The organism is Emticicia sp. 17c (genome assembly GCF_037153985.1).
Taxonomy (GTDB): Bacteria; Bacteroidota; Bacteroidia; order Cytophagales; family Spirosomataceae; genus Emticicia.
This window is the reverse complement of the sequence record NZ_JBBAYI010000001.1, coordinates 692,059-922,744: the sequence shown is the minus strand read 5'-3', so window position 1 is coordinate 922,744 and position 230,686 is coordinate 692,059. Positions and strand designations below refer to the sequence as shown.

183 protein-coding genes and 1 other RNA gene (2 of these 184 running past the window's edge) are annotated in these 230,686 nt (G+C 38.7%); 74 read left to right on the top strand and 110 right to left on the bottom strand.

Going from position 1 to position 230,686, the window contains the following annotated elements:
- Positions 1-368: the 5' end (the start) of an amidohydrolase family protein gene (locus WAA15_RS03840; RefSeq protein WP_337041135.1), read on the bottom strand. It extends 2,698 nt beyond the left edge of the window; the window shows 368 of its 3,066 coding nt (coding positions 1-368); it begins with the start codon at positions 366-368; its stop codon lies beyond the left edge, outside the window.
- A gap of 120 nt (positions 369-488) precedes the next feature.
- On the opposite strand from WAA15_RS03840, the gene WAA15_RS03835 reads away from it, so the two are divergent.
- From WAA15_RS03835 to WAA15_RS03810, 6 genes are all read left to right on the top strand, one after another.
- A complete protein-coding gene (locus WAA15_RS03835; RefSeq protein WP_337041134.1) occupies positions 489-1,517 on the top strand; it encodes an aminodeoxychorismate synthase component I in 1,029 nt (342 codons plus the stop codon).
- Entirely contained in the window at positions 1,501-2,118 is a 618-nt protein-coding gene (locus WAA15_RS03830) for an aminotransferase class IV (protein ID WP_337041132.1), read from the top strand. The genes WAA15_RS03835 and WAA15_RS03830 overlap by 17 nt, the downstream gene beginning before the upstream one ends.
- On the top strand, positions 2,105-3,232 hold the full coding sequence (locus WAA15_RS03825) for a flavin-containing monooxygenase (RefSeq protein ID WP_337041131.1): 1,128 nt from the start codon (positions 2,105-2,107) through the stop codon (positions 3,230-3,232). The genes WAA15_RS03830 and WAA15_RS03825 overlap by 14 nt, the downstream gene beginning before the upstream one ends.
- A gap of 277 nt (positions 3,233-3,509) precedes the next feature.
- The gene (locus tag WAA15_RS03820; RefSeq protein WP_337041130.1) at positions 3,510-4,472 is read left to right on the top strand and encodes a vWA domain-containing protein; all 963 of its coding nucleotides are present in this window, start codon (positions 3,510-3,512) and stop codon (positions 4,470-4,472) included.
- A 23-nt stretch (positions 4,473-4,495) separates the two neighbouring features.
- Positions 4,496-5,149, top strand: coding sequence for a tetratricopeptide repeat protein (locus WAA15_RS03815; protein WP_337041129.1), 654 nt, complete (start codon positions 4,496-4,498; stop codon positions 5,147-5,149).
- A gap of 39 nt (positions 5,150-5,188) precedes the next feature.
- A complete protein-coding gene (locus tag WAA15_RS03810) occupies positions 5,189-6,142 on the top strand; it encodes a phosphoribosylaminoimidazolesuccinocarboxamide synthase (RefSeq protein WP_337041128.1) in 954 nt (317 codons plus the stop codon).
- 44 nt (positions 6,143-6,186) lie between these two features.
- Here WAA15_RS03810 and WAA15_RS03805 read toward each other — a convergent pair whose 3' ends face one another.
- Complete coding sequence (locus tag WAA15_RS03805) at positions 6,187-7,692, bottom strand: glutamate synthase subunit beta (protein ID WP_337041126.1); 1,506 nt, start codon at positions 7,690-7,692, stop codon at positions 6,187-6,189.
- 90 nt (positions 7,693-7,782) lie between these two features.
- Positions 7,783-12,348: a glutamate synthase large subunit gene (gene gltB / locus WAA15_RS03800; RefSeq protein ID WP_337041125.1), complete on the bottom strand. Its 4,566-nt coding sequence runs from the start codon at positions 12,346-12,348 to the stop codon at positions 7,783-7,785.
- Positions 12,349-13,002: 654 nt separating this feature from the next.
- Here gltB and WAA15_RS03795 point away from each other — a divergent pair.
- Together WAA15_RS03795 and WAA15_RS03790 are read left to right on the top strand one after the other, a co-directional pair.
- Positions 13,003-13,617 (top strand): hypothetical protein, encoded by a 615-nt coding sequence (locus tag WAA15_RS03795; protein ID WP_337041124.1) that lies wholly within the window; start codon positions 13,003-13,005, stop codon positions 13,615-13,617.
- A 242-nt stretch (positions 13,618-13,859) separates the two neighbouring features.
- The gene (locus WAA15_RS03790; RefSeq protein WP_337041123.1) at positions 13,860-14,438 is read left to right on the top strand and encodes a hypothetical protein; all 579 of its coding nucleotides are present in this window, start codon (positions 13,860-13,862) and stop codon (positions 14,436-14,438) included.
- A gap of 37 nt (positions 14,439-14,475) precedes the next feature.
- Here the strand turns inward: WAA15_RS03790 and WAA15_RS03785 are convergent, their stop codons facing one another.
- From WAA15_RS03785 to WAA15_RS03740, 10 genes are all read right to left on the bottom strand, one after another.
- Positions 14,476-14,874, bottom strand: a complete 399-nt coding sequence (locus tag WAA15_RS03785; protein WP_337041122.1) for a response regulator — start codon at positions 14,872-14,874, stop codon at positions 14,476-14,478.
- 101 nt (positions 14,875-14,975) lie between these two features.
- Positions 14,976-16,817, bottom strand: coding sequence for a PAS domain S-box protein (locus WAA15_RS03780; protein ID WP_337041121.1), 1,842 nt, complete (start codon positions 16,815-16,817; stop codon positions 14,976-14,978).
- A 325-nt stretch (positions 16,818-17,142) separates the two neighbouring features.
- The gene (locus WAA15_RS03775) at positions 17,143-18,627 is read right to left on the bottom strand and encodes an FG-GAP repeat domain-containing protein (RefSeq protein ID WP_337041120.1); all 1,485 of its coding nucleotides are present in this window, start codon (positions 18,625-18,627) and stop codon (positions 17,143-17,145) included.
- 146 nt (positions 18,628-18,773) lie between these two features.
- Positions 18,774-20,033 carry a sulfate adenylyltransferase subunit 1 gene (locus tag WAA15_RS03770; protein WP_337041118.1) on the bottom strand — a complete coding sequence of 420 codons (1,260 nt, stop codon included), beginning with the start codon at positions 20,031-20,033 and terminating at the stop codon, positions 18,774-18,776.
- 85 nt (positions 20,034-20,118) lie between these two features.
- Positions 20,119-21,063, bottom strand: coding sequence for a sulfate adenylyltransferase subunit CysD (gene cysD / locus WAA15_RS03765; protein WP_337041117.1), 945 nt, complete (start codon positions 21,061-21,063; stop codon positions 20,119-20,121).
- Between the two features lie 43 nt (positions 21,064-21,106).
- A complete protein-coding gene (locus WAA15_RS03760; RefSeq protein ID WP_337041116.1) occupies positions 21,107-21,802 on the bottom strand; it encodes a phosphoadenylyl-sulfate reductase in 696 nt (231 codons plus the stop codon).
- Positions 21,803-21,814: 12 nt separating this feature from the next.
- The gene (locus WAA15_RS03755; protein WP_337041115.1) at positions 21,815-22,696 is read right to left on the bottom strand and encodes a sulfite exporter TauE/SafE family protein; all 882 of its coding nucleotides are present in this window, start codon (positions 22,694-22,696) and stop codon (positions 21,815-21,817) included.
- 19 nt (positions 22,697-22,715) lie between these two features.
- Positions 22,716-23,510 (bottom strand): uroporphyrinogen-III C-methyltransferase, encoded by a 795-nt coding sequence (gene cobA / locus WAA15_RS03750; protein ID WP_337041113.1) that lies wholly within the window; start codon positions 23,508-23,510, stop codon positions 22,716-22,718.
- Positions 23,507-25,600, bottom strand: a complete 2,094-nt coding sequence (locus WAA15_RS03745; RefSeq protein WP_337041112.1) for a HEPN domain-containing protein — start codon at positions 25,598-25,600, stop codon at positions 23,507-23,509. Before WAA15_RS03745 ends, cobA begins: the two co-directional genes overlap by 4 nt.
- A gap of 191 nt (positions 25,601-25,791) precedes the next feature.
- Positions 25,792-26,316 carry a class I SAM-dependent methyltransferase gene (locus WAA15_RS03740; RefSeq protein ID WP_337041111.1) on the bottom strand — a complete coding sequence of 175 codons (525 nt, stop codon included), beginning with the start codon at positions 26,314-26,316 and terminating at the stop codon, positions 25,792-25,794.
- Positions 26,317-26,447: 131 nt separating this feature from the next.
- Between WAA15_RS03740 and WAA15_RS03735 the strand changes: the two genes are divergently transcribed.
- Positions 26,448-26,978, top strand: a complete 531-nt coding sequence (locus WAA15_RS03735; RefSeq protein WP_337041110.1) for an acyl-CoA thioesterase — start codon at positions 26,448-26,450, stop codon at positions 26,976-26,978.
- A gap of 12 nt (positions 26,979-26,990) precedes the next feature.
- Here WAA15_RS03735 and WAA15_RS03730 read toward each other — a convergent pair whose 3' ends face one another.
- The 14 genes from WAA15_RS03730 to WAA15_RS03665 all read right to left on the bottom strand — a co-directional run bounded on the left by WAA15_RS03730 (position 26,991) and on the right by WAA15_RS03665 (position 42,316).
- A complete protein-coding gene (locus WAA15_RS03730; protein WP_337041109.1) occupies positions 26,991-27,902 on the bottom strand; it encodes a ribonuclease Z in 912 nt (303 codons plus the stop codon).
- A 73-nt stretch (positions 27,903-27,975) separates the two neighbouring features.
- Positions 27,976-28,398 carry an STAS domain-containing protein gene (locus tag WAA15_RS03725; RefSeq protein WP_337041108.1) on the bottom strand — a complete coding sequence of 141 codons (423 nt, stop codon included), beginning with the start codon at positions 28,396-28,398 and terminating at the stop codon, positions 27,976-27,978.
- A gap of 74 nt (positions 28,399-28,472) precedes the next feature.
- Positions 28,473-29,345 carry a hypothetical protein gene (locus WAA15_RS03720; protein ID WP_337041106.1) on the bottom strand — a complete coding sequence of 291 codons (873 nt, stop codon included), beginning with the start codon at positions 29,343-29,345 and terminating at the stop codon, positions 28,473-28,475.
- A 34-nt stretch (positions 29,346-29,379) separates the two neighbouring features.
- Complete coding sequence (locus WAA15_RS03715; RefSeq protein WP_337041105.1) at positions 29,380-30,399, bottom strand: glycosyltransferase family 9 protein; 1,020 nt, start codon at positions 30,397-30,399, stop codon at positions 29,380-29,382.
- Positions 30,400-30,406: 7 nt separating this feature from the next.
- The gene (locus WAA15_RS03710) at positions 30,407-31,387 is read right to left on the bottom strand and encodes a glycosyltransferase (protein WP_337041104.1); all 981 of its coding nucleotides are present in this window, start codon (positions 31,385-31,387) and stop codon (positions 30,407-30,409) included.
- 41 nt (positions 31,388-31,428) lie between these two features.
- The gene (locus tag WAA15_RS03705; RefSeq protein WP_337041103.1) at positions 31,429-32,598 is read right to left on the bottom strand and encodes a glycosyltransferase family 4 protein; all 1,170 of its coding nucleotides are present in this window, start codon (positions 32,596-32,598) and stop codon (positions 31,429-31,431) included.
- A gap of 12 nt (positions 32,599-32,610) precedes the next feature.
- Positions 32,611-33,189, bottom strand: coding sequence for a D-sedoheptulose 7-phosphate isomerase (lpcA, locus tag WAA15_RS03700; RefSeq protein WP_337041102.1), 579 nt, complete (start codon positions 33,187-33,189; stop codon positions 32,611-32,613).
- A gap of 10 nt (positions 33,190-33,199) precedes the next feature.
- Positions 33,200-34,306 carry a glycosyltransferase family 4 protein gene (locus WAA15_RS03695; protein WP_337041100.1) on the bottom strand — a complete coding sequence of 369 codons (1,107 nt, stop codon included), beginning with the start codon at positions 34,304-34,306 and terminating at the stop codon, positions 33,200-33,202.
- On the bottom strand, positions 34,303-35,280 hold the full coding sequence (locus WAA15_RS03690) for a glycosyltransferase family 2 protein (protein WP_337041099.1): 978 nt from the start codon (positions 35,278-35,280) through the stop codon (positions 34,303-34,305). Before WAA15_RS03690 ends, WAA15_RS03695 begins: the two co-directional genes overlap by 4 nt.
- Positions 35,281-35,314: 34 nt before the next feature.
- Complete coding sequence (locus WAA15_RS03685) at positions 35,315-36,391, bottom strand: DegT/DnrJ/EryC1/StrS family aminotransferase (protein WP_337041098.1); 1,077 nt, start codon at positions 36,389-36,391, stop codon at positions 35,315-35,317.
- Positions 36,392-36,493: 102 nt separating this feature from the next.
- Entirely contained in the window at positions 36,494-37,738 is a 1,245-nt protein-coding gene (locus WAA15_RS03680) for an ABC transporter ATP-binding protein (protein ID WP_337041096.1), read from the bottom strand.
- Positions 37,739-37,752: 14 nt separating this feature from the next.
- Positions 37,753-38,589: an ABC transporter permease gene (locus WAA15_RS03675; RefSeq protein WP_337041095.1), complete on the bottom strand. Its 837-nt coding sequence runs from the start codon at positions 38,587-38,589 to the stop codon at positions 37,753-37,755.
- A gap of 103 nt (positions 38,590-38,692) precedes the next feature.
- Positions 38,693-39,793, bottom strand: coding sequence for a hypothetical protein (locus WAA15_RS03670; RefSeq protein ID WP_337041094.1), 1,101 nt, complete (start codon positions 39,791-39,793; stop codon positions 38,693-38,695).
- A 36-nt stretch (positions 39,794-39,829) separates the two neighbouring features.
- On the bottom strand, positions 39,830-42,316 hold the full coding sequence (locus WAA15_RS03665; protein ID WP_337041093.1) for a polysaccharide biosynthesis/export family protein: 2,487 nt from the start codon (positions 42,314-42,316) through the stop codon (positions 39,830-39,832).
- 179 nt (positions 42,317-42,495) lie between these two features.
- On the opposite strand from WAA15_RS03665, the gene WAA15_RS03660 reads away from it, so the two are divergent.
- Positions 42,496-44,385, top strand: coding sequence for a DNA topoisomerase IV subunit B (locus tag WAA15_RS03660; RefSeq protein WP_337041092.1), 1,890 nt, complete (start codon positions 42,496-42,498; stop codon positions 44,383-44,385).
- A 103-nt stretch (positions 44,386-44,488) separates the two neighbouring features.
- Entirely contained in the window at positions 44,489-45,562 is a 1,074-nt protein-coding gene (gene pheA, locus WAA15_RS03655; RefSeq protein WP_337041090.1) for a prephenate dehydratase, read from the top strand.
- A 1-nt stretch (position 45,563) separates the two neighbouring features.
- On the opposite strand, the gene WAA15_RS03650 is transcribed toward pheA, so the two are convergent.
- The 11 genes from WAA15_RS03650 to WAA15_RS03600 form a co-directional block, all read right to left on the bottom strand.
- Positions 45,564-45,800 carry a CBU_0592 family membrane protein gene (locus tag WAA15_RS03650; RefSeq protein WP_337041089.1) on the bottom strand — a complete coding sequence of 79 codons (237 nt, stop codon included), beginning with the start codon at positions 45,798-45,800 and terminating at the stop codon, positions 45,564-45,566.
- Positions 45,791-46,720, bottom strand: a complete 930-nt coding sequence (locus tag WAA15_RS03645; RefSeq protein WP_337041088.1) for a bifunctional riboflavin kinase/FAD synthetase — start codon at positions 46,718-46,720, stop codon at positions 45,791-45,793. The genes WAA15_RS03650 and WAA15_RS03645 overlap by 10 nt, the downstream gene beginning before the upstream one ends.
- A gap of 51 nt (positions 46,721-46,771) precedes the next feature.
- Complete coding sequence (gene truB, locus WAA15_RS03640; RefSeq protein ID WP_337041086.1) at positions 46,772-47,458, bottom strand: tRNA pseudouridine(55) synthase TruB; 687 nt, start codon at positions 47,456-47,458, stop codon at positions 46,772-46,774.
- Between the two features lie 23 nt (positions 47,459-47,481).
- Positions 47,482-48,273: an undecaprenyl-diphosphate phosphatase gene (locus WAA15_RS03635; protein WP_337041084.1), complete on the bottom strand. Its 792-nt coding sequence runs from the start codon at positions 48,271-48,273 to the stop codon at positions 47,482-47,484.
- A 56-nt stretch (positions 48,274-48,329) separates the two neighbouring features.
- Entirely contained in the window at positions 48,330-48,605 is a 276-nt protein-coding gene (locus tag WAA15_RS03630) for a DUF3098 domain-containing protein (RefSeq protein WP_337041082.1), read from the bottom strand.
- A gap of 100 nt (positions 48,606-48,705) precedes the next feature.
- Complete coding sequence (locus tag WAA15_RS03625) at positions 48,706-49,581, bottom strand: cell division protein FtsX (RefSeq protein WP_337041081.1); 876 nt, start codon at positions 49,579-49,581, stop codon at positions 48,706-48,708.
- Positions 49,582-49,661: 80 nt separating this feature from the next.
- On the bottom strand, positions 49,662-50,522 hold the full coding sequence (locus WAA15_RS03620) for a lysophospholipid acyltransferase family protein (RefSeq protein ID WP_337041080.1): 861 nt from the start codon (positions 50,520-50,522) through the stop codon (positions 49,662-49,664).
- A 160-nt stretch (positions 50,523-50,682) separates the two neighbouring features.
- On the bottom strand, positions 50,683-51,510 hold the full coding sequence (locus WAA15_RS03615) for an FkbM family methyltransferase (protein ID WP_337041079.1): 828 nt from the start codon (positions 51,508-51,510) through the stop codon (positions 50,683-50,685).
- A 254-nt stretch (positions 51,511-51,764) separates the two neighbouring features.
- Complete coding sequence (locus WAA15_RS03610) at positions 51,765-52,358, bottom strand: bifunctional nuclease family protein (RefSeq protein ID WP_337041077.1); 594 nt, start codon at positions 52,356-52,358, stop codon at positions 51,765-51,767.
- Positions 52,359-52,665: 307 nt separating this feature from the next.
- The gene (locus WAA15_RS03605) at positions 52,666-53,631 is read right to left on the bottom strand and encodes an electron transfer flavoprotein subunit alpha/FixB family protein (protein ID WP_337041075.1); all 966 of its coding nucleotides are present in this window, start codon (positions 53,629-53,631) and stop codon (positions 52,666-52,668) included.
- 57 nt (positions 53,632-53,688) lie between these two features.
- Positions 53,689-54,423 (bottom strand): electron transfer flavoprotein subunit beta/FixA family protein, encoded by a 735-nt coding sequence (locus WAA15_RS03600; RefSeq protein WP_337041074.1) that lies wholly within the window; start codon positions 54,421-54,423, stop codon positions 53,689-53,691.
- A gap of 180 nt (positions 54,424-54,603) precedes the next feature.
- Between WAA15_RS03600 and WAA15_RS03595 the strand changes: the two genes are divergently transcribed.
- Entirely contained in the window at positions 54,604-54,927 is a 324-nt protein-coding gene (locus tag WAA15_RS03595; protein WP_337041073.1) for a tetratricopeptide repeat protein, read from the top strand.
- Positions 54,928-54,930: 3 nt separating this feature from the next.
- On the opposite strand, the gene WAA15_RS03590 is transcribed toward WAA15_RS03595, so the two are convergent.
- Positions 54,931-55,317: a hypothetical protein gene (locus WAA15_RS03590; protein WP_337041072.1), complete on the bottom strand. Its 387-nt coding sequence runs from the start codon at positions 55,315-55,317 to the stop codon at positions 54,931-54,933.
- Between the two features lie 277 nt (positions 55,318-55,594).
- On the opposite strand from WAA15_RS03590, the gene WAA15_RS03585 reads away from it, so the two are divergent.
- Positions 55,595-56,668, top strand: a complete 1,074-nt coding sequence (locus tag WAA15_RS03585; protein ID WP_337041071.1) for an asparaginase — start codon at positions 55,595-55,597, stop codon at positions 56,666-56,668.
- Positions 56,669-56,684: 16 nt separating this feature from the next.
- Here the strand turns inward: WAA15_RS03585 and WAA15_RS03580 are convergent, their stop codons facing one another.
- Positions 56,685-57,539 (bottom strand): AraC family transcriptional regulator, encoded by an 855-nt coding sequence (locus WAA15_RS03580; protein ID WP_337041070.1) that lies wholly within the window; start codon positions 57,537-57,539, stop codon positions 56,685-56,687.
- A gap of 251 nt (positions 57,540-57,790) precedes the next feature.
- Here WAA15_RS03580 and WAA15_RS03575 point away from each other — a divergent pair, with 251 nt between their 5' ends.
- The gene (locus WAA15_RS03575) at positions 57,791-59,044 is read left to right on the top strand and encodes an MFS transporter (protein WP_337041069.1); all 1,254 of its coding nucleotides are present in this window, start codon (positions 57,791-57,793) and stop codon (positions 59,042-59,044) included.
- Between the two features lie 13 nt (positions 59,045-59,057).
- Positions 59,058-60,566 carry an alpha,alpha-trehalase TreF gene (treF, locus tag WAA15_RS03570; RefSeq protein ID WP_337041068.1) on the top strand — a complete coding sequence of 503 codons (1,509 nt, stop codon included), beginning with the start codon at positions 59,058-59,060 and terminating at the stop codon, positions 60,564-60,566.
- 8 nt (positions 60,567-60,574) lie between these two features.
- Here the strand turns inward: treF and WAA15_RS03565 are convergent, their stop codons facing one another.
- A complete protein-coding gene (locus WAA15_RS03565) occupies positions 60,575-60,937 on the bottom strand; it encodes a DoxX family protein (protein WP_337041067.1) in 363 nt (120 codons plus the stop codon).
- Positions 60,938-61,029: 92 nt separating this feature from the next.
- Between WAA15_RS03565 and WAA15_RS03560 the strand changes: the two genes are divergently transcribed.
- The 4 genes from WAA15_RS03560 to WAA15_RS03545 are packed head-to-tail and all read left to right on the top strand — an operon-like array spanning position 61,030 to position 65,633.
- Positions 61,030-62,064 carry a DUF3500 domain-containing protein gene (locus WAA15_RS03560; protein WP_337041066.1) on the top strand — a complete coding sequence of 345 codons (1,035 nt, stop codon included), beginning with the start codon at positions 61,030-61,032 and terminating at the stop codon, positions 62,062-62,064.
- Positions 62,065-62,075: 11 nt separating this feature from the next.
- Positions 62,076-63,377, top strand: coding sequence for a right-handed parallel beta-helix repeat-containing protein (locus WAA15_RS03555; protein ID WP_337041065.1), 1,302 nt, complete (start codon positions 62,076-62,078; stop codon positions 63,375-63,377).
- A gap of 17 nt (positions 63,378-63,394) precedes the next feature.
- On the top strand, positions 63,395-64,615 hold the full coding sequence (locus WAA15_RS03550; protein ID WP_337041064.1) for a serine hydrolase domain-containing protein: 1,221 nt from the start codon (positions 63,395-63,397) through the stop codon (positions 64,613-64,615).
- Between the two features lie 22 nt (positions 64,616-64,637).
- Positions 64,638-65,633 carry a polysaccharide deacetylase family protein gene (locus WAA15_RS03545; RefSeq protein WP_337041063.1) on the top strand — a complete coding sequence of 332 codons (996 nt, stop codon included), beginning with the start codon at positions 64,638-64,640 and terminating at the stop codon, positions 65,631-65,633.
- A 46-nt stretch (positions 65,634-65,679) separates the two neighbouring features.
- Here the strand turns inward: WAA15_RS03545 and WAA15_RS03540 are convergent, their stop codons facing one another.
- The gene (locus WAA15_RS03540; protein WP_337041062.1) at positions 65,680-66,177 is read right to left on the bottom strand and encodes a pyridoxamine 5'-phosphate oxidase family protein; all 498 of its coding nucleotides are present in this window, start codon (positions 66,175-66,177) and stop codon (positions 65,680-65,682) included.
- Between the two features lie 248 nt (positions 66,178-66,425).
- Between WAA15_RS03540 and WAA15_RS03535 the strand changes: the two genes are divergently transcribed.
- Genes WAA15_RS03535 through WAA15_RS03525 form a run of 3 tightly spaced genes read left to right on the top strand, consistent with a single transcriptional unit; the run spans position 66,426 to position 68,983 of the window.
- On the top strand, positions 66,426-66,890 hold the full coding sequence (locus tag WAA15_RS03535) for a hypothetical protein (protein WP_337041061.1): 465 nt from the start codon (positions 66,426-66,428) through the stop codon (positions 66,888-66,890).
- 5 nt (positions 66,891-66,895) lie between these two features.
- The gene (locus WAA15_RS03530; RefSeq protein ID WP_337041060.1) at positions 66,896-68,098 is read left to right on the top strand and encodes an NAD(P)/FAD-dependent oxidoreductase; all 1,203 of its coding nucleotides are present in this window, start codon (positions 66,896-66,898) and stop codon (positions 68,096-68,098) included.
- 39 nt (positions 68,099-68,137) lie between these two features.
- Positions 68,138-68,983: an SDR family oxidoreductase gene (locus WAA15_RS03525; protein WP_337041059.1), complete on the top strand. Its 846-nt coding sequence runs from the start codon at positions 68,138-68,140 to the stop codon at positions 68,981-68,983.
- Between the two features lie 83 nt (positions 68,984-69,066).
- On the opposite strand, the gene WAA15_RS03520 is transcribed toward WAA15_RS03525, so the two are convergent.
- On the bottom strand, positions 69,067-69,606 hold the full coding sequence (locus WAA15_RS03520; RefSeq protein WP_337041057.1) for a YciE/YciF ferroxidase family protein: 540 nt from the start codon (positions 69,604-69,606) through the stop codon (positions 69,067-69,069).
- Between the two features lie 386 nt (positions 69,607-69,992).
- On the opposite strand from WAA15_RS03520, the gene WAA15_RS03515 reads away from it, so the two are divergent.
- Entirely contained in the window at positions 69,993-71,024 is a 1,032-nt protein-coding gene (locus tag WAA15_RS03515) for a hypothetical protein (protein WP_337041056.1), read from the top strand.
- A gap of 364 nt (positions 71,025-71,388) precedes the next feature.
- Here the strand turns inward: WAA15_RS03515 and WAA15_RS03510 are convergent, their stop codons facing one another.
- Together WAA15_RS03510 and WAA15_RS03505 are read right to left on the bottom strand one after the other, a co-directional pair.
- Positions 71,389-71,649, bottom strand: coding sequence for a YtxH domain-containing protein (locus tag WAA15_RS03510; protein WP_337041055.1), 261 nt, complete (start codon positions 71,647-71,649; stop codon positions 71,389-71,391).
- A 44-nt stretch (positions 71,650-71,693) separates the two neighbouring features.
- Positions 71,694-71,933, bottom strand: coding sequence for a hypothetical protein (locus tag WAA15_RS03505; protein ID WP_337041054.1), 240 nt, complete (start codon positions 71,931-71,933; stop codon positions 71,694-71,696).
- 212 nt (positions 71,934-72,145) lie between these two features.
- On the opposite strand from WAA15_RS03505, the gene WAA15_RS03500 reads away from it, so the two are divergent.
- Positions 72,146-72,379 (top strand): hypothetical protein, encoded by a 234-nt coding sequence (locus WAA15_RS03500; protein ID WP_337041052.1) that lies wholly within the window; start codon positions 72,146-72,148, stop codon positions 72,377-72,379.
- A 1-nt stretch (position 72,380) separates the two neighbouring features.
- On the opposite strand, the gene WAA15_RS03495 is transcribed toward WAA15_RS03500, so the two are convergent.
- The gene (locus WAA15_RS03495) at positions 72,381-72,833 is read right to left on the bottom strand and encodes a GNAT family N-acetyltransferase (protein WP_337041051.1); all 453 of its coding nucleotides are present in this window, start codon (positions 72,831-72,833) and stop codon (positions 72,381-72,383) included.
- 47 nt (positions 72,834-72,880) lie between these two features.
- Positions 72,881-73,912, bottom strand: a complete 1,032-nt coding sequence (locus WAA15_RS03490; protein ID WP_337041050.1) for an RluA family pseudouridine synthase — start codon at positions 73,910-73,912, stop codon at positions 72,881-72,883.
- An 80-nt stretch (positions 73,913-73,992) separates the two neighbouring features.
- Between WAA15_RS03490 and WAA15_RS03485 the strand changes: the two genes are divergently transcribed.
- Both WAA15_RS03485 and WAA15_RS03480 read left to right on the top strand, forming a co-directional pair.
- Positions 73,993-74,877 carry a 1-aminocyclopropane-1-carboxylate deaminase/D-cysteine desulfhydrase gene (locus tag WAA15_RS03485; RefSeq protein WP_337041049.1) on the top strand — a complete coding sequence of 295 codons (885 nt, stop codon included), beginning with the start codon at positions 73,993-73,995 and terminating at the stop codon, positions 74,875-74,877.
- Positions 74,878-74,954: 77 nt separating this feature from the next.
- Entirely contained in the window at positions 74,955-75,674 is a 720-nt protein-coding gene (locus WAA15_RS03480) for a 6-phosphogluconolactonase (protein WP_337041048.1), read from the top strand.
- Here WAA15_RS03480 and WAA15_RS03475 read toward each other — a convergent pair.
- The 3 genes from WAA15_RS03475 to WAA15_RS03465 form a co-directional block, all read right to left on the bottom strand.
- Positions 75,663-76,523 carry a DUF5694 domain-containing protein gene (locus WAA15_RS03475; RefSeq protein ID WP_337041047.1) on the bottom strand — a complete coding sequence of 287 codons (861 nt, stop codon included), beginning with the start codon at positions 76,521-76,523 and terminating at the stop codon, positions 75,663-75,665. The two genes, WAA15_RS03480 and WAA15_RS03475, sit on opposite strands and share 12 nt — an antisense overlap.
- Before the next feature lie 73 nt (positions 76,524-76,596).
- Positions 76,597-78,072, bottom strand: coding sequence for a capsule assembly Wzi family protein (locus WAA15_RS03470; RefSeq protein ID WP_337041045.1), 1,476 nt, complete (start codon positions 78,070-78,072; stop codon positions 76,597-76,599).
- Between the two features lie 50 nt (positions 78,073-78,122).
- Positions 78,123-79,361, bottom strand: a complete 1,239-nt coding sequence (locus WAA15_RS03465; protein ID WP_337041044.1) for a DUF819 family protein — start codon at positions 79,359-79,361, stop codon at positions 78,123-78,125.
- Positions 79,362-79,906: 545 nt separating this feature from the next.
- On the opposite strand from WAA15_RS03465, the gene WAA15_RS03460 reads away from it, so the two are divergent.
- From WAA15_RS03460 to WAA15_RS03450, 3 genes are all read left to right on the top strand, one after another.
- The gene (locus WAA15_RS03460) at positions 79,907-80,371 is read left to right on the top strand and encodes an Lrp/AsnC ligand binding domain-containing protein (RefSeq protein ID WP_337041043.1); all 465 of its coding nucleotides are present in this window, start codon (positions 79,907-79,909) and stop codon (positions 80,369-80,371) included.
- A 119-nt stretch (positions 80,372-80,490) separates the two neighbouring features.
- Entirely contained in the window at positions 80,491-82,362 is a 1,872-nt protein-coding gene (locus WAA15_RS03455) for a hypothetical protein (RefSeq protein WP_337041042.1), read from the top strand.
- A gap of 126 nt (positions 82,363-82,488) precedes the next feature.
- Positions 82,489-82,881 carry a sugar 3,4-ketoisomerase gene (locus WAA15_RS03450; RefSeq protein ID WP_337041041.1) on the top strand — a complete coding sequence of 131 codons (393 nt, stop codon included), beginning with the start codon at positions 82,489-82,491 and terminating at the stop codon, positions 82,879-82,881.
- A 102-nt stretch (positions 82,882-82,983) separates the two neighbouring features.
- Here the strand turns inward: WAA15_RS03450 and WAA15_RS03445 are convergent, their stop codons facing one another.
- From WAA15_RS03445 to WAA15_RS03420, 6 genes are all read right to left on the bottom strand, one after another.
- Positions 82,984-85,104: an outer membrane protein assembly factor BamB family protein gene (locus WAA15_RS03445; protein ID WP_337041040.1), complete on the bottom strand. Its 2,121-nt coding sequence runs from the start codon at positions 85,102-85,104 to the stop codon at positions 82,984-82,986.
- A gap of 50 nt (positions 85,105-85,154) precedes the next feature.
- Entirely contained in the window at positions 85,155-88,466 is a 3,312-nt protein-coding gene (locus WAA15_RS03440; protein WP_337041038.1) for a hypothetical protein, read from the bottom strand.
- A 170-nt stretch (positions 88,467-88,636) separates the two neighbouring features.
- Complete coding sequence (locus tag WAA15_RS03435; protein ID WP_337041037.1) at positions 88,637-90,745, bottom strand: heavy metal translocating P-type ATPase; 2,109 nt, start codon at positions 90,743-90,745, stop codon at positions 88,637-88,639.
- A 48-nt stretch (positions 90,746-90,793) separates the two neighbouring features.
- On the bottom strand, positions 90,794-92,977 hold the full coding sequence (locus WAA15_RS03430) for a TonB-dependent receptor (RefSeq protein ID WP_337041036.1): 2,184 nt from the start codon (positions 92,975-92,977) through the stop codon (positions 90,794-90,796).
- Between the two features lie 114 nt (positions 92,978-93,091).
- Complete coding sequence (locus WAA15_RS03425) at positions 93,092-93,412, bottom strand: DUF6660 family protein (protein ID WP_337041035.1); 321 nt, start codon at positions 93,410-93,412, stop codon at positions 93,092-93,094.
- A 358-nt stretch (positions 93,413-93,770) separates the two neighbouring features.
- Positions 93,771-95,627, bottom strand: coding sequence for a CocE/NonD family hydrolase (locus WAA15_RS03420; RefSeq protein ID WP_337041033.1), 1,857 nt, complete (start codon positions 95,625-95,627; stop codon positions 93,771-93,773).
- Positions 95,628-96,066: 439 nt separating this feature from the next.
- Here WAA15_RS03420 and hisG point away from each other — a divergent pair, with 439 nt between their 5' ends.
- The 4 genes from hisG to WAA15_RS03400 are packed head-to-tail and all read left to right on the top strand — an operon-like array spanning position 96,067 to position 99,829.
- Positions 96,067-96,936 (top strand): ATP phosphoribosyltransferase, encoded by an 870-nt coding sequence (gene hisG / locus WAA15_RS03415; RefSeq protein WP_337041032.1) that lies wholly within the window; start codon positions 96,067-96,069, stop codon positions 96,934-96,936.
- Positions 96,937-96,954: 18 nt separating this feature from the next.
- Complete coding sequence (locus WAA15_RS03410; RefSeq protein ID WP_337041031.1) at positions 96,955-97,260, top strand: phosphoribosylpyrophosphate synthetase; 306 nt, start codon at positions 96,955-96,957, stop codon at positions 97,258-97,260.
- Positions 97,261-98,529, top strand: coding sequence for a histidinol dehydrogenase (gene hisD / locus WAA15_RS03405; protein ID WP_337041030.1), 1,269 nt, complete (start codon positions 97,261-97,263; stop codon positions 98,527-98,529).
- 28 nt (positions 98,530-98,557) lie between these two features.
- Entirely contained in the window at positions 98,558-99,829 is a 1,272-nt protein-coding gene (locus WAA15_RS03400) for a Xaa-Pro dipeptidase (RefSeq protein WP_337041029.1), read from the top strand.
- 44 nt (positions 99,830-99,873) lie between these two features.
- Here the strand turns inward: WAA15_RS03400 and WAA15_RS03395 are convergent, their stop codons facing one another.
- Positions 99,874-102,735, bottom strand: a complete 2,862-nt coding sequence (locus WAA15_RS03395; protein WP_337041028.1) for a helix-turn-helix and ligand-binding sensor domain-containing protein — start codon at positions 102,733-102,735, stop codon at positions 99,874-99,876.
- 299 nt (positions 102,736-103,034) lie between these two features.
- Here WAA15_RS03395 and WAA15_RS03390 point away from each other — a divergent pair, with 299 nt between their 5' ends.
- The 4 genes from WAA15_RS03390 to WAA15_RS03375 all read left to right on the top strand — a co-directional run bounded on the left by WAA15_RS03390 (position 103,035) and on the right by WAA15_RS03375 (position 110,313).
- Positions 103,035-106,046 carry a SusC/RagA family TonB-linked outer membrane protein gene (locus WAA15_RS03390; protein ID WP_337041027.1) on the top strand — a complete coding sequence of 1,004 codons (3,012 nt, stop codon included), beginning with the start codon at positions 103,035-103,037 and terminating at the stop codon, positions 106,044-106,046.
- A 48-nt stretch (positions 106,047-106,094) separates the two neighbouring features.
- Positions 106,095-107,630, top strand: a complete 1,536-nt coding sequence (locus WAA15_RS03385) for a RagB/SusD family nutrient uptake outer membrane protein (protein ID WP_337041026.1) — start codon at positions 106,095-106,097, stop codon at positions 107,628-107,630.
- 54 nt (positions 107,631-107,684) lie between these two features.
- Positions 107,685-108,587: a LamG-like jellyroll fold domain-containing protein gene (locus WAA15_RS03380; protein ID WP_337041025.1), complete on the top strand. Its 903-nt coding sequence runs from the start codon at positions 107,685-107,687 to the stop codon at positions 108,585-108,587.
- An 88-nt stretch (positions 108,588-108,675) separates the two neighbouring features.
- The gene (locus WAA15_RS03375; protein WP_337041024.1) at positions 108,676-110,313 is read left to right on the top strand and encodes a glucoamylase family protein; all 1,638 of its coding nucleotides are present in this window, start codon (positions 108,676-108,678) and stop codon (positions 110,311-110,313) included.
- Between the two features lie 55 nt (positions 110,314-110,368).
- On the opposite strand, the gene WAA15_RS03370 is transcribed toward WAA15_RS03375, so the two are convergent.
- The 13 genes from WAA15_RS03370 to WAA15_RS03310 all read right to left on the bottom strand — a co-directional run bounded on the left by WAA15_RS03370 (position 110,369) and on the right by WAA15_RS03310 (position 130,136).
- Positions 110,369-111,142, bottom strand: coding sequence for a cupin domain-containing protein (locus tag WAA15_RS03370; RefSeq protein WP_337041022.1), 774 nt, complete (start codon positions 111,140-111,142; stop codon positions 110,369-110,371).
- 113 nt (positions 111,143-111,255) lie between these two features.
- A complete protein-coding gene (locus WAA15_RS03365; protein WP_337041020.1) occupies positions 111,256-113,007 on the bottom strand; it encodes a glycoside hydrolase family 9 protein in 1,752 nt (583 codons plus the stop codon).
- Between the two features lie 85 nt (positions 113,008-113,092).
- Positions 113,093-113,500, bottom strand: a complete 408-nt coding sequence (locus WAA15_RS03360; RefSeq protein WP_337041019.1) for a Dabb family protein — start codon at positions 113,498-113,500, stop codon at positions 113,093-113,095.
- Between the two features lie 146 nt (positions 113,501-113,646).
- Positions 113,647-115,530: a glycoside hydrolase family 44 protein gene (locus tag WAA15_RS03355; RefSeq protein WP_337041018.1), complete on the bottom strand. Its 1,884-nt coding sequence runs from the start codon at positions 115,528-115,530 to the stop codon at positions 113,647-113,649.
- A 57-nt stretch (positions 115,531-115,587) separates the two neighbouring features.
- Entirely contained in the window at positions 115,588-116,580 is a 993-nt protein-coding gene (gene mgrA, locus WAA15_RS03350) for an L-glyceraldehyde 3-phosphate reductase (RefSeq protein WP_337041017.1), read from the bottom strand.
- A 19-nt stretch (positions 116,581-116,599) separates the two neighbouring features.
- The gene (locus WAA15_RS03345) at positions 116,600-118,558 is read right to left on the bottom strand and encodes a sialate O-acetylesterase (protein ID WP_337041015.1); all 1,959 of its coding nucleotides are present in this window, start codon (positions 118,556-118,558) and stop codon (positions 116,600-116,602) included.
- A 99-nt stretch (positions 118,559-118,657) separates the two neighbouring features.
- Positions 118,658-119,833: an AGE family epimerase/isomerase gene (locus WAA15_RS03340; protein ID WP_337041014.1), complete on the bottom strand. Its 1,176-nt coding sequence runs from the start codon at positions 119,831-119,833 to the stop codon at positions 118,658-118,660.
- A gap of 86 nt (positions 119,834-119,919) precedes the next feature.
- A complete protein-coding gene (locus WAA15_RS03335; RefSeq protein WP_337041013.1) occupies positions 119,920-121,116 on the bottom strand; it encodes a glycoside hydrolase family 130 protein in 1,197 nt (398 codons plus the stop codon).
- A gap of 52 nt (positions 121,117-121,168) precedes the next feature.
- Positions 121,169-122,998 (bottom strand): sodium:solute symporter family protein, encoded by a 1,830-nt coding sequence (locus WAA15_RS03330; protein ID WP_337041012.1) that lies wholly within the window; start codon positions 122,996-122,998, stop codon positions 121,169-121,171.
- Between the two features lie 46 nt (positions 122,999-123,044).
- Positions 123,045-124,163, bottom strand: a complete 1,119-nt coding sequence (locus WAA15_RS03325; RefSeq protein ID WP_337041011.1) for a glycoside hydrolase family 26 protein — start codon at positions 124,161-124,163, stop codon at positions 123,045-123,047.
- A 109-nt stretch (positions 124,164-124,272) separates the two neighbouring features.
- Positions 124,273-125,349, bottom strand: a complete 1,077-nt coding sequence (locus WAA15_RS03320; RefSeq protein WP_337041010.1) for an IPT/TIG domain-containing protein — start codon at positions 125,347-125,349, stop codon at positions 124,273-124,275.
- Between the two features lie 18 nt (positions 125,350-125,367).
- Positions 125,368-126,939, bottom strand: coding sequence for a RagB/SusD family nutrient uptake outer membrane protein (locus WAA15_RS03315; RefSeq protein WP_337041009.1), 1,572 nt, complete (start codon positions 126,937-126,939; stop codon positions 125,368-125,370).
- A 62-nt stretch (positions 126,940-127,001) separates the two neighbouring features.
- Entirely contained in the window at positions 127,002-130,136 is a 3,135-nt protein-coding gene (locus WAA15_RS03310) for a SusC/RagA family TonB-linked outer membrane protein (RefSeq protein WP_337041008.1), read from the bottom strand.
- 532 nt (positions 130,137-130,668) lie between these two features.
- On the opposite strand from WAA15_RS03310, the gene WAA15_RS03305 reads away from it, so the two are divergent.
- Together WAA15_RS03305 and WAA15_RS03300 are read left to right on the top strand one after the other, a co-directional pair.
- Positions 130,669-131,709, top strand: coding sequence for a S1C family serine protease (locus tag WAA15_RS03305; protein ID WP_337041006.1), 1,041 nt, complete (start codon positions 130,669-130,671; stop codon positions 131,707-131,709).
- Positions 131,710-131,816: 107 nt separating this feature from the next.
- The gene (locus WAA15_RS03300; RefSeq protein WP_337041005.1) at positions 131,817-132,278 is read left to right on the top strand and encodes an SRPBCC family protein; all 462 of its coding nucleotides are present in this window, start codon (positions 131,817-131,819) and stop codon (positions 132,276-132,278) included.
- A 9-nt stretch (positions 132,279-132,287) separates the two neighbouring features.
- Here the strand turns inward: WAA15_RS03300 and WAA15_RS03295 are convergent, their stop codons facing one another.
- The 5 genes from WAA15_RS03295 to WAA15_RS03275 form a co-directional block, all read right to left on the bottom strand.
- Positions 132,288-133,640 (bottom strand): serine hydrolase, encoded by a 1,353-nt coding sequence (locus WAA15_RS03295; protein ID WP_337041004.1) that lies wholly within the window; start codon positions 133,638-133,640, stop codon positions 132,288-132,290.
- Between the two features lie 40 nt (positions 133,641-133,680).
- On the bottom strand, positions 133,681-134,388 hold the full coding sequence (locus WAA15_RS03290) for a LytR/AlgR family response regulator transcription factor (protein ID WP_337041003.1): 708 nt from the start codon (positions 134,386-134,388) through the stop codon (positions 133,681-133,683).
- Between the two features lie 11 nt (positions 134,389-134,399).
- Complete coding sequence (locus WAA15_RS03285; RefSeq protein ID WP_337041002.1) at positions 134,400-135,941, bottom strand: sensor histidine kinase; 1,542 nt, start codon at positions 135,939-135,941, stop codon at positions 134,400-134,402.
- A gap of 149 nt (positions 135,942-136,090) precedes the next feature.
- Positions 136,091-138,073, bottom strand: a complete 1,983-nt coding sequence (locus WAA15_RS03280) for a S9 family peptidase (RefSeq protein ID WP_337041001.1) — start codon at positions 138,071-138,073, stop codon at positions 136,091-136,093.
- A gap of 100 nt (positions 138,074-138,173) precedes the next feature.
- Positions 138,174-139,022, bottom strand: coding sequence for a helix-turn-helix transcriptional regulator (locus WAA15_RS03275; protein WP_337040999.1), 849 nt, complete (start codon positions 139,020-139,022; stop codon positions 138,174-138,176).
- A 176-nt stretch (positions 139,023-139,198) separates the two neighbouring features.
- On the opposite strand from WAA15_RS03275, the gene WAA15_RS03270 reads away from it, so the two are divergent.
- The 3 genes from WAA15_RS03270 to WAA15_RS03260 all read left to right on the top strand — a co-directional run bounded on the left by WAA15_RS03270 (position 139,199) and on the right by WAA15_RS03260 (position 142,099).
- Complete coding sequence (locus tag WAA15_RS03270; protein WP_337040998.1) at positions 139,199-140,206, top strand: phytanoyl-CoA dioxygenase family protein; 1,008 nt, start codon at positions 139,199-139,201, stop codon at positions 140,204-140,206.
- A 2-nt stretch (positions 140,207-140,208) separates the two neighbouring features.
- On the top strand, positions 140,209-141,030 hold the full coding sequence (locus tag WAA15_RS03265) for an aldo/keto reductase (protein ID WP_337040997.1): 822 nt from the start codon (positions 140,209-140,211) through the stop codon (positions 141,028-141,030).
- A 196-nt stretch (positions 141,031-141,226) separates the two neighbouring features.
- Positions 141,227-142,099 (top strand): AraC family transcriptional regulator, encoded by an 873-nt coding sequence (locus WAA15_RS03260; protein ID WP_337040996.1) that lies wholly within the window; start codon positions 141,227-141,229, stop codon positions 142,097-142,099.
- Here the strand turns inward: WAA15_RS03260 and WAA15_RS03255 are convergent.
- Positions 142,090-143,247 carry a LacI family DNA-binding transcriptional regulator gene (locus WAA15_RS03255; RefSeq protein WP_337040995.1) on the bottom strand — a complete coding sequence of 386 codons (1,158 nt, stop codon included), beginning with the start codon at positions 143,245-143,247 and terminating at the stop codon, positions 142,090-142,092. The two genes, WAA15_RS03260 and WAA15_RS03255, sit on opposite strands and share 10 nt — an antisense overlap.
- Positions 143,248-143,683: 436 nt before the next feature.
- Between WAA15_RS03255 and WAA15_RS03250 the strand changes: the two genes are divergently transcribed.
- The 11 genes from WAA15_RS03250 to WAA15_RS03200 all read left to right on the top strand — a co-directional run bounded on the left by WAA15_RS03250 (position 143,684) and on the right by WAA15_RS03200 (position 159,209).
- Positions 143,684-145,618 carry a sialate O-acetylesterase gene (locus tag WAA15_RS03250; protein ID WP_337040994.1) on the top strand — a complete coding sequence of 645 codons (1,935 nt, stop codon included), beginning with the start codon at positions 143,684-143,686 and terminating at the stop codon, positions 145,616-145,618.
- Between the two features lie 36 nt (positions 145,619-145,654).
- Positions 145,655-146,857 carry a mannonate dehydratase gene (uxuA, locus tag WAA15_RS03245; protein WP_337040993.1) on the top strand — a complete coding sequence of 401 codons (1,203 nt, stop codon included), beginning with the start codon at positions 145,655-145,657 and terminating at the stop codon, positions 146,855-146,857.
- Positions 146,858-146,896: 39 nt separating this feature from the next.
- Positions 146,897-149,005 carry an alpha-glucuronidase family glycosyl hydrolase gene (locus WAA15_RS03240; RefSeq protein ID WP_337040991.1) on the top strand — a complete coding sequence of 703 codons (2,109 nt, stop codon included), beginning with the start codon at positions 146,897-146,899 and terminating at the stop codon, positions 149,003-149,005.
- Entirely contained in the window at positions 149,002-149,805 is an 804-nt protein-coding gene (locus tag WAA15_RS03235; RefSeq protein ID WP_337040990.1) for an SDR family NAD(P)-dependent oxidoreductase, read from the top strand. Before WAA15_RS03240 ends, WAA15_RS03235 begins: the two co-directional genes overlap by 4 nt.
- A gap of 44 nt (positions 149,806-149,849) precedes the next feature.
- A complete protein-coding gene (locus tag WAA15_RS03230) occupies positions 149,850-150,899 on the top strand; it encodes a glycoside hydrolase family 43 protein (protein ID WP_337040989.1) in 1,050 nt (349 codons plus the stop codon).
- A gap of 25 nt (positions 150,900-150,924) precedes the next feature.
- A complete protein-coding gene (locus WAA15_RS03225; protein WP_337040988.1) occupies positions 150,925-151,992 on the top strand; it encodes an endo-1,4-beta-xylanase in 1,068 nt (355 codons plus the stop codon).
- A gap of 107 nt (positions 151,993-152,099) precedes the next feature.
- A complete protein-coding gene (locus WAA15_RS03220) occupies positions 152,100-152,537 on the top strand; it encodes a DUF6526 family protein (RefSeq protein ID WP_337040987.1) in 438 nt (145 codons plus the stop codon).
- Positions 152,538-152,712: 175 nt separating this feature from the next.
- Positions 152,713-155,928, top strand: a complete 3,216-nt coding sequence (locus tag WAA15_RS03215; RefSeq protein ID WP_337040986.1) for a DUF1553 domain-containing protein — start codon at positions 152,713-152,715, stop codon at positions 155,926-155,928.
- 2 nt (positions 155,929-155,930) lie between these two features.
- On the top strand, positions 155,931-157,445 hold the full coding sequence (locus WAA15_RS03210) for a DUF1501 domain-containing protein (protein WP_337040985.1): 1,515 nt from the start codon (positions 155,931-155,933) through the stop codon (positions 157,443-157,445).
- A gap of 1 nt (position 157,446) precedes the next feature.
- Positions 157,447-158,769: a c-type cytochrome domain-containing protein gene (locus WAA15_RS03205; RefSeq protein ID WP_337040983.1), complete on the top strand. Its 1,323-nt coding sequence runs from the start codon at positions 157,447-157,449 to the stop codon at positions 158,767-158,769.
- The gene (locus WAA15_RS03200; protein WP_337040982.1) at positions 158,742-159,209 is read left to right on the top strand and encodes a hypothetical protein; all 468 of its coding nucleotides are present in this window, start codon (positions 158,742-158,744) and stop codon (positions 159,207-159,209) included. Before WAA15_RS03205 ends, WAA15_RS03200 begins: the two co-directional genes overlap by 28 nt.
- Before the next feature lie 82 nt (positions 159,210-159,291).
- Here the strand turns inward: WAA15_RS03200 and WAA15_RS03195 are convergent, their stop codons facing one another.
- The 9 genes from WAA15_RS03195 to WAA15_RS03155 form a co-directional block, all read right to left on the bottom strand.
- Positions 159,292-162,429 (bottom strand): efflux RND transporter permease subunit, encoded by a 3,138-nt coding sequence (locus WAA15_RS03195; protein ID WP_337040980.1) that lies wholly within the window; start codon positions 162,427-162,429, stop codon positions 159,292-159,294.
- Between the two features lie 9 nt (positions 162,430-162,438).
- Positions 162,439-163,500 (bottom strand): efflux RND transporter periplasmic adaptor subunit, encoded by a 1,062-nt coding sequence (locus WAA15_RS03190; protein ID WP_337040978.1) that lies wholly within the window; start codon positions 163,498-163,500, stop codon positions 162,439-162,441.
- Between the two features lie 56 nt (positions 163,501-163,556).
- Positions 163,557-164,906: a TolC family protein gene (locus tag WAA15_RS03185; protein WP_337040977.1), complete on the bottom strand. Its 1,350-nt coding sequence runs from the start codon at positions 164,904-164,906 to the stop codon at positions 163,557-163,559.
- Positions 164,907-164,977: 71 nt separating this feature from the next.
- Positions 164,978-165,445 (bottom strand): GbsR/MarR family transcriptional regulator, encoded by a 468-nt coding sequence (locus WAA15_RS03180; protein ID WP_337040976.1) that lies wholly within the window; start codon positions 165,443-165,445, stop codon positions 164,978-164,980.
- Between the two features lie 179 nt (positions 165,446-165,624).
- Entirely contained in the window at positions 165,625-166,500 is an 876-nt protein-coding gene (locus WAA15_RS03175; RefSeq protein ID WP_337040975.1) for a helix-turn-helix transcriptional regulator, read from the bottom strand.
- Positions 166,493-166,891 (bottom strand): DUF983 domain-containing protein, encoded by a 399-nt coding sequence (locus WAA15_RS03170; protein ID WP_337040974.1) that lies wholly within the window; start codon positions 166,889-166,891, stop codon positions 166,493-166,495. Before WAA15_RS03170 ends, WAA15_RS03175 begins: the two co-directional genes overlap by 8 nt.
- A gap of 233 nt (positions 166,892-167,124) precedes the next feature.
- The gene (locus WAA15_RS03165) at positions 167,125-168,843 is read right to left on the bottom strand and encodes a GMC family oxidoreductase (RefSeq protein ID WP_337040973.1); all 1,719 of its coding nucleotides are present in this window, start codon (positions 168,841-168,843) and stop codon (positions 167,125-167,127) included.
- A 54-nt stretch (positions 168,844-168,897) separates the two neighbouring features.
- Positions 168,898-169,416: a gluconate 2-dehydrogenase subunit 3 family protein gene (locus tag WAA15_RS03160; protein ID WP_337040972.1), complete on the bottom strand. Its 519-nt coding sequence runs from the start codon at positions 169,414-169,416 to the stop codon at positions 168,898-168,900.
- A gap of 103 nt (positions 169,417-169,519) precedes the next feature.
- Positions 169,520-170,848 (bottom strand): DEAD/DEAH box helicase, encoded by a 1,329-nt coding sequence (locus tag WAA15_RS03155; RefSeq protein WP_337040971.1) that lies wholly within the window; start codon positions 170,846-170,848, stop codon positions 169,520-169,522.
- Between the two features lie 219 nt (positions 170,849-171,067).
- Here WAA15_RS03155 and WAA15_RS03150 point away from each other — a divergent pair, with 219 nt between their 5' ends.
- Positions 171,068-172,066, top strand: a complete 999-nt coding sequence (locus WAA15_RS03150) for an amidohydrolase family protein (protein ID WP_337040970.1) — start codon at positions 171,068-171,070, stop codon at positions 172,064-172,066.
- A gap of 323 nt (positions 172,067-172,389) precedes the next feature.
- Positions 172,390-173,970 (top strand): SBBP repeat-containing protein, encoded by a 1,581-nt coding sequence (locus WAA15_RS03145; RefSeq protein ID WP_337040969.1) that lies wholly within the window; start codon positions 172,390-172,392, stop codon positions 173,968-173,970.
- A 161-nt stretch (positions 173,971-174,131) separates the two neighbouring features.
- Here WAA15_RS03145 and ssrA read toward each other — a convergent pair.
- Positions 174,132-174,505, bottom strand: a transfer-messenger RNA (tmRNA) gene (ssrA, locus tag WAA15_RS03140).
- A gap of 81 nt (positions 174,506-174,586) precedes the next feature.
- Positions 174,587-176,698, bottom strand: coding sequence for a Tex family protein (locus WAA15_RS03135; protein ID WP_337040968.1), 2,112 nt, complete (start codon positions 176,696-176,698; stop codon positions 174,587-174,589).
- 74 nt (positions 176,699-176,772) lie between these two features.
- Between WAA15_RS03135 and WAA15_RS03130 the strand changes: the two genes are divergently transcribed.
- Positions 176,773-177,273: a hypothetical protein gene (locus WAA15_RS03130; RefSeq protein WP_337040967.1), complete on the top strand. Its 501-nt coding sequence runs from the start codon at positions 176,773-176,775 to the stop codon at positions 177,271-177,273.
- A gap of 168 nt (positions 177,274-177,441) precedes the next feature.
- Positions 177,442-178,671: an NAD(P)/FAD-dependent oxidoreductase gene (locus tag WAA15_RS03125; RefSeq protein ID WP_337040965.1), complete on the top strand. Its 1,230-nt coding sequence runs from the start codon at positions 177,442-177,444 to the stop codon at positions 178,669-178,671.
- Here WAA15_RS03125 and WAA15_RS03120 read toward each other — a convergent pair.
- The gene (locus WAA15_RS03120; protein WP_337040964.1) at positions 178,666-179,091 is read right to left on the bottom strand and encodes a DUF1801 domain-containing protein; all 426 of its coding nucleotides are present in this window, start codon (positions 179,089-179,091) and stop codon (positions 178,666-178,668) included. The genes WAA15_RS03125 and WAA15_RS03120 overlap by 6 nt on opposite strands.
- Positions 179,063-180,460, bottom strand: a complete 1,398-nt coding sequence (locus tag WAA15_RS03115; RefSeq protein ID WP_337040963.1) for a sodium:solute symporter family protein — start codon at positions 180,458-180,460, stop codon at positions 179,063-179,065. Before WAA15_RS03115 ends, WAA15_RS03120 begins: the two co-directional genes overlap by 29 nt.
- A 243-nt stretch (positions 180,461-180,703) precedes the next feature.
- Here WAA15_RS03115 and WAA15_RS03110 point away from each other — a divergent pair, with 243 nt between their 5' ends.
- Complete coding sequence (locus tag WAA15_RS03110; RefSeq protein ID WP_337040961.1) at positions 180,704-181,540, top strand: tyrosine-type recombinase/integrase; 837 nt, start codon at positions 180,704-180,706, stop codon at positions 181,538-181,540.
- A gap of 60 nt (positions 181,541-181,600) precedes the next feature.
- Here the strand turns inward: WAA15_RS03110 and pdxA are convergent, their stop codons facing one another.
- Entirely contained in the window at positions 181,601-182,677 is a 1,077-nt protein-coding gene (pdxA, locus tag WAA15_RS03105) for a 4-hydroxythreonine-4-phosphate dehydrogenase PdxA (protein ID WP_337040959.1), read from the bottom strand.
- Positions 182,678-182,841: 164 nt separating this feature from the next.
- Here pdxA and WAA15_RS03100 point away from each other — a divergent pair, with 164 nt between their 5' ends.
- Complete coding sequence (locus tag WAA15_RS03100) at positions 182,842-183,798, top strand: NAD(P)-dependent oxidoreductase (protein WP_337040958.1); 957 nt, start codon at positions 182,842-182,844, stop codon at positions 183,796-183,798.
- A 55-nt stretch (positions 183,799-183,853) separates the two neighbouring features.
- Here the strand turns inward: WAA15_RS03100 and WAA15_RS03095 are convergent, their stop codons facing one another.
- The 4 genes from WAA15_RS03095 to meaB all read right to left on the bottom strand — a co-directional run bounded on the left by WAA15_RS03095 (position 183,854) and on the right by meaB (position 189,211).
- Positions 183,854-185,161: a C1 family peptidase gene (locus tag WAA15_RS03095; protein WP_337040957.1), complete on the bottom strand. Its 1,308-nt coding sequence runs from the start codon at positions 185,159-185,161 to the stop codon at positions 183,854-183,856.
- A 182-nt stretch (positions 185,162-185,343) separates the two neighbouring features.
- Positions 185,344-185,760 carry an rRNA maturation RNase YbeY gene (gene ybeY / locus WAA15_RS03090; RefSeq protein WP_337040956.1) on the bottom strand — a complete coding sequence of 139 codons (417 nt, stop codon included), beginning with the start codon at positions 185,758-185,760 and terminating at the stop codon, positions 185,344-185,346.
- Between the two features lie 18 nt (positions 185,761-185,778).
- Complete coding sequence (locus WAA15_RS03085; protein ID WP_337040955.1) at positions 185,779-188,124, bottom strand: efflux RND transporter permease subunit; 2,346 nt, start codon at positions 188,122-188,124, stop codon at positions 185,779-185,781.
- Between the two features lie 97 nt (positions 188,125-188,221).
- Positions 188,222-189,211: a methylmalonyl Co-A mutase-associated GTPase MeaB gene (gene meaB, locus WAA15_RS03080; protein WP_337040953.1), complete on the bottom strand. Its 990-nt coding sequence runs from the start codon at positions 189,209-189,211 to the stop codon at positions 188,222-188,224.
- A 163-nt stretch (positions 189,212-189,374) separates the two neighbouring features.
- Here meaB and gcvH point away from each other — a divergent pair, with 163 nt between their 5' ends.
- The 8 genes from gcvH to WAA15_RS03040 all read left to right on the top strand — a co-directional run bounded on the left by gcvH (position 189,375) and on the right by WAA15_RS03040 (position 195,892).
- Positions 189,375-189,752 (top strand): glycine cleavage system protein GcvH, encoded by a 378-nt coding sequence (gcvH, locus tag WAA15_RS03075; protein ID WP_337040952.1) that lies wholly within the window; start codon positions 189,375-189,377, stop codon positions 189,750-189,752.
- 84 nt (positions 189,753-189,836) lie between these two features.
- A complete protein-coding gene (locus WAA15_RS03070) occupies positions 189,837-191,117 on the top strand; it encodes a dihydroorotase (protein WP_337040951.1) in 1,281 nt (426 codons plus the stop codon).
- A gap of 111 nt (positions 191,118-191,228) precedes the next feature.
- Positions 191,229-191,759, top strand: coding sequence for a DUF4199 domain-containing protein (locus tag WAA15_RS03065; RefSeq protein WP_337040950.1), 531 nt, complete (start codon positions 191,229-191,231; stop codon positions 191,757-191,759).
- A 48-nt stretch (positions 191,760-191,807) separates the two neighbouring features.
- Positions 191,808-192,323, top strand: a complete 516-nt coding sequence (locus WAA15_RS03060) for a DUF4199 domain-containing protein (protein WP_337040949.1) — start codon at positions 191,808-191,810, stop codon at positions 192,321-192,323.
- Between the two features lie 3 nt (positions 192,324-192,326).
- Positions 192,327-193,049, top strand: a complete 723-nt coding sequence (gldF, locus tag WAA15_RS03055; protein ID WP_337040948.1) for a gliding motility-associated ABC transporter permease subunit GldF — start codon at positions 192,327-192,329, stop codon at positions 193,047-193,049.
- 31 nt (positions 193,050-193,080) lie between these two features.
- Positions 193,081-193,869, top strand: a complete 789-nt coding sequence (locus tag WAA15_RS03050) for a PhzF family phenazine biosynthesis protein (RefSeq protein WP_337040947.1) — start codon at positions 193,081-193,083, stop codon at positions 193,867-193,869.
- A 193-nt stretch (positions 193,870-194,062) separates the two neighbouring features.
- Positions 194,063-195,115, top strand: a complete 1,053-nt coding sequence (queA, locus tag WAA15_RS03045; protein ID WP_337040946.1) for a tRNA preQ1(34) S-adenosylmethionine ribosyltransferase-isomerase QueA — start codon at positions 194,063-194,065, stop codon at positions 195,113-195,115.
- A gap of 99 nt (positions 195,116-195,214) precedes the next feature.
- Positions 195,215-195,892 (top strand): 2-C-methyl-D-erythritol 4-phosphate cytidylyltransferase, encoded by a 678-nt coding sequence (locus WAA15_RS03040; protein ID WP_337040944.1) that lies wholly within the window; start codon positions 195,215-195,217, stop codon positions 195,890-195,892.
- On the opposite strand, the gene WAA15_RS03035 is transcribed toward WAA15_RS03040, so the two are convergent.
- The 8 genes from WAA15_RS03035 to WAA15_RS03000 all read right to left on the bottom strand — a co-directional run bounded on the left by WAA15_RS03035 (position 195,889) and on the right by WAA15_RS03000 (position 208,796).
- On the bottom strand, positions 195,889-196,710 hold the full coding sequence (locus tag WAA15_RS03035; RefSeq protein ID WP_337040943.1) for a hypothetical protein: 822 nt from the start codon (positions 196,708-196,710) through the stop codon (positions 195,889-195,891). The genes WAA15_RS03040 and WAA15_RS03035 overlap by 4 nt on opposite strands.
- Positions 196,711-196,712: 2 nt before the next feature.
- The gene (locus WAA15_RS03030; RefSeq protein ID WP_337040942.1) at positions 196,713-197,429 is read right to left on the bottom strand and encodes an SDR family NAD(P)-dependent oxidoreductase; all 717 of its coding nucleotides are present in this window, start codon (positions 197,427-197,429) and stop codon (positions 196,713-196,715) included.
- A gap of 72 nt (positions 197,430-197,501) precedes the next feature.
- A complete protein-coding gene (sov, locus tag WAA15_RS03025) occupies positions 197,502-204,746 on the bottom strand; it encodes a T9SS outer membrane translocon Sov/SprA (RefSeq protein WP_337040941.1) in 7,245 nt (2,414 codons plus the stop codon).
- Positions 204,747-204,938: 192 nt separating this feature from the next.
- On the bottom strand, positions 204,939-205,532 hold the full coding sequence (ruvA, locus tag WAA15_RS03020) for a Holliday junction branch migration protein RuvA (protein WP_337040940.1): 594 nt from the start codon (positions 205,530-205,532) through the stop codon (positions 204,939-204,941).
- A gap of 97 nt (positions 205,533-205,629) precedes the next feature.
- The gene (locus tag WAA15_RS03015; protein ID WP_337040939.1) at positions 205,630-206,175 is read right to left on the bottom strand and encodes a hypothetical protein; all 546 of its coding nucleotides are present in this window, start codon (positions 206,173-206,175) and stop codon (positions 205,630-205,632) included.
- Positions 206,176-206,310: 135 nt separating this feature from the next.
- Positions 206,311-206,712, bottom strand: coding sequence for a DUF3299 domain-containing protein (locus WAA15_RS03010; protein WP_442892754.1), 402 nt, complete (start codon positions 206,710-206,712; stop codon positions 206,311-206,313).
- A gap of 155 nt (positions 206,713-206,867) precedes the next feature.
- Positions 206,868-208,109: an ABC transporter permease gene (locus tag WAA15_RS03005; RefSeq protein ID WP_337040936.1), complete on the bottom strand. Its 1,242-nt coding sequence runs from the start codon at positions 208,107-208,109 to the stop codon at positions 206,868-206,870.
- A gap of 57 nt (positions 208,110-208,166) precedes the next feature.
- A complete protein-coding gene (locus tag WAA15_RS03000; protein ID WP_337040934.1) occupies positions 208,167-208,796 on the bottom strand; it encodes an ABC transporter ATP-binding protein in 630 nt (209 codons plus the stop codon).
- Positions 208,797-208,980: 184 nt separating this feature from the next.
- Between WAA15_RS03000 and WAA15_RS02995 the strand changes: the two genes are divergently transcribed.
- Positions 208,981-210,279 (top strand): helix-turn-helix domain-containing protein, encoded by a 1,299-nt coding sequence (locus WAA15_RS02995; RefSeq protein WP_337040932.1) that lies wholly within the window; start codon positions 208,981-208,983, stop codon positions 210,277-210,279.
- Positions 210,280-210,507: 228 nt separating this feature from the next.
- Positions 210,508-212,262 (top strand): CocE/NonD family hydrolase, encoded by a 1,755-nt coding sequence (locus tag WAA15_RS02990; RefSeq protein ID WP_337040931.1) that lies wholly within the window; start codon positions 210,508-210,510, stop codon positions 212,260-212,262.
- 63 nt (positions 212,263-212,325) lie between these two features.
- On the opposite strand, the gene WAA15_RS02985 is transcribed toward WAA15_RS02990, so the two are convergent.
- The 5 genes from WAA15_RS02985 to WAA15_RS02965 form a co-directional block, all read right to left on the bottom strand.
- Positions 212,326-214,710, bottom strand: a complete 2,385-nt coding sequence (locus tag WAA15_RS02985; protein WP_337040930.1) for an ABC transporter permease — start codon at positions 214,708-214,710, stop codon at positions 212,326-212,328.
- Between the two features lie 84 nt (positions 214,711-214,794).
- The gene (locus tag WAA15_RS02980; RefSeq protein ID WP_337040929.1) at positions 214,795-217,188 is read right to left on the bottom strand and encodes an ABC transporter permease; all 2,394 of its coding nucleotides are present in this window, start codon (positions 217,186-217,188) and stop codon (positions 214,795-214,797) included.
- 60 nt (positions 217,189-217,248) lie between these two features.
- Positions 217,249-217,590, bottom strand: a complete 342-nt coding sequence (locus WAA15_RS02975) for a PadR family transcriptional regulator (protein WP_337040928.1) — start codon at positions 217,588-217,590, stop codon at positions 217,249-217,251.
- A 207-nt stretch (positions 217,591-217,797) separates the two neighbouring features.
- Positions 217,798-218,724 (bottom strand): NAD-dependent epimerase/dehydratase family protein, encoded by a 927-nt coding sequence (locus tag WAA15_RS02970; RefSeq protein ID WP_337040927.1) that lies wholly within the window; start codon positions 218,722-218,724, stop codon positions 217,798-217,800.
- Positions 218,725-218,792: 68 nt separating this feature from the next.
- Complete coding sequence (locus tag WAA15_RS02965) at positions 218,793-219,362, bottom strand: Crp/Fnr family transcriptional regulator (protein ID WP_337040925.1); 570 nt, start codon at positions 219,360-219,362, stop codon at positions 218,793-218,795.
- A gap of 98 nt (positions 219,363-219,460) precedes the next feature.
- Here WAA15_RS02965 and WAA15_RS02960 point away from each other — a divergent pair, with 98 nt between their 5' ends.
- A complete protein-coding gene (locus tag WAA15_RS02960) occupies positions 219,461-220,270 on the top strand; it encodes a metallophosphoesterase family protein (protein ID WP_337040924.1) in 810 nt (269 codons plus the stop codon).
- A 4-nt stretch (positions 220,271-220,274) separates the two neighbouring features.
- Here the strand turns inward: WAA15_RS02960 and WAA15_RS02955 are convergent, their stop codons facing one another.
- From WAA15_RS02955 to WAA15_RS02945, 3 genes are all read right to left on the bottom strand, one after another.
- A complete protein-coding gene (locus WAA15_RS02955; RefSeq protein WP_337040922.1) occupies positions 220,275-221,051 on the bottom strand; it encodes a sialate O-acetylesterase in 777 nt (258 codons plus the stop codon).
- Positions 221,048-222,349 (bottom strand): Na+/H+ antiporter, encoded by a 1,302-nt coding sequence (locus WAA15_RS02950; RefSeq protein ID WP_337040921.1) that lies wholly within the window; start codon positions 222,347-222,349, stop codon positions 221,048-221,050. The genes WAA15_RS02955 and WAA15_RS02950 overlap by 4 nt, the downstream gene beginning before the upstream one ends.
- Before the next feature lie 100 nt (positions 222,350-222,449).
- The gene (locus WAA15_RS02945) at positions 222,450-225,140 is read right to left on the bottom strand and encodes a carboxypeptidase-like regulatory domain-containing protein (RefSeq protein ID WP_337040919.1); all 2,691 of its coding nucleotides are present in this window, start codon (positions 225,138-225,140) and stop codon (positions 222,450-222,452) included.
- A gap of 281 nt (positions 225,141-225,421) precedes the next feature.
- Here WAA15_RS02945 and WAA15_RS02940 point away from each other — a divergent pair, with 281 nt between their 5' ends.
- The 4 genes from WAA15_RS02940 to pgi all read left to right on the top strand — a co-directional run.
- Positions 225,422-227,149, top strand: a complete 1,728-nt coding sequence (locus WAA15_RS02940) for a T9SS type A sorting domain-containing protein (RefSeq protein ID WP_337040918.1) — start codon at positions 225,422-225,424, stop codon at positions 227,147-227,149.
- Between the two features lie 287 nt (positions 227,150-227,436).
- Positions 227,437-228,072, top strand: coding sequence for a peroxiredoxin (locus WAA15_RS02935; protein WP_337040917.1), 636 nt, complete (start codon positions 227,437-227,439; stop codon positions 228,070-228,072).
- A gap of 131 nt (positions 228,073-228,203) precedes the next feature.
- Complete coding sequence (locus tag WAA15_RS02930; RefSeq protein WP_337040916.1) at positions 228,204-229,013, top strand: glycoside hydrolase family 25 protein; 810 nt, start codon at positions 228,204-228,206, stop codon at positions 229,011-229,013.
- Between the two features lie 78 nt (positions 229,014-229,091).
- Positions 229,092-230,686, top strand: partial view of a glucose-6-phosphate isomerase gene (gene pgi, locus WAA15_RS02925; protein WP_337040915.1) — the 5' portion only. Its footprint extends 52 nt past the window's final position; 1,595 of the gene's 1,647 nt are visible here — the first part of the coding sequence; it begins with the start codon at positions 229,092-229,094; its stop codon lies beyond the right edge, outside the window.

Here is a 230,686-nt window from a genome sequence, read left to right as displayed (position 1 = left end):
CCTTTTTTGTTACTTTCTAATTGGGCAGGGCCACCAAAGCCACGACCACCTTGTGGGCGTACAATTTCTGGCATACCGTAGTCAGAGTAGATGTCAATCAGACCCGGATAAATTCTTTTACCTTTCAGGTCATAAACTACGGTTCCGTTAGGGATTTTTAAATCTTTGCCAACCGCCTCAATAACGCCGTTTTTGATGTAAATCATGGCGTTGTCCAGTACGGTTTGGGCATCAACTACAATAGTGGCATTTTTAAAAGCGTATTGCGCCGGACGCTCATCATAAACACCATTACGCGGGAAAGTTACTTGCGAAAATGCTTGAATGTTGATGAATAAAATGAAAAAACTGAGAAGAATTTTTTTCATGGATAGGTTTGTGATGTTTGGTTAATGATATTGCGAAATTGATAATTTTACCTTAATAAACAAAACTATTAATACTTTTGCATTGATTATCGTCTAAATGTTATAAAAACGCTCTTAAAAGTGAAAATCAATAGACAGAGAGCAATCTCAAAAATTAATTTTTTTTCGTCGGAAGGAATCCCCTTTTTATTCATAATTGACTTTCAGGGAGATAATTGCATCGTAGAGCCTTTGAGCGACATAAACCACACAGAAATAAAATACTGGATTAACGGCATAAATAATATAAGTAGCCATACCACTCAAATTGTTAAATCTCCTGCCGATATTGTGCTTGAAAAACACCCCATCACTTTTGTACAATACAAAGAAGCGTTTGATTATGTACAGCAAAATATCATTCAGGGAAATAGTTTTCTTACTAATCTGACTTGTGAAACGCCAATCAGGCTAAACCTGAACCTGCTTGATGTTTTTGAACTAAGTCAGGCAAAATATAAACTCTGGGTTAAAGACTCGTTTGTGTGTTTTTCACCAGAAATATTTATTCAGATTGATGAAACTGGTAAACTTTCTTCTTTTCCGATGAAAGGTACGATTGATGCCTCGTTGCCTGAGGCCGAGGAAAAACTCATGAAGGATGAAAAGGAATTTTATGAGCATACTACCATTGTTGATTTAATCAGAAACGATGTAAGTAGTGTGGCTGATAAAGTATGGGTTGAAAAATTCAGGTATACTGATAAAATCAGGACACAGGATGGCCGAGAACTCCTACAATTAAGTTCGCAGATTAGTGCCTTATTGCCTGACAACTGGCGGGATAATCTGGGCGAAATCCTCTTTGGAATGCTTCCGGCTGGCTCAATCTCAGGAGCTCCTAAACAAAAGACTCTGCAAATAATTAAAAATGCCGAGCAAAATACGTATCTTAGTACACTCGGAAAAACCAATGAAAGGGGTTTCTATACAGGTATTTTTGGCGTTTTTAATGGTAAAACACTTGATAGTGGGGTAATGATTCGGTTTATTGAACAGTATCCTGACGGAAACCTGACGTTTAAGAGCGGCGGCGGTATTACATCAAATAGCCTCGCAGAAAAAGAGTATGAAGAAATGATTCAGAAAATATATGTCCCTATTGTTTGAAACTATCCGGCTACAAAACCGACAGTTACATAACCTCTGGTACCACAGTGAGCGCATGGCACAAAGCCAGAAAGATTTACTCGGAATTGAAAAGGCAATTGATTTGGAAACTGCAATTCGGCTACCTGACGAAATAGGAGAGGGCTTGTACCGATGTAGAGTTAGCTACAAGGAAAAAATTGATAAAATAGCGTTTTTCCCTTATGAAGCTAAGCATCCGTCATTGATTCAGCTTGTCGAAAACCCTTTGGTGAGTTATCATTACAAATTTGAAGATAGAAGCCAGTTTCAGGAACTATTAGCCCAGCACCCCTGGGCCGACGACGTGATAATTACACACAATAATTACCTGACTGACGCTACTTTTGCTAATCTGGCTTTTTCTGATGGCAACCAATGGGTTACTCCAGCCACTCCTTTACTAAAAGGAACCAGAAGACAATATCTAATTGATAAACAATTATTGGTCGAAAAAGCCATTACAACTCATGACCTAAAATACTTTAGGCAATTTGCCCTCATAAATGCAATGAGAGACTTTAATATAATATATGATTTTACGTTCAGTAATAACCAGCTCATAGTTCATGGCATTCATTGAAAACCTTATTATCGGAGCAGGGCCGTCAGGGCTAGCCATTGCAGGTCGGCTCAGAAAGCTAGGTCTACCGTTCGAGATTCTGGAGCAAACAGACACACACGGTAATACATGGCGAAACCACTATGACCGACTTCATTTGCATACAGATAAAAAATATTCGGCCCTTCCACATTTGCCATTTCCGGCACATTACCCTACGTTTATCCCTAAAAAACAATACATCGAGTATCTGGATTCTTATTGCCAGCTATTCGATATAAAGCCCATTTATAATCAGCAGGTAGTTTCTGTTAAGCGTGAAGGTCAGCTGTGGAAGATACAAACACAGGATACTTGCTATGAGGCCAAAAATGTAATTGTTGCAACTGGTTATAACCGAGTAGCAAAAATACCCGTATTGAAAGGTCAAGACATTTTTAAGGGTGAAATATTACATTCTCAATACTATAAAAATGGTAAATCTTATCAAGGCAAAAGTGTTTTAGTAGTGGGCTATGGAAACTCAGGAGCCGAAATAGCACTTGATTTATACGAAAATGGAGCCAAAACATTTGTATCTATCCGAAATCCGGTTAATATTGTCAAGCGTGAATTAAAAGGGCGTTCAACCCAGAGCATGGCTATTTTTCTGATTCGGTTTGGCAATGTCTTTTATGATTTTGTGGCAAAAATATTCAAAAAAATGTCGATGGGTGCAATGGAAGGCACAGGTATTCCTATTTCTCCCTTAGCTCCATCAGAGCAACTGCGGAAATTAGGGAAAGTATCTGTCATTGATGTAGGAACACTGGCCCAGATTAAAGCAAAAAATATTCAGGTAATGCCCGATATTGCTTCATTAACAGCACATGAGGTGATATTTAAAAATGGCGAAACTATTCAGATAGATGCCCTAATACTGGCTACGGGTTATACGGCTAAGCTTGAAGAAATTATTGAAAATGTTGCTCCATTGCTTAATGAAAGAGGTTACCCTAAGGAAATGTGGTTCGACGAAGAGGCTTATGAAGGGCTATTTTTCTTGGGTTTCAACTTGCCACTTACGGGTATTCTGAGAGATATTGATATAAGCTCCGAGAAAATAGTGAAACAGATTCAGAAACGAAGTAAATAAAATCTAAAGTTATTTTATCGAAAGTAGGCTATGCTGCACAGTTTTTTCATCAGAAAAAAACGTACTGCATGGTTTCCCTGTGATGGAAATAGTTGAATTAAAAGTGAGCCTGTCAGTAATGAAATGGCAATACTTATGCTAAGCGTTAGCAGCAGTGTGAAAACTTTTTTAAGTCTTTTCATAATCAATTCTTATAATTTAATTGCATTTTTGTGTACTTTTCACAAAGAGCAAATTTTTTGTTGAGAGGGAAACTAAGGAAATATAATTTTAAAGTATGAATTGGATTAAACCTCTCACTATTGTTGAATACGTTTTCATCGGGATATTCCTTTTAGTGTATGTGGTATATTTCATACGTACATACCTCATAGCTTCGCGTCTGGGTACATCCTCACGGTCGGTTGTTATAAAGTTTTTTATCAGAAGTGTATATCTTGGGCTTTGTATCATCGGGCTACTGGGGCCAAGTTTCGGAGTAAATGAAATGGAGGCACAAGCCACAGGCAAAGACGTATATTTTGCTTTTGATGTTTCGCGCTCGATGGATGCCATTGATATTGAACCAACCCGCTTGGAAAAAGTAAAATTTGAGCTAGTAAAAAACCTGAATGCTTTAAAGTCTGACCGCGTGGGCATTGTGGTTTTCTCTTCCTATGCTTATGTACATACCCCTTTAACTTATGACCGCGATGCCCTAAAACTGTTTATTCAGAAGCTAAGTAGCGATTTATTTGTAGAGTCGGGTACCGATTTAAACGAAGCATTGAAATTAATTCAAACAAAATTTAATGGCTCAAATACCCCTACACGTAAGGCTAGGGTAATTGTCCTAGTAAGTGACGGCGAAGATTTCGGGCAACTTGAGTCAGATGTTATTCTGGATTTAAAGAAAAATAGAGTTAATTTTCTGGCTTTAGGGGTTGGTACTCCGCAAGGTGGTAAAATCAGAGAAAATGTAGGCTTTAAAAAAGACAAAGAAGGCAATGATGTAGTATCAAAACTAGATGCCGATTACCTTAAAAAACTGACGAAAGTACTAAACGGAAAATATTTTCAATTGTCGAATCAGGTGAATGATGTTTCGGCTTTGCTTAAGGAGGTTTCACAGTTAGAAAATAACTGGGTTGATACCCGAAAAATGACAGTTACAAACAATAAGTATTTTTACTTTGTATTTCTGGCTTTGATTTTAATGATTATCGACGTTATAATAACAATACGTACAATTAAGCTTTAGGCATACAAGCATATATCTCAGACATGAATACTTGGTTTTTTTATATTATTCTTCTGTTCCTGAATATTCGTTCTCTGACGAATGTTTCAGAAAGAAACAGGTTGAAAATGGAAGCCGGTAGAGCCTTTCTTAAAAAAAACTATGTTGTAGCAAAGGAAAAATACCAGACTCTCGCTGATATTTCGTTCAATCTCGAACCAGAGGCCCGTCTAAATCTGGCTCATACCTATTTCTATACAAAAGATACGCTCAGGGCTTTGCAGGAGTATAAGAGGCTACTAAAAGTAAGTGACGAAAAAATATTTACAGGTGCATTGATACAAATAGGTGTAATTAATGCCATGATGAAAGACAGCCTCACAGCTCTGCAATTATTTAAAGAAGCCTTGCAGAAAAACCCGAATAACCTTGTAGCTCGCTATAATTTTGAACTATTAAAGAAAAAACTACCGCCGGTTCCACCGCCACCTGACCAGACAACAAAGAATGAAATGCAAAGTACTGAAACCGAGCAGTCGGAAGAAAAAAAGGATGAGTTAGAATCGACAGTACCTGAAAAAATGAGTAAAGAGAAGGCTTTACAGATTCTGGAAGCAATGAAAACAAATGAGTTGCATTACTCGCCTCCTCGAAAAAATAATGGAAAGAAAAACCAGAATAACGATAAAGACTGGTAAATATAACAAACGTATCAAGTAAATTATTCAATAATAAGTATGACAAAAAATTCAGTTGTAAAGGAAACGAATTTCAACTTTGAAGGACAAACAGGCTTTTACCGTGGTAAAGTAAGAGATGTATACGATTTTAATGATAAGGTGGTCATGATTGCCTCTGACCGTATTTCTGCCTTTGATGTAATTCTGCCGCGTCCAATCCCTGCTAAAGGGCAAGTGCTCAATCAGATTGCTTCAAAATTCCTTCTGGCTACTAAAGATATTGTACCTAACTGGCTAATGGCTACCCCAGACCCAAATGTTTCAATAGGCGTTAAATGCGAAACTTTTCCTGTCGAAATGGTTGTAAGAGGGTATCTTGTAGGTCATGCGTGGCGTACTTATAAAAGTGGTCTCAGAACTTTATGTGGTGTTGCTTTACCCGAAGGTATGATTGAGAACCAGAAGTTTCCGACACCTATTATTACACCCACAACAAAAGCTCATGAAGGGCATGATGAGGATATTTCGAGAGAAGAGATAATTGCAAGAGGTTTGGTCTCAGAAGAAAAATATGCTCAATTGGAAAAATATGCGTTAGCATTGTTTGAAAGAGGTACAGCTATGGCGGCTGAAAAAGGGCTTATTCTGGCTGATACCAAATATGAGTTTGGAGAAAGAAATGGTGTTATTTACCTGATTGATGAAATTCATACACCCGATTCATCAAGGTATTTTTATGCCGATACTTACGAAGAAAATCTATCGAAAGGGCTGCCTCAGAAACAATTATCGAAAGAATTTGTAAGGGAGTGGCTAATTGCTAACAATTTTCAGGGAAAAGAAGGGCAGGTAGTACCAGAAATGACCGATGAAAAAGTAACCGAAATATCGAAACGTTATATTGAACTTTATGAGAAAGTAGTAGGAGAGGCATTTCAGCCATCAGAGAGTGATGATATTATTCAAAGAATTGAAAACAACATCAAGGCTTATCTTAGCAACAAAAATTGATAATAATAATTGTGCCACACACAGGTGTGGCACAATTGGTTTAATTATATGCCAACGTAGGCAGGGCTAATCATCGAAACTGATTTTGCTTCCAGTAATGAAGCCCCCATTAAATATTCGTCAACTTTTCTGGCACATTCGCGTCCTTCTGAAATAGCCCATACAACTAAAGATTGTCCGCGGCGCATATCTCCGGCAGCAAATACTTTTGCCTTGTTTGTCTGATACTCAAGAGCTTTTACATTTTTTCGTTCGTCAACTTCAATCTCAAGCTCTTGGAGGAGATCTTGCTGAGGGTTCAGGAATCCGGCGGCAATTAGAGCAAGTTCACAAGGAATTTCTCTTTCGTTCATTTCAACCCTGTTGCCATTAAAAATAGCCGACTCTGCAATGATAATGCCTTTCAGATTACCGTTCTCATCACCAACAAACTCTTTTACATTTATACTGAACAAACGCTCGCATCCTTCTTCATGAGAAGTAGAAGTACGCTTAGTTAATGGCCAGTTTGGCCATGGAGTAGTTTCGGCTCTGTATTGGTAATAAGGTTGTTTTTTATCATCAAGTGACGGCTCCGGCATTACTTCAACTTGTGTAATGCTTTTCGCTCCATGACGATTTGAAGTGCCTACGCAGTCAGAACCAGTATCTCCACCGCCAATTACTACCACATTTTTTCCGGTAGCCAACAAGTCACCATTGGCATAGGCTTCTCCTTTGTGGTCAGTAACTAATGCGATATTAGCCACACGCTTATTTTGTTGGCTCAGGAATTCCATTGCGGGGTAAATACCTTTCAGCTCATGCCCTTTAATAGGAATCATTCTAGGAACGGTTGAGCCTCCAGCAAGAACAATGGCGTCAAAATCACGCAATAATTCGCTGCCTTTAATATTTACACCAATATTTGCATTAGTTTTAAAAACGATTCCTTCGGCTTCCATTACCTCCACACGTCGGCGTACCACCGATTTATCTAATTTAAAATCAGGAATACCATATCGTAAAAGTCCACCTACTTCGTCGGCTCTTTCAAAAACTGTTACCCAGTGTCCTGCTTTGTTTAACTGAGCCGCGGCTGCAAGTCCGGCCGGCCCCGACCCCACAACAGCTACCTTTTTACCAGTTCTTTTGTTAGGAACCACAGGTTTTACCCAGCCATTTTCATAGGCTTTTTCAATGATTGATTTCTCAATATATTCTATGGCAACAGGTGGCTTATTAATACCTAAAACGCAGGCAGCCTCGCAAGGGGCAGGGCAAATTCTGCCTGTAAATTCAGGGAAATTATTAGTAGAACTTAATATTTCGTAGGCATACTCCCAGTTTTCTTCCCAAACGGCATCATTAAATTCAGGAATAATATTACCAAGCGGGCATCCATTATGACAGAACGGAACGCCACAATCCATACAACGAGCAGCTTGGTCATGGGTTTGCTTCGCATCATAACTGGTTTCAACTTCGTTATAATCTTTTTTTCTTTCGAGTACGTCTCGCTTTAAAGATGCCTGACGTTCAAACTCTAAAAAACCGGTTGGTTTTCCCATTTTTTTATTATGATTTTGTGTATCTTAGGTTAAAACTTAAAGACTCAGAGAGGTAAAACTTTTAACTTTACCTCTCAAACTCAGCATAATTTATGCTAAAACTTTTTCAGCTTCTGCTTTCTGTTTTCTTTCTTGAAGCACACGTTTATAATCAGTTGGCATCACTTTGATAAAGTTTTTAACTGCTTCATCGAAGTTATCAAGAATAGCTTTCGCCACTGTGCTTCCTGTTACTTTCAGGTGTTTTTCAATAAAGGCTTTTAGCATTTCTGCATCTTCTTGGTCTGGTTTTTCTAAACCAACCATTTCTTTATTACATTTCGAGTCAAAATCACCCTCTTTGTCATAAATATAGGCAGTCCCCCCACTCATACCTGCAGCAAAGTTTCTTCCGGTTTTACCCAAGATAATAGCCAACCCTCCGGTCATATATTCACAGCCATGGTCACCTACACCTTCAACTACTACTTTTGCTCCTGAGTTTCTTACACAAAAACGTTCACCGGCCATACCTCTGATGTATGCTTCGCCCGAGGTGGCACCATAAAAGGCTACGTTCCCGATAATCATGTTCTCTTCGGCTTTGAATTTAGCCTTTCTGTCAGGATATACAATGAGTTCAGCTCCACAAAGACCTTTACCGAAATAATCGTTTGAATCACCCTCCAATTCAAGTTTCAATCCTTTGGTCGAGAAAGCACCAAACGATTGGCCGGCTGTACCACGATATTTGAAGTGTACAGTGCCATAAGGTAGACCTTCCCCTTTGTATACTTTTGAAATCTCGTTCGATGTCATAGCCCCAATACTACGGTTGAGGTTATTTACATCATATTCGGCTGATACTTCTTCTTTGCTGCTTATAGCTGCTTGCGCATCTTTAATCATTTGCCAGTCAAGTACATTTGCAATACCGTGGTCTTGCTCTTCTTGCTTATATTGAGCTACATCAAGCGTTGTAGGCTCTTTATAAAGGATACCTGAAAGGTCAATTTTTTTGTATTTCCAATGCGTTAAATCATCACGTTTTTCAAGGAACTGTACTTGCCCAACCATTTCGTTTACTGTGCGGAAACCAAGTTCTGCCATAATTTCACGCATTTCTCTGGCCAGATACGTAAACATATTTACAACATGTTCAGGTTTTCCGCTAAACATGGCGCGTAATTCTTTGTTTTGCGTTGCAACTCCAACCGGACAGGTATTCAGGTGGCATTTACGCATCATGATACAACCCACCGAAACCAGTGCCGCGGTAGCAACACCAAATTCTTCTGCACCTAATAGAGCAGCAATTGCAAGGTCACGGCCAGTTCTTATTTGGCCATCGGCTTGTACGGTTACTCTACCACGAAGTTTATTTTTAACCAGTGTCTGGTGTGTTTCGGCCAAACCAAGCTCCCACGGTAAACCAGCGTGTCTGATTGAAGACAACGGAGATGCTCCGGTTCCACCGTCATGCCCTGCTATCAGAATCACATCTGAGTGTGCTTTGGCTACACCGGTGGCAACAGTTCCTACGCCTGCTTCTGACACGAGTTTTACTGAAATACGGGCATCGCGGTTCGAGTTTTTAAGGTCATATATTAGCTGTGCTAAGTCCTCAATCGAGTAGATGTCGTGGTGTGGTGGTGGCGAAATAAGCCCTACACCCGGTGTACTATGGCGTACGCGACCAATCCAGTCATCGACTTTATGCCCCGGAAGCTGTCCGCCTTCACCAGGCTTAGCTCCTTGTGCCATTTTAATTTGTAATTCTTTGGCGTTTGTCAGGTAGTAGCTGGTTACACCAAAACGGCCAGAGGCAACCTGTTTGATACTTGAACTTAGGTTATTGCCATTTTCATCAAGCTGGTAACGGATTTCGTCTTCACCGCCTTCGCCAGAATTTGAACGGCCTCCGATGCGGTTCATAGCAATGGCAAGGGTAGTATGTGCCTCCCATGAAATTGAACCGAACGACATGGCACCTGTGGCGAAGCGTTTAAAGATGCTTTCAACAGACTCAACTTCTTCTAGCGGAATCGGATTACCTTTTTTGAAACGTAACAAACCTCTGATAGTTAGAGCATCTTTGCTTTGGTCGTTAATAAGTTTCGAGTATTGTTTGAAAATCTGATACCCTTTTTCTAAATCTTTCTCTCCAACTCTGCCCGACTGTTGTAGTAAGTGAATACTTTGTGGGTTAAACATGTGGCGTTCGCCGCGTTGTTTCCACTGATAAACGCCGCCTACCTCCAGACGTTGAACAGATACTTGTGGCACGTCAGGAAAAGCTATCTTATGGCGTACAATGGCTTCTTTGGCAATTTCAGCAATGCCCATTCCGCCAATACGTGAGATAGTTCCCGTAAAGTATTTATCAATTACTTGTTTATTGATACCAATACATTCAAATATTTGCGCACCCTGATAAGACTGAAGCGTTGAGATACCCATTTTAGAGAATATCTTTAAAAGCTCTTTGTTTACAGCCTTGATATAGTTTTTGTAAAGTTTGTAATCTTCGTTTTCGCCTTCAATCAATCCTTTTTTGTTCATCCAAGAAAGAGTTTCAAATGCCATATAAGGGCAAATAGCCGAAGCTCCAAAACCAATTAAGGTAGCAAAGTGGTGTGTTTCCCATATATCTCCGGCTTCAACCAGAATACCTGCATTGCCTCTGAGTCCTTTCTTGATTAGATGATGGTGAATAGCTGCCGTTGCTAATAAAGACGGAATAGGTGCGTGATCAGAATCAATGGCTCTGTCTGAAAGAATTAATATCTCAAATCCATCAACAATAGCGTCTTCTGCATAGCGGCATATTCTTTCTAAAGCAAACTCTAATGCTTTCCCAATATCTTTGGTTTTAGCATTGAAATACGTATTAATTGTTTTCGCCTGAAAACCTTTATAATCAACAAAACGAAGTTTGTCAAATTCTTCAACTGTTAACACAGGTTGCTCCAGTTCTACCATCCGGCAATGGAGTGGCGATTCTGTCAGGATATTTTCATTTGAACCTACAAATGAAATCAACGACATGATAGCGCGCTCTCTGATAGAATCGATGGGAGGGTTGGTTACCTGTGCAAATAATTGCTTGAAGTAATAAGATAAATGCTGGCTTTGGTCTGATAAAATAGCCAATGGGGTATCAACACCCATTGAGCCTATGGCTTCCTGACCTGTTTGCGACATAGGAGCCAGAATCATCCGTAAATCTTCTGAGGTAAAGCCAAAAGTAATTTGTCTTTTCAGAAGCGTTTCTTCGGTATAATTTTGGTATGGGCGAATTGATTTCGGTAAAACCGAAGTTTTTATTTTGTATTCGTCAAGCCATTCCTGATAAGGTTTGCGTGAACAAATATCAGCCTTAACTTCTTCGTCAGGAATTATACGGCCTTGTTCCATGTCAACGATAAACATTTTTCCGGGTTGAAGTCGTCCTTTAGAAACTACTTTTTCCTGATCAATGTCAAGTACTCCGGCTTCTGAGGCCATAATAACGGTGTCGTCGTCAAGTACCCAGTAACGTGACGGCCGCAGACCGTTACGGTCAAGTGTTGCTCCTACCATTTTGCCATCGGTAAATGAAATAGACGCAGGGCCATCCCATGGTTCCATAATGGCAGCATGATACTCATAAAATGCTTTACGAACAGGGTCCATTTGTTCGTTACCATCCCATGCTTCTGGAATCAGCATCATCATTACATGTGGTAGCGAGCGGCCCGAAAGATATAATAATTCAATAACGTTGTCTAATTGAGCAGAATCTGAATTGCCAGCATCGCAGATGGGCAGAATCATATCCATTTCTTCTTTCGTGAAAAACTCCGACACAAAAGATTTTTCTCCGGCTCTAATCCAGTTTACATTTCCTTTTACGGTGTTAATTTCACCGTTATGGGCAATAAAACGGAAAGGCTGAGCTAATTTCCATGATGGAAAGGTATTAGTCGAGAAACGCGAGTGTATTACCGCAAATGCCGACGTTACTGACTCATTCCATAAATCAGGGAAATAATATTTTAGTTGCTCGGTAGTAAGCTGTCCTTTATAGGAAATAGTACGGCATGAAAGAGACGAAAAATAGAAATGCTCTTTTGCTCCAGCTACCGACTCACGAATAATACGCGAAGCATATTGACGAAGAATATAGAGTTTTCTTTCGAAATCAATTTCTTCTGTAATACTAGATGGGCGCTTGATGAATACTTGTTCAACATGAGGTTCAACAGAGCCTGAACCTTCACCCAGACAGTCACCTTTGGTTGGTACAACCCTATAACCTAGCAATTCAAGGCCAAGTTTTTCAATCTTGCGGTCAAGTATTTCTCTGCATTCTTCTCTTTCTGTGGCGTTCATCGGAAAGAAAATCATACCTACGCCATACTCACCGCTAGGTGGTAACTGAAAATTTAGTTTATTACATTCATCCAGAAAGAATTCATGAGGAATTTGCAATAAGATACCTGCACCGTCACCTGTGTTAGGGTCACAGCCGCAAGCACCACGGTGATCCATACGCTCAAGCATTTTGATTGCATCAGCGACGATTCCGTGAGACCTTCTGCCTTTCAGGTGAGCCCGAAAGCCAATACCACAGGCATCATGCTCGAATTCCGAACGATATAGACCTTGTTCCATTACTTGTTCTGTTTCAGTCATCGTGCGATAAAATTTATAGGGTTTTAAATTGTACTCTGGTTATATAAATTGTGATTTAATCGTGAATATTGCCGCCTAATAATCTTCTGAAATGTTATATGTATAAAGTATATACATCAATTAAAATGCAATATAATACCAAATTTATTTGGCATAACAACTTTGAAACCAAATTTTATTTATCTTTTTAAAAATACTTGCTTTTGCAATAGTTGTTATCAGAATAATACAATAATTGTTGAAATAGTACAAGAAACCCAAGTTAAATAATTAATAAAGATAGCGAATCTTCGCTATAAAAACAGACTTTTTGCCTGATTTAATTGATTTCATATTTTATTAATAAATTGATAACCGTATGTATGTACGAATACTGAACATATTTATTAAAGGGGTATTCAGTGCCTGATTTTATGTTTTTTAGGTAAGTATATATGCTCTTTGGAAACAAAAAAATACAACTAAAGCAGCGGCTAAAGATTACATAATCTTCACTTTTTTTTGTAAGTTGAGCATGAAAAAACGATGGTTTTTTTACATAAAATGAAGGTCTGAAAACGTCAGTTTTGGAGGCTCCGAATAAGAAAAAAAGGCAAATGCTTGATAATCAGGATTTTATTAATTACCTTTGTGCTCCACATATCAAAATAATACATGAAACAACTGCAACGCATGTTTCTGACCACCCTCGTGGTTAGTCTTATGTCTGTCTCTTCTCAAGCAGCATCCTTTGAAAAGTACTTCACAAAACTTATCAGATTTGAAGGCAAAGGATATGGTATTAATCAGGCAATCTGGGGCAAAAAAAACTTCACCAAAGCCGAGGCTTTTAAAATTCATCGCCAGTACTATTGGAATAAGTACTACGGAAATTTATTTGCAAGCCAAGAAGTTGCCGAAGCATTGATTGACCATATTATTACTGCAGGAGAAGGGAGAAACAACGTAAACATTAGGGCTTTTGAGGCTATCATTGGTGTTACACAAGATGGTAAGCTATCGAAAGAAGATGTTCAGGTTGCCAATTCGTTTATTCAATGTGAGTACATAGTTAATCCTTATATTAACTATCGTCTGCATTACTATGGCTCAAGAAAAAACTCAGGGAAATACCCTGGTTGGATGACACGAGCAAGGGCTTTCAGCATTTTGGGCGAAGACAGCATTATGCTGGCCGACTACCTGATTCTACCGGATATTCTGGTCGGAAAAGAACCAGAAGAAACACCGGAAAGTGTTGCTGATGAAATGGCCTCACAGGTTGACTGACATCAAAGTAATTATTATTTAAAAATGGCCCTTCAAAATCTGCATGAATTTTGAAGGGCTTTTAATTTGTACCATAGGGTGGCAATTTTGATAAGTATTTATCGTTGTTTAATTTGTCAGGTTAAATTTTGTTCTTCAAAACGCATTTTCTATCGTAATTACTTTACTCGCTTTACATTTTGTTATTGAGCGGTACAATTATTGCTCTAAATCTTGTACAGGAAATTAACTTAAACATTACGATGAGTCCCAAAAAAATTATTTTGTCATTAACGGCAATTACTTGCCTGTCTGCAGTATGTGTTATCTTTGTTAATCAAGCGGCTTCTTTTAATAAATATGCGCCTAAACTTCTTAAGTTTGAAGGCGAGGGGTATGGTATTCATAAGCCTATCTGGGGCGACAAAATGTTTACCAAAGAAGAAGCTCTTTATATTCATAAGCATTACTATTGGAACCGTTATCTGGGTAATCATTTCACGAATCAGACAGTAGCAGAAGTATTGATTGACCATCTGATTAATGCAGGTGAAGGTAAAGACAAACGAAATATCAAGGCGTTTGAAGAAATTATTGGTGTAGAACAGGATGGTTTACTTACAATGAATGATATTGATGTTGCCAATGGTTTTGAACACCCCGAAGAAATTGTTAATCCTTATGTTGATTATCGGCTTCGGTATTATAGAACAAGAAAAGATGCCAAAAAGAACCGTGGGTGGTTTAAAAGAGCAAAATCTTTTTATATAGAGCCAACAACAGAGCCAGAACAAGAAGAAAATACAATGGAAGACTATATTGTTTTACCTAAAACTAAGTAGGCTAGCGTAAGTACCAATAAGGTTTCAGTAAGAAACCTTATTGGTTATAGCTATGAATCATTTGCTCTATTTGTTTTTTACCGATAGGCTTTATCAGAAAATCAGAAACCGTTTTGTAGTCTTTAGCTTTGTTGTGGTCTTGAATATCAATCGAAGAACTCACAATATAGAGGGTAACCTTTTTATCTAATTTAATTTTTTCAAATTCGTCCAGAAACTGCCATCCATCCATGATAGGCATATTCAGGTCTAGCAGAATTACATCAGGAAGCGATTCCGGGTTTTGTTGAATGGCTGAAAGATGATTAATTGCTTCCTTGCCATTCTGGAAAATTTCTACATTATCACAAAAGTCTACTGAGCCCATCATTCGCTGCAGCACATAAGAAAGAATTTTGTCGTCGTCAATAATCCAGGCGTTATTTATTTTTCTCATAATCAAAAGACCTCTAGCAACAGATATATGGGTTGATAAAGATTTAATAGTTTCACTTTTGAGTTATCCGACGAGCTGGATTAGAAAAATATGCCTTCAGGCTATTGATTTTTAATAAATACCTTGAAGGTTGTTCCTTTTCCTACTTCGCTTTCAACTTCAATTTTTCCTCCCATGGCTTCAACTTGGTTTTTTATGATAAATAATCCAAGTCCTCTGGCATCTTTATTGGAATGAAAAGTTTTATACATGCCAAAGAGTTTTTGCCCATGTAAATTCAAATCAATTCCCATGCCATTGTCTTCAATTTGAAGAATAATATATTTAACGGTAGTTTTTGTGTGAATATTTATAACAGGATTTCGGTCTGGGTGACGATACTTAATGGCATTCGTCAGCAGATTAACCAGTACGCTTTCGATATATTCTGAACTGTAATCAATAGTTAATTCTGCTGGAATATCAGTCTGTATAGAAGCTTGTGAATCTGCAATGGTATCTTTCAGACTGAAAATTACCTTTTCGAGTTCACCAAGAAGGTGTATTTTTTTTACCTGCTGATTAAGATTAGACTGAATTTTTAATACTTCATTCAAATGATAGATGGTATCTTGCAGGCTGTTGGCATTTGTTGTTAAAAAATCAACGAGTTCTTTTTTTCGGTGTTCGTCGGTTTCTTCTACCAGTAAATTCAGTAGCATCTGAAAGTTTCCGGTATGAGACCTCAGGTTATGAGAAATAATATGGGTAAAATTAAGTAAACGTTTATTTTGTTCACTAACAATATCAAGCGTATGTTTTAGTTCCTGTTCGCTGTTTTTTCTTTGAGTGATATCGGCATGAGTGCCAAGCATTAGTAATGGTTTGCCGTCGGGTGTCCAGTTAATTATTTTACCGCGGTCGTGTATCCATACCCAGTGGCCAGCCTTATGCCGCATTCGGTATTCACATTCATAGTGTTCAATTTCATGCGTAAAGCATTTTTCTAATAATTTATCAGGAATTTCACTGTCTTCGGGGTGTACCAGATTACTCCAAGTTTGTTTACTGATAGGCTGTAATTCTTCCAGCGTGTAGCCAACAATATTTGCCCAACGTTCATTATAAATAATGGTATTGTCTTGTATGTGCCATTCCCAAGTGCCTATGTTAGTACCTTCAATGGTTTCAAAGAGGCGTTGGCGTTCGTGTTGTAGTTCTTCCCGTGCTTTTTTCTGCTCGGAAATATCTTGTATCTGAGAAATGAAATACAGAGGTGAGTCGTCGTTATTCCAGACCAGCGAAACACTGAGGTTCACCCATACGGTATTCCCATTTTTATGGAAATATCGTTTTTCCATCTGATAATTATCAATTTCCTTCCGCAGCATCTGATTAACCAGCGATAAATCTTTACTTAAATCATCAGGATGCGTAATATCCTGAAAAGTAAGCTTCATTAGTTCATCTTCTGAGTAGCCAGTTAATTTACAAACTTCCTTGTTAACTTTTATCCAGTTACCATTAGACGAAACCAAGGCCATACCAATAGGCGCAAACTCAAATGCTTTCTGAAATTTTTCTTCATTTAATTGAAGCGAATAAATCAGTTCTTTCTCACTGGTTATATCTTGAAAGGTGCCATATATCATTATGCAGTTGCCGTTTTCAAATTCAGCTTCTGCACTACTTTCAATCCATCTTGAAATCCCTTGCGAAGTTGTTATTTTAAACTGCTCAACAAATGGCTCACCTGTTGCAATTAATTGTTCTGCTAATCTGAAAATTCGTTCCCGATGTTCTTCCACAGCAAAAAAATTGATGGCTGATTCGAGGTCTGTAAAACTTTTTTCGGTAATGTCTTGAATTGATTTAGTTACAAAATCCCAGCGTAATGAACCCGTCTTAAGATTTAGTTCCCATGTGCCAATTTTGGGTAATAAACTCGCCCTTTGATATTTCATTAGTTACAATTATAAAATAAAAAATAGGATGAATCACTCAATTAGTTGGATTATACTTTTAAAATTGATGTCAATAGAATATCATTATTTTTTATTTTGGGTAACATGCCATTTATACTGAGATGTACAAGCACATTATTAAAAAACATTCAAATTACCATAAAAATTTTGGTAATGAATGCCGATTTTAATCACATTTATTTTTAATAACTCAAATATATTTCTTTTTCTTTAAGAAACCATCTATATACGTTGGTATTCAAAATTTCCTAAATATATTACGTATATAGATAGTTTCCTAATTAAAAGCTTTTTTGCTTAATAGTTAAGGCTTTGTCTGATTAATAAGCAAGAGTGCATTTTTAGAGTTTACCCAATCTTTTAGTAAGGTTCCGGGCGTTTTTCCTAGTGGATGATTCCCCAAAACAATATCTAAGTCACCGTCACCGTCAACATCACCGGCATCCATAACCAGCCATCGGCCATAGGCTTTAATATCGAAACTTCTGGCTACAAGCTCATGCCCTTTGTTTTCAAAGAAAACAAAATCTTTAGGAGTTTTTTCAAAGTAATCAACATAAAAGGCAATAGTTGCGATGTCGATATCTCCGTCATTATCAAAATCGCGGGCAAGGGCTTTATAGGCTCCGTTGATGTGATAAAAAAATGTTTGCTTAAAATTATTTTTACCCTGATTCTCGAAAATATAAACGCCATGATACGGTTTTAGTTCGATAGAGTAATCAGAATTATCGCCCGCTGTGTAAATAATATCTGTAAGCCCATCTTTATTGAAATCGGTTAATTCAAGGCTGGAAGAACCATATACAGGCGGAAAACGCAATAGGGTAGTAGGGGTGAAATTCAGATTTCCGTTATTTTTGTACCATACAACGCGTTCATCTCCTTGCCCAAACAGCGTTACTAAATCTGTTTTTCCATCTTTATCTAAGTCGATGGGTATAGTTTTAATAGCACCCGGGCTATTTTCAAGAATAATTTTATCAAATGTTGTTCCTTTTTTCTTCCAGATAGCCAGCGTACCATTTAAAACTCCAAATTCGTTCGTAACCAGCTCAAGATCGGGGTTTTCGTCAAGATTAACCGTAAGGCTTTGTGTGGGTCGGTACAGGTTTGTTAAAAGTGTTTCGGTTTTTTGTTCATTGTCTGAATCCATCAACGCAACAGAACCATGATGACTCACACTTGGGTCAATTACATTGCCAATATATATGATGAGTAAATTATTTTTTGAAATCTGTAAGTCACTAACAGCGGACTGATTCCTGAACTGGTTTTTGGGAATCCCATCTTTATCTAAAACCCATATTTCCCGATTGATTTCATCACATACGAAAATTGATTTTGAGGCAGAATCAATCTTTATACAAGAAACATTGGGCATCCGGCCTGAATAAGCACTGCTGCTCTTGATTTTAAATAAGTTGCTCAAAGGCTCAGTTGTACTACTTAAGGGGAAGTTCAAACGATAAGGTGCCTGTGAAATGTAATAGTCTTTTATTCGTTGCCATTCGTCCTCACTTAAAGTTGGCTTGGTGGGAATGGCATTTTTTTCAATAGGGCTAATCGAATCTCTGGGAGCTAGTTTGTTAGTTATGCCAAGAAACAAAGCCATTTTAGGAAGTACTTTTTCCCAGTTGTTTTTATCAAGCAGTTCGGGTTTGGGAAACTCGTGGCACGAGCCACAATGTGTCTGTGCAAGTTTTTCGTCGCCTTTAGTATCTTTTTTGGTACAGGCATCAAGAAAAATTAATAGCAGGGCAAAAGATGCAATTGTTTTATATATCATAAGTTTAAGTGTTTATTTGCCCTAAGTAACACAGAATTTCTTATAAAAAAAAAGACAGCAAAGTTTGCTGTCAGTTTTTACCGAACCCTAAACTAATTCAAAGTCGAAAGTTTGGTTGATGAATATTTTTACAATTATACGGAAGATTATTCGACAAAACCAACACCAACCGTACTATTCGATATTTCGTCAATAAGAATAAACGCGCCGTTAGTCGGGTTATCAACATATTTATCGGCATAAATCGGGCTGGCGGTTTTAATGGTTATCCAACCGATTTCGTTAAGTTTAAGGCCCCCCTCATGTGAAGGTTCGGTGTCTAATGACATATTTTTTATATCAATCATCGAATTTATACTGGTAACTTTTGCTTTTACCCGATTAATTCCATGTTGTAATAAGTAAGTTTTTCCAACTTTAAGAGCCTGATTATCAAGCCAGCAAACTTTGGCTTCAACTTCTTTTCTTGATTCGGGCTGTTGCCCCACCTTCACAATCATGTTACCACGGCTTATATCGATGTCGTTTTCGAGCGTAATAACAACCGACTCACGCGCATGAGCAATTTCCAGATTTGTTCCGAATTTCTCAATACTTGTAATTTTGCTCACCTGACCACTCGGAAGAGCCTCAATTAAATCTCCAATGGCAAAACTACCACTTGCAATTTTCCCTGCATACCCGCGATAATCATGGAAATCGTCGGTTTTGGGTCTGACAACCATCTGCACTGGAAAACGGGCCGGCAAATGGGAAATAGGATTTACCTGATTATCAAGGTTTTCAAGTGTTTCTAGTAAAGAACTGCCTTCATACCATGGGGTTTCTGCCGATTTCTTTACAAGGTTTTCACCGTATAGTGACGATATTGGAATAAACTCAATGTTTTGTCCTTCAAAACTTACTTGTTCGGCTAATTTTGAAAAATCACTTTTGATTTCTTCAAAGCGGTCTTGGCTATAATTAACCAAATCCATTTTGTTAACTGCTACAATAATGTTCTTGATACGTAGCATGGACGAAATATAAAAGTGACGTTTGGTTTGCTCAACTACCCCATTGCGTGCATCAATCAGAATAATAGAAACGGAGGTGTTTGAAGCCCCCGTAACCATGTTTCGTGTGTACTCAAAATGCCCGGGTGTGTCTGCGATGATGTATTTGCGCTTAGGTGTACTAAAATAGATATGTGCCACATCTATGGTAATACCTTGTTCACGTTCGGCAATTAAGCCATCTGTTAAAAGAGATAAATCTAAAAAATTAAGACCTTTTCGTTTGGAAGCCGATTCAAGAGCTTCAATTTTATCACCAGTAATAGAGTTCGTTTCATAAAGCAAGCGGCCGATAAGTGTACTTTTACCGTCATCAACCGAGCCTGCTGTTGCAATTCTTAATATATCCATTGTAATGTTATTCTAATGTTATAAAACTCAACTAATACAACAATCAACGCCACGTAGGGTAGGTGTTGATTATCTATTAATTTTATCAGAAATAGCCTGCCTGTTTACGTTTCTCCATGGCTGCTTCTGAGCGTTTGTCGTCAATTCTGGCGCCACGTTCAGAGATTTTTGCAGATAAAATTTCCGAAATTACGTCATCAAGATTATCGGCTTCAGAGGCTACTGCTGCTGTACAGGTCATGTCGCCAACTGTGCGGAAACGTACTTTGGTAATATAAGGAATTTCATCTTCGGTTTTATTGATAAATTCCGAATCAGCCCAGATGAGTCCGTCACGGTCAAAAACGCTACGCTCGTGTGTGAAATAAATGCTCGGAATACGAAGTTTTTCTTCTTTTATATAATTCCATACATCAAGTTCTGTCCAGTTTGAAATCGGAAATACACGCACGTTTTCGCCTATTTCAATTTTTCCGTTGAGCATATCAAACAATTCAGGGCGTTGCTTTTTGGCATCCCATTGCCCGAAATCATCTCTTACCGAGAAAATTCTTTCTTTGGCACGAGCTTTTTCTTCGTCACGTCTGGCACCACCTATGCAGGCATCGAACTTAAACTCTTCAATGGCATCAAGTAAGGTAACAGTCTGGGCAGCATTACGGCTGGCATATTTGCCAGTTTCTTCTTTTACCTTGCCTTGTTTGATAGAATCTTCAACGTAACGCACATGGAGGTTAAGGCCAAGTTTGCTCACGAGCCAGTCGCGGTATTCTATTGTTTCAGGAAAATTGTGGCCAGTATCAACATGCAATAGCGTAAACGGTATCTTACCTGGATAGAATGCCTTTTCGGCAAGCCTTACTACTGTGATTGAGTCTTTACCACCAGAGAAAAGTATAGCAGGTCTTTCAAACTGTGACGCTACTTCTCTTAAGATATAGATAGCTTCATCTTCCAACTCACGTGGGAAAATACCATTGATGTCAGAAGAAGAGTTAATAATTTCAGAATTATTTAAAAAATTACTCATAATAAATGTTTTTAAGAATAATGCGCCTCACCAAGCTACAAATTTAAGAAACTTGGTGTAAACCACATTCTTTTTTTGATTCTTCCCACCACCATCGGCCTGCTCTTGGGTGTTCGCCGGGTTCGATAGCTCTGGTACAAGGTAAACAGCCAATGCTGATAAAACCTTTTTTATGGAGCGGGTTGTCAGGAATATTATTTGATGCAATATAAGATAATACCTCTTCGTAGGACCAGTGAATTAACGGGTTAAACTTCCAGACGTTGTTGGCTGCATCCCATTCCCATATTTTCATATCGTTACGGTTTTCTGATTGCTCAGCCCTCAATCCGGTTATCCAGACCTCAGCGCCTGCCAGTGCTCTTTTCAGAGGTTCAATTTTACGGATACCACAACATTCTTTTCGGTTTTCGATTGATTCATAGAAACTATTGAAACCCTTTTCGGTAACTAATTGCTGTAATTTCTGAGTATCGGGCGTGTAGGTAAAAATAGGTTGTTTGTATCTGGCTCTTGTGCGGTCAAGTAACTCGTAAGTTTCCTGAAAAAGCCGTCCGGTATCTAACGTGAAAACTTTTATGTTAAGTGGCCCTCCGCTTACTGCATTTTTGAAAATAGCATGAGTAATCACTTGGTCTTCCTGACCCAGAGAAGTTGAAAAAACGACTTTCCCCGGGTAATTATTAGCTATAAAGTTGAGAGCTTCTTCTAATGAAAGTTTTTCTAATGTATCAATCATCTGGTGTACTGATTAAAACCAAACCTTAATAATGTTATAAGCACTAAGACCAACTACTAAAGTTCCGACAATGAGCATAATTGTTTTCGGAGCGAATAATTTTACCAAAAATGCCCCTAGTGGAGCAGCTAAAACACCGCCTATAATAAGCCCTGCAATGGGTTGCCATGCCTGAATGTCAATGAATAGCATAAAGATGCCTGTGCTAAAAAATGCCACAAAAAATTCGGCAGTATTAACAGTTCCGATGGCTTCTTTAGGGGCATTGCCTTTATTGATAAGGTTTGAGGTCACTAAAGGGCCCCATCCACCGCCACCGATAGAATCAAAAAAGCCACCCACTAAGCCAAGTAAACCTAAGTTTTTATTGGTAGGAGTAGCCGGACGTTTCTTGAAGGCTTTAATGATAATAATGATTCCCAAGCCAACCAGATATAAGGAGATATATGGGCGAATGACTTTTCCATCAATTACTTCGGATATAAGATATGCCCCTATCATGGAGCCTATAACACCGGTAAGTACTATCCGAAAAAAAAGTTTTTTGTCAATATTACCAAAGTACAAATGCGAAAGACCAGATACGCCTGTGGTAAATACTTCGGCAGTATGAACGCTTGCTGTGGCAAACGCAGGCGGAACTCCCACACCTAAGAGCATAGAGGTACAGGTTGCCCCATAGGCCATTCCTAAAGCTCCATCAACAAGTTGTGCCAGAAAACCTACTCCGATATAATAGAAAAACAGGTTATCGACTCCCCATTGAAATGAGTGAATGCTGGCAAAAATTCTGTATGCAAGTACTCCTATCAGTAATACTTTCAGTATTAGAATAGCAGCTGCAATATATTTTAGCCTGATATGGTTGCTTAAGGTATTTGCGAGTCTTTCCATTAGCTTTTCTTTGTTGAAATTATTTGTTTCCTGAGTATTGATGGCCAATATAGCAAAGGTGCTGTGCATTGTTTTGTTTTACTACATTGCCAATAAGTATAATAGCCGGATTACTCAGGCCTTCTTTAGTAGCTATTTGTTCCAGATTTTTTACTTCTCCTATACCTATTTTCTGTTCGGTAGTTGAAGCATTCTGAATAATTGCAACGGGTGTTTCTCCAAATCCTTCTTCTTCAAAAATACGGGCAATCTGTGCCAGTTTTTTCATGCCCATCAGTATTACTACTGTGGCAGTAGAATGAGCCGCTAGTTTTATATCATGTGATAATGATTTGTCTGACTTAGTACCTGTAATTACCCAGAATCCGTCAGCCACACCGCGGGCAGTTAAAGGTATTTCGTAGAAACCTCCTGACGCAATACTTGAAATTCCTGGTACGTAACTGGTTTCAATGCCACGTTCTTTAGCAAAGGCAATTTCTTCATTCCCACGGCCAAAAATGAAAGGGTCGCCACCCTTGAGGCGTACCACATGGCCTTTTTCAAAGGCTTTTTCAACAATCAGAAAGTTAATACTATCCTGACTAACGCTTTTTTCGTAGCCTCTTTTGCCTACATAAATACGTTCACAGGCCGGATGACAATACTCCAGTAGCTCTTCATTAATCAGGGCATCATAAAGCACTACATCTGCCTGACGCAATGCGTTAATTGCCTTAAGGGTAATTAATTCGGGGTCGCCGGTACCTGCGCCAACTACTGTTAACTTTGGTATCGGAGGCGTTTGCTGTTGTATGTTAAAAGGCGTTATCATGCTTCGATAGTGGCATTTTTATTAGCTTCTCTGTAAAGAATAGCTTCTTTCAGGAAATTCTCTGCTTCTGAAATGTAATCAATGGCAAAAACCTGACTTGGTTCGTTTTTATTGATTTGCAATACTTGCTCTTTGAAATTTCCGCCAAATTCTTCTGCAAAGTTTTTATCAAAATCATTCATTACACCATGCTGTGTGCTGCTACTGATATTTTTGTCTAGCAGAAGCGCTTTTGCCGTATTAACCTGTGACTGATAAGCATAATAAATGGCATCAGCCCAGCGATTTTCGTCATAAGCGGCTCTTGCCCATTCAATTTTTTCTTCTGATTCGTAGAAAAGTGTTGCTACTAGGTCGATAATTACACTGGCACATTCGCCTACACCGATTTCAGTCTGGAAGAGTTCGTCACGTCCCCAGTCAATAAAATCCGTATCAACTAAAGTAGTGAGGTCGGCAAGAGGCTTTAGCAAACTATAAAAGTATTTTTCGCCCTGACGGTCATAATAATCATTAAAATATTCACCTTCGTTGCCGTTGGTTTCATAATCATTCAGAATAATTCTTAACACCTGTGGGCCTCTTTTACTAGGCACTTTAATAACTTTATCTGAAATTCGGCCTTCTCCGTTTCCTTTCACACCACCACCTAATAAAACCTGCAAGGCTGGTAATACTTTTCCGGCGGCTTTCATCGAGCTTCCATGAAAACCAATGTGTGCCATACTATGCTGGCCACAGGCGTTCATACAGCCCGAAATTTTTATTTGCATATCTGTTTCCTCTATTAATTCAGGGAAATCTTCACGAATAACTTTTTCAAATTCAAGTGTAATGCTTGTGCTATCCGAAATAGCCAGATTACAGGTGTCTGTGCCTGGGCAAGCCGTAATATTGGCAATGCTATTAGCACCCGGAGACGCCAAGTTATGTGCGCTTAAAATATTGAAAACAGTTGGCAGGTCTTTAGCTTGTACAAACCTTAGTAAAAGTCCTTGATTAACAGTTACGCGTACATCGTCAGCCACATAAGGTCTCAGTTGCTCAATCAGGCTTCTTGAGGTTGTGCTTGAGATATTTCCGAGCGGAATTCTTACATAAATACCAAAATAACCTTCTTGTTTTTGTGCGAAAACGTTGGTTTTAAACCAGTTTCTATATGCTTCTGTATCTGGAGTTTTTGCTTCTTCATTGGTTGAAACGGCCGCAAACTGATATTGAAAATCAGCTTTTTCGGTATCTATATGATACGTTTTAACTTTAATGGCTGTTTTTTCAGCTTCTACTAGTTTCATGAATTCTTCAAAACCAATTTTGGCTATCAGAAACTTCATGCGGGCTTTATGACGAGAATTTCTTTCGCCGTGGCGGTCAAAAACACGAATAACAGCTTCCATAAATGGAATGAGCGAATCTTCTTCTAAAAACTCATAAGCTACATGTGCTAGCTGAGGTTGCGCTCCTAAACCCCCACCAAGTAAAACTCTGAATCCTCTTTTTCCTTCTTGAATTTTAGGAATAAAACCTAAATCGTGCATGAAGGTAAGAGCGGTGTCTTCGTCAGTGTTTGAAAACGCAATTTTAAATTTGCGTCCCATTTCCTGACAAATAGGGTTTCTTAAAAAATATTCAAATGCGGCGTGTGTATATGGTGTTACGTCGAAAGGTTCTTTAGGGTCGATGCCAGCACTAGGAGAGGCCGTGATGTTTCTTACGGTGTTGCCACAGGCTTCGCGTAGGGTTATTTTATCTTCTTCAAGTTTAGCCCATAATTCAGGAGTTCTTTCAAGGCTCACAAAGTGAATCTGGATGTCCTGACGGGTTGTTAAATGCAAGTTTCCTGTCGAATATTCATCAGAAATATCAGCAATTCGCTTCCATTGGTTAAGTGTCATTTTGCCATAAGGTAACTTTATTCTTACCATCTGCACACCTTGTTGGCGTTGCCCATACACTCCTCTGGCGAGACGTAAACTTCTGAATTTTTCTTCATGAATTTTACCTTCACGGAAAAGCCTGATTTTACGCTCTAAATCAATGATATCTTTCTCTACTAATGGATTCTCTAATTCTGTACGAAAACTTTGCATAATTTTCCTTGGTTTAACTTTGCAAATATACATAAAACCTATAATTATTATAGACTATATGGGAGAGAAATTTAATTTTTTTTGTAATTCATTGATAGATAGTGATTTGGAAAGGATTAAAATTTAATTTAAAGACAAAAAACGAGTGGAAAATTGAAATTTTAATCTGCTTTTTCTAGGAAAAAAAGTTGTTAACTCATGAATGCCGCATAGATTTGCCTGTTTCCGTAAATGGATGGCATAACGTTTAAGCGAGTAATTGTTTTGAATCCTGTGGCAGAAAAAAGTATTTTTAATTTCTGAAAATTGATAGGGTAGGGTACCCATTGATTGGCCTGATTTGAGTCATATTCAATAACTAAAAAGTATGAATCGGCCGCAATTTTGTTTTTGAGTTGCTTAATAAACGCTTCTTGGTCTTGCACAAAATGTAAAGAGTTTGCTAGCATAACTCCATTTACCGCCTGTAAGGGAAGCTCATCTTTTGTAAAATCAGCAATAATTTTTTCGATGGCAACGCTATTATAACTAGCTGGAATGTTTTTTAAGGCATTTGCATTGGTATCGACCGCATAAATATGGTTTTCATGAGATAGCAAACTTGCCAGAGCCAAAGTAAATGTGCCGCTGCCAGCCCCTAAATCTATCCAATTGGTTTTATTTTTTGGCTCAAAATCCTGATGAGAAATTAACCGAATAGCATCATTAAGTTCCATGATATAACTTTAGTAATTACAATAATCTTTTGCACAAATTAAATGACTTCTATTAAAAACAACTGACCTTACCTTAAATTTCAGGTATTTTAAAAAGTATTCCTATTTTTGAGCTAAAATTAAATATATCTATGTTTGAAAAAATCAGCGAGAAAGAATATCCGAAAGTGACAGAGTCAAAAGCTATTATACGTTTTCAGGACTGCGACCCACTTCAGCACCTGAACAACTCTAAATATTTTGATTATTACTTTAATGCCCGCGAAGACCAAGTGGCAAAGTTATATGGCTTTAAGTTTTCGGAAGTATTTAAAAATTATAAAACCAGTTGGGTAGTTTATCAGCATCAGATTGCTTATATACGCCCGGCAGTAGTAAGCGAGTGGGTAAAGATTTTTTCAAGAGCTATTTATTTTGATGCTGATACGTTGGTTACAGAGTATTTTATGACCGACGAAAACATGAGTGAGCTAAAAAACTTTATGTGGACAACAAGCAAATATGTAAGTGTGGAAACTGGCAGGCGGGTACCTCACCAGAAAGATATTCTTGAATATCTGGCTGCTACTTGCGAAAAAAACGTTAATTTTAAAAATATCAGCTTTAACGAGCGCATCAAGGCTGTAAAGCATGAATTGCTTGAAAGAGAAGCATCTTTATAAACGTAAAGAGGTTTAAAGTTTATATGTTACTCCTTCTAAAGCCAGATGAGTATTTTCAAAAACTTGTTTGGCTTCGGTCAGATGTGTTTCCAGCGTTTTATATCTTGATGAATAATGACCAATAATCAATTGCTCTGCATTGGCTTTTTTAGCAATGGTAGCCGCTTGTATAGCCGTAGAATGATTGGTATATTCAGCTCTTTTTAACTCTGACTCCACAAATGTTGCCTCATGGAAAATCGTATTTACGTCTTGTAATTGGCTAACCATTTGTTCGTTATAGGCGGTGTCAGAACAATACGCAAACGACCTCGAAGGAGTACCAATAGTAGTATAATCTTCGCTTTTATAAATCTTGCCCGTGAGTTCGTCTTCTACATCAAGCCCATCTTTGAGCATTTTAATATAAGGAATCGGGAAATTCTCAGGTAATTTTTCGGCGAGTAATTTTCTTTTGGCTGCTTTGGTTCTGAATAAGAAACCACAGCAATCAATACGGTGTACTAATGGAATACTTTCAACGCTTAGCAACTGGTTGTCAAGAACCAAAAGTGGTTCGTTCGGATTTGTTGCAACGAAGTTTATTTTGAAATGAAGAAAGGTATGTGAATGTTTAAACTGAATGGTTAGAATTTCGGCAAGTTCTTTAGGTGCATAAATGGTCAGGTCTTCCTTACGTTGATTCAGATTCCAGCTTGAAATAAGACCGACCAATCCGAAATAGTGGTCGCCGTGTAAATGGCTGATAAATATATGGCGTATACGAGAACTACGAACTTTATATTCCAGTATACGAAACTGCGTTCCCTCCCCGCAATCAATCAAAAATTGTTCGTTGTCATAAGTTAACAAATAAGCTGATGGATTGTGTTCAAGTACAGGTGTTGCAGAGCCAGTGCCAATTACTAATAGTTCAAAATTCATAATACCCCCCTGTCAGGGGTGTTTAAGCAGTTAATAAATAAGATTGTATAAACTAACCAAGCTAGTTTATTTACTAGTACTTTTCTTCCTGAAAACCATTTTCTTCACCTAAATCGAATTCATCATCGTTTTCTTCACGGAAATCGTTTTCAAGGTCATTCATAAATACGGCATCAATACCTTCATCAACCGTAGGTAAAATAACTAATTCAGGAATTTTTGCCGAATCAATCTCATCGATAATATCATCATCTTTGGTACATATCACAAATAGCCCCTGTTCATTTCTGCATACTTTTGTGGCTTTTCGTATTAATGATAGGCCGTCATTATCAATTTCAGATACTTTTGTGAAGTCAACAACCATATTGGTATAGCCCTCACGATAAAGTTGCACAACTAATTTTTCAAAAGGAGAGGTAATTTCCGCACCAAATGTAGGTTCATCTAAAGAAATAAGAGCATACTGCTCTGTTTTTTCAATTTTGTAATTCATAAAGGAAAATTCAGGAATTTTTTACAAAGGTAATTGAAATTTTATTTTCGATTATAAGTTAGCTATGGCAAATATCAAATCTGGTCAATTATTTTGTCAATAAAGCTATTGATTTTTCTGATATTATTTGCAATCAGCTGGGCATTTTTTTTGACTTTTGGGTTAGGTTTGCCATAGATTGGTGCCATTACGGGCAGGTTGTAACTACTTATCTGACGTTTATATTCGGGCCAGTATTTCATTCCCTTAAAATTAACAGAAACAATCTGCTGTCCGTTTGCTTTGCTGCGCGAAGCATCAATAGTACGCTCGGGTAAGTTCCAGTAGCCAATATTTAGGCCATCATGTTTTAAAATATGCACACCATCATACAAGGCGGGTACGTGTTCGAGCCAGAGCTGGTCAGCGTTTAGCCCCTTGCAAAGTTCAGTAAAGCCTTTTTGAGCAGTGTTATTTGCCCACCAGTCAAGAAATCGAAAACTTTCGGCTGTATTTTTTAATGCAAAAAAACCTGAATGGAAAATACCGGTGTTTAGAATCTGTTTTTCGTCAGGATGTTTACCAGCGTGTAAAAGCTGAGGAATAAGTAAGATGTTATTTTCAATAAGTTGTTGTTCAACAAAATTAAAAGTACTGTATACAAGTGAAGTACAATCAAGGTAAACTACTTTGTCTGACTGTTGCAAAAAATAGCGGGCAAAAAAAGGTTTGCAATTAGCCGCTAGCTCATCCCAAGTATATTGCTGACACATTTTTTCAAAATCAGTAATACCCAGTTCATCAACTTCGACAAGCGGGTATTTGATGTTGGATAAGTCAGCAATTCTATCTTTTTTATCTAACAAACCAATAAAATACGAGCTTTCGGGGTGATGTGCCTTGATAGAATTGCCAAGAACAATGGCTTCAGGCAATCGATTAATATGACAAACGGTATAAAACAACATGAAACAAAAAGTCTGTAACTATAATGATAAAGAATTATAATAGTTGATGCTGATTTAAGGCATCAATTACTTTATTAACCGGAATATCGGCGCTTGGGCCGTCGGTATTGCGTACAATCAGGGCGTTTTCGCCTGACTTATATTTACCCGAATAGGGTATATGATTGGTGAAATCGGCAAGTTTACCTATCATAATCAGCCCATAAGTACCTACGGCATTAGCCAGATGTGCAGGGCCGCTATCGATACCGATAAAAAGTTTTGCCCGACGAATTACTTCGCCTGTTTCCAGAATACTGAGTTGGCCACAGAGGTTAATGTAGCGGTCGTTTTTAAGGTTCAAATCGCTACTCAAACCTATCTCAACAATCGTGTAATCGGTCGACTGTAACAAATAATTAATAAGTGTTTCCCATTTGGTGTTATCCCAGTTCCGGCTATTCTGTGCCGACTGGCCATGTACAACAATATACCTTGAGGGTAAGTTTAACTTATCTATCTTTTTTCTGTGTTCGTCTTTTAAAAATAAACAAGGAGCCAAATCTTCTAAAGGCAAGCCTGCCATTTTTTGCTGCACAGTGAGTAAATTGCCCTGAAAATAGTAGTTATGTATCGTTACGTTACGAGCATCGGCTACCGGATTTTCAACATATATCTGGCAGATTGGGCAATGGCTATTGTTACGAAACTGGAGATTATAAACTACGTCAAAAATGCCTGAATTAAGTAACAGCCTTCGCTGATTTGCACAAAACTCTTCAATGATTCCGTCCAGATTCGGATTATCTTCGACTAGTTCTTTAAAAACGGGCTTTACTACCCAAAGCATATAGTCGTCAGGATGTTTCTGGCGAATTTGTCTTGCAATAGGCTCTCCGGCTACAATATCACCAAATTGTTGGGTCAAAATGATAGCTACAATTTTACGTTTACCCAGAAATCTGATTTTTAAGAATATAATTTGGGTATAGACTTTAAAAAAATGCAGATAAACTTTCAGAAGATGCGTATATTTTCGATAACGGTGTTGCCAAAGTGCAATAGTTTGTTGCATATAATAACTAAGCCTCAATTAATTGGGCCAATTTTTCCAGGGGCATTTTTAAATATTTTCTTACACGCAAATATCGTTTTATTTTAGGAGGTTTGATATAGTCGCAACGAAAATGTTTCCAATATAGCTCATTATTTTTCAGTAATTCATTTTTGTAGTGTTCAAACAAGGGCACTATATCAGGTCGGTTTTCAAACAGAATACGATTCTGGTATTTCGATACTTCGTTTGGTTTGGCTATTAAATAGCCGCTGTAATGAAAAAACTGTAAGGGGGTATGGTTATTAATATACCACTGCCCCTCTTGCTGCGAGCAAAAGCGTTCGTGAAGGTTCCAGTAGGCAACATTATAACCCAGATGCTTATTAATCATTACTTTGTCGAAGTATACAGGAAAAAACTCTGCCCAGTGTTGGTCAACAAAAAGCCCGTTGCAGAGGTCAATGAGGCATTCTTTCTCTAATTTCTGGCACCACCAATCAACCATTTTCTGGGCTGCCTCAGACCGTCGTATTGCCACAAAACCAAAGTTATAGACACCTGTATTTACTACATCTTCTTCATTTTGCCATTTATTATCGTTATATGGTGTAGTAATATGCGGCGTTACAATAATATTGTACTGCGCAAGGCTTTGTTGCAGGTGTGTAAGTTTGTCAAAAACAATAATGTCGGGGTCAAAGTAAATGATATTACTTATTTCGGGGTTGTTTTTAAGGAAATAGTCAAAATAATAGGGTTTTACAGCCGTATTTAGTTCTGTAATATCATAACGGGCACACATGCCTTCAAAGTCAGCAATATTTATTTTATCGACTTCAAGCAGGGGGTAATCAGGCAACTTGGTTTTATCAATATCTTTGGTATCGAGTTTATCAACTAACCCTATGATAAATTTAATATCAGGATTTTGCTGTTGCAGGGAGTCTCCAAGCGTATGCGCCTGAGCAAGATAATTGACAGAACAAAGTGTAAAAGCGAGTGTCATGTTGGGTACAGAAATTTTAAACGATTACAATAAAGAACCGTTTAAAGTAAATTGGCTAATAATTTTTCAATTTTAAGAATAGAGTTCTCAAAACTATACTGATTCAGTACTTTTTTTTGTGCTATTTCTCCGAAAGAGCCGAATGGCTGATTTTTAAAAGCTATAATAGCCTTTGCCATTTCGTTAATATCCATATACGCAAAAAGTTGGCCCGCGTCTGTTTCAATAAACTCAGAGCACCCACCTGTTTTTTCAAAACCAAAGATAGTTCTTTTTGAGAGGGCAGCTTCAAGCATTACCAAAGGGAAGGGGTCTTCGCGTGATACAATCGTGAATATATCAAAACAATTGATTAATTCAATGGCCTCGGGGGTAGGTTCTATCAGGGTAATATGGGTATCTAAACCCATTTTCTGAATATCATACATTACTTGCCCGTAGTATTCTCCTTCCTTTTTTACACCTACCCACGCAAAATGAATGGTGTCTTTCTCAAGCTTTTGAACATTTTGGGCTAATAACGCAAAAATATCAAGCCCTTTGCGCCATTCAGCATTACCACAGCCGCCAATCAGGAATGCTTTTTCTGGAATACCATATTTTGCACGAATAGCTTTCTGAATGGTATTTTTTGCACGGTTCAGTACATCATCATTATTTACAAACGAATGAATTACCTCAATTTTTTGTGTAGGAAAATGATGGTTATTAATAAGGTTCTCGGCTACTGCTTTTGAACAGGCCACCAATCGGGTAGTATTACTGAATAAAAAATCTCTGGTATGAGCAGACGAATAAAGCTGGATAGAAAACTCTAATTCATGAATATGTGTAATAACTGGTGATTTCAGCAAGGGCAAAAGCTCAGGCATTGCCCAGGCGCATGCAATGGTATTAACATAAATACAATCAAATTTTTCGGCCAATAGCTGGGCTTTCAAGGTGTTTTTTGCATCTTCAAAAGAATTATTCTGAGCCTTCAAGCCTAGTTTCTTTAATACTTTTTGCGGTAACGATGCCGGAACTGCGGGCATAGCCACAGGATATTTCAGAACAGGACAAATTACTTCAAAATCTTTTTCTAAGACCCCACCACCAAGCAGCAGTAAGTGCATGTGCATTCCTTTCTGCTGAAAATATTTCATGATATTCAGCAGAAAAATCTGTGCGCCGGCACGGTTAGCATCATGGCTGATAAATAAGACCTTCATTCAGTTGAATACTTAAAGAACCATTTTCTCAATTAAGAGAATTAAAATATGAATAACCTTGATGTGAATTTCCTGAATGCGGTCGGCATAGCCAAAATGTGGTACTCTGATTTCGACATCGGCCAGACCAGCCAGTTTTCCACCATCTTTACCCGAAAAAATAACTACTTTCATGCCCTTTTCGCGGGCTGCCTGCGTAGCGTTAATAATATTTTTTGAGTTGCCACTTGTACTAATGCCTAGTAGTACGTCTCCTTCGTTGCCCAAGCCTTCAATAAATCGTGAAAAAACGAAGTCAAAGCCGTAGTCGTTTCCTGTGCAGGAAATATGGCTTGGGTCCGAAATTGCGATAGCAGCCAATGCTTTACGGTTTTCACGATAGCGACCTGAAAGTTCCTCCGCAAAGTGCATGGCATCGCAATGAGAACCACCATTGCCGCAAGAAATAATTTTTTTGCCATTCTTAATAGCATTTGCCATTAAAACGGCCGCATCATTAATATTTTTGAGGTTTTCTTCCGAAGAAATAAAATTATCCAGAACCTTCTGAGCTTCTTTTAATTCTCCGAGAATATCTGTTAAATTATCCATTTTACTGTCATTAATTTTCATTGAAAAAACGTACCCACTTATCAATCTGGTTTTTTATGTCAAAGTTTAATGCCCGATTGCGAAGTATGGTTTTATCTGTTTTTATTTTCTGTTGTTGTATTTGTATGATAGCGTCGGCCAAATCTTTAGGGTTAAAACTATCAACTACGTATCCCATTCCCTCTTGTAAAAATTCAGAAATACCTCCAGAATTAAAACCTGCTATGGGTTTTTGTAAAAAGGCTGCTTCTATCATCACTAACGGAAAGGGGTCTTCGCGTGCCAATAACACAAAGCCATCAGCAATATTCATGTAGTCATAGTACTCGCTTGATTTTTCGCCTAGTTCAATAAAGTTCAGGTTTTCAATTGCGGCTCTTTGTTGTATATAATGCAGTACACCTGTTTTCTTTATGCTTCCTAACCAAACAAGATAGGTATTCTTTGGTAAATTAGCCAATAAATCAAGGGCGAGGTCATAGCCTTTCCGAAGATTCATTGAGCCAGACATAAGCCAGACCGAGGCATCAGCCGGAATTTGTAATTTATGTCTTAAATCTATGGGGTTTTGTTTAACAACAACCTTTTCGGTATCAATAAATTCATGTAACAAAATGGTGTTTTTATAGCCCATTTGCTGAATCCTTCTTTCGACAATGGCCGAGCAACAAATGATTTTTTCGGCGTTATCAAACTGAAAGCGAAAATCGTCGTACAGAATTTCATCATAAATGCTCACAAGTTCATGTACATGAACATAATAGGGCACGTCTAAATTTTTGGCTAAACGTGCAAAGCGAGGCATAGTTAAGGTATTCAGATACCATTTGTCTGCCTTTACAGTTTTCTGAATTTTGATGAGCCTAGCCTCTTCGGGTGTTTGTTTAAATAACTTAAAATAAATACCCTCATAAATATTATAGAGAAAGCCTTTCTTTGATTTGTTGATGAAAGTTATATCGGCAGTTGATTCTTTAGCAAATAGTTCACCATTCTGACGGCTGTAAATAACCGACCTGATTTTACCTGACAGATGCCGCAACAGGTACCAAATCATCATTTCAGAACCTGTTCTACCACCTGTGGGTGTAAGAAAAAGAATGGTTTTTTCTTTCATTTAAGTTTATAGAAAGTCGGTTTTTTAAGTAAAATTGACCAAAAATACTCAGAAAAAGTCGAAATAGTGCTTGCAAACCTTTTTTGGTTATGCAGTTCTGAGAGCGGATTCCTGAGTTTTAAAATATTTAAACCGATTTTCATCAGGTAAAAAACGGGTACCCAAAGCCAGTAATGAAGCATTAGAAAAAAATAGTGTAAAGCCCCATACTGTTTACGTATCCAGACCAGATTAGAAAGCTGAATCTGCTCATCAAATCTATTAAAATAAGTATAATTCTGTGCTTCTTCGTAACGCTCTGGTTTACTGCCCCATTCTTCATGAATAATACGGCAATCTTTAAAAACCAGTTGCTTGCCTAACTTCCCTAAGCGATACCCCCATTCGGTGTCTTCTCCGTACAGAAAAAACTCTTCGTCAAAACCACCTGTTTTGATAAAGCCTTCGCGCCTTACCATTAAAAAAGCAGCAGCAATGTAATCGACTTGTTCGGGGTCGTTATAGTTGGTATAAGGAAAAAGTGAGTCAAGGTTTTTTCTGAATGCTGGCGGCACTATCCAGAAATCTTTTCTGAAACTAAAGGTATGATAGAATGCACGCGGCGTTAAATCAGGATAAAACTGATACGCTCCGCCAGCGATAGCGTCCTGACGTTCGTCAAGGTGTTGAACGCAGCGGTCAATTACATCTTCAAATAGTTTGGTATCAGAGTTGAGTAGAAGAAAATAACGCCCGTTGGCTTTTTTCATGCCCAAATTATTGGCCCTCCCAAAGCCTGCGTTATAACCCATCGGAATCCAGATAGTTTCAGGAAATTGTGATTTAACGAAGCCTTCGTCGTCTCCTTTCGATTGGTTATCTACTATAATCACTTCGTAGCTTACACGTTTCGTAAATTGTTGAACAGTTTTTAAACACTCAACAATTAATTCAGGGGTACGATAATTAACAATAATAATAGATACGTCTATCACTGATTAGACCAATTTGAAATGAATAAAAGACTTTTTAAAGAGTTTTATTAATGATGTGCGAAATCCGTTCAACATCCTTGATAGCTAAGTCATAATACAAAGGTAATGACAAAGCAGCTGCCGATATTTTTTCAGAAACCGGACAAGGGTTGTAAAAATCCAGATACGGAAGTTGGTTTAACGACGGATAAAAATAACGACGAGGCACTATATCTTCTTTTCTGAGTGCTTCGGTTACTTCGAGTAATTTCTGCTCTGATTCAAGCCTGACTGGGTAGTAGGCATAATTATATACAAAGCCTTCGATATCTTGTTTGGGGCGTCCTAGTTTATTCCAGTCAAGAAGTTCATCATATTTTTCAGAAACAATCTTCCTTTTTTCGATGATGTCGGCAACTTTGGGTAAATTACACAAGCCCATTGCTGCATGAAATTCGGAGTTTTTGGCATTAATGCCTATCATGAAGTAATCATCATTCTTATGACCAAAACTTCTGTAATGCGCCAGCGTTTTTAATAGCTCGTCATCCTTACAGATAACGCATCCTCCTTCAATTGTATGAAATACTTTTGTGGCATGAAAACTGCAAGTGGCCACATCGCCAAATGATAACACAGATTTACCTTGATAGGTAGCACCAAAACAATGCGCACCATCATAAATAACTTTCAGGTTATGTTTTCGGGCAATTGCTTCAATCTTTTCTACGTTACAGGGGCGGCCATAAACATGGGTAGCCATAATAGCAGAAGTTTTATCGGTAATAGCCGCTTCTATTAAATTGGCATCAATGTTATAAGTTTCAGGCTCTATGTCAACAAATACTGGTTTGGTGTTTTCCCAGAGTATTGATGTAGTGGTGGCACAATAAGAAAAAGGGGTGGTTATAATTTCACCCTTTAACTCCAGTGCTTTAATTGCAATCTGGAGCGCAATAGTGCCATTGGTTACATACAGAAGATTTTTTACCCCCAGATAATCCTTTAATTTATCTTCCAGTTCACGTACTAACGGGCCATTATTGGTAAGCCATGTATTATCCCAAATACCTTTTATTTTATCTTGGTATTCTTCAAACGGTGGCAGAAAAGATTTCGTTACGTTTATCACTCTGTTGAAATACTTATGAAGATTTTGAAAAGGTACAAATGTAGTTATTATTCAAAATAACATAGATGATTTTCGTAAACCTTTTATCTGATTGGTATCAGTTTAAAGCAAACCATCAACTTTCCATGTTTGCACAGGAATGTGTATTGGGCGTATAGCCCCAGGCCATTTACCATACCAGCTTGTGCCTTCGCGGAAATCGGCCACATCAAAACTAATGGCATCTTCCATAAAGAAAACTGGGTCTGAGGTATCTTTTACTATCATGACGGATATGTAATAAGAACCATCATTCAGGAAATTACCCGGAATTTCTAACAAGCCTTTAATTAAACCTTGTGAAAAGGTTTTCGACTGGCTACCTACATTAAATATACATTCGCCGGTCATATTATATAGAAACACGCTCAGGTTTAAATCAGCTTTTTCCTGCATATTCCAGAACTCAAAGCTGATTTTTAATGGCGTTCGCACATCGATATTTTTACTGCCATTAACAAACTCAGGTAATATTTCGATATGCTTTACTCTTACGAAATCGTTACCGGGGGCATTTTCTGGTGAATCCCAGTTCTGGCTTAGTTGGAATTTTGAAATACTGGTCATGTAATCATGCAGTACTTCGCCCACTTCGCCGTATTTTACCAGATTCCCTTTTTGCAGGAATGCTGCTTTGTTGCAAAGCCCTTGAATAGCAGTAGCATTGTGGCTTACAAACAGGACTGTCCGCCCACCGTTAGATACGTCTTTCATTTTACCAAGACATTTCTTCTGGAACTCGGAATCACCCACAGCTAGCACCTCGTCAACAATTAATATTTCTGGCTCAAGATGTGCGGCAATAGCAAAACCAAGCCTTACATACATACCCGATGAATAGCGTTTCACAGGAGTATCAAGAAATTTTTCAATGCCGGCAAAGTCAACTATTTCGTCAAACTGTTTTCTTATTTCATCCTGACGCATACCCAGAATAGCACCATTCAGGAAAATATTCTCGCGGCCAGTCAGTTCAGGGTGAAACCCTGTGCCTACTTCAAGTAAGCTAGCCATACGGCCTCTGATTTTTACTTCTCCGTGGGTTGGTTCGGTAATCCGGCTTAAGATTTTTAATAATGTGGATTTCCCCGCACCGTTCGACCCAACAATACCCACTCTGTCACCCTGATCTATGTCAAAACTAACATTTCTTAATGCCCAGAAAACCTCTTTGGTTTCTTGTTCTTCTTTGCTAGTAAAAAACTCCTGTACAAAACCTGTAACAGTTTCTTTCAGGTTCTGATACTTTTTCTTTTTATGACTGAGTATATATTTTTTTGAGATATTTTTTATAGATATTGCCTTCATGCCAAATGCCACTGTTAGATATAATCAACGAAAGAATTTTCGTTTTTACGGAAAAACCAGATTGCAAAGATGATTGAAATAGTGACAAATACAAGGGTTGGTATTAAACTTTGCCAATTAAATTTTGTATAGTCGCCTAGTAAACACCATCTTAGGCCATCAATTGTGCCTACAACCGGATTCAGATTATAGTAAGGATACCACCAGTTATCTTTTTGTTGTTCGCTCAGGTAACCTACGGGTGAGATAAAGTAGCCAAACTGAACAATGAAAGGTATTATCTGTGCTATATCACGGTATTTTACGTTTAGAACAGAGGCTATCAACCCAAAACCAAAAGCTCCCATATATGCCAGCAACATAAACAAAGGGGCAAATATGATGTGCCAGTTAGGCATAAAGCCATAATAAAGGCAGAAAATAAAAAACATAGCAAAAGCTATGAGGGCATCAAGCAAACCTACCAGCAACGAACTGAATGGAATAATAATACGGGGGAAGTAAACTTTAGAAACCAGATTACTATTACCAACAATACTGTTGCTGATTTGTGAGAGACACTGAGAGAAAAACAACCAGATAATAACACCCGGAATTACCACTATCATGTAGGGTAGAGGAGAGGCCACTTCAAGTTTGGCTATTTTGCCAAAGGCAAAAGTCATAACCAAAGCCGTTAATAAAGGCCGAAAAACCGCCCAGGCTATGCCTAAAACGGTTTGTTTATAACGAACCATTACATCGCGCTTGCCCAGAATCCAGAATAACTCGCGCTGACGCCAAACTTCCTGCCAATAATGTAATGCTGATTTTCCTGCTTTAATGACTATTTCGTTCTCCGATTTTTTCATTCACAAAAATACTTTCTTTTAAAACAAAACTGAACTTCAAATTTAACTGAACTAATGACTGAAAACACTACTCAGGCAAAAATAAAATATTTTGTCTGTCTGTTTAGCTCATCAATTCCTGATAGGTTTTTCTGATGATGATGTACATCAGGCAAAGGAAAAAACCTAAAAATGCACCTATTTTTGTGCTGCCGCCTACGGTGTAATCTTTGCGTAGTAAAGGCAAACGTACAGGTTGAAGTAATGTGAATAATGGAGTATTATGTATTAAAAGCATACGCAGGTTTTCAACAGTTGCCATTTGGGTATAATACTGGTTTGAAACAAAGGTATTATTACGGTTTAACTGTTGCTGGCGCATGGGTGCGGTAGGGTCAACGGCATTGATATTCTGGAAAGTAGTAATGGCTAACTGGCGGTCAGTTGCATTTAATTTGCTTTGTAGCTCGTTCAGACGCTCTACCTGAATATCGTATATATCTCTTGTTTTCTTGGTGCGTACCTCCACATAAAATTCTTCAAGCGTTTTAAGCAATGTTTCAACCCAGATTTTGGTCAGCATTTCGTTATTAGTCGTAGCCGACAAAATCATGATTGAACTATTTTTATCTAAAGGTTTTAGTTCTGTTTGGGCCAGTAGTTTCTCATAAATAGTGGCCATCAGTTCGTTTTCGACCTTTGTGAATTTCTCAGGGCTTTTAGGGGTAAATCTGAAATTAATGGCGGCTTTATTAGGCTCATGGAAGAAATCGCCTCCCCATTCTTTACGCTTAATATCACTACTGTCTTTATAATAATTAATGAAAAGCATTTTACGGTTGCCAACAGTAACTTCTTTCATCAAAGCTCTTTCGTAGAGTGTTTTTGACGCAATAACCAGATTAAAGTTTCCGCCACTGAATAAGTCGTTCGACTGCGCGCCACCACCCATACCACCCACACCAAAGGCGTTGGCAAGGCCGGCAAAGCCACCCATCTGGTTCTGGTTGGCAGAACCAGACTCAAGGTTAAACTGGATTTCTCCGTAAAACTGAGATTCTTTAAAGTTTTTTATGTCGAGCAAGATACTTATAAGCGTACCCAGTGCAATGCTAATTAATAGTAACCTCCACTCGCTACCAATGAGTCTAAAGACGCCGATTATCTTCTTGAAAAGGTCTTTGGTACTAATTTGCTCTTCTTGTATGATTTGTGTTTCAGCCATTGTTTTCTTATATCTTAATGTTGTGTTTATGCCTGATTATCTTGTTATTCTGAAAATACCTATGATTCCGATAAGTGTTGTGATGGTAGCACCCAAAGTACCAAGTAAGTTCTGAACCTGAGATATCTGTTGCTGTGCTGTTGAAGTTTTTTGCGGAACAATAATCTCAGAGCCCGGAGCAACTTTCGGATAAATATTAACGAACAGGAATCGTCTTGTTCTGTCTACCGACCCGTTAGCATACAAAATATAAGATTTACTTTTTAATGAGCGTTTGGTAAAACCACCCGCTTTTGAAATGTAATTAATGAAGTTATCTCTATCAAAATATTTTACAGTAGTAGGGTATAATACTTCGCCTTGTACACGCACCGTTTCAAGACGTTTCGGGATACGTATAATGTCACCGTCTTGTAAAATCATGTCTTCGTTAGAACCCGGATTTTCAAGAATCTTTCTCAAATCAATACCGATAGATGATTTTTTGGTTGCGTCTACATCTTCTACTTCAATGGTCTGGTTACCTTTAACGCTATTGGCAATTTCTGTAATTGCTCTTCTGCGTTGTTCAATTTCAATTTCACTTAACTGAATTTCTCTGATAAGCGTTGCGCCTTCAAGATATGATTGTGGAGTAAGCCCGCCTGCACGTTTTACAATATCAGATACTTTTTCATCTTTGCTTTTGATACCATATTTTGCGGGGAAAATTACTTCGCCTTCCACTTGTACAAATGCCTGTTTAACATAGTTAGGCGATTTTCTGATGAAAATCTCATCGAAAGGGAACAACACAAACGTATTACCTGCCTGTTCAACACTCAGGTCTGGTCTGATATTAAATTCAAACGTGTCTGAAATCTGGGCGTTAGCTGAGGTCGGGTCTACGTTTCTTTTACGACGCACCACTTCAACTCTTGATAAGGAAGCTGATTCGGATAAGCCACCTACTTTTACCAGTACGTCTTCAATAGTTAAGTTTCTTACAAAAGGGACTTCGATACCATCTTCTCCCTCAGGATTATTTATTGCGCCCTGTATACGCACATAGGCAGGTTCTGTAAGGTCAAAGATAGAAGGAATCGTGATAAGGTCTTCTCTTTTCAGAACAATATCAGAGGCTTTTCCTTTCATAATATCTTCCAGATTAACCGAGATATTTTCAATAATCATATCCTCACGAGTTCTGACAATTGAAATACGGCCAGTTAGTGCTTCGCCTTTTAGCCCTTCTGCCGATTTAATCAATTGCAAAAGAGTTGGATTACTATCTAACGAGTATTGTCCCGGACGGAAAATAGCCCCTTCAATAGAAACCATGTTTTCGTATCTTTCCAGAAGTCTTTCAGTAACAATCGAGTCGCCCGACATTACATTGAAGTTAGCAAAGTCAGCCTCCATTACATCAATAATTTTGCGCTCTCTGCTAGTGTTTCTATGTACTTTCAAGCGATGTGTATAAGCATAGGGGTTAAATCCTCCGGCATATTCAAGCGCATCTTTTAACTTTTCGTTTTCAGTTAACTCAAATAAACCGTTTCTTTTGGTATTACCCTGAATAGCCACACGTGCAATGTATGGTATTACCTGAACTATATCTTGGTCTTGCAGAATAATATTGTTTTTGGCAAAGCCTTTCATGAGTAATTCGTAAAGGTCAAGGGTGGCTACCACTTTGTTGTTACGAATAACCTGTATTTTTCTGTACGTTCCGAGTTCGTTAGGCCCACCACATACATAAAGTGCATTAAGTATCGTTGAAAGAGATGATAACGTGTAGGTGCCCGGAGCAATCACTTCACCCGTAATGGTTACTTTTATGCTTCTGATATTACCTAATGATACCACCAGAAAAGTATTTGCCGGATACCCCGAATTTGGTTGTAAGCCTACATATACTTTAGAAAGTTTGCTTAATATCTTTTCGCGGGCTTGCTCCATGGTTGAGCCTGCCAGATAAACCAGACCTACGCGGTCAAGGGTAATATAGCCATCAGGCGAAACAACAGCCTTATAATTGGCTTGTGAGTACCCATATATATCAATAATAAGTTGGTCGTTCGGGCCGAGTATGTAGTTACTAGGTGTTGCAATATTAATGGCCGGAGTAGGGTCAAACTTAATGGTATTAAATAAGTTATAACCAAAAATTCTTCTTCTTAAGGTTGCCTTTGCTACATCTTGCTCTGCTTCAGCTTCACGAATGGCACGCAAAGAGTCCTCTTTGGTCATTGCCATTTGGTCGGCAGCGTCTAATTTAAGGATTCTGGCAGCCTTTGGGTCGTTGGTATTCGTGGTGCGATTACGGTTAGGTAATGGCTGATTGGGGGCCTGCTGTGTTGTTCTTGGCCCGGGTGTATTGGTGCCAGGGGTATTGGCTGGCGCATTGGGGTTTGCTGGGGTATTAGCAGGAGTATTTGTTGGGGCATTGGCCGGATTTTGTCCGAAAGAATTGCTTATTATTAGCGTAAAAAGCGTAAATTTGAAGAAAATTTGTAAGAAATTATTTTTGTTAAATTTCATATCTATAACGTTATTTGCCGTATTGCTGTATAAGTATTTAATGGACAATTCATGAAAACATTGCAAAGTAAAGGAAGTTTTTTTATTTTCTTGCTGTTTCATGTTAAGTATGTGTTAAAAAGAACTTTGAATTGCAAAGTAAAATATAAAAAGAATTAAATCAAAATTTTTTTTTCACCATGGCTGAAAACAAGGAAGTGACTTATAATGAAGATAGTATTCGCTCGCTTGACTGGAAAGAACATATCAGGCTAAGGCCAGGTATGTATATCGGGAAATTAGGCGACGGGTCGGCGGCCGATGATGGTATCTACGTGCTTTTAAAAGAAGTGTTAGACAATTGTATTGACGAGTATGCCATGGGTTATGGCAAATCAATAGAAATAAAGCTCGACAACGGTGTTGTTGAGGTAAGAGACTACGGGCGAGGAATACCACTGGGAAAAGTAGTTGATGTAGTGTCAAAAATAAATACGGGGGCAAAATATGACAGTAAAGCCTTCCAGAAAGCAGTAGGTCTAAATGGGGTAGGTACTAAAGCCGTTAATGCGCTTTCATCTTATTTCAGGGTACAGGCTTTTAGAGAGGGTAAATCAAAATGGGCTGAATTTAATAAAGGAGACTTGGTAAAAGAATCAGAATTACTCGATTCAGACCAAAAAAATGGTACACTGGTTACTTTCACCCCTGATAATACTGTTTTTAAGCATTATCATTACATTCCACAATTTGTTGAGGCCATGATATGGAACTATTGTTACCTCAATGCAGGAATGACAATAGTGTTCAATAAACAAAAATACCTTTCACAGAACGGATTATTAGATTTACTTCGTAGAAAAACCGACGAAGAGTCGCTCCGGTACCCGATAATACACCTGAAAGGAGAAGATATTGAAGTAGCCTTGTCGCACGGGAATCAATACGGCGAAGAGTATTATTCATTCGTGAACGGGCAAAATACTACACAGGGAGGGACACACCTTTCGGCTTTCAGAGAGGCAATTGTACGTACCGTAAGAGAACACTTCGGTAAAGACTACGCGCCAGAAGACATCCGTCAGTCAATAATAGGAGCCATTTCTATCAGAGTACAGGAGCCTGTTTTTGAGTCTCAGACCAAAACAAAGTTAGGTTCTCTTACGATGTCGCCGGAGCCTAATTCGCCAACTATCAGAACATTTGTCGGAGATTTCCTGAAAGAAAAACTCGATAACTTCCTGCACATGAATCCGGCCATAAAAGATGCGTTGAAAAAACGTATCGAGCAGTCGGAACGAGAGAGAAAAGAACTGGCAGGTATCAAAAAGCTGGCTAATGAACGAGCTAAAAAAGCGAACCTGCATAACCGCAAATTACGCGATTGCCGTTTTCATCTAGATGACGAAAAGAACGAAAAGCGTTTTGATACCGTAATGTTTATTACCGAAGGAGACTCGGCGAGTGGGTCAATAACAAAAGCCCGAAACCCTGAGTTACAAGCGGTATTCAGCTTGCGCGGAAAACCTCTCAACTGCTTCGGCTTAACTAAAAAAATTGTTTACGAAAACGAAGAGTTCAACCTGTTGCAACACGCCCTGAATATTGAGGACGGGCTTGATGGACTCCGATATAATAAAATAATTATTGCCACCGACGCCGATGTAGACGGTATGCACATCAGGCTCTTATTACTGACTTTCTTTTTACAGTTCTTCCCAGATTTGGTGAGAGAAGGGCACCTCTATATTCTGGAAACACCTTTGTTCAGGGTAAGAAATAAAAAAGAGACAATCTACTGTTATTCGGATGAGGAAAAACAGAACGCTATTAAAAAACTTTCGCCCAAGCCCGAAATAACCCGTTTTAAAGGACTTGGAGAAATCTCGCCAGATGAGTTTGAAGGCTTTATCGGAGAAGATATCAGACTTGAGCCTGTTATTCTGGAAAAAGAGTCGACAATTGCTAAAATTCTGAGTTATTACATGGGTAAGAATACCCCTGAGCGTCAGCGATTTATCATTGAGAATCTGAGAGTAGAAAAGGATGAACTTGACGAAACACTAGTGAAAATATTAGAAGAAGCCTAAAACCTGATAGAGTTGTTGCTTATGGTATTGCAGTGCATGAAACTATCATAAGCAATGATTCTATAAAATTATAAAGATACTTACCAAACCAACCTATATAGAAGTGACACTTGAAGAAGTAAGAAAACACATCGATTCGATTGATGACCAGCTATTGGTATTATTAAATAACCGTATGCAGTTAGTGCATAAAGTTGGTGAAATAAAACGTTCAACAAAAGCCTTGATTTATCGGCCAGAAAGAGAAAAACAAATTCTGGACAGGATGAATGCCCAAAATGATGGCCCACTGAACAAAGAAGCCATTGAGGCTATTTTTCTGGAAATATTTGCAGCTGCCAGAAACATCGAACTCCCTGAAAGAGTAGCTTTTCTGGGGCCTGAAGGAAGTTTTACGCATCAGGCAGCCGAAAGCCGTTTCGGGGCTATGAGCGAATACATGACATTGCCCACCATTAAGTCGGTATTTGAGGCAGTCGATACAGGTCGTGCAAAATTTGGTGTAATACCTATCGAAAATAATCAGGAGGGTATTGTTTATGAAACCGTTGACCTGCTCAACGAAATGAACGTAAATATTGCAGCAGAATTAAAAATACCAGTACACTTTGCTTTAGCTACCGAAGCCGAGAATCCTTCAAAAATCAAGAGAATTTACTCAAAAGATATTGCTTTCAGGCAGTGTAGAGGATTCTTGAATAAATATTTTGAGCAGACACAGCCCGAAGAGATTCAGGTGGAATCGACATCAAAAGCAGCAAAACTGGCAGCAGAAGACCCCGAAAGTGCGGCTATTTGCTCAGGCATTGCGGCAAAACTCTTTAGCTTGCCTATATTATTTAATAATATTGAAGATAACGGCCAAAACCGAACAAGGTTTTATATTTTGGCAAAGGATTTTGTAAATCAGAAAAGCGAGAATGATAAGACTACTATTATTGCACGTTTGCCAGACACCGATAAACCGGGTATTTTGGCTAATTTCCTGCAAGATTTCAAAAAGAATGGCATTAACTTAACTAAAATCGAAAGCCGCCCTTATAAAGGAAGCGAGGATTTTAATTTCTGGTTTTTTATTGAACTGGAAGGCTTTTACAAAGACGATAACGTAATAAAAGTATTTAAAAAGCACCGTAATGCCATAAAATGGCTGGGAAGCTACGTGAAAAATGCTTAAACTATTTTTTGCGGAAAATGGCTATGGCGGCAATCAAAACCCAGATAATATTAACCGCCATTGATGGGTAAGCATGATGAAAATACGTATTTATTACGAAACATATTCCGCCAATAGCATTTGCCCAGATGTATCTGGCATCTTTGGCATCGAGCTTGCCCTGAATATTCAAAAAATAGGAGCCGGTTACTAAAACGGCTCCTATCCAACCAATTATTTCTACAATATTTAACTGCATAAAATTTGTATTGCGGTTTGTTTATCTTTCAGAATCTGTGCTTTTAATTCTTCAAGCCCGTTAAACTTTTGTTCTGCTCTGATAAAATCTATCAGTTCAACGGTAATGTTCTCGCCGTAAATATCATCATTGAAATCAAGGATATATACTTCTTGTGTGCGGCCGATGCCATCAACGGTTGGTCTGTTACCGATATTCATGATTCCGTTGAGCCATTGGCCTCTCACAAGTGTTCTTACTGCATATACGCCATTAGCCGGAATTAACTTGTAAGATTCGGCCACTTGTACATTTGCAGTCGGGAAACCTATGGTTCTGCCTAATTGCCGGCCTTTGACAACAATACCCGAAAAACTGTAATTTCTGCCTAATAAATCATTGGCAGTTTTTACTTGCCCTTCTAATAAAGATTGTCTTATTTTGGTAGAACTAATAACCGAGTTTTCAATTTCCTGTCTCGAAATCTCTTCAATTTCAATACCAAAACGGTCTGAGTTATCGGCCAGGTACTGAAACCCTCCTTCGCGATTTCTACCAAAGCGGTGGTCATAGCCAATCACTAACTTTTTAGTACCAATGGTATCAATTAATATTTTCTGTACGTAGTCTTCTGAACTTAGCTCCGAAAATTCGCGGGTGAAAGGCACCACAAGTAAATGGTTTACCCCCTGATTTTCGAGTAAAGCTATTTTCTCATCAACTGTCGACAATAACTTCAGGCTCTGGCTGTCTTGCGAAACAACCATGCGCGGGTGTGGCCAGAAAGTTAAAACAACCGACTCTCCGTTAGAAGTCTTTGCTGTTTCCCGTAGAATTTGTAAGATTTTCTGATGACCAATATGAACTCCATCAAACGTGCCACTGGTAACAATGGCATTTTGTAATGGCTTAAAATCTGCTAAACTATAATATACTTTCAATGTGTCAGGTAATTTATACTAATCTGAGGCTGGCAGAAACAAAAAGCCTGCTTAGCTATTGGCGGCAAAATTACGAATATTCTCTAAAAACTGGTCGAGAGTTAGGGCATTTTCAATTTTAAAATCGCCTATTCTGGTTCTGCGAAGCGAACTCATATAAGCCCCCGATTGTAATAACTGCCCGAAATCACGAACCATACTTCTGATATAAGTTCCTTTTGAGCATACAATTCTGAATGCAATTTCTGGAAAATGAGTAGTATCTACCTCAAAAGTTTTTATTTCTACTTGCCTTGGCCTTATGGCTATTTCCTGTCCCTTACGGGCAGCCTCGTAGGCTCTTTTGCCATCTACTTTTATAGCCGAAAAAGTTGGAGGGATTTGTTCGATAAGACCTGTAAGCCGCGCCACAGTTTCCTGAATAGCTTCGGGTGTGATGTGGTCTGTCGGGAATTCGCCATCGAATTCGGTTTCAAGGTCAATAGAAGGGGTAGTTTTACCTAATACAAGTGTACCGGTATATTCTTTTTCTTGTGCCTGATAGTTGTCGATTTCTTTGGTTTTTTTATTGGTACAAAGTATCAGCAGACCTGTTGCGAGGGGGTCTAAAGTACCTGCATGGCCTACTTTTTTGTATTTTCCGGCATAACGAACCTTATTTACCACATCGAAAGAGGTCCATCGTAGAGGTTTGTCAATTAAAATAACCTCGTTTCTTTCATCAATATTTGTCTGCATGAATTTCTGAAAACCAACTTAACTTAAACTATTTTTAACTCATAACCCGCAGCCAGAAGCCCCAGAATTAACAAGCCGACAATAATTCTGTAATACCCGAAAACTTTAAAGCCATATTTTTGAAGATACCCTATAAAAAATTTGATGGCTATCATGGCTACAACAAACGCCACAACGTTGCCAACAATTAGTAGTTGCAACTGGTCTGAACCAAAATTGAGTGTGCCTGCCTTGTAGCTTTTAAGTAGTTTGTAAGCGGAGGCCGCGAACATGGTGGGTACTGCCAGAAAAAAAGAAAATTCTGCCGAATCCTTACGCGTAAGCCCCTGAAACATACCACCTATGATGCTGGCTGCTGAACGGGATACGCCCGGAATCATGGCAATACATTGAAATAACCCTATTTTCAGGGCATCGCCGTAGGAAATCTGGTCTTTGGTTGCTTTATTTTCAAAGTATTTGTCAATAAAAACCAGAACAATACCTCCTAGCACCATAGTAATAGCTACTACCATTACACTTTCTAGAAGTGTATCAATGAAATCATTGAGCAAAAAACCAATTATTGCCGCCGGAATAAATGCCGCCAGAAGTTTGGTATAAAACTGAATTGATTGAAAAAAGCGTTTCCAATAAAGAACTATTACCGCCAGAATAGCACCAAACTGAATATTTACCTCGAAAACCTTCGTAAAATCGAGTTCCCCAATGCCCATAAACGACGCTCCGATAATCATGTGACCTGTTGAGCTAATAGGTAAATACTCGGTTATTCCTTCAATGATAGCAAGGATAATAGCTTGAAAAAGACTCATTGTAAATAAAAATAAGAATAATAATAATCAGGACATACCCATAATTGAGGGTACAATTATTTCTTTTTGAATATGGCGTAAAACTCAAATATAAAGCCGATAAACGCAATAGCTGGCCCTAGTGTGATACCTAAAAAACCAAAACCGAACTCTTCTTTATCCTGAGTCATGATGATGAACCCGAGGGCAATCAGACCAAGACCAATTAACATTAAAACATAATTCTGTTTGCTAAAAGGAAGCCCCTCTACATTTTTATTATCCGACACCGAATCCTTAATGCTCGATACCGCACCTTTAAGTTCTGTTGTTTTAGGCGTGATTTTTTTCATAATTGTAAACCTTCTTATCCCAAAGAAGTATGTTAAATGATGTGAATCATGTTTGGGGATATGCTCAACATGAAACAATAATTGATTTTAAATAAATGATTTAGTACAAGCCTTCGAGGTCGGTTCTTAAATATCGGTACATCGACTGATAGGTGCTCAACACACCTATTAATATACCTAATAAAATAATACCTATGCAAAGAAAGGCTATTCGGGTGTAATCCTGTAATATAACTAGGTCTTCAATCTTATGTACAGCAATTTGTTGTACACCAAAGAAAAGACCAACTCCTATGGTTCCTGATAGTAAACCATGCCATATACTCCGCCCAATAAAAGGCTTCTGAATAAACCAGTCGGTTGCGCCCACAAGTTGCATACTTCTGATAATAAGCCTTTGCGAATAAAGTGCCAGCCGGATGGTGTTATTAATTAACAGAAAAATAGCTATTAATAAAACTACTATTACCGAAGCAATAATCAGAAAAGCCTTGTAGGCATTTTTATTGATGCTATCAACAAAGTCTTTTGCGTAATCAACCTCAAAAACACCAGAAATCTGTTCAAGGTCACTTTTTATATTCTCAAGATTGGCTTCACTCAGATAATTTTCCTGAATCCTTAAACTAAAGGCATCTCTATAAGGGTTTTCTCCTAAAATTGTGTTGAAATCCTCATTGGTATCTTTCAGAACTTTCTGAGCCGTACTTTCTTTAGATATAAAGTTTATCTGCGGTACATTATCAGCATAGGCAATGTAGCCTTTTTTTGCTATAATGTTTCGTACCGAATCCTGTTGTATCTGAGTAAGCGATTTATCCAGATATACCTGCACTTCAATATTTTGTTTTACATACTTTACTAACTGTTTGGAGGTCAGGGCAATCCAGCCTGTAAAGGCAATCAGAAATAAAGCAGTTGATAAGCTTATAATAATTAACAGGCTCGGATAACTACCTAATTTTCGTTTCTGCATAGTAATGTATTTTGAACAAATCTTTGTATTCCGGGTAATTCGGGGCAAAGATAAAAAATGTAGTAGAAATAAAGTGTATTTTAATTATTTTTAACAGATTCCGATGTTTCGCCTCTCCAGCGGGCTATTCTTTCGGGCATATCCTGCTCAATAATATTTTTTACTACTTCTGTAATTTCTTCGATGGTAGCTTCGGGTGAAAAGTAAAGTGGGTCTTTGAATTTTACCCGTAGTTCGGTATTTCTTTTTTTGTAGGCAAGGCCAGTTTTATTGAAGGCTCTTCTGAAACCATCAATTACAACCGGAACAACAATAGGATTGTTTTCTTTTATAATATAAGCAGTGCCTTTCCGAATAGGGGCATAAGGGCTAGTAGTACCTTGCGGGAAACTAACTACCCAGCCAAATTTTAACCCTTGCGAAACCTTGCTTCCTGCGTTTGTATCAAGTTCACGTTTAACGTTTTCACCTTTAGTGCGCCATGAGCGTTCGACCAGAATAGCTCCTGCCAGACTGAATATCTTCGGAATCAGGCCCTCTTTCATGGTTTCGCTTGCTGCTACATAGAATGTTCTTGCACGCGGAGCCAGCAAAGCCACAGGCAGTACTTTATTACCAAAGCCCCATTTAACCGAGCAAAAAATATGATAAAACGTAATTACATCGGCAAAATAAGTCTGATGATTCGAGATAAAATATACATTCTGGTTGGGTAGCTTGGCAATTTTTTCAGCACCTTCCACTTTAAGTTTATTCGCTACCGCAATGCGCCAGTAAGTAGGAAATCCAGCTATTAATATAATCAGACGTTTAAGAATGAGCCAGTTACCAAAAGGGTCACGTTCAAATATACCAAATATATCAATATAGGAAATATACCTAAAAAACGGATTAGGGTCGTTACTCGGAATGGGAAGAAAATTACGTAATACTCGAAGCATTATAGACAAACATTTAATTGAGCATATTATGTAACTAGGCAAAAATCTGTCTAAATAAAGATTTTTGCCTGAATTATGCTCCTTTTCAACGGCTTAGGGTTTAATTAAATTGAAATATAGGAATAAAATCTAATAAAATCAAAACCTCAGAAACGCAATTTTACTGTTTTTGAGGAATAGCCAGTATATCAAAGTGTTTCCAGTTAAGCATGTTGTCGCGGGTGATATGTTCTTTTGCTGCTTTATCATCAAAACCGCCTATATAAAATAAGTCGTATCCGAGGTCGGCAATCAAATCGTATAGAAAAAATCTTTCTGTTTTTGATAATTTCGGGAAACACTCAAAAATCAGATTCGGGCGATGTTTTTTTATAAAAGGAAGAATTGATTTCAGAATTTCTGTATCATAGCCTTCGGTGTCTACTTTTATAAGTGTCAGATTTGGCAATACTTCGGGGTAGAGTTCATTAAGGTACCGTTCCAGATTAACCCCATGAACTTTATCAGCCAAGGCGTATTTCCCATGCTTGTTTTGTTGTGATTCTGATATACCACCATTATTATAGGTTGCCTCTGAAGAGTTATAAAAGAAGTCGCCCTCATGGGTGGTAATAGCAAAATTCAGGGGAATAATATTGGTAAGGGTTTTGTTTAGTGAAGCGTTTTTTTCAAGAATTTTAAAAACGTAAGGGTTAGGGTCGAAGCCCAAAACAGTTCCTTCTTTTCCGACTGCCAGCGCCATTGGTATGGTTGAGTCGCCGATGTGCGCGCCAATGTCTATGACAAAATCACCTTTCTTGAGTATTTTTTTGAAAAAATTTACCTGATTTTGAGAAATATGTTTTTCTGCTTCAAGTGGGTTAAGCCATCGGGCAAAACTCACTTTTCCGAGTTCTGGTAAATCATAATCTACTACTTCATGGCCATATTCTTTGAAGGTAGTTTTAACCTTATACTTTTCAAATTTTCGTTTTAGATAAGTAAACATAATGTAAGTAATTTATATAAATAATAGTGATGAGATAATTTCATGAAAGGTAACGCTAACCCAATGAAACTGTTACAAAGATATTAGATATTTTGAAAGTGCCATGTCAAATGGGTGTTTTACACAATAAACACTGCTGTATGGGTTAAAAATGATTGAAAATACCTAGCAATAACTAGGTATTTATGGAAATAAAAATGGAGTTATCTGTCATGAAACAAATAACTCCATTGGGGGTTTGATAGTTAATATTTTTAATTTCTTTTGCTTATTTCGTCTCTTATTTTTGCGGCTTTTTCGTATTCTTCGTTAGCTAAAGCCTGTGATAACAGATTATTTAACTCATCAAGATTTAAATCTTTCAAAGAGTCTTTATTCACTTTCTGAGGTCTTGACGAAGAAGTTATTAACTCCTGAGGGTCATCGGCTGCTTTTGCTTCCTCTGTGGTAATGCCAGCTTCGGATAAAACCTGACTGGTGGTATAGATAGGAACCTGAAATCTCAAGCCAATAGCCACAGCGTCGGACGGGCGTGAGTCAATCGATTTCTGACGAATACCATCTGTGCAAATTACCTTAGCATAATAGATGCCTTCTCTAAAATCTGAAATTAGAATTTCTTCAACAGTAAAATCAAAAGCACGGGCAAATGATTTAAACAGGTCGTGTGTCATTGGACGATTGGGCGTAATACGTTCCATTTCAATGGCAATTGCTTGTGCTTCAAATATGCCAATAAAAATTACCAACCTTCGGTTACCAAATTCTTCCCCTAGCACTAATGCAAAAGTACCTGTCTGCGATTGGTTAGGGTATAAGCTTATTATTTCGAGTTTTATTTTTTCCACGGTGCAAATATAAGGATTTCTTAATTTGTCTATTAATGTAAACGATAAAAAAGTCGTGAGCTGTAAAGCCAGATAACTTTTTAACTTCAAATTAACTCTTTTGGTTTCCAAAGTTACATAAAACTAAGCAATTTGAATTTTATAAAATTACTAAAAATGCCCTTTCGAGTATATAGAACAAGGTTTTAATTTAGATTTTATTATTGAGTGGTATATAAAAGAAGCGTTTCGTTCAGGCTTTGGAATATAAAAAAATCTTCGGTAGAGTTGTCTCTGCCGAAGATTTTACAAACTATATACGTCAGTATTATTTTAAATCTTTTACAGCCTTTGTAAGTTTTGGCAAAACATCAAAAACATCGCCCACAATACCATAATCGGCAGCTTTAAAGAAAGGTGCTTCAGGGTCTTTATTAATAACGACAATTACTTTTGATGAATTAACACCTGCCAGATGCTGGATAGCTCCAGAAATACCGCAGGCAATATAAAGATTTGGAGAAACCTTAACCCCTGTCTGACCAACGTGTTCGTGGTGAGGTCGCCAGTCTAAATCTGAAACAGGTTTTGAACAAGCCGTAGCAGCACCTAAAGCATCTGCTAAATCGAGCAATGGTTGCCAATGCTCAGGCCCTTTCATTCCACGCCCACCAGAAACCACCAAGTCAGCCTCAGGTAGCGATACTGTTCCGCTGGCTTTTACTGTTTCGGTCACTTTAGCGGTAAACAGGTTATCGCTTAAAGCTGGTGTAAATGTTTCAACTTCGGCAGTATTTGTGGTTTCAACCGGAGTCACTACGTTTTTCTTGATGGCTAATACCTTAATATCGCTATTGATATTTACGTCAGCAAAAGCCTTTCCGGTAAAAATACTTCTGGTTACTTTAAAACCGTTCGATACGTCGGGTAGTTCGGTTACATTGCCAACAACTGCCGCTTTGAGTGTTCCGGCAGCACGTGCAGTAACCGCATCAGCTAACGATGATTTAGCTGTGATAATTACTTTTGCACCCGTGGTTTGGGCAGCTTCAACTAAAACTTTAGCATAAGCCATGCTATTGGCTGTTTCGAGTTTTGAATCGTTTGCATGCAGAACTTTGCTTGCACCGTAATTTCCGGCTACTGCCAGGCTTGCCGCATCGGCTTTGCCAATGGCAAGGGCTGTAACGGAAGTACCTAGTTTTTCGGCCACTTTCGAGCCATAATAAATGGCCTCAAGTGATGATTTTTTTATTGCTCCGTCGGCAATTTCTGTATAAACTAATATAGCCATGATTGAATGTCGTTTACTGGAATTTTTAAATCTACAACTCTAACGGGTACTTTAGTGTTAAAGTACTTTCGCCTCTGTGCGAAGTAATTCAATAAGTTTTTCGGCTTCATCAGCAGGAATAAACTTACAAGCACCTTTAGCTGGTGGAAGACTGTATTTTTCTGTTGAAGTAAGGGCTTCACCTGAGGCCGGAATTACTTTCAGTGGCTTGGTACGCGCCGTCATGATGCCTCTCATATTAGGTATTTTCCATTCGGCAATAGGTTCTTGGCAGCCAAGTACGAGTGGGAGCGGAGCCGATAACTTCTCTTTGCCACCTTCAATTTCGCGGGTGATTTCTGCAACACCATCTTTGATATCTAATTGCATAACCGGCGAAAACGAAGGAATACCCAGAATTTCGCCTACAATGCCATGCACCACACCTGAGTTATAATCGCTGGTTTCACGTCCCATTAAAATTAAATCATAATTGCCTTCTTTGGCAACGGCCGCTATCTGTTCTGCTACAAAATAAGAATCAGTTGGTTCTGTATCAACCCTGATGGCATCGTCGGCTCCAATTGCCAACGCTTTACGAATCTGAGGTTCTGCGTCGGCTTCACCTACGTTTAGTACCGTAACGCTTCCGCCCGATGCTTCTTTTAGTTCAACGGCTCTTGCAAGAGCATAATCATCGTAGGGTCCGATGATGTATTGTACCCCGGCTTTGTTCAACTTCGTATCACCATCTGTAAAGGTAATTTTAGAAGTTGTATCAGGTACGCTAGAAATGCAGACTAGTATTTTCATAGTAATTTGCCCCTTACCCCCAAAGGGAGATGTTATAGAATAAATGCTTTTAGGGGTTTGCTAAAAAGCATTTTATTTATTATTAAAGATAGATTATTATTGCATGTTTTTCGGGCATTGAATCCTGAAAAATTGTTATGCACGCATAACAATTACAAAGCTAAATTAAAGAAAAATAGTATGCAAGAGGAAAGATTAAAAATTTTACTGCAATATCTGGAGGAAGAACCTAACGACCCTTTCAATATTTATGGCGTAGCGATGGAGTATCTGAATAATCAACCTGACAAAGCCCTGATGTATCTGCAACAATTACTGGTAGAACACCCCGATTACCTGCCTACCTATTACCATGCAGCGGCTTTACTGGTTGAAAATGAGCAATTTAGCAGAGCAGAAGAAGTGTACAAAAAGGGCATAGAAATAGCTCACCAAAAGCACAATACTAAGGCTTATGATGAGCTAAAGAGAGCTTACCGAATGTTGCAGGATGAAATGGAATAATTATCAGTGATAATATTCGTCTTCTTCGCGTACATTCTTTTTACCGAATAAAGCCCTGAAGGTGTCGGTCATATAAAGTATATCCAGAACCTTACTTCGGGCCTGCTTCATTATGTAAGTATGGTGGTTTTGTTGTATTTGTTCCTCCAAGAGGTTAAGCAGAAAGCCCATGCACTCTTCATTCACCGAAAAGTCTTCCACTATATACATGATAAACCTGTTGTTGAGTGTGCTATCAGCAAAATAAAAAACCAAGTGAAAATCTTCTCCTACCAGATAAGTAGTGGTTTTGTTGGTGTCAAATGCCTTAAACATTTCTCCATTGTCTACCAAAGAATCAATGATAGTAACATCATCGTTAATAATTCTTACTGTCGGCTGCACGTTCATATCTGCTCTGTTTATTTAAGTTTCTGGTTTGTTGCTTTTCAAATATAACGTTAAATATCCAATAATGTTCCAAAAAAATTAAAAAAAATCTTGGAATAGTATAATTTTATATTTAAAAAAATCAACCAAATAGGTGCGTTTTTGAGTATTTTTACTCAAAAAAATGTTTTTTCTTTGAAATCAATGTATGCTTTTGGCTAACTTGGAGAGAATATTTTAAAAAAAATGATATTTAAGCTAAAATCAAACCTCGTAATTTTGTGAAAAAAATTTTTTTATGGCGTATAAAACTTCAAAAATTAACACTTCATCATTTAAAAATAGCCGCTCAACTTCGGTATTAATGATATATACAGGTGGAACACTCGGTATGGTTTATGATTCAAAAAGTAAAAGTTTGGTACCTTTCGATTTTGATGAGATACTCACAAACGTGCCTGAATTACATCGGCTTGAATTTGAACTGACTATCCTGACTTTAGATAAGCCTATTGATTCGTCGAATATGCGACCTGCCAACTGGATAGAAATTGCCCGAATTGTATACGATAACTTTGAAGAATTTGATGCCTTTGTAATTTTACATGGCACTGATACAATGGCTTACACGGCATCGGCCCTTAGTTTTTTGTTAGAAAACTTAAGTAAACCCGTAATTCTGACGGGTGCTCAGTTGCCCATAGGAATAGCTCGTACGGATGCCCGTGAGAATTTAATTACAGCACTTGAAATTGCTTCGGCAAAAATTAACGGCAGGCCCGTTATTCCTGAGGTAGCTATTTACTTTAATTCGTTTTTACTGAGAGGCAACAGAGCTAAAAAGAAGGAAAGCAGCCAGTTTAATGCTTTCAGGTCTGAAAACTATCCGTATCTGGCAGAAGTGGGCGTTACGATTGACTATAATTTCCCGTTTATCAGACCTTACAGAACTGACCTTCCCTTACAGCTTCATGAGCACCTCGACGAAAATGTAATGATATTGAAACTATTTCCGGGGATTCATCAGAATATGATTCATAATTTATTTCACACAAATGGGCTGAAAGGGATTGTACTGGAAACCTATGGCGCAGGTAATGCCCCATCAGAAGATTGGTTTCTGGAAGAATTAAAGCAGGCCATAGAAAAAGGGGTAGTAATTTTTAATGTTTCGCAGTGCGATGGCGGACGGGTGCTGCAAGGCACTTATCAGACAGGCCGCAAATTACAGGAAATAGGGGTAATAAGCGGCTCTGATATAACTACCGAAGCAGCTATTACCAAGATGATGTATTTGTTCGGTAAAGACACCTCGCCTGAAAGGGTGAAGTTCAGCCTTGAAAAAGATATTTGTGGCGAGATGTCGGTTTAAGTACAGGAAGCCCTATTTATTTTCGGAGAACCAGATTCTTGAATTGCATAGGGCTTTTGCCTTTTATTTGCTTAAATACCTTACTAAAGTAAGACACATTCGAAAAACCACAGTCAAAGCATACGTCTGTTATGCTTTTTTCGGTCATGAGTAACTTACAAGCCTGATTAATTCGATATTCGTTAACGAAGTCGGTGTAAGTCATATTCATCACTTTTTTAAAGTAATTACAAAAAGAAGGCACTGTTAAATGGGCTATGTCGGCCACTTCTTTCATATTAATAGGTGACTGATACGATTGCTCAACATACTCGTAGATACGCTTTAAGCGCACTTGGTCTTTCTGATTAAAATCATAGTTGGTATCGGCAACATTCAATAAAATATATTCTTCCGAGTTGGCCAGTATCTGAAAAACAGTAAGAAGTTCAATCATTCTGGCAAATTCAGAAAGCTGTGGCATCTTTTTTAGCTTGTTACCTACAATCTTTTTTGTTTGCCCATAAAAATGAATCCCATGCTTCGAACGTTCGAACAATGCTTTGATACTGGTCATTTCGGGTTTGTCAAAAAAGTTTTCTCCCAGAAAATCTTCTTTAAATTGAATTACAGTTTCTTCGTGTTCATCAAGTGCATCGTAGCCAAAGCCGGCATGGGGTAAGTTTGAGCCGATTAATACCAAATCGCCGTCTTCGTAATAGCTCAGGTGATTACCTACGTGCCGCCTGCCAGTTCCGTAGTGAACAAAAACCATCTCATATTCAGGATGATAGTGGTAGGTCCAGGGAAAAATATTGGATGAAATTTTTAAATGTAGCAGTCTGAACGAACTTCCTTCGTCAGGTTGAATTTTTTCAAAAGGCGTTTTCACTATATTAATATTCAAACGATGAAAAATTTCATAAAAATAATAATATAGTATCAAAACACATGAATATAATCATATTTTTTCTATTAAAATTAGTAGAATTTTGTAATCACATTAAAGTAGTACATTTAGTTTTGTTTTATACAATACATCAATCTATGATGAATTAAAGAAGCGGGCATTTTGCTCGCTTTTTTTTAGTACAACCCTAAAAAATACATGTTATTATTTTTACCCTATTCAGATACTACCTTATGAAAAACTGGCAAATAAAATTATCACTTTACCTGAATTACTTTGTTTTTGCTATTCTGCTTAACAGCGTTGGTATTCTTATTCAGAAATCAATCAACACATACCATGTTGACGAGGTAACCGCAAGTTCGCTTGAAGCCTTCAAAGATTTATCAATCGCCTTTGTTTCTTTTCTGGTGGGGTCTTTTCTTCCCCGACTAGGCTACAAGAAAGGAATGTTGCTGGCACTTGGTCTGGTGTTTATCGGTTGTTTAGGTATGTATTTCGGCAATTCCTTCATGGCTGTTCGGATTTTATTTGCCTGTGTAGGTATTTCATTTGCAGTTATAAAGGTGTCGGTTTATTCGTTGGTAGGGCTATTGGCCAAAGACGATAAAGACCATAAAGGAATGTTGAGCTCAATAGAAAGTTTTTTTATGATAGGCATTGCCGTTGCCTTTATCTCATTCCCGATGTTTTATAGTGATACCGACCCTAACGCATGGCTAAGGGTGTATCTGGTAGTGGCCGGATTAATTGCGGTTTCTTTCCTGATTCTTCTTTTTTCAGACTTTACAACCATTAATTACGAAATACCCGGTAGTAATGTAGCAGAAGACTTCAGGCAGATGATAAGCCTCTTAAAACGCCCTTTGGTATTAGTATTTGCAATTGCAGCCTTTATGTATGTAATGACCGAGCAGGGAATTATGAGTTGGTTGCCTACCTTTAACGAAAAAGTACTGCATTTGCCAGAAAAAACAAGTGTCTTTATGGCTGTTATCCTGATGCTTTCTATTGCTGGAGGGCGGTACCTGTCATCTATCCTGATTAAAAAAGTTTATTGGCTTACCTTATTACTGGTATGTCTGATTGGTGCAGCGATGATGGTTATACTGGTACTACCCCAAACAAACGGACTCGAAGTAAAAGCCATTGATTCATTGGCCGATGTACCCATAATTGCTTATGTGTTTCCGTTAATCGGGTTCTTCCTGGCTCCACTTTACCCATTGGTAAACTCAATTGTGTTAAGTGCAACCGAGAAAATCCTGCATAGCCCTATGGCTTCCCTTTTAACGTTTTTTTCAGCGGTTGGTGGTACGTTGGGGTCACGTCTGGTCGGAATATTATTTAAATATATTGGTGGAGAAAAGGCTTTTTATTTTTCGCTGATTCCGATGGGAATCCTGATAATTTGTTTGTTTTTACTGAATAATTTACAAAAAAAATCGAATACCCATATTGAATTTAATGCTAAAGGTGGGCACTAATTAGTTTGAGACAATGGAGCATAAAATGAGATATATCCACGAACTGGGTGAATTGTTTGAGTCAGTACAATTAGCCCAAGTTTTTCCCGATAATAAAACGTTTCCTGACTGTACGCCAAAAGGTATAAATACAGAGGAGAGTCTGAAAGAAATAAAACAGCGATACGAAGAGCAAAAGAATTTATCAGCGTTTGACCTGAAAACTTTTGTTTATGATAACTTTAATTTGCCCCACGACTACGGTGTTTCGTATATAAGTGATAAAAGCAAATCGGCCAGAGAGCATATTGAGGAGTTATGGACTGTGCTGACCCGTGAGCCAATGGCCGAAAAATCATCGTTGATTCCTTTGCCATATCCTTATGTTGTTCCGGGCGGGCGTTTCGGGGAAATATACTATTGGGATACTTACTTTACAATGCTAGGTTTGCAGCAGTCAGGTAAGGTTGACATGATTAAGGCGATGGTTGATAATTTTTCATATTTGCTTTATAAAATTGGTCATATCCCCAATGCCAACCGTACTTATTATATCGGCCGTTCGCAGCCCCCATTCTATGCTTTAATGTTGAAATTGCTGAGTGAAGAAATGGGGCAGAGTATTCTGACCGATTACCTACCTTATCTGGAAAAAGAATATGAGTTCTGGATGAATGGCAAAGGGCAGATAAAAAACGGCATAGTGGCTATGAATCGGGTAGTTAAGTTACCTGATGGAGCTTTTCTGAACAGATACTGGGACACAAACGCTACCCCAAGACCTGAGTCTTTTAAAGAGGATATTGAACTACAACATAAATCTGAGCAAAAGCCAGAAGAGTTATACAGGCATTTACGAGCCGCAGCCGAATCAGGCTGGGATTTTAGTAGCAGGTGGTTTAAAAATCCTGAAGCTTTTGAAAGTATTCATACAACTGATATTATTCCGGTAGATTTAAACTGCTTGTTGATGTACATGGAAGAAACACTGGCAGAAATTCATAGTTTAAAGAAAAATAGCAAAACTGCACGAAAATATCAGGAGTTGGTGCAAAAAAGAAAAGAAGCTATTCAGAGATATTGCTGGAATGAAGCAAAAGGATTTTACTTTGACTTCGACTTTACCAACGGAATACAAAAAGAACACTATACATTGGCGGGGGTATTTCCGCTTTTCTTTGGTGTGTCAACATCTGCTCAGGTAAGTAAAGTTGCGCAGGTACTCGAATCGCAATTTTTAAAGGCCGGAGGGTTATTAACTACGCTACTTTACACAGGGCAGCAATGGGATGCCCCCAACGGTTGGGCCCCTTTACAATGGATAGCCTATAAAGGACTTAAAAATTATGACTTTAATGAACTGGCCCAAAAAATAAAAAACAATTGGGTAAACCTGAATCTGAAAGTATATGCACAGACTGGTAAAATGACCGAAAAATATAACGTAACCGACCAGACGACAGAAGCAGGTGGAGGAGAATACCCTAATCAGGATGGCTTTGGCTGGACAAATGGGGTTTTGTTAAAAATGATGACTGAGTAGCCGAATTATTATTGGGTATACTGATAAACCCACCAGATAAGCACTAGTTGCATGGGCAAACGTAGCCAGAGCAATACCTGAGGAATATACTGAAACCTGCCCGATGTAGCCATATAAATATTAGCCGGAAATACAGCAATCAGCAATAAAATTAAACCCCATGCGGCATATACTCTTGTAGGTGGAAACAACAGCGCGATTCCTAACGCAATTTCTGCTATGCCACTTAACTGTACCATTACTTTATGAAAAGGAATATAAGGTGGCATGGCCTTCATAAAAAAACGTTCTTTGGTGAAATGTAATATGCCCGCCAGTGTAAAAAGCAAACCTGCCACATACAAACTACCAGCTTTAAGAAGTGCCATCATGATAAATAGTTTTAAGGCTACAATTTAATTTGTTTTTTATAATAAATAGGCCTTATTTGGTAATAATATTCAACCTGTAAGCCTTTATAATAATGAAAACTCTGCTCACCCTTTATCTGGTTTGGGCTTGTTGTTTGTTTGCGTGTGCGCAAAACTCTACAAGCAATAAACCTGTTGTTTTGGCTGCTTCCGATTTCCTTAAATTACTTGATAAACCTCAACTTGAAAAAGTGGCTTATCCGTACGATTCAGACGAGCGACAAAACTGGTATTTTGTGCCAAAGGCCAGAAACGGCCTCATGCTGCGCGACATGAACGACAAACAAAAAGAAGCTGCTATTCACTTGCTCAAAACCACACTTAGCCAGCAAGGGCAAGAGAAAGCCATTGCCATTATGCAACTGGAAATTATTCTGAAAGAACTCGAACAAGCCCCACCAGAAAGCGATTATCGTAGCCCCGTTAAGTACTATTTTACAGTATTTGGAACACCTGACGAGAAAAAACTATGGGGGTGGCGTATTGAAGGGCATCATCTTTCTTTAAACTTTTCATCCGAGTCAAATAAAATTGTGTCAGGTACACCCATGTTTTTCGGAAGCAACCCCGGCATAGTACCAAGCGGCCCTCAGAAAGGATACCAGATTTTAAAAGATGAAGTAAATTATGCGTTTGAGTTACTTAACTCGTTTTCAGAAGAACAATTAAAAAAAGTAATCATTGCTGATATTGCACCGGGAGACATTATTACCAGTAATAAAAGAAAAATTACGCAGCTAAGTAATGAAGGTATTTTATTTTCAGAGATGACCCCATCTCAACAAAAACTACTCATGCGGCTAGTAAGTATGTATGTTAAAAATTATCCTTTGGGGTTTTCTAATGAATTTATGCAAAAGATTGAGAAAGCGGGGCTGAATCAGTTAAGGTTTACATGGGCCGGAGGAAAAAAATATGGCGAGAATAATGGGCATTATTACCGTATACAAAACGATGTACTCTTGATTGAGTATGATAACACCCAAAATAACGGTAATCATATTCATAGTGTTGTCAGAGACCTGACAAACGATTTTGGTGAAGATATATTGAAAAAACACTATGAGCAGGAGCATACAAAAAAATAAGCATAAAAACCATGACTAAACTATGGGCTTATATAGGGCTGATTGGCTTATTTATCATCAGGCATCCTGAAAAAAATACCTATTACATCAGTACAAGCGGAGATGATAATAATAATGGCCTGAGTGTTGCCACAGCATGGAGAACCATCGGGAAACTTAATACAATTATTCTCAAAAGCGGAGAGACAGTTCTTTTTGAAGGAGGAAAAGTTTTTGACGGAACTATTATACTTGATAGCCTTGATGGTGGCACTCGAACTAATCCTTTAACCATTAGTAGTTATGGGAACCAACGCGCAATTATAAATGCAGCAGATAACAGAGGTTTATGGGCATATAATTGTGCCGGTATAAGGGTTAAAAAATTAGTGTTCAATGGCTCGGGAGTTACCACAAACAAGCAAAATGGGATTGAGTTTTATACAGATTATCAGTTCAAATCATTGTCGTTTATAGAAATTGATAGTTGCGAAGTAAAAGGTTTTCATGGGTATGGAATTGTGATTATTGGCGATAAAAGCGATACTTCTGGCTATCGGGATGTAAAAATCACTCATAATATAGCCCATGAAAATGGCGAGGCAGGCATCGGGTCGTTGGCTAAATATCCGGCTATACCTCATAAAAACTTCTATTTGGCTCATAATAAAGCCCATCATAATAAAGGTATTCTTGGCAAGACCTATAATCATTCAGGCAATGGAATTGTAATGGCCGGAATCGATGGCTTGCTTATTGAAAAATGTGAAGCCTACGAAAACGGTGCCGATAACCGATGTGCAGGAGGTGGCCCTGTTGGAATTTGGCTCTGGATGTGTAAAAACGGAATTATTCAGGAATGCGAATCGCATCATAACCATGCTGGCTTAACTAAAGATGGTGGTGGTTTTGATATTGACGGTGGTTCTTCTGATTGTATCATCCGAGCTTGTTATTCTCATGACAACGAAGGAGCCGGATATTTACTGGCACAGTTCGATTGCCCTTTAAAATTCAGTAATAATAAAATTATCAACAATATCAGCCGAAATGATGGTCTGAAAAACAATTATGGCAGTATTACTTTCTGGGGAGCTAACGAAACTAATAAAGTTGTTAACTCCGAAGTAAGTGGTAATAAATGCTATGTAACAGCCAGAAATATTGTTAACGGAAAACCCTGTGGGCTCAGGTTGTCAGGGAATCATTTCAAAGGTATAAAGGTCATCAATAATTATTTTGAGATTTATAAAGAGGGCCAATATATTTATGCTGACGAAAATGTGAACCCTGACGGAGTTTATCTGAAAAACAATATAGTTAAAAACAAATAGCATTATACTGAATCATAATGAAACAAACTTTATTTGTATTAGCCTTCGCGTGTGGATTAACAGCATTCGGGCAAAAGAAAAGCACCTATGAACCGTATTTCCCTGAGGCCAATAACTGGATACAGAAAAAACCTGCTGAGCTAGGTTTAAATACTGCCAGCATCGACGGAGCAATCAGATTTGCCATTGCTAACGAATCGAAGAATCCTCGTAACATGGAGGTTTCGCATTATCAGAGTTTTGGTAAAGAACCCTTTGGTTTCGGAATAGGGCCATTTGCTGAACGTGGCGAACCAACAGGAATAATTGTTTATAAGGGCTATATTGTAGCACAATGGGGCGAGCCTGCACGTTGTGATATGACCCACAGTGTAACAAAAAGTTTTTTATCGAGTGTAGTAGGAGTAGCTGTTGACCGTGGGTTAATAAAAAGCGTAAACGACACCGTGGCTGCTTACGTGCCTCCGATAGAGTTATATGGGGAGCCTGTAAGCCGTTCGGCTGATGATTTTGGAAAACCCGAATTATTACGCCTTTTTGATACCCCTCATAACCGTACAATCACATGGAACGCCATGTTGCGTCAGACCAGTGACTGGGAAGGTACACTCTGGGGAAAACCCGAATGGGCTGACCGCCCCGATAAAGACCCCACCCAATGGCTGAACAGGCCACGTCATAAACAAGGGGAGGTCTACGAATATAACGATGTGCGTGTAAATGCGCTTTCGCTGGCTGCTTTGAGTGTCTGGCGTAAACCTTTGCCACAGGTGCTGAAAGAAAACATTATGGATAAGATAGGAGCATCGAACACTTGGCGTTGGACTGGCTACCGAAACTCATGGATAGTGCTCGATGGTCAGGTTGTGCAGTCGGTAAGCGGTGGTGGGCATTGGGGTGGCGGAATGTTCATTAATGCGTATGATATGGCGCGCTTTGGGCTTTTATCATTACATCGGGGGCGTTGGAAAGACCAACAGTTGTTGTCTGAAAACTGGGTTAGACAGGCACTTACGCCAACACCTGCCGAACCAACTTATGGATATATGAACTGGTTTCTTAATACAGATAAAAAACTGTTACCTAGTGCATCAGCTAATGTATTTTATCATCTGGGTAATGGTACTAACATGATATACGTTGACCCAGACCATGAATTGGTTATGGTATGCAGATGGATAAACACACCTGCAATGGACGGGCTTGTAGCGAAACTTTTAGAGGCTTTTAATAAATAATTTCTGAATTTAATCTGATACAATGAGAAACTTTGTATTTACGCTGATTGCCGCTGTTTTATCGCTCAATGGATGGGCGCAGAATCAAACTTATGCCGAAAAACTTGGGTATCCTAAGGGGGCAAAAGTAATCATTATGCACGTTGATGATGTCGGGATGTCTTACGACTCCAATATTGGTGCTATTAAAGCTATCGAAGAAGGCGTTGCTACGTCATTAAGTGTAATGATGCCTTGCCCGTGGGTGCCGGGTTTTGTGCATTACATGAAAACTCATCCTAAAACTGATGCCGGCTTACACCTGACCCTTACTTCGGAGTGGAAAGATTATCGCTGGGGGCCATTAGCTGGCAAGGCAGTAGTGCCAAATCTGGTAGATGAAGAAGGAGCCATGTGGCGTAGTGTACAGGCAACTGCAACCCACGCTACTGCCGATGACATTGAGAAAGAAATCAGAAGCCAGTTAGACCGCGCCAGAACTATGGGTTTTGAACCAACACACATGGATTCACACATGGGAACGCTTTTTGCCAGACCCGATTATCTGGAACGTTACCTGAAAGTAGGAATGGAACAAAAAATACCTGTCATGTTTCCGGGTGGGCACGACCACATGATTATAAAAGAAATAGGCTCTGCTGGTCTTAAACTCGAACAAGCACAGGCTATTGGAAAACAGTTGTGGGAGGCAGGTTTACCTGTTCTGGACGACTTACACAATATCAGCTATGAATGGAATCAGTACCGAGGGCAAAAAATAAGTGATGATGTTTTGCAAAAATATAAAACCCAAAAATATATTGAGTCGTTTAAAGACTTGCAACCCGGGGTAACAATGGTAATTATGCACTGTACGTCAACTACTGAGGTATTTGAACATATTTCAGACTCAGGAAATAACCGCAGGGGCGATTTACTGGCCATGCTTGACCCCGCACTCAAAAAATATATTCAGGATAACGGAATTATTCTGACTACGTGGCGCGAACTGAAAGAAAGAAGAGATAAAATTAAATAAGAAATGATAAAGAAGCCGGAACAGTATTTACCGCTCCGGCTTCTTTTTAGAACTTCACAGTGCCGTAAGCACCTTCATCAACATATTCTTTGCCTGTAACAAGCGAGCTTAACATCTTTAAACCTACCACCACGCGGCTACTGTCTGAGTCCCAATATTCAGCTTCATGTGGTACTACTTTTATGAGTGTCAGATTTGGGTCATCTTTTCCGTCAGGAAACCATGCCTTAGCCATAGGGCTCCAGTATTCATCAATTTTTTGCTGGTTGTCTTCTTGCACTGCTTTTCCCATAATACAGACATAAGTATTATCAGAAGGAGAAGAATAACATACACAAACCTGCGGGTTTGCTTTGATTTCTGCTATTTTTTCTGAGTCGCGGGCTGTCAGAAACCATATATTCCCTTCTTTATCCATGCCTTGTGTACCCATCGGGCGGCTATGAATATGCCCCTTACTACTGTTTGTGCAGAGCATGGCAAACTGAATATCCTTTACCATTTCGCGAATGTCTGCCTGAGTTTTTTCTTTACCTTTTTCCATAGTCAATTAAAGTTTTTTACGTGGATGTTTCACGAGTTCAATTATTAAAAATACTGTTCCATAACAATTAACGATTAGATAATCTGCCAATAAAAAGAATGAGTAATTATAGCAACAGGCAAATGTGTAATTAAATACTCATACCTGACAAATATGACGAGAATCAGCCCGTGGAATGATTTTTTATATAGTCTCAATATAGAATATTACCCAATTTTACTTCATAACTATAAAAATCTTTTGCATCAATGGAAAAGTTAAATGAAGAAGCAGTAAAAAGCCTTATTCAACTTCGCGAGATTAACGCTGTCAGAGTAAAAGGCTATCAGAATGCTGTTCAGACTATCAGAAACGGCAATCTGAAAAAATACTTTCAGATAAAAATTAATGAAATGAACGATTTTACTGATTGTATTGACCGCTCCATCATGAATAGTAATATAGACCTCAATAAATCAATTCAGGTTCAAACCGAAAAAATACATCAGTCACAGTTTTATTTTACGATGGCTATGTCGTCCACGAATCCAAGAACAGTAGCTTTATCCTGCCAGTTAGGCGATAAATTCGCTGAAAAGGCTTATGAGTCAACCATGAATCTATTACAGTTTTTGTCATTGCCAGAACTGCTCACTATTTTAGGAAAACATATTTCAAACCTGCGCAAGTCTTTCGACACAACTAAAGAAGTGCTTGATACCGCATTGGTCTAATATACATGGATTTAAGAACCGAATCTCCATTCTGGTTAATGAGAAGTGGTATCGTACGTTCTTACCCTTCTATTAAGCATTCATTCAAAACAGACGTTGTTATTATGGGCGGGGGCATAACTGGTGCCTTAATAGCCTATTATCTGACACAGGAAGGCATTCCTGCTATTGTTGTCGACAAACGTAAAATAGGTATGGGTAGTACCTGTGCCAGCACCTCATTATTGCAATATGAAATAGATACGCACCTGAGCGACCTCACAAAATATGTAGGAGTCCAAAAAGCAAATAAAAGTTATTTGCTATGCGTTGAGGCTATTCATAAAATAAAACAGATAGCCCTTTCACTCAAAAAAGATGTAGGGTTTGCTTCCAGAAGGAGTTTGTACTATGCTTCGTCCAGCAAAGATGTGCAGAGCCTCAAAACAGAATATCAGTTAAGGAAAGACATCGGCATTGATTTAGCACTTTTAAACAAAGCCGACCTCACGGAGCTATTCCCTTTCTCAGCTCCGGCTGGTTTGTTATCATCCGCAGGTGCGCAGATTGATGCCTATTTGTTTACACACGAACTGCTCTACACAAGTATGCAGCAAAACCTGCAAGTGTTTGATAATACCGAAGTAGTAGCCATAAATACCCATAAAAAGGGTGTTAGCCTTCAAACAAATTATGGAGAAACCATTCAGGCTAAAAAACTGATAATGGCCTGTGGCTATGAAGCTCAGGGGTATCTCTCAAAAAAAATTGTAGACTTCAATTCTTCATTTGCCATTGTTAGCGAGCCATTCGAGTCGGATGATTTGTGGTTCGAAAATTGTTTAATCTGGGAAACGGCGCGCCCTTACTTATATATGCGCACTACTAGCGATAACAGGGTATTGGTAGGAGGCAGAGATGAACCATTTTACAATCCTGAAAAAAGAGATAAACTTACTTCCAGAAAGGCCAAACAATTGCTCAACGATTTTCAGAAGAAATTCCCGAATCTGGATTTTCGGATTGATTTTAGCTGGGCAGGCACTTTTGCCGAAACCAAAGACGGTCTGCCGTATATTGGAGAAGTCAGTGAGTGGCCTAATACATACTTTGCTTTGGGCTTTGGTGGGAATGGGATAGTTTTTAGCTTATTGGCGGCAGAAATTATTCGAGATAGATTGATGGGTAAGAAAAATACAGGTGAAGATATTTTCGGTTTCGACAGGTAAGGCATAGTTTTTTAACGATTCTTTAAAAAAACGAAAACCATGAAAAAACATGAAAAAGAAATCAATATTGCAGCCTCAAAAGAGGAAAGCATGAAGAATAAGCCCATTTTTGAACGACCTTATGACCGGAAGCCTCAGAAATTACTCAATAAAATTGCCCTTATTACTGGTGGTGATAGTGGCATCGGCCGTGCTGTGAGCGTGGCATTTGCCAGAGAAGGCGCAAATGTAGCTATTATTTATCATAGAAATGGTGAAGATGCCATTGAAACCCAAAGGTTAATTGAAGAAAAAGGTAGGGTAGCATTATTGATTGAGTCAGATATAAGTAAAGAAGACAATTGTAATGCTATTGTAGAAAGAGTTATAAAAGAGTGGGGGAGGATTGATGTTCTGGTTAATAATGCTGCCGTACAGTTCCCGAAAGAAGAGGTTAAAGATGTAAGTAGTGAACAACTTCGCCAGACTTTTGAGACGAATATTTTTTCTAATTTTTATCTGGTAAAAGCAGCTTTACCTCACATGAAGAAAGGTAGTTCAATTATCAATACGGCTTCGGTAGTGGCTTATCGTGGTAATCCTTTATTACTTGATTATTCTTCTTCTAAAGGGGCTATTATTGCTTTTACAAGAACCTTGTCGGGTATGCTGGCCGATAAAAAAATCAGAGTCAATGCCGTAGCACCCGGTCCTATCTGGACACCCCTCATCGTGTCTACTTTCTCAAAACAACATATCAAGAAATTTGGTAAAGATACACCCATGAAACGCCCGGGCCAGCCAGCAGAAGTAGCTCCGGCATACGTTTTTCTGGCTTCAGAAGATGCCAGTTATATAAGTGGGCAAGTGATTCATGTGAATGGAGGCGAACCCGTCAATGGATAAGTGCCTTAACAACAAGAGAGAGGTGTTACTTCATGTAATAACCTCTCTCTTGTTAATTTATACACAATAGAGAACGGAAAATTTTATTCAGCGGCAGCCTCTTCATTAATATGTGCCTCTGCCAGTTCTGTTAATTTATGGTCAGCATCTCCTTCTTCATCCAAAGTTGTCTGTAAGATTTCTGCTGCATCATAATGTCCTAAAATGCGCGCTATGTTTCTTAGCGTACCATAAGAGGCAATTTCATAATGTTCAACTTTTTGGGCGGCCATAATCAGGCCACAATCCCTGACAAAACTTCTGGTATCAGTAGAAGCTACAATCTCGTCACTCTCCTGTAAAAGTCCTTCCATTGCCGGACATTTCTTGGCTTGTGCGCGTTCGCCAATCATTTCGAAAATCTTTTCCAGACGACTCACATGTTTTTCAGTTTCAGCCAGATGTGATTCAAACGCCATCTTCAGGTCTTCGGAAGTAGCCGCTTTACTCATCTTGGGCAGTGCTTTTACTAAATGATTTTCAGCCCAATAGAGGTCTTTCAGTCCATCTACAAAAAGTGATTTGAGTTTTTCACCATCATTTTCTGAAAATTGTGATCTGAAATCTTGATTTGAGGTTTTCATGATTTTCCGAGTTTAGTTGAATAAAAAATTGTGAAAGTATATTCACTCGACACCATATTGCTAAAATTTCGTTCCAACGTTATTTTATAGATTATACGTTCGAGAATCAGGCGTAAATCTTCCTCATGATGATTAAAAAAATAATCTTTTGAGGTAGAAAATCCTCAGAAAAACACTATTGGTGAAGCAATAGAAACAAGCCTGTTTTAAATGACTGTTGTAATATGTTAATGTTTGTTAATTGATTGATTTTCAGTAGGTTGAATGGTATTTTTTGGAATTGAAAATGAATTTTCTTGATAGATTTTTCGTTTAATATATAGAAGGGTTCTAATAGAAAAAATCATATACTCAAACACGCTTTTACTTTATAATCTATTTAAATTATGGAGAATATTGAAAGAAATGCAGTGATTAAAAATTATCAGTCAGGAAAGATAACAATGATGGATGCATCATCAATACCCGCGCAGGTATTTTTTAATCACTTTGAAGCTATTTACCGAACAATTGATAAAACCGGTGAAATGACAAAAATAGCCTCTTTGCCCTTTTTAAAACGCTTTAAGCCTTTCCTGAATGAGCAAAGAGTTAATTATATTAAGGCTATGATGATAAACGCCTGGAATACGGAGTTTTCGCTTAGAAACGTAGCCAGAACACCCGACAGGCAGTTTTTGGCTCATTCGTTGCACTGGGCTTTTCCGCAGGCCTATTTTAGTGTATATTATTCGGTCAGGGCTGTATTAGGTACGCAGGGCTTTTATTCTTCTGATGAAGACCTTGTGACAAAACGTATGGCAAGTTGGGTAGAGCGAGGCTTTTATCCGGCCTCACTAGGCTATTACAGTTCTGGAAATTATAATGATTTCAAAATTCATCGGTTGGCTAAAAGTACTATTCGTCCAAGCGTCGATTTCTTGAAAGATGAAGAAGATGTTGCTTCGCACGTTGCTCAGTTCCTGCGTACTACGCGTACCATGAAGGCCAAGAAACTGAGAGATGTAATTCAAAGTAACGAAGATACCGCACTGAAAAATAGAAAAACAGGCGATATAATAATGAAGTTCTCAAAACTTGATTGGGAGAAAATTACTTCTCAGCTACCTGTAACTACTATTTTTGATTTACTGGGTCGTTTGAAGTATTCTGAAAGCAACCGAGAAATTGAACGGTTTCTGAATGCCTCTATTGCTTTTGAAGATTTTCATGAAGCCCTTACAGGCATTGTGTATTATCTTAATCTGGTACATGAAGCCTATCTGATAAAAGCACTAGGTTTAGACGCATATCAACAGTTTTTAAATGGGTTGCCTGCATACCTCAAAAACGGATTCATTGAAGAACGATATAACCAGTTATTAAAACCGCAATTTTTAACAAAATATACGACTGGCAAAAAGCAGCTTGCAGCCTGACAAGGAACATATAAAAAGGGGGCTTGATAATGGCCCCCTTCGTGTTGGATTTTGTAGTTAATTTTAATGGATTACGTAAGGTAAGTTGTGTAAGATTTAATAACTTTAAGTTGTGTGAATTTAAATAAGACCTTAACGTTGTTATGTTTCTTAACAATTGACTTTTTAGTTTTATAAGTTGTGCGTTTCCTTAAAAACTGGAAGTTGTGTGTATTTTAGTTACGTTCTTTTTAACAGTTTCCTGTAAAATATCTTTGAAATCAATATTCAGATACAAGTGAGGTTGGTTTTAAAACAAGGGGTATATTAAATGCTATACCCCTGTTTGACTTTCACAACCACTATAGAATCCACGATTAATATCTTAATTTATCCAGCTTTTAACTTTCTCTTTTCCTTCTTGCGCCTTCTCACTTATTTTATCTCCAAGTTCTTCAGCTTTTTCTTTTGTTTTTTCCCAAGCTTCCGAAGCATTTTCTTTGGCATCTTCCCACTTATCTTTTGCTTTGTCTTTTATTTCATCCATTTTATCACTTGCCTTATCTGATGCTTTCTCGGCTTTATCTTGCCATTTTTCTTTCATGTCTTTTGCTTTATCAAGCAGTTCTTCTCTTTCAGTTTTCATGTGTGTTGTGTAATTTAAGTGTGAAATTTAGTTAATTTAAAAATTTACGGCTCCGCTTTGATGGTGTCGCTTTTAACAACTGCCGACGAATCTTCGGGGGTAATGATACCGAACCGCCCACCCTTACCAGGCCCGCCAACGGTTATAAAGCCACCTATGTAGGCAATTATCGAAAACGTTAACCCTAAACCTAAGAGCCATAAGAGCATTTTTCTGAAATTAAGATTCTTCTCTTCTTTAACCTGAGCTTCATCTTCATTGTCGAGTTTTTCTGATTTTTTCATGGTTGTAGATTTAATACCTCTATATTTAAAAAACTTATTCCTGAAGGAAAAATAAATAATTTAATGAATTTGGGGTGTATTTTCCCCAAAATGAGAATTATACCGAGGAAAAATTGCAACTATCAGACAAGTATGTGTGGAGAAAAGATAATTTTACCTTTTTTAAATGCGTATTTGAAAATAACTTGGGGAGAAAATCGTTTTGATACTTGATGAGAAAATTATTAGCTATATCTCTTTTACTCGTATTACTACAAAGTTGTTATATATATAGGCCGTGTCCCATCAAGTCATGTCAGGTCTGGATGGAACATCGGCACGGAGAAAAAACGTTCTCGCCCCGAAAAATCTGGAAAACGAGGGTGCATTTTGTTGGCGAAAAACTAGTAGGCGACAGCAATAAAAGAAAAGTCAGAAAACAACGCCGCGCAATTGAAAAAAACTAGTTTAAAAATCCAGATGGCAGTTAATCCATTCAGCATCAAAGCGTGTCGGGAAATTCTTTTTATAGAAGTTAATTGCGGGTTCGTTCCAGTCTAGTACCTGCCACATCATACCCGTACAATTGGTTTTTTTTGCCTCTTCAATGGTTTTATCGAAAAGGAGTTTACCTAGCCCGTTACCACGCATGGCTTCTGTAACAACAATGTCTTCCAGATACAGCCTTTTGCCTTTCCATGTCGAATAGCGATAGTAATAAATCGATATACCCTGAATTATGCCATCTACTTCTGCTACAAAGCAGCCAAAAATTTTGTTTTTACCAAAACCATCTTTCAGCATCATTTCAACCGAGTTCGTTACTTGCTCAGGTGCTTTTTCATAAACGGCTAATTCATATACCAGATTAAAAACTTGTGGTACATCTTCTTTGCGTATTTTTCGGATTTTAACTTTCATTCTGTTGGCTGTAATTTAATTAGATTTTATTTAGGGTATTAATTTAGCTATTCTGTTATGTAATTCTCCCATTTTTCCAGCACACCTTTAAAATCGTCTGGTAGTTCTGTATCGAATTGTAGCCATTTTTTTGTTCTCGGATGCACAAACCCTAAAGTTTTGGCATGAAGGGCTTGCCTCGGTATAATGTCAAAACAATTCTCTACAAACTGTTTATATTTATTAAAAACCTGTCCGCGCAGAATTTTATCACCACCGTATTCAGAATCATTAAATAATGGGTGGCCAATGTGCTTCATGTGTACACGTATCTGGTGGGTTCTACCCGTTTCCAGATTACATTGCACCAGTGATACGTATCTTAAATCTTTCAGAATTTTATAATGAGTAATAGCTTCTTTCCCTTGAGTTCCGTCTGGAAAAACATCTGATACCTTTCTGTTCCGAAGGCTTCGGCCAATAAAGTTATGGATGGTTCCGCTGGCTTCTTTGGGTACACCCCAAACCAGTGCATAATAAGTGCGCTCAATGGTATGTTCAAAAAACTGATTAGCCAGAAAAGTCATGGCGTAATCGTTTTTGGCAATTACTAACAAGCCTGAGGTATCTTTATCAATTCGATGAACTAACCCCGGCCTTATTTCTCCGTTCCGATGTGTGGGCAGGTTCTGTAAATAATAAACAAGCCCATTTACTAAGGTACCCGTCCAGTTACCAAAAGCCGGATGCACCACCATTCCTGCGGGCTTATTAATAATTAAAATATCTTCATCTTCAAAAACGATATTGAGTGGTATGTTTTCAGGAACAAGTTCTGTATCGCGCGGAGGTTTGGGTAACGAATACGTAATAACATCAAAGGGTTTTACTTTATAGCTGGCTTTAGCAGGTAAACCATTTACTTTGATAGACTCCGCTTCGATGGCGTTCTGAATCCTGTTCCGTGAAATGTTTTTTGAAAAATGAGGCAAATATTTATCCAGACGCATCAAGGTCTGTCCTTTATCAACAACAACCCGTTGGTGTTCATATAACTCGTCTTCTTCTTCGTTGTCGATATTATCTTGTATTTCAGACATTCTGAGTAATTTTGGTACAAATCTAAATAAGACCCTGATTGGCTCTATGCGTTGTTACTTCAGGTTCATTGTACAAAGATATGCTTGATTTTGAAAAAATACTAAACCTGCCCTCGCCATTAGAGCCATTGAACGACCCTTTATTTAAAGAAAAGGCTCTTAAAGTTTTTATTAAACGAGATGATTTGATTCATCCTGAACTTTCTGGTAATAAATGGCGGAAACTGAAATATAATCTGCTTGATGCAAAAGTTAAAGGCTATCACAAACTAATCACTTTCGGAGGGGCGCACTCAAATCATATTTATGCCATGGCAGCAATTGCTAAATATACCGATTTTGAGGTACACGGCATTATCAGGGGAGACGAACTTAAACCCGATTCGAGCCTGACATTACAATTTGCAGCAAATGCAGGAATGAAGCTAACCTTTGTGTCACGCGAAGCCTACAAAGACAAAGAAAACCTTTTGGCATTATATCGCCTCGATGATGAGTATATTATACCCGAAGGAGGCACAAGCCCCCTTGCGTTGGCAGGGGTAGAAGAACTGTATCAGGAAATTGTAAGCCAATTAGGATATAAACCTGATTATATTTTTTGTCCGGTGGGGTCTGGTGGTACAATTGCAGGATTGATAAAAGCTGGTCAGCAAACAAAAATAATGGGTATTTGTGTGTTGAAAAACGGGCATTATCTCGAAAAAGAAATAATGAATCTTGTAGTAGACGGTTACTGCACTTTACCTGAAAATTTTGAAATCTTCTGGGATTATCATCATGGAGGTTACGCAAAAAAAACATCCGAACTGCTCAGATTCATTCATGATTTTAAAACAAAGCATCCTGTTGAGCTTGAACACGTATATTCAGGAAAAATGTTTTTTGCTTTTTATGAACTGATAAAAAATCATATCAGAGCTGGAGCTACAATCGTTTTAATTCATACAGGAGGTTTACGTTGATTATACGTAATTTTGAATATTTTTGTAGCACGTTAAAGTACAGTTTTCGCATCAGTTATTTAAAAAATACATTAACCATGCAAGTAGAGATATTTCAGGATTCTAAAGAACTAGCTTCTTCCACAGCACAGTTTATTATTAATATGGTCAGAGAAAAACCTACGGCCACGTTTATTCTTACATCGGGCGACACGCCAGTGCAGACCTATAAAAAAATTGTAGAGTTGGCTCAGGCCAATGATTTTGCGCAGGCTACTTTTATCGGGCTCGATGAATGGGTTGGCATACCTGCTACCAGCGAAGGAAGTTGCCGTTATATTGTAGAAGAAAATCTTTTGAAGCCCCTTAACATTAACCCTGCCCAGTATACCTTTTTTGACTCAATGACCGACGACCTCCAAAGCGAATGTGAAAGAGTAGATAAACTATTGTTTGAAAAGGGTGGGGCCGACCTTATTTTGGTAGGTGTAGGCTTAAACGGGCATATTGGTTTGAACGAACCCGGTACAAGTTTTGATTTATATTGCCATGTTTCAGCATTGGCCGAAATTACCAAAACTACGGGGCAGAAGTATTTCAAACAAGGTACCGAGTTAACGCAGGGTATTACAATAGGTCTTAAACATTTGCTAGAAGCCGGAACTGCGATTATGATAGCTACCGGAGAGAAAAAAGCAGAAGTAATTAAAGAAGTGGTTATTCAGGAGCCTAATATTAATTTTCCGGCAACTGTTTTCAAACTGCATAAAAACGGGCATATCTGGGTCGATAAAGCAGCCGCTTCATTACTTCAGTAAAGTAGTTGCATCAACTACTTCAAAATATGGGTGCGATTTAAGCATATCTCTCAATACCTGAACGTGTCCGCCACCGATAATAACCAATAGCCGGCGGTCTGATGGACTAACACTTAGGAGTATATTCTGTAATATTTTAGTATTGCGGAAATACTCCTTTGCTGTAAACTCGGCTCCATAGCCATTAGTATTGGTATCCATCCATCCGGTTATATTGAAATAATGCAAGGCACGGATGCTTTCTTCTGAATTAAGTAATACCAAATGGTCTTTTATTGATAGGTTTTTCCATGTTTCATAGCGGGCCAGATAATCTTTAAAAGATTTATTTACACTAGGATTCGCCTTGAAATATGCTTCATACGAAGGACGCTTCTTCTCTAGCTCATTTGTGTAAAAACTAAGCAACGTATCAACTTTATTTCTGGCAGTTTTAAGACCTTTCATTAAGTCAGGTTGAACGTAATTGATACAGGTTACACCCGAAGGAATATTTACTCGTGCAGCTAGTTTAATGCCCAGTTGATATATCTCGTTATGCTCGGCACTATAATCGGCAGGTTTAAAACCATTCAAGTAGTTTTTATAAACGTTATTCCAGTAAGGTTGTGCATCGGGTGTATTTTCAACAAAGATTTTATCAGGATTGTACTTTGCTAAAGTTTCAACTACATCTGCAATTTGTTGCTGCCGCTCCGCCGAAAGTAAATCTGTAATTGCCCCTTGCTTATAATCGGTACTTTCACCCATGTGAAAAACTCCGAGGAATACAATTTGTACACGGTTGCTTTGGGCTAAAGTACTTATTGGAAACGCAATTAAGAAAATAAAAAAGGATATTCGTTTCATAGAGTGGGTTTTTGCTTAAACTTAACAAAAAACTGCCGAATTATAGCATATAACAGAGGTGTGAACCATTAATTTACCACCTTTTTATAACTGAAATATAAGAACCAAAGTTATCTCTGATTAGGTCTCCGTGGTCGACGGCAATATTTATATTAAGGTCGGCTTTTAATCGGCTTAGTGGAATAACTGTATTGACGCTATAAGAAATCTGGGTGACGGGGCTGATAGGCTTACCAATGAGGTCGTAAGAACCAAAATTTTTGCTGTATGAAACTCTATTTGTAAAGTTAATGCTTCCTATCTGATTCATTAAGCCCAGATAAAACGCCCATATACGATTATTGTTAACAAACACATAACCATTATCGAGTTGTTTTTCTGACCTGAGGTTTTCTTCGGGCGTTAAAAAAGGAGTGCCTATGGTATAGCGGTTATAAGACCACCCGTCGAGATACTGCTGATGATTAAAAAGAAAGTTTTCTTCGTTCGGATGGCGATCTTTTAAACCCAATAATCGGCCAAAGCCAGATACATAACGCCCTTGATTCTTTGTGAAAACGTACTCAAAAACTATCTTTTTAAAAGCAGATTTGTTTTCAGGCGAAAAACTTAAGCCATACAGGCCGTCGTCGGTATTGGTTAAGCCAAACAACTGCCCATCTTCAAAAATAAACTGACGATATAACATAAGTTTACTTTTATTAAATGTAAACTCCGCGGCTGCGTCTAAAGTACCCAGATGATTACCGAACCGGTTGCCTAACTCAAACTTGTTGTAGTCTTCATATTTAGGCGACATACCCCAAAGTTTTTTAAATGGTAGTACCACATTGGCATATACAAACCAGTCTTCCGGAAAACGCCCGTTATAAAGCCTGTCGTCACCTTCGGGTAATTTTACTTTTGGTACTCCTCCCCACTGTACATTATGCACAATGCCGCCGTGTAGTTTGAGCATTCCATCAGGTTTCCCGATACGTAAAAAGAAAGATTTCTGATGTAGGTAGTAATCTTTAGCGTAGGTTTGGTTTCCGAACCAGCCATGCGAAAAAGTACCTTTAAAACTAAGCCAGTTAAAGAATAATTTCATGTAGTTCGGAATACCAATCTGAACTCTCGGAATAGGTAACGCATTACCCGACCACGAAAGAGACCCTGAACTCAAGATAGTATCAACAATACCGAAAATTTCTTTTTTTCTACCAGCGTATACCTGAAACTTGCCAATTTTGGTACATATATATGCTTCGGGCAGTAATAGTTGGGGCTGTTTGCCAAGAATAGTAACAACTTCAAGGCCATAATCGAGTTTGAAAAATTTGTTGAGTGTATCACGTTTGGTTCTGATACTCTGCCGGCAAAGAAATGAAGGTAAATCTTTAGGGATACTACCGTATTGATTACTGGCTTGCCAGAAAGGTAACTTATTTGTAAGTGAAAAATACCCGCCCACTTCAAACTGATAAATAAATTTATTCTGAAACTGTTTTTCCTGTGCGAAAACAGTTCTTAGAGTAAGGCATAATAATATGACAACAAAAATTCGCATTCAACTCAAGTAATAGACTTCGTATGTCATACCAACGACAAAAACAATGCCTAATTTGAAATCCACTGCATAATTAAGCCGGTTATATACCCACAATAGGTTCCGATGGCATTACCTAAAATAGCCAATAATACTCCGATAGGAGCCAAAGAAGGATGAAATGCAGCCGCAATAACTGACGCTGACGCTACACCTCCTACATTAGCCTGAGACCCCACAGCCGTAAAGAAAAACGGAGCTCTGACTATACGTGCAGCCAGAAGCGTAAAGATAGCATGCGTAAGAATCCAGATAAGCCCTACTAAAAACAAAGTCGGATTCTTGAATGCATCAAAGATATGCAACTGCATACCAATGGTAGCTATAATTATATACAGAAACAATGTACCAAATTTGGTAGCTCCCCAGTTGTCGAGTTTTCGGGCTTTAGTGGTCGAAAGTAAAAGCCCTGAAAGCGATGCTAACGTTACAATCCAGAATGATTTTGAGTCGAGGCTGTATGCTTTTAGTGCCGGATAATTTTCGCCAACAAACGGGGCAATTATATCAGCCACAAAATGAGATACGCCCGTAATACCAAAACCAACAGCAAGCAAAATTATTAATTCCTGATAATCGGGGTTTTTCTGTACAGAGCTTCCTGCTGCTATGCGTTCTTTTATTTCATCAATAACCGAGGCATCGGCATTCATTTTTTTGTCAATTATTGGGGCTTTGCTAACAAAATAAAGTAGCATACCTAACCACAATTCGGCAAATAACACATCTATGACACTGGTTTGAGCAAAAACGTTGGAGGCTGGTTTGAATATTTCTTTTAAGGCCAATTGGTTGGCATTGCCACCCGTCCAGCTTCCGGCAATTGTTGCTAAACCTCGCCACACTTCTTCACCATTTTTATTGAGAAACGAAGGGTCTATTATTTTGCCAACCCATAATCCTAAAGGCCCACCAACCATAACACCCAATGCTCCAATAAAAAACACAAATAATGCTTTACCCCCAAGCCGTTTTATCGCCTTAAAGTCGATACCCAACGTAAAAAATACCAGACAGGTAGGAAGAAGAAAACGTGAGGCTATTTCGTCGAGCTGAGAAGTTTCGGCCGAAATCACATTAAACGAACTGAATAAACCCGGAATAAAAAAACAAAGCAGAATCGGTGGAATAATTTTATAAATTTTTTCAAACAGTTTTGTTTTCGTTGAATAAAATATCAAGGCAAGCGTGCCAAGCAAAACACCAAGCACTACGGCATCGTTTTTTAATAAAGGGGTAGTAGGGTTCATTCTAAGAGGAATATTCGCTAATGAATAGGTTAAAAAATGTTTATTTGCTGAGTGCCAAAATAGCTAAATAAGGTGAAATAAAAAACACGCAATCCTCAATTCGGAACTGCGTGTCGCAATTACACTTCATCAACAAACTAAAAACCAAATAATGTTTTTGTTAAGCAAACATACTTAAAAAAAAAGTATGAAAGAAATTTATTCATAAATCTTTCATACTTCACGCTGTAAGAGGGGGACTCGAACCGCCCACGGTGTAGTTAGCCACAGTACAAATTTTGGTGGTCAATCCCAGTCGACTAAAATTGTCCGGCTTTATGCTGCGTTTATCCTATACTCACCACCCCCGAGACAGGAGGGCATGGCTGCCAATTTCATCACCTTACATTATCATTGTCAAGCAGGTATTTCGTCTCTCTTGACAATGCAAAGTTAATACATAAATACTTTAAATTGCAAATTTTATATAAAAATAATTTAAAATTTGAATAAATTTTAAATTATAGCTATTTTTATTGATAAATTCGTAAAAAATATATTCTGGAATGGATAAAAATTTAGAAATTGACAAAACAGATTTGAAAATTTTGTCACTACTATTGCAAGATGCTAAGATGCCTTATACTGCAATTGGCGAAAAAATCTTTGTTTCAGGTGGGACAGTGCACGTCCGAATGGCTAAAATGGAACAGATGGGCATTGTAAAAGGTTCTCAATTAATTATTGACCCTATTAAACTTGGGTGGGACATCAGTGCTTTTATTGGTATTTATCTGGACAAAAGCTCACTCTATGATGAAGTAGCCGACCAACTGGAAAAAATACCTGAAGTTGTAAGCATCAATTATACCACAGGAATGTACAGCATCTTTGCTAAAATTGTGTGCCGTGACACCTCACATCTTAGAGAGGTGTTACACGATAAGGTGCAGAAAGTGCAGGGAATCCAACGGACTGAAACTTTTATTTCGTTAGAAGAACGTACTGTACGCCCTATTCCATTGTTGTAAAAAAAAATCTGGTATTACAACCTTTTCAGGCAGTAGGCTGTCAATCAGTAAAATTCGAGAGGTTCTGATAAAAATTGATAAATTTGCAGTATCATTTCTTCTTATGTAGAAAATACGCAATGAACTTTCGAGCATCGAGGCAAAATCAACTTTTTATCATTATCTGTATTGTATTGCCTATTATTTATGGAATATGCTTTATCAGAAACTTTAGTTTGCCGCTAACCGGAGGTGGAGATACCGATGAATGGGAATACGTAGGCTATTTTTTGTCAGAGAACATTCATTTTGATATTGTCCCACAGGTTGCCCTGAATCAGAACCAGACTTTTTATCCGTTTGGCACCACTCAGGCGTTTTCTGACTGGTCGCTCGAAAGTAATTACTGGTTTGCTTTTTTTTACAAGTTAAAAGGGCATGGCGCTTGGCTGAATTATTATTATGTATTAAGTCTGATTATTTCCTTTTTAGGCACATATCTTTTATTGAAGAGAGAGTTTGGAGCTAGAAAAGCATTTTTTTCAGGCTTTGTGGTTACTTTTTTAAATTTCTATGCGCTTAACAAGTATCCGCACCACTTTAACCATAGTACAATTCACTGGACAATACTGAGCATATTTTCAGATTTTATTTTATTCAAAAGGATTATTCTGAAAGAAAACATATCGCTCAAATGGGTGTTTTTAAAGGCGTTTTTACTTATTGCCGCACTTGGCATGAATTTGGGCTACGTTTGTGGCTTTGCGCTGACGAGTTTCGTACTGAGTTTGATTATTGCCTGTGGGGTAATGCTGAAACGATACCTTAACAAGGAAAACCAGATTTTGTCGTACATAAGTAGCTGGAAAACCGACTTTGTTCGCAAACCCGTATATTATATATGTTTGGGATTACCGTCGTTATTGCTATTGTACTTATACTTGCCAATTGTATGGCAGATTTACAAAGAGGCACAAACATTACATTTTAATAATGCGGAGTCGCCTCACATGTGGAGCCATCCTTTACGGATGTTATTTCCATATTTACCTTTTTTTAATGCAATAGAAAACCCTTTAATAGCTGTATTAAAAGATATGCCTGAGGGATTAGGGTCGGGAAGCCCGGGTTGGTTTTGTTTGTTGATAGGGAGTATAGGATACTTTTATAATCGTAAAAAGTATTGGCTGGTTTTTTTGCCGCTGAGTATCTTACTCGTAATCTCAACTTTTTACCATCCGAATAAAGTACCTACATTAAAAATTTTTCCGTGGGGAACATTCAATCGTGTGCCTTCGAGGTTTACATCGATACTACCTGTCATATTTTGTTGCTTTTTCCTGCCAATTGAATGGCCGAAAATAAAAAGCCGAAAAATTATAGTAGCTATTCTGAGTATATTATTACTATTAGAAGTATCTGTTGTATACGGCTATCGGTACAGTAAAGCACCTTATAAAATAGATAGTAACTTTTTTAATTATATGTCTTACGTCGAAAAGCAGGAAGGAGAGGCCGTTCTTGATTTCCCTTTTTGTATTGTAGGAGGTGACGGTACGGGTCTAAAAGAAAATCTTTGCCCTGTTTTTGAAAAAACTTGCAATATATATGCACTCAGAAGGTTTCATCATAAAAAAGTAATTGGCGGGTATTATAGCCATATTCATCCATCAGCAATTAAAGGTTTTACCAACATAGGTATAGGCAATATATTGGTTCCTGATTCGGATGATTGGCGTAAGGCGTCGGTAATAATAAACGATTTTTCTGACCAGCAGCTTGCGTATTTCATCAGGTATTTTCAGTATAACGATTTCGCAGGTATAAATTTATGTATTGACTTGATTCCTGAACGTATGTACCAGCAAATTGTGAGTAAAATAGGAGAGCCGACTCAGCAGACAGTATTTCCAGGAGCTGGGCGTGTGGTGTTTATTCCCAAGCCAGTAGCATGGCAGAAAATGGTTAATAAAAGCAAGGCAATGAGCATGAAATTCCCGTGTGGATGCTAATGTGGAAGCATAAATTTAACCTAATTTAGAAGGGCAAACTTTTAAATAATAAAAAAAAGCCTTTATTTTACACTACACTCGTGTATGTATCCCAACTTTAATAAATAATAAAGCTAAAAAAGCCTTATGGCAAAACTATTTCATTTACAAACGTTTTCATCAGAAAAAGGAAGCCTGACAGTTTTTGAAAAAATACTACCGGAGGGCATAAAGAGAATTTTTTATATTTATGATGCTACAAATCAAGTCAGAGGCGGCCACAGGCATATTAAAGCTAGTAACGCTCTAACCTGTGTCAGTGGAAGTTGCAGAGTTTTTGTAGACAACGGAGAAGAACAATCGGTTTTTGATTTGGATGCACCTGATAAATGTTTGCTACTAGCTCCCGAAGATTGGCACGAAATGTATGATTTCTCTGAAAATGCAGTTTTATTAGTACTTTCAGATCAGTTTTATGATAAAGAAGATTATATCTTTGATAAATACCCTGAAAAAAAACTTGTTCCTGTGCAGCACTAATACAGACCTTTACTATTTTGACTTATAATAATCTCTGGAAATAAATTTTACAAGATAAACCTGAAAGACCTCTATTTACAAAGCCTTTCAGGTTTATGGTATCTAAGGCAAAGCGAATGCAACGTATTGATTCCCTTTTTTGGCTCCGAGTTTAGTCCCACCACAAGCAATCACAATGTATTGTTTGCCATTGACCTGATAAGTAGACGGCGTGGCAAAACCAGCGGCAGGAAGTTGTGTTTCCCAGAGTAAATAACCCGTTTTTTTATCAAAAACCCTGAATTTCTCATCTTTAGTAGCAGCTATAAACAATAAACCATTGGCTGTTACCACAGGCCCACCATAGTTTTCTGAACCTGTTGTAGGAATACCTTTTGCCTTGAGGGCAGATACTTCTCCCAAGCGGATTTTCCAAAGGTACTCACCTGTATTCAGATTAATAGCATTCAGGGTTCCCCAAGGCGGGGTTATAGCAGGCAATCCATTGGCATCAAGAAACTTATTATAACCTGTGCTTAAATAGGGTAAATAAGGTGCTTTAAATCCTTTGTTGTCGGCGGCTCCTACTTCCTTTTTTTCTTCATTGAACAGAAAAGCTACCAAAGCTTGTTTTTGGCTGGCACTTAAGGCGGTAAAGCCGGGCATCATGCCTTTGCCATTCGTTATAATTTGTGCAACAAAGGCTTTGTCACGGCGTTTCTCAATCTCTACCAGTGATGGATAGCCGCTTTTGGTATTTCCTTTTCTATCAGTACCATGGCAAGCTACGCAGGTAGTTGCATAGATGCGTTCTCCTGCTCCTAAGCCCGCAAGTGCATCTTCTTTTGGCGTTTCTTTCATGGTTAATATCCAAGCCATTTCATTGCTATTCACATAAATAATGCCTTCATTCGGGTCGGCAGCCGCACCTCCCCATTCAGCACCACCATCAAAGCCGGGTAATATAATTGTCCCTTCTTTGCTTGGAGCCGCAAATTGGTTGCGCTTATATGTTTTGAAACGTGCAATAAGAGAATCGCGGTCTGGTGCATAGGGGCTTATGTCGTTCTCGGTAAGTGTATATGACTGGCGTGCAAAAGGCGCAGGTTTAGTGGGTACGGGCTGTGTAGCCCATGCCGATTCACCAGCTAGCGCCGATTTAGGTGCGGGTATTTCCTTTATCGGGAAAAGGGGCTTGCCAGTTACACGGTCAAATAAAAAAACATAACCTTGTTTACTTACCTGAGCTACCGCATCAGTTTTTTTGCCATTATGTGTTACGGTAATCAGGTTCGGAGGGGCTGGTAAATCACGGTCCCATATATCGTGGTGCATGGTCTGAAAATGCCACAAAAGTTTTCCTGTTCGTGCGTTCAGGGCTAACAGCGAATTAGCATACAGATTTTTACCAATTCTTTTTCCTCCGTAAAAATCATAGCCTGCCGAGCCTGTTGGTACATAAATAATACCTCTTTTTTTATCGACCGACATACCCGCCCAGTTATTAGCGGCTCCTACGTCAATATTTTTGTAAGCATTTTTAGGCCATGTGTCATAGCCCGCTTCTCCCGGATATGGAATCGTATGAAAACTCCATACAAGTTTACCAGTTTTAACATTAAAAGCACGAATGTCACCCGGAGCAGCATCGGCTCCTTCTGAAAGCCTTACTGGCATTACTATCAAATCTTCGTAAACAGTTCCGGGGGTATTAGAAATGATAAACTTTTTTTGTGCAATGGCCGGCAACCCCGTATGCAAATCTACTTTTCCGTTATCGCCGAACGTCGTAACAGGTTTGCCCGTAATAGCATCTATGGCATATAAGTACGAGCCAATGGTGTGTAAGATTCTCTTGTCGGTGCCGTCTGTCCAATAAGCAACACCACGACTAGTACTAGCAAAAGACTTTTCTTTTTCTCCAAATCGCCATATTTCTTTACCAGTAGCGGCATCTAAAGCGAAAGCCTGAACAGATGAGGTAACGCCGTATAATATTCCATCTACAATAATGGGGTTTACCTGCATTTGTCCCGAATCGGGCGTGCTGTATGTCCATGCTACCTGTAAGTTTTTAACGTTTGAGGGCGTAATCTGGTCTAAGGTAGAGTAATGATTACGGTCAGGGCCTCCCAGATACTCTTTCCATTCAGTATAATTTACTGGCTCATGCTGGTATTGCCAAGCAGCAGTTAGCCCAAAAATTATTAGGGCTATTGCTACCAGAAAGATTTTTTGCTTCATAGGTTAAAAGGCTGGTAAGAGTAGTCAAAAAGTCGGGCTAACAATCTATATTAATTTTTATTACCATCTTCAATTTTGTCTGAGTCGTACATACGTGTATCATCGTAGGTCTGAAAAATCTCAGGGAATTTTGATTTAATCCAATGATATTGCTTTGACGTAAGAAAAACATACTCTTGCCCACTTAGCCCGTCGCTATCTTCATCAATATAAGAAAGTTCATAAAACGCATAATCTGAGTTTTGTTCAGCTAAAGCCTTGTTTATCAAGTCAATTAATTTTTGTTTGTCTAAATCAAAAAATGGGTAATTTTCTTCCTTCGTTTTGCCTTTGGGTTTAGGCAGGGCTTCTACAATTTGCTTCTCTGAATATTTTTTGTTGTTCAATACGAAACTATACTCAAAAAGTCTCTTACTATACATGCTTTTCTTGAGCGTTTTGGCAAAGTTATCTTCTACTTTTGTAGGGTTAAACTGATTATGTGAAATGGTTTTCAACGAGTCAATAAAAGTTTTATAAATATCGCTATAATCGTCTAAATCAACGATGTCTATATTAGTTACAACTTTCGGTAAGTTTTTAAGAAAAGATTTCCCAGAACTAGGCATACGTCGGAACTTCAAAATGAAATCTTCTTTTTCAGAATCAGACATAGGTTCACATAAGCCAATTCTGCTCAATTCATAGAGAATATTTTGTAAACTATCCCGACTGAACTGTTTACTATACATAGCAAAGTCAACATAGTTATTGGGTAGGGTTTCTTCTACCAGAGTGGCTTGTGTACTATCAAACAAAACAAAAGATAAGCGAGGGCTACGATAATCGCAGACAATTACTAATCTTTGCGGCGAATTAATATCAGTCAGATAATCGTTAATAACTTTAAATTGGTTTTCGCCAATACTAGGGAAGTAGGCTGCATTTTCACTTTTGAGCGAATCAAGAGAGGTTCTTACAAGCTGCTTAATAGAAGTATAGAGTGTTTGTTCGTAGGGTTTTCCATCAATTTTTGCGGTAATCAGGTATCCTTCATATTCAGTACTATCGTTACCTTTTTGGGTATAGTTAATATTACTGAATGTTGCTTTCGGCAAAAGTTTCTGACCAAACTTTTCAATAATATATGTATAAGCGTCGGTATCTGTTTTATCAGCTAGTTCGTTCATATCTATCACAACTACCTGTGCGCTGGCCTTCAATACGTCCGAAGGTTCTTTCGCATTTTTTAAATCGAGCGTTTGCACCGAATCCTGTGAAAGCATATTTTCTCTTTGCATAGCAATGCTTAAATCTTCGGCATTAAAAGCGGCTATCTGAGATTTGTAGCTATTGTAGGCATTGTCAGTATAAGATTCAATGGGTTCATTAAATATTAAGTGATGGTTTTGCTCAATGTAACTGTACTGTTCCTGATTCAGAAAAATATAATAACTCTTGCCAGAGGCTCCGAAAATATTCATACCAGACCTAGCATTAATTTCGTAAAACTGGCCATCAATGTTATTTTCTTCAAGAGATGAGTTCACTAGTCCGATTAAATCATATTGATTCAAGTTTAAATTATCGAAATTGAGAAAGTCTTTTTTCATGCCTTGGGGTATAGGCATATCCTTCATATCTACTTTCGGAATCTCCTGTTTATACTCGTATTTTTTATCTTTCAGCCTGTAACTCATAACCAGATTACGGTCTTTGTCGCTACTTTTTAGAACTTCGTTTTCAAAGTTATCATTGATTTTTTCAGGTTTAAACTGATTATTTGATACCCTGCTTAGCTCATTAATAAAGTTTTTGAAAGAGGCTTTTTTTTCATTTTCTTCTTTCGGATTAAAGTTTATTTGAGCAATAATTGAGGGGAAACTCAACAGTAAGCCTCTTTCTACATTGTTTCTATTGTCTGACTGAAATCTGAAATCGACAATAGCCTTATCAATGGCCTCTTTACTATCAATTGGAATAATGTGGTGTTCCTGAAAATCCTGTAAAATTTTGCTTAGGTTTTCACGGCTCATTTTGTCCGAGAAATCGCTTTTTTCCCCGAACAGGCTACCCAAAAAAGGAATTTCCTGAAACTTGGAAGCGAAAGATAAACTCTGGGTACTATCGACAAGTAAAATTACTTTGCGGGCATCTTTTATCGGAATCAAAGGATTCATCTCATTACCTACAACTATAAGTCTTTTATCTGATTTCTGGTCAATAAGAAAATCATTGATTGAGCGGAAATCTTTTGTGTTTATACCGATAATAGGCGACAAAAAAGTTACATAAGATTGTATAATTGTGCTATCGATGTTTACATCGGGCGGAATGGTTTTTATCAGATTTTTTACCAACGAAAAATCCGTATCTGCTTTTTGGGCATAGGTAAAGCCATTAACTGAGTATTGCAAACGGTAAGGTTTCTTATTTTTATCCATAGGGTTACTGAAAGGTAAGCCCATGAGGTTATTATCTTGGTCAGAAGAGTTGGGGGTGATTTCAGATACAGAGAAATCAGTAAACTTTAACGCTGGTATCAGTTTGGTATTTATTTGTTTGAATAAATTTTCATAGATTTCTTCTCTCGTAAAATTGCCATGTTCCTTCGGTATCACAACGGCATAATTACTAAGCGAAAGAATATCAACTTTACTTTTAAGTTCATAAGGTTGATAGCTTTTTTTGAGGGAGTCACCTTTTTCTTTCGATAAAAGTTTAACAACTTGCAGGCTGTCTATATATTTGAATTGAAGCCTTTTCTGGTCTTCGTAGTTATCATAGAACCACGTCTGGCGGGCGGCATAAATAAAGAAGCCAAAGTCGTTAATTAATTTAATACGACCTTTTTCTAGCCACTTTACCAGTTCATCATACACTCTTTGGTCAATAAGTTTAATAGCTTTGAGTCTTTCAGCAATAAGCAGGTAGTTTTCTTTAGAAGGAGTAAGGTTTTGCTCAAGTGATAAGAAAGAAAGAGGATTTTTCGGATTTACTTGCCCTTCCATATCAGGTTTGAAAAACATCCGTTCGCTCAGAAGCTTTTCTCCCATTTCCCGAATCTGCACCATATCATCGGCTGCTGAGCCAACATTTCTCATTAACTCAAAAACACCTATATAGCCCAATATGGCCGCTCTTGATTTCATAAGCGAGTCTGGAATATTATTAAGCGCACCAAATGCACCCCCTGACAGGCGTTTTTTTAAGGCAGGATTTTCTTTATTAAGAAACTTCAGGAAACCATCTTTTCCGAGTTCAGAAAGGATTTCCTCTTTTTGAAGGTCATCAAGGTATTGTTTAACTTGGTCGTCAGTCAGCGTTTGGGCAACAGCAGAAAAAGCAAAGAAGGAAAATACAAATAAAAGTATGTGTTTCATCTTTAAACGTCATTTTTATTCAAAAATAAACTACTTTTATTTAATTACCTAAAAGAAGATAAAAATGTATTTTTATAATTTCTGAAAGCCCTATTGCTATAATAATTGAAAGAAAAAACAACAAAGGCAGTATCATAACAACACTGCCTTTGAATGAAATAATTTCCTGATTAATTAAAGCTAATGCGCTGTATTCTTACGGCATTCAGAATTGCCAGCAAAGCTACGCCGACATCAGCAAAAACTGCCTCCCACATAGTAGCCAAGCCTCCGGCTCCCAAAAGCAACACAATTACCTTTACTGCAAAAGCAAGTATTATATTCTGAATAACAATGCTTCGGGTAGCTTTACCAATTTTAATTGCAGTAGCTATTTTAGAAGGCTGGTCGGTCTGGATAATTACATCGGCAGTTTCAATGGCGGCATCGCTACCCATTGCCCCCATGGCTATGCCAATATCGCTCAAGGCGAGTACCGGAGCATCGTTAATACCGTCTCCGACAAAAGCCACTACCTGATTGATATCTTTTCGGAGGGTTTCTACTTTTTGCACCTTATCTTCTGGTAGTAAATCACCAAAAGCCTTGTCGATACCCAAAGTTTGAGCTATTTTCTGCGTAATAATATCTTTGTCTCCGCTGAGCATAATTGTCTGACTAACACCATTCCTGTGCATTTCCTGAATGGCAAGGGCGGCATCTTCTTTTAGCTCATCAGCAATTATAATGTATCCGGCAAATTTGCCGTCAATGGCAACGGCTACAATTGTTTCTACAACAGATTCGAGCGAAGAATCATAAGCAATGCCAAATTTTTTCAGGAGTTTAAGGTTACCTGCCAGTACTTCCTGCCCGTTAATTATTCCTTTTAAACCATGGCCCGGTATTTCTTCAATTCCTTCAACCGGAATTATATTTTTTGAGAGGGCATCATATTCGGCAATAGCCTTTGCAATCGGGTGTGTTGACTTACTTTCGAGCGCAGCAACTATTCTGATAAACGCTTTTGGGTCTGGTAGGTTAGTAACTACATTCTGTACTTTAAACACCCCTTTTGTGAGGGTTCCGGTTTTGTCCATAACAACGGTGTTAACTTTGGTCATTAAATCCAGATAGTTGGAGCCTTTGAACAGAATGCCGTTTCTGGAAGCAGCCCCGATTCCACCAAAATACCCTAGAGGAATGGAAATTACCAAGGCACAAGGGCAGGAAATAACCAGAAATATTAGTCCACGATACAGCCATTCGGTAAAGATATAATTTTCGACAATTAAGGCCGGGAGCAGAATAACCGCAAGTGCCAGGAAGAAAACTACGGGTGTGTAGATTCGGGCAAAACGACGAATCAATAACTCAGTTTTAGCTTTACGTGTAGTTGCATTTTCGACCATATCCAGAATCCGTGCAAGTGAGCTGTCAGCAAATTTTTTATTTACCTTTATTTCAATCACTTTGTCCAGATTCAGCATTCCGGCCAGCACCACCTCGCCTTTACTTAGGGTTTTAGGCTTGCTTTCTCCGGTTAGTGCCGATGTATTAAAACTACTGCTTTCGCTAAGTATTTCGCCATCCAATGGTACTTTTTCACCAGCTTTTACCTGAATGGTTTCGCCTATCTCTACCGATTCAGGTGGAACTGTTTGGTATGTTTTGTTTCTTAAAACAGTAGCCGCAGACGGGCGAATGTCAAGCAATGCTTTGATATTATTTTTTGCCCTATTTACCGCCATGCTCTGGAATAACTCACCAATGGCATAAAATAGCATAACAGCCACACCTTCGGGGTATTCGCCAATGGCAAAAGCACCCAAAGTAGCCAAAACCATGAGCGTAAATTCGGTAAAGAAGTCTTTTCTTTTAATGGTTTCAAATGCTTCTTTGATTACAGGTAACCCCACAGGGGCGTAAGCCACAAGATACCAAACCAGACGTACATACCCGCTAAAAAAGCTATTTTGAATGTAGTTATCAAAAGCAATGCCTGAAAGCAACATCAAAAAACTGATTCCTGCTGGTAAATACTGTCTTAATCCTGTTGAGCCACCATGTTCGTGTTCATGGTCATGCCCTTCATGGCTATGTTCATGCGTATGCCCATGTTCATGGTTATGCTTGTTAGTTGCTTTCCTAGAAACCAGTAATTCTTTAGCATCGGCTTGTGCATATATTTTTTCTTCCAGAGAACAACAGGTCATTCGGCCTTGGTCGTCATAGGTATGCACATGATTGGGGTCAGTATTTAGCCCTTTCGGATGTGGATGATTATGTTCGTGTTTCATTTAATTACCTGTTTATGTGTATTTAAAACACCTGAATTAGATAAATAATTACAATTTTAATTTAATACCTCCATTAAACGACCTGCCCTCGGTATGGGTATATACCTCATTGAATTTTGGCGTATTGTGTGCATCAAAAACGACTTTCTCGAAGCGGTTCTGGCGGGTATCGGTAAAGTTTTCAGCATTGACAAAAACACTGATTTTGCCAAAAGTTTTTTCAATAAACAAGCCAAATTCCCAGTAAGGTTGGGTAAGGCGGCCATTACTCAAAACCTGCCTGTCAGAATAATAGCCTTCAAGACCTATTTTAAATTGCTGGTGTTTTTCGGCTAGTAAAGCCATATTTAACTTATTTTTGGGTAGTAGGGTAACAGTCTGGTTGCCGGCTTTATAGGTAGCTCTGGCATCGGTAAAAGTATAGCCTGCAAATAGCTTAATCCAGTTGGCAAAAGTAAGTCTGAGGTTTGTTTCAAAGCCTTTGGAAATAACAGGTTTAGCTGCATTTTCAAAGAAGAAAGAACCTACGCTATTGTTTTGTAAAATCAGTGGTTTGTTTATTTGCGTTATAAAAAACATCTGATTTATTGTTAAGCTCAGGTTTTCACTCACATTATGCTGGTAATTTACATCAAAAGTACTTCCATACGATTGTTCTGCTTTTGCCTGTGTACTAATGGGTAAAACAGACTGAAACGCCAGCGTTTCGCTTGCTTCTGTGAATATAGTTGGGAGCTTGTAGCCCAAACCACCACCCAGACGGCTGCTTAAGTGTTCGTTTATTTTATACAGAGCCGAAACACGAGGTAAAGCAAAAATACCATATTTAGCGGTGTAGTCGAGGCGAAAACCTCCTTCAATCAACCATTTGTCGGTTATATCCCAGTTGTTCTGGGCATAAACCCCTGTAATAAAATTCTTTTCTGTGCGCGGTTTTAAGGCTTGTTTTTCTTTAAAATTATCAAAGATGATATTCGCCCCAATTACCAGTGCATGTTTGTTAGCGTTTATGATGTATGAAAAATCAGTATAAGCATTTGTTTGTACACCTCTGAAACTATAATCGGGTATTTGAATTTGCCGGTCGAATAAACTCAGGCTTTGTTTGAATACCCATTGCTTTTTATCTGACAACTGGCGGCTGAACTGTAAGTTGGAAATGTTTCTGACCGAATTGTTTTTTTCGAAATAAGTATGGTTGTTATCTGCTTTTCCGCTTATTACGTATGTATCTCCGCCAAAACGATTCTGAAAGGTAATTGAGTTGCCAATTATAAGTTTGGTTTTATCATTTATATAGAAAAAGAAACGAGGATTAATGTTTAAATCTCTACTGCGTGGAATCTCGGTAAAATCATCCTTGTCAACATCATAAGGATTTTGAATAGACCCCGACAGTAACAATGTATAACCCACTTTCTTATTCCGTTTTGATAGAAACGTGCTTAAGTTTGTGCCTCCACCCGTGCTAGTCTGGTTAATAATTGCTGCTAACTCCTGCTTTTCTTTAGGTTCTTTAGATACAAAGTTTACTACTCCGGCAATGGCCCCCCCTCCATACAAAGTTGAAGCCGCACCTTTAATGATTTCTACCTGACGGAGGTCGAGCGGAGGAATATCTAATAGGCTTAACCCGCTTGAAAAACCGCCGAATGTTGGTAAGCCATCTTTTAGTATCTGGGTGTATTTTCCATCTAAACCTTGTATTCTTATACTCTGATTAGCCGACGTATAACTGGTTTGCTGCACTTGTATACCCGTACTTTCGTGTAAAAGCATTGAAACATTGTTGGGTCTCATGTTAGCTTTTTCATCAATTTCTTCTAACGAAATGGCCTCTATTCGTGTCGGAATGCGCTCAATGTTTCTGCTGATACGCGTTGTTGAAACTACTACTTCTTCGAGTTCTTCGTTATTGCTTTCCAGAAAAATTATCAGGTCTTCTGTTAAAGGGAAAAATACTTTTTTCTCTTGCGTATTATAACCAATAAATGAAATAACTAGTATATGCTCGCCTTTAGGTACATTTTTCAGCAATACTTTGCCGTCTATATCGGCAGTTGCGCCAATTGAGCTACCTTTAATTGCTACGGTTGCCCCAATCAGGTTTTCTGAGGTTCTGAGGTCTTTAACAATAATACCTGCCTTTGAAATACCTGAGGTGTCAGGACTCTGTGCGAAACTATATTGAAAAAATAAATGGAATATATAAATTAAAATGATTTTTTTCATCTGCCTGAATATTAGTTAATACAATAGACTTTAAGGCTTACTGAAAAGCAAGCACTCGGTTTTTGGTTTCCATTTTCTGAGTTAATAGTTCTCAGAAATGGTCATTAAGTCGTATTAAACTAATTGCGGCGGTTGCCAGAGCAAAGAAATAAAACCCGTGGTATCTTTGATTTCGGTAAAGAATTGGGTCTGGTCTGACACAGGTTCAAAAGGAACGAGTTGCTCGGCAGACGGTGAAACCATAAGTGTACCACAGCAAGCACAACTACAAAGGGGCGAACAGAAATCTGACTCACTATGGCTGGCTTGAGAATTAGCAGCGGAGTAAACACTTGTTTGAGGTTTATCATGCGTATTTACAGGCGCATCATGGCAGGGCATACAGGCCAGCAAAAGCAGGTAAAAACTCAATAATATGTTCAGTAACCGATACATGCAACAAATGTAGAGAAGAAAGCCATGCAACAGGAGTGCAAGAGAAATATTTATTTTTAATGATTCTGAATAGAAGTTGCTATAAAAAAAAATCGCCACAAGGTGCGGCGATTTTTTTGTTTAATACACGATGAATCTTACCCGTCGACTTTGAGAGAGTCGTTGGAGTAAAAAATATTTTTAATGTTTATTTCAACATATTTTCTTTAATATAATAAGCATGGTAAGTACATAACCCAAATCTCTTTTCTTTACCTTATCATATACGTATATTTATAGGGTTTCAAAATTCGTGCCAAAAATTATCAAACGGTAGCAAACTGGTTTTGGGTTTGCATACTTCCTTTATTGGTGGCACCTATTTCAAAACCTGAACCTCAATTTTAGAATCTGAATAAACCTTATGGGTAGCTTTGATAAAGTCAGCCTCTTCAGCCTTGAAAATATTTGGTACGAATTTCTGAGGGTTACGGTCAATCAAAGGGAACCATGTACTTTGTACCTGAATCTGGATTCTGTGTCCTTTCTTGAAAGTATGGAGTACATCCTGTAACTGAAAATTTACATCTGTTACTTTATTAGGTACAAATGCCTCAGGTTTTTCAAAACTGTTTCTGAAACGGCCTCTTAATACCTCACTACGTACCATCTGATGGTAGTTGGCTAGTAGCACACCTTTGTTTGGCATATATGGGTGGTTAGGTTCATTAGCCGGATACACATCAATTAATTTTACAACCCAGTCGGCATCGCTTCCTGTGGTACTTACTTTTAGCTTGGCAAATATTTCACCGCCGAGGGTAATATCTTCCGTCAGGACATCCGTCTGGAAAACCAGTACGTCGGGGCGTTTAGCTGCAAACCGTTGGTCTTCCGACATATAATTGAAAGGTGTGAAGCCCGTCATGGCTACTAAATCTTCGCTGTAAGGGACAGGTTTTTTAGGGTCGCTAATATACTCGCTGGCAGTTACTTTGGCTGGCTGTGTTTGGTCAAGTGCGCCATTACTATTCAGATAGAAAGTAAGTTTCTGGGCAGCAGGCGAAGGCCATTTATCAAATTGTTTCCACTCTTTGGCTCCTGTATCGAACAAGTAGGCATCTGGTAAACCTGTTTTGCCGTCGCCGGCTTCTTTTAGGAAATGGCGGAAAAACTTGGCCTCAATATTTTTTTGGTAGAAGGTTGCCACGCTGTCGCCAAAATAAATATTGCTATGAAGTGTATGACCTGTTTCGGCAGACCAGCGACCATGCCCGAACGGACCCATTACCAAAGTATTATAAGTATTTGGATTGTTTTTTTCTATTTTTTTATAAACATTCAGCGGGCCGTATAAATCTTCGGCATCAAACCAGCCACCAACAGTCATAACTGCATGTTTAATGTTTTTCAGGTGTGGTAAAATACTTCTTTTTTGCCAGAACTCGTCGTAATTGGGATGCTCGACGGTTTCCTGCCAGTAAAAGTTATCTTTGTAGTATTTCTGCACATTTTTTAATGGGCCTAAATCTAACTGAAACTGGTAGCCATCGCGCGTGTTGCTGGTATTTATCATCTGATTATTATACCACGCTTGTGTGGTTGGGCCTGAATGCTGTATGCCAAACACAGGGAAAGTAAACAAATATGCCTGAATGAACGCCCCGTTATGATGGAAATCGTCGAAGAAGAAATCGCTTACAGGGGCTTGTGGAGACGAGGCCTTTAAAGCAGGATGGGCATCAACAGCACCTGCAACTGTATAAAAGCCCGGATACGAAATTCCCCATTGCCCTACGTTGCCGTTGTTGAAGTTTACGTTTTTCAACAACCATTCAATTGTATCATAAGTGTCTGAACTTTCGTCAGGGGCGGTTTTAGCATCGTTACCGGGGTTATTAGGTGTCATGTTTGTCCATGTCCCTTCCGACATCCAGCGACCTCTTACATCCTGATACACAAAAATATATTTGTCACGCATCAGAAAACCAGAAGGCCCAAGGCGTTGCGGATATTTGTCTTCTCCATAAGGGGCCACACTATAACAGGTTCTCTGCATCATCATGGGGTATTTGTTCGATTCTGATGCATCGTTAGGCACATAAACGGCTGTGTGTAGTTTGGTGCCGTCCCTCATCGGGATTTTATATTCGTGTTTGGTGTAATTTTGTTTGACAAAATCGTTCTGTGCTATAACGGCAAAAGACGACAGCACGAAAAAGATAATTTTCTTCATGAAGTGTTAGTTTTGAATGAGAGGTAAGTAAAAATCAGGTGCTAATTTAGAGGAAAGAGAGGGTATTTTACAATAAGAGCGCATAATTTTTCAAATATGCGCTCTTATCAATCACTCCATTAATCAGAAAAAAATAGCTAAAACGCAGATAGATGCGATGATTAGCGCTGAAATGACCTTTTTGGTTTTAGAGTGAGTCACCGAACGTGGTGAGCGGTAACTAAGATGTACCGATTGTCTCATAGATTACTAGTGGTTACTTTTAGTGTTTAGGATAGTTATGGAAACTCTTACGACGGAGTAAAGTTAAAAAAGAATGGAAGAATTTTCAAGTTAAAATAGTATTAAAATAATATACTTTTTTTTATTGATACCCATTCTTTTGGCAAAACACAATCATTAGAGTATTTTTGCAAACTTTTAATGAAAATACAAATAAATGTCAAATAAAGACTCTATTTTACGAATAGCTCTTCAAAAATCGGGCCGATTAAGTGAAGACTCATTTGGACTTTTTAAAGAATGTGGAATTAAGTTTGAAAGCGGTACCGGAAAACTTAAAACTTCGTCGTCAAATTTCCCAGCAGAGTTTCTTTTTCTGAGAGATGACGACATTCCGGGTTATGTCGAAGACGGTGTGGCAGACATCGGTATTGTAGGCGAAAATGTATTTGTGGAGTCGAATCGTAAGGCTGAATTAACCTATCGATTAGGCTTTTCAAAATGTCGTTTGTCAATCGCTGTGCCTCGTGGCATTGATTACCATGGCCTCAACGATTTTCAGGGTAAAAGCATTGCTACATCTTACCCACGAATTTTAGGGCAATACCTGAAAGACCAGGGCGTAAAAGCCGAAATTCATGAAATCAGTGGTTCGGTGGAAATAGCCCCAAGCATTGGCCTTGCCGATGGCGTTTGTGATATTGTGAGTTCAGGCAGTACACTTCTGAGTAATGGTTTAAAAGAAGTAGAAGTTATATTCCGCTCAGAGGCCATCCTGATTACCAATAAAAAACTCTCTAAGGAAAAGCACGAAACTCTTGATAAATTGTTGTTCAGAATAAGAGCCGTGCAAACTGCGCAGAATTATAAATATATCCTGCTGAATGCCCCTAATGAGAAATTACAGGATATTATTAATATGATTCCGGGTATGAAAAGCCCTACTATTGTGCCGTTGGCCATGCAAGGGTGGAGCTCGATACATTCTGTACTGGAAGAAAATCAGTTCTGGGAAAACATCGAAGCTATTCGTGCGGCAGGAGCAGAAGGTATTCTGGTAATACCTATCGAAAAAATGATTTATTAACATAAAAATATCTTCGTCATGAACACGTACGATACTACTTCGGCTGCTATTAATGATTTGAATAGCAGAGGCTATGACCATAATTTTAATCTGCAAAATGAAGCAATTTATTGCCATAGCAAGGATTTAAACCTGCTGCCCGATGAGTTTCAGATTGATGAAGTGTATCGTTTTGAAGGCGATACTAACCCCGACGACGAAGTGATTGTATATGCTATTTCGTCGACAAAAGCAGCTATAAAAGGAGTTTTAGTAAATGCTTATGGCGTATATGCCGAACCATTATCGGCAGAATTAGTTGAAAAACTGAAAATCAAGCGTTAAATGAAAATAATTTCTTTTCCTCCACGTGCTGAGTGGAAAAAACTGTTGTCGCGCCCTGTGCAGGAGATGGCAGAAATAGAGCAGAGGGTTCAACCTATTTTGCAAAAAGTTAAGCAAGAGGGCGACAAAGCTTTAAAAGAATTTGCCAAACAGTTTGATAAAATAGAACTTGGTACCCTGCGGGTATCAGCACAGGAAATTGATGCAGCCGAAGGGCAGTTGTCTGACGAATTGAAACAGGCTATTCAGCAGGCATATAAAAATATATATACCTTTCATGAGGCACAAAAGCAACAGGCACAGGTAATTGAAACCATGCCCGGCGTGAAGTGCTGGAGAAAAAGTGTAGGTATTCAGAAAGTGGGTTTTTACATACCCGGAGGTACAGCCCCGCTCTTCTCGACGGTGCTAATGCTGGGTGTACCTGCGCAGATTGCGGGCTGTCAGGAAGTCGTATTGTGTTCGCCGAGTAATCATCCTGCTATTTATTATGCAGCTAAATTAGTAGGGGTAACACAAATATTCAGAGTAGGAGGGGCGCAAGCAATTGCTGCCATGGCTTATGGTACTGAAACTATACCGCAGGTATATAAAATATTTGGCCCGGGGAATCAGTATGTAACAGCTGCAAAACAATTATTAAGTAAAGAAGGCGTAGCAATTGATATGCCGGCTGGCCCTTCTGAGGTTGCCGTCATGGCCGATGATTCAGCAGTACCTTCTTTTGTTGCGGCCGACTTGCTCTCTCAGGCCGAGCATGGCTCCGATAGTCAGGTTTTATTAGTTTCTACAAGTAAAAAACTGGTTTCGGCTGTTAATCTGGCTGTTTCTGGTCAGTTAAACCGCCTCCCAAGAAAAGACCTTGCTACACAGGCCATCGAAAACTCAAAAATTATCCTTCTCGAAAACGAACAGGATTGTATTGATTTGCTGAACGATTATGCACCCGAACACCTTATTTTATCGGTTCAGAATTATATGGCAGTAGCTGAGAAAATCGTAAATGCCGGTTCGGTCTTTCTGGGTAATTACACGCCTGAATCTTGTGGCGATTATGCCTCGGGTACTAATCATACCTTGCCTACCAACGGTTATGCGCGTGCATACAGTGGCGTTTCTGTGGATAGCTTTGTAAAGAAAATCACCTTTCAGGAAATTTCTGAAACAGGTATCCGTAATATCAGCAAAACAGTTGAGTTAATGGCAGAAGCCGAATCGTTAGAGGCTCATAAAAGGGCCGTAAGTTTGCGTGTTGAAAGCCTGAACTGATGTTTAATTAACCTGAATAATATAACCTATGAAAAAGATTCTTTGTGTTGTTTTGTGCTTGGCAGGTTTTTATGCCTTTTCGCAAGAAAAAATTACTGCCATTAAAGCGGGTAAACTGTTTGATAGCGAAAAAGGTATTTTTCTTGAAAATCAGGTTATTCTGATTAAAGATAACATAATAACCGAAGTAGGAACAACTCTGAAAATACCCGCCAATGCGCAAGTTATAGATTTAAGTAAGAGAACGGTTCTTCCGGGCCTTATTGACTGCCATACGCACATTACCAGCCAGCCTGAAAACTACATGGAGGATATTTTTCGTAAATCTCCGATTGATGTTGCCATTACCTCTCATATCTACGCTAAGCGTACGCTCGAGGCGGGTTTTACTACCTGCCGCGATGTAGGTGCAAACGAATACGTTGATGTAGCCTTACGCAATGCAATCAATGCCGGAAAAATAGACGGCCCTAGATTATATGTGGCAGGCTTCTTTATTGGGTCGACGGGTAGCCATGGTGATTTGACAGGTTTTTCGCCTTATGTGCATTTTCAGCAAGCATCAGGTGTGGCCGACGGCGTAGATGAGGTCAGGAAAATGGTACGTAAAAATATTAAATACGGGGCCGACCTGATAAAGTTTGGTGCAACGGCTGGGGTACTCACAGAAGAGGAGTCGGTAGGAGCACCACAATATTCACAGGAAGAAATGAATGCCATTGTAGCAGAAGCTCATTTGTGGGGCAAAAAAGTGGCTGCCCATGCGCACGGAGCAGAGGGAATCAACATGGCTGTAAAAGCAGGGGTAGCTTCTATTGAGCATGGGAGTTTTCTGAACGATGAAGGAATCAGCCTTATGAAAGAAAAAGGAACGTATCTGGTAGCAGATATTTATAACGATGATTATATCTTGTCGGAATACTCAAAAATGGGAGTGCCTCAGAAAATTATAGAGAAAGAAAAACTGGTAGGCCGAATCCAAAGAGAAAATTTTCAGAAAGCAGCCAAAGCAGGGGTTAAAATAGCTTTTGGCACCGACTCAGGGGTTTATCCGCATGGCGATAACGCCAAACAATTTTTCTATATGGTCAAATATGGGCTTACTCCTGTTCAGGCTATTCAGGCAGCAACTATTAATGCTGCCGACTTAATTGGTGTGAAAGATAAAGTTGGGTCTATTAGCTCCGGTAAACTGGCCGATATTGTAGCCGTTGATGGCGACCCTCAACAAGATATTACGGTTATTGAAAAGAAATTAATTTTTGTTATGAAAGATGGCAAGGTTTATAAAAACCAATAAGCCTTTAAGCAGTAGAAGATAAGCCAGCGTTTATCTTCTACTCTTTAAAACTCTCCAATCAGCCATTCAACCAGATTTTCTTCAGTATCAAGGTTTAGTTTTTTCCTGAGTCTGTACCGTTTCAGTTCTACGCTTCTATAAGTAATGTTTAGTAGCTGGGCAATTTCTTTAGATGATAGGTTCATCCGTAAATAAGCCGATAACTTTAAATCTCCGGGTGATAAATCTGGGTAACGTTCGAGTAATTTCTTAAAAAACTCCTCATGTACACGGTTAAAGTTTTGTTCAAACACATGCCAGTCATGCCCCGATGAAATATTATTATCAATTAATTTAATAATCTGATTCAACGAACCTGCTTTGGTTTGTGATTCCAATGCCTGACTTTCTGCCTTTAACTTTTGTAATAATTCGTTTTTCTTAATTAGCTGCATGGTAGAATTGGCCAACTCTTCCGATTTCCTGATAATATCCTGCTCTAGTTGTTCATTTCTCAAGCTGATAATTTCCTGTTTATTTATTTCTTCCTGCCTTTTTAATTCCTCTTCTTTCTCTGAAAGGAGCTTTTGGTTTTGTTCTTTCAGCCGTTTAATATGAAGTTTATATAAATAATAGTAAATGCCTACCAGAAGCAATAAATAAAGACCTTTGCTCAATGGATTCCAGTACCAAGGGTCTTCAATAGTAAAACTCAGAACACTTTCTTCATTGCTGGTATTTGTTCGCAAATGAAGTGTGTAAGTGCCCGGCGACAAATTATTAAACTCTTTCTCAAAGTTTTCTGAAAACTCTGACCAGTGAGCCATATTATTTTCAAGCCAGTAGCTAAACTTGACCGAAGAAGAGTAGTCGGTCGAACTGAACGAAAAATGTAAAGTATTCTGGTTATGCTTAAAAGTCAGAGTTATTTTTTCGTTGCTATTCGTAAAAAACTCATTTAGTTCAGCATGGTTTTCAACTTTTACACTTCTAATAATAGGCTTTTTGCCTTTTAATCCTAGCAGGTTACTGATATTGTCTCTTTCAAGAATAGCAAAGCCATTCTCTTTGCAAAACAAAAAAGTAGAGCCAAAAACTTTCAGATTTTCATAGTCGCTTACCCATGTATCTTTTTTCAGAGGTAATTCAAGCCACTCATTTCCTGAGGAAATCATGCCGAACGAGCCATTTGTTTTTACATACCATTGTTCGGTGTCGCTGATAGGAAATATTTTTTGTATATGATTATGTTCTGCCAGATATGGTACAGGCTGAAACTTCTGTGTTGTTTCGTTATATTCCATTACGCCTTTGTCGCTTGTAACAACAATACGGTCTTTTATCTGACACAGGTTACGCGGAATGAAGTCTTGTTTTATGGCAACTTGCTGTGTGATTTTTTTTAAGTCAGGCGAGAGTTGTAGCCGGAAAATCCCATTATTTAACGTGTTAATGAAGATTTCGCCATTGTTACTTTCTTCCAGTTGTTTAACAGGTGCCGAGAAATTATCGATTACGTGCGAGAACACCCATTTGCCATTTTGTTTTGTATAAATACAAAGTTTGGTATAGGTGCCTTGTATCAGGTAATCGGGGTAATGTTTGAGGCGTTTTATCATTAAGCCACCTGTGATGGTCGAAACAGGCGTGGCTTTTAAGTTATCAATCTGGAAAGTACCATTATTATGCCCACAGAATAACTGATTATCTATCAATTCTAAATCCCACGTCTGGCTTTGAGTATTGGCAACCAGACTAAACTGGCGGTTAGGTTTATTCAGGTCAGTATGAAAAACGCCGTGATTTGTAGCCAGAAAAAGCCGATTCTGGAAAATAGCTGCATCAAATACAGTTCCGAGTTCTCCTTCAATATCCTCAAAATACTTGAAAGGTGAGCTTAAGGCGAGCATCGATATACCTTTATCCAGACCCATCCAGACGTTACCTGCTGCATCGTTTTGCAAAGATAGAATGGTGTTATTTTGCAAGCCATTCTTCTGATTAAATAAATTAAGAATGTCTCCTTCAGCGTTTGTTGTCACAACTCCATTCAGAATAGTGCCAAATACATAATTCCCGTTTTTAAGGCGTATTCCGGCATTTAGCTGATTCTGTTGTATAAATGCCTGTAAAGAGGCATTAAATACCCTGAAACGACTGCCATCATAAAAATAAATACCTTTGTTGGTGCCTACCAGAAAACTCGATAGGTGGGTATTAGGCAGAATGGTGTGTACAGATTCATCCTTTAGAAATTCACTGTTCTGAACAAAGCGAAATTCATAATTCATAAGCTCATACAGCCCTTTGTCTAACACTTCCAGAAAAAACCTTTTGTTTACTTCAAAAACAAACAACACGTTTCCGGGGGTTTGTAACTTCTTAATACTGTTATGCTGAAAAAGGTACATATATGCAAACGACTGAAACAGGATGCCGTTGGGCGTTTCTATGATATGCCATATTTCTTCCTGATTAAAAAATTGCTCCTTAATAAGCGATTTTAACGAATGATACGTGAGTACTCCTTGTGGAGTACGTTCCCAATAGCCAAATTCTCCTAAGGCTCCGGTATAAATTCGCCCTTGTTTGTCACAAATAACTGACCTCACAATTTGCTTGGCAGGTAACTCATACAATGTCCACTGTGTACCGTCGAACTCAAGTAAGCCTTTCGAGTTGGCAAAATACATGAACTGGGTAACAGGGCTTTGTGCGATACCCCAGTTTTGGCGATGAGCTTTATATGTCTGATGAGAATAATTAAAGAGGTCTGGTTGGCATAAATCTGCCAGTCTTTGAGAATAAACCTTATTCCAAAGTTGTAGCAGTAATACCATATAAATACAACAGAGCTTTTTCTTGAATGACACCATCAGTAGGGGTTGTTTTTTGTCATGATGTGGTAAAATTAGCGAAAAAACCATTAAAATAAGCAAAATGATGTAGTATTGATGTATCCATTTTTTAGGATAATATTTTTTTAAGCCTGTACTTTGTACCGGATAAGTTAAATAAAATCTTTGTTTATTTCAATAAACTATGGTTTTTAAACATTATTAACTAATGGTTGGTTAATAGTCTTTCAAATAACCATTCTGTTGCTTTTTTTGAGGGAACTATGAAATGATGAGCTTATAGAATCATTTCAATAGTTACAAGATAGATGTTTATCTGAGCGTTTAAAGCACAACTAAAGTAATTTTTTACATTCGTTATTTACCGTATGAACAAAAATCTTCTAAACAATTCAATTACAAAGACCTTAGGAATACTCTTGATTTTATGTTGGGGTTCGGCGGCTTTTGCACAGAGTAAAATTTCTGGCAAAGTAATCGACAAGCAAACAAAAGAAGGTATTCCGGGGGCATCGATTCGTGTGAAAGGAACAACCACCGGAGCTGTTTCTGATTTTGATGGTAACTTTAGTGTGCAAGCTGCGGTTAATTCAACGCTTGAAATTTCTTTTATTGGTTACACTACGAAAGAAATAGTAGTGAAAAATCTGGAAAATGTTTCCATTGAAATGGAAGAAGCCACTAACGAACTTCAACAAGTAGTGGTAGTAGGTTATGGCGCACAAAGAAAAGTTGATGTAACAGGGGCTACTTCAAGTGTGAAAGGCGAAGATTTGGCTAAACAGCCCGTAATGACACCCACACAAGCTATTCAGGGAAAAGTTGCAGGGGTGCAGATTATTAGTAGCGGCCGCCCGGGGAGTTCTCCTACCATCCGTATTCGGGGAACAGGAACCGCGCTAGCAGGAACAGCCACGCTTTTTGTAGTTGATGGCGTACTTACTGACGACATCAGCAATATTAATACCTCAGACATTACTAATGTGGATATTCTGAAAGATGCCTCAGCTACTGCTATTTATGGGTCACGCGGGGCTAATGGTGTTGTAATTATTACCACTAAAAAAGGTGAGTCTGGCAAAATGAGCATTAATTATAATGTAAGTGTTGGTACGCGTTCGGCTGCTAATCTGGTCAAAATGGCTAATGCAACTGAATATGCTAACTATGTAAGTGCTGCGAGTGGAAAAATTATTCAGCCCGGACAAATTTCAACCGATTGGTATGGTCAGATTCTCAGAGATGCTTTTATGCAGAATCATAACCTTTCAATTGCTGGCGGGACCGACAAAGCCAAACATTATATCAGTTTAGGATACCTCGGCGATGAAGGAATTGTTATCAAGAACAACTTCAAGAGATTTACTGCACGTTTGAATGAAGATATTTCTCTGCACGAAAAAGTAAAAGTAGGTATATCAACCTCTTTTGCTAATAGCCGTGACCAGAACGTTAATCTAAATTCAGCCTACAATAATGCCTACCGTGCTGCACCTATCATCGAACCTATGGTAAATGGTAAATACGGCAATACTTCGGTGTATCAGAATGTTGGTAATCCTATACTAGATATTAACAATAACGATGACTATACCGTTATTAATCGTTTGCAATCATCGGGGTATCTTGAGTACACACCATTTAAATTCCTGACTTTCAGAAGTAGCATAGGTAGTGACCTGAACTATAAAAACGCACGTGTTTACAACTATCAGTTTAATAATGACCTGACCACTTTTACTGCGGCAGGCGGAAATCAACGTAACCCAAATAGTAATTTAAAAACCTCGACCGAGAATTTCTTCCGCTGGGTTTGGGACAACACCGTTACCTTCAACAAACAATTTGGCAAGCATACCATTACTTTAATGGCCGGAACCACCGCTGAGCAATATACCATGAGCAATTTTGAGGCATTCAGAAAAGATGTCCCTGCTTCAAAAAACTTATGGTTTATTAATACAGGTAATGCCAATACATCAACCAATGCTGGTGATGGTGATAAGTGGGCCAGAAACTCATATATCAGCCGTCTGAACTATAATTTTAACGATAAGTATCTGTTTACGGGTACATTCCGTGCCGATGGAAGCTCACGTTTCCCGTTGGCTAATCGCTGGGGGTACTTCCCGTCGTTCGGTGCTGGTTGGATACTTACCAACGAAGAATTCCTGAAAAATCAATCGGTTTTCCAGACAATTAAACTACGGGCCAGTTGGGGGCTTGTAGGTAACGACCGCATTAGCTCAGATGGTTATCTGGTAACAGTAGAGCCTAATCTGGCCTATGCCTTCGGAGGCGGAACAGCCACTTTGGGGTCGGCTATTACGCAGATTAAAGACCCTAACCTTAAATGGGAAACAACCGAAGAAGCCGACTTAGGAGTAGAATTTAGTGCATTAAATGGAAAATTACAAGGAGAATTAGGCTTCTACGATAAAAAATCAAGAAACCTGTTGATTAATGTTAAAGTACCTTCTGTAACTGGCGATAAAGACGGCATTGTACTAACCAACGCGGCATCGATCAGGAATACTGGTTTTGAAGGAGCTTTAAACTGGCGTGATAAAATAAATGAAGATATGAGCTATCGGGTAGGAGCCAATATTACTTTCAATAAGAACTCTATCATTGGGCTTAATGGAGGGCAACCCATTCTGGATGGCGGTATTGGCGGTGCGCAGGCCTATACAACCAAAACAGATAATGGCCAACCCGTAGGTAGTTTTTACGTTTTACAGGTGCTTGGCGTTTTTCAGACAGACGACGAAGTAAATGCTTATAAAAGTGCGAACGGACAAATAATTCAACCAAGTGCTTCGGCTGGTGACTTTAAATATCAGGATACCAACGGAGATGGCAAAATTGACGACAACGACCGAGTATTTGTCGGCTCTTATCAGCCTGTGGCTTACTTTGGGGCTAATCTGGGCTTTACTTACAAAGATTTCGACTTAAGTGTTGATGCTTATGGCAACTTTGGTAATAAAGTTTATAATGGTAAAAAAGCATTCAGACAGGCAATGACCGATAATATTGAAGCTAGCATGGCTTACAGCAGATGGTCGAGAGGCAGCGGAATCAATAACGAACCCGGAGCCAATGCAGGTAACTTGCCAGCGTCGACTTATTTTGTTGAATCAGGAGATTTCATCCGAATTAATAATATTGCTTTAGGTTACAATGTTTCGTCAAAAATTCTGAATAAACTCAAAATAGCTTCTCTGAGAGTTTATGTAACTGCACAAAACTATTTCACATTTAAAAAATATTCAGGGTTTACACCTGAACTACCAGGAGACCCCACTAAAGCGGGGATTGAGTTGAATGCGTATCCGACCACTAAGACGTTAGCCGTAGGATTAAATGTAGGATTTTAAATGATTTACATAGTAGCAAATTTGAATTTTAATTGAATTATGAAGTCGATGAAAAAAAATATATTAAAAACAGGGGCGTGTCTGATAGGATTAGTATGGGTTTCGTCATGTAGCAGCGATTTCCTTGATGTGCCTCTACAAGGAAAACCTACCGCCGATACTGACCCGAATCTGGTTCAGAATCTGGTAGTGGGGGTTTATAATAGCCTGATGGCGGGCGAATCGTTCGGTGCTGAAGGTGACGTGCATGGTTTTGCTTTCATTTCGGCCACTAATATTATGTCGGACGATGCAGATAAAGGCAGTACCGCCATTGACCAGCAGTCAACCGCTGGTGTGTTAGATGATTTCACAGTTACCTCAACCAATAATTTTGTACAAGCCCTGTGGAGTGGTTATTACAATGGTATTGCCAAAGTTAATAATGCTTTGGCTACTATTGAGGGGGCTTCAAACTTGGATGCAACCACTAAAAGCCGCCTGAGTGCCGAAGTAAGAGTTATTCGTGGCTATTATTATTTTAATCTGGTTCGTTGGTTTGGAGGCGTACCTAAAATTATCAGAGTACCAAAAGATGCCAGTGATGCCAATACTGACCCAGTATTCCAGACGAGAGCCAGCGTTGACGAAATCTATCAGTTAATTATTGATGACTTACAGTTTGGTGCAGGTAACCTGCCCCTTAAAAGCCAGACAGGCGTTGGCCGGATTTCAAAAGGAACAGCACAAGCCTTATTAGCTAAAGTGTATATGTATCGTAAAGATTGGCAAAAAGTGTATGACCTTACTAAAGAAATCATGAATTCGGGTCAATATGATTTAGTGGCCGACTACTCAATTATCTGGCGTCAGGCTGGAGATAATAACAAAGAAGACATTCTCGAAATACAAACAGGGCAATTTAATAATTCAGACTATGGCGTACCTAATTACTCGATGTGTCAGGGGCCACGCGTTGGCGGGCTAGGCGGTTGGAGTGATTTAGGCTGGGGTTTCTGTACACCTTCACAAAGTCTGGTAAATGCTTATGAACAAGGTGATTTACGCAAAAATTCGACTATTATTTTTATCGATAACAGCGGCAAACACATTGGAACAACTTTATTTGATGGATTCCGTATTCCGAGTGCTGATTCAGTTCAGAACCTTCGTTACAATTACAAGGCGTATCATTCAGAAAATAAAAATGTCGAAAGCTGGCTTGGAAACCGCGACAGAAAACAGAAAAACCTGCATTTATTGCGTTTTGCTGAAGTTTTGCTAATGAATGCAGAAGCAGCTAACGAACTAAGCAAGCCAGATGAAGCTATTATGAACCTGAACAGAATACGTCGTCGTGCTGGTCTTAAAGACCTGACAGTTGGCTCTCAGACAGAGGTAAGAGAGGCTGTCTGGCAGGAACGCCACGTTGAGCTAGCAATGGAACACGACCGATTCTTTGATTTAGTACGTACAGGGCGGGCAGCTAAGGTATTATCGGCCACAAATAAAAACTTTATGGCAGGTAAAAACGAGCTACTACCTATTCCGTCTTTACAAATTGCATTGAGCGGAGGCAAACTGACGCAGAACAACGGATACTAGCATCAATAATTATCAACCTACAATTATTTACACATTTTTTTAACAATTTTTTTTATGAAGACGAACAGAGTTTCTTTAGGGATTTTAGCAGCGGTGATTACTGCAAGTGCTTTTTTTGCATCATGTAGCAAAGACGATACCCCAAGTTTACCACCAATTGGCGGTTACAATACGGCTGATGAAGTAGGTGCGTCGAATCTGGTAGCTTACTGGGGTTTTAACGGAGATGGTAAAGAAGGAAAGTCGGGTGTTGCTCCTGAAAAAACTGAAAATGCTTCTTTCACAACAGGTGTTAAAGGTCAGGCTGTAAGTTTTGCCAATGGTTATATGCGTTATCCTTCAATTTCTGCCCTGAACAATGCTACCGGTTTCGGAAGTTTCACCGTTTCGGCATGGGTAAATGCAAAGAATCTTGGTAATGCAGCTTCATGTATTTTTGCATTGAACGAAACTCCGGCATCGGCTAAAGACTGGGGTGGCCCTATTAACGTAATGTTAGAAACGGGTTCTTATAAACCAACTAGCGACACATTGGTGCTAAAAGGTGTTTTAGGCCAATATGCCAGCGGCACAAGAGAAGGACACGATAACCTTAATAACTATGGCGATGTTGGTGTTGACTATCAGGTTGTAAAAGGTGCGGGTAAATGGACCCAAATCGTAATGAAGTATGATGCCTCTACCTCAACTATTGACATTTATGGCAATGGAATAGTGGTATCAAATAAAAAATTCAGAGTTAGAAAAGATGGTAAATTAGGAGCGTTAGTATTTCCTGCTACTACCTCTACTTTGATTGGTGGCTTTGCTAATGCTACAACTGGGTATCCAAGCTCGGCTGTACAAGGATGGCAAAGTTTATTTAATGGACAAATTGACGAGATTCGCGTTTTCAATAAGGCCCTTTCAGATGGTGACATCAGTGCTTTATTCCAGTTAGAAAGCGCAGGAAGATAATCCTGTTTACTTATTAACGCACTATATACAAAGCACCTATCCTTTTGGGTGGGTGCTTTTTTACTTTTTAATTTTAAATAATCGACTCATGAAAAACGTGAATTTGGGGATAATTCTGTTATTAGTGCTGTGTTCCTGTAAAACCCAAAGCGTGACCCCGGAGCAGTTTTATTTTAAATCGGTAGCTATTAATGGTAGCCAGTCAAGCAATTTGTCAGCTAGTAATGTGAGCCTTTTACCAAAGGTTGATATTTCTTTTTCAGCCCCTCTGAATAAAGCATCAGCTCAAAGCAATATCACTTTACAGGAAAAAAACACCTCTTTGAAAGTTCCGCTGAGCTTATCGTTCTCAAGAAATGACAGCTCGGTAAGTGTGATACCTCAACAGCCGTTAAAAAGTGTTACTCAATACGATTTAATGATAACCCCTGAGCTGGTATCAAAAAATAATACCTTGTTTAATTCATCGCTTAAAGTGGGTATGACTACCCAGATAGACACCACTGATAAGTTTCCGCGTATCAGCGATGAAGATTTGTTGACACTTGTTCAAAAACAAACATTCAAATATTTCTGGGATTTTGGGCATCCGGTGTCTGGTTTGGCTCGTGAACGGAATACATCAGGAGATGTAATTACTTCTGGAGGGTCTGGTTTTGGTATTATGGCTATTCCGGTGGCCATAGAAAGAGGCTTCATTACACGTAAGGAAGGGTTAGACAGGATGCTGAAAATTACAGACTTCCTGAAAAACAAAGCCAAAAGTTATCATGGCGTATATCCGCACTGGCTTAATGGTGCAACCGGAGAAACAATTCCTTTCAGCCCTGATGATAACGGTGCTGACCTCGTAGAAACTTCATATTTAATGCAGGGTTTGTTGACAACCCGCCAGTATTTTGCTCAGGAAACCCCTGACGAAAGTAAACTTCGCAAAGATATTAACGATTTATGGCAAGCCGTTGAATGGGATTGGTTTACTAAAAACGGCGAAAAAGTGTTATACTGGCATTGGTCGCCGAATCTTGGCTGGAAAATGAACCACCAGATTCGTGGCTGGAACGAGTGTTTAATTACCTATTTTCTGGCTGCGGCTTCTCCTACACATGCCATCACAAAAGATGTATATGATAATGGTTGGGCCGATAACGGAAAAATGAAAAATGGCAAGAGCTATTATGGAGTGGTATTACCGTTAGGTTTTGAATACGGAGGGCCTTTGTTCTTTTCGCATTATTCTTTTCTTGGACTAGACCCTCGCAACCTGAAAGATAAATATGCCAATTATTGGGAGCAAAATCTGGCACATACTAAGGTTAATTATGCCTATTGCTTGGCTAATCCGAAAGGATATAACGGATATGGCCCTAACTGCTGGGGTTTAACTGCAAGCGATACCAATACGGGTTATGCGGCTCACTCTCCAACCGAAGATCTAGGCGTAATAAGCCCGACAGCCGCACTGTCAGCGATGCCTTATACACCCGAAGAGTCAAAAAAGGCATTGAGGTTTTTTTACTATAAACTAGGCGATAAACTCTGGAAAGAATATGGTTTCATCGATGGATTTAATCTTACAAATATCTGGTGGGCAAATTCTTTTCTGGCAATTGATCAAGGCCCTATTATTTGTATGATAGAAAACCATCGTACAGGTTTACTCTGGAAACTGTTTATGTCATGCCCCGAAGTAAAAGAAGGAAAATTAAAATTAGGTTTTGAATAAAAGTAAGAAGTAGATTCGTACAAGGCCCTTGCCATTGTGGTAGGGCCTTTATTTTTTATTCAAACTGAAAGGCAAAATAAGTAACCGTACCTTTGCCTGTATTTTTAATAGCATGAGGTATGTTCGACTCAAGAAAAATAATATCTCCTTTTCTGGCCTTTATCCAGTTGCCATTAATGCTTTCTTCGGCAATGTTATCAAGAGGTAGTAATATCTCGGCGGCTCTGTGCGTATGTGGTGGGTGGCTCTCAAGCCCTTCGTTGAGGGTTGTTACGTGCATTTCAAAGCGTTTTGTCATGGAAGTGGGTTTATCGAAAAATTTCCTGATACCACCTTTATCATGAGCCTGAAAAGGTACATTGTTCCAATGCACAACAAACGAACCTCCAGCCTGTTGCCCTCTTTCCAGATTTTTAGGAGCTTTTGACTCATAACGGATGACATAGTAAGTAACTGCGCTGTCGCTCTTGTTTTCTAAACCATGTGTATCGCCCGAAAAAATCAGGGCAATACTACCTTTTTCTAAAGTATAAGCCTTGTTTGCAATGTTTACTGTTAAAGTACCTGACTTCACAATAATGAGTTCTTCTTCGTCATGTGCATGACTTGGATGAGGAGCCTGATTCGGATATACAGTAGTTGCGTGTATTTTAAAATGCTTAAAATCAACGGTACTACCTTCGAGCAATGTTCTTTGCTCCATAGTCTCTTTTTTTTGTACAATGGCCTCATCCCAATGATAAATCTGTGCTTTTATAGGCTTGAATGCCTCTTGCCCCATACAGTTTATGGAATAAACCAATATAATAAGAAATAAAATATTTTTCATACGTAGGGGTGAATAAGTAGATGTCAGAATCTGAAACCAGAGCTTATTTAAATTCAATAAGCCTGCGTTCTCGTACTCATGTTTTCAAATATATCACTTTTTCAGAGAATCAGTTAAAACCTTGACTGTAAGGCTTCAAGCGCAGCCGCCAGATAAACCATTGGGGCGTTCCAGTTAATGGCTATTTCGTTGGAGGCATACGAGCATACATCATCAGTAAACGATTCATCAGGAATTTTAGTAGTGTAGGTGGTACATTTATCCTGTTGCCCCGGATTGGGACCTCCCGAAAGTAAACCCGGCACTGGTTCAGCGATACCATCGGCTTCTGACGGGCGATGATGCGGATGCATAACTTGCTTTGAGCCAATGCCTGTCAGGAACGAATACCCAACTGCATTTCTACCGAGCAGGTAGTCCAGATTACTTAAAGCACCTGTCAGATATTTTTTGTCACCGCTAGCGTAATAAGCCTGTAATAAGGCAATACCCTGATTGGCTGCATGAGAACTACTTCCCCACATATAGTCTCGTGCTGTTTTACCCATAACCATCTGATACGCTTGCGTTTCTACACCCGACATAAGATTATCGGCAAATGCAATAAGCTGTTTTTTTAGTACAGGTATATCCTTTTTTCCGGCATTGGTAATGTATTTTTCAGCCCTGAGCAGGCTGTAATAACCGAGCATCCTTACCTGACTCCAAGTCGGTAATTGTAGAGGCGTATCAGGGTATAAATTCACCGCAGTATAATAACTATCGTCTTTGGTAGTGATATATAACTCAATGGCAGCCCAAATCCATTCATCACTACTGTTTCTGTCTTCATAGCCGCCGGTTACAATATCAGGGTCAAATTTTTTATTCATTTCATTTTGCTGGTACAATACCGAAGGGTTTGCCTTAGCCCATTTCCATGCTTTGATAGCAGCGTTCAGGCATGAGTCTGACAAGCCCGGTAATTGTTTCTGATAGCTTTTGAAAATTCTGCTTGCCTGCGCCATTACAGCTGCAAAGTCGAGGGTGGAAATCGTATTTTTTTGTACTACATATCTGGGTTTGGTGGCTTTATCGGGCATAACCATAGCATCGAACGACGGATTTGTTAGCTTATGGTAAACGCCGCCATCGGCAGGGTCTTGCATAGTAAGCATCCATCTTAAATTCCAGAGGGCTTCATCAAGTAAATCAGGGACGCTATTGTTACTTTCAGGAATATTGGTCTGAAAACCTTTTATATACGCTGGGTGGTCTTCATATAGCGAGAAGAGTGTGCCCATAGTTATACCTGAATTAACAATATATTTATTATAATCGCCGGCATCATACCAGCCTTTTGGTGAAGAAATAAGACTGTTTTCTGGTCGTGATTCAGAAGTTGCTGACGCATGAATAAGTACTGCATTATCGGGGTGACCAGCTTTGCGGTGCCACTTTCCTGCATAGGCTTCTGGTAAGTCGGTCGAAACGCGTTGGTAGTAAAATCCTTTTAAGGAGGCAATAGCTGCTTTTCTATGAATATCTTTACTTATTTCAAACGGATAAGACACCTCACTACCCTTAACGCTTAAAAAGTATTTTCCTGTTTTTTTAAGGGTTGAAAAATCAGCAACCTGTGTCTTTTTCTGAGAAATAGAACTGATACGCTGTTCTGAGAGAGCACCTCTGAAAACAGTATCAAGTTTGTTAGCACCCAGCACAAAAAACATACTCTGTTTGTCTCCTGTCCAGATGGCTATTTTAGGAGCATTGGGGTAAAATCCCAGTTGATTAAGCCTGATTTTATCACTTTGGGCTAGCGCAACCTGCTGGCAGCAGATAATTGCTATAACCAAGAGCTTATGGTTGAATAACTTTTTCATAGCTTATGTTTGTAAGAGTTGAGAAAAATAAAGCCACACTTAAGCTAGTTGTTCTAAAGTGTGGCTAAAAACTACTGACAATCAATTATCTTTTAGGGCCTACTGAATCGTATACATTAACTTTTTCCCATAGATGAGAGTAGTCCTCTACAAATTTCAAGTGAATAGGGTGTTTCTGATAAATTTCTTCTTCTTCCAGATTATCAAAAAAGCATAGCCATGAAACAGAATAATCACGGACAATTACGCTACGATTGGTACTAGCCGGAGACCCAATATGAAACAAACGGATGGTGGGAACTTTTGATAATTTCTCAAGTCCTTCGAGTAATTTTGCTTTGTCGGCTTCGCTGCTTGGGTTTTTCAGATAAAAATATACATGATGCACAAATAATTCTTTGGCTGCTTTGGCTTCGGCTGTGCCCAATATACTTGCAGCACCTACGGTTAGAGCGGTATTTTTAACGAAGTTCCGACGTGAAAGTTCTTTCATAAGTAGTATTAATTAGATAGGAAAATAAACCCGATGAGGGTTACAAAATTTTATGCGAATAAAACAAATAATTGTCATATTGACAATTATTTGTTGGGTTTTAAAAAGTATGTCATAAATCTAATTATACCCACAGAGCAATAAAGCTAGTTTTGTACGGCTACTTTCCTGACCACTACTTTACTCTTATTTGTTAATCTTACTAAGTAGATTTTTTCAGGCAGGTTATGATTAATTTCGTGGGTAAAACTATTTTTCTGTAATGTTTCTTTATAAAGAATTTGTCCGCGCATATCTAATATTTCAATTGTATCAAAGAACTCAGCTTCCCATTCAAGTGTTATTTTTTCTTGCGATGGGTTCGGAAATAACCTGACTGAAATATCTTGATTGGCTTCTTGACCCAGAATACTGACTTGCCCTACTTTTCCGGCTAACTGAATAGACGTGACAGACATCGGAGGAAGTGAAATGGCTATGGTGTTGCCTGTTACCTGAATTGAAGTGGTAGCAAGCGCATTTTTTTCATGCGAAAAAAAAGTTTCTGTTGCAGGTAGAGATTTGAGTGTTGATACGCGTGCTTGCTGGTTATTTAACAAGAAATTATCAAAATTAAGTGTAGTAGCCTGAGTAATGGTAGACGACCTGTTAACGAGTACAACCGTTATTGAATCTTGTTGTGAATTAATGGTAGGATAAGCCGAAACCAGCGTTTCATTGGAAGACTCGCCTTTAATAGCTGTTGTTTTGTTATAGTTACTAAATAAGTGGAGTGTTTCCCACATACCGGGTTTCCAGTGCCATGGCGCAAAAATCTCGACCCCTTGTTTCATAAATTCCCCCATGGTTGAAGCGTACCAAACCGCCGTTACATTTGCGTTGTCGCCTTCAATACCTATTTCTGTTATACCCAGCGTTACACCATGATTTGCCCCCATGTATTTCTCTAGCCAGTCGTTCACTCTAGCCAGAATATATTCTTTGTTTTGGGTGTTATCCCATGAGCCATTCACATTTTTTACGCCGTTGGCCTCAGGAAATACATAGTTTCTATCAAAAAATACGCGGTGTAACTGAACAATATCATCGGCTATTTTGGTAGATGGATAAAAATGAATATCAAAAACATCGAGCAGGCGGATACCTGTTGCTTTTTGTTCTTCTGCAATTCTCTTAATGAAATACTCAAGCCAGGGGTAATTTCGCCCTCCGGCATTAATAGTGGTTCCCCAGTTGTACCATTGCCACTCATTGGCGGTAACAGGACCAACAAGTTTGATATCAGGAAATTTCTCACGGGCTTTCTTGGCTACTGCAAAGTATTTTTGCATAAATTCCTCGGCAGAAATAGCTTTAGGAACAACATCATCATGTGTGCCGTTCCAGATTTCTGCCTCATTATCCATGTTCCAATAAACTATTTTGTTTTTATTCAGACCTAAACCTTTGGGGCCAAACCAATGGTCGATTATAGCCGTTGTAGAATCGGCAGTCCATTTTTCAAGATATAAATTAGGGTCACCATCTATTTTAGCCTTTGTGCCACTCTGGTTCAGTACACCACCCCCAGCAAGGTTCTGGTTAACACCTTCCCACCATTGAGAGCGGTTATATTCCCAATCGTTAAAATTATACTGATTAGTTTTAGCAGCCATGCCAATTAACTGGAAAGCCCACATACCCTGTGCCTCAGGAAAATTCTTTTGCAGATTCTGAGCTACTTTGTCCCAGTCATTGGTATAAACATTGTTATACCAGTCGGGATGGCTCGATAACTTACGTCGCCAATTATATTTAGTAGAGTTGTTTCCGCCGCTTTCTCTGAAAAACTTTACTCCTGCATCGCGCAGGCGAACTAAATCTTCGTTTGAAAGCTGTTCATTAGGGTTTGTTGAAGAAAAAGAGTTGTTACGCCCATAAATATAAGGCGAAACGGTTTTCAGGTTTAATTTAGGGTCTATTTTGATGGTGACGTTTTGCGCCTGAATATAAAAACTTGCAAATAAGAGAAGTATGGATAGTTTTTTCATAAAATACGTCAGGTTTATTAGCCAGAAAGTGGCTGCTTTCTGGCTAAAGCTATTATGTTAACTTTTTAGAATTTCTTCAATTCTGTTAAGTTCGTTATGAGAGAAATCAAGATTATTCAGGCATTCGAGTGAATCCTGAAGTTGCGAAACACGGCTTGCCCCAATCAGCACCGAAGTAACCCGATAATCTTTCAGAAGCCAAGCTAAAGCCATCTGGGCAAGTGTCTGGCTACGTTCGAGGGCCATCTCATTTAATTGCTGAATTTTGGCTAATACTTCGGTACTTATCTGACTTTCCTGTAAATAGCCATGTGTTTTAGCAGCCCTTGAGTCGGTAGGAATACCTTTCAGGTATTTATCTGTCAAAAGCCCCTGAGCCAGCGGTGAAAACGGAATGCAACCAACACCTTTCTGTTCAAGAACTTCAAGCAACCCTCCTTCAACCCAGCGTTCAAACATCGAATACTTGGGTTGATGTATTAAACAGGGGGTGCCTAACTGTTTTAAAATATCGATGGCTTTGGCAGCATCTTCTGCCCGATAGTTTGAGATACCTACATAGAGTGCTTTGCCTTGACGTACAATTAAATCTAGTGCCGCCATGGTTTCTTCCAGCGGTGTGTCAGGGTCGGGGCGGTGATGATAAAAAATATCTACATAGTCAAGACCCATGCGTTTCAGACTCTGGTCAAGGCTTGCTATAAGATATTTTTTTGAACCCCACTCACCATAAGGCCCGGGCCACATAAGATACCCCGCTTTGGATGAAATAATTAACTCATCGCGGTAGGGTAGAAAGTCTTTTTTTAATATTCTTCCGAAATTTTCTTCAGCCGAACCCGGTGGCGGGCCATAGTTATTGGCTAAGTCAAAATGAGTAATGCCGTTGTCGAAGGCAGTATGTAAAATGGAACGATAATTCTCGAATACATCAACGCCACCGAAATTATGCCACAAACCCAACGAAATAACAGGTAATTTTAAACCACTTTTACCGCATCGGCGGTAGGTCATTTTTTCGTAGCGATTATTGTTTGCTTGGTAAATCATGATAATTAATGTTTTAGTGCTATTCAAATTTTTTTCCAAAAGTTAAACCTTTCCAGTCATCCGTACGGAAAGGGCTTGCTGGTAGGCCCTCAACATTAAACAGGTTGGCATCTTCGAGGGCATCAGCCCAGCCATAGCGTACAGCCACAGGTTTTTGTCCTTTGGGGTGATACACCACTACATTATTACCTACAATTTCGGCTTTGGCGTAGTAGAAAGTTTTATCTTCTGCGGCAATTTCAAAACCCTTTAAATAGCCGAATTTATCTTTTGCCATTAAACCTCCCCCAACGTATCTGAACGAAAGCGTAGCTTTGCCATCTTCAAACTTGACAGATTCGTACATAGGGCCTGAGTGCAACACATTTTGTCCGTAATCTGATTTTAAGGCTATCAGAGCCAGACGATGCCCTACATCCTGTTTGTTTGTAGGGTGTATATCTTTGGGGTTTCCTATATCGGTGGTTACGGCCATACCAGTTTTAGGTACGCTTAGTGTTAGGGTCTGGGCTTCTCTTAGTTCGCCCCAATTACTTCCCTGATTGCTGTTCTGATAGCTTCCATAGCTTGATAGCTGAACAAAATAGAAGGAGAAATCATCGTTCCAATGGGTGCGCCAGTCTTTAATCATAAGTGGGAAACTCTTTCTGTACTGGTAAGCTCTTCCGGCATTACTTTCACCCTGATACCATAAAACGCCTCTAATGCCAAATGGTACTAATGGAGCAATCATGGCGTTATAGATAGTGGTTCCAAGATTATTGCTCGAGTGCAGATACTCATGTTTATCGGCGAAAGATGGCATAATTTTCCAGTCGTTAGCCAGACTTATCCGGTTGTTACCTGCACTCAGATAAAGGTCGTTTTCAGTACCCATTAAGCCTAAACCATACCACGACGAACTAACCATATTGCCAAATTTTATCATTAATTGGTTGTTTCCGGCTTTCCATGTATTGGCCGGAATGATTATTTTTCTAGGGCCTTGTTCTGTGCCTTCATAAACCAGTTTTCCGTTAATATAAATATGGTTTTTACTATCCTGAATACCCAAGCCAAGTGTTGTTTCTTTATTAGCCATATCGGCAGGCACCTCAATTGTACGGGCCATGTATCCGTTTCCTCTGAACATCCAGATGCCTTTCCAGTCCCATTGTCCTAATGGGCTACCTGCATTCCACCATTTTGAGAAGTCGTAGCCAGATTCAAAATACTTTTTTTCGTCGGCTTCAGAAGGGTTAAAAGTATCATCTCCGAAAATACTTTTTCTGGTTTTTTTATCTAACATTACATCTGCTTGTTGCCAGTTTTCAGGTAGTGTTTTGGCATAGGCACTTAATTCATCATCTTTAAACATAAATTCTTTACTAATCCAGCCTTCAATTTGTGAACCTCCCCATGATGAGTGTAACAACCCGACAGGAATATGTAATTTCTGATATAGTTCACGGGCAAAAAAGAATCCTACTGCCGTAAAATTGCCAATGGTTTCAGGAGTGCTTATTTTCCACTCACCCGATTTTAAATCTGCCTGAGGGCTTAGCATTACTTCATGCTCTACATAAAAATGCCTTATTTGTGGATAATCAGCATCTTTTTTTTCTTCAATAAAATTATTGGCCTGTGATACGGGCCACTCCATATTTGATTGCCCAGAGCATAGCCAAACCTCGCCAATCAGGACATCGTTAACGTTTAATTTGCCCGATTTGCCTGCAACAGTTAACTGGTAAGGGCCGCCAGCTTCGAGCGGAGAAAACCTGACCATCCATTTACCTGAGGCATCGGCTTTGGTAGATTGGGTCTGGTTGGCTAATGAAGCGGTTATAGTTTCGCCAGCATTTGCCCAACCCCACACCGGAATGGGCTTTTGCCTTTGTAATACTACATGGTCTGAAAATAAACGGGCCAGTTTTAACTGGGCATTTGCTGTTGCACATAAAGCAAAAAAGGACAGAACCGATAGCAATCGTTTCATAAGATAAATATGATTAAGAAGGTTGAATAGTGTCAGCGACTTTCTTTAAGTACTACTGATTTTTAGAGGTTTAAAGGTATTATATTTTTTGGAGAAAAATTATGATAACCTCCTGATTACTTCCATACAGGCGCGAGCATTATGGTATGGACATTTCCAGAAACCTGCTTTGTCTTGTCCTTTCATAGGCTGATTGTTCGCATCCAAGCCCCAGTACCATTCGCCTGATGGCGTAATTAAAGCCTCTTTTATAAACTTCCAGCTTGCCATTGAATAATCGAGAAATTCTTTTCTCTTTGAAATTTCATAGGCATTCAGAAAACCCACCATTGCTTCGGCTTGTACCCACCAATGTTTTTCTTTATTAAGATGCTTACTGTCCTTCTCATTAAACATCCCTCCATCTTTATCAAGTCCTTTGGTTGCCGCCTGTGCAATTCGGACAGACAATTGCTTGATTTTTTCGAGTAGAGGTTTGTCGCCCAGTACTTCGGCGGCTTCGACTAAAAGCCATGAGGCTTCAATGTCATGCCCGAATGATACTATATCGGACTGTACTGCCCAGTTATCAGCAAAGAACAGGTGTTGAGTGTAGGTTCGCTCATCAACAATATGAGTGGTAAATTCATACAATAACCCTTTTATTTGTTTAGCCAGATATTCATTTTTCCAGACACGATAAAGATTTGTATAAGGCTCAATAATATGTAGGTGCGTGTTCATTGATTTTTTCTGCTCATCTTTCCCTTGTGTAATCACAGTATCCTGAATTATTTTCCAGTCGGCTGTTGCTACTTCATAGTAACCTCCGTATTTCTTGTCAAAAGCTACTTGTTCAATAATCTGAAAAAGTTCAATGGCTTTGTCTAGCGCGTGTTTATCATGAAACGCACGATAGTATTCAGAGAAGCCATATAGCATGAAACCCTGCCCGTAAATCTGTTTATGGGTCTGTTTGGCATTGCCCTGATAATCAACCGACCAATAACCACCGCTATATTGCTTGTCCCAGAAATATGTCAATAAATAATTATAGGCTCTTTGGGCAATTTCTTTATAAACAGGCTTGGGTTGATGTATATAGGCAGCCGAGAAAGTCCATAAGATACGGCTATTAAGTACCAGCCCTTTTTCGGCATCCTTAATAATCGTATCGTCGGCTGTTATTTTACCATAAAAACCTCCATGTTCTTTATCAATTGTATGCTCTTGCCAATAGGTAAGAATATTAGCTAACTCATGCGCTACTTCACTGCGAAACGTCTTTGCGTCCATTAGTATTTCAGTTTTTACAGGCAAATAATACCTTTATTGTTAATAGTTTATGTTCAGGAGTTGCCAGTGGTAGATACGGGTGAAATTTAGGCACTAACCAGATTTTTTGCTTTAGAATAGCGAAAGTTTTTTTCAATAATTGTAGTAAGATTTTTTACCGACGTAGCTGTACGGAAGCCGTCTTCTGGCGTATTCTGGCAATAATCAATGAGTTTATCAAGCGTGCTTGTTGCTACGTGCATACGTGTATCAGAAGAAGCATAATAAATAAATACCTTGCCATCGGGGTCAAGAATCCAGCCATTAGCAAAGGTTACATTCGATACATCACCTACACGCTCATCGCCCTCAGGGGCAATAAAATACCCGCCGGGCTTGTATATCACTTTGGTTAAATCGTTCAGGTCTGTCATAAACATATACAGCACATACCTTAAACCTGCGGCGGTATTCCGAACACCATGCGCCAGATGTAACCAGCCAATCGGAGTTTTGAGAGGGGCAGGTCCTTGCCCGTTTTTAACTTCATAAACGGTATGGTAGCGTTTTTCGTCAACTATATATTCTTTAATAACCATAGGAGTTTCCATAGAGTCAGTAAAGCCTAATCCTATGCCACCACCTGTGCCGGCATCAATGAAACCATCTTGCGGACGAGTATATAAGGCATATTTGCCATTAACAAATTCGGGGTGCAGCACCACATTTCTTTGTTGTGGTGAAGGTGTTTTTAAATCGGGTAACCTTTCCCAGTTTACGAGGTCTTTTGTGCGAGCAATGCCACATTGAGCTATTGCCGACGACTCATCACTTTTATTGGCAGCAGGGTCTTTACGTTCTGTACAGAATAAACCATAAATCCAGCCATCTTCATGCGCTACCAACCTCATATCGTAAACATTTATGTCAGGGTCGTCAGTTTCAGGCATAGAAATGGGGTAGTCCCAGAACTCAAAATTATCAATTCCATTCGGGCTTTCTGCAATAGCAAAAAACGATTTTCTGTCTAAGCCTTCAACCCTCACAGCCAGTATGTATTTGCCTTGCCATTTTATGGCTCCGGCATTAAAAGTGGCATTAATGCCGAATCTCTCCATTAAGTAAGGGTTGGTAGTTTCGTTGAGGTCATAACGCCAGAAAACAGGCGTATGAGCAGCCGTTAAAACAGGGTATTGGTATCGGTCATAGATACCGTTTCCGGGTTCAGTTTTTTCATTAATTCGAGTAATAAGCTCACTATGCGCTTTTCGAAGTAAGGAAAGTCTTTGCTCGAAGAAAGTCATTTGATAAAATTAGTTTTTTATAGGTAAGTGAATAAATAAATAGGGAATTTGCTTACTCGGCAGGTAGTTGCCGATACCATGTTTTCCAGAGTATTAATACACAAATGCCTAATACTATGGCTGAAATAATACTTTGCTGAGGCTTTAGCAGTACAATGAAAACAGGTAATGCAGTAATGGCTGTTTGTGCAATAGTGCCTATAAGCACATTGAACATATCCTTTTTGAAGTTTTTATTTCTTTCAAAAGAAGGGTCATCTTTTTTTATGAGTTCATAAACTGGTTGCCAGAAACCCCACGGACGTACATGCTTATAAAAACTTTTCAGAACCGTTAGGTCAGTAGGGGGGGTAAGGAGTGAACCAACCACACAGCCAATAGCAGACAATAACAGAATAAGTGGGAAATAGTAGAGCGGGAGGGTATCAGGAAAAATGTTCGGAAGTATCAAGGCTGAAAGAATGCCGGCAAACATACCCCAGAAAAAGCCACTGGCGTTGAATCTCCACCAGTGCCATTTTAATACATTGGCCGCAATATAACCACCATATAAAGCCCCGACAATCCATTGCAGAATGCTGTTTACATCTTTGGCAAAAATACCCAACACAATACTGATGGCTACTACCACTATACCTGATATATAGTTCATTCGGCTTATTTCTTTATTGGTAGCCTCAGGTTTAACCGATTTCAGGTAAATATCATTTACAATATAGGCTTGTGCTGCATTTAAAGTGCCTGCAAAAGTACCCATGAAAGCCGCCATTAATTCAACAAGAAACAAGCCCAACAAACCTGCCGGAGCAAACTTAAGAATAGCCGCAGGCAGAATTCTCTCAAAATCTAAACCTCCGTTTGCAGTCTGGATATTCAGTTCTTTGTAATAGAGAAGCCCCAAAACTGTAAAACCGATTATCATCAGGTAACGTGTAGGCAGTAATACGATATTGACAAACATATTCATGAGAGCAGCCTCTCTGGGAGATTTGGCCGACAGTATTTTCTGCATATCATAATTAGGAGCGGGGCCAGCTAAACTGGCTAAAATGCCTTTGGCGACCATTAATGAAAAGAACATCCCGAATGGGTCGAACTTGTCGTCTTTGATTTTATTGTTTACCTCTGGCAGAATACCATCCCAGTTAATATTCAGGTTCCATCCAAACGATAAGTCAGACCATCCGTCTGGTACGGGTAGCGAATGGCTTCCTAATTCGTGCATGGCAATTATGGCAATACACACAGAACCTAATGCCATTAATGTATATTGTACCACATCGGCCCAGACGATGCTTGTCATGCCTCCCATAATTGAGTAAAGAACCGCAAAAAATGTAAAAATAATGCCATAGAAATGGGCTACAAATGTGGCGGGTACATGAAACGGCAAGTAGGGTTGCAGGCTACTTAAAGGAACAAAAATTTCAATAAACTTACCTAGCCCTATAAAGCCATAAGCCATAAAGCCCATGCAACTCAAAAGGGCAAAAGCAACTATAATTTTATGTGACCTATTGGCTTCTTTTCCTGTGCCAAAACGTGTAAGCATCCATTCGGCTCCGGTTGACGCATTCGACCGCCTCAGCCAGATTGATAAATAAACAAATGAAAAAACCTGATTGAAAACAGGCCATAGCCACGGTAGCCAGATACTTTTTACACCATAAATAAACATGATGGCTACCATCCAGATTGTGCCTGAAATATCAAACATACCCGAAGCGTTAGAAATACCCAACATCCACCACGGAAGAGAGTTTCCGCCAAGCATATAATCTTTTTTGCTACGTTTGGCACGTTTCCGCATAATAAACCCTATGCAGGAAACAATCAGCAAATAGCCTATAATAACAAGCGCATCTAGCAAGTGTATTTTCATGAAAAGGAGTACAATAGCTGTTCAAAAACTTTATTAGGCCAAACGATTATTTCTTTTGATATAAGTGCTTTTGTTCAGCACCTTTCTCTAGCAAAACCTTACCTGATTGAAGCATTTTCAGGAAGTCCGGTACACTTTTCTGGCCTTCGTAAGGAGCATAATAGTGCCTGTCATAACCGTTTCGCCAGACTAAAAAATAAGACAGGCGGGTATCCTGTACAACGGGTAAAACTATGTTGGTCCACCAGTTGGCTTCTGTAAGCTGTTCAAGCCCCATTTCGGTCACGGCGCAAATCTTATCGTTTTCAATGGCTATTTCTTCAAGCGTGTTAACCATCCTTTGAAAATCTTTTTTGAATTGCTCGTTACTTGCTGGAGCGTTTCTGTGGTAGAGGTCGAAACCTACCAAGTCGACATAATTATTGCCCGGATACCGTTCCAGATAATGCTCTTTAGAGTTAAATCTGTCGGTTGAATAAGCAATTAAAATATTATGTACATCTTTCTTGTTAATGAGATAATCAACAGTAAAATGCCACATTTTTTTGTATTCTTCTGGCGTACAGTGGTCGGCTCCCCACCAGAACCATGAACCTGTGTGTTCGTGATATGGTCTGAAAATAACCGGCACAAGCACTCCATTTTTGGTTTTTAAACTTTTCAGGAAGTTAGCTACTTTATCGAGCCAGCTCTCATATCTTTTCAGATTTTCAGGCGTATAAAAGGTATGCCGGATAGTTGAGTCAACTTTATCCCAGCTCGTTTTTTTTGGGGCAGTAGGGTTATTTAGGTGCCAGCTAATAGTATTCACTCCGCCTCGGTTGTAGGTATCGACAATGTATTGTCTCATTTGGGCAAAAGGAACTTTGTCCAGATTTCGGCTACTATCGAACTCTATTTTACCTAAATCCCAACCTAATACTGCCGGATATTCGCCTGAAACTGTTTTTACATCCGAGCGGTCTTTCTGGCCAACCCATCGGGTGCCGTCTGGGTTCAAACCATACGCCAGCCCATCCTGATGCCCGAACATCACCCCCTGCTTTTGTAGGGCTTTCAGGTTGTTATATAGGTTTCGGGTTTCTTTGGTGGCTTTTTTGTCAATTTGTGCAAAACTAGTAGCAGCTATAAAAATCGCTAGTGTAAAGAGAAAGGGTTTTTTCATAGGAGTGTAGGAGATAAGGGGCAGGCAAAACCCGCCCCATCTTGCAAGTTAACCTAATTTTCAACTAAATAAAGAAGTTAATTAGGCTAATTTAGTATTGTTGTAAAACTTATTTAACCAGAATAACGTCGTCAAAATAGAATACCTCATCCTGTTTGTCGGGGCCTTGAATTCTAAAGCCAAGTTGTTGCAGACTTTTGCCTGCCGACCAGAAGTCGATGTCTGATAGCTTAACTTTAAAATAATTCCAAACTCCGGCTTTTACATTAAGTTTATTCGCATCTACATAATTACCGAATCCGGCTTTGCTGGCATCGGTAGTAATATATAATGAGTAGTCTTCTGACGCTCCTTTTATCCAGACTGACAGATATTTATAATCGGTCGAGTAAGGAACAGTTGGCCACCAGTTAGTGAAGTTAATTAAGTGCCAGTTTCCTTTCTGATAGTTTTTACCAATCGATTTTGCACCACTTTTAAATTGAGTGCTTGAAATGGCTCCGGCGTCTCCCCACGAGCCATCGGCAAAACCTTCGCCATAGCCATCAGTAAATATCTGAAGAGCTTTGTCAAGATTCACAAACTCCTGTGTTGTTTTGAATAAGCCCGTGCCATTTACAATATCAAGTGTAGCACTATTTACTTGTGTGGCTGGCATTTTTATCACTAGTTGTTTTTTGGTTTTGGATACAATAGTTGCAGCATCGTTAGTACCAGTTAATTTAACTGAGGCTACATCGTCAAGATTGTTGCCGTTGATAGTGATTTCGCTTCCTTTGGTAAAGTTATAATTTGAAACGTCTGATACCGACGGGAAAGCCAGCACCTTGAACTGAACACTTACTTTTGCTCCAGCACTATTGGTAAAAGTAATGTTTTGTGTACCTCCGGCAGCATCTTCAGGAACTCGGAAAATAATGGCTTTGTCGGTATTTAAAGTAGGTTGAAATCCCGCAGGAACATTGTTTTTCTCGAATACAATAGAGCGTATATCGCCCAAACCAGTACCTGTGAGTGTAAGTACTGTTCCACCTGCGGCTGAATCAGGCTTGATAGCTTCTGCAACCGGATTCCCCGGCCCAATCTGAGGGCTTCCGTCAGTATCCTTTGTGCAAGAGCTTATAAAGCCTACTGACAGCGCAAAGAACGATAACGTTAGAATATTTTTAAATGGATATTTTTTCATTGATAATGTCGTTAATGATTATTTGTAATAAGGAACGGCTGGTTTGGCTAATTCAGGGTCTTGCACAATTTCTCCGGCAGGAATCGGCACAAACATTCTGTCTTGGGTAAAGGTGGTAATATAGTTAGGGCCACCATCTACCGAACCACGGTTTTGTTTTTCGATAATTGCTTTGGCTTTCGCATATCCCTGACGTTGAATATCATACCAGTAGTCTCCTTCAAAGGCAAATTCTACCCGACGCTCATGTAAAATATCATCGTTTGTAATCGAAGTTTTGGCAGGTAAACCAGCGCGTGCTCTTACAGCATTGAGGGCTTGCAAAGCACTGGCATCGGTTGTAGAGGCAGCACCTGCTAAAGTAGCTTCAGCATAGATAAGCAGAATATCGGCGTAACGTAAAAGCACTACGTTGTTGCCTGAGTTCTGGCCTAAAACGGGTTCTCCACCAAACGTTTTGCCAGGGCCGGCAAAGTATTTGGTAATATTGGCTCTTACAGCATTTTTAGCTCCACCATCTTCAATGGGTTGTAGAGTATCGTATTTATAGCCATTAGCCATAAAAGCATTGTACTTGGGTGCATTAGGGCGTTGTGGTTTCCAGTTAGGATTCGTCCAGCCATGTTCCATAACTGACCATTTGCGGCGTAAGTCACCAAATTCGTACTCTTTCAATAAATCAAGCGAAGGCATATACATTTCCCATGCATCGGCTTCGGCTGTTCTCAAATTGCCTGCACCGCGGTCAGGATTTTTGATATTGCCTGTTCCCCAAGGGTCAACAGCAAATTGATGCTGAATAGAGAAAAGAGACTCCTCGTTATTATTCATGCTGGCTTTGGTGAACATACCGTTATAATCGCTTACAAGACGGTATTTACCAGAGTTGATAACCTCAAGAGATTTAGCTTTCGCGTTTGCGTAGTCTTTATTATATAAATACAATTTAGCCATCATGCCTTTAGCTGAATATTTGGTTACGCGGCCGGGTACATCCGATTCGGGTAAACCTGCTTCTGCTATTTGTAATTCTTCTAAAGCAAAACGAAGCACATCTTTCTGGAAATATCGAGGAATATTAAAGTTGCCCGAAAGCGCGGTTTCGCCCGGGTCGGTAATAATAGGTGCGTCGCCCCATGTACGTGCAATATAGAAATAAACCATTCCTCTGATAAAATGACATTCAGCCAGTGCGGGGTCAAGATAAGAGGCATTACCCCCAGCGGCTTTCTTTTCCTCAAAGGTTTTTATCATTACGTTGGCATAGCCAATAATTTTGTAAAACGCCCCCCAAGCACCAGCTACACGCTCAGAAGCCGACGAAAGCGAAAAATTAAGGTAATCAATATCAGTATAAGAAAACATATTGCCCGCCATTACGTCGCCAATAGCATCTTGCGCTCTGCTTTCATAGTTACGCCACGGTAAGCCACTATATAATGTACTGGTAGCTGCTCGCACTTCTTCTGCACTATTATAATAATTGCCGGTAGTAGTTCCTGATAGAGAAGGTCTGTCAATAAAATCTTTACTACACGACGCCGATATTATCATTGGGATAACAAGGGCAGATATTTTTAATATTTTCATTGTAAAATCTGATTGTTGAAACAGGTATGTAGCTGTTTCGATGTTAGTCAATGCTTTTTTGATTAAAATTCAAGATTGGCACCTACTGTAAAAGTACGTGGATTCGGATAGTGGCCTGTATCAACATTCATTAACTTGATGCTGTTGTTAAATGCACCAATTTCAGGGTCATATCCAGAGTACTTGGTAAATGTTTTAAGGTTTTGAATTGAACCATAAATTCTGAAATTAGAACCCTTGATTTTACTCAAGATGTTTCTTGGAATACGGTAACCCAACGTAATATTCTGGATTCTCAGGTATGAAGCATCTTCCACGTATCTGTCCGACATCGCAATGTTATTCTTGTTGGTAGTAGTGAATCTTGGCAAGCTACCATTAGGGTTCTGGTCGGTGTAGCGGTCCATAACTGTACGCATCTGATTAGACCACGGGCTATTCATGCCCTCTAGCTGCCAGCGTAAGAAGTTAAAGGCTTTACCACCTTGGCTACCCTGAATAAACAAAGAGAAATCAAATCCTTTGTAATTCACTGTATTTGTTACGCCGTAAGTAAAGTCAGGAAGCGGGCTTCCGATGAAGGTCATATCACTAGCATCAATTTTACCATCGCCGTTAATATCCTTAAAGCGGATGTCGCCCAGATACGTCTGTGTTGGGTCAATAATATAACCAAACTGAGGCAAGCTATTGTCGAGGTCTGCCTGTGTGCGGAATATCCCATCTGTTACTAATCCCCAGAACGAGCCAACAGGTTTACCCGGTGTAGTATGCGTAACTAAATAATTGTTATAATAAACTTTTCCATCAAGGGCCGAGGCAGCACTGGCAGCTTTATCATAAGTATTTTTGAAGCGAGTAAATACTACGTTAGTTTTCCAAGTTAATTCATTGGTTTTGATGTTGGTTGAAGTAATACCAATGTCAATTCCGGTGTTTGTCATTTGTCCGGCGTTTCCGAGTGGTGCTTTCAGGTCATCCCATTGGTCACCTACACCAATCAGGTTAGGGCCAGTCAGGAAGATAATCATATCAGAAGTTACTTTTTTATAAACGTCTATTGTAGCATCTATTCGGCCATTAAACAAGCCTAAGTCAATTCCGGCGTTGGTTGTTTTAACCGATTCCCATTTAAGATTTGGGTTCGGAATCCCGTTAATCATGTTAGAGGTTCCAAAACCAACAGGGCCAGAGAAGAACTGTACGGCACCTACATAAGCAGGGTTAGGCGCACCCCCCGGGAAGTTCTGGTTACCCACGGCCCCATAACCGAATCTGACTTTCAGATAAGTACTGCTGAATTTCTCTTTCATGAATTTTTCATTAGAGACTGTCCAGCCCACCGAAACACCGGGGAAGTACCCCCATCTGTTATTTGGTCCGAAGTTTGATGACCCATCGGCTCTGAAACTTGCCGATAATGAGTATTTGTCATCATAAGTATAATTAGCTCTGGCAAAGTAAGATTCCATGGCCCATTGCCCTTTACCACCACTAAGCCCCCATGTTGTCTGGTCGGCACTACCAGTATTTAAGTCAAAGATATTAGCCTGAAGGTCAACTTTTGTTCCAGAAATAGCCTGCCAGTATGAAGATTGCGCCTGATGCCCCAAAGTTGCCTGAATGCCATGTTTGTTAATCCATTTGTTATAGTTCAGGTAATTGGTAATAGAGTAATAGTAGCTATCAGAACGTGAGTCGATTAATTTACTTCTGAAGCTGTCTCCACCCACGTTACCAGTTTTCTGGAAAGCTATGTTATTATCCTGACCTAACGAATATGAGATTTCGTTTCTCAATGATAAGTCTTTGTATAACTGGAATTCGGCGTATAAACTACCAAAAATATTATTGGTGGTTTTAGTATTTCCTCTGAATTGGCTGTTGCCCACAAGGTTGGCATTGCTGTAACGCACACCACCGATAGTTTGGCCACCACCCCAACTGCCATCAAGATTTTTTACGGGTGTAAGCGGGCTTGTTACGGCTCCCCACCAGATAGTACTTTCAGCGGCATCGGCCAAACTGACATTCTGGATGCTTCTTGAGACGTTGGCACTAATACCTACTTTTGCCCAGCTTTTTAATTGGTTGTCAAGGCTAAAACGTGAAGAGAAACGTTTAAAATCAGAGCCTAACAATATACCTGTGTTGTCGTAATAGTTTAAAGAAAGATAATAAGTAGTTTTTTCTTTACCACCCGAAAAACTTAGCTGATGATTCTGTACATTTCCGTGTCTGAACATAGCTTCCTGCCAGTCGGTGCCATTACCTAATACTGACAGGTCTTTAAACTCGTCAGAAACCGGATTGCCAATAATAGGAAGAACCTCATTCTGATATTTTGCAAACTCACGCAGGTTCATCAGGTCGAGTTTTTTAGCTACCTCCGAAACCCCATAATACATTTCATAATTAATTTTTCCTTCGCCTTGTTTTCCTTTTTTTGTTGTGATTAAGATTACCCCGTTGGCTGCCTGAGAACCATAAATGGCTTGAGCCGAGGCATCTTTTAATACATCAATCGATTCAATATCATTGGGGTTCAGCATCGCCATTACACTATTTCCGGTTTGTCCATTCGACCCACCCAATCCATCGTATCCACGGTTATCAGAGGTATTACCGCTTACAAACGGTACGCCGTCAATTACAAAAAGAGGGTCATTACTATTAATAGATGTTACCCCGCGTACTTTTACCGACACACCACCACCCGGTTGCCCACCATTGCTGGTTACAGTTACACCGGCTGCTTTTCCTTGTAGCATCTGGTCAATGCCGGCTACGGGCATATCTTTCAGGTCTTTTGCCTTTATTGAAGTAATTGATGAGCTGATGTCAGCACGCTTGGAAGTACCATAACCTACTACAACCACTTCTTCGAGTGTCTGGTCTTCAAGTGTCATTTTAACATCAATTTTCGATTGATTACCAATAGGTATCTCTTTGGTAAGCATACCTACAAATGAAAAAATCAAAGCCTGCGCTGTGTTCGGAACTGAAATTGAGTAAGAGCCATCAGCATTCGTTGCAGTGCCTTGATTTACGCCTTTTGCTACAACCGAGACACCGGGCAAGGCTTCGCCCTTGTCGTCTGTTACTTTACCTGTAATGGTACGCTGTTGGGCCATGAGTGAAAAGCCCATTAACGCAAAAAATCCAAACAGAAGTGACTTAATAAAGTTTTGCTTCATAAAAATTTAAGGATAGTTAAAAGAGAAAATTTGTACAAAGTTGATAAAAATTTGGATATATAGCATAGTACTATTTTAACTATTTATGACATAAAAAGGATAATTGTCTAATTGACAGGTATTTTGTTTTTGTGAATGTAGTTATAATAAATATTTATGTAGTTAAAAAAACTTTTTGATTTTGTAATTATTAATTAAAAAAATTTAAAAATACTAATAATCGAAACTATAATACTATTCTAACTTGTATAGACATCTAGATACAAATGCCTCATGTTTCAGTGTAGCGATAAAAAGCTAATTGTTGAGTTACAATTCTCTGAATTTCAAAGTTTTATAGATGTGATTTTGACTTTTGTCGATGGATTATCGGGTTCATACAAAACACAGGAAATAGAGACACAGCCCGAATTTTGAAACAGGTAAGTTTATAAGTTGCCTGAACCCTGAAAAAAATGCTGTACAGATATATTTGACAAGTATTCAGCCATTTTGTCAGTAAAAATGGGCTGGCAAACTTCTTGAGATACACTTGCTTATTTTAAAAAAAGGAGAAAAAATGTTATCGTTTTTGTCGTCTTCATCGCTTGAAGACAATTCAATTCATGCGTCGTCTGATGACAATGAATTACTTGATGCTTACTCTCAAACAATTACCCAAGTAGTTGAAAAAGCCAGTAATTCGGTTGTTCAGATTAAAGTAATTAAAAAGCCTGTGCAGAATCCTAATCCACGGTTGCGGCAGCCACAAGAGGCCGGAGGGTCGGGGTTTATTATTTCGAGCGATGGTTTTATTATAACTAATAACCACGTTGTAAGTAATGCCGAAAGGGTAGAGGTGGGCCTTATGGATGGCAGAATACTAGAGGCAACAGTTATTGGTAACGACCCTTACACCGATATTGCTGTTCTGAAAATCTATACCGATACCCTGAAACCTTTACGATTTAGCGACTCAGATAAACTGAAAGTCGGTCAGATAGCCATTGCTATCGGAAATCCACTTGGGTTTCAGTATACCGTTACGGCTGGTGTTGTAAGTGCTTTAGGGCGTACACTCAGAAGTGAAACCGGCAGAATGATTGATGATGTAATACAGACCGATGCCTCTTTGAACCCGGGCAATTCGGGTGGGCCATTAGTAAACTCAAAAGGAGAGATTATTGGAGTTAATACTGCCGTAATTGCGGCAGCACAAGGCATTTGTTTTGCAGTATCGGCTAATCTGACAAAGTATGTTGCTGGTAAACTGATTCTGGAAGGGAAAGTGAAACGGGCCCAATTAGGTATTGCAGGGCAAGTAGTAAACCTTTCGGAGCGCATGGTTGGGTATAATAAGTTATCTACTCGTACAGGGGTTTATATCAGTGAAGTAATAGCCGATGCAAACGCACGTAATGATGAATTAAAGAGGGGTGATATTATTGTAGGGCTCAACAATAAAGCTGTTGCATCAATTGAGGATTTGCATAAAATGCTTAATGATGAACTCATTAACCAACTTGTAGTTGTACAGTTACTGAGAGGAGGAATAAAAAAAGAAGTAAGTGTATTAGCCGGAGAGTTGAAATAAATATTGCTTTATTCAGCGTTTGTATGAAAACAAGAATACTTCAATACAAACGCTGAATTTTTAAACATTCGGCAGGTTACAAGGGTTTATCTCATAAAAACCTCAACATGCACCATTTGCATTATACCCAGAAACTGCCAATTAATTTGCAACAGGCATGGGAGTTTTTATCAACTCCGGCCAACCTTAAAACCATTACACCTTCATATATGGGTTTTGAGATGACCTCCAAATATCATGGTACTTATATGTATGCAGGCCAGATTATCACCTACATTGTTAAACCTATGTTTGGTATTCCTCTGAACTGGTGTACAGAAATTACCCATGTGCACGAACCAGCCTACTTTGTTGATGAACAACGCTTTGGCCCTTACGCTTTCTGGCATCACCAGCATAAATTAAAAGAAATTGACAGAGGTGTCGAAATGGAAGATATTGTTCATTATAAACTTCCTTTAGGGTTTTTGGGTAATATAGCTAACAGTTTATTTGTTAAAAACCAGTTAACCGAAATTTTCGAATTCAGGCAAAAGAAACTCGTTGAACTCTTTGGCGAGTATAAGTAATATACTCGCTTATTGAATCCGATAACCTGTTCTGATATTGCCATTGAAGTTCAGAGTCAGCTTGTTGAAGTTTCCTGTGCTATCTTTTTCAAAGGAAATTTCAACTTGCTCTTGTTCTATATCAAAAAAAGCTGATTCGGCAAAAGGCATTAGTACCGACCGAGGCCCGTGGAAAGGATATGCCACCAACTGATTATTTTCGATCTTAAATTGTATTATTAGCTTTTGTTGGGCTACTTCATAAGAGCCTACATAGCGTTCAAGTGTACTTTTATCTAGTGTAATGGCCTTTTTAGCAGTAGGAATTTTGTAGGGTTGGTTATACAGAATGGCTAGTAAACCATTGCTAATCATGCTTAAACCTGGTATTTCTGTGTTATTTAATAAAACAATGCAGATGTCGTCTTCTATGATACGAACAAAATTGCTTCGGTATCCCGGTAAACCGCCGCTATGCGAAACAATTTTTTTATGGTAGAGCGAGTCTATAATCCAGCCATAACCATAGTTATGTTTGAAAGGCGTATAGGCTTTATCTGCAAGGGTTTTGCTAATGAGCCGATGTTGTTGTAGTGCCTGATGCCATTTGTACAAATCTTTTGCAGACGAGTAAATAGCTCCGGCTGCATAAACAACAGATGAATCTTCTAGAGGAGCTAGCTTGTTATAGTCTTTCCCTGCATCAGAATAGTAGCCCATAGCCTTCTTTTCAATGGCTTGTCCTACAAAGTCAAAGCCGCTATTGTTCATTTTGTAAGGTTCAAAAATATATTTTCTAACGGCCGAATAATAGGGCATCTTTGTTACCTTTTCAATAATGTAGCCTAAAAGACAATAACCCGAATTACTGTAATTCCACCCTTTGCCCGGCGGGAAATCGAGTGGTTTGTTTTTAAAGATAGCTACTATTTTTTGTTCACTTGCTGGTTTACCGGCTTCATTAAGCATAAATTCCAGCTCATTGGTATAGTTGTATATACCTGACGTATGCGTTAACAGATGTTCAATACTGATACTATCGCCTGAGGGAAAGTCAGGGTAATATTTACTTAACTTATCATCAATAGATAATAAACGCTGCTCAGCTAATTTCAAAATTAATGTAGCTGTAAATGTTTTTGTAATTGAAGCAATAGGGTAGAGTGTAACAGCAGAATTACTTAATAGTTTTTCGATGTTCTGATAACCATAGCCTTTTTCTAACAATATTTTCCCTTTTCTGGCTACCAGAACAGTGCCATTAAATTCTCGGTTCTGTGCATAAGCATTCATTAATTCGTCTAATTTTTGCGAAATATTTTGTGCAGCTATTTCTGCGAATATCCCAGCCCAAAGGCAAAGCGTTATCATAATTCTTTTCATAAGAATTGAAATTTAAGAAATAAGAAGATGTTTGTAAGTGTTAAATTTTTGAATGAAGCATAACGAATTTTTCTATTTTGTTGCTGTAAGCGGCTCCTATGGGCAGTTCTTTCGATTGAATCCAGATACTTTTTTTATCAATTTTGCCTATTTTACTCTTCGCAACTATAAATGACCTATGTATGCGAATAAAAGCTGTACTGGGTAAAAGAGCTTCTGTTTCATTCATGGTTAGCCGTGAGACAATAGTCTGGCTTCCTAATACAAATTTGATATAGTTGCCAGTGCTTTCGGCATAAAGTAAATCATCGAGCGCGACTTTTATTTGTTCATAGCCACTTTTAATAAAAATAGAAGGTAATACCAACTGCGTATGATGCTGGTTGTTTTTCAGTTCAAATTGCTCATGTGCTTTATTACAAGCTTGCAGAAAACGGGCAAAAGAAAAAGGTTTTAGTAAATAATCAATGGCATTAAGCTCAAAACTCTGAACGGCGTGTTCGCTGTAAGCGGTTGTAAAAATAATGATAGGAGCTTTGGGTAAGGTTTTAACAAAGTCAATACCTGAGATTCCCGGCATTTTAATATCCAGAAAAATTACATCTACCTGATTGCTCTGCATAAAAGTTAACGCCTCAAGTGCATTAGTAAAATAAGCCTTAACATCAACAAAACTTATTTGCCCCGCTAGGCTTTTTATTATTTCTAAGGCAATGGGTTCGTCATCTATGGCAATTGCTTGTAACATATCCGGTTATATTAGTCGGTAAGTTTAATAAATAAATCTACTTTAAACTCTGTTCCGTCGGTTCCGTAAGTTAGTTGATACTTATGCTCATAAAACAAATGTAGCCGTTCTTTGACGTTTTCCAGTCCTATTCCAGAATGTTCTTTTTCGGGGTCATTATTCTGGGCGGTATGTATGCTATTTTTAACTTCGAGCCTGAGGGTATTTTTATTACATCTAAGTCTGATTTTTATCCAAGATGGTTCGTTGATATGAATACCATGTTTAAACGCATTTTCAACAAACGGAATCAGTAACATAGGGGCAATGGTGTGCGTACAATGTTGCTCGTTTATATCTTCTTCAATGCTTAGTCTGGAAGAGGGCTGTATACGTAGTTTCTGCAAGCTAAGGTAGTTTTTCAGATAGTTAATTTCTTGGCTCATCGGAATAAAATCCTGATGATTATCATGAAGCATAAAGCGCATCATTTCTCCTAGCTTCTGAATACCCTCTGCTGTTCTTTGAGAGCCATCCATTAAAGCCATTCCATATAGTGAATTTAGGGTATTAAACAAAAAATGCGGATTAATCTGTGACTTTAATAGCTGTAAGTCTGCCTTCGATTTGACCAATGCTTTTTCGGTTCCTCTGAGTTGTAGTAGTTTGTCTTTTCTTTGCTCAAATAATAGCCATGTAATAGGGGTTACTATAAAAAATTGTACGCCCCAAGTACTAAGCCACAACAGCAAAAGGAATGTATGATGAGAGAGCCAGTAAAAGAAAAAACTATAAAACAAAGTAGTGAGGATAACTAAGGCAGAAACCCGAATACTGAGCCATGGTTTGGTGTCAGAAGAAGGGAATATCCAATAGGTATTGGTCAGGTATACCAGAACGGTAGGTGTCAGAAGCAGCACATAAAGTTGATAAAAGAAATCATCTTCGATTAATTCAAAAGTACCAGCAAAGAACGGAACAGTCAGGTAAATGACAAAAATGAGGGCAATCTGATTAGTTATTAGGCTTAGATAATTGCTAAGCGTAGATTTTTGAATACGTTTGATAAGTAATTCTCTGGCGCAGGCATAAACCAGATATAACCCAACCATAAAAAAAGCACGCTTAAAACCGAAAAACAAGTCGGTTAATGGGGTTTCATTATAACCCAATAAGGCCATAACTTTATAACCCCCGTAGCTGAAAAAAGCGGGCTGTGCGAAATAACTGGCTGCATTGATACCCAAAGCTAATAAGAATGTTAGCAGAATCAAGAGAACAATAATCCAGAAATACTGGATACCTGTTTTCTGGCGTGTAACAAGTAGCTGCGGAATTTTTAGCAAATGGACAGCCAGATACAGTAAATAAATAAGTAGCACAGCACCTATTTTCGGGCTGAGTACATTTGTGAAATAATTAAAGGAAAGATTATGCTCCTTAAAAGGCTGGGTAAACTTCTGGCTAATGTCAGAAGTACTTAAATAGTAATACTCCCAGAGGTAACTGGCAATTGTAATGCCTGTTAGTAGGCTGATTAATGTCCATTCGTAATTTCGTAATCTGATTGTCATAATTTTGTTTTTTTATGACAACATTAGGGAATATATGGTTTATTTTCCTGAAAATGTGATAAACCCTTAAAAGCTGGGACAGAAAGATGAATTTTGAAACATAAGGGCTTCCTGTTAAGTCAGAAGCCCTTATTATTGAATAAGAAGAATTACTTTTTGAGGTATTTATTGAACCACTTTATGTAACGTTCAAAACGGTCTTTCTGAAAACTCGGATTGCTGATGCCGTGGAACTGGCCGGGATAAATGATTAATTCTGTCGGAATACCCAATGATTTAAAAGCCTGATACATTTGTTCACTTCCTACTGACGGCACGTTGAAGTCGCTCTCACCGACCATAAATTGTGTTGGTGTTTTAATGCGGTCGGCTTTCAGAAACGGATACGACAACGCCACATACTTATCAAAGTTTTTCCATGGCGACCCTAACTCGTTTTCATATTGCAGAATATACTGGTCAACACCGTATAAAGAAGAAATCATGGCTACACCAGCACCACTCGAAGCGGCTTTAAAACGGGTATCGCTTGCAATGGTATAGTCTGTCAGGATTCCACCGTAACTCCAACCACCAATACCTAGTTTATCAGGGTCAGCTATCCCATTTTGTACTACATAATCGGCTGCTCCTAAAATATCCATTACTTCCTTATTGCCCCAATCAGCCCAGATAGCCTTGCAAAAGTCAAGGCCGCGACCGCTTGAGCCTCTGTAATTAACTGCTACTACTGCATAACCGGCAGAAGCCAACATCTGGCGGGTTAGGTCAAAGCTGAATTCGTCCTGAGCCACGGGGCCGCCGTGTATCATAAATATAGTAGGAAGTTTTTCATTTTTGCTTGCACCGGCAGGGCGATAGAGAATGTTAGATACCGTTGTGCCATCTTTACTTTTTGAACTGAAACCTTCAACTGTTGCTAAAGATAATGGTGTAAGAAAATCATCATGATGCTTGGTTAAACGTCTGAGGCTCGTGTTTTCCAACGCATAAATTTCAGAAGGTGTCTGAGGGTCGCTCATGGTCGTTAAAAAACTCCCCGAAGGATGTCTCTCCAGTGTGCCAAAGCTTCTGTTTCCAGCCATGATTTTTGTCATTTTGCCGTCGGTTGCATTAAATTGAGCAACATATTTTGTTCGGTCATCGGCAATTAATGCAAAAATGCTCAGCCCATCTTTAGCCCAACGAGGGGTTGTTACGGGCCTATCTAATGTTTTTGACAATAATTTGGGCTCGCCTCCTTCTTTTGAAACAACACATAGCACAGACTGGTCGTACATAATATAGTTTTCATTAGACGTGCTTCTTAAATAAGTAAGCTGTTTTCCGTCGGGACTCCAGTCCATGCCAAAATCTCTACCAGCCCAAGTGGTTAATTGTTTCATTTTGGCATTGGGTTTTGCATCAATCAGCCATATATCTGAATTTGAATTTCTGTCGGGGTCTTCGGTACGATTGCTGATAAAGGCAATTGTAGAGCCATCGGGCGACCATTTAGGCGAGGTTTCGTCGTAATCGCCACGGGTAAGCGTATCAAGTTTTTTGGTAGCTATATCATACAAATATAAATGAACAGGGCTTTTGGTTAAATAGCCTTCAACATCTTGCTTGAACTGGAATCTGTCAAGTACAATTGGTTTAGGAGCTTTATTTTTAGAAGTGTCGGAAGGGGTTTTAATGACCAAAGCAATTTTTTTACTGTCAGGTGACCACGCGTAGTCCATGAGGCTGCCTTTTTTCAGGTCAGTAAGTTGTTTGGCTTCGCCGCCCCGCCTGTCCATTAGCCAAATCTGGCTGCTAGTTAGCCCATTCCTTGAGGAAACAAATGATAAAAATTTTCCATCGGGGCTCCATCTGGCTTGAGATTCGCCATCTGGGCTATTGGTCAGTTGAATTGATTCTTTGCCATCCCATGAAATCATCCAGATGTCGGCGTTGCGTTTGTTTTTGACAGAGTCAACAGAAGAAAGCGTATAAGATACCCAATTGCCTTCAGGAGAAATCTGTGGGTCGCTTAAGCTCTGTAAACGATAAACATCTGAGGGTTTAAGCCCTCTTTTTGAAGTAGACTGTGCATGGCTAAAAGTAAATGAACACACATAAAAAGCCAGAAAAGGCAAGATTTTTTTCATGTAATAAGGTGATGTTTAGGAAGTTGTAAAGTATAATCTGAAAACCAAATTTAGATGACAATCGTTAAATTTGAAAGAACTTGTCAGGCTTATTTTAGTATTATTTGCCCAGAAAACGTTTTTTAAAACTTAAAGGGTTTTCGCCCGTAACTTTCTTGAATGTGCGGTTGAAATAGGATAAACTCTCGAAACCGCACTCAAAGCAGGTTTCAGTTACATTTTTATCAATTAATAGTAATTTTTGTGCCTGATTGATTCGATAATGGTTCAGAAATTCAACAAAGGTTAGTCGGGTAATTTTCTTGAAATACCGGCAAAAAGCTGATTTACTAAGGTTAGCAAGGCTGGCTATATCTTCAACTTCAATTTTTTGCTGATAATGCGTATCAATAAAATTATAAATACGTTTAAGTCGTTCCTGTTCTTTTTTATTATGTTGGTTTTCAACTGGTTTAGTATGTAAGAGTTCTGCCTCTGAGCTTTTGGCTAATACCTGAAAAATACTCAGGATTTCGAGGAATTGCTCAAAATGTCCTAGATTCTTGATATTTAAAAGGCGATTTTTAAGCAATTGCTTGGTGTTTTCACCAAAAGCAATACCATATCTTGATTTTTCAAAAAGCTCATAAACGGCTGCCAGTTCAGGTATATTGGCAAAAGCATTGCCTAAAAAATCCTGCCTGATTTGTATCACCACTTTTTCACATTCGGTTTTTACGCCATAATCAAAATTCAGATGAGGGATGTACGAGCCAATAAACACGAGGTCGCTGTCTTCAAACCTTGAAAGGTGTTCGCCAACATGCCGTGTACCATTAGCCCCTTGTATATAAACCAGTTCAAATTCAGGATGAAAGTGCCAATAAAATACGTCATTCAACCGAGGGTTAATAATTAGCCGAAACGAACTGTCAGAGTCTGGCGTAAATTCTTCAAAGTGTAATTTCATTTTTATAAATCAGTGCCGCAGACAATTACTTGATTTTGTCTGTTATTTTCAATATCATGGTAAATATAAAGATATAATGTCAATATTGTTCAAAAATAGGTAATTATTGGAGTAGAAAAGCATACGGCCAGTCTTGTAATTTTGTATCATTATTTTAATTCAAAATATAATTAAATATGGAACTCAAGCAACAAACCATGAACCCTACTATGGCTCCTACCATGGCAGTAGCACCAGCGCAAAACGATGCACATAAAGATATTCCCGGAAACCCGTCAACCGCAACCAGTAGTACAATTAAACTTAACGACCGCTCCAATAGTAAACCTTTGCGTGTTTTGAGTGAAGAAGACTGGAATTTCTGGATTACGAACGGATACATAATTATCAAGAATGCGGTTCCAAGAGAACAGGCATTGGCAACTGCCAAGTTTATATGGGAGTTTGAAGAAAAAGAAGCCGATAAGCCCGAAACATGGTATACAGCTCCGCGTGCCGATATGCAGATGAAAGAACTAATAGGAAGCGGAATGGTGGAAGTGTACAATAACCAGCATTTATGGAACAACCGCCAGATGCAGAGAGTATACGATGCTTTTGTTGATATATGGGGAACTGAAAAACTCTGGGTTACCATTGATAGAGCTAATCTGAATTTCCCGCTACGGCCCCAAGACGAATTTAAAGGCTTTATCCACTGGGATTACGACCCCGAAACTAAGCCCCAAAATGTGCAGGGTGTATTGGCTTTAGCCGACCAGACCGACGAAAACATGGGTGGGTTTCAGTGTATACCTGAGTTGTTTCGTACTTATGATACTTGGAAACTGACTCAACCTGCCGATAGAAACCGTTTCAGACCTGATGTTACAGGTTTTGAAGACAAAATTGTAAAAGTAAAACTAGAAGCCGGCGACTTACTGATTTTTAATAGTAGCCAGCCTCATGGAATCAGGCCTAATCGCTCGGCAGATAAAGTACGGATAGCGCAATATATCTCCATGATGCCAGCCGAAGAAGAAAACGAGGCATTGCGCCAATGGCGAATTAATTCATGGAAAAACCGCATTGCACCCGAAGGGTACGCGTTTCCGGGTGACCCAAGAAAATGGGAACAAACAAAATATGATGTTGCAATGTTAAATGAATTAGGCGAAAAACTTTTAGGATTGAAAAATTGGTAAATATGCAAAATCAACAACTAATGACAAGTCTCAATAATGGCGTACAAATGCCATTGTTGGGACTTGGCGTATATGATATGTATAAAAAAGAAGCCGAACAGGCGGTTTCTTGGGCCTTAGAAATTGGTTACAGACTAATTGATACAGCAAGTATGTACCGGAACGAAACCGAAATAGGTAATGCTGTCAGGCAAAGTAGTATTGCCAGAGAAGACTTGTTTATTACGACAAAGGTCAATAACGATGATCAGGGCTATGAAAAAACACTAAAGGCTTTTGATGTAAGCCTACAAAAAATGGGACTCGATTATGTTGACCTTTACCTGATACACTGGCCTATTAAATTTACCCGAAAATTCACATGGAAAGCACTTGAAAGGCTTTATCATGAAGGTAGGGTAAAGGCTATTGGTGTAGCTAATTACCTGATACCTTTTCTGGATGAGCTACGGTTGGAGGCAACTGAAATTCCTGCTGTAAATCAGGTAGAGTTTAGCCCATATCTGTATCTGGAAGATTTATTAAAATATTGCCAAGAAAGAAGAATACAGCTACAAGCCTATTCTCCTTTGGTAAGGGGGCAACGAATGTCGGACCCCAAGCTGTTGAGCGTAGCCGAAAAATACCAGAAAACCCCTGCACAAATTATCTTGCGCTGGGCTTTGCAATTAGGCGTGTCAACTATTCCCAAATCATCCAGTTTTGACAGACTGAAAGAGAATTTCAGTGTATTTGATTTTGAAATCAGTGCTGAAGATATGGCATATATGAATAGTTTTAACGAGAATTTCAGAATAGTTGACGACCCCATGGAGCTACTATAATTTATTACAAGCCCAACAGTATTACAATATAAAGTATAAAGCCTTTAATTAAATGACTTTAAAATGCTAGTGTATTGTTTGGCTAGGCAAATCTGAAGCAAAGAGTAAAGATTAAAATTTATTCACTGTGTGTATAAATTACAGTCAAAAAGATAATTTTGCGTACTGTTTAACGCTAAAATTACCTATTACATACATGAGTAATATTTATCATGAAATAACACCGCTGACACCCAATGATTGTTTCATGGTTTTTGACAGACATAAAAGCGATTTTGATTTTCCGATTCATTTTCATGAAGAATTTGAATTAAATTTTATCGAAAATGCTAAAGGTGCCAAGCGTATTGTTGGTGATAATATCGAAATAATTGATGAACTGGAACTCGTATTAGTTGGCTCAAATATTCCTCATAGCTGGATGGGCTACGAATCTGATAAAAAAGATATTCATGAAATTACCATTCAGTTTCATAAAGATTTATTTGATGAGCGTTTCTTGCAACGAAACCAACTGAGCTACATCCGTTCATTGCTCGAACGCTCTGCAAGAGCTATTTCATTTTCAACAGAAACAATTCTGGAAATCCGTCCGCGCCTTGTGTCTCTGAGTCAGAAAAGTGGCTTTGATTCAGTAATTGAGCTAATTTCTATTTTACACACCTTATCTCTGGCAACGAATACACGCTTGCTTACAAGTAGTACTTTTGTTAATGAAAATGTGAATTTCAATAGCCGTAGAATTGAAAAAGCATTTGATTATATGCGAAGCAACTATGATAAGGATATTTCGTTGGCTGATATTTCGAAGATTGTGAACATGGCCGAAGTGAGTTTCAGCCGTTTCATAAAAAAACGTACAGGCAAAACTTTTATTGATAGCCTTAACGACATAAGGCTGGGTCATGCTTCGCGGTTTTTAATTGATACTACATACACCATTGCCGAGGTGTCTTTTAAATGCGGATTCAATAATCTTTCATACTTTAATCGTATTTTCAGGAAGAAATATGCCTGTACACCCAAAGAGTTCAGAGAAAATTATGCTGGCACCAAAACTTACGTATAGCTTCTCTGTGACGATTTCCGAATAATTAATTCTCCCTTTATTACTTTGGTATGAGGTACAAAAGATCCCTGATTAATAATATTTTCGATCAACATACTGGCTGCATTTTCACCAATTATAAAAGGAAACTGATGAAAAACCGTTAAAGAAGGCTCAATTAACGAAGCTATCAGTTCGTCACCAAAAGCTACAATACCCATTTCGTTCGGTATCTGTATATTCCTGTTTTTCAACTCCATTATCATTTCTATACCATTGCCGTAATGAATGGTAAAAATGCTATCAGGTTTTTCTGGCAAATTAAGCCAGTAGTCTAATGCTTTCACTGAGTCTTCCTGACTGAAATTGCTATAATATATGAACTGTTCGTTCATAGGAAGGTCATATTTTTCAAGTGCGGCCTTGTAACCATCTAATCTAGTTTGGCTAATAAGCAGGTCTTGTGGGCCAGCCAGTACAGCAATTTTTCGGTATCCTTGTAAAATTAGGTGTTCTACCAAAGTAAAACTACCAGCAAAATCTTCCTGAATTACTTTGGCTGTATCAACTTCATTGCATACCCTGTCGAAGTGTACAATAGGCAAGCCTTTTTTCAATTGTAATTTTACATGTTCAAAAGAAAACGTCTCTTTCGAGTGGCTAATCAATAGGCCGTCAACACGGCTTGTTACAAGTGCCTGCACATTGAGTGTTTCGGTATGGTGCGATTCGTTCGATTGGCAAATCATGACACGATACCCCGCCTCAGTAGCTACCTTCTGAATACCTGCTACTACACCAGCAAAAAAAGGACGCTGAATATCGGGAATAATAACACCAATTGTATGGGTTTCGCCTCTGTTAAGGCTTTGGGCAAGAAAATTAGGCCGATAGTCTAGTTCATTGGCAATTCTTAAAATCTCAGTACGTGTATTATCATTAATTTCGGTGCTATTATTCAAAGCCCTGGAAACCGTAGACGGCGACACACCAATTGCTCTGGCAATATCAACAATAGTAGTTTGATGGGGTTTCTTGGACGAGGGATGGTTTTCAGGTGTAATGGTAAAATAGAGATTACAATCTTTACAATATAAACGCTGTTTTCCACGGACAAACCCCGCCCGAACAATATTTTCAACACCACCACATTTTACACAAGGAGTCATTAAAATTAGATTTTTTTAATATTAAACATTTGCCACAAGCTGAGTATTTATGGTTGCAAGATTCTGGCAGGCTCTTGGCAATTTGAAATGGGTAATTAAAGATAGTAATTTTTGCTTATCTATCGAAAACGTTTTCGGAAACGCAACCGATAGGTATATGAGGTTATTATGTTAAAAATAGCCATTCAATTCTTTTTTTTATACAAAAAATACCATAATATTCTCTCATAATTATCAATATGCCCGTTTCTATGAGTAGCTCTTAAGGCAATGCAAAAGGTAGGAATTTTGTATTTTTCATAGGATTACTCATGGCAGGTTTTAAATAAGTGATTTATTAACTTTCATACATTTGTTTTTAACAGGATGTCGGGTGGTGAATTTCATCACCCTCATTTTTAACCATTAGCGATACAACAGACCCCCTGAATTTTCTATGAAACTCTCCCGACAACTTATTACGTGGTTATTAATTTTAATAGTCAATGAAGTATGGGCTGAGATACGCTTACCTCGCCTGATAAGCAACGGAATGGTGCTACAACAGAAAGCCTCAGTAAAAGTGTGGGGCTGGGCAAATAAAAACGAAGCTGTTACTATACAATTCAATCATAAAACTTATAAAACCATTGCTAATCAGGAAGGCAAATGGCTTGTAACGATTAATACTCCTAAAGCAGGTGGCCCTTATGAAATGGCTATTACAGGCGAAAACCAGCTTAAAATAAAGGATATTCTTATCGGAGAAGTATGGGTGTGTTCAGGGCAGTCGAACATGGTTTTACCTATGGAGCGTGTCAAAGAAAAATATGCCGATATTATCGCCAGCACAAATAATCCTCAGATAAGACATTTTTTTATTCCTACCCGTTTTAATTTCAATACACCATTAGAAGATTTCTCAACAGGTAAGTGGGAAGCTGCCACTCCCGAAAATATACTTCGCTTTACAGCAACAGGCTATTTCTTTGCCAAAGACCTTTACGAAAAATACCATGTACCCATAGGACTTATAAATGCCAGTGTGGGAGGCTCACCCGTAGAAGCATGGATAAGCGAAGAAACCCTCCGGCAATTTCCTGAACATCTGGCCGTAGCTACACAAATGAAAGATAGCAGCTATATTCATGAAATCAGAAAAAGAGAAGCAGCCATTAATAATGAATGGTATGCCAGACTCCGCCGGAACGATAAGGGTATGAACGGAGCAAAAAAATGGTACGAAAATGAGTATGATGCTTCTGATTGGGCAACCATGATGTTACCCGATTTCTGGGAAAATCAAGGTTTAAAAAATACTAATGGAGTAGTTTGGTTCAGAAAGGAAATAAATGTACCTGCATCGATGACAGGAAAAGCAGCTAAATTTTTTCTTGGACGAATTGTAGATAGCGATTCTGCCTATGTAAATGGTCAGTTCGTAGGCACTATTGGGTACCAGTATCCGCCAAGACGATATGAAATACCTAAAGATGTTTTAAAAGAAGGTAAAAACACAATCGTAGTAAGGGTAATTAATAATGCAGGAAAAGGAGGGTTTATTAAAGATAAAACCTATCAGATAAGGGTTGGCAACGAAATAATAGACCTGAAAGGAAACTGGCAATTTAAATTAGGAACTGCACAAGAGCCTTTGGCCGCGACAACATTTTTTCAGTATAAACCTGTTGGTCTTTATAATGGAATGATTTCGCCTTTGATAAATTACGGAATAAAAGGTGTAATATGGTATCAGGGCGAAGCCAACACAAATAAGCCGTCTGATTATCACCAACTTTTCAAAACCATGATTCAGGATTGGCGACAAAAATGGAATCAAGGTAGTTTCCCATTCTTATTTGTACAGTTAGCAAACTTTATGGAGCCAGCCGACCAGCCTTCAGAAAGCCAATGGGCTGAATTAAGAGAAGCACAAAGGCAAACATTAAACATGCCTCAAACATCTATGGCGGTTATAATTGATACAGGCGAATGGAATGATATTCATCCACTTAATAAAGAAGATGTAGGTAAGCGATTGGCATTAGCGGCCAGAAAAGTAGCTTATCATGATAAAAATCTCGTATTCTCAGGCCCCATGTATCAATCAATGGAGGTGAAAGGGGATAAAGTTATGCTGAGTTTTACTAACACTGGTAGTGGCCTGACAGCAAAAGGCGGTGGGGAACTTAAATATTTTGCCATAGCCGGAGCCGATAAAAAGTTTGTATGGGCCAAAGCTACTATCAAAGGTAATAAAGTAGAAGTCTGGAGCGATGCTGTCAGTAAACCAATGTATGTACGTTATGCTTGGGCAGACAACCCCGATACAGCCAATTTATACAATAAAGACGGGCTTCCGGCTTCGCCTTTTCAGGCAGTTAAAAAATAATTATTAATCAGGTTTAGTTAAGAAAATACTAAGTGTATGATTCATACAATGCGATGGTTCGGGCCTAAAGACCCAGTTTCTTTGATGGATATTCGTCAGGCAGGCTGTACAGGAGTAGTAACGGCTTTGCATCAGATTCCGGTTGGAGAAATATGGTCGGTTGAAGCCATAAAAGAAAGAATTAGATTAGTTGAAGCAGATAATGATAAGTATATCCCACTTAAATGGTTGGTAGTTGAAAGTCTGCCCGTACATGAAGATATTAAAAAAGGACTCCCTGCCAGAGAACAACTAATTGAAAATTATAAAATCTCGTTAAGAAATCTGGCTCAATGTGGCATAAAAACGGTTTGTTATAACTTTATGCCTGTACTCGACTGGTCAAGAACTAATCTGAACTATGAAATGCCAGATGGAGGTAAAGCGCTCAGATTTGTTTGGGAGGACTTTGCCATTTTTGATTTATACATTCTTAAACGACCGGAAGCCGCAAAAGACTATACACCAGAAGTACAGATAAAAGCTGCACATAAATTAAAAGGGATGTCGGCTAACGAAATAGCTACTTTAACAAACACTGTATTGCTGGGGCTTCCCGGGTCTGAAGAAGCCTTTGACCTGAATACTTTTCAGGAGCTTCTGGATAATTACAAAAAAATCGGTGATAAAGAACTACGTGCAAATCTCTACTATTTTATTCAGCAAATTGCTCCTGTGGCACAGGAGGTGGGCATCAATTTGTGTATTCATCCTGACGACCCTCCAAAACCACTATTGGGCTTGCCACGGGTGGTAAGTACCGAAGATGATTTAAAGCAGCTAATGGCCGCCTGTGATATTATTAACAACGGAATTACTTTTTGCACAGGTTCTTTGGGCGTACGACCCGACAATGATTTGGCTGGTATGATAACGCAATTCGGAGACCGTATCCACTTTCTGCATTTACGAACAACCAAACGAGAAGATAACCCGCTCAATTTCCATGAAGCAGCGCATCTGGATGGAGATGTAGATATGTACGAAGTAATAAAAGCAGTAGTTGCAGAAACACGGAAAAGAAAAGCCGAGGGTCGACCAGACTGGAATATACCCATGAGACCAGACCACGGACACCAGATACTAGATGATTTGAACAAAAAAACGTATCCGGGGTATTCGGCTATTGGCCGGTTGAAAGGTCTGGCAGAGCTAAGAGGACTGGAAATGGCTATCGAGAAGTCAGAAACCCTAGTATGAATAATCTAGATTAGGTATTTAACCTGTAACCCATAACCCATGTTTAAAAAACTAGCTATCTTTTTTCTGTTTATTTCGTTTGCTTCCATAGCCGACGATGGTTCGCGTTTGTGGCTTAAGTATGATTTACTGAAAGACCCTAAACAAAGAGAAGCATACATAAATTTAACAAAGTTTGTTGCTCTTAACTACAATTCTCCGATTGCAACAAATGCCGCCAACGAATTGAAAATAGGGTTTGAGGGCTTGTTGGGTAAAAAAATACCTGTTGTCCAAAACTGGACTGGCAAAACGGGGGGCATAATTCTAGAAGTAAATACCACAGGCATAAGTGTTCAGCATCTGGTTGATGATGGTTTTGCTATTCAACAGCAAAAAGGAAATATTTTTATCACAGCCAAAACACCTTCAGGAGTACTTTACGGAGCTTTTGAATTGTTGAGATATATCCAGACAGCAAAAGACTTAAATAAAATATCAGTGGTAAGTAATCCGAAAGTAAAAATCAGGATGCTGAACCACTGGGATAATGCTAATGGTACCGTAGAACGGGGCTATGCAGGGTCATCGATGTGGAAATGGACTGAACTGCCATTCAGAATAGACCCAAGATATATTCAATATGCCCGTGCAAATGCTTCAATTGGTATTAATGCCGCATCAATCAATAACGTAAATGCCAGTTCAAGATTTCTAACGGCCGAATATCTGGAAAAAATCAAAGCAGTAGCTGATATCCTGCGCCCTTATGGTATCAGGGTTTTTATTTCGGTCAATTTCAGGTCTCCGCGAACGCTAGGAGGCTTGAAGACCTCCGACCCCCTAGATGCTGAAGTACGAAAATGGTGGAATGATAAAACAAAGGAAATTCATGAATATATTCCTGATTTTGGTGGCTTTTTAGTCAAAGCAAACTCAGAGGGTGAACCCGGGCCTCAAGATTATGGCCGAACACACGCCGACGGAGCCAATATGCTGGCCGAAGCCATGCGCCCTTATAGTGGCATTGTTATCTGGCGGGCCTTTGTTTATAACGCTGACCCCAAAGGTGACCGTTTTAAAGAAGCATACGAACAATTTAAACCCCTTGACGGCACTTTTGACCCAAAAGTGATTGTGCAAGTAAAAAACGGCCCTATCGATTTTATGCCCCGGGAACCTTTCCACCCGATGTTTGGTGCGTTTCCTAAAACAACTTTAGGAATGGAGTTTCAGATTACACAAGAATATCTGGGGCAATCGACACACCTTACTTATCTGGCCCCAATGTTTAAAGAATGCCTTGACACCGACACCTATGCTAAAGGTAAAGGGTCAACCGTAGCCAAAGTAATTGATGGTAGCCTCGATTCACACCAGAATTCACTCATGGCTGGTGTGGCCAATACTGGTTCAGATATAAACTGGACGGGGCATCCGTTCAATCAGGCAAACTGGTATGCCTTTGGCCGACTGGCTTGGAATCATACCTTGAGTTCAGAAGAAATCGCTTCTGAATGGATTGTCATGACTTTAACTAAAAATAGTGTGTCGCAGGAGAAAATTAAAAATATAATGCTGAAATCTTTGCCAGTTTATATAAGTTATACCTATCCGCTTGGCACAGCCCACATGATGGGAGAAGGGCATCATTACGGGCCTGAACCGTGGTTAGCCAAGAGTGGTCGCCCTGACTGGACATCCGTGTATTACCATAGAGCCGATTCAATAGGCTTGGGTTTCGACCGTACAGGTAAAGTAAGCAATGCCTTGAGCCTTTACCATCCCGAAGTGCAAAAACTATGGGGCAATGCCGACCAATGCCCGCTAGATTATCTGCTCTGGTTTCATCATGTAGCATGGGACAAAAAACTAAGTACAGGCCGTACCCTCTGGAACGAACTATGTGTACGCTATTATGGTGGAGTAGAAGAAGTGAAAAAACTCCAGACTGTATGGGAGAGTATGAAAACTGAAATAGACGACGAAACATTTGAAAATGTAAAAGGACGCTTGAAAATACAAGAAAAAGAGGCCCTCTGGTGGAGAGATGCCTGTATATTGTATTTTATTAACTATGCTCGAATGCCAATCCCGTCGCCGTTGGCGGCACCCACACGTAGTTTAGATGAAGTTAAAAAATTAGTAGAAATATACCATTTAAGATGATAGAAGAAGAACAATTGGGTAATATAACAGCAGTTCAGACACAAAAAAACGTGTTTTCTTTAGAAGGTAAACTTGCCTTGATTACAGGTGGTGGAAGCGGGATAGGCTTTGATATTGCCCAGTGTATGATTAGGGCAGGCGCAAGGGTGGTTATTACAGGTCGGCGAGAATACGCCCTAAAGGAGTCGATAAGTCTGTTGGGCAGCGCGGCACAGTATGTAGTTAACGATGTTACAGAACTAAATTCGCTTGAAGGGCTGGTGGAGCATATTGAAACTCAGATAGGGCCAATAGATATTCTGGTAAATAATGCAGGAATAAACATGAAAAAACCTGCCCTTGATGTTTCAGATGAAGATTTTCAGAAAATTGTTCATACTAATCTTAATTCAGTATTTGCATTAACGCGTGTATGCGCCCGCCGGATGATTAACCGCCAGAGCGGCTCAATATTAATGATTTCGTCGATGGCTGCTTATTATGGCATTGATAGGGTGGTAGCTTATGCAGCCTCAAAATCTGGTGTTGAAGGAATGGTAAAAGTGCTGGCATCTGAGTTTTCAAAATATAATGTTCGGGTAAATGCCATTGCACCGGGTTTTATAGAAACTGCAATGATGCGCACCGCTATGAATAGCGACCCCGACCGAATGAATAAAGCACTAGGCCGCACACCAATGGCTAAGTTCGGTAAACCCGACGACATCGGTTGGGCAGCCGTATTCTTGGCTTCCGAAGCTGCCAAGTATATTACTGGGGCTTCTTTGCCTGTCGATGGAGGAAATTCAATAGGATTCTGACAATTCAAAAATAGTTTGTTTCACTACTTTAAATTATTTAATAGATGTTTTGTATTAATCAAAAAAAACTTGGATTACTATCTTTATTATGGCTTGGAGCAATAGTAACGTATGCTCAGCCTAAAAAACAGCCTATTTCTCAGCCTTTAGTAAGTAAAATCTATACGGCTGACCCATCTGCTCATGTATTCAATGGGAAAATCTACATTTATCCTTCCCATGATATTGAATCAGGTATAAAACAAGACGATAACGGTAGCCATTTTGACATGAAAGACTACCATATTTTTTCTATGGATAGCCCCAATGGTAAGGTTACTGACCACGGCGTAGCACTTGACATTAAAAACATTCCGTGGGCTGGTCGCCAACTTTGGGCTCCTGATGCGGCCTATAAAAATGGCACATACTACCTTTATTTTCCGGTAAAAGATAAACAGGATATATTCAGAATAGGCGTTGCCACCAGCAAAAAACCTGAAGGGCCATTTAAAGCTGAGAAAAATCCGATTGAGGGTAGTTTCAGTATTGACCCAACTGTTTTTAAAGATACCGACGGAAGTTATTATATGTATTTTGGCGGAATTTGGGGTGGGCAATTGCAAAGATGGGCAACCGGTTCGTATAATGCTGACGCCAAGCTAAGAACTCCTAACGAAGAGGCTTATCATCCTAAAATTGCCAAAATGAGTAATGATATGCTGAGTTTTGCTGAAACCCCGAAAGATATTATTATTCTGGACGAAAACGGGAAGACACTTCTGGAAGGAAACAACGATAAGAGATTTTTTGAAGCTGCCTGGATGCATAAATATAAGGGCAAATATTACTTCTCTTATTCTACTGGTGACACACACCTTATTTGCTATGCAATGGGCGATAATCCTTATGGACCATTTACCTACAAAGGAGTAGTGCTGAATCCGGTTGATGGCTGGACAAACCACCACTCTATTATAGAATTTAAAGGCAAATGGTACTTGTTCTACCATGATGTGCAATTGTCAGGGCAAACGCATCTTCGTAACATTAAAGTTACTGAATTGAAATATAACCCAGACGGAACCATCATAACTATTAATCCATATAAATAAAGTTTATCTCATGCCACAAATGTCTATGAAAACGCTTGTTACCATTATTATAAGCATAGGTTTGGCTGTTAGTTCTTTACGGGCGCAGGAAAAAAAAGGCTTGAAAGATTATTATAAAGACTATTTTCTGATTGGGGTAGCTGTTTCTCCACGAATGATGGAGCCGGGCGAAGAATCAGCTATGATATTGCAACATTTTAATAGCATGACTCCTGAAAATGCCATGAAAATGGGACCGATACACCCAGAAGAAAATCGCTATAACTGGGAGCCTGCCGATAAAATTGTAGACTTTGCGCAAAAAAATGGTCTGAAAGTAAGAGGGCATACTTTATGCTGGCATAATCAGACCCCCAGATGGTTTTTTACCAAGAACGATCAGCCAGTAACAAAAGAAGAACTACTGGCACGATTAAAACAACATATTACGGACGTAGTGAGCCGCTACAAAGGTAAACTCTATGCTTGGGATGTTGTCAATGAAGCTGTGCCGGATAAAGGAGAAGAACTTTACCGGAACTCGAAGTTCTATGAAATAATCGGAGAAGAGTATATCGAAAAGGCTTTTGAGTACGCGCATGCCGCCGACCCAAACGCTATTTTGTTTTATAATGATTATAATACCGAAAATGCCACTAAACGCGAAAAAATTTACCGCTTAGTAAAAAAACTTAAAGAAAAAGGCGTGCCTATTCATGGCGTAGGTTTGCAGGGGCACTGGTCGGTTTATGAGCCTACTGCGCAGGAAATGGATGAGTCTATTAATAAATTTGCCTCGCTGGGCTTACAGGTACAGATAACAGAAATGGATGTATCGGTATATCCTAAAGAACACGAACGCAGGGAGAAAAAACCTACCGACATTACGTTGTTCCCGCCTGAAATACAACAGAAACAGGCAGAACACTATAAAATGCTTTTCGAGGTTTTTCGTAAGCATAAGGCACATTTAACAGGTGTAACTTTCTGGAACCTGTCTGATAAGTCTACTTGGCTTGATGCCTTTCCTTTCGTCGGAAGAAAAGATTATCCTTTGTTATTTGATGTTAACAATCAGCCAAAGTCTGCTTATTGGGAAGTAATCAAGTTCTGATAAAACAATTTAATACCGAAAAGAGTATTTATTCTAATGCCTTAGATATAAATACTCTTTTTTTATCTTTAGCACCAATTATTATCCTTACTATTAACGTTTATTTCATGCAAGAACAGAATTATAAAAACCATATCAGGTTTTATCCGCTACACCATTTTATCTTTTATCCGGTTGTAACAATACTGATAGTCTTAAGTTTTTACTTAAGTTCACAGTACGAAGAACAAAAACTTATCTGGATAGCCATTGGAATTTTACTGATTATCATTACTTGGTTATCGTTAATGCTCCGTCAGCACTATGCCTTAACTGCTCAGGATAGAACCGTGAGGGTCGAAATGAGATACCGATACTTTGCACTAACAGGCAAAAGACTTGAACTGCTAGAGCCTCAGCTTTCATTAGGGCAAATACTAGCCTTGAGGTTTGCTTCAGATGAAGAATTGCCTGTTTTATTGCAAAAGGCTATCGACCAGAACTTATCTGCTGATGAAATAAAACGCTCAATCAAAAACTGGCAACCCGATTACATGAGGGTATAAAAAAGCATTTATTCGTACGGGTATACATTCATAATACCCGTACGGGTTTTCTGAGTTCTTCTGTGGGTAATTTTTAATCTGGTATTTTTTAACGATTCGTTAAATCCTTTCTGCATTTCCATAGTGATTTTATTGACTAAATTTTATCTTTGTGTAATTGAACCCTTCTATTATCATGAAGATACCACGCATATCTTTGTTGTTGGTCGTAATGGCCAATCTGTTGCTATTTTCATGTAGCCCTGATTTGCCTGACGACATAGCAGCAGCCTATAAAGAACTGCCCGATAAACTCGATTATAATCTTCATGTTAAGCCAATTCTTTCAGATAAATGTTTTGCTTGTCATGGCCCTGACAAAGCCAAACAAAAAGCCGGATTAAGATTAGACATTGCAGAATTTGCTTATGCAAATCTGGTTGAAAGTCAGGATAAAGTAGCCATTGACCCCGGCGACCTTGAAAATAGCGAGGTTTTTCACCGGATTATTTCCAGTGAACCCAACTATGTGATGCCAACACCTGATTCACACCTGACACTTAGTGCCAAAGAAAAAGCTACAATTATTAAATGGATTGAAGACGGCGCCGTGTATCAGCCACATTGGGCATTCGTGAAACCTGAAAAACCGGAACTACCCAAAGTTGAGCAGAAAGAATGGTTAAAAAACGAGATTGATAATTTTGTATTGGCTAAGCTCGAAGAGGAAAAAATGCAGCCTTCTAAAGAAGCCAGTAAAGAATTGCTGTTCAGACGGGTATCGCTCGACCTTACTGGTTTACCGCCAACTTTGCAGGAAATAGATGCATTCCTGAACGATAATAGCCCGAATGCTTATGAAAAACAGGTCGACCGCCTATTGGCTTCGCCACATTATGGTGAAAAAATGGCTGTCGATTGGCTCGACCTCGCCCGCTTTGCCGATTCACATGGATATACTGTTGACAGACTCCGCGATATGTCTCCTTATCGGGATTGGGTTATTCATGCCTTCAATAAAAATATGTCTTACGAGCAATTCATACATCAGCAATTAGCCGGAGACTTAATGCCCAAACCCACCAAAGACATGATTATCGCTACGGCATTCAACCGTAATCATCAGCAGAATATGGAAGGTGGGATAATTGAAGAAGAATTTCAGACTGAATACGTGGTTGATAGAACCAACACTTTCGGAGATGCCTTTCTGGGGCTTTCGGTAGGTTGTGCCAAGTGCCATGACCATAAATATGACCCTATTTCGCAGAAAAACTATTACCAGCTTTTCAGCTTTTTTAATAATGTAAGAGAAGCCGGACAGATATCGTGGGATGACGCGCTACCAACACCCACGCTTATGCTTCCTACAAAAACACAGGAGGAAGTAATTACATATATCAATAATAAAATAAAACAGCAAGAGACCGACCTTCATAAAACAAGGCAGGTATCAGGCAATGAGTTCGACAACTGGCTGAAAACAGCCGCCTATAAAAAACTTCTCAAAGAAAAAATTCCGCAGGCAGGTTTACTGGCACATTATACTTTTGATGATGGAACCTTAAAAAACAACATTAACCCGAAGCAAAGCGGTAGTATGAAACGAGAAGCAGGGCAGGAGGGAGATAAACCTGTTTTTGAAAAAAGAGATAACGGACAGTCGATGCTAATGGACGGCGATAATTATCTGGATTTGAATGGAGTTGGTGTATTCAGAAAATCAGAGCCATTTACAGTTGGTATATGGGTGTATATTCCTGAAGATTTAAAAGAAGGCGTAATTATCCATAAAAGTCAGGCCGAAAGACTGTATAATTTTCGTGGTTTTCATCTTTATCTTAAAAACGACAGATTTGAGCTAACGATGGCACACACAGCCCCATCGAATGCTATTACGCGTTTGTCGAAACAACCTGTACCGCGTAAGACATGGACCCACCTTGCCATTACTTATGATGGTTCATCGAAAGCCGAGGGCTTTAAACTCTATCAGAATGGCCGCGAACTTTTAATGGAAAATGTTGTTGACCAACTGACGAAAGATATTTTATTTAAAACATCGGTTCAGCCCGGTTTACAAGTAGGTGCTTGGTGGCGGGGGTATGGCTTCACACATGGAAAGGTTGATGACATTGTAGTATATAACAGGGCTATTACTCCTTTTGAAATAAAAATGCTGGCAGCAAAAACCAAGTGGGAAAACGTGCTTGGCAATGGCTCGATGCCTTACCCCGAAGAATTGAAAGAATATTATTTTTCTGCAATTTCGCCTACATTAAGTAAAGCTCGCGAAGAACTAAAAGTAACCCGAGCTTCATTGGCTGACACACTCGCCAAAGTAAAGGAAATTATGGTTATGCAGGAAATGCCTAAACCTAAAAAGACCTACTTGTTAAAGCGTGGCAATTATGATGCTTTAGGTGAGCAGGTTTTTCCTGAAACACCTGAATTTATTCTGAAATTCCCCGACAATTTACCTAAAAACAGATATGGCTTGGCACAATGGCTTACCCACCCTGATAACCCACTTACGGCAAGAGTAGAAGTAAACCGCCTGTGGCAAAACTTTTTTGGGGTCGGATTAGTAAAAACTACGGAAGATTTCGGAAATCAGGGCGAATTACCCAGTCATCCTCAGTTGTTAGATTGGCTTGCAGTTACTTTTAGAGAATCTGGCTGGGACATCAAGCAACTGAACAAACTAATTGTGATGTCGGCTACTTACAGGCAAAACTCCCAAGCAAGCCAAAAGTTGCGAGAAAAAGACCCTGAAAACCGATTGCTCGCTCATGGTCCTGTATTCAGAATGACCGCCGAAATGATTCGTGACAATGCTTTGGTAGCTAGTGGGCTTATTAACAAGAAAATCGGAGGCCCTAGTATTAAGCCTTATCAACCAGAAGGGCTATGGGAAATTAATAGTGCCAGTTACAAAGCCGATTCTGGTGAGGCCGTTTACAGAAGAAGCCTGTATATAGTGGCTAAGCGGTCGGTGCCGAATCCAACCTTAAATACATTCGATGCTGGTTCAAGAAGTTTCTGCATTGTGCGTCGTCAGAAAACAAATACGCCATTGCAGGCATTAGTTACCCTCAACGACCCTACCTTTATGGAAGCCGCTAAAGTAATAGGCGAACAGATGTGTCGATTGCCAGATAAAAACCAGTCAATAGTGCAGGCATACCGAAAACTCACAGGGAGGATGCCATCGCAACAAGAAATAACCCTACTGTTGCAATTGCAGCAAATACAGCAAAGCAAGTTCAGTGTAAATCCTGATAAAGCTTATGGCTGGCTCCATGCCGGACAATATCAGGTTTCTAAAGATATAGACCCTACATTGCTGGCAGCCAATGCCGTAGTAGCCAGTACTATACTCAATTCTGATGCAACCTTAACGAAAAGATAGTAATGTCAGACCACCACCATGATGAGTTCAGATTAAACACACCGGAGTTTAATCAACTTAACCGGAAATTAGACCGACGCACTTTCCTGACCAAGACATCACTCGGTTTAGGGGCAGTAGCTATGGGGTCTTTGTTAGGAGCAAAAACGTTATTCGGGCATGAGGGCAAGCCCTTGTCAGAGGGCACTGGCAGTATGGAAGACGAAATTCTGAAAGCACTTCCACACATTGCGCCTAAAGCCAAGCGGGTAGTGTATCTGTTCATGAGTGGTGGACCTTCTCAGTTTGAAACCTTCGATTATAAGCCTAAACTGATAGAGCAGGCAGGTTTAAACCTTCCTGAGTCGGTCAGGAACGGTCAACGCCTTACAGGGATGAGTGCCAGCCAGAGTGTTTTGCCAATGGTGCCATCTATTTATAAATTTCAACAATATGGTAAGAGCCAGACTTGGGTAAGCGAATTATTGCCTCATACGGCTAAAGTAGTAGACGATTTATGTGTTATTAAGTCTATTTATTCAGAAGCAATTAACCATGACCCTGCCATTACTTTCTTCCAGACTGGCAACCAGTTACCCGGTCGCCCTTCAATAGGTTCATGGATAAGCTACGGGTTAGGCTCAGATAACAATAACTTGCCTACTTTTATAGTACTGGTATCTAAAAATGCCCCTCGCGACCAGCCCCTTTATGCCCGCTTATGGGGCAATGGTTTTTTGCCCTCAAAACATCAGGGTGTGCAGTTTCGCTCAGGTAAAGACCCCGTGTTGTTTCTGAATAACCCTCAAGGATATGATGGAAAAGATAGGAAAGAAATGCTCGATTATCTGGCAAAACTGAATCATTTACAAAACGATGCTTATGGTGACCCCGAAATTGATAATCGGATAGCCCAATATGAAATGGCATATCGTATGCAGACATCTGTGCCTGAGGTAATGGACTTGTCGAAAGAGCCTGACGAAGTTTTTGACCTCTATGGGCCAGATAGCCGTGATGCAGGTACTTATGCCGCTAATTGTTTACTAGCACGCAAACTTCTGGAAAAAGATGTCAAGTTTGTACAACTCTATCATCAGGGTTGGGACCAGCACGGTGGACTTCCCAAAGCTATTGCCCAACAATGTAAACAGATTGACCAAGCAACAGCCGCTTTAATAACAGATTTAAAAAGAAGAGGGTTACTGGAAGATACACTCGTGGTCTGGGGAGGAGAGTTTGGACGGACTGTATATTCTCAAGGAAAACTAACAGCCGATGACTACGGACGCGACCATCATCCGAGATGTTTTACAATGTGGATGGCCGGAGCAGGTGTAAAAGCCGGATTCAATTATGGTGAAACCGATGACTTTAGTTACAATATTATAAAAGACCCCGTGCATGTGCATGATTTTCAGGCTACTTTGTTGCACCTGATGGGCATTGACCATGAAAGGCTCACCTATAAATTTCAGGGAAGAAGATTCCGGCTAACTGATGTTCACGGTAAAATTGTAAAGGATATTTTAACATAAGATGATTTTACTAAACCTTACTACCTTTCTGGGTAGGCTACACCCGCTTATTGTTCATTTACCCATAGGCTTTCTGCTTTTAGCTATCCTGTTTAACTTTATGTCTTACTGGCCTAAATATAAAACGCTAAAAGTTGCCATTCCGTTTACACTGATGGCCGGCTTTGTAGCCGCCATCTTAGCTTGTTTGTTGGGTTTATTATTGTCTTATACAGGCCAGTATAATCATCAATTACTTAACGCTCATAAAAGAGCCGGTATAAGTGTAGCTGTTCTGTCAGGAATATTGTATTTGTTAGGTACTGAGCGTTTTACTCAGTTTATTTCACCTAAAATTTACTCAGGTGCTTTAGTCGTCTTGTTTTTTCTGATAGCATACAGTGGGCATCAGGGTGGAACTCTCACACATGGAAATGAGTACTTATCAATAAAAACACTTTTGCAGCAAGAACGAGTAAAACCACTTAAGGCAGAAGAGGCATATCTGTTTGAAGATGTTATTCAGCCCATATTGAACGAAAAATGTAGCCAATGTCATCAGGCAAGCAAATTAAAAGGGAGTTTGTCGGTAGAAAGTCTGGCAGATTTGAAGAAAGGTGGTAAGCACGGCCCTGCTGTTGTGGCGGGTAGCCTGAACGAGAGTGAGCTATACAAAAGGATTAGCCTTAACCCTGATAATAAAGAGTTTATGCCAACCGATGGTAAAACACCTTTAACCAAAACAGAAACAGAAATTATAAAATGGTGGATTGAAAAAGGACAGGCAATAGAAAATAAAAAAATAAGTGAATTAAAAAATAATAAAGAAATTACCCCTTTAATTGCATCCTTATTAGGTTTAAATAATGATTCAAATGCAATAGTAATGAGTGGAATTGAGCAAAAAATTAATCCTGATATTCCATTAACTACTGATAGAGTACAGATTGAAAGTTTAAGAAAAAAAGGTTTTGTCATACGGATAATGTTACAAAAACCTATGATGTTAGATGTGACACTCCCTGCACAATCATCTATAAAATTAACTGAATGCCAGACGGAATTGCAGGCAATAGCAAAAAATGTTATATGGCTGAATGTATCAGATAATAACCTGACTGATAAGCAGGTAGATTTCCTAAAAGATTTGAGTAACATAGAAAAATTACGTTTGGAGAAAAATCCAATAACCGACGAGGTTTGTAAAAATCTTGTAGGGTTAAAACATCTGGAAGCGGTGAATCTTAATGAAACACTGATAACTGAAAAAGGTACAAAGGTACTAGCTGTAAACCCTGCTATTAAAAGAATTTACACATGGCAAACAGCAGTAAAGAGCTTATAACTGGCACAGCAATATTCATGAAAAAGATTTTCTCAATATCAATTTTGCTATTAATCAATAGCAGCCTATACGCCCAAGCTAAAGCACCGGCGATGATACAAGGTAACTTTATGGACGATTATAAAATTACCTACACTGTCAATGATACACTTTGGATTCAAAAACCGAATGCAAAATATCATATTATTAAATGCAATGAAAAAGAACAATATATCATTGCGAGAAACGATAAAAATAATCCGGCTGATGCTGGGCTTTATACCCGTATCGATTATATGACTTTTGAAAACATGAGTCCTTTTTTGTGGGGTTTCTGTTTGAGTGCTTATAATGCTCCCACAGAAGCAGCGGCAGAAGCTGTAAGAATTGCTGATAGGGCAAACCCGAAGAAAGGTTGTAATGGCTTCCCGTTTTCGAGAATGAAAAAGATGGTGGATTAAACAAGTAGAATCAATATTTTAGAAAAAATAAAAGCGTGTGAAACTCACACGCTTTATTCATTCAACTATTATTTGACATCATTTAAACCGTTTCAACCTTTTGCACTGTCGCTTTCGCTTTTTTCTTCCCACTTATATTGAAAAGTTTATTTACTTTTACTCTCCAGTTTTCAATAACCATATACACCGATGGCACAAGAATAAGAGTCAGAATCATCGAACTGGTTAGCCCTCCTATAATAACCCAAGCCATACCATTTTTAGTTTCTGCACCTGCACCTGAGGCTAAAGCAATTGGTAACATACCAAATATCATAGCAAGAGTAGTCATCAGGATTGGACGCAAACGTTCTTTGCCTGCTTCAATTAAGGCATCTTTTACCGATAAGCCTTCGCTCTTTAAGTGGTTAGTAAAGTCAACTATCAGAATGGCGTTCTTACAAACCAAGCCTAAAAGCATAATTAAACCCAAAATAGCAAAGATAGTGAACGAGTTCATTGTGAGGGCAAGTGCCAGAATGGCCCCAATCATTGCAACAGGTATTGAGAAAAGTACAACAAACGGATATACCACACTTTCGTAAAGGGCAATCATAATCAGGTATACCAGTAAGATGCCTATACCCATTGCCAGCCCTAAACTTCCGAAAGCATCACCCTGATTTTTTGCATCTCCCAGATAATCAATAATTACACCTTCGGGTAATTTTGTTTTAGCCAATTCTTTTTTAATGTCTTCAACAATGGTTCCTGACGGACGGCCAACAGCCGCAGAGTTGATTTTAATTGAACTCAAACGGTCGGTTCTTTCCAGAATTGATTGCCCAACAATTTCAGTAATATTAGCAAAGTCAGTTAGCTTTACAATGGCACCACGGTTATTTCGTAAAGTAAGATTTCTTACGTTTTCAATACTTTGTTTATCTGACTTATCGAAAACGATATTAATACCATATTCCTCGCCTTTGTCTTTATATTTGGTATTGTTGTTACCCTGAAAAGCTAATTGTACTGCCGAACCCACATCAGGAATGCTTAAACCTAATTTTGCCATCTTGTCGCGGTCAATATTAATGGCAACTTCTGTTTTAGGGCTTTTGGTACTATATTTTACATAATCTGTGCCGGGTACTTTGGTCACAATTTGTTTCACAATGGCAGCCGCTTTTACCACGTCGTCGGTTACAGTTCCTTTAACAGCAATCTGAATAGGGGCTTGTGCATTACCCGTGGCCGAAATAGGCTGAATGTTAACACTTAAACCGGGTATTCTGGAGATTGTATCACGCATAATCTGACCAAATTCATCTGTCGAAATTTTGCGGTCATGTTTATCAACCAGCGTAACAGTAATTTCAGCAAGGTTACTATTCGATGAGTTACCAATAACAGAAGCCTGTGTGCCTACATTCGAGAAAACATTAGTAACTTCGGGTCTTTCCAATAACATTTTTTCTACTTTGGCCACTGCCTGATTGGTTTGTATCAATGGTGTTTCAGGGGCGAGGTCAAGTTGGATTGATAACTCGCCGCGGTCGGCATTGCCAATGAATGACGCACCCACAAAGCCTTTGCCTAATAGGGTGAAAGTACCTACAAACAAAAGAATGATGCCAATAAATACATAACGTTTATGTGATAATGACCATTTGAGTGCCGTCACATACATATCTCTGAGTTTATCAATCATACTTTCAAAACCCAGATTGAGTTTACCCCAAAGTGTATTTTTGTTCAGTATTTCCAGTTTACCCCATCTTGAAGCCAACAAAGGCGTAAGCGTAAACGAAACAAATAAACTCATGAGGGTAGAGAAAACAATTACCAGCGAAAACTCTTTCAGAATGTTTCCAATCAGACCACCCGCAAGTGACAGAGGTAAAAACACCACCACGTCAACAAGTGTAATAGCCATGGCTGTAAATCCAATTTCATTTCTACCTTCAAGCGAAGCCTCACGTTTATTTTTACCCATCTCCAGATGTCGGTAGATATTCTCCAAGACCACAATACTGTCATCTACCAGAATACCTACTACCAACGATAAGGCCATCAGGGTCATAAGGTTTAGTGAAAAACCAAATACCCACATCAGAATAAAGGTCGGTATCATAGCCGAAGGAATAGCCACCAGTACGAACAATGAACTCCTAAGGCTATGCAAGAAAAGCACCATTACTACCCCTACAATTATGATAGCCAGATACAAATCGTGCATTACGGCATCGGCCGAAGCAAGTGTGTAAACCGATTGGTCGGAGGCAATTTCGTAATTAAAATCTTTTGACGGATAACTGGCTTTTATCTTCGCTAATGCTGCTTTTGCCCCTTTACTTACTTCAACGGCATTGGCATCGGTTTGTTTCATAATCTGAATCCCGATAGCTGGCTTGCCATTAATACGGTTTAGTGTAGTGGGTTCAGTTTGTGAGTCTGTTACAGTAGCAACGTCTTTCAATAAAATACGGCTTCCATTAGTATTTTCGCGAAGAATCAGGTTTCTGATATCTTCAACTCTTTTAAGTTTTGCATCCAACCGTAACGAAAAACGGGTCTGGTCTGTTTTGATGCTACCAGCCGGATATGATACACCGCTACTGGCAATTACCTGATTAACTGCTGAAGAAGAAATATTATAAGTCTGAAGTTTGTCGTTGTCGAGGTATACTTCAATTTCTCTTTCATTACCACCAATAATATTTACCTGTGCAACACCTGCTACGTTTGTCAGTAAGGGTTTTACCTGCAAATCGATAAAATCATAAAGTTCGGTTTGAGGTATTTTTGAGGTAGCACTAACTTTCAGAATCGGTAGGTCATCGAGGCTCAATCTTGATACAACCGGGTCGTCGATATCATCTGGTAATCTTGATTTTATCTGATTTACCTTACGTTCGGCATCTTGTTGAGCATTAATAACATTAAAACCCGATTTTAAAGTAACGGTAATTAAAGAAAGACCTTCCTGTGAAGAAGAAGAAATCATATCAACTCCTTCAATTGATGATACAGCTTCTTCCAGCGGTTTGGTTACACTGCTTTCTACTTCGTCTGAGGCCGCACCTCTGTAAGTAGTCTGCACCATAATCACGTTTGTTTCAAATTTCGGTAATAAGTTATAATTTAATGTTTTATAACTTATAAATCCGAAGAGTATGAGTGTCACGAAAATTACTGTAATCAGTAATGGTCGTTTTATTGATAATTCTGTTATTGACATGGCTTCAGATTATTTATTTGGTGAGACTTGAATATTACTTCCATCTACAATATTGATGATGCCTTCTGTAATTACTTGCTCACCTTCTTGCAGGCCGCTTAGAACCTCGATATTTTCACCAATTTCTCTACCTAATACAACTTTGCGTAAAACTGCTTTGTTTCCTTGTGCAACAAAAACGTAAGGGTTTTTCATGCCATCGCCTAAAGCTCTTTTAGGAATCTGCAATGCGTTAGCATTTTTGTTCAGATTAAATTCAACTTTTACGTAGGTTCCGGCTTTCAGTGCAGCATTGCCATTAGCTAGCAGAATATCTACTTTATAGTTGTGGTTGTCGTCACCCTGTGGACTGATATAGATAATACGGCCACTGAAAGTTTTAGTAGGGTAAACATCACACGTAATACTAGCTGCCTGTCCGATTTTTAGTTCATATACATCTTTTTCATTGACATAAACCACCGTTTTTAGCTGGCTTACATCAACCAGAGAGGCAATAACGGTTCCGATATTGGCATATTCGCCGGCAGTTAATTTTTTATCAGTAACTACTCCGTTTATTGGCGCAATAATCTTTGCGTCTGAAATCTGTTGTTTTAACTGTGCCGCTTGTAGCTGGTTGTTTTCGTAATTGTATTTGGCATCTGTTACAGCTGTTTCATTAATGGCATTGCCGGCAAGCAGGTCTTTGTTACGCTCGTAGTCTGACTTCGCTTTGTTGATAGTTAGTTCAGTCGATTGTAGATTTATTTGCTTTACCTTCGTATCAATAGTACCAATAGTTTGGCCTTTGCTCACGCGTGTACCTAATTCAATGTTTAAGGTTTCGATTTTACCTTGTGTGCCGGTGGATATAGTAGCTTTTTCTTTAGGTTCCAGAATTGCTGGTAAAGTTAAATTACCATTAATCGGAAGAAGTGCAACAGGAGTAGTAGTAACAAACACCGCTACCTGACTACGGTCAACAACTTTTTTGCTTTCGTCAATTTTCTTTTTGTTGGCTACTAATTTGAAAGAAATAGCCCCTGCAATGACAACGATAATAGCTATTGTGATGATTCTTGTTTTCATTTTTTTGTATATTAAACAGCTTCAAGAGCTTTAGTTTTAAATGATGTTTTTGAATATTATTTTAATTGATTGACATAATTTGAAAGATTACCCTGTGCTTTCTCGAAGTCAACTCGTGCGGTTAAGAAATTTAATAATGATGAAATGTAATTGCTTTGTGCTTCTTTATAGGAATAATCTGAGTTAAGGAAATCTGTTAACGAAGCAGTTCCTTTCTGGTATTGTAAGCTGGTGTTTTTCAATATATCAGAAGCCAAATCGAGAGTTTGTTTGTTGTCGTTCATGCTTGTATAAGAACGAAATAGCTGCGTATTGGCATTCTGAAACTGTAACTCGTAGTTTCTTTGGCTTAATTTCAGGTTTTCCTGTGCGTTCAATAATCCTAATCGGCTTTGTGCTAGCTGGCTTTTTTTTCTGTATCCATCAAAAATCGGAATATTTAATTTTAAACCGATAGACGAATAATCGAACCAGTTACTGAATGATTTCCCGAAGTCGTTTCCGAATGTTTGTGCACCATAACGGGCATAACCTGCAAGGGTAGGAAAGAAAGCAAATCTTCTTCGTTCCACATCCAGTTCTTGTAATCGGATATTATTTGACTGAATTTTAAAGTCTAACAGGTTTTTAACATCAAGCTGCGAGCCCAAAGGCATACTTACCTGCATCGAATAGTCAAGCGAATCGTTGATGGCAATTCTTTGAGATAAATCCATTCCCATGGCAAACTTTAGTTTGTTTAGTGCCAGTTCTTTGTTTGTTTTTAGAAGTGATAATTGCGACTTTATATTATTCTGACTTACTCTCATTCGGTCATAATCAATTTTTTTAGCTACGCCTTTTTCATACTGCAATTGTAATATTCTTAGTAACTCCTCGTATTTTTTTTCGTTTTCAACTAAAAGTTTTTCCTGCTCATTAAGTGTCAGAATCTGGTAATAGGCCATTACTGTATTGTAAACGATGTTTTCGTTATTCTGAAGTAATTTTAAGTCGGCTACTAAGGTATTTACCTTATTGGCTTCTTTAGCTACGGTAATGCTTCTGTCGAAAAGAGTTTGGTCTAATTGGGCTACTACGTTTGTGTTGTATTGGTTACCAAACTGTATCTTGATTTCTTCTTTACTGAATGCACCTGCCGGAAGTACCGTAACCTGACGTTTCAGGTTGTCATCAAATGTAGCTGTTCCGTTAAGTTGTGGTAAATAACCCGACAACGCTTCCGTTTTTTTCTCTTTGGCTATCAGCACTTCATTTTTGTATATCGTGCTGCTTGGGTTATTTTCCAGACTATAAGCAATACTTTCTTTAAGGCTAAAAACAGTTGCTTGTGGTTCTTGTGCTTTTGCGATAACCGAGATAATTATCAGGCTAATGGTTATCGGTAAGTTTTTTACTTTTTTCATTATTTTGTACAATATTAAGATTTTGTTTAATTTTCTTAGTTCTGAATTAAAAGAACCAATAAGTTAAAAAATTATTTTTTAGATTGCTCCCATTTCTTGAAAAGAACCGGAATTTCCTGATTCATGAATTCCATGAAATGAATAAATTCTTCTAATTTAAGATTAAAGTCATTGGTAGAATGTGGGCGTTGCGATAGCACTTCGCGCATGGTTTTATTTACTTTTTCAAATTCCATAAATTTGTCTTTCATGGTCTCTTTCCAGTCAGAAAGATTACTCTTAAAATAACGCTTCCTGTCGCCAGGTTTAGTAATATATTCTATTCTGTTAAGTGTTAGTAGCATATTTAAAGCATTGCTTGTGGCACTTTTACTGAGGTTTAGTACTTCGCGTATTTCATCAAAAGTTAATTCAAGTTTATCAGAAACAAGTAATAAAGCTGCAATTCTTGCCGCTGCTGGCTGTAAGCCTTGCTCAAAAATGAGCCCAAGTTTCTCGATGAGGTCTAATTGTTTGGCGTTTAATTTTATAGTTTCCATTGAGTATTGCTAAATAACGTTGCAAAGGTATATGGTTTTTTTGGTTCTGCAAATAGAGAACCAAAAACTTTTAAAAAAAGTTTGAGATTGTTTAAAATATCCAATAAAAATGCAATTCAGTACAATTGGAATGAAATACCCAGATAAATAAGCGGAATTGTATTAAATCAAGAAGTTACTCAGAGGCTCTTTTTACGGAACTCTTCAGGGGTGATGCCCACATACTTTTTGAAGAATTTTGTGAAATAAGAGTTGTCGTTGAAGTTAAGGTCGTAGGAAATTTCTGAGATACTCAAATTCTGATTAACCAGCATTCTTTTAGCTTCCAGCAAAACCCGATTACGGATTACTTCTCCGGCCGTAATACCCAGATGCTCTTTGCAAAGAGCATTAAGGTGGTTAGGAGTAATATAAAGCAATTCTGCGTAATCCATTGGGCGTTTTAAAGAAATATAGTGTTTATCGACCAGCTTCTGGAAGTTTTTAAGTAAGGTATAATTAAATGAAGGAACGGCCGAATGCTTATGGGCGTATGTATGTTTGTCTATTTCCAGAAAAACCTGCAAAAGTAATACTCTTATGAGGTCGTATCGGAAAGCGTTGTTTTGTGCCGAGTGGCCGACTATCTCTTCAAAAAGCCGGATTATTGGCTGTTGGAGTTCTGTGGGTAGGTCAATAACGCTATCTTCGGCCTGACCATTAAAAAACGAGAAAGTTTCCAGATAATCGGGCCTCAGCAGAAAAGACTGGAAAAAGGAAGTGGAGAAATTAACCACATAGCCATCAACATCGCCTTCAAAATTCCAGCTATGGACCTGTCCGGGAATCATGAAATAAATTTGGTTTGGCTTTACCGGAAAAGTACTGAAATCAATGGTATGGGTGCCACTTCCTTTTGTAAATAATAATAAATGATAAAAAGAATGCCTATGGGCTAAATGTAACTTATGGTGTACCTGCAAATAGGAAGCAAACCTACTCACAAGGATGTTTTCATCTCTGACTTCTGAAAGATTACATATATCAACTGTCGGAATATGACCTGCGTTACCCATGGCTTTCTGAACTTGATATTTCTTTGCTTAAAGGTTTATAATCATTAAAAAACTGTAACCAAAGCGAACGAGACAAACGATAAAAAACCGGAAACAGAATGAACGTAATCAAGAGGTATGTCCAGATATAGATTCGCCAGTCGACGCGTGTTTCAAAATATACATAATAAGCTACGGTGGTTATCACAAAAAAAGCAATGTTAAAGGCATAGCTAACATACATGGCTCCATAGAAAAAACCAACTTCTTTTTCATATTTTAGATTACACTCAGGGCAGTTTTTGTGCATGGCAGTCATTTTGCCAAGAACAAACGGATTTTTAGTTTCGAATATATCTCCCTCGTGGCAGCGAGGGCATTTCATTTTTAAGGCAGCTTCAACTTTGTTCATGGTCGTAAAATTTTAATTAATACGCTGTTTTGTTGATACAAAGTTAGTCTAACGCTAACAGAACTACTGGTAGCAAACAGAGAATCTATGGTACTAATTACTGATTTGGATATTTCTTAGAAATAACCTGCTTTATATAGCTATTAATTGAAAAATAGTAATATGTTATTTTAGTAAAAAGCCCCTGACTCTGTTAAATAGAGTAGGGGCCTTATAAAAATACAGCTAATTGCCTATATATTTCCTTTTTTGAACTCTTTTACAGCGTAATCGGCAGCACGTGCAGTAATAGCCATAAAAGTAAGCGATGGGTTTTGTGTTGAATTCGAGGTCATGCAAGCACCATCAGTTACAAAAACATTCTGGCAGTGGTGGAGCTGATTCCACTTGTTAAGGAGTGAAGTTTTAGGGTCTTTACCCATTCTTACGCCACCCATTTCGTGAATATCAAGGCCCGGCGCTTTTTTAGGGTTGTCGTGCGTTTGAATATTCTTGAAACCTGCCAATGTTAGCATTTCAGTCATTTGTTCGTGAAAATCCTTAATCATTTTCTCGTCGTTGTCATCATAAGCAACCGATGTTCTGATTAACGGAATCCCCCAAGCATCTTTCAGGTCTTTATCCAGCGTAACAAAATTACTTTCTTTTGGTATGGTTTCGCCCATCATGTGTGAGCCTACACGCCAGTTACCGTATTTTCTGTTAAACAAGCTGGTTTTCAGGTCTTCACCTATATTACTGTTATCGGTATATTCCATGCGACTACCACTGAATCCGGCTGCATATCCACGTAAAAAGTCTGTTTCTTGTTTGAATACATTACGGAAACGTGGAATATAGCTACCATTCGGGCGGATACCTTCTGTTTTAGTGTCCAGAAATCCTTCATATTCAGCCGAAATGGTTGTACGGAAATTATGGAAGGCAATGTATTTACCTAAAAGGCCGTTATCGTTACCCAAACCATTCGGAAAGCGATTTGAAGTCGAATTCAACAAAATCAGGTTTGTATTAATGGTTGCGGCATTTACAAAAATAACTCTTGCATAGTACTCGGTCATTTGCTTGGTGTGTGCATCAATTACTCTCACACCAGAGGCTTTATTTTTCTTTTCATCGAAAATAATAGAATGTACTACTGAGTCTGGTTTTAAGGTCATTTTACCAGTTTTGGCAGCCCACGGCAGGGTAGAAGAGTTACTGCTGAAATAGCCACCATAAGGGCAACCTCTCTGGCAAAGCGAACGGTTCTGGCACTGGCCTCTGCCTTGTTGCAGGTGTATAGGCTGAGGCTTGGTAAGATGCGCACAACGGCCAATAATAATCGGACGCGCCCCTTTATAATGTTTGGCCATTTCGTTGGTAAAGTGTTTTTCAACACACGATTGCTCATGCGGTGGCAAAAACTCGCCGTCAGGCAACTGAGCAAGGCCATCTTTATTTCCTGAGATTCCAGCAAATTTTTCTACATAGCTATACCACGGAGCAATATCAGCGTATCTGATAGGCCAGTCAACGGCAAAACCATCGCGTGCGGGGCCATCAAAATCATACTCAGACCAACGCTGTGTACCTCTGGCCCACATGAGCGATTTTCCGCCAACTTGGTATCCGCGAATCCAGTCGAATGGTTTATCCTGTATATAAGGGTGTTCGTTATCTTTTACAAAAAAGTGTGCCGCATCTTCGTTGAAGGCATAGCAACGGCTAGCAATTGGGTTAGCATCTTTAATGGCCTTTGGTAGCTGGCCTAAATGCTCAAACTCCCATGGTTGCATCATGGTTGTTGGGTAGTCTGTTACGTGGCGAACATCCCGGCCTCGTTCTAAAACAAGTGTTCGGAGTCCCTTACCTGTTAATTCTTTGGCTGCCCAGCCACCGCTGATACCTGAGCCAATAACGATTGCGTCAAATGTGCGTTCTTTGACTGAATCAATATTTAAAAATGACATAATAGCTTTAAAAGAATAGAGTCTTGAATAGATTGTAATGATATTGGTGCCGATTTACGACTTCACTGGTACGCAGCCATGGTAAAAACCCGGAGCCATATTGAATTTTACAACATTTACCATGTAATATTCAGAATTGGTGTATCCCTGAATGGTCAGGCGTTTAACCATGTTTGCAAACTGCTTGCTGGTGTTGTCTGACGACTCAAGCATTTTGTTGAAAAGGCTTTTTCTTTGAGTAGCATCACAAGCTGTGAAAGACTTCTGATAAGTTTGTCCGGCTAAATCTTCAAGGTTTTTCAATCCATCTTTCAGGGTTTTCTGAGCGGCTTCGCCATAGCAATCGTTAATCATGCGCATGGCAAACTGATGTACCTTTAATGATTTTGCCCCAGGAGTAGAGGTTTCAGGAATAATGGTTTCAACTATTTCGGCCAATAGTGTTTCATCATTATACGATAAATTTGAGCTTTTTCCGATAGATTCGGGTGTCCAGCCTGATGCCCACGATGGCAATGCGACTAATCCTCCGAAAGCCAGCGATAAGTTTTTAATTGCGTTTCGCCTTTGCATAATTATTTTAATATTTAATTGTCGTAAAACCATACAAACATAAATATTAAAATCCAGAATGCCGCCCGTCTGTTCCGATAAAATTCTGATTAGTTAAAAATACCTATTTTCTGACACTCTTTTTGTATGATTTCCCATACTTCTTTTTCTTTTCGGCTTCGTAATCTCTTCTGACGTTTATCTTTTTGTTTTTCTCAATTTTCTCATGAAATGCCGTACCTCTTTCTTCTTTTTTGGGAGCTTTCACCGCTAATTCTTTCATGTGAATTTTGGGCATTTCGTCGTCGGTCAGTTTGTCTGAAATCTCAAGTGTTTCAGGCAATGGAAGCACTGGTATCTGATAGTTCATCAGGGTTTCAATGGTTGCTTTGGCTTCAATGTCATTGTCAGTAAAAAAGCTGATAGCAATACCCTTTTTATCTTGTCGGCCGGTTCGGCCAATTCTATGAATATAACTTTCAGGAATTTCAGGTACATCAAAATTTATAACGTGCGACACCTCCGAAATATCTAAACCTCTGGCTACGAGGTCGGTCGCAATTAGCACCCGATAACTACCATCCTGAAATTTCTGAATGGTATCGAAACGATTATTCTGAGACTTGTTAGAGTGAATAACACCTAATTGTGGCGAAAATTCAAAATCTAGTTCTTCAAATAATTGGTCGGCTAATTGCTTAGTTGCTACAAAAATTAAAACCTTACTTGTTTCTTCGGGCTTGGCTAGCAGTAACTCCAGTAAATTAATTTTTGTATAGAAATTTGGTAGATGATAAGCCACCTGCGAAATGTTTTCGAGGGGTGTTCCGGCTGGAGCCGCCTCAATTCTGACTGGCTGATTAAAATGGCTACTGATTATTTCTTCAACTTCATCGGTTAAGGTAGCAGAAAACAATAGGTTTTGTCTTTTAGGAGGTAATAAATCAAGAATATTTACCAATTGCGGCCTAAAACCCAGATTCAGCATTTCGTCAACTTCATCTATAACCAACTTTTTTATTGACTTGGTTTTAATTACATTCATGGCCAGCAAGTCAATCAAGCGGCCGGGTGTAGCTACAAGCACATCGGCTCCGTTGGCTAGCTCGCTTATATTTTGCTTAATGTTTACGCCCCCGTATACACCTATTGTTTGTAGGCTCATGTAGGCAGTTAATTGCTGAATTGCTTCAACAACTTGGGTGACAAGCTCACGGGTAGGTACAACAATTAATAATTGTGGATTTTTTTCTTTCGAAAACTGATATTGTCTTAAACATGGAAGCAAATAAGCAAATGTTTTTCCTGTGCCTGTCTGAGCAATACCGCATACATCCTGCCCCGACATAATTACTGAAAAGGCTTTTTTCTGGATGCTTGTTGGAGTGGTATAGCCTAAATCACTTAGGGCATTTAGTAGAGGTCTATTCAGGTTTAATTCTTCGAAAGTCATTTGTAAAAAGATTTGTTCGGGCAATTGAGCCTATAACTGCATAAAATTCTTAACGCTTCTAAGTAATAAGAAGTTTCAAAAAACAAAATATAAGCTGCATTAAGGCTTCATGGGCTAATAATTGCCCATTCATAGACGAGATTTCCTGATCGGTCGACTGTTGTTTGCCTGATTAATGTTGGATATTAATTTTAGGCTTTAAATTGATTATAAAACTATATGAAACAAAACGCTAACCGTCAACCTTTATTTTTATTAGCCCTACTTAGCTTACTGGTATTTTCAGCTAGAGCGCAGGAGACAAAAAAACGACCACCCATTATTGATGTGCACGTGCATGCCATGAAAGTGAATCCGGCTTTTGCTTCTGATTTATGCCCATGGTTCTTGAAAAACATGCCCGGCGGAGACCCAAAACAACCCGCACCATCATTCTTGAGTAATAGTTGTGCCGACCCTCTGAAAGCGGCGAAATCGGACAAGGAAATGCAGGACGCTCTTTTAGCAACTGCCGAACGCCTGAATGTAATTATGGTAGCTAGTGGCGATGCCGATATTTTGCACCGTTGGCACAAAGCTGCCCCTGACCGTATTATTCCGTCGTTAGGTATCAGTAATGCAAAAGAGATGACCGTAAAAGCCTTTGAAGATTCGTTATCGAAAGGTTTTTATAAAGTCATGGGCGAAGTAGCCCCACAGTATCAGGGAATGTCGCCTAGTGATATGAGCCTTGATGAATATTTTGGTGTAGCCGAAAAACTAGGTGTACCCGTAGGAATTCACATGGGGACAGGCGGAAACGGAATGGCCAATATAACTTCTCCAAAATATCGTGCATCGTTGGGTCGTCCTTTTCTGTTGGAAGATATGTTAGCCCGACATCCGAAATTAAAAATATGGGTAATGCACGCTGGTTACCCAATGATTGATGAAATGATTGCGCTGATGGGGGCAAATGCCTACGTGTATGTTGATTTGGCCGGTTTTATCTGGAGTTACCCGCTAGAAGAAATCCATGCCTATTTACAACGTTTAATACAGGCTGGTTTTGGTAAACGTATTATGTACGGAACTGACCTGATGGTATGGCCAAAACTGCTTGAAACCTCAATAAATGTTATTGAAAGTGCAAATTATCTTTCAGAAGAGCAAAAAAGAGATATCTTCTTTAATAACGCCGTTAGATTCTTTAATCTTGATGAAAAAAAGTTCAAGTAAGAAAAAATATTTGACCGAAAGCCTGCCAATTGGTGGGCTTTTGTCTTTAAAATAACGTTATTTAACTGTGTAGTTGGCATTTTATTAGTTTTTCTTCATTTTTTATAAACTTTCGCTCCAAGTTTCTAGCCCTATTTTTCCTCAATCCATAGCGTCAATCATAGTAGAAGGTGTTTTTCTAACATCTTTTTGCAAATTAGGCTTTCAATGAATGTTATTCAATTTTTTCCTTGTATCATGAAAGTTTTTGATAATTGAATATTAAAACTTAGATTAAAATTATTTATTTTTGAATAATATTAATTTTCTTCAAGCCTTTGACTATGAAAAGATTCCTCTGTTTCTATTTAATGTTTGCTCTGTTGACTAAAGTTCAGGCACAAAACGTGACAATAACCCCAAATGGTGTAACACCTTCAGCAGGTGGTTTAACAATACCACGAATAAGTTATACAGCTATTTTAGACCTTCCTTCTCCACAAAGTGGTGATATGGCTTATGACACTACTTTTGAATGTTTAAGAATATATTCACGTGGTAAATGGTTATGTAGTTATGAGGTTCCCGGTGCTCCTACTTCACCTGAAAATTATCATCCAAATATGTCAGCTATTGCAACTGCCGGAGGGACAGAAGCTGATTTTCCAGCTAATATGGCAATTGATAATGCAGGGAATATATATGTAATAGGTTCTTACAAAGGGACTTCGACTTTTGGAGCAAATACAATTTCATCAAATGGAGATTATGATATTTTTGTGGCAAAATATGATAAAAATGGCATTTTGAAATGGGTAAAGTCAGGAGGTGGCACCGGAGAGGATTTTGGATACGGCATTTGTGTAGATGGTAGTGGTAATGTGTATATAACTGGAAAATATAAACTCACCGCTACATTTGGTGCACTTACGACTACTACAGCCGCTGCAAGCAGTATGTTTATAGTAAAGTATGATAATAATGGAAATGAACAGTGGGTAAAATCGACTACACCGGGTGGAACGATAACTTTATCTCAGATTTTCCCTCAAGATATAGCAATTGATTCTAATGGGGATCTTTATATTACCGGTGGTTTTTATGGAACTGTTAATTTTGGCTCATTTACCCGGAGTACTGCTCCAGGATCCTCAAACGCATTTATAACGAAATGCGATAGTAGCGGGGAGTTTCAGTGGGTGCAAACTTTGGTTTCATTATTTCAGCAAACAGGTTATAATATTGCGGTCGATAGTAATAATAATGTATATGTTACAGGCACTTTTGCAGATAATATAGTATTTGGCTCAATCAGCAAAAGGTCTTATCAAAGCACTAATGACATTTTTTTAGCTAAATATAACAGTAATGGTGTTGCACAGTGGGTTCAATCAGCGGGTGGATCAGGATATGATACTGGTACTGCAGTCTATGTTGACGATGATAACCAAGTATATGTAGCAGGTCATTATGAAGGCACTGCAACTTTTGGCACTAGTTCAAAAACTGCTGTAGATGGTAGTGATATTTTTTTAGCAAAATATGATGTTGATGGAAGCTTACTATGGGTTCAGTCGGCAGGCGGTTCGAGCCATGATAGAGCCTTGGGAATTGCAGTTGATGGAAATAAAAATGTATATCTTACTGGTTATTTTAGTGGCTCATCGGTTGCATTTGGTTCAATAACAAAAGCTTCTTATGGGCCAATTGATGGTTTTGTAGCTAAATATAATAGTTCAGGTACTATTAATTGGGTAGAGATATTTGGAGGAACAGGCCATGATATGTTTTCTGGCGGTATAGGTTGCTATGGTAATGGTATTATATTTTTGACAGGGTCTTACAGTGGTACTGCCAATTTTGGCACGAATACTTTAACTTCTCAGGGGGTAACTGATATTTTTATAGCAATAATTCAAAATTAAGTTTTATTAAACCTATAAACCTTGCTTTTAATCTGGCACACTTGAAATAAGATTGGATATAAATGAAACAGATAGGTTTCAGGAATTATAATTGAGTGAAGAGCAAGGCAAAAGGAAATGAATAAAAAAAGCGTAACGTCCTGATTATGGGTTGTTACGCTTTGTGGAGACGCAGAGAGTCGAACTCTGGTCCGAACATGGCACTTGTCGAGCCTTCTACATGCTTATTCGGTCTTAATTTTCGAGAAAAGCTAGGTGTCCGACATACCGAAACTTTTCCTTAGAAACCTAAATACTAATTAAGTGCAAGTCTCCCGAACTTAATCGCCTCTGCTGGTCGACACTCCGAACTCCCCGCGGCAGAGGTTGGCCAGGGCGGAATGTGGCTAAAAGGTTAATTCACTCCGGAATTAAGCAGCCATGGCATACGAAGTATTGCCAGTTATTTTTTGGAAGAATTTTTAACAGGAGATTCTACCAACTCCTGACATGCTTTTACTCGCAACCACTCACGCCGTCAAAACCGGTCGTCCCCAGTGTTTTTTTAAGACAAAAAAACAAATTCAAAAGTTCAGTTCTATAAAAAAATATTTCATAGAACTGAACCAAAAAAACGTTATAACTTCATACTCAGTGCAATACGTTTTCTTGGAATATCTACTTCTGCCACTTTAACTTGTACTTTCTGGTGCACTTTTACTACTTCATTTGGGTCTTTAATAAATCTGTTTGCCATTTGTGAAACATGCACAAGACCATCCTGATGAACCCCAATGTCAACAAAACAGCCAAAAGCCGTTATATTAGTTACTATCCCGGGCAGAATCATACCTTCTTTCAAATCTTCCATTGTATGTACATCGGCCGCAAATTCAAATTCCTCTAATGCTTCGCGTGGGTCTCTTCCGGGCTTTTGTAACTCTGAAAGAATATCATTCAAGGTTGGTAGACCAACAGTTGAAGTAACATAATTGTTAAGGTTGATTTTTGATTTAATCTGGGCGTTATTAATTAAATCAGCAACTTTTAGCCCTATGTCTTTTGCCATTTTTTCCACAATTCCGTACGTTTCAGGGTGTACGGCAGAGTTATCTAACGGATTTTTCGCGCCATTTATACGTAAGAAGCCTGCACTTTGTTCAAATGCTTTGGCTCCTAAACGTGGAACTTTCTTTAGTTCATCTCTTGAACTGAATGCCCCATTTTTGGCACGGTAATCAACAATATTCTGCGCCAGCGAAGGCCCAAGCCCCGAAACATAGCTTAATAAATGTTTACTGGCAGTATTTAATTCTACACCTACAAGGTTTACACAACTTTCTACAACAGAGTCAAGACTTTCTTTTAGCATTTTTTGCTCTACATCATGCTGATACTGCCCTACACCAATCGACTTTGGGTCTATCTTTACCAGTTCGGCCAGAGGGTCCATCAATCTACGACCGATAGAAATAGCTCCACGAACAGTTACATCCTTTTTCGGGAACTCTTCTCTGGCTATTTCAGATGCAGAATAAATAGATGCACCCTGTTCTGAAACCACGTGTATCTGTATCTTATCCAGCTTTAGTGACTTAACAAAACTTTCGGTTTCGCGGCTAGCTGTGCCATTGCCAATGGCTATGGCCTGAATTTTGTAATCATAAATTAATTTCTTGATAACCCCTTCAGCTTCCATCTTTTTATCAAGCGGATAAATTACTGTATCATACAGCAGGTCACCTTGCTCATTTAAGCATACGGTTTTACAACCAGTTCTGAAACCCGGGTCAATGGCTAGAACCCTTTTTTGCCCCAATGGTGAAGCTAGCAATAACTGGCGCAGATTAGCCGCAAAGATCTTTATTGCTTCACTATCCGCTTTTTGTTTTGATAAATTTGAAAACTCTGTTTCAATACTCGGTTTTAAAAGCCGCCCGTACGAATCCGTAATGGCATCGGCCACTTGTTCTTTAGCCTCTGGTAAGCCGCGAAGATAAATTCTATCCAGCGCATCGGTTCCTCTTTCTGCTTCAATAGATATATCTACCGATAGAATACCTTCTTCTTCTCCACGACGAATAGCCAGTAATCTATGAGAAGGTATTCTTGAAAGTGGTTCCGAAAACTCAAAATAATCCTGATATTTTGCTCCTTCTTCTTTTTTACCTTTTTTTACTTTCGATGTAACAATGGCTTCTCTTTCAAAAATCTTTCTGATTGCATTTCGTGCCTGAATATCTTCATTAATCCATTCAGCCATAATGTCTCTGGCACCTTGCAGCGCATCCTCTACACTTTCTACTTTATCGTTGAGGTATTTTTCCGCAATTGCTTCAATGTTACGGTCTTTCTGTGCAAAAATAATTTTAGCTAATGGCTCCAGACCCTTTTCAATAGCAACAGTAGCACGAGTTTTGCGCTTTTGTTTGTATGGTAGGTATAAATCTTCTAATTCGTTGAGATACAGAGCATTTTGCAACTTGCTTAATAACTCGGGAGTCATTTTGCCTTGCTCTTCAATCGACTTGATAATGGCTTCTCTGCGTTTATCGGCTTCTAAAAATTTATTATATAAATCTTTGACAGACGCAATCTGAACTTCATCCATACTTCCTGTCATTTCTTTCCGGTATCGGGCAATAAATGGTACCGTAGCACCTTCTTGTAGTAAAGTTATGGTATTAGTAATGTTTTTCTCGGCAGCTCCAACAGCCTGCACAATAATTTGTATTTGTTTTGTAGTCATGTTTCCAACCTTTTTAATCTAAAAGGAATCCTAAGAATAAAATTAAAATTCAAACACAAAAATCTATTAATAAAATGAAAATGCAACTTTTTGTAGGTATCATTCTTTCCACATTTTGTCTGTTTAGTTGTGAACAAGAAAACACTCAGGCACTTAAAGCCGCTGATGCTGACTTGAAAGGAACTGTGATAAAATATGGAACTAGCTTCGGAATGTGCCTTGGGCCATGTAAGAAAGAAATGACTTTAATGAACGATGAAGCCGCTTTTACAATCTTTTATAACGAAGGTCGTGGCGTAACAGGCGGTGAACCAAAAACTTATACCGAGAAACTATCGGCCGACTATATTGCTTCTATAACTAAGAATGTAGACTTTGAAACATTCAAAAAACTTGATGAAGTGATTGGTTGCCCTGATTGTGCCGACGGCGGTGCAGAGTGGGTTGAGATAATAAAAAATGATTCAAGACACAAAGTGACTTTTGAGTATGAGCATGATGTAAAAGAAATTGCACCATTACTTAAATTGCTCCGCGAAAAGAAACAATATTTTGAAGAAAAATATGCAAAATAAACGGCTTAATGATGTTGCAAGAAAGTAATAAATGCGAAATAGCAGTAAATTGACTTCTGAATTTTGAAATCTGCTATTGATACGCTTGTTTTGCAAAACTAGTATCACCTTAGGTAATAAATAGATTACCTAAGGTGATTTTTTTATAAATCATTGCAGCAAGTATTTATGTACGACCTTATTATTATTGGCGGTGGCGCAGCAGGTTTTTTTGCAGCTATTAATGTGGCCGAAAGAAACAGAAACCTGAAAATTGCAATTGTAGAAAGAGGAAGAGAGGTTTTACAAAAAGTTAAGGTTTCGGGCGGGGGGCGTTGTAATGTAACACACGCCTGTTTTGAGCCGTCTGCTTTAATAAACTATTATCCACGCGGTAATCAGGAACTCCTCCAGCCTTTTGAGCGATTTAACCCAACGCATACCATTGAATGGTTTGAAAGCCGAGGGGTGAAAATCAAGAAAGAGGCCGATGGGCGAATGTTTCCGGTAAGTAATTCGTCACAAAGTATCATTGATTGTTTTCTGGAGGCTTGCCGGAAAAACTATATTGAAATCCTGACAAATACCCGTGTTGAAAGTATTGAAAATAATGGTGACCACTGGCAACTGAACGCAATTGGTCACCGGCAATATTTTACCAAAAAATTGATGATAGCAACCGGAAGCGATGTGGCTATCTGGAAACTTCTTCAGCATCTGGGTGTTAGTGTGGTAGCTCCGGTTCCATCTTTGTTTACATTTAATATTAAAGATACCCGCATTCAGGATTTAATGGGTATTAGCGTTGACAATGTAATTTGCCAATTAAAAGACCCTAAAAGTAAACAGTTGTCGACCTTCAATTCTAGCGGGCCAATGCTGGTTACACATTGGGGGCTATCAGGGCCAGCTATTTTAAAACTATCGGCTTGGGGGGCAAGGGCTTTAAACGAACTTAATTATGAATTTGAAGTAATTGTAAACTGGTTAGGGAAAACAGACATTGAAAAAATAAGGCAGCATTTGCACCAGCAAATCGCAAATCAGCCTAAAAAAAATGTATTGGCAAATGCCGAGTTTGGGTTATCGGTTCGATTATGGAAAAACCTTTGTATGGCGGCAGAAATAGGCGAGTACCAGAAATGGGCCGAAACCGGAAAAAAACATATAGCCAGACTTATTGAACAGTTAACGGCGTGTCGGTTCAAAGTGAATGGTAAAAGCACTTTTAAAGATGAATTCGTAACAGCGGGTGGAGTTGAATTAACTGAGCTTGATTTTAATAAATTCTGTTTGAAAAAATACCCTAACTTATACATGGCTGGCGAAGTACTTAACATCGATGCCGTAACAGGTGGCTTTAACTTTCAGGCTGCATGGACAGGCGGCTGGATAGCAGCCCAAAGCCTGAGTTTATGATTTTTTTTTGCGCCCTGCCTGCAACATATCTGTAAAAACAGATTTCTCATTTATTTCATCAAGAATCAGAGCTTCCTGTAAAATTTCAAGAAAAGCCTTCTCTTTACTTTGTAAATCGGTAATGCTGGTCAGCGTAATCCCATGCACAAACTTTCTGCCTTTGGCTTCAAGCAAGCCTTGTTCATTCGATAACTGAAACCCTCTTAAAAAACAAATTTCAAGTCCTTTAACGGGATGTATTTTACCCAGATAACAAACATCATTTCTGACAATATACATTGGTATATCAATAAAAAAGCGTTCTCGTATTTTAGGATGTGCGTTCAGAATTAAAATCCTTAGCCTTTCTATTACCTGTTGCAGATGTGCTGGCTGGTGAGCGACATAGTCATCAACCGATATGTAATTTTTCTTTATCATGACGTGTTACGAATGAACCTGTTATCATACCTGAAAAACTTGCGACCAAGCCCCAAAGCATACCCGGGATTTCGGTCGGATAAAATTTTAAAATAAGCCACACACTTGTTCCGGCTATCATTGATATAATTGCTCCTAAACCCGTAGCTCTTTTCCAGTAGAGTCCTGCTACTAAAGGAACAAACAAAGCTACTAAACTTAGCGCTGATGACTCGCCTACAAGTTCATAAATTTCGGCCTTGTAGAGTGACAACCCAACACTAACCAATGTAATGCCAATGACCGACAAACGCATAATATGAAGCAACCTTTTGTCTGATATTTTATGGCCATAAAGGGGTTTTAATAGGTTTTCGCCCACAACAGTAGCAGGAGCAAGTACTGCACCGCTACAAGTACTTAGTATAGCCGACAATAAAGCTCCGAAAAACAGAATCTGCATACCCAGACTTGAATGATTAAGCACCAAGAAAGGAATGGTCATTTGGGTATCGCCTGATTTAATATCAGGATACAACAACGTGCCACAAAGTGCAATTACTAAAGGCATACTGGCAATAGAAAGATACATAAAGGCTGACCAGAAAGCTCCACGGACTGCCACTTTTTCTGATTTTGCCGAAAGTACCCTTTGAAAAACATCCTGTTGCGGTATAGACCCCCAGCCGATGGTAATCCATGCACCAAAATAAGTAACCCAGCTAACAACTGATTGCTCTTTAGGTATAAATCTGAAAAAACCTGAAGGAGTTTTGTTTATCAACTCGCCCCAGCCACCAATTTTGCCCACTAGCTCAAGCATCAGAATAAGCATACCAATAATAATAATGGCTGTCTGGATGGTGTCCGTAATAGCTACCGACCACATACCGCCTACATAGGTATAAAAAACCACCACAGAGGCGCAAATTAATACCCCATAAACGAATGGAAGGCCAGCGATTGATTGTAGCACAATGGCCAGTGCAACTAGTTGTGCGGCAATCCAGCTAAAGTAGGAGGGAATCAGAAAAAGAGCCGAAATCCATTCGACGTTTTTGTTATAACGAATGCGGAAATAATCGCTAAAGGTAAGTATATTCAGCTTGTACAAAGGCCGTGCAAAAAACAAACCTATCAGTAGCAGGCACATAGATGCACCAAAAGGGTCTTCAATTACGCCCAATAAGCCATTTTCAACAAATTCAGACGAAGCACCCATTACTGTCTCAGAACCAAACCATGTAGCAAAAAGCCCCGAAGCTACTACATAAGTAGGCATTTTTCGTCCGGCAATAGCAAAATCACTCGATGTTTTAACAAATTTTGATGCAAACCAACCCACCAGCACAGTCCCGACAAGATACAATGAAATAAAAGTTAAAAGCATAATCTGAATAAGTATGAGGGCAAATAATTTAAGAAGTTTTGAAAATAGTAATTTTTCTTTTTTCAACAGTTGTGAATGCCATTTTTTTATAATAAATATGTTTAAAGCGAAGATTTTAGGGTAAAAAACCATTCAGTAAGTTTTTTCGTTTTTTTATATGAAATGTGTGACTTTATTTTTTAAATTAAGTCCCAAATAGCGAATATTCGTTAGGCCCTATTATAAATTAAAAATTGTGAACCTGTGACCCATCTTATTGAGCGATTTACAGAAATATTGAAAAAAGGAAGGTATAATTCCCAAACAATTGCCGCATACAGGAATGCCATATTTGTTTTTTATAATCACTTTCGTGATTTACCACAAAGTAAAATTACTGACGAATTGGTTTCAAACTATCTGCGTGAATTGAGTGAAAAAAAGGGAGGGTCAACAGATGCCGCCAAGCAAGCCGGAAAAGCCATCAAACTTTTTTACGAAGTAATTTTTAAACGTAAACTAGGAATTAAGGCATCGGGCGAAATGAAAGAAGACACATTGCCTGAGATACTAACAGAGAATGAAGTACAAAGTATTATTAGCGTGCTTGATAACCCCAAACACAAGGCTTTAATGGCTACTATTTATTCTGTTGGGTTAAAACTGAGTGATATTCTGGTAATGAAAGTAGAGGATATAGACCTCGATACCCGAATAATTATGGTTCCACCTTCTAAGACTGAGAAAGGAAGAAAGCTGAAAATCCCTAGAAAACTGATTCCGATTCTGGTAGCCTATTTTGACAAGCATAAGCCACAGGAATTATTGTTTGTCGGAGAAAAAGGTAAGCCTTATAGCCCTAGAAGTGTTCAGTTGGTGTTTCAACAGGCATTAGTAAAGGCTGCCATTAGCAAAAATGCTACTGTACACACTTTGAGACATAGTTATGCAGTGCATTGTCTGGAAAGAGGAATGGATATTCACTTGCTCAAAGAAATTTTAGGTCATAAGTATTTGCAGACAACCTCTATCTACTACCAGTTGGCTCAAATAGACCTCACTAATATTAGAAGTCCGTTTGAAGATTTACAGATTTCATAAAGGCTATGGGGGCTTTGCACCATAGCCTACTTATTTACGTGTTGTAGTTGCCAGAAGCGTTTAATCTTCCATGCTGGCTTCTTTCAGTACAATATTTTTCTTTTTCAATGAATGAAGTTCTAATTCATTGAGTTCGGCACGATTTCTGACCACGTCGATAGCTGTATATATTGCATGAATCATCGAAGATTCATCTGCCTGATTTTTTCCGGCAATATCATAGGCTGTTCCGTGGTCAGGTGAGGTGCGAACTTTCGGCAAAGCCGCTGTAAAGTTAACGCCATTTTCGAAGGCAAGCATCTTGAAAGGCATTAGTCCCTGATCATGATACATGGCAAGCACTGCATCATATTGTTTCCATGCGGCAGTTCCGAAGAAGCCGTCTGCCGGAAAAGGCCCAAAAACCAGCAAGCCTTTTTTCTTTATTTCAACTAAAGCTGGCTGAATAGTGTCTTTTTCTTCATTTCCGAGAAGCCCATTTTCTCCGGCGTGTGGATTCAGCCCTAAAACTGCAATTTTAGGTTTCTGAATACTAAAATCACGTTTCAGAGAAGTATTAATCTGCTCTATTTTCTTTATGATTAGTTCTTTCGTGATTTTACTCTTTACCTGTTCAAGTGGTAAATGACCAGTAACAACGCCTACCTTTAGTTTTTCACTTACCATAAACATCAATACATCTTCAACGTCAAACTCTTTTGCGAGATATTCGGTATGCCCCGGAAAAGTAAATTCTTCGTTTTGAATATTATGTTTGTTGATAGGAGCCGTAACTAATGCATCAATTTTGCCAGCTTTTAAATCCTGAACTGCGCGTTTTAATGCCTCAAAAGCAAGTTTTCCGGCTTCTGGCGTAATTTTTCCGGGTTGCACTTCCAGCGCTTGGTCGTTCATGCAATTGATAACATTTACCTGTTTATGGTTAATTTGCTCAATTTTCTGAATCGTGAAAAACTGCCAGTCTTTTAACTCCAGTTGCTGACGATAGCGGTTAATTATTTTCCCTGAACCATAAATTACCGGAGTACACAGTTTGTTTAATCGGTTACCACCTACGGCTTTAAGAATCACTTCAGGGCCGATGCCGTTAAAGTCACCAATGCTTATGCCTATAACAGGTTTGTGTTGTTCGCTCACTTGTCTATCTGATTATATAGTTTCAATGCTGATATGTTTTGTAGCCACAACACGTTTCAGTTCAATAAGCCGATGTTTATTCTTACTGAATATGTTTTGACTTTCTTACTGCTAAGAGTAATTTTGCTGCAATTTACTGACAAACATACGATAAAAAAAATCCTGTGAATACAATTACCCATACTGAAGAGAGTTCTGTTTTAATAGTCGATGAAATGCACCTGAGTATTCTGGCTATGCTGGAGGCAGTCGGGTTGAAACCCGATTATCAGCCCAAAATCAAGCGGCAGGAAATAATTGATATTATTGCCAATTACGAGGGCCTTATTATCAGAAGTAAAACAAAAGTTGACGAAGAATTGCTTTTGCCGGCTACACGCCTGAAATTTATTGGTCGGGCAGGGGCAGGGCTTGATTTAATCGATGAAACGATAGTAAATAAAAAAAATATCAAAATTTTTGCGGCAAATGAAGGTAACAGAGTTGCCGTAGCCGAACATATCATAGGAATGCTTTTGTGCCTGATGAATAATATTATGATTGCTGATACTCAGGTACGTGCCGGAAAATGGCTCAGAGAAGAAAATCGTGGATACGAGCTTCTGGGCAAAACCGTGGGGCTTATTGGCTATGGAAACAACGGAATGGAAACAGCTAAACGTCTGGCTGCTTTTGGCTGTAAAGTGTTGGCTTATGATAAATATAAAGATAATTTCTCTGATGCGTATGCCCAACAGGCAAGTATGGAGGAAATTTATGCGTATGCCGACATCCTGAGTTTGCATATTCCGTTGACTGACGAAACTTTTCAGTTAGTTAATCAGGAATTTCTGGGCAGGTTTGCTAAAAACATTTATTTTATCAATGCTTCAAGGGGCGAAATAGCCAGCCTAGAGGCAATCTGGCAGGGTTTGCAGTCGGGAAAAATACTTGGAGCCTGTCTGGATGTGTTGGAAAATGAGAAACTGAATCAACTGACTGAATCTCAGAAAAATGTATTTGAGCAATTGATAAAGTCAGAAAAGGTAGTTCTTACCCCACATATTGCCGGCTGGACGCACGAATCTTATGTAAGAATTAATGAGGTATTAGTGGCTAAAATTCAACAGATGTTTTCATAAAAAAAGACGAGCACAAAAATAAACCTGTGCTCGTCTAACTCTATTTACTTCATTGTTACTTTTTCTTTCGTTTTTTTGAAGATTCTTCCTCTTCTTCTTCTTCCTCCTCTTCTTCGTATTCTTCCTCTTCTTCTTCGTACTCTTCCTCTTCTTCTTCGTATTCTTCCTCCTCTTCTTCTTCGTACTCTTCCTCTTCTTCTTCGTACTCTTCCTCCTCTTCTTCGTACTCTTCCTCTTCTTCTTCGTATTCTTCCTCTTCTTCATCACCGCCTTCTTCCTCACCACCATAAGTGAAGCTATAATTTTCTTCTATGGCATTTTTCAGGCATAATTTATCTAACTCCTCAACGAATTCATCAGGATTTTCAGTCAGAATTTCAAAATTGGTAATATAAGTATACTCAATGCCATCATCTTCTTCTTTTGCCTGATAGTCGAAATAAAAGTCTTCTTCGCTGTTTACATATTTCAAACAAAGTTTTTCAAGTTTGGTGGCAAATTTTTCTGTATCTTCCACATGAATCCAGAAATCTGTAACGTATACCATTCCATCAACAGCAAAGTTCGACTCTTCACTTTCATCCCAAACACCTTCGCTGAAATCAAGGTTTTCTACTGATTTAATTATCCAAGAATCGTTTCCATTGTATTCATTGTGGATAATATAATCATACGGAATATAGCAATACCCTTTATCTCCCCAGTCTTTCCCCCACGAATTACGCACGATAAACATACGGTCAGGGTCTGAATAGCCAACGCAAAGCATTGCATGCCAGCCATGAGTAGTACGTACGTTGTCAGATTGGCGCGGCATAGGAACCCTGCCTTTGTTTTTACAAGCATCATCGAACGATTGGAATGTATTTAAACAAAAAGCAATCGGATAACCTTCAGCGAGCGTGTTTTTCCAGAGGGCCAAATCAACTTCAATGTATTCTGCATCAACTATTTTAAAATTCGACCCATGTGTGTATGCCGACTCATCAGGCTCATCTAGAATTTTTTCGTGGTTGTTAGGCCATAAATCTTCGGCACAGGCACCATATTCTTTTAGACCCTCAATGGCATTATACATAATAGAGCCACAATCTTTATCCTGCGAGTCATCAAGCCAACGGGCATTATAATAAATATACAAGCGGCTCACATCGCTTGCCGACCCTAAAGTTCGTTTCGCGAGGTACTCGTACGCTCCTGCAAAGGCATTGGCTACACAACTATTGCCTACTTGCATTTCAACTTCTGTTAGGTGGTCTCTTAAATCTACTTTCGGAGGTAATTTATCAAGGTTACCTGCTTGTTTTTTCTTTACATCAGCAGGAATCTGTCCGGCACGGTAGCCGCCAATTCTGTTTTCCATCTGGTTTGGGAGTGGTTAGATATAAACTAATAATAGGTGTTAAAAATCTCTCAAAAATAATTGTTAGACGCGAATTAAAAAGACTTTCGGCATTAAAAAAATAAAGCCTAGTATTCATGAATTTCAGACCTGAAAATGAATACTAGGCAAGTTAGTTTGAGTTGCAGAAACTAACGATAGAATTATGTAAATAATTGTAAATAGAAGTTCTCTTTTGAGCGCATTAATTGCTCTTCCTGCTCGGTTTTGTCAAGATACCCACACAAATGTAACACACCATGAACCAGTACACGTTTTAGTTCGTAGTCGGTACTTACTTCAAATTGTTTGGCGTTATCTTTTACACGGTCTATACTAATAAAAATATCTCCTTCAATGAGTTTATCTTCCTCCGAGTTATCAAAAGTAATAATATCTGTCAGGTAATCATGGTCAAGATATTCGATATTAACTTGAAGCAGATAATCATCAGAACAAAAAATATAATTGAGTTCAGATAAAACGTAGCCTTCTTGCTCAATAACTTGCTTAAGCCAGTTTTTTATTTTCTGTTTTTGTTGAAGTTTGAAGGCTACATCTTCATTATGAAAATTTATCATGGTCTTTCTTAAATACAATTAACTTTTAACGAGTGGTTTTCTTTTGTCGAGTGTCATTAAAAAAGCCGGAAGCAGCACAAGGTTCGAAACCATGCCCATTAATAGGGTAATAGATACCAGCGTACCTAAAAAAACCGTACCTTTAAAATTTGACGCAACAAAAATTCCGAAGCCAAAAAACAGAATGATGCCTGTGTAGAACATACTGATACCCGTATACATAATGGTTTCAGTAATGGCCTGGGAAACAGTTTTGTTACGGTTCAGAATTTCGTCCTTATATTTGGTTAGAAAATAAATAGTGCCGTCGGAAGAAATACCAAAGGCTATACTGAATACCAACGTAGTAGTAGGTTTAAGCGGAATGCCCAGATACCCCATAAAACCAGCCGTAATAATTAGCGGAATAATACTTGGTAAGGTTGAAATCAGAATCATACGGGCATTAAAAAATTGCGTAGCCATTACAATACAAACCAACACAATGGCAAGGGCTGTACTTTCAACCAGATTTTTTAGCAAGTAATTATTTCCCTGCATCGATACCACACTACCACCCGTAACTTTGGCTTCAATTTGTTGCTCTTTTGGTAACCATTGTTTGTTTTCACGGTCGTAGTTAAAGATAGTATCTATTTTGGGTTGTAGGGCATCAACCAGTTCTTTTATTCTGACAGTGCCGGCGTCAGCACACTGAAAACTTATTCGGGTATATTGCTTGGTACTATCAATAAAAGAGGCAAACAGGTTTTCTTTACCTTTGACACTACCGGCATAATCGGCCAGTTTCTGTAATTCAAGGGCTCCGGGTAATTGATAATATTTTTCATCACCACCTCGGTACCCCTGATAAATAAACTTAATGGCTTCTACCACTGAAATCGGATTCGTAAATTCATCGTACTTTGCAAATTCGCGTTGCATAACTTTTATCTTGTTCAGAATCTGTGGATTTAGCACACCATTTTCTTTTTTGGTGTTAATCATTACCTCAAAAGGCACAACGCCATGAAAATGTTTTTCAATAAATTTCAAATCGGCAAAAATCGGGTCGTTCTGCGGTAAATCATCAACAATAAAACCAATGGCTTTGAGGCGTGCCATGCCAACTACTGAAATAACCAGTAAAAATGCGATAAAGCTATACAAAGCTGTGCGACGTGTATGTACTAGCTTGTTGACATACTGTAAGAATGAACTAATGTATTTGTTTTCAAGATGGCGTACGTTTTTTGCACTTGGTGGAGGCGTGTAACTTATCAGGATTGAAATTAAAATTAGCGATACCGCCCACGTACTCATGATACAGATAGCCGCTACCAGACCAAATTCCAGCAGTAATGGGCTTCCTGTGAAGTAAAAAACAAAAAAACCTATGGAGGTAGTTACATTAGCCAGAAAAGTTGTTTTACCTATTTTTTCAATTGCTACTGATAAGGCTCGCATCTTGTCGTTATGCTTCAGAAACTCCTCTTGATACTTGTTTACCAGAAAAATTGTGTTCGGAATACCAATGACGATAATCAAAGGTGGAATAAGGCCAAGTAAAATGGTAATTTTATAGCCTAGAATAACAATGATACCTACCGACCAGACTACCGAAATAATTACAAGCAAAGCTGTGAATAGTGCTGTACGTACCGAGCGAAAAAACAAGTATAAAATGCCAATAGTTATCAGAAAAGCCAAAAACATAAACTTCTCCATTTCGGCACTTACTTTTGAAATAAAGTTGGTGCGTATAAAGGGCATACCCGAAAAATGCACCTCAATGCCGTTCTTTTTGCCAAACTCACGCGTTTTGGCTTCAATATCTTTCGTTATGGTAATTCTTCCTTTACTGTTTAGTTTAGCTTGGTCAAAAGTAATAGCCATTAAATGGGCATTGCCCTCCGTGCTATACACAAAACCCCTGTAAAAAGGAAGGCGGGCTATGGTATTTCTGATAGTATCAACTTCGGCCTGCGTAGTAGGGCGTTGTGCTACAATCGGGCGGAAATCAAATTTTTTCAGGCTATCGTTTTTAACTATTTCAAAAAGATTAGCATTAGAAACAACATTTTTTATCCCTTCAATGCCTTTTATTTGCTTCGTCAGGTCGTACCATTCATTAAAAACGGGTAGGTTGTAGATATTGTCTGTTTTAATGGCAATTACCATTACATTGCCATCTTCGCCGAAACGTTTTTTGAAATCTTCGTATAATTTGTAGTTTGTGTCAGTTTTAGGCAGAATCTTTACCAACTCATAAGACATCTGTATCTGAGAAGCCATGTAGGCCATCAGGGCAGTCATTAAGGTTAAAACAGCAAGCCAGATTCTTCTATTTTTCAGAATAATTTTAGAAATATTATACCAGAACATATTTGGGGGTTTAGCCAGAAATACTAATTAAACCTCAAAATTAGTTGTTTTTGCCGAAATGCTTAACAGAAATGTATATATGTAAGATATTTGTCGACTAATGTGTTCTCTTCACACTCCCAAGTAGTTCTTTTGCCCCTTGCACAGGTAGAATTTTACCTGCCAGAATATCGGACTGTATGCGCGGAATTTTTTCTGTTACTATTGGGTCAGAAAAAAAATCTTCTTCCAATGTCTGCTGTATAAAATCATACATCCATCCCAGATTCTGCTGTTGGCGGTTTTGCTGCCAAAAGCCTGAGGTTTTTGTTTTTTCAGCATAAAGGGCAATTGTTTGCCATATTTCAAGAATTCCCTGATTTTGTAGTGCCGAGCAAGTCATAACAGGAACCACCCAACCATTAACAGGCGTAGGGTATAGGTGAAGCGCGTGTAAATATTCGAGTCGGGCATTTTGGGCTGCTTGTGCATTTTCACCATCGGTTTTGGTGATGGCAATAGCATCAGCCATCTCAATAATGCCTCTTTTGATACCTTGTAATTCATCGCCTGCACCTGCCAGCATCAGTAACAGAAAAAAGTCAACCATTCCTTTTACCACTGTTTCAGATTGCCCCACACCAACGGTTTCAACTACTATTATCTCATAACCGGCAGCTTCACACAGTAAAATGGTTTCGCGGGTTTTATTGGCTACTCCTCCTAAACTACTACCGGCAGGTGAAGGTCTGATATAAGCCAGAGGGTCATGAGCTAACTCCTCCATACGGGTTTTATCGCCCATAATACTGCCTTTGGTTAACTGGCTTGTAGGGTCAATAGCCAGCACAGCAATTTTTTTATTGAGTGAAGTAATCGTTTTTCCGAAAACTTCAATAAAAGTGCTTTTACCAACGCCAGGAACGCCCGTAATGCCAATTCTTACAGAATTACCAGTATAAGGCAATAACTGTTCGAGCAACTGCTGTGCTAGTGGTTTGTCTTGCGGTAATTGACTTTCTATGAGGGTAATAGCCCTGCTGAGTATAATCCGGTTTCCGGCCAGTATTCCGTTCATGTACTCGTTCAGAGAAAGGCGTTTTTGCATGGGTTTATTTTTTTATATTTATCAGCCCAAAAATACGGTGTTAAACTGTTTTGCATTTATAAAGCAGCATTTGGGCTGGTATTTTATTTTTTCACGAGTATTTTTTCAAGTTTCCAACAAATCTACTAACTTGCGCTCGAAATAATAAACCCCTTCACAAAAAATGAATTTTCCTTCGGATTTACGCTACACCAACGAACATGAGTGGATTAAATTAGAGAGTGGCAATGTTGCCATAGTGGGTATTACCGATTTTGCACAAGGCGAATTAGGTGATATTGTTTTTGTTGAAATTGAAACAGTAGGGCAAACTTTAGGTGCAAATGATATTTTCGGAACGGTTGAAGCTGTAAAAACAGTTTCAGACTTGTTTTTGCCAGTAGCCGGTACTGTACTGGAGGTAAATGAAGCTATTATAAAAAACCCTGAATTGTTAAATTCTGACCCTTACGGAGAAGGTTGGTTAGTTAAGATAGAAGTAAGTAATGCGGGCGATTTAGATTCTTTGTTAGATTCAGAAGCGTATCAGAAAATTATTTAATAATAATTCAGATGAGGACCGAATCAGAAATATTTTATACAGAGATGCCCTGACAAGGGCATTTTTTTTGATTTTTAATAGAAAATGAAAATTTTACTTAAATCTGTACGAATAATAGATGAACAGTCTGACCTGAACGGTCAGGTTAAAGATATATTAATTAGCGAAGGGAAAATCAGCAAAATAGCCGACACTATCACTGATGAAGCCCAACAGATAATACAAGGAGAGAATCTGCACGTGTCGTCAGGTTGGATAGATATGCGGGTATCACCTAAAGACCCGGGCTATGAATCAAAAGAAGACCTTACTTCTTTATGTCGGGCAGCAATGGCCGGAGGTTTTACTCAGATTGTAACCTTGCCTAATACAAAGCCTACTGTTCAAACCAAAGAATCGATTGCTTATTACCAGCATTTTTCTAAAACTCAACTCGTAAAAATTCTTCCGGCTGCGGCTGTAACGAAAAATTGCGAAGGAAAAGATTTTACTGAAATGCTAGACCTCCATAAAGCCGGAGCCGTTGCATTTACAGACGGAGACCACCCACTATGGAATGCTGATATTCTTTTAAAAACTTTGCAATACTTGTATCCGATTGATGGATTCCTGATGAATCGACCCGAAGAAACAAGTCTTTCATTATTCGGACAAATGCACGAGGGCATTGAAAGTACTTTACTTGGTATGAAAGGGATTCCGGCAACAGCCGAAGAGTTAAGCATTATGCGTGATTTGAAGTTGCTAGAGTATGCTTATAGCCAGATTCCCGACAAAAAAACAAATTCAGCTCTGCATTTTTCTACAATTTCGACCCGTCGAGCCGTTGAATTAATAAGAGAGGCCAAGCAAAAAGGGCTACCCGTAAGCTGCGATATAGCGGCACACCAGCTTGCATTTACAGATGCTGACTTACGAGAATTTGATACAAATCTTAAGGTAAATCCGCCTTTCAGAACGAAAAATGATATTGATGCGTTGAAAGAAGGGCTAGCCGACGGCACGATTGATACGATTGTTTCAGACCATAACCCGCAAGACGAAGAGTCTAAAAATCTGGAATTTGATATGGCCGATTTTGGAATTATAGGTTTGGAAACTGCTTTTGCAGTGGCCAATACTTTCAGTGATTTACCAATAGAAACATTAATAACAAAACTTACTCAGACACCGGCTAAACTGTTGAGGCTTTCGGAGCAATCGATAAAAGAAGGAGTTGCGGCTAATCTGACTATTTTTGACCCATCTAAAGAATGGACTTTCTCTGAAAAAGATATTCGTTCTAAATCAAAAAATACACCATTTATTGGCCGTACCTTGAAAGGTAAAGTCATTAATGTAATTAATAATACCCTCATTGCCTGAGTAAAAACTGGTTTTGCAGGTTTTCTGTTAAAAAAAGTACAGTTTCAGGGTATCAGGTTTTATTTGGTAATGAAATTAATATTCTGTAAGTGTATATTTAATTAATACGCTATGTTACGTAAACGAATTATCCGACATTCACTCATTTACGGAAGCCTTGCTGCCCTAATTTGTATTCTGGTAGCATTGATTCAGTTTTATGGGATACATAAAAGTCCGTTCGGAAGATATAAACTTCCGGCATTTGGTATTAATGTTTTATTTATATTGATTGCCATCTGGACCTACCGAGCAACTAACAGAGGTGTATTGTCGTTTGCCGAGGGCTTCTCAGTAGGTTTTCTTACAAATCTGTTTGCTGCTTTTATAACAGCTACGGCTTATTACATCTTTATAAAAATAGCTGGCGATGAGGCAATAATGCTTTGGGTAAAAGAAAATATTACTGCCATTGAAAAAATTAAAGATAGCCATATCAAAAATTTCGGCTTGCAGGATTACAACACACTCTTGAACCAAGCTAAGCAAATACCCACGGCAGGCTATGTTTTTTTAGATGAACTTGCAAAAAAACAGATATGTATTGTAGCCGTAAGTATTATTTCTCTGATTTTCAGACGACACACTTACACAATTCAATAAATAAAAATATCTTTACCTCTTTAGTATCTGTAAGCCTATATTAATATTATGGAACAACCATCAACAGCTAGAATTGCGCTTAAATGGGGAGTCATTTTTGCTATTATTATTATTATTTATTCCATAGTGCTGCACATGACAGGGCTTTGGAAAAATCCGCTTTTAACTTTTATTAGTTTTATTATATTATTACCTGGGGTTATATTAGCTGTACGAGAATATAAATTACTGAACGAAGGCTATCTGAACTTCGGAGATGGCCTCGGTACAGGAGCATTAATGGCAGCAGTTGCAGGATTAATAGCAGCAGTTTTTGGTTATATATATGTAACATTAATTGATACTACCATTTCGGGGCAAATGTTGGAAATGCAGCGGGAACGTCTGGAAGCACAGGGTTTATCGCCCGAGCGTGTGGAAGAGTTTTTGCAAAGTTATAGTTCATTCATGACACCCGGAATGATGCTCATGATTACTTGGTTTATTTATATATTTTTTGGATTCATTTGGTCGTTAATAGTATCGGTTATTCAGAAGAATAGTAGATCCGAAATGATGTTTTAATCAATGATTACAATTTTTAAAAAAGAACTTAATAGTTTTCTCAACTCGCTGGTTGCTTATATAGTTATTGGCGTATTTCTGGCACTAACTGGGCTATTCACTTGGGTTTTTGAAGGCAACGTACTCGACTACGGCTATGCAGATTTAAATAGTTTTTTTGAACTGACACCCTACATTTTTATTTTTCTGATTCCGGCCATTACTATGCGCCTGTTTTCGGAAGAATTTAAAACCGGAACAATCGAGCTGCTTTTTACTAAACCTTTAACCGACTGGCAGATTATACTGGGTAAGTTTCTGGCAGCCTTTCTATTGGTAATTATTGCATTGTTACCTACTTTTTTGTATTACTATTCGGTATACGAACTAGGAAGCCAGAAAGGTAATATTGATACACCAGCCGTTATAGGTTCTTACATAGGGTTGTTCTTTCTGGGTGGTGTTTTTGTAGCCATTGGTCTTTGGGCATCTTCCCTGACTGATAATCAGGTTGTCGCATTTATAATAGGGGCTTTGGCTTGTTTTCTGTTATATGATGGTATTCACCAATTAGCACAGTTGTTTTCTGGTTCTACGCAATACTTTATTGCTTATCTGGGGCTAAATTTTCATTATGATTCTATCAGCAGAGGGTTAATCGACTCACGCACAATTATTTATTTTGTGAGCGTAATAGGCTTAATGCTTTACTTATCCCGCTTGCAGGTATCAGCCAGAAAAAGTTAATTTTACTCTTAATACCCATAAAATTATAAATATGCAGCTTCCTATTTATCAAGTCGATGCTTTTACAAGTAAGCTCTTTGGTGGAAATCCTGCCGCTGTGGTGCCATTAAAACAGTGGATACCCGACGAACTTATGCAAAAAATTGCATTAGAAAATAATCTTTCAGAGACTGCCTTTTTTGTGCCAACTCCTAATGGGTTTCATATCAGGTGGTTTACGCCTACGGTCGAAGTAGCTTTGTGTGGCCATGCAACGCTGGCAACGGCTTATGTTGTTTTTAACGTATTGAAATATCCGTCAGACACTTTGTTGCTCGATTCAAAAAGTGGTGTTTTAAAAGTGCGTAAAACCGCAAAACTCTTAGAACTCGATTTCCCTCTTCAACAGGTTACTAAGGCTAGTCCGCCTGATGGCTTGATTGACGGAATTGGAGTAGAACCCAAAGAAATTTATCGCGCTTCTGACGATTACCTCTTAGTTTACGGTTCTCAGACTGAGATTGAAAATATCAGCCCGAATTTCAGTTTATTAAGAAAAGTAAAAGCGCGTGGAGTAATTGTTACTTCGCTGGCAAAATCTAAAAAACTTGATTTTGTGTGCCGCTTTTTCGCCCCGGGTTCAGGCATCGACGAAGACCCCGTAACTGGCTCTGCTTTTACAAAGCTAGTGCCTTTCTGGGCTGAAAAGCTGGGTAAAGATACATTTGAAGCTGAACAGATTTCGCAACGTAAAGGGCAACTTTCATGCAAGCTTGATGGCAACAGAGTATTGATGGCCGGTAATGCCAAGCTATACATGAAAGGGAAAATTACAGTTTGAGCCTCATTTTCAAACATTTCTCTTAAAAGACTTGACACCCCCTATGTTGATTTATTACCTTTGCGACCTAAAAAATTTAAGGTAAAGCAATATTTCTTTAACCTATATTTCTTCATGCAGGAAAAAAACATCCCCGAACATGAAGAAAAAAACAAAAATCTTTCGTCACAAACGAAATAGGGGAGTCTACAAAATGAAACTTTCAGAATTTAAGTTCGATTTACCTCATAGTTTAATAGCCATGTATCCTCCAGAACAACGTGATGGAGCGCGTATGATGGTTGTACACAGAAAAACCAAAAAAATTGAGCATAAGATGTTCAAGGATATAGTTGATTATTTCGGCGAAAACGATACGCTGGTAGTCAATGACACAAAGGTTTTTCCGGCCCGTTTATATGGGTCAAAAGAAAAAACAGGTGCTAAAATTGAAGTTTTCTTACTGCGCGAACTTAACCGTGAAATGCGCCTTTGGGATGTTCTGGTTGACCCAGCCAGAAAAATCAGGGTTGGTAACAAACTTTATTTTGGTGATAGTGATTTGGTTGCTGAGGTAATTGACAACACCACGTCACGCGGGCGTACTATTCGCTTTTTATTCGATGGCTCTCATGAAGAAATGATGAAAGCTATTCATGAACTAGGCGAAACCCCACTTCCGATTGACATAATTAAACGAAAAGTAACAGACCAAGACCGCGAAAGATACCAGACTATCTTTGCTGATAAAGAAGGAGCGGTTGCAGCCCCAACGGCTGGTATGCACTTTACAAGAAATGTACAACGCCGTATGGAAATTAACGGTGTTTCGTTTTGTCCTGTAACTTTGCATATCGGAATTGGTACTTTTCGTCAGGTTGATGTAGAAGACCTTACAAAGCACAAAACTGATTCAGAAAATTTCTTTATCCCTGAAAGTACTTGCAACATAGTAAACCAATCGATTGATAAAGAAGGGAAAATCTGTGCCATAGGTACAACAGTACTTAAAGCGCTTGAATCATCGGTTTCGGCAAGTAATCATTTGAAACCTATTGAAAACGGATGGACTGATAAATTTATTTTTCCTCCTTATGATTTCAAAATTACTAATGCACTTCTGACCAATTTCCACTTGCCTGAGTCAATTCTGATTATGATGTCATGTGCATTTGGTGGTTATGAGTTAATTATGAATGCCTACAACGAAGCTATTAAAGAGAAATACAAATTCTTTACTTATGGCGATGTAATGCTTATTCTCTAATAAATAATATAAGCTTTATTATGAAACCGAGAAATGTACACTTTAGCGCATTTCTCGGTTTTGTTTATACAATCAGCCTATTTAGCAGTAAAATATTTTATGGAGAAACAGAAATATGCCGTAATTGTAGCAGGCGGAAGCGGTAGCCGCATGGGAAGCGAAATTCCAAAACAATTTCTGGCTTTAGCCGGTAAACCTATTTTGTTTCATACAATTGAACAGTTTTTGCAGATTAACGGCATTCAGATTATACTCGTTTTACCCGAAAAAGATATAGCCTACTGGCATCAGACAACAGCGCAGACCTTGTTTGATAAAAACCCGTCTATCAGAATCGAGGTAGGAGGGAAGACCCGCTTTCAATCGGTCAGAAATGGTCTTAAACATGTTAAAGATAACGCATTGGTTGCAGTGCATGATGGAGTAAGGCCATTAATTGATGTTTCAATTATTGAGCAGTCGTTCCATACGGCCAATGAGTCAGGCAGTGCGGTAACGAGTGTGCTGTTAAAAGACTCGGTACGAGAGGTAATTGCAGAAAACCATAATAAAGCAGTTGACAGAACTAAGTTCAGGCTGATACAAACGCCGCAAACATTCAGGACTGAAATCATGAAAATAGCTTTTGAGGTGGAAGAACAAGCATTTTTCACTGATTGTGCCAGTGTAGTTGAGTTTGCAGGATTCGAAATCAATCTTATAGAGGGTTCTTATAAAAATATCAAAATCACTACACCCGAAGACTTGCTAATTGCCGAAGCTCTGTTAAAAGCCTAATTGCATAAATAACCAAAAGAAGAAATGTTGGTAACCGTGCTTGAGAGGTTTTCACGAATGATTTTTATGGTTTCTGGATACCCTTTTTCATTATAACTTATTTCTCGTTTTGAACGCTGGTTGGTAGCTTCTGTAAATTCTTTTCCATCAAAAAGATATAACTTCGTACTGACAATGTTGTTGTCGCCGAAAGGAACAAAGCTACTTTGAGGCCGAAAAATCCAATAAAACTGAATTTCTGGTATTCCTGAAAAGAAATTTCGTTTATCGTCAAAAGTATATTCCGAAATGCTAGGCGTGCTGGTAACATCACCCCTGAAAATACTATAAGGGTTTCCGTTAGCGTCATAATCAATGTTTCGGTTAATTCCGAGTAAATACCTGCTTGTTACACCAACCAGCCGATTTTGGGCATCATAGTCAATCACAATTTCATCTTCAATATTATTATCGGTTTTTTGTATAATACCAGTCAGTTTGTCTTTATTGTCATAAACGCCCTCAAACCGTTTAACTCTGAATGGGTTACTTTCATCTCTAACGGCTTTAACCTTTCCTTTTTGGTTGTATTCAAAAAAAACAATTACTTTATTGAGGGTATCTTTATTAATATCGATGTCGTAGCTAAACATTTTTTCAATTCTGCCATCTTTCAAAGAAATATTATCATAATGAAATGATTTATTTAATGGGTTTTCCTGAACCCATTTTTCTAATCGGCAAGGTTGAAAACTCTCTGTCTTCTGGCAAGAATTAAATATTGTAATAAGCAATAAAAAAAGGGGAATCCGTTTTACAGGCAGGTAGTTTTTATTCATAATCAGAAGATTTTAGCAAGTAGCCATTCGGGTAATAGTTTCATTAAAATTGCGAGAAAAACATATCTTTTGGTAATATAGGCTACGTTTTTTTTGGCTGCAATGGCATGGGCAATTTGTTTGGCTGCTTTTTCTGGCGTAGCAACCCAGAACATCCCCTTGTTTTGTTTGGTCATTGGGGTGTCAACAAAACCAGGGCGTATGTCTGTAACCGTAATTTCATGTTTATATTTCTTAGAACGCAAGCGAAGCCCTTCCATATAGCTTGATACAAAGGCTTTGGTTGCGTGGTATTCAGGAGCATAAGGGCTACTTCTTACAGCCGCCAGTGAAGAAACCCCAACCAACTGACCACCTCCCTTTGTTTTAAAATATTCATAAGCCCATTGTGCGATACCCACAAAGCCACGGGCATTAATATCAATCGTTTTAATTTCTTCTTCAAAACTTGCTTTGGGGAAACCAACCCCTGCATTGATAATAATGAGGTCAAAACCGCCATAAGTATCTGCCAGTAATTGAATGGTTTGTCTGGTTTTTGTAATATCGGCTACATCCATTGTGCTGGTATGTATGGTTTGATTAGGGAAACTGTTTTTTAGTGCTTCCAGAAGTTCTGTTCTTCTACCGGTAATGGTTACTTCATGCCCTTGCGAGATATATAGTTCGGCCAATGAGCGTCCGATACCAGTTGTAGCACCAATAATGATGATTTTCATAGCAGATGGTAAAAAAATAGGGTTATTGTTTAAACAATAACCCTAAAATAACAATAATAATTCGTATATGAATTAATCTGATAGACTAAATCTTACGTTAACACCTCCGGTTGTGGTTTTTCTTGGGAACGAGAAATTAGTTACGAACGGTGTATTGTTCAGATGTTCTACATAGAAATTCAGCAATACCCTTTTATTAACCTGATACGTAATACGTGGCCCCCATTGCAAGTTGTAGTAACCTTGTGTTGGCTGAGGGTCGCCGTCGAGACGTCTCTGAATAGCTTTAATGTCACGAATGGTAAACGAGAACTGTAAATTAAGGTCATTTTTTAAAGTAACCACTTTTCCGTCTCTACCTCTCAAAGGAAGTTTAACACCACTTTTCTTGAAACCGAAGTTAAATACAAAGTCATTGCTTGAGTATTCTGCTACTTGTGAATTTGATAAATTCAAAGCAGCCCTGCGTTCGCGGTTATAATCAAATCTACCGGTTATTTTACTTTTGGTTGTAAACTGAACTCCAACAAACGGCGCAAATTTTTCTTCTAATGAAATAGTACTCATAACAAAGACAGGTACAAATTGTGCTTGTTCGTTTGTCATGGTAGCTAACGGATACCCCATTACCATCAGATTCACCATAGCAGCACCATAGTCAAGCGAAGAAGTAAAATTCCCTACTGTATAAGTTGAAGTATAGCTATGGCTAATTGAAATAGATGAAAACAACTTGTTGAATGGAGCCAGATTCGCCAGCCCACTATAATCAATTCTCCAGTTAGGCATCGGGAATCTGAACTTGCTTGAGAACGGAAAACGTTGAAGATTGAGCTTGTAGGGGTCTTTACCGCTATACGCTGCAATGAATGCAGGAATAAGGACATCCTGTGAGTTAGGAATATATTCTCCTTTGTTCGAATTCATGCTCCGTAATCTTTCAGTGAATATCTCCCGATACGCCTTCATATTCTCGAAAATATCATAGTGGTAATTATTTTTAATATCTTCTTTGCTCATGTGGGCAAAGAAAGTATTAAATGACCAGAACGATGTGCTGAAATTTCCATTTCTGACAGGGCTTTGGCTGCTGTATCTGCCTGTTGAATCAATCAGATAGTATTCCTGATAACTATCACCACGGCTGAAATTACCACTGATTTGCATTCTGAAATCTTTGAATGGCTCAATAGTAGTACGATAACTGAATTTCTTTTGTATGCTTTGGGTAAATGGTTGTGTTTGTACCGTAGTTTTAGATAACCAACCTCTCTCGCCAGCTTTTATCTGAAAATCCCTCTCCTGATTACCCATAACAAAGCCTAAACCGGGAGCAAATTCATCATCAAGTCCAAAAAATCTGGGTGTACGATTAAAACCGGGTAGGATAGTAGTTTCTACTACCGAGTAGTCGTAATCAATACCTCTGACAGCCATTAGCAGGCGTGTAAACGACTTAGCCACGTTACTTGGCGGAAGTTCGATTTCTTCGTCATCGCCCGGGTTACGTGTAAATCTTTTTTGTTTAGGAGTTGGGTTATTAGCAAACCTCAGGTATTTTACTTTATTATAAAGTTTAACGAAGTCAACCTTTCCTCTAACGCCCCATTCTCTTCCATTGCGGATGGTGTTGCCGAATGCTACGCCAAATTCATCTTTAATATTATAGGAAGCTGCCTGAAAATTAAAATTATTGTTGTACTTAGCATCAGCGGTTACCCAGTCGAGCAAAAAGAATTTATCTAGTGGCAAGCGATAAGTAAACCTCATGTCCTGATTAAAGTTCTTGGCTCTACCTAAACGAAGTATATTACGATAAATAGAATCGGCTTTGGTTTTTGTATTAATGTCGCCTAGTGGCTCATCAATAATAGCGTTCATAGAAGCCGAATAATTGAACAGAATACTCTTAGTAAGATTCCATTGTAAATCGTAGAATCGGTTCATTAAGAAATACTTTTCGTACATCGGAATAACTCCGTTAGTAGTTAAATCAGCACTTCTTAATTGTGTTTTGGCGAAGTTTCGGTCAAAATCTGTTCTGAATGCAATAACCGTTGGCAAAGGAGAAAAATTAAGGTCTTTCAGCCAGTACAGGAATGGGCGGTCGAGTTTTTTATTGTTCTTAAAAGGCTCCCAGTTTATTTGTTTGGGCTGGAACTGATACGTAAGCCCACCTTTATATTGATTAAGGGTATAATCATCAATCAATATATTACTTCTGCTTACATTATTCTGAGCATAAGTAAAGGCAAAGTTCTCGATGTCGTAGAAATGTTGTTTGGCCCCCTCTCTTGTTTTAATTTTTCTTACATTTGAAAAGTTGAATCCTCGTCGGGTATTTTCATCAACAACCATTCGCCTGAACGCTTCTCTTTTGATAGGGTCAGTAATATTATTCAACGCATTTTCAAGAGGCATATCAGGGTCGAGCGGATTGAAATGTGGCACAACCAACTGTTTATCGAAATTAACAAAGAATGGAATTTTAAGTCCCCAGTTTTCAGGGAAGAATTTATCTAGTTCAATATTTGACGCAATACCAAAACCTTTGCCTGTTTCACGAGCACGCTCCGAAATTTTATCCTGTACGCCTCCAAAACCAAAAGTTTTTAAATTGCCATTAATAGTTACTGTGGCGAGGTCGGCCAGTTTAATATTGGCTGCAAGTAACCCGGCGTCGCCAGAGGTCTGGTCAAACCCATAAGCTCGTAGTTCATCAACCCACACAGTAAAGGTATTAGGTTGCTCATCTGGTGATTTAGGGTTACGTACCCCCACCATGATGGTCAATACGGCACTTAAATCTGGATTCCCCAGCACGGTTATTTTATAGCTATTGTTTTCGGTGCCTTCATCCATACTGCCTGCAGCTGTACCCGAATACGGCACAGTAATATTTTTGGCGTTGCGGTTACGTTCACCTTTTAGTGCTACCAAATCTTGCAGGGCTACATCAATAAAATTTTCTTTAGGCCATATAACGTTTTCATCTATCGAGCCATTAGGGGTTATTTTTAGTTGAGGAACCTCTATTTCGTAATAATTCTGAGTAAGGTCTGTACCAATTCTGATAAACACACCTCCCACTGTTTTTTCATCTCCGGCTTCGTTTTCAGCATGAACAAACATTCTTAATCTTTTGTAATTAAGCATATCTACCCGTGTGTTTTTGAAAACCCCTCTTGAGTCTCCATCGCGCAGATTTGTAACAGCCAATGACATCGACTGTTCGTTAAACTTCACGTTGAATTGTTGTTGGGTAACATCTTGGTCGCGAATAAAGCCCGGCGGTACTTTATAAGGGGTTTTACCAGCTTTTATATTACAGTTTTGTCCATCTTCGGCACAACCATTTTCTTCAATACTTACAATACCCATTTTAAACTTGGCATCATAAGGTTCAGGAACTTCTGTTAAACCCGCCTGACTCAGATTTTTATCATAAGTACGGTACTGGTTTGATTCTAATTGTAAAGTAGCAAAACGCAAAACTACTGGTTGTTCAAAATCAGAGAGGAGCATTCGCATAAATCTGACAGACTTAAAGCCGTTGATGTCGCCAAATTTGCGAGTAAACTGTTTTAATGGTACCCTGAAAAGATACCACGTGGCTTGTGTGCCGGGTACTGTTAGCTGGTCTACTATAAAGCCATTGCCTACACCTAGTCTGTTTGGCAGAAGGTCAATTTCGTACTCGTAATAATTTTCAACATCATTAATTGTATTATCGCCGTTGATGTCTTCTTTATCGGGTGTTACCGAATTGGCAAGTGTAGGGCTGGTGCTTGATGTATTATTGGTTTGTGGAGAGTTGTTTTCAACTCCCAAATAATTTTTAAAACGCTCTAGTAACGACTGGTTGGCCCCAAATGTCGGGTCAATAAAGAACTTGAAATCATCGCCTGATGGGTCTTGTTCTAAAGCACTATAAGCACTTGGGCTAACTTTACCACGTACATTAGTAAGAAATTGTTGTATATGGGGGAACGTTCTTTCTTCTGCGTTACTTAAACCGTCAAGCCCAACATCCTGTTTCTCTCTTGAGCCTTCCTGATTATCAAAAGCATCTGTCATAAACTGCACACTAGGAGCTTTTCCCCAGCGCGTCTGTACGGGTTGAGAAGCTGTTCCGCCATTAGGCAAGAGGCCGTTTTCAAAGTTGTTTCTACTATCAGGAATAAAATCTTCTGAAATATCTCCCAAGTGAAATTTAAGTTTTCCTCCTGTTGTGTTTACTTTATTGCCATTAGGCGAGCCATCACGAACTACATCTTTGAAAGGGTCGAGTAGCCAGAAAGTAAGGTATTCGGTATTGGCATTGTCAAAATCATTGTCGGCTGTTATGCCACGCATAATAGCTCCGAAATTTTGTTTCGGATTGGGCAAATAACCATTATTATTCAGGTTCGGGTTATAGTTATATAGCCCCCTTTCAGCTGGGAAATACGATACATCCAAAATATTAACCGGCACAGACTGGCTGTAAGTCGGAATCGATTTACCCGGAAAAAGTTGCGTTGGGCTAAAGGCTTTTTCGTAAAGGTTGTTATTGGCAGATTCCTGAACTTCGGCCGGTAGCACAGTTGAGCCGCCTCCAAAGCCACCTTCAAAGTAGGTACTCTGGTCAATCGTATAAACTGAAATTTTTGCCCTACGATAATTATAATCGTAATTAGTGGCACTTCCCTGAAAACCCTCTGGCGTAGTACCGGGTCTCCAACGTGTAGGCTGGCGTGTTAAGTCATTGATATTTCTGGTGGCCTCAAAGTCGTCAATCATAGCGTTACCGCTGATACGCTTGTTATTTACCGAAGGGAAGAGTTTGGCGTATTCGGCAGTAAACTGAATAGCCGACATCTCTTTTGTCTGAATAAGAGGGAGCGCATCAAGGAATCGGGTCAGAAAACGGGCATCTTTCCTGTAATTAATATCCAGACCTACAATAGTATTATTGACGGGCTCTTGCCCAATAGCAATACGGGTCATGAACGCAGGGGTACTTTCGCGCAGGGTCATGGCCGTAGCACCAATATGAATATCTTTGCTAAGGTTATAGTCAAGCCTTGCACCCAACATCATTCTGATTTGCGTATTGAATAAATCAGGTTTTTCCCATTCAATTCTAATCTGACGTGCCGAGTTCAGCACGCTTTGGTTCAGAATTTTTATTTTACCCTGTTGTGGGTCAACCATGTAGTCAACGCCTTCTTGAAGTTGAATGCCTCCGGCAAAAATCCGTACCGATTGCCCCGATGCCCCCAAAGGTAGCATTATTTCAGAAGAGTTGCTGGCCTGAAGACTTCCACGAATAAAAAACTTGTTTTTTGTAGTTACCTGTTGGGCATCTGTCAGTGTAGTACGGTATAACTCATTAAAAACATATTTATCTTTCAGAATCTGTTCGTCGGTATCGAAGTATTTTTCGAGGTTACTACCAAAGGGTTCCAGTACAGGGAAAATCAGTTTTCCCATTTTAGTATCAATGGTAACATCTTCAACGAAATCGAAATTCCCGTCTCCATCAGGTAGTTGCGGGTCATTGTTTGGATTAAGCCTATCCAGATTCATAATCCGAATCAATGGGATATTCTGTAATCGACGGCCTTCCTGCAAGTTAGGGTTGTCAATACCTGTACGGTCATCTTTGTAAATAATTCTGAGTTGAAAACCTTGCTTTCCAATACCCGGAACACCTAGCGAATAAATGTTCTTCATCATCAGGTCCCACATAGGGGCGTTGGTACGGTTACGGATGGTAGAAGATTTTAGTAATTTAAGCATAATTACTTCGTTTTCCTGACGTGAAGAGTAATCTTCTGTCAGTTCTCCTACCTTAAATGGGCGACCGTTGTAAGTATACTCATAGGCAACTGCCAGAACTTCGTCGTTTCTTAGCGGTGTTACCAACGATATATAACCTAATTCAGCATTAAATTTGTATTCTTTTTCTGTCAGTCGTTTAGCCCCTCTTAGAATTTCGTAGTCGATACCTTTTTTTAGACCTAACCCATTTAATGAAGAAGTTGTAGTATCTATTTTTCTGAAAGCAGGATTATTGTTCAGTTGGTCATACAATGGAGTAGCTTTGTTGTTAACGGGTTCATAGCCAGTTCCAGATTTCTTGTCACCCAAGTCTGTAAAAGCTACGAGGTTACGCATCGATTCAACCGTATTGGTACGGTTTGTTACATATACTTCAATACGTGTGATTTTTACCCCCGAAAGTATCAAAGGTAAATTCCGTAAGGCTCTTTCATAATTACTTCTGAAAAACTGCGCCAGAAAAAAGTGTCTGTTTTCTTCGTAATTATCAAAGCGAATTTCAAATGTTCTGTTCTGTGTACCGCCGTTCAATACAATTGATTCTGTTCGGGAGCGTTGTTGTGCAACTACTGTGGTAACATCGAGCTTGCCAAAACGAAAACCTGTTTTAAGCCCAAACAGATTCTGAACACCGGGTATTAACTGGCTTTTAACAGGCATACTCACATTTCCGGCTTCAACTTTTTGTAAAATGTCTTCGGGCTGATTTTTAAAATTAAGTTTTAACTGGTTTTCAAAGTTAAAAGCTGCCTTTGTATCAAGGTTGGTGAGCATTCCGAGCTTTTCACCAATTTGTCCATTAAAGTTTATATTGATTTGCTCGTCAAAGTTAAAAATTGTCTGGCGTCGCTGAATAAGTGGCAAGAAGGGGTTGTCGATAAATTGGTTAATAAGTTTGAAATCAAGCATAACAAAGCCATTTGGCTTTAGTTTGTCAATCATGTTGCCACCAAAAATTCTATCAACAATCGGGTTTTTCTGAATCAGCGGCCTTAATCCTCTGTCACTTGTAGCACTCTTACCATCTTGAAGGTTCTCATAATCTCTTAAAATACTACGCCTTACATACGCATTCTGAATACTCGAATATTCGTTAAATGTTAAAGACTGTGGTACTTTATAATCAATACTTTTGCCTATTTTTTCGGTAATTGAAATATCTTTTGAGTCAGGAGAAAGGCTAAAATCATTGGTGATATTGCTAGGGTCTTTTAAGTAAAAAGGTGATTGTGGGATACTCTGCGCATAACGGTTCAGATATCGGTCCTGCCAGCGATAAGAAGCCTCCCTTCCTGTTCTGACTATGACTGTATCTTTTACCGGAACAGAAAGAGTATCAATGATATTTTCTCCAGCTTTGCCTGCTCTACCTTTGCGGGCTGCCTCTTTCTTTTTGATTAATTGAGCTCCTGCCTTCTCACTTATTAATCCAAAGCTGAAAATAAAAATAAAAAAAGGTAAAAATTTTTTTATAAATAGCTGTCTGAACATAAAATATTTAGGGAGTATCAATAGGTACTTTACACTTAACGACTAAAATCTTGCCAATAGTCTATAAGAAATAAGAAAAAATTGTACACTTGTTGTAAAACAAGCTTCCTCCAGATTTTATAATTGATGAAAGCAAAAAATCAGGCTAAATAGCCTGAATAGTTTCTGAAAGTTTTTATAGCTACGCTCTGCCTAGCGGAGCGCTAATTTAATTAGTTGTTCCAGTGTGATATCGTTTCCTTCGCGTTTAAGAATTGTATCGATACTTTTTTCTGCGGCAGCCCGTTGAATACCCAATGTAACAAGGGCCGTGAGGGCCTCGCTACGTAAAGCGGCGTTGGCAGGGGCAAAAATGTTAGGAGTAACGCCACCTGCGAGTGCTTCTTTTTTAAGTTTATCTTTTAATTCAATAATGGCTCGCTGTGCAGTTTTTAGCCCAATACCCTTTATACTTTGAATAACACGCACATCTTCTGATACAATTGCCTGCTTGATTTCTGATGATGACAAAGAAGAAAGCATAATAATAGCCGTACTAGGGCCAATGCCTGAAACCCCGATGAGGTCTTCAAATAATTCTTTTTCGGCTGCATCATAAAAGCCAAAGAGCGTGTGTGAGTCTTCACGCACTATGAGCAATGTATGTAGTTTACACCGCTCACCTGTATTATGAAGTGCCGCATAAGTTTGAAGCGAAATTTTTACAAGGTAACCCACCCCTGAAACATCAATAATTACATAGGTTGGGTCTTTATAGGCAAGTTTGCCATCAAGATAAGCAATCATATTATTTTACAGAAGGTTATTCTGTAATAACTAGTTTAATGATTAGTAACTAACGTTTAACTGATGTAAAGAAATGAAAAATAAAGCAATTTTTACACTATTTTACAAGATTAAATCGTAAACCACCACTAATTTGGGCATTCAGAAAGAAAGGTGAAGGCAATGCTTCAAGGTAAATGCCTGCATCTATAAAGAAGCCTATCTGTTGGTTAGGTAATTTGAATTCAACTCCGGCTGTTCCGGTAGGCCCTAAAGATATTTTACTTACCGATTTAATGCTTTCGTTTTTCCAAGCATCAGGAAAATGCCTTCTTGAATTGATTTGTCCACCAAAACCATAGTAGGCATGCGCCCAGTCTCGATTAAAAATGGCAGTATGAAAAATGTATATGCCCTGAATCATCAAGCCCGCAGTTTTGTATTCACCATTATTGTAGCGGCGGTCGTTGTTATAAATTAACCCGTAGGTGCCTACATTCACATCAAAAGCTCTGTCGCCGTTCTGAAAGTATTTTCTAAGATTAAAACCTAAAGGTTCGCCAATGCGGAATCCTGCTGCCCAATTATAATCATATTGCGCTTTTGATTCTGTAAAAGAAGTCAGGATTAGTACAGGAATAACCAAAAACAGTAGTTTTTTCATGCTTTGATTTTTAATAATTCGTAAGGATATACAACAAATATAATGACAATTTAACGAATAAAATCCCTTATTTATTCAATAAAAAAGCGTCTGATTTTATAATCAGACGCAAAAAATGACTTTTGGTCACGCTGATTACTGAACTAAATCAGCGTTAGATAAAATGTAGTTTAACTCATTAATATCGTCGGCGTTCAGTTTAAGTGTACCTTTAACTGTTATTCTGTCATCGGTGTTAAATCTTTTGGTAGTTTTCTTGAATTTTACCTGAACAACCGACTCAGGACCAGCCTGACCACAGAAAAAACATGAACTATAAGGATTTGCTGAAAGAACATACATATTGGCATCTACGTCAACAGGAATCATGTAGCCTGTTAAAATTACTTCTTTGCCTTGTAGGCCTGCCACCTTTTGCCCAAAAGTAGGGTAAAGTATAAACATCGACTCTTCTGCACTCCATTTTTTCTTGAAAGTAACGTCTCTCAATGTTTCCCAAGTAATTTTTGTAGGTTCTTCAAGGAACCCAAACGACATAGACCCTAATAAAATAAGATTAATGATGAAGTATTTTGATAGACTTTTCATATTTGTCATACCCTTTTTCTGAAAAAAAGGCTTGTTTAGTTTATAGATGTTGCTCTCAATAAAGTGTGAGCTTATGAAATTATTGTATAAAATTAAAAGATAATTTATTCTTCAGCAAGCGTTCTTGAAATATTCAGCCTATAAATGTTAATTGACGGCAACGCTGCTGCCAGAATTCCAATCGTTAAAGCACCAATAAACAGGTAAATTTCGCCCGTTTGAAGTGCCATCTGGCTAACATCAAAGTGGAATTTTTTACTTAACTGATTTGAAATCAAAATAATTCCAATTCGGCTGAGTGCTACGCCTGCCATAAATCCAAATAAGGATAACAATACACCTTCAAGCAAGAGCATTAAGAACAGACGTGTGCGGCTGGCACCCATCGACAGCATTAATGCCATTTCGTATTTTCGTTCTTTCAGCGAGTTATACAATGAAACAAATACACTTATGCCTGAAATAAGCATAATAACTGCGGCTAAAATCTGTAAACCATCAATGCCGATACCCAATAGCTCAAATAGCCGATTTACCTCTATTGAGGGTAAGGCAGCCTGAAGTTTGGAGTTCTGGTTGATATTTCGGGGCATACTCATTAACCCCATTGGCGACCTGAATTTTATAAGCGCACTCGTAATTTCGCGTTTAGCCTCTTGCGCTTCGGCTTCTGGCTCAGTTGTTGGCTCATCATGATGCGTTGTGTCGGCATCGGCTTCGGAATGTTCTTCTTTATGTTCATGAATATGCCACACACTGTTAAGGCTGGTTAGTACCAGATTATCAATTACTGAGTTGTTAAATTCCAGAATACCAACCACTTTATATTTATTGTCGCCATGGACTTCTCCGGCAGCATCAAGCCCATGAGAACTCGAGAAAGTATCGCCAATTTTTAGCCCTGTACTTGAGGCTACTTGCGCGCCTAATACTACGTCCAAGTCTTTTTTGAACATAGCACCAGTGGCTATTTTTGTTTTAAAATGTTCAAAATATTTTTTGTTGGTGCCTAAAATCCGATAACCCTGATAATTGTCGCCCATCGAAAGGGGAATCATTTCTTTCACGAGCGGATTTTGGGCAATCTCCTGTACATCGTTCAGGTAAACATTACCAGTTGGATTGTCAATCTGATAGACACTTGATAATATTAGTTGAAGTGGACTTCCTTTGGCACCCACTACCATATCAATCCCGCTGATGTTTTTAGCAAATTTATCCTGTAACTGCTTGCCTAATAGAAGCAGCAAAGAAATAATGGCAATGCCGAGTGTCATTAATAAGACACACAAAAAACTATTAAGTTTTTTGTCTAATATGTTTTTCCAACTGATTTTCAGAAGCATTTTACTCCGATATTTTAAGTAAATTTAGTATAGGGTTTTATGATGCCTGACAAGGGCCTAGTTGAGTATTATCTTATTCGAAAACTTATCTTTCAGGCGTTGGTCGTGGGTTACGATTACGAGCGATGCCCCAATGTTTTTCGATTGGCTTTCTAATAACTGTATAACTTTCTCACAGTTTTCATCATCAAGGTTCGATGTTGGCTCATCTGCCAGAATCACCTGTGGGCTGTTCATCAAGGCACGGGCTATGCTTACTCTTTGCTGTTCGCCACCACTCAGTAGTGTAGTTTTTTTGTCGAGTAATTCGGCAAAACCTAAACTTTGGGCTAGTTGTACAGCTTTTTCTTTAGCTAAGCCTTTATCGGCCAGATAATTGGCAAGCAGCAGGTTATCGAGTACGCTCAACGAACTTACAAAATGAGATTTCTGGTAAATGATACCTAAGTGGGTAGCACGAGCTTTGGCCGCATCTTTGGCACTCAGTTGTGCAAACTCTTCGGTATTGATTTGAATAGAACCACTTTTGGGTTGAAGCAATAGTGCCAATAAATGTAATAAAGTGGTTTTGCCAGTACCTGAATTACCTAGTATCAGTAAGGTTTCGCCATCGTTACATGCAAAAGAAGGAAAACTGAATTGCTTTTGCGCATTATAGGCAAATGTAAGGTTGGTGCAAGTGAGCATTTAGGGTAATTTTTGTTCAAAGATAAGTATTTGCAACTGTATTGCACAAGCGTTTTATTGCCTGTTTATCAAAATTTAATCTAAAACTACAACGCATCAATGTTTTTAGAAAAAAATACAGGGGTTTTCTGAAAAAATAATTTATTTGCTGTAATTTTTACTGTTGTTATTGCCCTGAAACTCATTGAAAAAATTACTGTTTATTAGTTTTTCATTTATTTGGTTTGTACCGTTTGTACAAGCTCAGATTACTATTCCGTATTTAAACTCAAGTCCGGTTATTGATGGTGTGGCTGATGATTGGGACCTTACCAAAATGACTCCTTACATAAGTAGGGCTAAGCATGTACTTTCGGTTAACCGTGTAATCTATCAATTAGGTTTCGATGAGCAAAATCTGTATGGGATATTTAAAATAACAGACCAGCATCTGACCGATTTAGCCCTTGATAAAAGTGGTAGTACGCGTCTGAACTTTAATGATGCAATTGAGTTATATATTGATGCAAAAAATAACAGTAGCACAATGATGGATGCATCTGATTACCAGATTATCATCGACTTAAATGCTCATGTAACTGTATTTAGGGGGGGAGATAGATTTCTGGTGCAGGTTGAAGAGGCAAGTGTGCCTAAAGACACCATTACTAATAGTTTTGTAATCGAAACACAGAGCATCAAACAGGGAACAATTAATAAAGATAATGATACTGATGAAGGATATGTGATTGAATTTCGTTTGCCGTGGGCATCGCTAGGCACTAGCCCGTCAAAGGGAACAGTTTTTAAAATGGACATTTGCTTTGATGATGCCGACGAGTTTCTGGATATTCGTCCATTGCCAGAAACAAGTCCAATTCCTCATTATAGTTATGAAAGTATAACAGGAAACAGTGATTTCGGGTATCCTGAAAAATGGCTAAGGGCCAAGTTGGTAGGTGAAGCCACCTGGTGGAAAAAACTTAACCAAAAGTATAGCCATTACTGGTTAATTCTGGCAAGCATTATGGGCTTTGTTTTTATTCCGCTCACAATATATCTGAGTATTAAGAATTTTAAATTGAAAAATATTCGCCCTAAATCGGTCGATTTAGACAGAAAGCTAGCTTCAATTTTGCAGGAAACAAAAAAGAAAGATATTGAATCTAAAAACGAGAGGCTATTTGTGAAGCAAGCAAAGCTATATGTAATGGCACATCTTGATACCGACATAACCCCTCTTAGTCTGGCCAACGAATTGGGTGTAAGCCTGCGTCATCTGCAACGAATTTTTAAAGAAGAACTTGACATCACTCCAACCACTTTTATCACTACTTTAAAAATGGAAGAAGCCGCTGTACTATTAAAGAACCCTGATAAAAATATTTCTGAAGTAGCCTATGCTATCGGTTTTTCAGACCCTGCCTATTTTGCAAAGGTGTTTAAAAAGTACTTCAATGTTAGTCCGAAAGAATTCATACGCCAGCTGACTCAGAAACCCTGAAATAATGACTGTATGTATATGCTACTTCCGAATAATTTTCAAGAAAATTAGGCATACTATAATTCCTGTTTTACCTTTACTAGTATTAGTCAATAGGTGGTATACAAAATGTTGTCTGAAACAACCTTTCATGGGCAGAGCTGAGTTATCAATAAATCATAGCTAACCTATTGACAAGGCAATTATAATTATGAAACAGTTATTATAAACTTCTCACAAACTTAAACGATGGAAAAAGTACTAAAAAAACTTCTCGTTTTTTTCTTAACCTTTTATGCCTTTACTGCGGCATTGGCCCAGCAGACAGTACAAATAAAGTCAGAAGCAGCAAACAGCCCTTATGACATTCAGGATAGCGTTATGATTACTACCAGAGATGGTGCCAGAATATCGGCTATGGTAGTAAGAAAAAAAGGTGTAACTAACCCTTTGCCTGCTATATTACAATTCACAATTTATGTAAGAGATAAAGGCAGAGACATGAAGTCGCTGAAAGAATCGGCCGATAATGGTTATGTGGGTGTTATGGCCTACACCAGAGGAAAAAGGTTTAGCCCTGACGAAATCTGGCCTTATGAGCATGAAGCAAATGATACTTACGAAGTAATTGACTGGATAAGTAAACAATCATGGTGCAATGGCTCTGTCGGGATGTTTGGAGGGAGTTACAATGGCTTTACGCAATGGGCTGCTTGTAAAAAACTACATCCTGCACTTAAAACAATTGTTCCGTACGTGGCTAACAGGCCGGGTATGGGCTTGCCTATGGAAAACAATGTATTTGTGAACCCAAATTATGAATGGTCATTTTATGTAGGAAATAATAAATATCTTGATACGTTGGCAGGAAATAACAGGCAGCGTTTCAGAAAAATGATGTTTGACTGGTGGAGACAGGGAATTGCCTATAATAAAATGGATAGCCTCGATGGAGTACCCAATAAATGGTTCCAGCGTTGGGTAAGTCATCCGTCTTTCGATGCTTATTGGCAAAATATGGCACCTTATAAAAATGATTTCGGGCATATTAATATTCCGATTCTGGCATTTGATGGGTATTACAATGACTCACAGAACTCGAGTCTATATTATATAAGAGAGCTACAAAAATACAGCCCCCAAACACCATGTTATCTGGTTATAGGGCCTTATGGACATTTCGGGACACAAATAGGAGGGGAGCGGGTAGTTAACCAATATAAGGTTGACTCCGTAGCTTTATTTGATATTAAAAAAATAACTTACCAATGGTTTGACTACATACTGAAAAAGGGAAAGAAGCCTGAAATGCTGAAAGATAAGATTAATTATGAAGTTATGGGAGCTAATGAATGGAGAAGCGCATCTTCGCTAGATAAAATGAGCAATGCTTCCTTAAAACTATATATGAGCCATAAAAAAGCAAAAGATTTTTATGTTTTAAGTTCTCAAAAACCTATCGGGCAGACATATCTGGAACAAACCGTTGATTTTGCAGACAGAGAAAACAGTAACAATAGTTACTACCCCGACCCCATACTGACAAAAGATATTAATACCAGTAACGGGTACATTTTTATAAGCGAACCTTTAACCGAACCAATGCTTGTTAATGGCTCATTTTTAGGGCAACTAACTTTCTCAATCAACAAAAAGGATGTAGACCTCGGCGTTACTCTTTATGAATTGTTACCAACTGGCGAATACTTTCATTTATCTTATTATATAGGCCGTGCAAGTTATGCCAATGATATTACTACGAGGCAACTCCTTATGCCTGACAAAATTGTTAAGGTTAGTTTTTCAAATACTCACCTCATAAGTAAACAATTAAGTAAAGGCAGCCGTTTGGTTGTTGCTATTAATGTAAACAAGAATCCTTTTTCAGAACTGAATTACGGAACAGGAAAAGTAGTGAGCGAAGAAACTATAAATGATGCAAAAGAAGCTTTACAGATAAAATGGTATAACGATAGTTATATTGAAGTGCCTGTCTGGAAATAAAAATATCCCCTCAGTGATTTTAAATATCTGAGGGGATATTAACAGAAACTTATAACTGAAATACTATTCTGTTTTTAACGATTTTACAGGATTAGTCGTGGCCGCTTTAATGGCCTGAAAACTCACAGTTAGCAATGTAATTAGCAAAGCACCTGTTACCGAAACTACAAATATCCACCATGAAATATCTGTGCGGTAGTCGTAGCGTTGTAGCCAACTATGTAAATAAAAATAAGCAATAGGTATGGCTATAAAACACGAGATAAGCACAAGTATTACAAAGTCTTTCGATAATAACTGCCAGAGGTTCATAACCGATGCCCCAAGCACTTTTCTCACGCCAATTTCTTTGGTACGTTGTTCGGCTACAAAAGAAGCCAAACCAAACAAGCCCAAACAGGAGATAAATATGGCTAGTATGGAAAAGAAAGTGGCCAGTTTTCCAACACGTTCTTCGTCGCCAAATTTTTTGGCGTATTCATCATCAACAAATTTATATTCAAACGGAGCAGCGGGGTCATATTTCTTAAAAACTTTTTCAATCTGAGCCAACGATTCTTTCGGGCTTTTGTCAGGATTCAGTTTAAGAATCGTAACATTTTCTGAGTCTTTAGAAAGATGAAAGAGTGAACCCCGCGTAGGAGCGTAAGGCGACTGCACCACCATATCTTTAATCACTCCTATAATTGTATAAGACGTACCATTCCATTTAAGGGTTTTGCCAATAGGATTTTTGAAACCCAGAAATTTCACGGCCGATTCGTTAATTACAAAGGCTGTGGAATCTGTGGCAAATTCTTTCGAGAAATCACGCCCTTCTTTAAATTGCCAGCCTACTGTTTTGCCATACTCATGTGTAACACCATTATTCGGAAAATCAACCGCTAGGCTAGGGTCTTTACCTTCCCAGTCGAAACCGCCATTTGTATTCCATACTTCGGTAGTAGGGCTACCCGATTCCGTCATGTTAACAATAGCTTTTGAATTAATTAATTCGTTTCTGACAGCCTCAAAATGTTTATGAATATCCTCAGTCATCATGTAAATATTAATCAGCCCGTCTCTGTTATACCCAATAGGACGGTCTTTGGCGTGCTGTATCTGGCGGAAAACAATAATAGTACCTATGATTAATGTAACAGAAACCGTAAACTGTAACACGACTAACACCTTACGAGGCACAGACGCAAACCGCCCCACTCTGAAAGTACCTTTTAGTACTTTTACAGGTTGGAAAGAAGATAAATAAAGTGCCGGATAACTGCCTGCAATTAAGCCTGTAATAATGCTAAAGCTAATACCAGCTATCCAGAATATCGGGTTTGTCCAGAGAATAGATATTTTTTTATCAGCTAATTTATTAAAGAAAGGTAAAGCTATATTAGCAAGCACTAAAGAAACTACAAAAGCAAAAATAACAACCAGCAATGATTCACTAAAAAACTGGGTTATCAACTGGCTACGAACTGAACCAATAGCTTTTCTTATGCCAACTTCTTTAGCTCTTTTTTCGCTGCGGGCAGTACTTAAATTCATAAAGTTAATACAAGCCAGCAGTAATACAAAAATGCCTATTATTCCAAAAAGCCATACAAATTCAACTCTACCGCCTACATTTTGCCCGTTTTTAAATTCAGGGTATAAATGCCATTTACTTAACGGGTGTAAAAATAACTCAGGGTTGTACTTTTGGTCTTCTTTTGCCACTTTGTTGTATTTGGCATGAATAATTTTCTTGGAAACTTTAGCCATATCTGCGTTGTCAGCTATCTGAACAAAAGTCTGTGTAAAGTTACTACCCCACGGGTCATCCATTTTTTTTATCCACTGATTCGTATTCAGGTACAACTGCCACGGCATTATATAATTCATATCTCTAAAGCTCGAATTATACGGGAGGTCTTCATAAATACCCGTTACTTTTACATCGGTTTTATTATCCAGCTTCATTATTTTATCCATGGGGTCTTGCTCTCCAAAAAAAGATTTGGCGTAAGATTCTGACAGAATAATGGAATAGGGTTCTTTCAAGGCTGCCCGTGTACCTTTGAGCATTTTTAAAGAAAGCATTTCAGTTACCTGAGGTTCAAAAAAATTACCACTCTTAGAAAACTTCTTTTCTCCGTAAGTAAGAATATGCCCCGATGTCCATGACGATTGGAGCACATATTTAAAATCGCTACCATAATTATTACGGATTTCCTCAGCTATCAGGTAAGGCATAGAGGTATGAGTAGCTATTTGGCCGTTATAATTCTGGTTCTGCATTACTTGAGCAATGCGGTCATAATTTTCATGATATTTATCGTATGTAAATTCATCATAAATCCAGAGGCCGATTAATATGGCTACTGCCATACCCGTTGCCAGCCCGAAAATATTGATAAAGGAGTATCCCTTATATTTAAGGAGATTCCTGAACGCGATTTTTAAATAGTTACTTATCATAATTTTATATGTTGAGAGAAAAGGTCGTGTTTCAAGATAAAACCTCCAAACCTAATACTGGTTTTACAAAGCTTTTTTGTTGCTCTATTCGGTTTTTAATGATTTTACAGGGTTTGTTAATGCCGCTTTTATTGACTGATACCCAACCGTGCCAATAGTAACCAACAAGATAAGTATACCTATAATGGCATAGAACCACCATTCTATATTTATACGGTAAGCAAAATCTTTTAGCCAGTTATTCATTAAATAATATGAGAGTGGGCAGGCAATAACAAATGCCACACCAACAAGTTTCAGGAAGTCGCTCGAAAGCAAGAACGTAATACTTCTCACCGATGCCCCAAGTACTTTACGTATGCCTATTTCTTTTGTTCGTTGTTCGGCGGCAAAGGCAGCTAATCCGAATAAGCCCAAACATGAGACAAAAACAGCTACTATGGCGAAAACATTAAATAAGGTAGCTACTTTCTGTTCGCTTTTATAAAGGTGGTCATAAGTGTCGTTCAGGAAATGATATTCTAAAGGGCGGTTAGGCATAAACTCATTCCAGATTTTTTCACTGATTCGGATTGCTTCTTGTTCTTTGCCTTTAACAGGTTTAACGTAAACCCCACCGCGCCAGTTATCGCTATTAAATACTACTAAAGGCCCAATTTGCTCATGCAGGCTTTTATAATGGAAATCTTTTACCACCCCTATAATGATACCTTTACTATTATGAAAATGAAAACGTTTGCCAACAGGATTTTTAATGCCGAATTTCTTGACCGCAGCTTCATTTAGAATTACGTTATCTTTATCGCTTAAATTGTTTTCCTTAAACCAACGGCCCGATGCCATTCTTAATGAAAAGGCTTTGTCAAAGTTATGCTCAACTGAAATCTGGGCAACGGTAGGTTGAAAGTCTTCGGGGCGGCCGTCCCAATCGAGGCTTCCGCTATGCGAACTAGCAATGTTAACAATATTCTGACTTGCAGTTGTTACGTTTTCAATGCTTGATTCGGCCAGTAGCCTTGTTTTCATGGTATTAATATCAACTTTAGACTTGATATTCCACGGAATGGTAAACTCAAACATATTGGCTTTTTCGTAGCCTAGTTTTGTGTTTTGTATAAACTTTATCTGTTGAAACACAACTAGTGTTGCTATCAGAAAAACGGATGAGACAACAAACTGAACTACAACCAGGCTTTTTCTGAATGAGCTATTGTTTGACTTCAAGACGTTAAACCCACGCAAGGCGCGTATTGGCTGGAACGACGAAAGCAAAAGAGCCGGATAAATACCAGTTAGCAGAATTGCCAGCAAAGTAGTACCTAAAAGCACCTGCCATAAAGTAATGTTGGTCAGGTTTAAGGTAAAGTGCTGGTCTGTAAGTTGATTAAAAAACGGCAAAAGGCTATAACTTAAACTCAGGGCTATGCCAAGTGCTAACACGCACATAATAACCGATTCTGTCATGAACTGGATAAATAATTGGAGGTATTCGGCCCCGATTATCTTTTTTACACTCACCTCTTTGGCTCTTAAACTAGCTTTTGCCGTTGCCAGATTTACATAATTAATACAAGCTGTAATTAATATTATAAAAGCTAAAGCAAGAAATACATAAGTAGTTTTGGCATCGCCTTGCGGAATATTTGTACGTAGGATACCGTCGGTATGCAAAGCCATGAGTGGTTCTGCTTCGAGTGTAATGCTATCATCAATTTTTCCGGTTTTTTCATCTTTTTTTGCTATCTGTAACAGGCGAGTGATTTTTGCATTCAGTTTTGAAACGGCAGTACCCGGTTTTAGTACCATAAAAGTTTCATAATTGAAGTTGTTCCAGTTGTTATCATTTTGGTAGGTAGCGGGGTTCGACAAATGAACAGCCATCGGTAACAGAAAATCATACTGAAAACTTGAATTAGTGGGGTTATCCTGAAATACTGCCCGCACCATATAGTCGAGGGTGTCAACTCTGATAATTTTTCCGCTTACCTTAGCAGACCCAAAAAGCTGAATTGCTTTTGACTCTGTAAGTGCAATACTTCTAACATTTGCATTGAAATCATCAATGTTGCCATCAATCACCGAGTAATCAAATGCTTTAAACCAATTTTCATCTACGCAGGCTACTTTTTGTTCAATTGATAAACGGCTACCTATTTTTACAGGCATACCATTCCAGAACGGATTTGTTTTCTGGGTGATAACTTCAACTTCAGGCAATTGTTTTGCTTGTGCAGCGAAAGGTAGCGGAGTAGTACCCCAGTGCCATGTTTCTTCTTTATTTACTTTATTGTGCGTAATAATAGTATAAGTATCTGCGGCTTTTTGATGATAACTATCGAAACTCAGTTCGTTCTGAACCCATATAAGCATTAATAGGGCTACTGCCATTCCTACGGCCAGCCCCCCAATATTAATAAAAGATGAAACTTTATTTTTGAGAAGATTGCGAAATGCAAATTTAATGTAATTGCTTATCATAATATTGTTTAGATAGGAGTTAGAAATTCAGACAGGGTATTTTACTGGTTTATCAAGAAATTATATACTTATCATTGATAAGCCCTCAGCCGACGGTATGGAATTCCACATGCGGTTACGTAATGTACGTATGTCGTCAAGTGTACGACTTCCAGAAACTGTTAGCGAAAAAAGCCGTTTACGCCTGCCACCGCGTTCGGCTGTGGCTTCGCCCATGCGTGACAATAACATATTTTTCTCTTCCAATCGGTGTAAAGCTGCGTGTACGGCACTTATGCTTACAGCCCTTCCGGTTTGTCGTTCTATTTCCTCGGTAATAGAAACGCCATAAGCGGTATCGCCAAGTATTGCAACTGTTAATAAAACTATTTCTTCAAATTCACCTAAATAGGTTCTTCTCATATATTTTCGTAAGGTCTCATAAAGTCGAACAAATGATATGCCAAGCCAAAAATGGCCTATAAATAGACCTAAATGACTGATTTTTGACATAATAAGTGTCCGAAATCGTACAGTTTCTTTGTCCGAAACCGTACAAGTGCAAAGGCGTATAAAACAAAAAAAGAATAGCCTTTCGAGCTATTCTTATATCAAGTAGAAAACTGTTAGTTACTGCTTAAATGCTTCTAAAGTTTCTTTCATGCCCACAAGGTAAGGTGTGGGTTTAATATTAAAGAATTTTTCAAATTTACTGCTATCAAAAAAATAATCTCTATCATACTGGTAGCGCATTTCGTAGATTTCTTTCATAAATGGTACAAAGAATGAGGCAAGTTTTATAACAAAAGCCGGAACCAACTGGTATTTATCACTTTTGTCCATTTCTTTCGCAAAAAGCTGAATCCATTCTTCCCCACTCAATAATTGGTTATCAGTAGGTAAATGCCATATCTGATTATAAGCCTCAGGGGTATTGCCAAGTAGGGCAGTAGCTTTGCCAGCATCAGGTATATAAGTAAAAGAGTGTTTAGCTTTGGCATTGAATAACCATTGCGCCTTTTTATTGGCAGAAAGGTTCTTGTACACAAATTCAATCAGCGCGCTTTTATCCTTGATAGCTCCATAAAAATCAGCCGACCGAGCAATAATAGCCTGAAGTTTTCTGGTTTTAATGGCATCTAATATCATTTTATTTAATGCTGCTCTGATTTCACCTTTTTTACTGGTTGGGCTTAACGGCGATTCCTCTGTCATGTGTTTAACGTTGTCGCCACCAATCATATACACGTTATCAAAGAAAACCAATTTTGCCTTATTTTCTATGCAAGCATCAATTACATTTTGCATTAGTGTAGGCCAAAGCTGTTGCCATACACTGAGCTTATATTCAAAGCCAATGGTTAAGTACACAACCTTTGAACCCTCGATAGCTCTGAAAACCTCCTCGCGTTTTGTTAAGTCAGCCTGTAAAAGCAAGTCCGTTTCATTGACTTTTTTAGGGTTTCGGCTTACTAAACGAATGGTATCAGTATAATTTTTTAAGGCTTTTGCAAGTTCGACACCAATTGGGCCGTTTGCTCCAAGTATAGTTTGCATTGTTTCTTCTGTTTAAAATTTGATGAGGCAAAGTTCTTAAACAAAAGCCCTTTTGGTCTTGACAAAAATCAAGAAATTGCTCTTCGCCTGATTCGGCTGAAAGTTTCAGGGGTCATGCCTAACATGGAGGCAATATATTGCAGTGGTACCTGATTAAATAATTCGCGGTTCTGTTGAAAAAAGAAATTGTACCGTTCTTCTGCTGTCATAGATAAGTGACTAAAAATCCGGTCTTCTAATATAGTAAAACATTTGGCAATGAATAATTTCTCGAGTAAATACCATTTAGAAATATTTTTGCCAAGTTGGTTATAATCAGTTTTGTTAATGGTATATATTTCAACATCAGTAAGAGCCTGAATAGTCCAGCGGGCAGGTTGGTCAAAAATAAGACTGGCAAGGTCTGTTACAAAATATCCTTGTGTAGAAATCCATTGCGTTACTTCTTTATCGGGCGTACAGGCGTAGATACGTAACAAACCCGATTTTACAAAACTTAGTTTTTCGCAAAGCCTTCCGGTTTTTAAGTAGAAATCTCCTTTTTTTAATAATTGAGGTTTAAATAACGAACTGATATGTGCTAAATCGTTAGCTTCAACACCAAAATAGGAATTAATGTATTTTTCAAGGTCGGTCATGGCCCTATTCTTTTTGTTATTTCTTAATACTGCGTGCCAAATTAAGAATAATATTTTATGTAGTTTTGATGATTCAATAGCTAATCTTCCAGACACGTATGAAACGTAGCGAATTTATAAAGAATATTTCTCTGGCAACTGTGTTGCTAGCCGATGGCAGTATTATTCCGGCCTTAGGAACAGAATCTTTAAAAACCAAAAATAAACTAAGGTTTGTTGTTGCTTCGGATGGGCATTACGGGCAAAGTAAAACGGATTTTCAGCAATATTTCGATACCATCATTAAAGAAATAAACACACAACACGCTCAGGAGAAGTTCGAGCTTTGTGTAATTAATGGCGATATTATTCATGATAATCCCGCATTTTTGGCTGATGCCAAGAAAACCCTCGACGCTTTGGAAATGCCTTACTATATTACACAAGGAAACCATGATAGGGTGCCGGCCGACTTATGGCAACAAACATGGAATATGCCTTTTGATTATGACGTGGTTGTGAAGGATAACGCCTTTTTGTTTGGTACAACATCGAATATAAAAGGTGAGTATTTATGCCCTAATCTGAGCTGGTTTAAACAGAAACTGGAAGAACATAAAAACAAAAAAAATATCTTTATTTTTATACACATAACCCCAGTAAAGTGGACTGATAACGGGGTAGATTGTCTGGATTTTCAGACACTTGTAAAGCAGTACAAAAACATACGTGGTATTTTTAATGGCCACGACCACGACCAAGAAGGTATCAAAACCAAAGATGGTATTCCGTATTTGTTCGATTCACATATTGGCGGAAGTTGGGGAACTCCCTACCGTGGATATCGTATTGTAGAACTGAAAAAAAATAATGATATACTTACGTATCTGATGAACCCGACGGTAAGAATCAATGAGGCAAAACTCTGATTATTTATTTCATTGTTTTCAGAAAAGCCTCAGCAAAGCGTTTACCCATGATCCGTTGTCCTTCGGAATTAAAATGGACAAAATCACCTTTATGTTGCAGGTCGGCCGTTGAGATTAAAAAGCTATACGGGTCGGTTGATACATACTGCCTGATAGCTTCATTGATATGGTTCCATTGTTCAGGTGTTTTTGAGTAAGTGCCAAGTTCACCAATAAAAATAGGTAATTTGTCATTAGCTGCATAGGTTCTGAATGTGCTAAACAGTTTTTTGAGGTTTTCAGTATATACCTGAGTTGCTGCTGGATTGGCATCACTTTCTCCTTGATGCCAAAGTATTCCTTTCACAATTCCCTGAGTTTTAGCAAATGCCATTTTCTCACGAAAATTGGTCAGGAGTTTTACATGCCTATGTACGGTGTCTCTCAGCCATTGTTTGCTTGAACTACCACCCACTGCCGTAGGAATCAGCAAAATAGTAACAGAATCGTTAAGTTCTTTTATCAGATTCTGAGCGAATGAAAGCCCGCAATCAAGCCCTTTCATGTTAGGTTCATAAAAATGTATTGGTTCTTTTGCCCTGATTAACTGATAATCTTTATCAATAGTCAGAATCCTTGGGTGCGTAATGGTATCAGAGGCTTCGATTACCCCACGGCCAGCCATGTTAGACTGCCCTGCCATCAGAAAAACCCAAGTTTCTTTGCCTGATTTAGTGGAAACAGGTCTTTGGCAGGCATAAGCACCAATTAAAACTAATACTATCAGAATATTTTTTTTCATTTGTCTGAACTATTAAGAGACGGTTTTTCGGTTTGATGTTTATCTAATGCTTTAACCAGTAGTGGTAAAGTAAGCCCCTGAATAATTAAAGTAATTAATACAACCACTATTGAAATAAAAATCAAGGCTTCTCTTTGAGTAAATTTGCTTCCATCGTGTAGTACCAGTGGTAACGATAGGGCAGAGGCCAACGAAACAATTCCACGCATACCTGCCCATCCGATAATCAGAGAGTTTTTCCAGTCAATTTTTTTATCTGAATACAAGCGGGTTCTGAAACCCATTATGTTTTGTGTGCGCTTATCGATGGCTTTTTTCAGATTATTGCTATGGCCAAATATCCAGAATATCCGAAGGACGAGCATAATAAAACTAATTAAGAAACTATAACCAATAAACGGCATAAAATCTTCATGATTAATACTGTTTATTACATAAGGAAACTGCAAGCCTATCAGAATAAAAATAAGCCCATTGAGCAAGAATATGATTACATCCCAGAATGCCTTGTTTTGCTGTTTGGTTTCGGTTGAAAACAGTTTGCCTGTAAAAACCGACAGGCCAATGCCCATAACAACAACTGCCAATACGCCTGAAACATGAATTTCTTCAGCTAGCAAATAAGTAATAAATGGGGTTATTACAAGCGTACTGATAGAAATAAGGCTATTTTGTTTTACCTTAAATAAGAAAAAAGCAACAATTCGAGCAATGAATATACCTACTGCCAACCCTCCTGCTGCAACCACCAGAAACTGAAGCTGGGCTTTCCAGATAATAAAACTTGTACCTGTAATAGCGGCTACGGCAAAACGGTAGGCAATCAGCCCTGAGGCATCGTTCACCAGACTTTCTCCTTCCAGAATGGTAATAGTTCTGTGCGATAACCCCAGACCTTTGGTAACATTAGTAGCTGCCACGGCATCGGGCGGTGACAGAATCGCTCCTAGTGCAAACGACATCGGCCACGTCATTTCAGGCATCAGGTAATGTATTACAATAGCAATGGCAGTTGTAGTTAAAAATACAAGCGGAATTGCTAACGTACTAATTGTAGCCAGATTACTTTTAAATTCTTTGAAAGAGATATTAAAAGCGGCATCATAAAGCAAGGGCGGTAAAAAAATCAGAAATACAATTTCAGGGTTCAGAATAATAGTAGGCGTACCCGGAATAAAGCCTATTCCGATGCCGGCCGATACAAGTAAAATAGGATAAGAAACTTTTATTTTATTGGCAACTGCCGATAAAACAATCATTATTGCCAGAATAAATAATACAATGCTATAATTTTCCATTGGTGTTGGTGCTTCCTAGAGGGCAAAGAAGATGAAAAATAAGCAAAAAGAAAAATATTCTATTCTGACTAAACGAAAAGTTAAGGCATTTTTAATTTTTTCATTTTTTGGTTGTAATCACAATAACCCCATTCCCACCTCTGGCCCCATAAAAAGCTCCGTTGCCATATTTAATAGCTCCAATACTTTCAACATCGCGAACATTCAATGTACCCAGTAAAGAGTTAATTATCTGAGGGTCATCAGTAAAGTAATTATCAATCGAAAAAGCTGCGGGTAACGAGCCTCCTTTAAAACTTTGCGCTCCTGAAAAGCCTATAAAATAGCCTCCATCTACTGGGTTACCACGTACTATTAAGCCCGGTATTTTTCTTAACAAGTCATAAATGGTGTAGTCGGTATCATTCTGATTTATTTTAATATTGTAATCTAAAAGTAACTTGGTCCCAGATTTTTCCTCTGCTATTTCGATCGGTTTTCTGTTGAACTGAATGCCGTTAGTAAGAAACTTATTAGTGCTATCTATCTTAATTGATTTAACCTCAAGTTGTTCAACGGCATCAAAACTGAGTTTGTCAATATTGTTTTCATTGAGTACAAAATCATTAGGCAAACTACCCGATAGCCCCTCGTTTCCCCAGAAATCTCTCATTTCTGCGTTTTTATAGTTGGTAATTGTTCCATCGGCAGTAAATTCAAGGTAATAATTGGGTAATACAATCTGCGAGCGTTTATAGGGGTAATCTTTGAAGGTTAGGCGTACGGCTTCTGTGCGGTTTGTTAAAAACACCAGTAATGGATAGTCTGAATGTAAATAAAAACGATTCGTTTCGGGATCAAACTTGCAGAGTTCAGTATCTGTACAGGCTATAAGAGAACTATCTGCTAACTGTGACTTTACCGTAACGCTGGCATCGTATCGGTCAAGAATTTTAATCATCTTGAAAACAGCAAAACCGTTTTCTTTCAATTTCTTCTGACTGAGTGACTGTAAAAAATATCGTAGTGATTCCTGATAGATTTTTAACTGGTTTTTCTTCCAGAGTAACTCTTGTTTCTCGTCAGTGGGAGTAAGTTTTTCAAAAAACTTATCGCCCGATATTAGGGCTTCTTTAAAATTATGTTCAAACTTGTTAAGTTGGTACGTAATTTTATAACCTAGCGCATTGTTGTCTATCACGAGTGGCTTATTGGCTGTTGCAAGCAAATTTTTATTGTCACTATAGGCAAAATGTACCACTTCGGGGTTTAATATGACACAACTTTCAGGAAACTGCGTTTTGCCAAGCAGGTCGTTAGGGTCGCCGAGCAAGGCTTTCTGAAACATCTTCCATTGTTTAGAAGACTCTTTGGTATTTTCATCAGCAATCGAAACATTATCAGGTTTAAGAGTTATTTCAACTAAACCATTGTTTTCACCAGCATTCAGAATTTCTTTTGCTGTATAAAATTTCGGAGCAGTAGAAACCAACTCCAATTGTTGTATCGTATTGGGGATTTTAAGTGTAAATCGCCCTTCATTATTGGTTAAAGTACCCGTTTCAGAGTTATTGATAAAAACCTTTACTCCTTCAATAGGTAAGCCGTTGTCGCCGCTTATTTTGCCATTAACAAACCAGTATTTTTTTTCATTTTCGGGGCGTAGTGTATTAACCAGATTTTCAGGCGTATCGTTATAGTCAATGATATTTTCACCGGTGTAGTCGTCAGGTAACAAGTTTGAAAAGCCTTCGCTTCCCCAGTAGTCACGTAAAATCATGCCATTAGGTTTGGTAACCCAGCCATTAGGCGAGAACTCGATGTTTCCGTGGCTGAGAACTATCTGCGAAAACTTATAAGGGTAGTCAGCAAAAATAGGAACAGGCGTAAAATGATTAGTCAGGAATACAAGCAGCGGTCTTTTTGAATAAAGTATATACGTATTTCTCAAGCTATCATAACTGCATATTGCTTTTGCCGAACTCTTAAATAATACACTGTCTTTCAATTCTTTACTCACGGTTGTGCGGCCATAATATATCTGCTTTACTTTGTCTTCCTGAAAAATTTCAAAACCGCTTTCTTCCAGTTTATTCTGGCTAAGCATTACCAGAAAGTTTCTGAAAGAGTTATGATAAGCCCGAACCCTATATTTTTTCCATCTGTTTTTCTGGCGTTCATCTTTGGGTTTCAGTTCTTCAAAAAATTTCCCTCCGGCAAAAAAAGTTAAATTACCATCAGATACAAACGAATCCATCTGAAACATTATCTTATAGCCTAAAGCATTATTCTGAATAAAAATAGGCTCAGAAGCAGTAGCAACTACATTTTTATCTTTATTGTATTCTAAGCTTACAACCTCAGGATTAAGTATTTCGCAATCGGATGTAAAGATCGATTCACCCAGAAGGCCATCTTTAAAAATTCTCCATTTTTTACGCCAGTTTTTATCTCTTTTAGCAGTTACCTTAACTTCGTTCAGCAAGTTTGTACTTTCCAGAATAAAAACAAGAGGTTTACTCATTTCTACGGGCGAAAGTATTTTTTTAAGTGTTTTATAGCCTATGAAAGAAACCACAACTTCAACTTTCTGAAGGGTTTTAGGTACTTCCAGCGTGAAACTACCATCGACTTTGGTTGTAGTGCCAATAGAAGTATTATTCACGTATACATTTACAAATTCGAGCGGTATTTTCCCAGATTCAAGTACTTTTCCTTTCAGTGTCCAGAAGTTATTCTGGCCATACGTCTGAAAGCAAATCCCTGCCACAGCAATAGCAAAGAACAAACAGAAGCTCCAATACTTTTTCATAATCAGATAGCTTTATAGTATTATTCAGAATGTTCAAGTTTTTCATAATATATTTCAAATATAACTTTTTTGCTTGAGTGTGGGCGTAGATTTCAACTTTCTTTTCAAAGAGTCGTTTTTTTGCTAGTCTTTGGCGTGATTTTACCAGTGCTTAATTAATTTTTCACAGACCTTTACAAAGTATGATAGTTCGGGTTTGTTATGCACTACACTTTGTAGCTTTGCCGAAAACCTGAAATAAATACTAAAAGCTATCCTGTAATCTATACGAACAAAATCAAATGAAACCTATTATTCAGACATTTCTTCTTATCTGTATTTCTTTTAAACTTTATAGTCAGACAATACCTGCCTTCCCTGGTGCCGAAGGATTTGGTGCTACCACAACGGGAGGCAGAGGAGGGCAGGTAATTTACGTAACTAACCTGAATTGTAGTGGCGCAGGGTCATTGGCTGAAGCCTTGCGTGTTGTGGGTAAAAAATATATTCTTTTCAAGGTAAGTGGGGTAATTCCGTGCGCTGCCGAGGTTTTTCAGGGTGATGTGTATATTGCTGGGCAAACTTCGCCAAGTGGTATAATTGTTCGTGGAATTGTGCTGGACGAAATCTATGAAACCAATACAAACTCCAGAAATGTCATTATCAGGCACCTCCGTTCAAGACCCAAACTAGGAACAAATTTACCTAATCAGGGGTATGTACTTGACGATGCCCTGCGGCTAGATGGGGCCAGTAATGTAATAGTTGACCATTGTTCTTTTGCTAATGCCATTGACGAATCTGTTCAGATTTCAAATTCACACAATATTACGGTCCAGAATTGTCAGTTGGCCGAAACCTTAGGAGACCACTACGCGCTAGGGGGGATGCTCATGAATTATAGCGAAGAAGGCCACCAGCAAGATAACATCAGTATTCATCATAACGTCTGGAACAGAATAGGAGGCAGGATGCCAGAGTTTTCGTGCGAATCGCCTTTTTGTCATAACAGAACCTTGAATTTTGAAGTATCGAATAATCTTTTCTGGGACCAGCAGATTCAAACATGGTATAATCCTTGTACTTCCGGCGGTGATGGCTGCCGTGACTTTCATCTGAATCTTAATTATGTGGGTAATCGGACAGTAGCCCGTAATAGCTATACAGGGCCTATGGCTTCGGCCGATTTGTTAAATAATGCAAGCAATAGACTTTTTGTAAATGGTAATACCATGAGCCAGTATCCGAGCCTGACCGACTACCAGCTTTTTTATTGCTGTAATGATTTTAATACGAATGCACCCAATACTGAATTAGGGGTGGCCAACAGGCTTGGCGTAAGAAATAACTTTCCGCTGATTAGTTATACACAGTCGGGCCAGTTAGTAACTTATGCCCTTGATAATGTTGGGGCATTTCCACGAGACCCTATGGACCGCCGACTGATGGCTCCCCTCAAAAATAATAGCATCGATACGAACCCTATTAACGGAACCGATTATTATAACGATGCTTTTCTGACCGACCCCGCTCAAAGTGCACCCCTTGATTCTGATAATGATGGAATGCCAAACGACTGGGAAACAGATAATGGGCTTAATCCGAATTTGCAAGACCATAACGGTACACAGTTATCTAAAAAGTTTTCGGGTATTGAAGGTTACACCAATCTGGAATGTTATCTGAACGAGCTTTCTGATAAAATAGTCGGTAAAAAAAGTGTTGTTGTTGACCCCGGCGGTGGGACTACTATAACCGATATAGAAGTAAATGCCGACGAAAGAATTTCAGTTGTTGTATCGCCGAACCCTGCCGAAGCCGGAATAACTATCCAGATAAAAGGTGAATTACTACATACATGGCGTTTTGAATTAATAGATGCTTTGGGAAGAACACTGATGCAGGAAAACAACCTTACTGAACCTGTAAATAGTTTTTATTTGCCCAGACTTATTTCGGCGGGAGTCTATTTTGTACGGATTTACTTGCAGGACGGTGTGATTGAAAAAAAGATACTCGTATTAAAGTAATTAGTTGTGCTGGCTCCCAGCGAGAAATATTTTGTAAAGCAAGCAAGATAGATGGGCAATAGAAAGTTGTCAATCTATGGGTATTCTGAAATTGCAAAAACAAAATTCTGTTGCCACAAATTCAGATAATACGTATTACTACATGAGAGGCACTTATGGGCCTCTTTTTATTTATTTGGAAGTATAATTCTTGGTTATTTTTTCTTTAATTTTGGAACTAAAACAAAGGTAAAATCATTCTCTATAAAATTAGTAGATTAAATATCCATCTTTAAACAGTTATCATTATGTCACTCAGATTAGGAGATATAGCACCAGACTTTACAGCAGAAACTACACAAGGTACAATTCATTTTCATGAATGGCTTGGCAATTCATGGGGATTGTTGTTTTCACATCCTGCCGATTTTACTCCGGTTTGTACAACAGAATTAGGTAAAACAGCCCTTTTAAAAGGTGATTTTGAAAGAAGAAACGTAAAGGTGATTGCTGTTTCTGTTGATGACCTCGATTCACACGGTAGATGGATTCCTGATATTCAAGAAGTTAATAATGTGGAAGTAAATTTCCCGATTATTGCGGATGAAAATCGTACGGTAGCTACTTTATATGATATGATACATCCAAATGCTTCCGAAAAAGCTACTGTTAGGTCAGTGTTTGTTATCGGGCCAGATAAAAAAATTAAACTTACGCTTACTTATCCTGCTTCAACAGGCCGTAATTTTCAGGAAATTCTAAGAGTAATTGATTCGCTTCAATTAACAGCTAATTATCAGGTAGCAACCCCTGCTGACTGGAAAGACGGGGACGATACTATTATTGTTCCGGCCGTTTCTACTGAAGACGCCTACACAAAATTCCCGAAAGGAGTAAACGTAGTAAAACCTTATTTGAGATACACACCACAGCCAAATAAATAATTTGCTCGTTATAGTTTTTTCATAGAAAACCGAAAGCCAACACTTTCGGTTTTTATTTTTTGCTTATTTTTGCACAATATTTGCAACAAAAATAGCATTAGATTTATCGAAAAGCTTTGCTATTGTATTTCATGAGAAAGAAGAAAAAGAACCTGACACCCCCAGAAAGTTTTACCAAAAAACTGGCCAGGCGAGTATTTACCTTGAAAAGTTTGTATGCTTTAGTGGTTATTTCTCTTATTATTCTTTATCCGGTTTATGTAAGTGACGGCCAGAAATGGACCTACGTTAGCGATTTTGGTATTAAAGTCCCTTTGCGTTATACTATACACGGTATAGATGTTTCGCACCATAATAAGAAAATTGACTGGCTGAAAGTTAAGCACAGCACCGACGATGACGTTGACATTAGCTTTTGTTTCATAAAAGCGACCGAAGGAACCGACCTGAAAGATCAGGATTTTCAGCGGAACTGGAAAGAAGCCAAACACGCAGGGCTAACCCGTGGAGCATATCATTTTTATGTGCCGTGGGCCAACCCAATTGCTCAGGCAAAGAACTTTATTGAGTCGGTTTCGCTTGAGGAAGGTGATTTTGTACCGGTTGTTGATTTTGAAATTCAAGGTGCAAACCGGAAAGTAAGAGAAAAACTGGTTGCCAATGTAAATACCTTTATCGAGTACCTGAAAAGCCATTATGGGGTAAATCCTATCATTTATACCAACAGGCATATCTATCATAAATATGTTAAAGGTAATTTTGATGCTTACCCGCTCTGGATTTCAGATTATGAAAGCCGTAAACTTGAAGGATTCGAGAACGCTAACCTTATTTTATGGCAGCACAGCACCAATGGCCGCCTCGATGGTATTGGTGGGGACGTTGATTTCAATGTTTTTGTAGCATCGAAAAATCATTTTAACGATATTTGCGTCAAATAATAGTTGTTCCTAACCCCTTAAGGAAATATATACTAACACATTAATAGCCTCCTGTTAGGGGATGGAGGCATATATGCTATGCTACCTACAATTAATTTTACCCAAACTCCGGCATTTAAAAAACTCAAAAGTCATCATAAAACCCTTAGCAAAAAACACCTGAAAGACCTTTTTGCAGAGGATAAAAATCGTTTTAAAAAGTATTCCCTGAAATTCAACGATATTCTTGTTGACTACTCAAAAAATCATATCAATGGCCGTACAATGGCTTATTTGCTCGAGTTAGCACGTGAGTGTAAGCTGTCAGAAGCTATTGAGCAGATGTTTACCGGAGCAAAAATCAATCAGACCGAAAACCGCGCTGTTTTGCACGTAGCTTTGCGTAACAGAAGTAATGCACCAATATTGGTTGATGGGAATGATGTAATGCCCGAAGTGAACGAAGTATTACAGAAAATGAAAGGCTTTTCTGATAAAATTATTTCTGGTTCATGGAAAGGATATACTAACAAAACCATTACAGACATCGTAAATATTGGTATCGGTGGGTCTGACTTGGGCCCTGTAATGGTTACCGAAGCCTTAAAGCCTTATGCTAAAAAGGGCTTACGTGTACATTTCGTATCGAATGTAGACGGAACCCATATTGCAGAAACGCTTAAAAAAATTTCTCCAGAAACAACTTTGTTCATGATAGCCTCAAAAACTTTTACTACGCAAGAAACAATGGCAAATGCTCATTCGGCGCGTAACTGGTTTTTGGAGACAGCAGTCAATGAAGAATACGTAAAAAAACATTTTGTTGCCATTTCGACTAATCAGAAAGAAGTTGAGAAGTTTGGTATTGACCCTGCCAATATGTTTGGCTTCTGGGATTGGGTAGGAGGGCGTTACTCACTATGGTCGGCTATTGGCTTATCAATTGCTTGCTACATAGGTTTCGAAAACTTTGAAGCATTACTTGCTGGCGCACACGAAACAGATAACCATTTCCGTGCTACCCCATTTGAGAAAAATATTCCAGTTATATTAGCCTTACTGGGTGTCTGGTATAATAACTTTTACGGGGCCGAGTCACACGCAATTTTGCCGTATGACCAGTATTTGCATCGCTTTGCTGCCTATTTCCAACAAGGAGATATGGAGTCGAACGGAAAATATGTTGATAGAAACGGCGAACAGGTAGATTACCAGACAGGCCCGATTATCTGGGGCGAACCCGGTACGAACGGTCAGCATGCTTTTTATCAGCTAATACATCAGGGAACTAAATTAATTCCAGCCGACTTTATTGCACCTGCTATTTCACATAATCCGCTTGGTGACCATCATAAACTATTACTCTCAAACTTCTTTGCTCAGACAGAAGCCTTAATGAACGGGAAATCTCTGGAAGAAGTTAAGCAAGAGCTAGCGGGTAAATCGCAGGAGGAAATCGATAAAATAGCACCTTATAAAGTTTTTCTTGGAAACCGACCTACAAATTCAATCCTTTTAAAGAAAATTACTCCAAAAACGTTAGGCAACCTGATAGCCATATATGAGCATAAGATTTTTGTGCAGGGGGTTATCTGGAATATTTTCAGCTTTGATCAATGGGGTGTTGAACTTGGTAAACAATTGGCTAACAAGATATACCCTGAACTTCAGGAAGATACGCAAGTTGCTTCACA

Bases quoted from the DNA above. Each gene is read 5' to 3' on its own strand.
- WAA15_RS03370 (WP_337041022.1), bottom strand. From the start codon at position 111,142: ATGAAAAATATTTTATTTCTTATTATATTGGTTTATTCCATAAACTGT.
- treF (WP_337041068.1), top strand. From the start codon at position 59,058: ATGGAGCATAAAATGAGATATATCCACGAACTGGGTGAATTGTTTGAG.
- WAA15_RS03545 (WP_337041063.1), top strand. From the start codon at position 64,638: ATGAGAAACTTTGTATTTACGCTGATTGCCGCTGTTTTATCGCTCAAT.
- WAA15_RS03250 (WP_337040994.1), top strand. From the start codon at position 143,684: ATGAAACTCTCCCGACAACTTATTACGTGGTTATTAATTTTAATAGTC.
- WAA15_RS03445 (WP_337041040.1), bottom strand. From the start codon at position 85,104: ATGAAGCAAAAAATCTTTCTGGTAGCAATAGCCCTAATAATTTTTGGG.
- WAA15_RS03040 (WP_337040944.1), top strand. From the start codon at position 195,215: ATGGAGAAACAGAAATATGCCGTAATTGTAGCAGGCGGAAGCGGTAGC.
- WAA15_RS03310 (WP_337041008.1), bottom strand. From the start codon at position 130,136: ATGAAGCAAAACTTTATTAAGTCACTTCTGTTTGGATTTTTTGCGTTA.
- WAA15_RS03520 (WP_337041057.1), bottom strand. From the start codon at position 69,606: ATGAAAACCTCAAATCAAGATTTCAGATCACAATTTTCAGAAAATGAT.
- WAA15_RS03450 (WP_337041041.1), top strand. From the start codon at position 82,489: ATGGCAAAACTATTTCATTTACAAACGTTTTCATCAGAAAAAGGAAGC.
- WAA15_RS03670 (WP_337041094.1), bottom strand. From the start codon at position 39,793: ATGGCTGAAACACAAATCATACAAGAAGAGCAAATTAGTACCAAAGAC.
- WAA15_RS03220 (WP_337040987.1), top strand. From the start codon at position 152,100: ATGCAAGAACAGAATTATAAAAACCATATCAGGTTTTATCCGCTACAC.
- WAA15_RS03390 (WP_337041027.1), top strand. From the start codon at position 103,035: ATGAACAAAAATCTTCTAAACAATTCAATTACAAAGACCTTAGGAATA.
- WAA15_RS03365 (WP_337041020.1), bottom strand. From the start codon at position 113,007: ATGAAAAAGTTATTCAACCATAAGCTCTTGGTTATAGCAATTATCTGC.
- WAA15_RS03455 (WP_337041042.1), top strand. From the start codon at position 80,491: ATGAACTTTCGAGCATCGAGGCAAAATCAACTTTTTATCATTATCTGT.
- ruvA (WP_337040940.1), bottom strand. From the start codon at position 205,532: ATGATTGCTTATCTTGATGGCAAACTTGCCTATAAAGACCCAACCTAT.
- WAA15_RS03615 (WP_337041079.1), bottom strand. From the start codon at position 51,510: ATGTTTACTTATCTAAAACGAAAATTTGAAAAGTATAAGGTTAAAACT.
- WAA15_RS03230 (WP_337040989.1), top strand. From the start codon at position 149,850: ATGTTTTGTATTAATCAAAAAAAACTTGGATTACTATCTTTATTATGG.
- WAA15_RS03425 (WP_337041035.1), bottom strand. From the start codon at position 93,412: ATGTATCGGTTACTGAACATATTATTGAGTTTTTACCTGCTTTTGCTG.
- WAA15_RS03000 (WP_337040934.1), bottom strand. From the start codon at position 208,796: ATGCTCACTTGCACCAACCTTACATTTGCCTATAATGCGCAAAAGCAA.
- WAA15_RS02980 (WP_337040929.1), bottom strand. From the start codon at position 217,188: ATGATAAGCAATTACATTAAATTTGCATTTCGCAATCTTCTCAAAAAT.
- WAA15_RS03280 (WP_337041001.1), bottom strand. From the start codon at position 138,073: ATGAAAAAAATCTTGCCTTTTCTGGCTTTTTATGTGTGTTCATTTACT.
- cobA (WP_337041113.1), bottom strand. From the start codon at position 23,510: ATGATAACGCCTTTTAACATACAACAGCAAACGCCTCCGATACCAAAG.
- WAA15_RS03240 (WP_337040991.1), top strand. From the start codon at position 146,897: ATGTTTAAAAAACTAGCTATCTTTTTTCTGTTTATTTCGTTTGCTTCC.
- WAA15_RS03665 (WP_337041093.1), bottom strand. From the start codon at position 42,316: ATGAAATTTAACAAAAATAATTTCTTACAAATTTTCTTCAAATTTACG.
- WAA15_RS02960 (WP_337040924.1), top strand. From the start codon at position 219,461: ATGAAACGTAGCGAATTTATAAAGAATATTTCTCTGGCAACTGTGTTG.
- hisD (WP_337041030.1), top strand. From the start codon at position 97,261: ATGAAAATAATTTCTTTTCCTCCACGTGCTGAGTGGAAAAAACTGTTG.
- WAA15_RS03565 (WP_337041067.1), bottom strand. From the start codon at position 60,937: ATGATGGCACTTCTTAAAGCTGGTAGTTTGTATGTGGCAGGTTTGCTT.
- WAA15_RS03465 (WP_337041044.1), bottom strand. From the start codon at position 79,361: ATGAACCCTACTACCCCTTTATTAAAAAACGATGCCGTAGTGCTTGGT.
- WAA15_RS03340 (WP_337041014.1), bottom strand. From the start codon at position 119,833: ATGGACGCAAAGACGTTTCGCAGTGAAGTAGCGCATGAGTTAGCTAAT.
- WAA15_RS03395 (WP_337041028.1), bottom strand. From the start codon at position 102,735: ATGGTTTTTTCGCTAATTTTACCACATCATGACAAAAAACAACCCCTA.
- WAA15_RS03160 (WP_337040972.1), bottom strand. From the start codon at position 169,416: ATGCAAAGGCGAAACGCAATTAAAAACTTATCGCTGGCTTTCGGAGGA.
- WAA15_RS03540 (WP_337041062.1), bottom strand. From the start codon at position 66,177: ATGGAAAAAGGTAAAGAAAAAACTCAGGCAGACATTCGCGAAATGGTA.
- WAA15_RS03210 (WP_337040985.1), top strand. From the start codon at position 155,931: ATGTCAGACCACCACCATGATGAGTTCAGATTAAACACACCGGAGTTT.
- WAA15_RS03755 (WP_337041115.1), bottom strand. From the start codon at position 22,696: ATGGAAAGACTCGCAAATACCTTAAGCAACCATATCAGGCTAAAATAT.
- WAA15_RS03535 (WP_337041061.1), top strand. From the start codon at position 66,426: ATGGAAAAGTTAAATGAAGAAGCAGTAAAAAGCCTTATTCAACTTCGC.
- WAA15_RS03385 (WP_337041026.1), top strand. From the start codon at position 106,095: ATGAAAAAAAATATATTAAAAACAGGGGCGTGTCTGATAGGATTAGTA.
- WAA15_RS03265 (WP_337040997.1), top strand. From the start codon at position 140,209: ATGCAAAATCAACAACTAATGACAAGTCTCAATAATGGCGTACAAATG.
- WAA15_RS03095 (WP_337040957.1), bottom strand. From the start codon at position 185,161: ATGGAAAACAGAATTGGCGGCTACCGTGCCGGACAGATTCCTGCTGAT.
- mgrA (WP_337041017.1), bottom strand. From the start codon at position 116,580: ATGATTTACCAAGCAAACAATAATCGCTACGAAAAAATGACCTACCGC.
- WAA15_RS03830 (WP_337041132.1), top strand. From the start codon at position 1,501: ATGTCCCTATTGTTTGAAACTATCCGGCTACAAAACCGACAGTTACAT.
- WAA15_RS02990 (WP_337040931.1), top strand. From the start codon at position 210,508: ATGGAAAAAGTACTAAAAAAACTTCTCGTTTTTTTCTTAACCTTTTAT.
- WAA15_RS02935 (WP_337040917.1), top strand. From the start codon at position 227,437: ATGTCACTCAGATTAGGAGATATAGCACCAGACTTTACAGCAGAAACT.
- WAA15_RS03790 (WP_337041123.1), top strand. From the start codon at position 13,860: ATGAGTCCCAAAAAAATTATTTTGTCATTAACGGCAATTACTTGCCTG.
- WAA15_RS03585 (WP_337041071.1), top strand. From the start codon at position 55,595: ATGGCGTATAAAACTTCAAAAATTAACACTTCATCATTTAAAAATAGC.
- WAA15_RS03725 (WP_337041108.1), bottom strand. From the start codon at position 28,398: ATGAATTACAAAATTGAAAAAACAGAGCAGTATGCTCTTATTTCTTTA.
- WAA15_RS03745 (WP_337041112.1), bottom strand. From the start codon at position 25,600: ATGCAAAGTTTTCGTACAGAATTAGAGAATCCATTAGTAGAGAAAGAT.
- WAA15_RS03775 (WP_337041120.1), bottom strand. From the start codon at position 18,627: ATGATATATAAAACAATTGCATCTTTTGCCCTGCTATTAATTTTTCTT.
- WAA15_RS03550 (WP_337041064.1), top strand. From the start codon at position 63,395: ATGAAACAAACTTTATTTGTATTAGCCTTCGCGTGTGGATTAACAGCA.
- WAA15_RS03470 (WP_337041045.1), bottom strand. From the start codon at position 78,072: ATGCGAATTTTTGTTGTCATATTATTATGCCTTACTCTAAGAACTGTT.
- WAA15_RS03335 (WP_337041013.1), bottom strand. From the start codon at position 121,116: ATGACTTTCTTCGAGCAAAGACTTTCCTTACTTCGAAAAGCGCATAGT.
- uxuA (WP_337040993.1), top strand. From the start codon at position 145,655: ATGATTCATACAATGCGATGGTTCGGGCCTAAAGACCCAGTTTCTTTG.
- WAA15_RS03085 (WP_337040955.1), bottom strand. From the start codon at position 188,124: ATGTTCTGGTATAATATTTCTAAAATTATTCTGAAAAATAGAAGAATC.
- WAA15_RS03500 (WP_337041052.1), top strand. From the start codon at position 72,146: ATGAGAAAATTATTAGCTATATCTCTTTTACTCGTATTACTACAAAGT.
- WAA15_RS03005 (WP_337040936.1), bottom strand. From the start codon at position 208,109: ATGCTTCTGAAAATCAGTTGGAAAAACATATTAGACAAAAAACTTAAT.
- WAA15_RS03560 (WP_337041066.1), top strand. From the start codon at position 61,030: ATGAAAACTCTGCTCACCCTTTATCTGGTTTGGGCTTGTTGTTTGTTT.
- WAA15_RS02930 (WP_337040916.1), top strand. From the start codon at position 228,204: ATGAGAAAGAAGAAAAAGAACCTGACACCCCCAGAAAGTTTTACCAAA.
- cysD (WP_337041117.1), bottom strand. From the start codon at position 21,063: ATGAGTAATTTTTTAAATAATTCTGAAATTATTAACTCTTCTTCTGAC.
- WAA15_RS03215 (WP_337040986.1), top strand. From the start codon at position 152,713: ATGAAGATACCACGCATATCTTTGTTGTTGGTCGTAATGGCCAATCTG.
- WAA15_RS03360 (WP_337041019.1), bottom strand. From the start codon at position 113,500: ATGAAAGAACTTTCACGTCGGAACTTCGTTAAAAATACCGCTCTAACC.
- WAA15_RS03715 (WP_337041105.1), bottom strand. From the start codon at position 30,399: ATGCAACAAACTATTGCACTTTGGCAACACCGTTATCGAAAATATACG.
- sov (WP_337040941.1), bottom strand. From the start codon at position 204,746: ATGTTCAGACAGCTATTTATAAAAAAATTTTTACCTTTTTTTATTTTT.
- WAA15_RS03515 (WP_337041056.1), top strand. From the start codon at position 69,993: ATGGAGAATATTGAAAGAAATGCAGTGATTAAAAATTATCAGTCAGGA.
- WAA15_RS03680 (WP_337041096.1), bottom strand. From the start codon at position 37,738: ATGAAGGCAATATCTATAAAAAATATCTCAAAAAAATATATACTCAGT.
- WAA15_RS03475 (WP_337041047.1), bottom strand. From the start codon at position 76,523: ATGAAACGAATATCCTTTTTTATTTTCTTAATTGCGTTTCCAATAAGT.
- WAA15_RS03120 (WP_337040964.1), bottom strand. From the start codon at position 179,091: ATGATAAAGAAAAATTACATATCGGTTGATGACTATGTCGCTCACCAG.
- WAA15_RS03300 (WP_337041005.1), top strand. From the start codon at position 131,817: ATGCACCATTTGCATTATACCCAGAAACTGCCAATTAATTTGCAACAG.
- gltB (WP_337041125.1), bottom strand. From the start codon at position 12,348: ATGACTGAAACAGAACAAGTAATGGAACAAGGTCTATATCGTTCGGAA.
- WAA15_RS03145 (WP_337040969.1), top strand. From the start codon at position 172,390: ATGAAAAGATTCCTCTGTTTCTATTTAATGTTTGCTCTGTTGACTAAA.
- WAA15_RS03495 (WP_337041051.1), bottom strand. From the start codon at position 72,833: ATGAAAGTTAAAATCCGAAAAATACGCAAAGAAGATGTACCACAAGTT.
- WAA15_RS03420 (WP_337041033.1), bottom strand. From the start codon at position 95,627: ATGAAGAAAATTATCTTTTTCGTGCTGTCGTCTTTTGCCGTTATAGCA.
- WAA15_RS03235 (WP_337040990.1), top strand. From the start codon at position 149,002: ATGATAGAAGAAGAACAATTGGGTAATATAACAGCAGTTCAGACACAA.
- WAA15_RS03675 (WP_337041095.1), bottom strand. From the start codon at position 38,589: ATGAAAAAATCGGAGAACGAAATAGTCATTAAAGCAGGAAAATCAGCA.
- WAA15_RS03115 (WP_337040963.1), bottom strand. From the start codon at position 180,460: ATGCTTTTAACTTTTATTTCATTGTATCTTGTCGGGACTGTGCTGGTG.
- WAA15_RS03295 (WP_337041004.1), bottom strand. From the start codon at position 133,640: ATGAAAAGAATTATGATAACGCTTTGCCTTTGGGCTGGGATATTCGCA.
- WAA15_RS03485 (WP_337041049.1), top strand. From the start codon at position 73,993: ATGCTTGATTTTGAAAAAATACTAAACCTGCCCTCGCCATTAGAGCCA.
- WAA15_RS03460 (WP_337041043.1), top strand. From the start codon at position 79,907: ATGGATAAAAATTTAGAAATTGACAAAACAGATTTGAAAATTTTGTCA.
- WAA15_RS02950 (WP_337040921.1), bottom strand. From the start codon at position 222,349: ATGGAAAATTATAGCATTGTATTATTTATTCTGGCAATAATGATTGTT.
- WAA15_RS03595 (WP_337041073.1), top strand. From the start codon at position 54,604: ATGCAAGAGGAAAGATTAAAAATTTTACTGCAATATCTGGAGGAAGAA.
- WAA15_RS03195 (WP_337040980.1), bottom strand. From the start codon at position 162,429: ATGTCAATAACAGAATTATCAATAAAACGACCATTACTGATTACAGTA.
- WAA15_RS02955 (WP_337040922.1), bottom strand. From the start codon at position 221,051: ATGAAAAAAAATATTCTGATAGTATTAGTTTTAATTGGTGCTTATGCC.
- WAA15_RS03695 (WP_337041100.1), bottom strand. From the start codon at position 34,306: ATGAAAGAAAAAACCATTCTTTTTCTTACACCCACAGGTGGTAGAACA.
- WAA15_RS03705 (WP_337041103.1), bottom strand. From the start codon at position 32,598: ATGAAGGTCTTATTTATCAGCCATGATGCTAACCGTGCCGGCGCACAG.
- WAA15_RS03795 (WP_337041124.1), top strand. From the start codon at position 13,003: ATGAAACAACTGCAACGCATGTTTCTGACCACCCTCGTGGTTAGTCTT.
- WAA15_RS03785 (WP_337041122.1), bottom strand. From the start codon at position 14,874: ATGAGAAAAATAAATAACGCCTGGATTATTGACGACGACAAAATTCTT.
- lpcA (WP_337041102.1), bottom strand. From the start codon at position 33,189: ATGGATAATTTAACAGATATTCTCGGAGAATTAAAAGAAGCTCAGAAG.
- WAA15_RS03730 (WP_337041109.1), bottom strand. From the start codon at position 27,902: ATGAATTTTGAACTATTAGTAATTGGCACTGGCTCTGCAACACCTGTA.
- WAA15_RS03635 (WP_337041084.1), bottom strand. From the start codon at position 48,273: ATGAGTCTTTTTCAAGCTATTATCCTTGCTATCATTGAAGGAATAACC.
- WAA15_RS03010 (WP_442892754.1), bottom strand. From the start codon at position 206,712: ATGTCGTTTGGGTTCCTTGAAGAACCTACAAAAATTACTTGGGAAACA.
- WAA15_RS03735 (WP_337041110.1), top strand. From the start codon at position 26,448: ATGTTTGAAAAAATCAGCGAGAAAGAATATCCGAAAGTGACAGAGTCA.
- hisG (WP_337041032.1), top strand. From the start codon at position 96,067: ATGTCAAATAAAGACTCTATTTTACGAATAGCTCTTCAAAAATCGGGC.
- WAA15_RS03510 (WP_337041055.1), bottom strand. From the start codon at position 71,649: ATGAAAACTGAAAGAGAAGAACTGCTTGATAAAGCAAAAGACATGAAA.
- WAA15_RS03525 (WP_337041059.1), top strand. From the start codon at position 68,138: ATGAAAAAACATGAAAAAGAAATCAATATTGCAGCCTCAAAAGAGGAA.
- WAA15_RS03015 (WP_337040939.1), bottom strand. From the start codon at position 206,175: ATGAAAAAACTACTGTTTTTGGTTATTCCTGTACTAATCCTGACTTCT.
- WAA15_RS03070 (WP_337040951.1), top strand. From the start codon at position 189,837: ATGAAAATTTTACTTAAATCTGTACGAATAATAGATGAACAGTCTGAC.
- WAA15_RS03135 (WP_337040968.1), bottom strand. From the start codon at position 176,698: ATGACTACAAAACAAATACAAATTATTGTGCAGGCTGTTGGAGCTGCC.
- WAA15_RS03285 (WP_337041002.1), bottom strand. From the start codon at position 135,941: ATGACAATCAGATTACGAAATTACGAATGGACATTAATCAGCCTACTA.
- queA (WP_337040946.1), top strand. From the start codon at position 194,063: ATGAAACTTTCAGAATTTAAGTTCGATTTACCTCATAGTTTAATAGCC.
- WAA15_RS02945 (WP_337040919.1), bottom strand. From the start codon at position 225,140: ATGAAAAAGTATTGGAGCTTCTGTTTGTTCTTTGCTATTGCTGTGGCA.
- WAA15_RS03275 (WP_337040999.1), bottom strand. From the start codon at position 139,022: ATGAAATTACACTTTGAAGAATTTACGCCAGACTCTGACAGTTCGTTT.
- WAA15_RS03345 (WP_337041015.1), bottom strand. From the start codon at position 118,558: ATGAAACGATTGCTATCGGTTCTGTCCTTTTTTGCTTTATGTGCAACA.
- ybeY (WP_337040956.1), bottom strand. From the start codon at position 185,760: ATGATAAATTTTCATAATGAAGATGTAGCCTTCAAACTTCAACAAAAA.
- WAA15_RS03125 (WP_337040965.1), top strand. From the start codon at position 177,442: ATGTACGACCTTATTATTATTGGCGGTGGCGCAGCAGGTTTTTTTGCA.
- WAA15_RS03630 (WP_337041082.1), bottom strand. From the start codon at position 48,605: ATGAAAAAAATCACGCCTAAAACAACAGAACTTAAAGGTGCGGTATCG.
- WAA15_RS03355 (WP_337041018.1), bottom strand. From the start codon at position 115,530: ATGAAAAAACTATCCATACTTCTCTTATTTGCAAGTTTTTATATTCAG.
- WAA15_RS03770 (WP_337041118.1), bottom strand. From the start codon at position 20,033: ATGGATATATTAAGAATTGCAACAGCAGGCTCGGTTGATGACGGTAAA.
- WAA15_RS03175 (WP_337040975.1), bottom strand. From the start codon at position 166,500: ATGGGTAACGCAGGTCATATTCCGACAGTTGATATATGTAATCTTTCA.
- WAA15_RS03480 (WP_337041048.1), top strand. From the start codon at position 74,955: ATGCAAGTAGAGATATTTCAGGATTCTAAAGAACTAGCTTCTTCCACA.
- WAA15_RS03620 (WP_337041080.1), bottom strand. From the start codon at position 50,522: ATGCTTCGAGTATTACGTAATTTTCTTCCCATTCCGAGTAACGACCCT.
- WAA15_RS03435 (WP_337041037.1), bottom strand. From the start codon at position 90,745: ATGAAACACGAACATAATCATCCACATCCGAAAGGGCTAAATACTGAC.
- WAA15_RS03710 (WP_337041104.1), bottom strand. From the start codon at position 31,387: ATGACACTCGCTTTTACACTTTGTTCTGTCAATTATCTTGCTCAGGCG.
- WAA15_RS03605 (WP_337041075.1), bottom strand. From the start codon at position 53,631: ATGGCTATATTAGTTTATACAGAAATTGCCGACGGAGCAATAAAAAAA.
- WAA15_RS03150 (WP_337040970.1), top strand. From the start codon at position 171,068: ATGAAACAAAACGCTAACCGTCAACCTTTATTTTTATTAGCCCTACTT.
- WAA15_RS03205 (WP_337040983.1), top strand. From the start codon at position 157,447: ATGATTTTACTAAACCTTACTACCTTTCTGGGTAGGCTACACCCGCTT.
- WAA15_RS03190 (WP_337040978.1), bottom strand. From the start codon at position 163,500: ATGAAAACAAGAATCATCACAATAGCTATTATCGTTGTCATTGCAGGG.
- WAA15_RS03820 (WP_337041130.1), top strand. From the start codon at position 3,510: ATGAATTGGATTAAACCTCTCACTATTGTTGAATACGTTTTCATCGGG.
- WAA15_RS02940 (WP_337040918.1), top strand. From the start codon at position 225,422: ATGAAACCTATTATTCAGACATTTCTTCTTATCTGTATTTCTTTTAAA.
- WAA15_RS03440 (WP_337041038.1), bottom strand. From the start codon at position 88,466: ATGAAACACATACTTTTATTTGTATTTTCCTTCTTTGCTTTTTCTGCT.
- WAA15_RS03720 (WP_337041106.1), bottom strand. From the start codon at position 29,345: ATGTTGTTTTATACCGTTTGTCATATTAATCGATTGCCTGAAGCCATT.
- WAA15_RS03815 (WP_337041129.1), top strand. From the start codon at position 4,496: ATGAATACTTGGTTTTTTTATATTATTCTTCTGTTCCTGAATATTCGT.
- WAA15_RS02970 (WP_337040927.1), bottom strand. From the start codon at position 218,724: ATGCAAACTATACTTGGAGCAAACGGCCCAATTGGTGTCGAACTTGCA.
- WAA15_RS03760 (WP_337041116.1), bottom strand. From the start codon at position 21,802: ATGATTGATACATTAGAAAAACTTTCATTAGAAGAAGCTCTCAACTTT.
- WAA15_RS03780 (WP_337041121.1), bottom strand. From the start codon at position 16,817: ATGAAATATCAAAGGGCGAGTTTATTACCCAAAATTGGCACATGGGAA.
- WAA15_RS03185 (WP_337040977.1), bottom strand. From the start codon at position 164,906: ATGAAAAAAGTAAAAAACTTACCGATAACCATTAGCCTGATAATTATC.
- WAA15_RS03625 (WP_337041081.1), bottom strand. From the start codon at position 49,581: ATGCAGAAACGAAAATTAGGTAGTTATCCGAGCCTGTTAATTATTATA.
- WAA15_RS03065 (WP_337040950.1), top strand. From the start codon at position 191,229: ATGTTACGTAAACGAATTATCCGACATTCACTCATTTACGGAAGCCTT.
- WAA15_RS03035 (WP_337040943.1), bottom strand. From the start codon at position 196,710: ATGAATAAAAACTACCTGCCTGTAAAACGGATTCCCCTTTTTTTATTG.
- meaB (WP_337040953.1), bottom strand. From the start codon at position 189,211: ATGCAAAAACGCCTTTCTCTGAACGAGTACATGAACGGAATACTGGCC.
- WAA15_RS03400 (WP_337041029.1), top strand. From the start codon at position 98,558: ATGAAAAAGATTCTTTGTGTTGTTTTGTGCTTGGCAGGTTTTTATGCC.
- WAA15_RS03410 (WP_337041031.1), top strand. From the start codon at position 96,955: ATGAACACGTACGATACTACTTCGGCTGCTATTAATGATTTGAATAGC.
- WAA15_RS03810 (WP_337041128.1), top strand. From the start codon at position 5,189: ATGACAAAAAATTCAGTTGTAAAGGAAACGAATTTCAACTTTGAAGGA.
- WAA15_RS03320 (WP_337041010.1), bottom strand. From the start codon at position 125,349: ATGAAAAAATATCCATTTAAAAATATTCTAACGTTATCGTTCTTTGCG.
- WAA15_RS03050 (WP_337040947.1), top strand. From the start codon at position 193,081: ATGCAGCTTCCTATTTATCAAGTCGATGCTTTTACAAGTAAGCTCTTT.
- WAA15_RS02965 (WP_337040925.1), bottom strand. From the start codon at position 219,362: ATGACCGACCTTGAAAAATACATTAATTCCTATTTTGGTGTTGAAGCT.
- WAA15_RS03590 (WP_337041072.1), bottom strand. From the start codon at position 55,317: ATGAACGTGCAGCCGACAGTAAGAATTATTAACGATGATGTTACTATC.
- WAA15_RS03380 (WP_337041025.1), top strand. From the start codon at position 107,685: ATGAAGACGAACAGAGTTTCTTTAGGGATTTTAGCAGCGGTGATTACT.
- WAA15_RS03325 (WP_337041011.1), bottom strand. From the start codon at position 124,163: ATGAAAAAACCCTTTCTCTTTACACTAGCGATTTTTATAGCTGCTACT.
- WAA15_RS03555 (WP_337041065.1), top strand. From the start codon at position 62,076: ATGACTAAACTATGGGCTTATATAGGGCTGATTGGCTTATTTATCATC.
- WAA15_RS03805 (WP_337041126.1), bottom strand. From the start codon at position 7,692: ATGGGAAAACCAACCGGTTTTTTAGAGTTTGAACGTCAGGCATCTTTA.
- gcvH (WP_337040952.1), top strand. From the start codon at position 189,375: ATGAATTTTCCTTCGGATTTACGCTACACCAACGAACATGAGTGGATT.
- WAA15_RS03255 (WP_337040995.1), bottom strand. From the start codon at position 143,247: ATGACTCCTTGTGTAAAATGTGGTGGTGTTGAAAATATTGTTCGGGCG.
- truB (WP_337041086.1), bottom strand. From the start codon at position 47,458: ATGCAGACAAATATTGATGAAAGAAACGAGGTTATTTTAATTGACAAA.
- WAA15_RS02975 (WP_337040928.1), bottom strand. From the start codon at position 217,590: ATGAGAAGAACCTATTTAGGTGAATTTGAAGAAATAGTTTTATTAACA.
- WAA15_RS03650 (WP_337041089.1), bottom strand. From the start codon at position 45,800: ATGCAGTTAAATATTGTAGAAATAATTGGTTGGATAGGAGCCGTTTTA.
- WAA15_RS03165 (WP_337040973.1), bottom strand. From the start codon at position 168,843: ATGTCATTTTTAAATATTGATTCAGTCAAAGAACGCACATTTGACGCA.
- WAA15_RS03740 (WP_337041111.1), bottom strand. From the start codon at position 26,316: ATGGAACTTAATGATGCTATTCGGTTAATTTCTCATCAGGATTTTGAG.
- WAA15_RS03330 (WP_337041012.1), bottom strand. From the start codon at position 122,998: ATGAAAATACACTTGCTAGATGCGCTTGTTATTATAGGCTATTTGCTG.
- WAA15_RS03030 (WP_337040942.1), bottom strand. From the start codon at position 197,429: ATGAAAATCATCATTATTGGTGCTACAACTGGTATCGGACGCTCATTG.
- WAA15_RS03575 (WP_337041069.1), top strand. From the start codon at position 57,791: ATGAAAAACTGGCAAATAAAATTATCACTTTACCTGAATTACTTTGTT.
- WAA15_RS03260 (WP_337040996.1), top strand. From the start codon at position 141,227: ATGAGTAATATTTATCATGAAATAACACCGCTGACACCCAATGATTGT.
- WAA15_RS03600 (WP_337041074.1), bottom strand. From the start codon at position 54,423: ATGAAAATACTAGTCTGCATTTCTAGCGTACCTGATACAACTTCTAAA.
- WAA15_RS03270 (WP_337040998.1), top strand. From the start codon at position 139,199: ATGGAACTCAAGCAACAAACCATGAACCCTACTATGGCTCCTACCATG.
- WAA15_RS03200 (WP_337040982.1), top strand. From the start codon at position 158,742: ATGGCAAACAGCAGTAAAGAGCTTATAACTGGCACAGCAATATTCATG.
- WAA15_RS03155 (WP_337040971.1), bottom strand. From the start codon at position 170,848: ATGACTTTCGAAGAATTAAACCTGAATAGACCTCTACTAAATGCCCTA.
- WAA15_RS03490 (WP_337041050.1), bottom strand. From the start codon at position 73,912: ATGTCTGAAATACAAGATAATATCGACAACGAAGAAGAAGACGAGTTA.
- WAA15_RS03130 (WP_337040967.1), top strand. From the start codon at position 176,773: ATGAAAATGCAACTTTTTGTAGGTATCATTCTTTCCACATTTTGTCTG.
- WAA15_RS03060 (WP_337040949.1), top strand. From the start codon at position 191,808: ATGGAACAACCATCAACAGCTAGAATTGCGCTTAAATGGGGAGTCATT.
- WAA15_RS03170 (WP_337040974.1), bottom strand. From the start codon at position 166,891: ATGAACAAAGTTGAAGCTGCCTTAAAAATGAAATGCCCTCGCTGCCAC.
- WAA15_RS03530 (WP_337041060.1), top strand. From the start codon at position 66,896: ATGGATTTAAGAACCGAATCTCCATTCTGGTTAATGAGAAGTGGTATC.
- WAA15_RS03825 (WP_337041131.1), top strand. From the start codon at position 2,105: ATGGCATTCATTGAAAACCTTATTATCGGAGCAGGGCCGTCAGGGCTA.
- WAA15_RS03225 (WP_337040988.1), top strand. From the start codon at position 150,925: ATGAAAACGCTTGTTACCATTATTATAAGCATAGGTTTGGCTGTTAGT.
- WAA15_RS03660 (WP_337041092.1), top strand. From the start codon at position 42,496: ATGGCTGAAAACAAGGAAGTGACTTATAATGAAGATAGTATTCGCTCG.
- WAA15_RS03290 (WP_337041003.1), bottom strand. From the start codon at position 134,388: ATGTTACAAGCAATTGCCATAGATGACGAACCCATTGCCTTAGAAATA.
- WAA15_RS03430 (WP_337041036.1), bottom strand. From the start codon at position 92,977: ATGAAAAAAATCATTTTAATTTATATATTCCATTTATTTTTTCAATAT.
- gldF (WP_337040948.1), top strand. From the start codon at position 192,327: ATGATTACAATTTTTAAAAAAGAACTTAATAGTTTTCTCAACTCGCTG.
- WAA15_RS02985 (WP_337040930.1), bottom strand. From the start codon at position 214,710: ATGATAAGTAACTATTTAAAAATCGCGTTCAGGAATCTCCTTAAATAT.
- WAA15_RS03375 (WP_337041024.1), top strand. From the start codon at position 108,676: ATGAAAAACGTGAATTTGGGGATAATTCTGTTATTAGTGCTGTGTTCC.
- WAA15_RS03315 (WP_337041009.1), bottom strand. From the start codon at position 126,939: ATGAAAATATTAAAAATATCTGCCCTTGTTATCCCAATGATAATATCG.
- WAA15_RS03180 (WP_337040976.1), bottom strand. From the start codon at position 165,445: ATGGAAACTATAAAATTAAACGCCAAACAATTAGACCTCATCGAGAAA.
- WAA15_RS03505 (WP_337041054.1), bottom strand. From the start codon at position 71,933: ATGAAAAAATCAGAAAAACTCGACAATGAAGATGAAGCTCAGGTTAAA.